Raw genomic sequence first — 229,232 nt, 5'->3', positions numbered from 1 at the left:
GGGAGCAAGGTCGCCGTGGCCGGTCTCGGTGGCCTCGGGCACCTGGCAGTGAAGCTCGCCGTCGCGCTCGGCGCCGAGGTCACCGTCCTGAGCCGGACGCCGGACAAGGCCGCCGACGCCACGGGGCTCGGCGCCCGCGCGCTGCTCGTGACGAGCGACGAGGGGGCGATGGCGGGCGCGCGCGGGCGCTTCGACCTCGTGCTCGACACGATCTCGGCCCCGCACGACCTCAACCTGATGCTCTCGACGGTCGCCGTGGACGGCACACTCAGCGTGCTCGGCTTCTTCGGCGAGGCCCCGGTCCAGCTCATGGGCCTCCTGCTCGGCGCCAAGAAGCTCAGCTCCTCGGCCACGGGCGGCCTCGCCGAGACGGCCAGGATGCTGGAGTTCTGCGGCACGCACGGCATCACGGCGGACGTCGAGGTGCTGCCCTCCGCCCGGGTGAACGAGGTCCTGGAACGCCTGGAGCGCGGCGACGTGCGCTACCGCTTCGTCCTGGACGTCTCGGACCTTGACGAGGAGCCCGCGCGGGTCGTCTGAGGCGACCCCGGGGGGTGCACGGCCGGTACGGGGCGAGGGCCGCCCCAGCGCCCCTACCGGCCGCCCGCACCGCCTCCACCCCGGCTCCCGCCCGTCACTCCTCCCGCATCCGGTGCAGCAGGAGCAGCGCCGCCGCCATCGTGGCCGCCGGGACCTGGCCCTGGCTCACGAGGTCCGGCACGAGCTTGAGCGGCACCCACTCGCGGCGCGAGGACTCGAAAGCGTCGACCGGCTCGCCCGTCCACTCGGCGCTCTCGCCCCAGTAGACGTGGTGGACCGCGTCGCTGAGCCCGTTCGACGGCTCGGTGCTCAGCAGGTGCTGGAGGGGGCCCGGCCGCCAGCCCGACTCCTCCTCCAGCTCCCGCGCGGCGGCCCGCTCCGGGTCCTCCCCCTCCTCGACGACTCCCGCGGGCAACTCCCAGCCCCACGTGTCGGTGATGAAGCGGTGGCGCCACAACAGGAGCACTTCCTCGGCCGCGTTGACGACGGTCGCCGCGGCCACCGGGCGCTGCCGGATCAGGAAGTGGTCGAGATGGCGTCCGTCCGGCAACTCCACATCGGCGAGGTGCACGCGAAACCAGCGGTTTCCGTACACGAATTGTTCGCTCTGTTTCGTCCAACGCACGTTTCTGCCACCTTTCATGAGGAGGTGGCACTATCGCAGCCCCCGCCGCGCGCGGGGCAGGCGCCTTGGCCGCTCACCGGAGCACGGCGGGCGGCGCACCCGGGGCGTCCGGCGGGCACACCCCGGCGCACCACCCGCCGCCGCGCCACCGCCCGCCGCCGGTCACCGAGGCTCACACCGGCACCCGCAGCGCCCGGTCGATGAGTTCGGCCGCCTGCCCGGTGCCGCTGCCCCCGGTGCGCACCAGGTGTTCGCGCACCGCGCGCAGGCGCTCCCGCAGCCGCCTCGACTCCATGCCCGTGGCCCGCTCGGCCATCTCGACCGCCGCCTCGACGGCCCCGTCCGTCTCGCCCTGCCGCAGCGCGATGTGGCTGAGCATCGCGAGGCGGTGCACGCGGCCCCTGTCGTGCGCCGGGCTGGCCACGGCCGCCCGCGCGTGCTCGCGCGCTCCGCGCAGGTCGCCGAGGCTCAACAGGGCCTCGGCGACCTGGACGTTGACGAGCCCCGGCTGCACGTAGCCCGTCTCGTCGGGCTCGTGGCCGCGGCGGATGCGCTCGGCGGCGGTCTCCGCGCGCCGGATGCAGTCGAGCGCGCCGCCCGCGTCGCCGAGGTGCGCGTACGCCTTCGCCTGCATCGCGTGCAGGTCCGAGGCGAGCGCGGGGGACACCGCGCGCCCGGCCGCGCGCAGCGCCGCCTCGGCGAAGGCGACGGCCTGCCGGTGGGCGGCGAGATGGAGCGACTGGTTGACGAGGAGGGCGATGACGTACGCGCCGAAGGCCCGGTCCCCGCTCGCCTTGGCGAGCCGGAGCGCCTGGTGGAAGTAGCGCTGGGCGAGGCCGTGCGCGTCGGCGTCGTACGCGCAGATCCCGGCGACGGCGACGAGCGCGCCCGTCGCGCGGTGCAGGGCGCGCCCCGTGTCGTCGCCGTAGCTGCCGCGCAGGAGCGGTGCGGCCTCGGCGTTGAGGAAGGAGACGACGCGGGGGCGGATGACGACGCCGCCCGCCTTGCGGTAGAGCTGCTCGTAGTGGGCGCGGGCCGCGCGCAGCATCTCGATGTCGGCGCCCGAGACACGGCGCGGGCCGCCGCGCGAGACGTCGGTGTCCTCCGGCGGGTTCTCCCACTCCCACACGGGGACGATCGCGGGGGTGCCCGTGACGGCGGGGGCGCCGAGGACGTGGGGCCGCTGCTGCTGGTCGGAGCGCCACAGCGCGGTGGCGCGCTCGACGAAGCCGGAGAGGGAGCCCGGTCGTGCCGCGGCGGGCTCGCCCGGGATGCCGAGGCCGATGTCGTCGAGGGTGACGGGGCGGGCGAGGCGGCGCGAGAGGACTTCGCAGATGAGGTCGGGGACCTGCCCGCGCGGGCGCTGGCCGCGCAGCCAGCGCGAGACGGCGGTGTGCTCGTAGCGCAGGGTCAGGCCGCGGGCGGCGCCCGCCCGGTTGACGTGGGCGGCGAGACCGGCGTGCGAGATCGCGGCCTCGTCGAGGATCGCGTCGAGGAGGGAGTTGGGCTCCATGCTGTCTCCGGGTGAACTGGGGCGCGGTCATCGCTGCGGGTGAGCGAACGAACACCCGTTGTGGCACAGCGTAAGGGAGCGGGATTCACACGGGGTGTGAAAGGAGCGCACGCACCGGAGCGCCGCGCGCGCTTTCGCGGGGCGCGCGGGGGCGCTTGACTGTGTCTCGCGGACGCCGGGCTCCCCCCTCGACAAGTACGGCGTCCCCACCGGCGCCGTCCCGCCTGCCGCAGCCGCTTGAGGCTCCGGCCCGGCGGGCGGCGCCCCAGCCGCCCGGCCCCTCCGGCCTCTCCCCCCCCTGGCCGGAGGGGTTTCGGGTCCGTGCGCGAGGAACGGCGCGCGTGGCTGTCTCCGCGGGCTACGGGCCTCCCCCGTCCCGCGTGCGCGTGTTCGCGGGTTCACCGGAAAGCGTGTGCGGGGTTCACCGGAACGAGTGGCACGCCCCCTCCCCCGTGCCCTTCACCCCCGTACGTCGACTCTCCACGCGGACCGGCACACGCACCGGCACACCGACCCCTCACGCGACCGTCACCCGGACCCGCACGCACATCGGCCGGGCCCCGTCGTCACGACAGGACCCGGCCGATCACGCCGGTACGGGGAGCCGGGCTCCCCGACGAGGGGTCACACCCCGCGCAGCACCGCCCCCGTGTGCTCCGCCGCGAGCGCCACCGCCGCGTCGCGCGCGGCCGTGGCCTCCTCGACGGTCAGGGTGCGGTCGGCGGCGCGGAAGCGCAGCGCGTAGGCGAGGGACTTGTGGCCCTCGGCGAGCTGGTCGCCCGTGTAGACGTCGAACAGGCGCAGCGACTCCAGGAGTTCGCCCGCGCCCTCGCGCAGCGCCGACTCGACCTCGGCGGCCGGGACATCGGCCGGGACGACGAGCGCGACGTCCTGCGTGGCCACGGGGTAGTTCGAGATGCGCGGGGCCTGCACGGCCCCGGCTCCCGCCCGCTCCAGGGCGTCCAGGTCGAGTTCGGTCGCGCAGGCACGGGCCGGGAGGCCGAGCGCCTTGATGACGCGCGGGTGCAGTTCGCCCGCGTGCCCGATGACGCGCTCGGCGCCGTCCACGAAGGCGACGAGTTCGGCGCAGCGCCCGGGATGCCAGGGCCCGTACGCGCCCTTGCGGACCACGAGGTCCGCGCCCGCCTCGGCAGCCGCCGTGCGCGCGGCCTCGACGGCGTCGGCCCAGTCCGCCGGGCGGCCCTTGCCCCACCAGCCGGACCGCTCACGGGCCCCGGCGAGCACCACGGCGAGGTGCCGGGGCTGCTCGGGCAGGGCCGTGTTCAGCTCGTCGAGCTGGGTGTCCTCGGGGCGGTGGGCCACGGGGAGCCGCTCGGGCACGACGGACTCGGCGCGCGGGTGGAAGACGAGCCCCGTCTCGAAGAGCGCGAGGTCGTGGCTGCCCCGGCCCTCGTTGCGGCGCAGGGCAGCGAGCAGACCCGGCAGCAGCGTGGTGCGCAGCGCGGGCTCCTCGTCCGAGAGCGGGTTGACGAGGCGCACGACGCGGCGGGCCGGGTCGTCGTCGGCGAGGCCGAGCGCGTCGAAGGCGTCGGTCCCGATGAACGGGTAGCTGAGCGCCTCGACGTAGCCGTGCCCGGCGAGCGCGCGGCCCACACGGCGGTGGAAGCGCTGGCGCTCGGTGAGGCCGCGCCCGGCGGGGGGCTTGGGCAGCGTGGAGGGCAGGTTCTCGTAGCCCTCCAGGCGGATGACCTCTTCGGCGAGGTCGTTGGGCGCGGTGAGGTCGGGCCGCCACGAAGGGACCGTGACGATCAGCTCGTCCTGGCCGTACACGTCGCAGCCCACCTGCTGGAGCCGCCGCACGACGATCTCGCGGCCGTACGCGACACCCGCGACGCGGTCGGGGTGACCGGCCGGCATCGTCACGGTGCGCGGCGCGGAGGGCGCGATGACCTCGGTGACGCCCGCGTCGGCCGTGCCGCCCGCGAGGAGCACGAGGAGGTCGACGGTGCGCTGCGCGGCGGCCGAGGCGGCCTCCGGGTCGACGCCGCGCTCGAAGCGCCGGGACGCCTCGGAGGCGAGCTTGTGGCGGCGCGAGGCGCGGGCGATGGTGATCTGGTCGAAGTGCGCGGCCTCGACGACGACCTCGGTGGTGCCGAGTTCGGCGCCGTGGTCCGCGATCTCGGTCTCCGCGCCGCCCATGACCCCGGCGAGCCCGATGGGCCCGCGCTCGTCGGTGATGACGAGGTCCTCTGCGTCGAGCTTCCGGTTCTGCCCGTCGAGCGTCTTGAGCGTCTCGCCTGCCCGCGCGCGGCGCACGCCGATCGGGCCGCGGACCTGCGAGCGGTCGTAGGCGTGCAGCGGCTGGCCCAGCTCCAGCATCACGTAGTTGGTGATGTCGACGGTGAGCGAGACGGGCCGCATCCCGGCCTTCTGGATGCGGCGGGCCATCCAGATCGGGGTACGGGCCTCGGGGTCGAGCCCCGCGACCGTACGAGCCGTGAAGCGGTCACAGCCGAAGGGGTCGGCGATCTCGACCGGGTAGCCGTGGGCGTTGGGCCCCGGCACGTCGATGAGCGCCGGGTCGCGCAGCGGGAGCCCGTAGGCGATGGCGGTCTCGCGGGCGATGCCGCGCATCGAGAGGCAGTAGCCGCGGTCGGGCGTGACGGCGATGTCGAGGACCTCGTCGACGAGTTCGAGCAGCTCGATCGCGTCGGTGCCGACCTCGTACTGGGGCGGCAGCACGATGATCCCGTGCGTCCCGTCATCCCCCATCCCCAGCTCGTCGGCGGAGCAGATCATGCCGTGGGAGGTCTTGCCGTACGTCTTGCGCGCGGCGATCGCGAAGTCACCGGGCAGGACGGCACCGGGCAGGACCACGACGACCTTGTCGCCGACGGCGAAGTTGCGGGCGCCGCAGACGATCTCCTGCAACTCGCCCGTCCCGTTGGCGTCGCCCACGTCCACGTGGCAGAAGCGGATGGGCTTCTTGAAGCCCTCCAGCTCCTCGATGGCGCGGACCTGGCCGACGACCAGGGGGCCCTTGAGCCCGGCGCCGAGCTGCTCGACGGTCTCGACCTCAAGCCCTGCGGAGACCAGCTTGGCCTGCACGTCACGACCGGTCTCGGTGGCGGGGAGATCGACGTACTCCCGCAGCCAGGAAAGCGGGACCCGCATCAGATCTCCATCCCGAACGGCCGGGTGAAACGGACGTCACCCTCGACCATGTCTCGCATGTCCTCGACGTTGTGGCGGAACATCAGCATCCGCTCGATACCGAAACCGAACGCGAATCCGCTGTACTTCTCCGGGTCGACACCGCAGGCCGTGAGGACCTTCGGGTTGACCATGCCGCAGCCGCCCAGCTCGATCCAGCCCTCGCTGGAGCAGGTGCGGCAGGGGCGGTCCGGGTTCCCGACCGACTCGCCCTTGCACACGTAGCAGAGCATGTCCATCTCGGCGGACGGCTCGGTGAAGGGGAAGTAGTTGGGGCGCAGCCGCGTCGTCATGTCGGGGCCGAAGAGCGAGCGGACCATGTGGTCGAGCGTGCCCTTGAGGTCGGCCATCGTCAGGCCCTCGTCCACGGCGAGCAGCTCGATCTGGTGGAAGACCGGGGTGTGCGTGGCGTCCAGTTCATCGGTGCGGTACACGCGGCCCGGACAGACGACGTAGACGGGCGCGCCGCGCTCCAGGAGCGAACGGGCCTGGACCGGCGAGGTGTGGGTGCGCAGCACGACCCCGGACTCGTCGCCCTCGGTGCCCTTCGGGCCCTGGACGAAGAAGGTGTCCTGCATCTGCCGGGCGGGGTGGTCCGGGGTGAAGTTGAGCGCGTCGAAGTTGAACCACTCGGCCTCCGCCTCGGGGCCCTCGGCGACCTCGTAGCCCATCGCGACGAAGACGTCAGCGACGCGCTCCATCATCGTGGTCAGCGGGTGGCGCGCTCCGGCGGGGACGCGGTCGTACGGGAGCGTGACGTCGACGGTCTCCTCGACGAGGACACGCGCGTCCCGCTCGGCCTCCAGCTCGGCCTGCCGCGCCGCGAGCGCCTTGTTCACGGCGCCGCGGGCCTGGCCGACCCGCTTGCCCGCCTCGGCCTTCGCCTGCGGGGGCAGGGCGCCGATCTCGCGGTTGGCGAGGGCGAGCGGCGAGGTGCCGCCGGTGTGGGCGGTCTTGGCCTGGGCGAGCTGGTCGAGGTCGGCGGCGGCGGCGAAGGCGGCGAACGCCTCGTCCCGCATCCGCGCGATCTCGTCCGGCTTCAGCGCCTCGACCTCTACTGGGTCGTACGACTTGTTGGGTGCCGACATTTCTTCCCGTGCTTCCGACGTGGGTGGCTGAGGGTCCCGTCTCGGTCTGTGGACGATTCGTCCACGAAAGGGGACGCGGACGTGCCAAAGACCGAGTCTACCGGGGGGAGGGTGGGGGGCGGCGCGGGTGGGCGGCCCCGGAGCCGTACGTCACAGGGGGGTACGGGGGCGGGGCGGCCTCGCGCGGGAGGGGCCCGTCGCGCTACTGGAGGTGAGCCGGCAGCGCCACGGGCAGCATAAATCGGAAGCGGGCGCCGCCGCGCGGGGCCCGGCCGACCGTGATCCAGCCGCCGTGCACCTCGACGATGCCCTTCACGATGTAGAGGCCGAGACCGGTGCCGCCGCGCTTGGAGCCGCGCCAGAAGCGGGTGAAGACACGGTTCATCGACTCCTCGGGGATGCCCTGCCCCTCGTCGCTCACCGTGATCACGGTCCCTTCCGGTCCCTCGCCGCCCGCCGTGGGCGCGATGTCGATGGTGACAGTACCGCCGCCGTGGCGCACCGCGTTTTCCAGGAGGTTGCTCAGGACCTGGTCGACTTTGTCGGGATCGGCCCACAGCGCGGGCAGCGGGCGGCGCACGGTGACGACGAAGCGGTCGCAGGAGCGGCCGGCCGCGATGTGCGCCTGCACGTGCCGCGCCGCCGCGCCCGCGATGTCCACGGGCTGGCGCCGCAGCTCCATGCGGCCCGCGTCGATGCGGGAGATGTCGAGGAGTTCCGTGATGAGCCGCGTGACGCGATGGGCGTCGGCGTCGACGGTCTCCAGCATGAGCCGCTTCTGGTCGTCGTTGAACCTCTCCCACTTGGCGAGGAGCGTCGCCGTGAAGCCCTTCACGGAGGTGAGCGGGGAGCGCAGTTCGTGCGCGACGGTCGCGATCAGCTCGGCGTGACCGCGCTCCGTGCGGCGCCTCGCTCCGGTGTCGCGCAGCGAGACGACGAGCCGGACCAGCGGCCCGCGCGGGCGCGGGCGCACGTACTGGGCCGAGACGAGGATCTCGCGGCCCCCGGGGAGGAGCAGGTTCTTCTCCGGCTGCCGGGTCCTGATGGCGAGGCCCCCGTACGGGTCGGTGAGCCGCCACCAGCGCCGCCCGTCGAGGTCTTCGAGCGGCAGCACGTCCTCCAGCGGGCTCCCGAGCGCGGCCTCGGCAAGCACCCCGGTGATGCGCGCCGCCGCGGCGTTGAAGCACGTCACGACGCCGCGTGCGTCCGCGACGACGAGTCCGTCCGGCAGGTCGTCGGGCCGGACGGGGTCCCCTTCGCGGGGCACGGGGACGCCGCGCGCCGCGACCTCGTCACCGGCGGCCGGGCCCCGTACCCGCCCGCGCCACTCCCCCGGCACGACCTCGCGGGCCCCGCCCTCCGTACCGCCGTCCGCCATCCCCGTACCCCACCTTCCCGACCGCTCGCGGGTCCCCGAAGGGGCTGGAAGGAGCCACCCTATCGGGGCGGGGGCGGCACGGGAGGCCGAGCCGTACGGGCGTGCGGGCCGGGCCCGTGCCCGTCCCCCCTAAGCCGTCCGCCCGCGCTGGGCGCGCGCCGAGGCGTAGAGGCAGACCGCGGCGGCCGTCGCGAGGTTGAGGGACTCGGCCTTGCCGTGCAGCGGGACGCGGACGACCGCGTCGGCGAGGGCGCGGGTCTCCTCGGGCAGGCCCCACGCCTCGTTGCCGAAGACCCACGCGGTGGGGCCGCCCATCGTGCCGCGGTCGAGTTCGTCGTCGAGGTCGTCGGCGCCCGCGCCGTCGGCGGCCAGGACCCGTACCCCGATGCCGCGCAGCCCCGCGACGGCCTCCTCGACGGGCACGCCGGTGACGACGGGCAGGTGGAAGAGCGAACCGACCGAGGCGCGCACGCACTTGGGGTTGTAGACGTCCACCGAGGCGTCGGTGAGGATCACGGCGTCGGCGCCGGCGGCGTCCGCGCAGCGCAGCACCGTACCGGCGTTGCCGGGATCGCGGACGTGCGCGAGGACGGCGACGAGGCGGGGACGCTGGGCGAGGACGTCGGCGAAGCCGGTGTCGAGGAAGCGGCACAGCCCGATGACGCCCTGCGGGGTCACGGTGTCGGCCATCGCGGCGAGCACCTCCTCACTCGCGCTGAGCACCGGGACGCCCCTGGCGCGCGCGTCGTCGAGGAGTTCGGGGTGGCGGCGCGCGGCGTCCTCGGTCGCGTACACCTCGACGAGGTGCCCCGCGGCCTCCCGTACGGCCTGCGGGCCCTCGGCCAGGAAGCGGCGCTCTTTGCCGCGGAAGCTCCGCTTCGCGAGCCGTCGCGCGGCGACGACGCGGGGGGAGCGCAGGGAGGTCAGCTCGGGGGCCGGCATGTGCTCACTCTCGGGGACGTACGGGGACGGGCGTACGGGGACGGGGCGGACGCGCGCCGCGGGGCGCCGCCGGAACACACGGAACCCGCAGGCCGTCGCGGGCCTGCGGGTCCGGTGGAGCGGCGCGCCGACACGCGGCGCGCGGAGCCTGCCTGGGCGGTGGCCCTGATCAGGCGGCGGCCTTCGGGGCGTTGACGTCCTCGGGCAGCGCCTTCTGGGCGGCCTCGACGAGGGCCGCGAAGGCACCGGCGTCGTGCACGGCCAGCTCGGCGAGGATCTTGCGGTCCACCTCGATGTTGGCGGCCTTCAGACCCTGGATGAAGCGGTTGTAGGTGATGCCGTTGGCGCGGGCAGCGGCGTTGATGCGCTGGATCCACAGCTGACGGAAGTCGCCCTTGCGCTTCTTGCGGTCGTTGTAGTTGTAGACGAGGGAGTGGGTGACCTGCTCCTTCGCCTTGCGGTACAGGCGCGAGCGCTGCCCGCGGTAGCCGCTGGCCTGCTCCAGGATCGCCCGGCGCTTCTTGTGGGCGTTGACGGACCGCTTGACGCGTGCCACTTGATTACTCCTTGTAGCGGGGCCGTGGGGTGTTCACACGGCCCGGTTCGATTGGGTCCCGGTACGGGGCTGCGGGCCCCCGGCGAGGGGGCCGCGGCCTCACTTGCCGAGAAGCTTCTTGATCTTCTTGGCGTCGCCCGGGGCCATCTCGGCGTTGCCGGTGAGGCGGCGCGTCAGGCGGGACGACTTGTGCTCCAGCAGGTGGCGCTTGCCGGCCCGCTCGCGCAGCACCTTGCCGGAGCCCGTGACCTTGAAGCGCTTGCTGGCACCGCTGTGCGACTTGTTCTTCGGCATGGCGCCGTTTATCTCCTCGTCGGTGACGCCCCCAGCCGGGCCCCGGAGGGACCGGACGCGCGGGGGCGTCAGTTGTGTATCCGTGTCACCGGGACGGCTGTCCCGGATCAGGCCTCGGCGTGCTCCTCGACGGTCTCTTCCGCGCCGGAGAGGTCCTCGTCCTGGTCGTCGGCCGAGGCGCCACGCCCCTGCCGCTCGGCCTTGCGGGCCGCCTGGGCCTCGCGGGCCTCGGCCATCGCCTCGGTCTTCTTCTTGTGCGGGCCGAGAACCATGATCATGTTGCGGCCGTCCTGCTTCGGGCTCGACTCGATGAAGCCAAGGTCCTGGACGTCGTCCGCGAGACGCTGGAGCAGCCGGCGGCCGAGCTCCGGCCTGGACTGCTCGCGACCACGGAACATGATCGTGATCTTGACCTTGTCACCCTGCTTGAGGAACCGGACGACGTGACCCTTTTTGGTGTCGTAGTCGTGCGGGTCGATCTTCGGCCGGAGCTTCATCTCCTTGATGACCGTGTGCGCCTGGTTCTTGCGCGCCTCACGGGCCTTCATGGCCGACTCGTACTTGAACTTCCCGTAGTCCATGAGCTTGCACACGGGCGGACGGGCGTTCGCCGCGACCTCGACCAGGTCCAGGTCGTACTCCTGCGCCAGCTCCAGGGCCTTCGCGAGCGGGACGATGCCCACCTGCTCACCACTGGGGCCGACGAGTCGTACCTCGGGAACACGAATCCGGTCGTTGATACGGGGCTCGGCGATGCGGGGCTCGGCGCTGATGGATCCTCCTCGGTAGCACCGCACGGCCGCCTGGCAGACAGCCGCACATCTCTTGCTTCTTCTGAGACCAACCGCGCCGGAACATGAAAAATGCCCCGGACGATCACGAGCGGGGCTCCTGTACTGACCGGAGCACCGCCGCGTGTTCGCGGGGCGCGACTTCGGACGTCCACCGCCTCGGGTGCGGTGCCGTCTGACCGGTGACCCGCCGCCCGTGCGGGCGATCAGGTGGGAGTGCGGAGCCTCCACTTGTGGCCGGAGTCTCGGGCTCCCTCGCGGGCACCACTGACACACTCCGGCCGGTCGTCCCTCCAGCATACCAGGGCGTACGGGGCCAGAGCCCCCGCGTGCGGGCGGGGCACGGGGCCCGGGGCCGCCGAGGGGGCGGCCACTAGGCTGACGGGGCTCGCGGGCGCCCGGCCCGCGGGAGGGTACGCGGGCGCTGTGCCGCCCTGCCCACTGTACGCAACCGAAGGAAGCGCCCCGCGATGAGCGAAGCGACGCCCGCAGCCGACTACGACGACGTCACCCGGGACATCGCGGAGGTGCCCGCCGTCGAGGTGATCACCACCGTCGGGGTGCACCTGATGAGCGCGGCGGCGGTGAAGCTCGGGCTCGCCGAGGACGGCGAGGCGCACAAGGACCTCGACGAGGCCCGGAAGCTGATCCACGCGCTCGCGGGGCTCCTCGACGCGGGCGGCACCGAGATCAGCTCCTTCCACGCGGCCCCGCTGCGCGACGGCCTCAAGTCCCTCCAGCTCGCCTTCCGCGAGGCCAGCATCGTCCCGGACGAGCCGGGCCAGGGGCCGGGCGAGAAGTACACGGGGGCGGTTTTCGGCTGAGGGCGTCGCGGGGCGGGGGCCCGGGCGGGTCGGCCGGGCTCTCAGCGGCGGGGAGGGGGCTCGGATTCGCCCCCGGAGGCTGGGGGCTGCCCCGGCCCGAAGACCTCGCGCCCTTCCCCGCCCGCCCCTCACCTGATGAAGAGCGGCTGTCCCGGCATCGTCGTGCCCGGCGGGAGCAGGGCCAGTTCGAGGCCGCGCTCCAGGCGCTCGCGGAGGACCGGGTGGGCGGCCAGGGTCCCGGCGACCGCGCGTGCGGCCGGTTCCGCCTCCGCCCCCTCGGCCAGGACGAGCGCGAGCGTGCCGTCCGCCGCGCGGGAGGGGAGCAGGTGGGCCCGGAGCACCGCGGGCTCGGCGGCGAGGGTGTCCCGTACCGCCTCCGTGACGGCCGGGTCCGCGAGCGGGGCCGCGCTGTCCCTGCCCTCGGCGAGCGCGCGGAGGGCGCCGCCGCTCACCTCGAAGGGGACGGGCCCGGCGAGGTCGAGGACGAGTGTGTCGGCCCCCTCGTGCGCGACGGCCTGGAGCGCCTGGTGGAGTGGTACGGCGACGGGGCGGGCCGTCGGGTCCCACAGGGCGAGGCTCGCCGTGGACGTGAACGCGGGCAGCGCGGTGCGGTCCCCGGCCTTGAGCGTGGGCACCGCCATCTCGCTGTTCTTCTCGCGCTTGAGCCCGTCCGGCGCCTCCTCGGTCTCCCCGAGCACGGCGACGACGGGCACCAGGAGCCGGGCCCCGCGCAGCGCGGCGAGCACGGGCCCGGTCGCCGTGCGGTCCTCGGCCCAGGCCGCGAGCGCCGCGCCGAGCGCGGGATCGGCCGAGCCGTCGTCGTCGCCGAAGCCGGAATCAGGGATGTTCTTGTTCGCCACGCGACGACCCTACCGAGGCGGCGCGCGCCGCTGCCGCCCGGACCGGCCGGCCCGGGTCGCCCCGCCCCCGGCCGCCGGACCAGCCGGAGCCTTCCGGCCCCGGTCCCCGCCCCACCGGACGGGCCCGGCACCCCGGCACCCCGGCCCACCGGGCGGGTCCGGCCCCCGGCACCCCTCACAGCACCGGCTGTGCCGCCTCGATCGTGGCGAGGGCGGCGCGGGTCGCGGCCGTGAAGTCCCAGAAGAGCGGCGTGGTCGACTTCTTCCGGCCCGCGCGCGTGTTGACCTCGAACATCGCGGCGCGCAGTTCGGTGGTGATCTCCAGCTGGGCGCCCTCGCCGCGCAGCGTGCGGTTGGCGATGTTGTCCGGCGAGACGCCCGCGAGGTCGGGCTTGTCGGCCGCGTCCGCCGCGGTGATCCCGGCGGCGGCGAAGTTCCGCAGGAGGGCTTTCTTGAGGCTCGCGTCGCGTCCGCCCACGAGCACGGCGGCGACACCGCTGCCGAGGCCGGTCTGCGCGGCGGTGCAGCCGTGCAGGGCGAGCGCGTTGAAGCCCGACGCCGCGAGCGAGCGGGCGACGGTGTCGTCGCAGTGGGTCGCGGTGACGTGGAGGGCGCCGTTGTCGCTGGAGCGCAGGCCCTCGAACATCCAGAAGTCGTGCCGGGGACCCTCGGGGGGCGTGGGCGCGAGCCCGTCCGGGTGGTAACCGGCGATGGCGAGGCACAGCTCGGAGGTGCCCACCTCGATACCGCCGCCGTGCGGCGCGAGGATCACGCTCCGCGTGAAGCCGCCCCCGGTGGCGAGGTCCTGGTCGTCGAGGGCGTGCCTGCGGTAGCGGCGGGCGTAGTCGACGCCCTCGGTCACCGCCGGGTCGGCGTAGAGCGCGGTGTTGGAGGGGTAGGCGTCGTCGGCTGCGACAGCCGGGGCGGCGGAGGCGAGGTTCAGCAGGCCCGCGCCCGCGAGCGGGGCGGCGACGGTGAGACCGCCGAGGACGGCGCGGCGCGAGAGGGCGGGTCTGGAGCTGACATCCCGCGCACTGCTGTTCGATTTCTTCATGGCGCCAGCCTCGGCTCCCGGGATGATCTTGGCAAGTCCCCCGGCTACCGCGCCCCTCGTCCGCGCCGCCACAGCAGGGCCGCCGCGCCCAGGAACACCGCGCCGACGGTGGCTGCCGCCGGGACCGTCCAGGGGAGCGTCCCGCCGCCGCCGTGCGGGAGCGGGGCGGGTCCCTTGCCGAAGTAGCGCGCGTGTTCCGTCGTGGTGCGCGGGTGTTCCGGGTCCTCCTTCGCCGCTGCCGCGAGCGCCGCGCGCGCGTCCACCGTGCCGAAGCCGCGCGCGTCGTCGTGGCCGCCGGACGGGCGTGCGCTCGCGGTCTGTGCGAGCAGGGCGCGCACGCGGTCGGATGCCAGGCCGGGGTGCGCGGCGCGCAGGAGGGCGGCCGTCCCGGAGACGAAGGCGGCGGCGGCGCTCGTGCCCCAGCCCTCGTAGTAGCGCAGGTCGGGGTTGAGGGTCACGATGTCGTCGCCGGGGGCGGCGACGGTCGCGTACCAGCGGCGCGTCGAGAAGCGCGCGTGCTCGCCGTAGCGGTCGACGGCCGTGACCGCGATGACGCCGGGGTAGGCCGCCGGGTAGGAGACGTGGTCGCCCTTCTCGCCGTCGTTGCCCGCCGAGGCGACCACGACGACGTTCTTGCCGAGCGCGTAGCGCACGGCCGCGTCCTGCGCGGGCTGCGGGCGGGCCTCGGTGCTGTCGTCGCCGAGCGAGAGGTTGATGACGTCGGCGCCGTGGTCGGCGGCCCAGCGGATGCCCTCGGCGAGCGCTTCGCCCCGGGTGCGCCCGGCGCGGGGGCGCTGCGGGTCCTCGTCCTCCAGGATGACCCGCACGGGCAGGATCTTCGCCTCGGGCGCGATGCCCATGACGCCGTCCGCCGCGCCGGGGCCGTGCCCGTGCGCGGCGATGATCCCGGCCATCGCGCTGCCGTGCTCGGCCCAGTGCTCCTGGCCCGCGTGCGCGCCGAAGCCGACGAGGTCCTTGCCGGGCAGCACGTTCCCCGCGAGGTCCGGGTGGTCGGCGTCGACGCCCGTGTCGAGCACGGCGACGGTGGCGCCCCTCCCCTTCGTCGTGGTCCAGGCGCTCTCCGCCCGCACCGCGCCGAGCCCCCACTGTTGCGCGCGGATGCCGTCGGCCGCCGCGCTGTGGGCGGGCAGCAGGACGAGGGCGAGGCCCGTGGCCCCGACGAGCAGAGTGCGCGGCGCTCTCACCTGGGGGGCTCCTCGGTGGGGTGGACGGCACCGGCGGCCTTCGTGAGGGCGCGGTCGGTACGGGCCGCGAGCGCGGCGGCGTCGTGGCCGAGCCCGGAGAGGGCGACGGTGCTCTCCTCGCCCTCGCGCGTCGCGCGCGCGGCGGGGACCGGGGTCGTGAAGGACCGTCCGTCGGCGAAACCGGAGACGGCCCAGACCACGACGGGCAGGTCCGCGCGCACCGCGAGGCTCCAGCTCACGCGCTGCGGCGCGCCGAAGCCCTCGGCGGGCGTGCCCTTCGGCCCGTAGGGAAGGGGCAGCAGATCGGTGCGCGCGTCCAGGTGCTCGGTGCGGAAGCGGGAGCGCAGCGCGGTCATCCCGGCGGGGTCGGTGCGGGTGAAGAGGAGCCCCACGGTGGTGAGGTGACTGCGGGTCGCGTCGGTGTACGTGGCGCGCAGCAGCCGCAGGCAGCCGACGGGGGCGAGGGCCTGGCGCAGCAGCGGGTCGAAGGCGTGCGCGCAACCGCTGTCGGGGGCGACGGCTACACGCGTCCAGGTCCGGTCCGCGCCCCCGGGTCCCGCCCCCTCGCCGTGGACGACGGGCGGGAAGAGCGTGTCGACGGGGACGCTGTGCCACAGTCCGGCGGCGGCCTCGTAGCGCGTCGGCACGGCGGGCTCCGCCCCCTCCGCGAGCACGCCCCCCGCCACGGCCCCGCCGACGAGCCCGAGCCCGAGGACGAGGCAGACGGCGGCCGAGACCCGCGAGCGGCGCGGCACCGCGAGGCGCCCGGGGACGGTCCCGGGCGACGCGAGGAGGTCGCCGGGAGCGGGGAGCGGGAGCGGGGGCGGGGGCGGGGGCGGGGGCGGGGCCAGGGGCTCGGTCGCGAGGGGCTGCGCGGGGCGCGGGGGCCGCGACGGCGGCGGGGGGCCCGGGGACGGGAGCGGTGCCGGGGGCGGCGCGGGGCTCGGGGGCGGCGGCGCGACGCCCGGCGTACCGGTCACGTGCGGGCGGTGCCTGGGATACGGGGGTATGCGGCCCGGCGCGTCGGCCCCGGCGCCCTCCCGTACCCCCGCACCGCCCCGCCCCCGCACGCCCGCGCCACCCGGCTCCCGCACCATCGCGCCGTCGCGTTCCCGCACCCCGGCGCCATCCCGCTCCCGCGCTCCGGCCCCGTCCCGCTCCCGCAGGGTGGTCCCGCCCGTTCGCGGAGCCTCCCGCTCGCGGCCCTCTGCCGCGGCGGCCTCCGGCGTCTCCCCGCTCCCCCTCTCCGCGCCCGCCGTGCCCGGCGGACGCAGGCGGGGCAGCGGGACGCGGGGGGCGGTGGCGGGCGGCGACGGGGGGCGTTCCGGTGTCGGCGGGAGTGGCCGGGCTTCCGTGCTCATGCGCTGCCCGTGTCCTTCCGCTCGCCGACGTGACCGGGCCCGCGCGGCGGGCGGGCGCGGCGGCTCGGGTGCCGGTCACTTTACGGGGTCCCGGAGCGCCCCGGGGCCGGTGCGCGCGGGCCGTCTCTTTGGCCCGGAACATCCCCTGGGGCGCGGTAGGTTCGCTTCCTCCCTCTACCCATCGGTAGGGGGGTCTGGCAGGCTGCGCCCATGACCGCCCGCGCAGCCGACCGGGCCCGCTACGACCGGGCCACCGCACACCTCGAAGCGCCGCTCGCGCTCGTCGACCTGGACGCCTTCGACGCGAACGCCGACGACCTCGTGCGCCGCGCCCAGGGCAAGCCGATCCGGGTCGCGAGCAAGTCCGTGCGCTGCCGCGCCCTGCTCGAACGGGTGCTCGCGCGGCCCGGGTTCGCGGGGATCATGTCGTTCACGCTCGCGGAGTCGCTGTGGCTGGCCCGCGAGGGCTTCGAGGACGTGCTGCTCGCCTACCCGTCCACCGACCGCCCCGCGTACGCCGAACTCGCCGCCGATCCCAAGCTCGCCGCCGCCGTGACGGTCATGGTGGACGACCCGGCGCAGCTCCGGCTCATCGACGCGGCCCGCGAGGGCGGCACCGAGGAGATCCGGGTCTGCCTCGAACTGGACACCTCGCTGCGGCTGCTGGGCGGCCGGGTACGGGTGGGCGCGCGCCGCTCGCCGCTGCACTCGCCCGCGCGGGTCGCCGACATGGCGCGCGCGGTGGCGCGCGCGCCGGGGTTCCGGCTCGTCGGGATCATGGCGTACGAGGGTCATGTGGCGGGCGTGGGCGACAAGCTGGCGGGGCGTCCGCTGCGCTCGCGGGCCGTACGGCTCATGCAGGCCGCCGCGCGCCGCGAACTGGCCGCGCGCCGGGCCGAGGTGGTGCGCGCGGTGCGCGCGGTCGCCCCCGGCCTGGAGTTCGTCAACGGCGGCGGGACGGGGAGCGTGCAGCACACGGCGGCCGAGGACGCGGTGACGGAGATCGCGGCGGGCTCGGGGCTGTACGTGCCGCGCCTCTTCGACAACTACACGTCGTTCACGGGCCGTCCGGCGGCGCTCTTCGCGATGCCCGTGGTGCGCCGTCCGGGCGTCGGCGTGGTCACGGTGCTCGGCGGCGGCTACCCGGCTTCGGGGGCGGCCGGGCCTGACCGGCTGCCCGTCCCGTACCTGCCCGAGGGGCTCTCGTACGACCCGCAGGAGGGGCCCGGCGAGGTGCAGACGCCGCTGCTCGGCGCGGTCGCCGACGACCTGCTCATCGGCGACCGGGTGTGGTTCAGGCACGCGAAGGCGGGGGAGCTGTGCGAGCGCTTCGACCGGCTGCACCTCGTGCGGGGCGACGCGGTGGCGGAGACGGTGCCGACATACCGGGGCGAGGGCCGTACGTTCCTGTGAACCGCCGCCGGGTCCGGTTCAGTTCGCCGCTCTGATGCCCTCCGCCGTCTCGTCGAGCAGCGCGGGTCCCGCCGGGTCCGCGTCGGCGTCGAGCCGGGCCCGTACGACGAGCAGCGTGCCGGGCTCGTGGGGCGCGGGGAAGACGAGGGACTGGACGTAGCCGCCCGCGCCCTCGCGGGGCTCGCACCGGCGGCGCACGAGCCAGCCCTCGCGGCCCGCAGCCTCGACGGGGCCCGCCGCGGCGAGGCGGTGGCTCGCGCCGGGGTAGGCCGCCTCGGCCGCCGCCTCGTTGTCGCGCTCGGCGCGGGCGCGCGCCGCGCCGGGCCGGCCGGGGACGGCGGTGACGGTGATACGGCCCGGGGTGCAGCCGCCGTCGTCGCGGCAGCGGTGGGGGCGGCCCGTGACGAGTGCGCGCCCTTCGGTGCGCCAGCCCTCGGGCACGGGTACGACGACGCCGTGGAGCGTCGCGCCCGCGCCGTCCCGGTCGGCGGGGGCCGTGCTCCCCCGTTCGCCGTCCGCCGAGTCGGTGACGCGGACGAGGGGGTCGTCGCGGGTGCTGAGCGCGGCGATGCCGACGACGAGCCCGGCGAGGAGGACGGCGCCGCCGAGGACGAGGGCGAGGAACATCGCGCGGCCCGGGGGCCTGCCCCGGCCCCCGGGCACGAACCAGGAGGAGCCGGGCGCACGGACCTCGGGGGTCCATGTGGCGCCGTCCCACCAGCGTTCGCCGTGGGTGCCGTGGGGGTCGGGGTACCAGCCCGGCCGGGCGGGGGGCGTCTCCATGGCGGCAACTTTAGGACGTTTCGCCCGTTCGGCCGGGTGAACTCACCCGGTCGCCGCGCCGGTTCCCGCGGACAGGAGCGCGCGGCACCGCCACGCGCCCCTCCGTCACCTCCGGAACCGGGGCTCCCGGCTCCGGGTGTCACGGGCCGTCAGGCCCCGCCGAAAGCGCTGTCGTGCTGGTCGGGGATGACCGAGCCGTCGTCGCGCCGCGCCGGTCCGAGGCTGCCGTCCTCCTCGGTGCGCGCGGTCGTCGCGCAGGGGTAGGCGTCCTTCTTGCGGGGCAGTGGCTCGATGAACATCGGGTTGACGAGCCAGCGGCCGTCCTCGTTGTCGTAGGCGCGGCACATGATCTCGTTCTTGTTGCGGTTGAGCACGAGGTGCGCGCCCGTCGCGTCGCCGACGAAGGTGACGTCGGTGTCGGCGTCGCCGCCACCGATCGCGATGCGGTGCGCGAAGTCCTGGCGCTGCCAGGCGCGGGGGCCCTTGACGCCGAAGATCTCCTGGTTGATCCAGCAGCGCTTGCCGTCGATGTAGGGGATGTCGGCGCCCTTGGAGGCGGGTTCGCCGCCGCAGCCCTCGTTGACCGTCGTGATGCGACCGCGCCGGTCGAGGAGACTGCGGATGGCGATGGTGTGCTTCTTGTCGATGCCGATGCCCGCCGACCACACCTCGGTGACGGGCTCGGAGCCCGCCGAGACGATGTAGACGTCGAAACCGGCACGCTGGAGGGTGGCGACGAGGTCGCGCTGCTGCGCGTAGTAGCGCACGTAGCCCGGGATGGTGTGGGTGCCGACCCGCTGTGTGGCGCCGACGGGGGCGGCGAGGGCCTCGGCGCGGGCGCGGCGCGTGTAGTCGGTGAGTTCGGCGGGGGTGTGCCCGGCGAAGAGCTGGGGGACCCAGGCGTACTCGGGGACGGTGCGGCGGTGGTTCCAGGTGCCCGCGAAGGCTTCGGCGCCGCCCATGGTGCGGGCCGCGCTGCGGATCTCGAAGATCTCGTCGGCGCACTCGGTCCGCTCGGAGGTGGGCAGCGGGGCGCCCGCGGGGACGTCGGTGCCGCACGCCTCGGTGAGCGCGGCGGCGGCCTCGTCCGTGAGCCAGGCGCTCGTGTCCTTCCAGTCGCGCGGGCGCAGGATCTTGTCGTGCCGCAGGGACCAGGCGATCGTCGCGTCCGTGATGTCGTTCTTGGAGATGGTGTTGTCCCAGTCGAAGGCGGCGACGGGGCGCGGTCCTCCGTAGTGCTCGCTCGCGAGGGCCGGGTGGGCGCAGGTGCCGCGCTCGTCGACGACGCGCTGGAGGGCGGCCCTGTTGTGGCCGTACCAGGGGAGCTTCTTGCTGAGCTGGGGGCAGTGCGTGCGAGGTGCCGGGGAGTGGGCCCCGGCGGGGACGGAGGTGCCGAGCAGCGCGGCGGCGGCGAGGCCGAGCGAGGCGAGCAGGGGGGTGGTGCGGCGCATGGGGGGTCCGATCTGTCCGACGGCAGGGCGGAGCGCGGGGCCGCCGCCGTCCCGCGGCCACGGGACACGGGAGGGGGCGGCCCCGGATGTCATGCACCGTACATCCCTGGTTCACAGGGGAGTTACGTACGCGCCGGAGATTCCGCCGTCCACGAGGAAGTCGGCGGCGTTGACGAAGGAGGAGTCGTCGCTGGCGAGGAAGGCGACGGCGGCGGCGATCTCGGTGGCCTCGGCGAAGCGGCCGACGGGGATGTGCACGAGGCGGCGCGCGGCGCGCTCGGGGTCCTTGGCGAAGAGTTCGCGCAGCAGCGGGGTGTTCACGGGGCCGGGGCACAGGGCGTTGACGCGGATGCCCTCGCGCGCGAACTGCACGCCGAGTTCGCGGGACAGGGCGAGGACGCCGCCCTTGGAGGCGGTGTAGGAGATCTGGCTCGTCGCCGCGCCCATGCGGGCGACGAAGGAGGCGGTGTTGATGATGGAGCCGCGCCGCTGCTGGCGCATGTAGGGCAGGACGGCCTGGCAGCACAGGTAGACGGAGGTGAGGTTGACCTCCTGGACGCGGCGCCAGGCGTCGAGGCCCGTCGTGAGGATCGAGTCGTCCTCGGGCGGCGAGATCCCCGCGTTGTGGAAGGAGACGTCGACGCTGCCGTACGTGTCGAAGGCCGTCTTGAAGAGGGCGGTGACGTCCTCGGGGACGGTGACGTCCGTACGGCGGAAGAGGCCGCCGACCTCTTCGGCGACCGCCTTGCCCGTCTCCTCGTCGAGGTCCGCGCACACGACGTGGGCGCCCTCGGAGGCGAGCCTGCGCGCGGTCGCGAGGCCGATGCCGCTGCCCGCGCCCGTGACGACGGCGGTGCGGCCGACGAGGCGGCGGCAGACCGGGGTGTCGGCGGCGGGGGGCGTGTCGTGCTGTTCGCTCATGGGTGTCCTCAGCCTTCCGTGCTGATGAAGACGTTCTTGGTCTCGGTGAAGGCGACGAGCGCGTCGGGGCCCAGTTCCCGCCCGAGCCCGGATTCGCCGTAGCCGCCGAAGGGGGTGTGGTAGCGGACGCTGCTGTGCGAGTTGACGGAGAGGTTCCCCGCCGCGATGCCGCGCGCGACGCGCAGCGCGCGGGCCCCGTCGCGGGTCCACACGGAGCCCGAGAGGCCGTACGGGGTCGCGTTCGCGAGCCGCACGCCCTCCTCCTCGCCGTCGAAGGGCAGCACGACGGCGACGGGCCCGAAGACCTCCTCGACCGCCACGGGGTCCTCGGGGCGCGCGCCGAGGACGAGTGTCGGCGGGTACCAGAAGCCCGGCCCCTCGGGCGCGCTCCCCCGGACGAGGTCGAGATCGGGTCCCACGTAGGAGTCGACGCGCTCGCGCTGCCGCGCCGAGATGAGCGGGCCCATCTGCGTGCCGGGGTCGGCCGGGTCGCCGACGACGACGGCGCGCAGGGCCGGTTCGACGAGGGCGAGGAACTCGTCGTACACCGGTCGTTCGACGAGGACGCGGGTGCGGGCGCAGCAGTCCTGGCCCGCGTTGTCGAGGAAGGACATGGGCGCGGACGCCGCTGCCGCCGCGAGGTCGGCGTCGGCGAAGACGAGGTTGGGGCTCTTGCCGCCGAGTTCGAGCGTCACCGGCTTGACCTGCTCCGCGCAGAGCGCCATGACGCGTTTGCCGGTCCGGGCCGAGCCGGTGAAGACGACCTTGCGCACGCCCGGGTGCCGCACCAGGTCCTCGCCCGCGCCGGGTCCCGTGCCCGGCAGGACCTGGAAGAGGCCGTCGGGCAGCCCGGCCTCCAGGGCGAGTTCCGCGAGGCGCAGGGCGGTGAGCGGGGTGGTCTCGGCGGGCTTGAGGATCACGGCGTTCCCGGCGGCGAGCGCGGGGGCGCTGCCCCAGCCCGCGATGGGCAGCGGGAAGTTCCAGGGGGCGATGACGGCGACGACGCCGAGGGGTTCGAGGAACGTCACGTCGATGCCGCCCGCGACGGGGATCTGCCGTCCCGTCAGGCGCTCCACTCCCCCGGCGGCGTACTCCAGGAGGTCGCGCACGTTGCCCGCCTCCCAGCGGGCGTTGCCGAGCGTGTGCCCGGCCTCGGCGACCTCCAGGCGGGCCAGTTCCTCGACGTGCGTGTCCACGGCGGCGGCGAAGCGGCGCAGGAGGCGGGCGCGGTCGGCGGGGGCGAGGGCGGCCCAGCGGTGCTGCGCGGCGCTCGCGCGGCGCACGGCGCGGTCGACCTCCTCGGGGGTGGCGGCGTGGACGGTGGCGAGGAGTTCCTCGGTGGCGGGGTTGAGGACGGGGAGGTCGGCGGGGGCTTCGGGCATGGCGGGGTCCTCGCGGGGCTCGGCGGGGTGCGGTGGTACGGGGACGGCGGGGCGGGCGGTACGAGGACGGGGCGCGGGGCGGCCCCGGCCCGTACCGGCCTACCGCTCAGAGCCGTTCGAAGGAGCGGCGGAGTTCCCAGTCGGTGACGGCCGCGTCGAAGGCGTCGAGTTCGACGCGGGCCATGTTGGCGTAGTGGGCGACGACGTCCTCGCCGAAGATCTCGCGGGCGAGGGCGCTGTCCCGCCACAGCGCGGCGGACTCGTGGAGGGTCGCGGGGACGTGCGGGTACCCGGCCTCGTAGGCGTTGCCCGTGCAGGGCTCCGGGAGTTCGAGTTCCCGCTCGACGCCGTACAGTCCCGCGCCGATCATCGCGGCGACGGCGAGGTACGGGTTGACGTCGCCGCCGGGGAGCCGGTTCTCGAAGCGCAGCCCCTGCCCGTGGCCGACGACGCGGAAGGCGCACGTGCGGTTGTCGGGGCCCCAGGCGACGGCGGTCGGCGCGAAGGAACCCGGGCGGAACCGCTTGTAGGCGTTGACGGTGGGCGCGTACAGGAGGGTGAGTTCGCGCAGCGCGGCGAGCTGTCCCGCGAGGAAGTGCCGCATGAGCGGCGACATGCCGAGCGGCCCCTCGCCCGGCATCGCGGACGTGCCGTCGGCGCCCGCGAGGGAGAGGTGGATGTGGCAGGAGTTGCCCTCGCGCTCGTTGAACTTCGCCATGAAGGTGAGCGCGCGCCCCTCCTGCGCGGCGATCTCCTTGGCGCCGGTCTTGTAGAGCACGTGCTGGTCGCACGTCGTGAGCGCGTCGTCGTAGCGGAAGACGATCTCGTGCTGGCCCGGATTGCACTCGCCCTTCGCCGACTCGACGGTCAGCCCGGCGCCCGCCATCTCGTTGCGGATGCGGCGCAGGAGCGGCTCGATGCGCCCCGTGCCGAGCACCGAGTAGTCGATGTTGTACTGGTTCGCCGGGGTCAGCCCCCGGTAGCCCCGGTCCCACGCCTCTTCGTAGGTGTCGTTGAAGACGATGAACTCCAGCTCGGTGCCCGCCCGCGCGGTGAGCCCGCGCTCGGCGAGGCGGTCGAGCTGGCGGCGCAGGATCTGGCGGGGGGCGACGGTGACGGGAGCACCGTCGGTCGTGGCGAGGTCGCCGAGGAGGAGCGCGGTACCGGGGTGCCAGGGGATGCGGCGCAGCGTCGCGAGGTCCGGGGCGAGCGCGAAGTCGCCGTACCCGCTCTCCCACGACGAACTCGCGTAGCCGTCCACGGTGTTCATCTCGACATCGACGGCGAGGAGGTAGTCGCAGCCCTCGGTGCCGTGCGGCAGCACCTCGTCGAGGAAGAAGGGGGCGGCGAAGCGCTTGCCCTGGAGGCGGCCCTGCATGTCGGGGAAGGCGAGCACGACCGTGTCCACCTCGCCCGCCCTCACCTGCGCGGTCAGCGCCTCGACGCCGAGGGGAGCGGTACGGGGGGAGGTGGTGCGGTCCGCCACGGGGGTCTCCTTGGGTGAGCCGGGAACCTTAAGGTAGGGCCGGGGACCTTTGGGACGGAAGAGGGCGGGGCCGTGTCCGGCTGGACGGAAGACGAGCGGGACGGCGGTCTCGGCCGGGTCCTGCGGCCCGTGCGCGGCGGCAACGGCTTCGAGGAGGCCCTGGAGCAGGTCCTCCAGGTACTGCGCCTCGGCCTCGTCGCGCCGGGCGAACGGCTGCCGCCGGAGCGGGAGCTGGCGGCCCGGCTGGGGGTGAGCCGGGCGACGCTGCGGGAAGTCGTCTCCGTCCTGCACACCGAGGGCCTGGTCGATTCCCGGCGGGGGCGGTACGGAGGCACGTTCGTACGGGCCGGGGCGCGCGCGCCCCGGAGCGCGGGCGTGGACCTGGAGGACGTGCTCGCGCACCGCGAGGTCCTGGAGACGGGGGCCGCCGAGCTGTGCGCGCGGCGGGCCGTCGACCCGGAGCACGGGCCCGCGCTGCGGGCGTGGCTCTCGGCGAGCCTCGCCGCGCTCGACAGCGCCCCGCTGGAGCCCGTCGCGGCCTACCGGCGCGAGGACACGCTGCTCCACCTGGGCCTCGCCGAGCGCACCGGGTCCGCCTCGCTCGCCGCCTCGTACGCCTCGGTGCGCGCGGCGGTCAACGAGCTGCTCGACCGCATCCCGCTCCTCGTGCGCGGTCTGGAGCACTCCCAGGCACAGCACACCGCGCTCGCCCGCGCGATTCTCGCGGGCGACGCGGACGGGGCGCGCGAGCGGATGCGGGAGCACTGCGCGGGCACGGCGGCGCTGCTGCGGGGCTTCCTGTCCTGAGCACGGCCCCGGGCGGGGGAAACCCGGGCGACACAAAGGTATGGGACCGTACCTTTGGAGCCAGGCACGGTGGCGCGTGGTGAGGAGAGGTGGTCCGGGGTGTCCGAGGCGGCGTGGGGCGCGGAGCCCGTCATCGGGATCAGCACGTACTGGGAGGCGGAGGCGCGCTGGGGCGAGTGGACGCTCCCGGCCGCGCTGCTGCCGGCGCAGTACCCCGCGCTCGTACGGAAGGCGGGCGGCACCGCCGTGCTGCTCCCGCCGGACGCGCCCGCGCGCGCGGCGGGGCTCGTCGCACGGCTCGACGGGCTCGTCCTCGCGGGGGGCGCGGACGTGGACCCGGCGCGGTACGGCGCCGCGCGCGAGCCGGAGTGCGGGCCGCCCGCGCCCGAGCGGGACGCATGGGAGCTGGCGCTCGTCGCGGCGGCGCTGGCGAGCGGGACCCCGCTGCTCGGCATCTGCCGGGGGATGCAGCTCCTGAACGTGGCGCTCGGCGGCACCCTGCGCCAGCACATGACGGGCCACGAGGGCGGCCGGGGCGTCTTCGGCACCCACCCCGTCCACCCCCGCCCCGGCACCCGGTACGCGGAGCTCGTCCCCGAGCCCGTCCGGGTCGCGACCCACCACCACCAGTGCGTCGACCGCCTCGGCACGGGCCTCGTGGTGGGCGCCGAGTCCGGGGACGGCACGATCGAGGCCGTCGAACTCCCGGGCCCCGCCTGGACCCTGGGCGTCCAGTGGCACCCGGAGATGGACCACGCGGACCTGCGGGTGACCGAGGCCCTGATCCGGGCGGCGGCGACCCCGGCGGGCCTCACGGTCTGAGAGGCCCCGGCGGGCCTCACCGTGCGGGCCGCCCTGCGGGCCTCACCGTCCGGGCCGCCCGAGCCGCCCGAGCGACCGGACCCTCCGCGCCTCGTCCCCTATCCGTTCCCCCGCGTCAGCGACAGCAGGTCCCGCGCCGCCCCCGAGGGCCGCTCGCCGCGCCGCCACACCGCCCGCAGCACACGTCCGAGCCCCACCCCGCGCACGGGGACCGGGACCAGCGTGCCCGCGGCCACCTCCTCCCCCACGACCAGCTCGCTCAGCACCGCCGGGCCCACACCGCTCAGCGCCGCCGACTTCAGCGCGGTCGTCGAGGACAGTTCGAGCAGGGGGCGCTCGGGCCCGTCGTACGGAGCCAGCGCGGCGTCCAGGACCTCGCGCGTGCCCGAGCCCTCCTCGCGCAGGATCAGCGGCGTCGTGGCGAGGAGCGCGGGGTCGAGGCCGCCGGTGAGCGCGGTCCACGGATGCCCGGGGCGCACGAGCACGAGCAGCCGGTCGCGGGCGATGACGGCGCCGTCCGTACCGGCCGGGACGCCGAGCCCCTCCACGAAACCGAGGTCGGCCTCGCCGTCGAGCAGCCCCTCCACGACCATGCGCGTACTGCCCGCCCGCAGCGACACCGCCGTGTCCGGGCGCACCGCGCGCAGGGCGACGAGCCAGCCGGGCAGCAGGTACTCCCCGATCGTCATGCTCGCGGCGACCCGCAGCCGCGAGTCCCGGCGCCCGCGCAGCGCCCGCGCCCCCGCGTCGAAGGCTTCCGCCGCCTCGGTGACGCGGCGCGCCCAGCCCGCCACGAGCAGACCCGTCGGCGTGAGCCGCGAGCCGCGCGGGGAGCGCGCGACGAGCCCGACGCCGAGCTGTCGTTCCAGACTCCGCACCCGCCCCGAGGCGGCGGGCTGGGTGATGCCGAGTTCCCTCGCCGCCCGCCCGAGGCTCCCGAGCCGGTCCACGGCCAGCAGCACTTCGAGCAGCCCGAGGTCCGGGACGCGCCGCGCGAGCGAGCCGCCTCCGGGGCAGCCGCCCGCGAGCGTGCCGCCCGTGATTCCGCTCACGCCCCGTCCCGGCCCTTCGCCCCACCCGTCACCCGAACCACCGTCCGCCACGCGCCCGTTCTCCCGGCTCATAAGCCCACCTTATGTCCTCATAGCCACATCGTCCCTGGTGAGGGCCCTGACGCCGCGGACAAAATGGATGTATGAGCCTCCCATCCCTCGCCGTGGCCCCGTCCCCGGCCGCTTCCGCACCCGCTCCCGTCTCGCGCCTGCGCGGTTTCGGGCCGAACCACTACGCGGCGGTGATGGGCACGGCGATGCTCGCGACGGCGGGCAGCGGCCTGCCGCAGCACGTCGGGGGGCTGCGCGGGCTGTGCACGGCGCTGTGGGCGCTCGCCGCGCTCGCGCTGCTCGCCGTGCTCGTGGCGCGCGGCGCGCATTGGGCGCACCACCGCGACCAGGCGCGGGCGCACCTGCGCTCCCCCGCCGTCGCCCCGTTCTACGGCTGTCTCGCGATGGCGTTCCTCGCGCTGTCGGCCGCGACGCAGCGGGTCGGCCCCGACGTGCTCGGGCGCGGCGCGGCGCTGCGCCTCGCCGAGGTGCTCTTCGCGATCGGGGCGGTACTCGCCGTCGTCGTCGCGGCGGGGATTCCGGTGCTGATGATCGTGCACGCGCGGGCGCGCTTCGCGGACGTCTCGCCGGTGTGGCTGCTGCCGCTCGTCGCGCCGATGGTCGCGGCCTCCGTGGGTCCCGGGCTGGTAGCCGAGCTTCCCGCCGGGCAGGCCCGCGAGACGCTCGTGTACGCGTGTCTGGCCCTCTTCGGCACCTCGCTGCTCGCGGTCCTCGTCGTGCTCCCGCTCGTCGGGGCGCGGCTGCTGACGGGCGGGGGCTGGCCGACGCGGCTCGCGCCCTCGCTCTTCCTCGTCCTCGGTCCGCTCGGCCAGTCCACGACGGCGACGGGCGCGATCGCGGAGGCGGCACGCGGGGTGCTCCCCGACGGCACCGCGGAGGGCCTGCGGGTCTTCTCGATCGTGTACGGGGTGCCCGTGATGGGCTTCGCGCTGCTGTGGCTGCTCATCGCCGCCGCGCTCGTGGCCCGCGCCCTCGCCCAGGACCTGCGCCCCTCGTCGACGTGGTGGGCGTTCACCTTCCCCGTCGGCACGTGCGTCACGGGCCCGACCCAGCTCGCCGCCCACACGGGCCTCGCGGCATACCGCTGGCTCGCCGCGGCGGTCTACGTCTTCCTGCTGTTCGCGTGGTGCGCGGCGGCCTTCGGCGCGGTACGGGAGCTGGGCGCGCGGCCCGCCGCGGCGGCCTGACGGCGCCCTTACCGGGGCGGTGCCTCGCCCGCCTCGATGTGGTCGCCGACCGCGACGACGAGGAGCCGCGTGTCGGGTTCGGTGGCCCGCCACCTGTGCCGCACCCCGCCGCTGAGGTAGAGCGTGTCCCCGGCGCAGAGCTGGTGGACGCGGCCCTCGGCCTCGGCGGTGACCGCGCCGTCGGCGACGTAGAGCAGCGAGTCGTTGCGGTACTGGAACTCGCGGCCCGAGTCGTGGTCGCCGCAGTACTCCATGGCCTGGAGCTGGTGCTGGCCCCGCACGAGCGAGCGCACGCCGGGGGCCGGGGCCATCAGTGCGGTGTCCTCGTCGTCGCTGCGGACGACGTCCACGGTGTGCGCGGGGTCGGCGGCGGCGAACAGCTCGTCGACGGTCGTCTCCAGCGCGTGCGCGACGGCGCTCAGGGAGCGGGTGGAGGGGCGGGCGCGTTCGTTCTCGATCTGGCTGAGGAAGGGCACCGAGAGACCCGAGCGGCGGGCCACGGTGGCGAGCGTGAGTTCGAGGGCGCGCCGGCGACGGCGGACGGCGTTGCCGACCCTCGGGGCTTCCTTCTCGTCCATCGCTGCCGCTCCCTCCTGCGGGCCCCGTCCACCGGGGCATGTGAGCAGCCTACGCAGTCGGGGCGCGCGAGGGGAGCCGAGTGCGGGAGTCGGCCCTCGCCGGAACGCCCGTGAGGGCGGGACCCCGGGATGGGTCCCGCCCTCACGGTGGTGGGGACGCCGGCCGTTCAGCACGGAAGCGGCGGCCGGGTGGCGGAGCGGCGGCGGGACCCCTGCCGGGTGTCCGTGCGCGCACACGGCAGGTGCCTCCCCCACCACTCCACGTGCGGTGGGGTGGCGGAGCCCGGACAGCGGGCTCCGCCACCCGAGGCCCGCAGGGCCGAGCAGCGTCGGCCGAGCACGTCGGGTGACTCGACACCGGCACCGGCGCTCCCGGAGGCGAAGCCGACGCGATTACATCGGCGCCATCTTGTCGACGATGCCCGGGTTCTTCTTCACCCAGTTGTCGACGGCCTCGTCCTCGTGGCCCGTTCCCTGCTTGTGCAGCTCGTTCTCCAGCTCGGAGAGCTGGCTGTCGCTCAGCTTGAAGTCCTTGAGCCACTTCGCGAGCTGCGGGTACTGCTTCGGGAACTGCTTGGAGGCCACGGTGGTGATGCGGTCGCCCTTGCCGAAGGAGCCCTTGGGGTCCTTGAGCTTGGTCAGGTCGTACTGGTTGTACGCCCAGTGCGGCGACCACAGCATGACCGCGATCGGCTCCTTCTTCGCGTAGGCCCGCTTCAGCTCGGAGAGCATCCCGGGGGTCGAGCCGTCGACGACCTTGTACTCCTTGTCGAGGCCGTACGAGGGCAGGACCTTGTTCTTCAGGATGTCCATCGTCGCGGTGCCCGGCTCGATGCCGATGACGCGCCCGTCGAACGTGCCGCCCTTGCCCTTGAGGTCGGCGAGGGACTTGACGTCCTTCACGTAGCTCGGCACGGCGATCTCCAGCGAGGTCGGCGCGTACCACTCGCCGATCTTCGTCAGTTTGCTCCCGTACTTGTCCCAGTAGTTCTTCTGGGTGTACGGCAACCAGCCGTCGAACTGGACGTCGAGCTGGTTGCGGGACATCGCGGCGTACATCGGGCCGACCTCGAACTGCTTGAGGTTCATCTTGTAGCCGCGGTCCTCGAGGACGTGCTTCCACAGGTACGTGGCGGCGATGTCCTCCTCCCACGGGAACCAGGCGACGTTGATCGCGCGGTCGCGCTCGTCCTTGCCCGCGCCGTTCTTGAAGTCGACGGCGGCGGCGGAGGCCGAGGAGCCGCCCTTGACCGGGGCGAGCTTGTCGACGATGCCGGGGTTGTCCTTGATCCAGCCCTGGACCGCCTGCTGCTGCTTGCCCTTGCCGGCGTCCTGGATGGCGCCCTCCAGGCTGCTGAGCTGCTTCTCGCTGAGCTTGAAGCCCTTGAGCCACTTGGCGACCTCGGGGAAGTCGTCAGAGAAGCCCTTGCGCGCGAGGGTGTGGACCTCGTCGCCCTTGCCCCAGCTGCCCTTCGGGTCGGTCAGCTTGGTCATGTCGTACTTGTCGTACGCCCAGTGCGGCGACCACAGGGTGACCGCGATCGGTTCCTTCTTCTTGTACGCCCGGTCCAGCTCCGCGAGCATCCCCGGCGTCGAACCGTCGATCACCTTGTACTTCGACAGGCCGTAGTCCTTCACGACCTTGTCCTTCAGAAGCCCCATCTCACCGGCACTCGGCTCGATACCGACGATCCGGTTCTTGAACTCCGACTCCTTGCCCTTCAGATCCGCCGTGGACTTCACGCCCTTGACGTACGAAGGAACAGCGATCTCCAGCGAGGTCGGGCCGTACCAGGCGCCCATGTCCTCCAGTCTGTCGCCGTACTTGTCCCAGTACTGCTTGTGCGTATTGGGCAGCCACGAGTCGGTCTCGAAGTCGACCTGGCCGTTGGCCATGCCGGTGTAGAGCGCTCCGGCCTCGTACTGCTTGGCCGAGACCTTGAAGCCGCGGCGCTCCAGGACCTCCTTCCAGAGGTACGAGGAGGCGATGCCCTCGTCCCACGGGATGAAGCCCATGTTCACGGTCTTGCCCTTGCCGACGTTGACGTCGGTCTTCTGCACGGGGGCGAGCTTGTCGACGATGCCCGGGTTCTTCTTGATCCAGGACTTGACGGCTTCCTGCTGCTTGCCCTTGCCCGCGTCCTGGATCTCGCTCTCCAGGCTGCTGAGCTGCTTCTCGCTGAGCTTGAAGTCCTTCAGCCACTGCGCGGCCTCGGGGAAGTCCTTCGAGAAGCCCTTGCGCGCGAGGGTGTGGACCTCGTCGCCCTTGCCCCAGCTGCCCTTCGGGTCGCTGAGCTTGGTCATGTCGTACTTGTCGTACGCCCAGTGCGGCGACCACAGGGTGACCGCGATCGGTTCCTTCTTCTTGTACGCCCGGTCCAGCTCCGCGAGCATCCCCGGCGTCGAACCGTCGATCACCTTGTACTTCGACAGGCCGTAGTCCTTCACGACCTTGTCCTTCAGAAGCCCCATCTCACCGGCACTCGGCTCGATACCGACGATCCGGTTCTTGAACTCCGACTCCTTGCCCTTCAGATCCGCCGTGGACTTCACGCCCTTGACGTACGAAGGAACAGCGATCTCCAGCGAGGTCGGGCCGTACCAGGCGCCCATGTCCTCCAGCTTGTCGCCGTACTTCTTCCAGTACTGGGCGTGGGTCGTGGGCAGCCAGGAGTCCGTCTGGAAGTCGACCTGGCCGTTGGCCATGCCGGTGTAGAGGGAGCCCGCCTCGTACTGCTTGGCGTCGACCTTGAAGCCGCGCTGTTCGAGGATCTCCTTCCACAGGAAGGTGGAGGCGACGCCCTCGTCCCAGGGGATGTAGCCGACGCTGACGGTCTTGCCCTTGCCGACGTCGGTGGCATCGACGGTCTTCGCGTCGTCCGAGCCGCCGAAGACTCCCATGCCGCCCGCGACGAGGGCGAGGATCACGACACCGACGACCGCGACGGTCGGACGGGGCCGGTAGCTCCAGATCTTGAGGCCCTGCATGGCGCGCACGCGCGCGGCGGCGCGGCGGCCGAGCGGGGAGATCTGCTGGCCGAGGGCCGCGACGACGCGGTCGAGGAAGATCGCGAGGACGACGATGGAGACACCGGCCTCGGAGCCGAGCCCGATGTCGACGTTGCCGATCGCCTGGTAGACGGAGCCGCCGAGGCCGCCCGCGCCGACCATGCCCGCGATGACGACCATCGACAGGTTGAGCATGATGACCTGGTTGACACCGGCCATGATCGTCGGCAGGGCCAGCGGGAGCTGGACGCCGAGGAGCGTCTTGCGCGGCGTGGTGCCGAAGGCGTCGGCCGCCTCGACGAGTTCCTCGTCGACCTGCCGGATGCCGAGTTCGGTCATGCGCACGGCGGGCGCGAAACCGAAGATGATCGTGGCCACGATGCCGGCCGGGACGCCGAGCCCGAAGAAGAAGATCGCCGGGATCAGGTAGACCATGGCGGGCATCGTCTGCGTGAAGTCGAGCAGGGGCCGCACGACGGCGCTCGCGCGCTGCGATCTCGCGGTCCAGATGCCGAGCGGGACGCCGATGACCAGCGCGATCACGGTCGCGACGATGACGAGCGCGAAGCTGTTCATCGCCGGTTCCCACAGTTCGAGGGAATCGATCAGCGCGAAACCGACGAAGGAGAGCACCCCCGCGGTGAGCCCGCGCAGCCAGAACGCGAGGACCGCGAGTATCCCTGCGAGCAGCAGCGGCTCGGGGGCGGTGAGCACGGCGTTGACGCCGTCGTACATGCCCTTCGAGCACGTGGCGATGAAGTCGAAGAGCCAGGAGAGGTTGGTCTGGAGCCAGTCGACGATGGAGTCGACCCAGTCCCCGAGATGAAGCCTAGGCACGTGCACTCACCTTTCCGGTGGCGCCCTCGTGGCGCTGTTCCGGAGTCGTGGCGAGCGTGGCGCCCTGCTCCTGGGGGTTCATCGGCTCGCCGAGGACCGCGAGCAGGCGGTCGCGCGGGACGACGCCGACGAGCGAGCCGTCCGCGTCCGTCACGGCGACCGGCACGGTGCTGGTCGAACTCGGGCCGAAGAGCTGGAAGATCGGCGTGGTGTCGCGCACCGTGGCGGGCGCGGCGGCGAGTACGTCGGCGGGGCCGCGCAACTCCTTGCCGTCGGGTGCGGTGCTCCCGTACACCGTGTCCGCGTCGGCCATGATGGCCCCCGCGGTGAGCACGCGCGAGCGGTCGACGTCCTGGGTGAAGGCGGCAACGTAGTCGTTGGCCGGGGTGACGAGGATGTCCTCCGCCGTCCCGGTCTGCACGATGCGGCCGTCGCGCATGACGGCGATCTTGTCGCCGAGCCGCATGGCCTCGTTGAGGTCGTGGGTGATGAAGACGATGGTCTTCTTCAGGCGCTTCTGGAGTTCGACGAGCTGGTCCTGCATGTCACGGCGGATCAGCGGGTCCAGCGCGCTGAAGGACTCGTCCATGAGCAGCAGGTCGGCGTCGGTCGCGAGCGCGCGGGCGAGGCCCACGCGCTGCTGCATACCGCCGGACAGCTCGTCGGGCCAGGACTTCTCCCAGCCCTTGAGCCCGGCGAGTTCCAGCGCCTCGGTGGCGCGGCGCTCGCGCTCCTCGCGCGGCACGCCCTGCACCTGGAGGCCGTAGGCGGCGTTCTCCAGGACGCTGCGGTGCGGGAAGAGCGCGAAGTGCTGGAAGACCATGCTGATCTTCTTCGCGCGCACCTCGCGCATCCCGGCGGCGCTCAGCTCGGTGAGGTCCTGCCCGTCGAAACGGACGTGGCCCGCGGTGGGCTCCAGGAGCCCGTTGAGCATCCGCAGCAGCGTGGACTTCCCGGACCCGGAGAGGCCCATGACCACGAAGATCTGGCCTTCGTCCACGGAGAACGAGGCATCGATCACTGCGGCCGTGGTGCCCTCGGCGCGCAGGTCCTCGCGCGCGGCACCGTCCTTCAGCCGGCTGACGGCGGCCTCGGCTTGTCTGCCGAAGACCTTGAACAAATTCTCGGCTTGTAGCTTTGCCACAAACACCTCTCGGATCGCACGGAAAGCGGCCCGCCACCCCCTGTCGCGGCGAGCCGTGAAGCTTGCGGATTCCGTCCGCTGACCCGAGTCGTTCCAATCGGCGCGTCGGGTTCGCTCCGGGGGCGCTGCTTCCCGGGGTTATACCCATCAAACGATTATGTGACCCAGATCACTTGCCGATAGCCCCAAAGTGCTTGCGTTATCTCGTCGTTATGGTGTGGGGTGTGCGCCCACACACGGGGGCGGGCGCGCGGCGAACGCGCGGCGCAAAGGTTCGGCCACGGTGCCGCGGGTGCGGCAAGATGCCAGGCGTGACGCAGACTCCCCGGCTCATGCTCCTCGACACCGCCTCGCTCTACTTCCGCGCCTACTTCGGCGTCCCCGACTCGGTGCGCGCGCCCGACGGGACCCCGGTCAACGCGGTGCGCGGCCTCCTCGACTTCATCGCGCGGCTCGTCCAGGACCACCGCCCCGACGCCCTCGTGGCCTGCATGGACGCCGACTGGCGGCCCGAGTGGCGGGTCTCCCTCATCCCGAGCTACAAGGCGCACAGGGTCGCCGAGGAGACGGAGGCGGGTCCCGACGAGGAGGAGGTGCCCGACACGCTCTCGCCGCAGGTCCCGGTGATCGAGGCGGTCCTCGACGCGCTCGGCATCGCGCGGCTCGGCGTCCCCGGCTACGAGGCGGACGACGTCATCGGCACCCTCGCCACCCGCGCGCACGGCCCGGTCGACATCGTCACGGGCGACCGCGACCTCTTCCAGCTCGTCGACGACGCGCGCGGTGTCCGCGTGCTCTACCCGCTCAAGGGCGTCGGCAGCCTCCAGGTCACCGACGAGGCGCTGCTGCGCGAGAAATACGGGGTCGACGGGCCCGGGTACGCGGACCTCGCGACCCTGCGCGGCGACCCGAGCGACGGACTGCCCGGGGTACCGGGGATCGGCGAGAAGACCGCCGCGAAGCTCCTCGCGGCCTACGGCGACCTCGACGGCATCCGCGCCGCCGCCGCCGACCCCGCCTCGAAGATCACCCCGGCCCAGCGCCGCCGCCTCATCGAGTCGGCCCCCTACCTGGACGTGGCCCCCGCGGTGGTCCGGGTCGCGCGCGACATCCCCGTACCCGAGGACCTCGACGAGCGGCTGCCGGACGAGCCGCGCGACGGGGAGGTCCTCACGGCGCTCGGGGAGCGCTGGGGGCTCGGTGGCTCGCTCGATCGCGTGCTGCACACACTCACCCGGTGAAGTGCTAGCTTAGGCTTACCTAAGCAGATCGATCGGGGGGACCCCATGGCTGACGCCGAACGGCCCGCACGCAAAGGCGGGCGCACCCACTCCGGGCAGGTGCTGCGCACCGAACAGCTCACGCCGCACATGGTCAGGGTGGTCTTCGGCGGCGACGGGCTCGCCGAGTTCGCCGCCGACGAGTACACGGACCACTACATCAAGCTGATCTTCCCGCGCGAGGGCGTCACGTACCCCGAGCCCTTCGACATGGGGCGGGTACGGGCGGACTTCCCGCGCGAGCAGTGGCCCGTGACCCGTACGTACACCGTGCGGCGCTGGGACGGCGCGGCACGCGAGCTGACCGTCGACTTCGTCGTGCACGGCGACGAGGGCCTCGCGGGCCCCTGGGCCGCGGCGGCGAAGCCGGGCGACGTCCTGTACTTCGCCGGTCCCGGTGGCGGCTATCGCCCCGAGGCGGAGGCGAGCAGCCACCTGCTCGCGGGGGACGAGAGCGCGCTGCCCGCGATCGCGGCGGCCGTCGAGAACATGCCCGCCGACGCGAAGGGCGACGTCTTCGTCGAGGTCGCGGACGCGACCGAGGAGCAGAAGCTCGACATTCCCGCCGGGGTGAACCTGACGTGGCTGCACCGGGGCGAACGCCCGGCGGGCGAGGCGCTCGTCGCCGCCGTCCGCACGGTGGAGTGCGACCCTGCGACGGTCCAGGTCTTCGTCCACGGCGAGGCCGGCTTCGTCAAGGACCTCCGCCGCCACCTCCGCCTCGACCGAGGCATCGGCCGCGACCGCCTCTCCGTCTCCGGCTACTGGCGCCTCGGCCACAACGAGGACGGCTGGCAGGCCAGCAAGAGGGACTGGAACGCGCGCATCGAGGCCGAACAAGAGGGCACGGAGGCCGCCTGAAAGACGCGGACCCACCCGCCGAGGCCCGCAGGGCCGAGCAGCGTCGGCCGAGCCGAAGGGAGCGCGACGGTGTCGGGAGGCTCGTCGCGCGCAGGTCGCGAGGAACGAGTGGCCGAGCACGTCGAGTCTCCCGACACCGGCACCGGCGCTCCCGGAGGCGAAGCCGACGCCATGAGAAGCGTCCCCGTACCCTTGGTCTCGTGCCGCGCCGTCCCCGTCCTCCTTCCCCCCTCCCCCAGCGGGACGGCATCGACGCCATCCGCCTGCGCGTCCCCGACGCCCACGAGGGCACCCTGCGTGCCTATCTCCGCGAACGGCTCCCCGTGCCGTCGGCCGTCGTCGACGCGATGCTCGGCGCGGGCGAGTTCGTCGACGCGGGCGGGCGTCCCGCGCACGGCGGGGAGCGCGGCCCCGGCGGCACGTACTGGTTCCACCGCACCCGCGCGCCCGAGCCCGCCGTCCCCTTCCCGCTCCGCGTCGTGCACCGCGACGACCACCTCCTCGTCGTCGACAAACCGCACTTCCTCGCCACCACCCCGCGCGGCAGCCACATCACCGAGACCGCGCTCGCCCGCCTGCGCCGGGACCTGGGCATCCCGGCGCTGAGCCCCGCGCACCGCCTCGACCGCCTCACCGCCGGGCTCGTCCTCTTCGTCGTCAGGCCCGGGGATCGCGGCGCGTACCAGTCGCTCTTCGCGCGCAAGGAGGTGCGCAAGGAGTACGAGGCGGTCGCCGCCCACGCGCCCGCGCTGTCCCTGCCCCGCACGGTCCGCAGCCATCTCGTCAAGGAGCGCGGCGAGATGGCGGCGCGCGAGGTCGCGGGCGCCGAGCCGAACAGCGAGACCCGCGTGGAACTCCTCGGCGTGCGCACCGCCCCCGCCCTCGCCGGCACTCCCCCGCTCCTCGCCCGCTACCGGCTGCTCCCCCGCACCGGCCGCACCCACCAGTTGCGGGCGCACATGAACGGCCTCGGCCTGCCCCTCCTCGGCGACCCCCTCTACCCGCGCGTCACGGACCCGGACCCCACCGACTACCGCCGCCCGCTCCAACTCCTCGCCAGGTCGGTCGAGTTCACGGACCCGCTGAGCGGTGAGCGGCGCCGCTTCACGAGCGGGCGCACGCTCACCGCCTGGCACGACCCGCTGCGTTGGGCCCGTACCGCGCGCGACTGAGCGGTGGTCAGCGCCGCAGCCAGTCCCGCAGCGGGCGACGCGGCCCCGGGAGCAGCGCCTCGGCCTCCGCGCCCGCACCACCGGCGGCGTCCACCGAGGCGGGACCGTCCTGTTCGGCCTGCTCGCGCCTCTTCTTGGCCGCCCGCCACTCCCCCGCCTCCCGCTCGGCTTCGAGAACCTTCTCCGGGACCTCGACGGGCATCAGGTCGTGCTCCTCGTCGGGCGGCGGGAAGATGCCCGCGCCCTTGGGGAGCGGGACCCCGAAGGTGCCGATGCTCTCCTCGTCGCGCTGGGAGCGCGGTTCGAAGCGGACTGGCAGCTCCACGAGGTGACGGCTCAGCAGCGAGCCCGACCAGCGCAGTTGCGAGGAGGGCACCGCGAGGCGCATGTCGGGGAACCAGGCGAGCAGGTCGTCCAGCGCGAGCTGGCAGAGCTGACGGCCCAGGTACTGCCCGGGGCAGGCGTGCGGGCCGCGGCCGAAGGCGAGGTGGGAGCGGTTGTCCCGTACCGGCGCGTCGAGTTCGGGACGCACGCGGGTGTCCACGTTCCCCGCGGCGTAGCCGAGCATGACGGCGTCGCCCTTCCTGATGAGCCGCCCGCCCACCTCCACGTCCTGGAGCGCGTAGCGCCCGAGCATGGCGCTGAAGGGCGGCTCGTCCCACAGGGCCTGCTCGATCGCCTCGTAGATGTTGAGCCGCCCGGCGCCGACCCGGCCGCGCACCTCCATCTGGACCAGCAGGATGCGCATCGCGTTGGCGAGGAGGTTCGCCGTGGTCTCGTACGCGGCGATGAGGACGATGCGCAGGTGCTCGGAGACCTCGCGCGCGTTCATCCCGGCCCGGTGGGCGAGGAGTTGTGAGGCGAAGTCGTCGCCCGGCTCGGCCCGCGCCCGCTCGACCTCGGCGCGGAAGAGCCTCATGAGGTGCTCGTTGCTCGCGTTGGCGGTCTCGGTGCCCTTGATGAGGTCGCGGGCCGCTTCGAGGAAACGGTCGTCGTACAGGTGCGACATGCCGAAGAGGCCGAGCAGCACGATCATCGGGAGGCGCTCGCAGTAGTCCTCGGTGAGGTCGCAGAAACCCTCCTCGCACAGGTCGTTGAGGAGCGTGTACGTGCCCGTCTGCACGAGCCTGCGCAGTTCGCGCAGGTCGGTGACGCGCAGGTTCTCCTCCAGGGGCTCGCGCAGCCGCTCGTGCTCCTCGCCCTCGACGAAGGCGCAGACGGGCTGCCACATGAAGATGGGCGCCATGGGGTGGTCGGGGCCGACGGTGCCGTCCTGGAGCAGGCGCCACTCGCGGCCGTCCGTGGTGAACAGCTCCGGGTGCGCGCACACGAAGCGGTTCTCCTCGTGGCCGAGCACGAGCCAGGCGGGCACGTCCCGGGGCAGCAGCACGGGGGCGACTTCTCCGTACTCCAGGCGCAGCGTGTCGTAGAGCCCCTGCTGGTCGCGCTCGGCGTCCGGGCCGTTGAGCCTGCGGGCCCGGCCGGGGCCGATGTTGGGGTTGTCCACCTCGGTCGCCGGGTCGCGCCCCTCGGGAGCGGGCACGCCGGAGTAGTCGGGGCTCGGGCGGGCCGGGGCGGCGGAGGCGTGGGCGGGGCAGCCGGGCGGCGGGACGGCGCCCTCGGGCGGGACGGGTGTGGTCACGGGAACTCCGGGAGAAGGGGGCCGGGGGTGGAGAGGTGCGGGGCATGGAGGATGTGCGGGTGCGGGTCGGACGGGTACCGGGGCGCGCGAGTGCCAGGCGTGCGGGGCCGTCCGCGCGGGTGCGAGGACGGGGCGGGTGCGAGGACGGGGCGGGTGCGAGGACGTGCGGGTGCGAGTGCCTGCGGGTGCGAGGGCCCGCGCGTTCCGGCTCAGGTCCGCAGGCCCCGCCTGTCCGCGATCACGCCCAGGTAGTGGACGAGCGCGAGGAGGACGTCCCTGCTGGAGGCGCGTTCGCGGGCGTCGCACTCCACGATCGGGACCTCTGCGGGCAGGTCGAGCGCGGCGCGCAGCGTCTCCGCCGGGTAACGGGGCGACTTCGGGAAGCGGTTGACGGCGACGACGTACGGCACGCCCTGCTCCTCCAGCCGCCCCATCACCTCGAAGCTCGTCTCCAGCCGGCGGGTGTCGACGAGCACCACCCCGCCGAGCGCCCCTTCGAAGAGCCCGTTCCACAGGAACCAGAAGCGTTCCTGGCCCGGGGTGCCGAAGAGGTAGAGGACGAGTTCGTCGTTGATGCGGATGCGGCCGAAGTCCATCGCCACCGTCGTCGCGGTCTTCGCCCGGGTGCGGAAGAGGCTGTCCACCCCGATGCTCGCCTTGGACATCGTCTCCTCGGTGGTGAGCGGCCTGATCTCGCTCACCGAGCCGACCATCGTCGTCTTGCCGACGCCGAAGCCGCCGACGACGACGAGCTTCACGCCCGCCGTGACGGTGTCCGGGAGCAGGTCCTCGGTCCGCGGGCCGGGGAGGAGGTCAGAGTCGTTGAAGTCCATGCATCACCGCTTCGAGGAGGGAACGGTCGGCTGTGTCGTGCGACGGCCGCACCGGGCGCAGGATTCGTACGAGCCCTTCGGTGTGCAGCCCGGCCAGGAGCGCGGCCACGACGCCGAACGGCAGCCGCAGGTAGGCCGAGAGCTCGGCGGCCGAGAGCGAGGTCCGGCACAGGCGCAGGACCGCGGCGGCTTCGGGCTGGAGCCCGGCGGCGGGGACGGCGACGGTCTGGACGAGCGAGACGAGGTCGATCTCCTCTCCGCCGCCCCGGCCGCCGGTGAGCGCGTAGAAGCGCCCCGGCTGCCCCGGCCCGCCGGCCTTCCGGGGTTCCTCCCCCGCCGTACCGTCCGGCCGCGGACCGTCGTCCGTCGTGCCGTCCCGCTCCGCCGCCGTGCCGTCCTGGTGCGGGCTCCCCCGCGTGGCACCGCCCGGTGCCGGGCTCTCCTGCGTGCTGCGGCGCCTGCGCCGGGAAGGGATGGTCATCGGACGACGGTGCCCGTCCGGCGCGGCGGGCTCGTCAGGTGCGGGCCGAGGCGCCGGGCGAGTTCCCGCATGCGGTGGCCGACGACTCCGGCCTCGGTGCGCGCGTCGGCGAGGACCGCGAGGTACGCGCCGGTCCCGGCCGCCATGAGATAGAAGTAGCCCTCGTCCACCTCGATGACGACCATCTGCATCTGGCCCTTGGAGCCGGGGAGTTCCTGGCCCACGGCCGCGGCGAGGCTCTGGAGCCCGGCGCAGGCGGCGGCGACGCGGTCGGCGGCGTCCTGCTCCCCGCCGTGCCGGGCGATCTGGAGCCCGTCGGCGGAGAGGACCACGATCTGGTGGACCCCGGCCACCGTGTCGTCCAGCTCCTTGAGCAGTTGATCGAACTGCGGCATCAGTACTCGTCCCCCTCTTCGATGTCGTCGTACTCGCTGTCGGCGGGCTTCTTCTCCGGCTCGCCGTGTCCCTCGGGGAGGCCCCCGCCCTTGGCCGCCGCGAAGAAGGCGGCCATCGCGATCCCGGGCTCGGGCTGCTCCCAGTCGTCCTCGCGCGCTGTCCCGCGGCCCGTCCCGTACGGCGCCTCGCGGTCCCCCACCGGGCCGTTCCACGACTCGGCGGCGGCGGCGCGCATGTTGATCTCCGTCTGCTCCGCGATGCTCGCCTGCTCCGCGAGGTACTCCTCCTCGGTGGCGTACTGGGCGAAGCCGACGCCCGGGTGGTACGGCATCGTGCGGCGGCGCTGGGGCAGGCCCTCGGGGGTGCGCTCGGTGTAGACCGGCGCGTCGGGCGGTGTCGTGGGCGGGATCGCCTCGCCGTCCTCGTTCCGCTCGGGCGGTCCCGCGTACTTGCTGTAGGGGATGTGCTCCCGGCGCGGGAGCGGCACGATCGGCTCGTCGTTCTCGTCGAAGCGCGGCACCGCCTCGGCGCCGATCCCGTGCGCGAGCAGGCGCTTGCGCTTGAGGGCGGGGTAGTCGATGTTGATGCCCTCGATCAGGTGCTCGGGCACGAAGAGGATGGCGCGCAGGCCGCCGTAGGCCGAGGGGCGGACCTCCAGGTTCATCTCGTAGCTGAGGCACAGACGTCCGAGGACGAAGTAGCCGATGCCCGTCTCGTAGCGGTACTGGCCGATGTCCCGGTTGGTCTTGGCGTAGCGGTAGATGTTCTTGAAGCGGGACATGATCTTGTCGATCATGTCGGTGCTGCCGCCCTGGTCCTCGACCGAGATCGAGATGCCCTTCTCCACGCGCATCGCGCTGACGAAGACCTTGGAGCTGGGCGCGGAGTACTTGCAGCCGTTGTCCATCAGCTCGGCGACGGCCTGGAGGACGCCCTCGGTCTCGTTGCCCTTGAGGTCGATGTCCGGGATGTCCATGATGTGGATGCGCGGGAATTCGAGGATGCGCCCCTGTGCCCCGCGCAGCGTGCTGAGCAGCGACACGGGTCCGGGCCAGCGGCGGCTGGGACGACCGCCGCCGAGGGTGGCGAGGTCGTCCGCCCAGCGGATCATCATCGAGCAGGCGTGGTCGACCCGGAGCAGGTCGTCGAAGAACTCGGGCGCGCGGCCGTGGCGTTCCTCCATCTCGCGCAGTTCCTCGGACATGGAGTGCGCGACGGCCTGGAGCCTGCGGGTGATGTTGATGTAGTGCCACACCGTGGAGTGACGGATGTTCTCCATCTCGTGCAGGGAGCCGATGATGGAGCTGACGAGGTGCAGTTCCGGGTCCGTGAAGTCCTCGCGCCACTTCGGGTACTCACGGATCAGCTCTTCCATGCGCCGGTCCATGATCCCGGCGCAGGCGAGTTCGTGGATGCGGGGCAGGACGACGTCGGTCAGGTAGTAGAGGCGCTCGTCGTTGGTGTCCACGAGGTTCTGGACCTCTGTGAGATGGCGGCGGTAGGCGCGGTACTCGGCCACCCGGGCCCGCTGGCCGCGAACGACCTCGGCGGTGAGGGCGAGCCCGAGCGCGAGGGCGACCACTCCCCCGGCGAGCGCCGTGATCCTGGCGGCCCCGGTCAGGAACGAGCCCGCCACCACGGTGGCCGCCAGGAGCGGGAGGCCGGTCAGCAGCATCCTCGGCAGAGGCGCCGGCCGGACGGCGGGAGGCGAAGCGGGGGGTGAAGCGACACTCACCATGTATGCCCTCAAGCGCGATCGACGGAAAGGACGGCGCGATCCGGTCCGGGGTACGGGCATGCGTAAGGGACACGACCGGGGGACCGGGGCGCTGCGTCGGCGAGCCTAGTGCGCCTCGACGCGCCGGGTGTCATATTCCGCGAGCAAGCCCATGGCGCACCGCGCGCGGCCTAGAATCGAGCCCATTTATACGCCAACAGGGGCGGGGAAAGCGGCTTGTCCCACCTCGCCCGCCGGGCATCCACGCAGGTCAGGCGGGTCGCGTTCACCCTTTCGGCTCCACCGACGCACATATGCGCTAATACTTTTTCGCACAAAAGAAGGCGGGACTCATTCCCCCGCGAGGAAATGAGACCCGCCTTCTTTCTTTCGAGATCAATTCCGATCAGTAGCGACTGAAATCGATCGCCCGCCTTCTCAGCTCACCGAGGTGTACGCGACCACTCCGCGCAGGAGCCCGTCCACCGCCCGGCGGGCGGCCTTCGGCACCGTGCTCCCCTGGCCGGGGGCCGCCGCGGCGATCTGGCCGAGGACGTCGATGATCTGCTTCGTCCACCGCACGAAGTCGCCGGCCGGCATCTCCGCCTCGCGCAGCACCTCGTCGAGCCCCTTGCCCGAGGCCCACTCGTACGCGGCCCAGGCGAAGCCGAGATCCGGCTCGCGCTGGCCGACGCCCTCGGTCCGGCTGATCCCGAAGTCCTCCTCGACCGCGTCGAGCCTGCCCCAGAGGCGCACCATCTCGGTGAGCGCCGACGTCACCTTGCCCGAGGGCACCTTGGGCGCGCCCGCGTCGTCCCCCGAGCGCGACTCGTAGACGAGCGCGGAGGCGCAGGCGGCCAGCTCGGCCGGGCCGAGGCCCTCCCAGACCCCGGCGCGCAGGCACTCGGAGGCGAGCAGGTCGAGTTCCCCGTAGAGCCGCGCGAGCCGCCGGCCGTGCTCGGTGACCTGTTCCCCACGCAGGTAGTCGAGTTCGGTCAGGAGCGCGACGATCCGGTCGAAGGTGCGCGCGATGGTGTTCGTCCGGCCCTCGATACGGCGCTCCAACTGCTTCGTGTCGCGCAGCAGCCGGTGGTACCGCTCGGCCCAGCGCGCGTGGTCCTCGCGCTCGGAGCAGCCGTGGCAGGGGTGCGCGCGCAGTTCGGTGCGCAGCCGGTTGATCTCGCGGTCGTCCGCGGCCTCGGCACGGCCCTTGCGGTGCCGCTCGGGGACGAGGTGCCCGGCCTTGGTGCGCAGCGCCGAGGCGAGGTCGCGGCGGGACTGGGGGCTGCGCGCGTTGAAGGACTTCGGCACGCGCATCCGGTCCAGGGCCTCGACGGGCACCGGGAAGTCGACGCCGTTGAGCCGCTTGACCTGCCGCTCGGCGGTCAGTACGAGCGGGCGGGGCCCGTCGAAGGCGTCGAAGTCGCGCCCGCGGCGGCCACCGACCGCGCGCCCGGCCGGAACGCCCGGGTCCAGGACCAGGGCGAGCCCGGCGAACTTGCCCGTCGGCACGTGGATGATGTCGCCGGGGCGCAGCTTCTCCAGCGCGGCGGCAGCCGCGGCGCGCCGCTGGTTGACGCCCTCGCGGGCGAGTTCGTTCTCGCGGTCCTTGAGCTGCCTGCGCAGCCGCGAGTACTCCTCGAAGTCCCCGAGGTGGCAGGTCATCGACTCCTTGTAGCCCGCGAGTCCCGCCTCGTTGCGCTGCACGTCGCGGGAGATGCCGACGACGGAGCGGTCGGCCTGGAACTGCGCGAAGGAGGTCTCCAGGAGTTCGCGCGAGCGGTGCCGCCCGAACTGCTGGACCAGGTTGACGGCCATGTTGTACGAGGGCCGGAAGCTGGAGCGCAGCGGGTACGTACGGGTGCCCGCCAGGCCCGCGAGGTGCTCGGGGCTCATGGCGCGCTGCCACAGCACGACGGCGTGCCCCTCGACGTCGATGCCGCGCCGCCCGGCCCGCCCGGTGAGCTGGGTGTACTCGCCCGGCGTGATGTCGGCGTGCTGCTCGCCGTTCCACTTGACGAGCTTTTCGAGCACGACGGAGCGCGCGGGCATGTTGATGCCGAGCGCGAGGGTCTCGGTCGCGAAGACGGCCTTGACCAGGCCCCGTACGAACAGCTCCTCGACGACCTCCTTGAAGGTCGGGAGCATCCCCGCGTGGTGCGCGGCGATGCCCCGCTCCAGGCCCTCCAGGAACTCGAAGTAGCCGAGGACGTGCAGGTCCTCGGGCGGGATCGAGGCGGTGCGCTCCTCGACGATCTCGCGCACGGCGAGGCGCTCGGACTCGTCGTTGAGGCGCAGCCCGGCGAAGAGGCACTGCTGCACGGCGGCCTCGCAGGCCGCGCGGCTGAAGATGAAGGTGATGGCGGGGAGCAGGCCCTCGGAGTCGAGCCGGTCGATCACCTCGGGGCGTCCCGGGGTCCACGTCCGGCTCCGCTGGCGGCGCTCGCGCTCCCTGTCGGCCTCGCGCCCGCGCCGCTTGCCGCCGTAGCCGGTGCGTCCGGCCTCCATGCGGGCCATGCGGAGCAGGTCGGGGTTGACCGCGCGCTTGCGGCCCCCGCCCTCCTCGAAGAGGTCGTACATCCGGCGCCCGGCCAGGACGTGCTGGAAGAGCGGCACCGGCCGGTGCTCGGAGACGACGACCTCGGTGTCGCCGCGGACGGTGTCGAGCCAGTCGCCGAACTCCTCGGCGTTCGAGACGGTCGCCGAGAGCGAGACGAGCGTGACCGACTCGGGCAGGTGGATGATCACCTCTTCCCAGACGGCGCCCCGGATGCGGTCGGAGAGGTAGTGCACCTCGTCCATGACGACGTACCCGAGCCCGGTGAGCGCGGGGCTGCCCGCGTAGAGCATGTTCCGCAGCACCTCGGTCGTCATGACGACGACGGGGGCGTCCGCGTTGACGCTGTTGTCACCGGTGAGCAGACCGACCTTGTCGGCGCCGTAGCGCTTGCTGAGGTCGCCGAACTTCTGGTTGGAGAGCGCCTTGATGGGCGTCGTGTAGAAGCACTTCTTGCCCTGGCGCAGGGCGAGGTGCACGGCGAACTCGCCGACGATCGTCTTGCCGGAGCCGGTGGGCGCCGCGACGAGTACGCCCTTGCCGGCCTCCAGGGCCTGGCAGGACTCGATCTGGAAGGGGTCGAGCCCGAACTCGTACATCTCGCGGAAGGCACCGAGCGCGGTGGCGGCTTCGGCGGTGCGACGGCGGCTGGCCGCGTACCGCTCGGCCGGGGAGAGGTCCTCTGTCATCGTGCGATCGAGCCTACCGGCCCCTGCCGACAGAACACGATCATAAAAACCGACGTACTCCGTCGTCGCAGGTCACCGGCGTGGCGGGGCCCCGCTCGGGCCCCGCCCGTGCTCAGCCCCGGGCCGTCTTGCGGGGCGGCGCGAGGAGGCGCAGCGCGGCGGGGTGGGCCGTCGCGGTGAGCGGGAGGGGGCCGAGCGGTTCGCCGTCCGCGTATCCGGTGAGGCCCGCCGCGTCGAGCTCCACGCGACCGGCGCGGTAGCTCGTGACGACGGGGTGCGTCAGGTGGGTGCCCCGGTAGACGCGCGGGAAGACCTTGAGGAGCGTGGCGCGGCTGCAGGGCCCGACGACGGTGATGTCGAGGAGGCCGTCGTCGAGCCGCGCGTCCGCGCAGATCCGCATGCCGCCGCCGTACGAGGTCGAGTTCCCCACGGCGACGAGCGTCGCCTCGATCTCGCGCACGGGCCCGTCGTCCAGGCGCAGCCGGTAGGGGGTGGGCCGGAAGGCGGCGAGTTCGGCGAGGATCGCGAGGTCGTAGCGGAAGCGGCCGAGCGGGAGCCGCATCCGGTTGCCCCGGTCGTTGACGCGCGAGTCGAAGCCGGTGGCGAGGACGGTGCCGTACCAGCGCCCCGCGACGCGGCCGAGGTCGACGGCGCGGTGCGTGTCCTCGCGCAGCGCCCGCGCGATGACCGCGGCGGCCTCGGCGGGCGCCCGTACCGGCAGGCCCAGCGAGCGCCCGAAGTCGTTGCCGCTGCCGACCGCGATGACGCCGAGCGGGGTACGGGTCCCCGCGACGGCCCCGAGCGCGAGCGAGAGCAGCCCGTCCCCGCCGACCGCGACGAGCGCGGCCGTCCCGGCGGCGACGGCCTCCTTCGCGCGCGAGGCCGCGTCCTCGGCGTCGGTGCCGACGACCGTCCGCACGCGGAAGCCCGCGTCCCTGAGGACACGGGCTGCGGGCCGCGCTGCCGCGGCGCCCCGGCCGCGACCGGCCGTGGGGTTCACGAAGAGGGTGATCTCGCTGGTCACGGCGCGACCTTACCGCTCGGTAGGGCCGTGGGACAGGGGCGGTCTCAGGTCACGTCGTCGTAGCCGTTGATGCGGTCGCGGTCGGTCTGCTCCGGGAGGGCGCGGGGGCTGCCGACGCGTTCGACCGCGCCGATGTCCGCGGGACTCAGGTCGAGGGGGGCGGCCTCGTCGTCGTCGAGACCCGCGTACGGGTCGTTGACGGCGCGGCGCCGGTCGTTGAGGAGCGCGAAGAGGGTCGCGCCGAAGTAGAGGACCCAGATGGGACCGGCCAGGGCGAGCATGCTGACGGGGTCGGTGCTGGGGGTGGCCACGGCGGCGAAGACCGTGATGCCCATGATCATCCAGCGCCACCAGCTCAGCATCCGCTTGCCGGTGATGATGTGGGTCAGGTTGAGCATGACGAGGAGCAGCGGCAGCTCGAACGAGGCGCCGAAGACCAGCACCATGCGCGTGATGAGGTTGAGCAGGTCGTCCAGGGGCAGCTGGTTCTCGGCGTTCGTCGGGGTGAAGTCCAGCAGCACCTTCGCCATCGTCGGCAGCGTGCGGTAGGCCAGGAAGGCGCCGACGAGGAAGAGGGGGACGCCCGCGCCGACGAAACCGAAGGCGTACTTCTTCTCGTTGCGGTGCAGGCCGGGCGCGATGAAGCCCCACAGCTGGTAGAGCCAGATCGGTGAGGAACCGACGACGCCGGCCATGAGCGAGACCTTGATCGCCAGGCTGAAGGGACTGAGCAGCCCGTTCATGACGATCCTCGCGCACTCGCCCTTCTCCCGCTGGGCCAGGTCCGAGAACGTCTCCGTGCAGCCCACCGAGTGCATGATGGGGCGCGTCACGAAGTCGACGATGTCCTGGTAGAAGAACGCGGCCACGATCGTCACGACGACGATCCCCAGGACCCCCTTGGCGAGACGGTTGCGCAGCTCACGGAGGTGATCCATGAGCGGCATGCGCCCCTCGGGGTCCTTCTCGGCGTGTGTGCGGGCAGACTTCAGCAACCCACGTCCTCATCTCGTGCGTACGGTGACGCCGGCCTGCTCCGGCGCCGCGTGGGCGCTCAGCGCTTGGTCGTGTCCGAGGGCTCGGCGACCGGGCGGGAGCTGGTCACGTCGCCGGGGGCGGCCTGGATGGTCCGCGGCACCGCCTGGTCGGCCGGCGGGTCGGCCGGGGCGGCCTCGTCCTGCTTGCCCTCGGACTTCATCGCCTTGGCCTCGCTCTTGAGGATGCGCGCGGACTTGCCGAGCGAACGGGCCATGTCGGGAAGCTTCTTCGCGCCGAACAGCAGCACCACGACGACGAGGATGAGGATGATCTCGGGGGCGCCGATCTTTCCGAACATAGGCGTACTACCTTCTCACCGAGGCGGCGGGGATGGGGAGCTGCGAGCGGGAGCTGGACACACGTCCGGTTTCCGTACGCTCCGCGATCGTAGCGCTCACAGGTGAACACGGGACTATCCCTGTGCGCATTCCCGGTTTCGCGACCCACGCCTCGCTCCGGGCCGCGCCAGCAGCGTACCTGGAGGGTCGCGGATTATGACAGGTCGCTGCGCCGGTAGGTCACCTTCGCTGGGCGGGCAGACTTCCCGAGGTCCGGGCGAGATCGGTCGCCGCGCGCTCCAGGTCGCCGGTCGCCTCGCTGATCCGCTGCGAGGTGCGGGCCACCTGCAGGCCCAGGCGGCGGACCTCGATCCACACCCGTACCCCGAGAACCCCGAGGACAGCGAGCCCGGCGAAACCGAGGGCGACGGCGATCATGGACCAGGAGAGAACGGAGGGCGAGGGCATGCGGGGGAGCCTAGTTCCTTGGGGGCGGGAGGCCGGGGTCAGAGGGCGGAGTGCAGGCGCAGCGTGCTGACGCCGCCTTCTGTGAGGAGTTCCACAATCCGCTCCCCCGCCGGTTTGCGGACCGACTCGCCGCACTCGGGACACGTGAAGGAGTAGAAGGTGGTCTTGCGGCTGCCGCCGATGGCGAGCCGCAGCGCGGCGGCGGAGAGGTCGAAGCGGGCCCGGCAGGCGGGGCACGCGGCGCGGTAGAGCCGCCCGTTGGTATCGCCTGTCGCTTCCAGGATTCCTTCGGCGGACGTCACGGGGCTGTCTCCCTCTCGCGGTCTCGGGCGGGCGCCCCGCCCCGGACGGGCTCACCGTCCCGGACGGGCTCACCGTCCCGGGCGGAGTCGCGGTCTCGGGCGGGCGTACGGGACGTCACAGCTCCTCGCCGTACGCGGCGAGGGCCTGCTTCGCCGCCGCGCGGGCGCTCGTGGCCAGCTCGCCGGGCGCGACGATACGGCCGTCGGCGCCGAGCCGGAGCGCGAGGCGGCGCAGGGAGGCCGGGTCGGGGGTGCGCAGCGTGATCCGCAGTCCGCCGTCGGGGAGTTCCTCGGCCTTGTCGTGCGGGTAGTACTCGGCGACCCAGCGTCCGGCGGGCGCGACCTCGACGGTGACCTCGGGGTCGTCGGCCGCGGGCTGCACGAGTCCGGCCGACAGATCGCGCAGCTCCATCTCCGGAGGCGCGGAGGGCTCGTCGAGGATGCGGATCGCGGCGACGCGGTCGAGGCGGAAGGTGCGCCGGTCCTCGGAGAGGCGGCACCACGCCTCCATGTAGGTGTGGCCCACGGCGAAGAGCCGGATGGGGTCCACCTCGCGCTCGGTCAGCTCGTCGCGCGCGGGCGAGTAGTAGCGCAGCCACAACCGGCGCCGCTCCGCGATCGCGCGGTCCACCTCGGCGAAGACGCCGCCCTCGGACTCGAAGGTCACCGAGAGCCTGCTGCTCGCCCCCGCGGTGTCCCCCGCGGCGGTCTCCAGCTTGGCGGTCGCGCGCAGCAGCGCCTGCCGGTCGCTCTCGCGCAGTCCGGGCAGGGTCGTGACGGCGCGGGCCGCGACGAGGAGCGCGGTCGCCTCGTCGGCGGCGAGCCGGAGCGGGGCCGCGACGTCGTCGGCGTTGTGCCACCAGATGCGCTCGCCGTCGGTGTCGATGTCGAGCAGGTCACCGCCGCGGAAGCTGGTCCCGCACAGCGGCAGCACGTCGAGGTCCGAGATGAGTTCGTCCTCGGTGATGCCGAAGGCCCGCGCCACGTCGGCGACATAGGCGCCCGGCCGCTCGCGCAGGTAGGTGACGAGCGAGAGCATCCGCCGGGTCTGGTCGATGGCGTTGGCCGCCATGTGCCTCCTCCTTCTCGTGGTCGGGAGCGTCGGGGTGGGGGCTTCGCGGGGGTACGGGGGCCGTCCCGTGGCGGAGGCGGCTCAGCTCGCGGCCACGGCGCGCAGCCGGTCGAGCACGTCGGCGCGCAGCTCGGCCGGTTCCAGGACGACCACGTCGGGGCCGAACTCGACGAGCCAGGCGTCGAGCCCGTGCCCGTACGGGATCTCCAGCTCGTCCCACTCGCCGTCCACGGACCGCACGTTGATGGCCTTGGCGCGCAGCGGGTAGCCGGAGCCCGCACGCAGCCGGATGAAGGCGCTGCGGTCGGCGTTCTCACCGGCCCAGGCGGCGACGGTCTCGCGGACGGTGACGACCGGGGGGACCTCGCTGGTGAAGGCGCCGCGCGTGGCGCGGACCCGGCCGGTGATGCGGGAGAGGCGGAAGACGCGCTCGGCGCCGCGCTCGCGGTCGTACCCGGCGAGGTACCAGTGGCCGCGCCAGCACTCCAGGGCCCAGGGCTCGACGTGCCGGGCCTCGGGGCGCGGCGCGGTGGACTTGCGGTAGTCGAAGACGACGGGGCGTCGGTCGCGGCAGGCGAGCATGAGCGGCTCGAAGGCGGCCTCGTGGACGGGGATGCGCGGTTCGAGCGCGGTGTGGGTGCCGTAGGGGTCGACGTCCTCGGGGAGACCCGCGGCGCGGAGCTTCTGGAGGGCGCCGCTCGCGGCTCCGGCGAGCCGGGCCTGCTGCCAGACCTTCGCGGCGAGGCCGAGGGCCGCGGCCTCCTCGGCGTCGAGCGTGATGGGCGGCAGGCGGTTGCTGTCGCGGCCCGCGCGGTAGCCGATCTCGCCGTCGAGTCCTTCCACCGTCTCGATGACGAGGCCGAGTTCGCGCAGGTCGTCCTTGTCGCGCTCGAACATGCGGTTGAACGCCTCGTCCGAGGCGGCTTCGAGGTACGCCTCGATGGACTCGCGCAGCTCACGCTTGCTCAGCGGCCTGCGGGTCCCGAGCAGGCACAGCGCGAGGTTCATGAGCCGCTCGGCCTTGGCAATCGCCATCGACGCCCTTTCTGCTGTTCGTCCGCGTCGACCGTACAGCGCCGCGGGGGCGCGGGAAAAGTTCGGGAGCGGCTCCGTACGGGCGCGGCCCCGGGCCCGTACCTGCGTGGTACGGGCCCGGGGCCGCGCGGGAGGTGCTCCGGGGCTCAGACGGAGACGAGGTCGCAGACGAAGATCAGCGTCTCGTTGGGCTTGATCAGGGGGCTCGGGGACTGGCTGCCGTAGGCGAGGTGCGGGGGGATGACGAGCTGGCGGCGACCGCCGACCTTCATGCCCTGCACGCCCTGGTCCCAGCCCGCGATGACGCGGCCGGCGCCGAGCGGGAAGGCGAGCGGCGCGCCGCGGTTCCAGCTCGCGTCGAACTCCTCGCCGGTGGAGAAGGCGACACCCACGTAGTGGACGCGGACGTTGTCCCCGGCCTTCGCCACGGGACCGTCGCCCTCCCAGATGTCCTTGATCTCCAGCTCCGCCGGGGGCTCGCCACCGGGGAAGTCGACCTCGGGCTTCTCGATGCTCACGTCTGTGCTCCAGTGTTGGCAGGAGGACCGCCCCGCCGCGGGCGGGGCGGTCCGTCGTTCGTGGCCCAGTCTGTCACCGGGGGGCGCGGCGGTGGACGTACGGGGGCCGTACGCCGCTGCCGCCGCGCGGGCTCACTTCGCGACGCCGACGACGTCGACCGCGAAGACGAGGGTGGACTTGGCCGGGAGGGTGTCGCCCTGGGCCTGGTCGCCGTAGCCGTCGGCCGGCGGGATCACGAGGAGGACGCGGTCGCCGACGTGCTTGCCGACGAGGCCCTTGTCCCAGCCGGGAATGACGGCGCCGGTGCCGATCGGGGTCACGAAGGGCTCGCCGCGGTTGGCGGAGGTGTCGAAGAGGGTCGCGGGCTTCTTGCCCTCGTTGATCTTCCAGGCGGCGCCGCTGTACTCCATGATCACGTTGTTGCCGGACTCGATCTTCTCGCCCTTGCCCTGGATGAGCACCTTGCTGGTGAGCTTCGTGGGCGGGTCGTTCTTCGGGATCGTGATGTCGGCCTTGTGGGTCTTGTCGTCGACCTTGATCTGCGGCAGGTCCGAGGGGATCGACGCCTGCGTGCCCTTGACCTCGGTGGTCGGGACGATCTTGTTGATGTCGACGACGAAGACGAGCGTGTCGTCGGCGGCGACCCCGGCCTGCTGGTTGCCCTGGGCGCCGAAGCCGGCCGACGGCGGGGCGACGACGAGGACGCGCTCACCCTCCTTGTGCCCGGCCATGGCCTGGGCGAAGGCGGGGATGATCCCCGCGGAGCCCGCCTGGATGACCTGCGGCTGGCCGCCCTTGTCGTAGGTCGAGCCGAAGTCCTTGCCGCTCTTCCAGATCTTGCCGGTGAAGTCGAAGGAGACGAAGTCGCCCTTCTTCACGGTCTTCCCGTCGCCCGCGCTCTCGGAGTGGACGACGAACTTCTTGCTCGGCTCGCCCTTGGGGATCGTGATCTTGGGCTGCTTGTCCTTGGCACCGGAGACCGTGGGCATCGGCGAGGCCGAGGAGACCGGCTTGGGCGCCGAGGACTCGGCGGGAGCGGACGCCGAGGGCGAGCTGGACGAATCGGCCTTGTCCTTGCTGTCGTCGTCACCACCGCAGGCGGTGGCGACGAGTGCCAGGGCGGGCACGATGATGAAGGCTGCGAGTCGGCGATGCACAAGATCCCCAGAGTGTTGCGGATACGGTTCCGTCACTCTAGGCCCTCTCACCTCGGCGACAGGGAACGCGGCAGCGCTTTTCAGCGAGGTGCGCGCACGCGCCCCGCGCGCCGCGGGTACCGCCTGGGCTCCGGAGGCGGAACAGGCAGCTCACGGCGGGTGAAACCGCCAGGTCGGGGCGCGGAAAAGGCCGGGCACAGCGCGTGCCCGGCCTTTTCACAGGTTTCGGTGGCTCCGCACAGGGAAAAGAAATCCGCCCTGTTCCATAAACCGGCGGTCACATTCCGGCGATGAGCTTCTCCACCCGGTCGTCGACCGACCTGAAGGGGTCCTTGCACAGCACCGTGCGCTGCGCCTGGTCATTGAGCTTGAGGTGCACCCAGTCCACCGTGAAATCGCGCCGCTGCTCCTGTGCCCGGCGGATGAAATCGCCGCGCAGCCGCGCCCGCGTGGTCTGCGGGGGAACGGATTTGCCCTCGAAGATGCGCAGGTCGTTGCAGATCCGCGCGGCCTGTCCCTTCTTCTCCAGGAGGTAGTACAGCCCCCGGCGGCGGTGGATGTCGTGATAGGCGAGGTCTATCTGCGCGACCCGCGGATTCGACATCGTCATGTTGTGCTTGGCGCGGTACCGCTCGATCAGCTTGTACTTCATGACCCAGTCGATCTCGGTACCGATCCGGTCGAGGTCCTCCGACTCGATCGCGTCGAGGGTCCGGCCCCACAGTTCGAGGACCTGGGCGACGGTGCCGGTGTTGATGCCGCGGCGCTCGCAGAAGTCGAGCGCCTTCTCGTAGTACTCGCGCTGCACCTCCAGCGCGGACGCCTCCCTGCCGCTCGCGAGGCGGACCTTGCGGCGGCCCGTGATGTCGTGGCTGACCTCGCGGATCGCCCGGATCGGGTTCTCCAGGGTGAGGTCGCGCATGACCGTGCCGGCCTCGATCATCCGCAGGACGAGGTCGGTGGCGCCGACCTTGAGCAGCATGGTGGTCTCGGACATGTTCGAGTCGCCGACGATGACGTGGAGCCTGCGGTAGCGCTCGGCGTCGGCGTGCGGCTCGTCCCGGGTGTTGATGATCGGCCGGGAACGGGTGGTCGCCGAGCTGACGCCCTCCCAGATGTGCTCCGCCCGCTGGCTGACGCAGAAGACCGCGCCCCGGGGGGTCTGGAGCACCTTTCCGGCCCCGCACAGCAACTGCCGGGTGACGAGGAAGGGAATGAGGATGTCGGCGAGCCGGGAGAACTCCCCGTGCCGGGCCACGAGGTAGTTCTCGTGACAGCCGTAGGAGTTGCCCGCTGAGTCGGTGTTGTTCTTGAAGAGATAGACGTCGCCCGCGATTCCCTCCTCGTGCAGGCGGCGTTCCGCGTCGGTGAGCAATCCTTCGAGGATGCGCTCACCGGCCTTGTCGTGGGTCACCAGTTCGGTGATGTTGTCGCATTCGGGGGTGGCGTATTCCGGATGCGAGCCCACGTCGAGGTAGAGGCGGGCGCCGTTGCGCAGGAAGACATTGCTGCTGCGGCCCCATGACACGACACGGCGGAAGAGGTACCGCGCCACTTCGTCCGGAGACAGACGGCGCTGTCCCCGGAACGTGCACGTGACGCCGTACTCGTTCTCCAGCCCGAAAATGCGGCGGTCCATGCTTGAACATTACGCCTCAGGCCACTTCCTGAAACCGGCTCGGGCGTGAGGGTTCGGATCATTTTCACCGCGCGGCCCCCCGGCCCGACCTGCCCCGTCCTTCAGGGCCCGGTCGTTTCGGGCGCGACCGCCCCGCCCGTACGGCCCTCCAGGGCCGGTGCGGTGACGACGAGGACGAGCGCCGCGAGCACCCCGCCGCACGCCGCCACGGCGAAGCCGGCGCGGATGCCGCCCGCGTCCAGCGCGGGGCCCGCGAGCGCGGTGCCGAGCGCGTTGCCGACGCCGAAGGTCGTCACGAGCCAGGAGAACGCCTCCGTCACGGTGCCGCGCGGGGCGTGCCGGTCCACGGCGACGAAGGCGCAGGCGAGCGCCGGGGCGAGGAAGACCCCGGCGAGCAGGGCGAGGCCGGTCATCGCCCACCGGCCGGGGGTCAGGAGCAGCGGCAGGTAGCCGAGCGCGAGCAGCGCGACGAGCAGCCGCAGGCGGGGCTCGGGCCGGCCGGTCCACACCCGCGCGCCGTAGGCGATCCCGCCGACGAGGGCACCGGCGCCGAGCGCGGCCATGATCCACCCGTACGCCGTCTCGCCGCCCGCCCCGTCGGAGTAGGCGAGCGCGGAGACCGTGATGGAGCCGAGCGCGACGCCGACGAAGAGGAAGGCGCCGAGCAGCGCGAGGAGTCCGGGCGAGCGCAGCGCGCCCAGCCAGTGCGCCTCGCGCGCGGCGCCGCGCCAGGCGCGCGAGGGCCGCGAGAGGACGACGGAGAGGGCGCCGAGCACCCCGAGGACGTTGACGACGAGGAGCGCCGCCGTCGTCGAGCGGAGCGCGACCAGGAGCGTGACGAGGAGCGGGCCCACGGTGAACATCACCTCCTGCGCCACCGCTTCGAGGGCGTACGCGGTGTGCACGCGGTCCGCGCGGCCGAGGACGCTCGGCCACAGCGCGCGCAGCGCTCCCTCCAACGGCGGGGTGGTGAGTCCGGCGAGGCCGACGAGGAGGTACGCGAGGGGACGGGGCGTGATCCCCGTGAAAGCGAAGGCGGCCATGGCGAGCGCGGAGAGGACGGCCGCGGGGAGCAGTACGGCGCGCTGCCCGCGCAGATCCACGGCCCGCCCGAGGAGCGGCTGCCCGGCGGCGGTGGCGAGCCCGTAGACGGCGGCGAGGGCACCGGCGAGGGCGTAGCCGCCGCCCTGCTCGCGCACGTGGACGACGATCGCGATGTGCCCGACCCCGTTGGGCAGCCGCCCGAGGAGGGTCGAGGAGAGCAGCCTGCTCGCGTACGGCGCGCGCAGCACCCCCAGGTATCCGCTCGCCATCGCCGCCCCACCCCTTCAGTTGTACGTATAACGTCGCGGCCTATACGTACCATGACCTCGCCCACCGGTCCAGCCGTCGAGGAGTTCCGTGCCCGCCTCAGGCAGCCCCCCGCCCGACTCCGTCCCGCGCCCCACGAGCCGTGACGTCGCCCGTGCCGCCGGGGTCTCGCAGGCGGCCGTGTCGCTCGTGCTGAGCGGGAAGTGGCGGGGACGGGTCGGGGCCGCCACGGCGGAGCGGGTGCGGGAGGCGGCGGACGGGCTCGGGTACCGGCCGAACCTGGCGGCGCGGAACCTGCGCCTCGGGCGCACGCGCACCGCGCTGCTCGTCGTGCCCGCCCTCACGAGCGAGTTCTTCGCCGGGGTGTACACGGGGGCCCAGCGGGTCGCCGCCGCGCACGGCACCGGGCTCGTGCTCTATCCCTCGCCCGAGGGCATCGGCCCGGCGCGCGACCCCTTCGACTCCGCGCGCGCCGCGCTCGACGGGGTCCTCGCCTCCTCGATGGCCGCCCAGGCGCTCGCCGCGATCCGCGGGGACACGCTGCCGCTGGTGATGCTGGACGCGGAGCCGCTGCCGGGAGCCCGCACCGCCACGGTCAACCTCGCCCTCGCGGACGGGATGCGCCAGATCGCCGCGCACCTGCGCGCGCTCGGCCACCGGCGCTTCGCGCACCTCGCCGCCGGCGTGGACTCGTGGACGTTCACGAGCCGCGCCACCGCCCTCGCCGGGGCCCTGCCGGGGGCGGACCTCGCCACCGTGCGGGCCCCGCTGTCCATCGCGGGCGCGCGCGAGGCGGCGCTGCGCCTGCTCGACGGCCCGGGGCGGCCCACGGCGGTCGTGTGCGACGACGACCTGATGGCGGCGGGCGTCCTGAAGGCGGCACGCGGCCTCGGCCTGCGCGTGCCCGACGACCTCTCGGTCACGGGCATGGACGACCTGACCCTCGCCCGCGCCCTCGACCCCGAACTGACCACCGTGCGGCTGCCCGCCGAGGAGTTCGGCGCCCGCGGCATGACCGCCCTGCTCGCCCTCCTGGACGGCACCGAGCCCCGCACGGACCCGCTCCCCGTGGAACTCGTCGTCCGCGGCTCGACGGGCCCGGCGCCCGCCTGACCCCCCGTCCGGTCCTCACCGTCCGTCGCCCGTCGCCGCGCGCTCGCCCCGGGACCGGTGGGCGCGCGACGGCCCCGCGCCCACCGGGGGCACGGGGCCGTGATCCCGCCGGACGGCCGGGGCCGCCCGCCGGGGCTCAGCTGTCGTCGGTGTCCTCGTCCTCGGCCGGGGCGGCCGGGGCCTCGGTGTCCTCCGCGTCGGCCTGCTCCGCCTCGCCCGCGAGGAGGCGGGCCAGGTGGGTGCCCGTGATGCGGCGGAACTTGCGCTGCTGCGCCCTCGTCCGGTCGAGGACCGCGACCTCCAGGCGCTCCGCCGGGATCGCGCGCTCGCTGCCGTTGGCGTCGCGGGCGAGGGCCTGGACGGCGAGCTTGAGGGCCTCGGCGAGGGTCATCCCGTCGCGGTGGCGCTGGTCGAGCCAGCCGCTGATCTGCTCCGCGTTGCCGCCGACGGCGACCGAGCCGTGTTCGTCGACGATCGAGCCGTCGTGCGGGAGCCGGTAGATCTGGTCGCCCTCGGGGGTGTCCCCGACCTCGGCGACGACGAGTTCCACCTCGTACGGCTTCTCGGCGGCGCTGGAGAAGATGGTGCCGAGCGTCTGCGCGTAGACGTTGGCGAGTCCGCGCGCGGTGACGTCGGTGCGGTCGTAGGTGTAACCGCGCAGGTCGGCGTAGCGGACGCCGCCGATCCGCAGGTTCTCGTACTCGTTGTACTTGCCGGCCGCGGCGAAGGCGATGCGGTCGTAGATCTCGCTGAACTTGTGGAGGGCCCTGGAGGGGTTCTCGCCGACGAAGACAATGCCGTCGGCGTACTGGAGCACGACGAGGCTGCGGCCTCGGGCGATGCCCTTGCGGGCGTACTCCGCCCGGTCGGCCATCGCCTGCTGGGGTGAGACGTAGAACGGCGTGGACACCGGCTGACCGTCGCTTTCTGTCGGGGTCGGGGGAGGTCTTCGGAGTTCCGGGGGGTCAGAGCAGTTCGGCGCGCGGCCCGTCCGGCTGCGCGAGCCTGCGGCGCTGCACGTCCTCGGCGATACGGGCGGTCTCCTCCTCGGAGACGCGGCGGTAGCCCTCGTCCGTGATGACGCTGATGATCGGGAAGATCCGGCGGCCGAGGTCCGGGCCGCCGGTCGCCGAGTCGTCGTCGGCGGCGTCGTAGAGCGCCTGGATGGCGAGGATGCTCGCCTGGTCCGCGTCGAGGCCGGGGCGGTAGAGCTTCTTGAGCGCGCCCCGGGCGAAGACCGAGCCCGAGCCCGTCGAGGCGTAGCCGTACTCCTCGGAGCGACCGCCCGCGACGTCGTACGAGAAGATGCGGCCGGTGCCGCGGTCGACGTCGTAGCCGGCGAAGAGCGGGACGACGGCGAGGCCCTGCATGGCCATGCCGAGGTTGCCGCGGATCATCGTGGCGAGGCGGTTCGCCTTGCCCTCCAGCGAGAGCGTGGTGCCCTCGACCTTCTCGAAGTGCTCCAGCTCCAGCTGGAAGAGCTTGACCATCTCGACGGCGAGCCCGGCGGTGCCCGCGATCCCGACCGCCGAGTACTCGTCGGCGGGGAAGACCTTCTCGACGTCCCGCTGGGCGATGACGTTCCCCATCGTGGCCCTGCGGTCGCCCGCGAGGATCACGCCGCCGTCGAAGGCGAGGGCCAGGATCGTGGTCCCGTGCGGCAGTTCGATGGCCCCCTTGACGGGAAGCTGCCGCTTGCCGGGCAGCAGTTCGGGCTGATGCTCGGACAGGAAGTCCAGGAACGAGGAGGAACCGGGTGTCAGGAAGGCGGCGGGCAGACGCCCGGTGTGACGCGTGTGTGCTCCCATGTTTCCCTCCGGTCGGGCGGTGGTCCGGTCGCGGCGCCACGGGGGCGCTCATCCGCGCCGACGGGCCCGGTAGCGGTTGATGACGGTACGTACGCCTCGGACCCTACCCGCCACAGCGGGCGGAACCACCCACAGTGGCAAACCCGTGCCACACGGATGCGCGGGCCGCTGACCTGCGTCTTGACGGTGCGGCACGGGAGGGGCCGAGCGGAAAGCACGGCGCGGGACGCCCCGGGGTCTCCCGGGACGTCCCGCGTCCGTACGTTCACTCGTGGGGTCGTGACCCCACGGGGGTGCGCTACTCCCCGCCCTTCTGGACGAAGCTGCGCACGAAGTCCTCCGCGTTCTCCTCCAGGACGTCGTCGATCTCGTCCAGGACGGAGTCCACGTCGTCGCTCAGCTTCTCCTGGCGCTCCTTGAGATCCGAGGAGTCCTGTGCGTCCTGGGTCTGTTCCTCGGTCTCCTCGGTGGACCGCGTCGCCTTCTGCTGTCCGCCGCCGGTGTCCTTGGTCGCCATCTACCTCACCCCGCTCGGTGTGCCCCGCTGGATGTGCTGTGGTGTGCCGGTGACCGGTTCTGTCCCGGCCCCAAGATCGGTTCTCTCCGACCCTACAAGCAGGGCCGCGATCCGGCCCTGTGATTGCTCAACGCGCTGCCTGCCCTGATGTTTCCCTCGTGGGGACCTTTTCAGGCCCCCACGAGGTCACGGATTGGCGCCGCTCAGGGTCCGGTCAGGGCCCTGACCAGCTCTTCGGCCGTGCGGCAGCGGTCGAGAAGATCCTTCACGTGGGTACGTGTACCGCGCAAGGGCTCCAGGGTCGCGACCCGCTGCAAGGAGTCGCGATCGGGCAGATCGAAGATCACCGAGTCCCAGGAGGCGGCGGCGACCTCGTCCGCGTACTGTGCCAGGCAGCGCCCGCGGAAATAGGCCCTCGTGTCCTCCGGCGGGTCGAAGACCGCCCGGGACACCTCCTCCTCGCTCAGCAGCCTTTTCATGCTGCCGCGGGCGACGAGCCGGTTGTACAGGCCCTTGTCGGGCCGTACGTCGGCGTACTGGAGGTCGACGAGGTGGAGCCTCGCGGCGTCCCAGTCGAGGCCGTCGCGGCGCCGGTAGCCCTCCATCAGCTCGCGCTTGGCGACCCAGTCCAGCTCCTTGGAGAGGCTGGAGGGGTCCCGCTCCAGGCGGTCGAGGGTGTCCTCCCAGCGGGCGAGGATGTCGGTGGTCTCCTCGTCCGCGTCGCTCCCGTACCGCTCGTCCACGTATTTGCGGGCGAGGGCGCAGTACTCCATCTGGAGTTGCACGGCGGTGAGGCTGCGGCCGTCGCGCAGCTTCACGAGCTGCTGGAGCGAGGGGTCGTGCGAGACCTGGTGCAGGGTGCGGACCGGCTGGTCCACGGCGAGGTCGACGGCGATGAAGCCGTCCTCGATCATCGCGAGGACGAGCGAGGTGGTGCCGAGCTTGAGGTAGGTGGAGATCTCCGAGAGGTTCGCGTCGCCGATGATGACGTGCAGCCTGCGGTACTTCTCGGCGTCCGAGTGCGGCTCGTCGCGGGTGTTGATGATCGGCCGCTTGAGCGTCGTCTCCAGGCCCACCTCGACCTCGAAGTAGTCGGCGCGCTGGCTGAGCTGGAAGCCGTGCTCGCGGCCGTCCTGCCCGATCCCGACCCGGCCCGCGCCCGTGACGACCTGGCGCGAGACGAAGAAGGGCGTGAGGTGCCGGACGATGTCGCCGAAGGGGGTCGCCCGGGACATCAGGTAGTTCTCGTGGGTGCCGTAGGAGGCGCCCTTGTTGTCGGTGTTGTTCTTGTAGAGGTGGATGGGGTGCGTGTTCGGCACGGCCGCCGCGCGCTCGGCGGCCTCGGCCATGATCCGCTCCCCCGCCTTGTCCCACAGCACCGCGTCCCGCGGCCCGGTGATCTCCGGGGAGCTGTACTCGGGGTGGGCGTGGTCCACGTAGAGCCGGGCGCCGTTGGTGAGGATGACGTTGGCGAGGCCGATGTCCTCGTCGGTGAGCTGGGTGGAGTCGGCCGACTCGCGGGCGAGGTCGAAGCCGCGCGCGTCGCGCAGCGGGTTCTCCTCCTCGAAGTCCCAGCGTGCCCGCCTGGCCCGGTGCATCGCCGCCGCGTAGGCGTTGACGATCTGGGACGAGGTGAGCATGGCATTGGCGTTCGGGTGACCGGGCACGGAGATCCCGTACTCCGTCTCGATGCCCATTACTCGCCGTACGGTCATGCGGCCCTCCTTGCCCGGCGCCGCTCCCCCGCGGGAGCCGCGCTCCAGTACCGTGCGCGCTCGGGCGCGCGCCCGGTCCCCGTCCCCGCGCCGCGCCGCCCGGTGATGTCGCTGAGCCTAGAACGCTTGTGCGTCGCTGGTGGGGGTATTCCTTGCTTCCTGCGGCCCGGCGCGTCTTCCTCGTACCGGCCGGCCCGGGCGGGCCGTCCGCTGCCGTCGCCAACGCGGGAGGCCGCGGGGCTCCGGGGAGCGACCGCGGCCTCCTGCGTATGAATCCCTACAGGTACTGACCGGTGTTCGCCACCGTGTCGATGGAGCGACCGGTGTCGGCGCCCTGCTTCCCGGTGACGAGGGTGCGGATGTAGACGATCCGTTCCCCCTTCTTGCCGGAGATACGGGCCCAGTCGTCCGGGTTGGTGGTGTTGGGCAGGTCCTCGTTCTCCTTGAACTCGTCCACGCATGCCTGGAGGAGGTGGGAGACGCGAAGGCCCTTCTGGTTCTGTTCGAGGAAGGCCTTGATGGCCATCTTCTTGGCGCGGCCGACGATGTTCTCGATCATGGCGCCGGAGTTGAAGTCCTTGAAGTACAGGACTTCCTTGTCACCGTTGGCGTAGGTCACTTCGAGGAAGCGGTTCTCGTCCGATTCGGCGTACATCTGCTCGACCACGGACTGGATCATGCCGTGGACGGTCTCCGCGCGGTCGCCCGTGTGCTCGGCGAGGTCGTCGGTGTGCAGCGGGAGCCGGTCGGTGAGGTACTTCGCGAAGATGTCCTTGGCCGCCTCGGCGTCCGGACGCTCGATCTTGATCTTGACGTCGAGCCGGCCGGGGCGCAGGATCGCGGGGTCGATCATGTCCTCGCGGTTCGACGCCCCGATGACGATGACGTTCTCCAGGCCCTCCACGCCGTCGATCTCGGCGAGCAGCTGGGGGACGATGGTGTTCTCCACGTCCGAGCTGACGCCGGAACCCCGGGTGCGGAAGAGGGATTCCATCTCGTCGAAGAAGACGATGACGGGGGTGCCCTCGCTCGCCTTCTCCCGGGCCCGCTGGAAGACCAGGCGGATGTGCCGCTCGGTCTCGCCGACGTACTTGTTGAGCAGCTCGGGGCCCTTGATGTTCAGGAAGTAGCTCTTGCCCGCCGCCTGTCCGGTGACCTCGGCCACCTTCTTGGCGAGCGAGTTGGCGACGGCCTTGGCGATGAGCGTCTTGCCGCAGCCGGGCGGGCCGTAGAGCAGCACACCCTTCGGCGGCCGGAGCTCGTGCTCCTTGAAGAGGTCCGGGTAGAGGTACGGGAGCTCGACGGCGTCGCGGATCAGCTCGATCTGGTTGCCCAGACCGCCGATCTGCTCGTAGCCGATGTCCGGGACCTCTTCGAGGACCAGTTCCTCGACCTCGCTCTTGGGCACGACCTCGAAGACGTACCCGGAACGGGAGTCGAGGAGCAGGGCGTCGCCGGCCCTGATGGTGACGCCCATGAGGGGCTCGGCGAGGCGCACCACGCGCTCCTCGTCGGTGTGCCCCACCACGAGCGCGCGTTCGCCGTCCTCCAGGATCTCCTTGAGGGTGACGATGTCGCCCGCGCGCTCGAACTCCATGGCCTCGACCACGTTGAGCGCTTCGTTGAGCATGACCTCCTGGCCACGCTGCAAGGTGTCGGTCTCGATCTCGGGGCTGACGTTCACCCGGAGCTTGCGCCCGCCGGTGAAGATGTCGACGGTGCCGTCCTCGTTCGCCGCGAGGAAGACTCCGAAGCCCGCTGGGGGCTGGGCAAGGCGATCCACTTCCTCCTTGAGGGCCACGATCTGGTCGCGGGCCTCGCGGAGGGTGTTCGCCAGTCGTTCGTTCTGCGCGGACACCCCGGCCAGGTTGGTCTGAAGCTCGACGATCCGGTCCTCAAGAATCCTTGTGTGACGCGGTGAGTCGGCGAGCTTGCGCCGCAGGACGGCGATCTCCTGCTCAAGCTGGGCGACCTGGGCGAGCGGGTCCTCGGACCCCCGGCCCGGGCGGATGCCGCGGTTCATGTCGTCGTCGTGGGCTGCCACGGTCCTCACCTCCTCCAAAGGGAGCTGGACGCTTCCAGACCCTACCTGGGCGGGTGCCGGTTGAAACCCCTAGATCAAAAAGACGGTGGGGCGTGTCCGATGTTCACCCTTGCGCTCTCCCTCTCCCGAGGGGAATACCCACCCATCCCCCGATGAAGCGGCCCGGTTGTATCGTCGAGGTGTTCAACGCCCCTTGACGGTGGCGGGCTTCACGCAGAGGAAACGGCAGGAAACATGACCGCACAGCAGGAGTCCGGGCTCGCGGCGCGGGAGGACGAACCGCTGGAGGTCTGGATCGACCAGGACCTGTGCACGGGCGACGGCATCTGCGCGCAGTACGCGCCCGAGGTCTTCGAGCTGGACATCGACGGGCTCGCGTACGTCAAGAGCGGCGACGACGAACTCCTCCAGGCCCCCGGCGCGACCACGCGTGTCCCGCTGCCGCTGCTCCGGGACGTCGCGGACTCGGCCAAGGAGTGCCCCGGCGAGTGCATCCACGTCCGCCGGGTGACGGACCGCGTGGAGGTCTACGGGCCGGAGGCGGACGCGGGCTGAGTTCCCCCGGGCGGCCGTGCGCGGCGCGTCCGCGGACGTACGGGGCCGGCCTCACTCCGGCTCCGGGGGCGCGGCGCCCGGCTCCGGGGGCGCGGCGTTTGCTCCCCCGCCCCCGTACAGCTCCGCGTGCTCGAACTGCGGGAGGGTCGCGGGACGGCCGCGCTGGAAGCCGGTGCTGACGAAGTCGTCCCCGGTGGCCGCCTTGAGCGTCCAGTTGACGAGGACGCGGGCGCGGGCGGTCAGGGTCGGGAGCGCCGCGAGGTGGTAGCCGCGCGCCACCGCCTGGGCGGGCAGCCCCGTGAGCCCGATGCCGAGCGGCCGGGAGACCGCGTACTTGTCGCCCAGGTCCACTACGAGGCCGAGGTCGCGGTGGTAGTAGGGGCGGGGCGCTGTGCCGCGCAGCCGGGCCGCGATGTTGTACGCGACCGCCTTGCCCTGCCGCTGCGAGTGCTGGGCCGTGGGCGGGGTGACCGCGTCGCCGCCCTTGGCGAGGTCGGGCACGGCGGCGGCGTCCCCGACGGCGAAGACCCCCTGTGCGCCGGGCACGGCCATCTCGGCCGTCGTCACGAGCCGACCGCGCGCCAGTTCCGTCTCGACGGTCGTCATGAGCGGGCTCGCCGCGACCCCGGCCGTCCACACGAGCGTGCGGGTGGGCAGGACCCGGCCGTCCGTCAGCTCGACGGAGCGCGGGGTGAGCCGGGCGACGCTCGTGCCGAGCGAGATCTCGATGCCGCGCGCACGGAGAGCGCGCAGGGCGTCGTCGCCGAGGCGCTCGCCGATCTCGGGGAGCAGGCGCGGGGCGATGTCGACGAGGTGCCAGCTCAGCTCGGCCGGGTCGAGGCGCGGGAAGCGGCGCACGGCGGCGCTGGTGAGGAGCTGGAGCGAGGCGGCGGTCTCGGTGCCCGCGTAGCCGCCGCCGACGACGAGGAAGCGCAGGCGTTCGGCGCGTTCGGCGGGATCGGTGGCGACCGCGGCGGCGTCGAGCTGGCCGATGACGTGGTCACGCAGGTAGGCGGCCTGGGCGAGGGTCTTCATGCCGAGGGCGTGTTCACGCACCCCCGGGATGCCGAGGAGGCGCGTCGTGCTGCCGGCGGCGAGGAGCAGGATGTCGTAGCGCAGCGCGCGCTCGTGTCCCTCGGGGGTGCGTACGGTGACGTGCCGCCGCTCGTGGTCGACGCCGACGGCGATGCCCGGGGCGTACCGGGTGCGGCGCAGGCGGCGGCGGAGCGACACCGCGATGGACTGGGGCGTGAGCAGGCCCGCGGCGACGTGCGGGAGCAGCGGGAGGTACAGCTGGTAGTCCTCGGGCGAGACGAGGACGAGTTCCGCTTCCTCCGGGCGGAGCGTCCGCTCCAGCCGGTGCAGACACTCGACCCCTGCGAAGCCCGCGCCGATCACCAGTACGCGCGGAGGGGACATGGCGGGGCTCCTGACCGGGACGACGACGGACGGGGCCCATCGTCACCCGCGGCGGAGCGGGCCGCATGCCGGGACGGGCTGACGCGGGTTCAGGCGAGGCCGTCGCCCGCGGCGGCGCCGGGGCTGCCGCGGGTGAAGCGGTTCCCGTGCCAGGCCCAGGCCGTGGACTGGTGGACGTCGGGGCAGCAGCGCGGGACGTCCAGGCTGGAGTAGCCGAGGAGGCTCGCGCGCACCTCGCCGCGGTGGATCGTGAGGCCCTTGACGGTGCGCTGCTCGGTGGGGTCGAGGAGGGTCGCGACGACGCGGGGCTTCTTCTTCGCCGCCGTCCGGGTGAGGACGTAGAGGCCCTCGGGCGGATTGCCGGAGCCGGCCGCGCAGTGGACGAGCGCGACGGTCTCGGGGCTGCCGTCCCCGTCGAGGTCGCCCGCGACGTGGGAGGCGAGCGTCGGCGGCTCCGCCTTCTCGCCGGGCGGGGCGGGGCAGGTGAGCGGGTACGTGGCGAGCGCGGCGTCCGGTGCGGGCACCGGGCGGGCCGGCGCGTGGGCCGAGGGCGCGGCGGCGGGCGCGTGGTGCGTGGTGGCGTCGGCCTCGCCGGGCTGGAACACCGAGGAGAGGGAGATCACCGCGCAGAGCGCCGCGGCGACGGCGAGCCAGTGCAGAGGGGTGGTGCGGGTGTGGGCGAGTTCCGGTTTGACGGAGTGCTGCACGAGGGTGTGTCTCCCGCTGTGGGCGCGTGCCGGTGGGGTGGTCGGCATCGTGCCATACCTCACAGGGGTGGGACAGGGCGGGGGTGGCCCCGCCGTGCGCCCGCCGCTCGCGCGGGGCGCCCTTCCTCGCGCGGGGGCGCCCTCGGGGGCTCCGCCCGCCTGCCCCCTGCCCCTTGCCCCCTGCCCCCGCAGGAGGAGGAAGCCCTTCCTGCGGGGGGGTGGAGCGAAAGGGGTCAGCGGCTGCCGCTGCCCGGACCCTCGTAGTCGTCTCCGTAGGCGCCCTTCGCGGGGCGGCGGCGGCGCATGGGGGGTTCGACGCCGTCGGCGAGGCGGCGGGCGGTGACGAGGAAGCCGGTGTGGCCGATCATGCGGTGGTCGGGGCGGACCGCGAGGCCCTCGACGTGCCAGTTGCGGATCATCGACTCCCACGGCTGCGGCTCGGCGAAGCAGCCGTGTTCGCGGATCGTCTCGACGGTGCGCGAGAGCTGCGTCGTCGTCGCCACGTAGCAGCACAGGATGCCGCCGGGCACGAGCGCCTTGGAGACGGCCTCCAGGCACTCCCAGGGCGCGAGCATGTCGAGGACGACGCGGTCGACCTCGGTGTCGCTCAGGTGGTCCTGGAGGTCCCCGACGGTGAGTTCCCAGGCGGGGTGCGGGCCGCCGAAGTAGCGCTCCACGTTGCCCTGCGCGATCTCCGCGAAGTCGGCACGCCGCTCGTAGCTGTGCAGCATCCCGTGGTCGCCGATGGCGCGCAGCAGGAAGGCGCTCAGCGAGCCCGAGCCCACGCCCGCCTCGACGACGCGCGCGCCGGGGAAGATGTCGGCGAAGGCGATGATCTGCCCGGCGTCCTTGGGATAGACGACGGCAGCCCCGCGGGGCATGGACAGGACGAAGTCGGGGAGCAGGGGGCGCAGCGCGAGATAGGCGACGTTCCCCGTGGTGCGGACCACGCTGCCTTCGGGGGAGCCGATCAGCTCGTCGTGCGGGAAGGAACCCTTGTGGGTGTGGAAGTTCTTCCCGGCTTCGAGCGTGAAGGTGTAGTGGCGGCCCTTGGGGTCGGTGAGCTGTACCTGATCCCCGACCTTGAAGGGCCCGCGTCGGCGGGCGGCACCGGTCGGTTCGGACATGGGCGCAAGCCTACCGGCCCCCGCGGGTCCACCCGACCGGCCCCTTCGGGGGCTCAGGGCCGCGCCATGGCCCGTACGAAGGCGCGGTCGACGTCGGCGGCGGAGAGGACCCCGTAGATCTCGCCGGTCTCCTCGACGACGAGGTACTCGCTGGCCGGGTGGGCGCGCAGCCGCTCCAGCAGTTCCTCGCCGCCGAGTTCGGCGGAGACGCGCAGGTCGTCGGTGAGGTCCTGGGCGAGGGTCGAGACGGCGACCCAGGGGCGGCGGTGCTCGGGCACGGCGACGATGCCGCTCTCGCGGACGAGGGCCTGCGGTGTGCCGTACCCGTCGACGACGACGAGCGCGCGGGCGCCCGCCTCGTTGGCGCGGCGCAGCGCCTCGGAGAGCGGGGTCGTGCCCTCGACGGGGATGGCGCGGCGGGTGAGGGTGCGCACGCGCAGCGCGGGCAGGTGCTCGCGGAGCCGGGCCATGCGCAGGCCGTTGCCCGCGCCGGTCCAGATGATGGCGGCGAGGATCGCGGCGAGCAGCGCGTCGAAGACGGTGTCGGTGGCGCTCACGGTCTCGGGGGCGTCGCCGAGGAGGTCCGACTGGGTGAGCAGCGGGAGCCCGATCAGGACGGCGACGGCGAGTCCGCGCCCGGCCCAGGCGGCGGCGACGCTGCCCTTCATCGCGCTGCCCGTGCACTTCCAGACGACCGCGCGCAGCATCCGGCCGCCGTCGAGCGGCAGCCCGGGGAGCAGGTTGAAGACGGCGACGATGAGGTTGGAGATCATCAGCCCGGCGACGAGCACGCCGGGGACGGTGCCCGGCTCGACCGCGTACAGGAGGCCGTAGAAGACGGCGGCGAGGACGAGGGAGAGGAGCGGGCCGACGAAGGCGAGGACGAATTCGCGTCCGGGGCGTTCGCTCTCCTTCTCGATCTCCGAGACGCCGCCGAAGAACTGGAGCTGGATGCGGCGCACGGGCAGGCCGAAGCGGAGGGCAGCGACGGTGTGGGCGAGTTCGTGGACGAGGACGGAGGCGTAGAACGCGAGGGCGAAGAAGAGCGAGACGAGGTAGCGGACGGCGCCGAGTTCGGGCAGGACGCGGTCGAGCTGGCCGCCGAAGACCCAGGTGATGAGCGCGGCGACGAGGAACCAGCTCGGCGCGACGTACACCGGTACGCCGAAGGGGCGCCCCACGAGGAAGCCGTTGCCCGGTTCCCCCGGCTCGCGCGCGGGACGTTTGCGGGGCGGCCCGTGCGGGGCGGGCGGGCGACCGCCGGGACCCCCGGTGGGCGCTTGCCCGTTCTCGCCGCGTTCGTCCACGGTGAAACGTTCCCCTCGTCGGTGCCTTGGCTGGGTCGATGGTATGCGGCGGGATGTCGGTACGGGGCCGTAGGGTCGGGGGTCATGGAGAGCAGCGCGGTTCAGGCGTCGGTGCCGGAGGCCCGGGGGACGGGCGACGGCGGGAGCGGGGTCACGGGGGCGGTCCCGGCGGAGGAGGGCGTGTCGCCCGGTTCGGCGGCGCCCGTTTCCGTACCGGCGGAGGCCCCTGGTTCCGTGGCGACGGGGGCCCCCGTTTCCGTACCACCGGCGGCCGTGCCCGTACCGGCGCCGAGGCCGCCCGCTCCCCCTTCCTCGCTCTCGCCCTCGCGCGCGAGCGACTTCATGCAGTGCCCGCTGCTCTACCGCTTCCGTGTCATCGACCGGCTGCCCGAGAAGCCGAGCGAGGCGGCGACGCGGGGCACGCTCGTGCACGCGGTCCTGGAGCGGCTCTTCGACGCCCCGGCCGCCGAGCGCACGGCGGAGCGGGCCACGGCCCTGCTCCCGGGGCAGTGGGAGAAGCTGCGCGCGGCGCGCCCTGAACTCGACGCGTTGTTCACCGCGGTGGCCGCGGCGGACGGGGACGGGGACGGCGCGGAGGGCACGGCCGGGGAGCGGCTCGCGCGCTGGCTCGCCTCGGCCGAGCGGCTCGTCGAGCGGTGGTTCACGCTGGAGGACCCCACCCGCCTGGAGCCCGCCGAGCGCGAGATGTTCGTGGAGACCTCGCTCGACTCCGGCCTGCGCCTGCGCGGGATCATCGACCGCGTCGACATCGCGCCGGGGACCGGGGACGTCCGCATCGTCGACTACAAGACAGGCAAGGCACCGCGCCCGCAGTACGCGGAGGGCGCGCTCTTCCAGATGAAGTTCTACGCGCTCGTGGTGTGGCGCCTGAAGGGCGTCGTGCCGCGGCGGCTCCAGCTCGTCTACCTCGGCAGCGGCGACGTGCTCACGTACGACCCGGTCCCCGGGGACCTGGAGCGCGTCGAGCGGAAGCTGCACGCGCTGTGGCAGGCGATCGAGGAGGCGACGGCGAGCGGGGACTGGCGTCCGCGCCCCTCGAAGCTGTGCGGCTGGTGCGACCACCGCGCGGTGTGCCCGGAGTTCGGCGGCACTCCCCCGCCGTACCCGCTGCCGGTCCGCGCGGCCGGGGAGGCGCCCGCGCCGGGCGCCGGGGCCTGATCCCGTACCGGCCCCGTACCGCTTCCGGCCGCAGGGCACAATGGCCCGGGGCTAACGAAGGAGACTTCCCGTGGCGATCCGTGTCCTCCTGGTGGACGACCAGCCGCTGCTGCGCACCGGCTTCCGGATGATCCTGGAGGCCGAGCCCGATGTGGCGGTGGTGGGCGAGGCCGGGGACGGGGTGCAGGCGCTCGACCAGGTGCGGGCACTCCAGCCGGACGTGGTGCTCATGGACATCCGCATGCCCCGGATGGACGGCGTCGAGGCGACGCGGCAGATCACGGGGCCGGAGCGGGACGGCCCGGTCAAGGTGCTGGTGCTGACGACCTTCGACCTCGACGAGTACGTCGTGGAGGCGCTGCGGGCGGGGGCCAGCGGCTTCCTGCTCAAGGACGCGCCCGCGCACGAGCTGGTGCAGGCGATCCGGGTGGTGGCGAGCGGCGAGGCGATGCTCGCGCCGAGCGTGACGCGGCGGCTGCTCGACAAGTACGCGGGGCACCTGCCCTCCGGCGAGGAGCAGCCGCCGAGCACCCTCCAGACGCTCACGGAGCGGGAGGTGGAGGTCCTCAAGCTCGTGGCGCGGGGCCTGTCGAACGCGGAGATCGCGGCGGACCTGTTCGTGAGCGAGACGACCGTGAAGACGCACGTGGGGCACGTGCTCACGAAGCTGGGCCTGCGGGACCGGGTGCAGGCGGCGGTGTTCGCGTACGAGAGCGGGCTGGTGCGGCCGGGCGGGCAGTGACCTCTCGGGTACGACGCGGGACCTCGCGCGTACGGCGGCCCGCCCCGGTGTCCGGGGCGGGCCGCCGTCCGTGTGCGCGGTGGCTCAGCTGCCCACGCCGCGGTCGAGTTCCCAGAGCTGGAGGATCGAGGAGGCGCTGAGGCTCCATTCGACGCCGGTGATGTCGTCGCGCGCGGCGACGTACTGCTTGCCCTGCCACAGGGGCAGGAAGGGGACGTCCTCGGCGACGAGGTCCTGGATCTTCTGGAGGCTGCCGTTGGCGGTGGAGAGGCGGTCGGCGGCGCGGCGCGAGTCGGGGATGAGTTCCTTGCGTATCCGCTTGTTGTCGTAAGGGGAGTTGAGGAAGTTCGGCTTGTCGAGGAAGGGGGCGATGAAGCTGTCGGGGTCGGGGAAGTCGGGGAACCAGCCCATCCCGTAGACCTCGTACTTGCCCTTCTGCTCCTCGGGCTTGTGGACGATCCAGGGACGGCCCTTGATGTCCACGTCGAAGAGGCCCGAGGCGTTGAGCTGCTTCTTGAGGACCTCGAACTCGCCCTTGGTGCGCGCTCCGTAGTGGTCCGTCGCGTAGTTGAGGGTGAGCTTGACCGGGGTCGTGACACCGGCGTCGCTCAGCACCTTGCGCGCCTTGGACACGCTCGGTTCGCCGTAGACGTTGAAGAAGGAGTTGCTGTGCCCGGCGACGCCCTGGGGCACGAGCGAGTAGAGCGGTTCGGCGGAGGTGCCGTAGACCTCCGAGGCGATCTGGCCGCGGTCGATGAGGTGGGCCATCGCCTGCCGGACGGGCTTGGTGACCAGCGGGTCGTCGGTGTCGAAGGCGAGGTAGCGGATCTCCAGCGCGGGCAGTTCGGTGACCCCGACGTGCTCGGGCGGGTCCGCGAGCCACTTCTCGGACTCACCGGTCGTCAGTCCCTTGACGACCATGTCGATCTGGCCGTCCGCGACGGCGGCGCCGAGGCCCTTGCCGTCCTTGTAGGGGCGCAGGTCGATGCGGTCGTTCTCGACCTTGATGCTGCCCTTGTACTTCGGATTGCGCGTGAAGGCGGCGTTGGTCATGGTGCTGCCCTCGGTCTCCAGCTTGACCGTGTACGGGCCGGAGCCGTCGAGGGTGAAGCCGGGGCGGAGCTTGTCCTTCGGGTACAGCTCCGGGTCGACAGCCCCCGCCGTCGGCGTGGAGAGCTTGTACGGGAAGGTGGCGTCCGGCGTCTTGAGCAGGAAGACGATCTCGTGGTCGCTCGGCGTCTGGATGGTGTCGATGTTGGTGAGCAGGGACTTGACGCCCGAGTCGGCGCTGATGCGGACGACGCGCTCGATCGAGTACTTGAAGGTCTTCGACGTGATGGGGCGCCCGTTGGAGAACTGCAGGCCCGAGCGCAGCTTGCAGACGTAGCGCTGCTGCCCGGCGTCGGTGAAGGAGCACTCCTGGGCGGCCTCGGGGGTCGGCGCGCCACCACCGCGCGGGATGCGCATGAGGGGCTCGACCGTCTGCCGCAGCAGGTTCCAGGAGGAGATGTCGTAGGAGTACGCCGGGTCGAGGGGGGCGGGAATGTCCTTGCTGACGGAGAAGACGTCGGAGGTGCCTACGACGATCGGCTTGTCCTTGTCGTCCGAGCCCGTCAGCCCGCCGCAGCCGGCGAGCACGGGCGCGAGCAGGCCGATGAGGGACGGCAGCACCCAAGTCTTGCGGTTCATGCTGGTCGTTCTCCAGAGCTGTCGGCCCCTGGTGACGGCGGACGTGCGCGACGTACGGGCATACGGAATCACCGGACATGCCGGGCGTGCGGACGTGCGGGGAGGTGGCGCCAGGAGCTGCGGAAGATGTAACGCCGTGGTGCTCGCGACGACACTAGTGCGCGCTCGGCGGAGGCTCCGGGAAGAGGGGGCGGCGGGCGATCACGCAGCGCAGCCGGGGTCGCCGGGAGTGACGGGCGCCGCGGGGGAAGATTTTCGCGCACCTGTCGATGAACCGGGACACATGGGCGCCCCCGGACATGCCGAACGGGCGGCGCCTGCACAGGCGCCGCCCGTTGTCGACAGCGGGGGCGGTGAAAAAGATCACAGCGGTGCGGGGTGTGAAGTCCGCAGGGTGGACACGGAGTTACCCACCGGTACAGTCATCTGGCATATGCCGAACGGGAGTTGACCCGTGCGAAGACCGTCAGCCGGGAGCCGGGCCCGCGGGGTGGCCGCTCGCGGAGGCCGGTCAGTCGCCCACGCCGCGCGCCAGCTCCCAGAGCTGGAGGTCGGTGGAGGTGCTGAGCGACCACTCGACGCCGGTGATGTCGTCGCGGGCACCGATGTACTGCTTGCCCTGCCACATCGGGACGACGGGCACGTCGTCGGCGACGATGTCCTGGATCTTCTCCAGGTCCGGGGTCGCCTCGCCGCGGTCCGAGCCGCGCCGCTCGGCGGGGATCAGGGTCTTGCGGATCTCCTTGCTGTTGTACGGCGAGTTGAGGAAGTTGTCCGCGTCGAGAAACGGGGCGATGTAGTTGTCCGCGTCGGGGAAGTCGGGCGCCCACGCCATCGTGTAGGCGGGGTACTTGCCGTCCATCCCGTCCTTGCGGTACTTCGTCCAGTCGGCGACGTCCTTGAGCGACACGTCGAAGAGCCCGCTGTCGTTGAGCTGCTTCTGGATGAGCTTGTACTCCTTCTCCTTGGCGGGCCCGTAGTGCTCCTTGGAGTAGTACATGTCGAACTTGACCGGGGTGGTGATCCCGGCCTTCTCCAGGATGGTCTTCGCCTTCGCGACGTTCGGGTTGCCGTAGCGGTTGAAGAAGGAGTTGGTGTGCCCCGAGATGGCGGCCGGGACGAGCGAGTACAGCGGCTCGGCGACCGGGGAGTACACCTTGCTGGCTATCTCGCCGCGGTCGACGAGCTGGGCGACGGCCTGCCGGACCGGCTTGGAGGTGGCCGCGTTGCTGGTGTCGAAGATGATGTAGTGCGTCTCAAGGCCCGGCATCTCCATGAACTGGATGTGCTCGGGCGGGTTGTCGAGCAGGGTCTCGACCTGGGACGGGTCGAACTTCCCGGTCATGACGTCGATCTTCCCGGCCTCCAGGGCGTCGCCGAGCGCGGGGGCTCCGGCGTAGGAGACGAGGTCGACGCGGTTGTTCTTCACCGTCAGCGAGCCCTTGTACTTCGGGTTCTTGGTGAACTGCACCTTCGTCATGGCCTTGCTGTTGGTCTCGGCCTTCAGCGTGTAGGGGCCCGAACCGTCGAGGACGTAGCCCTTGCGCAGCGACTTCGGCGGGTAGAACTTCTTCTGCACGATGCCCGCGACGGGCGTGGCGAGCTTGTACGGAAGCGTCGCGTCGGGGCTGCTGAGGTGGAAGGTGATGTGCTTCTCGTCCGGCGTGTCCATCGTCTTGATGCCGGAGAGCAGACCCACGGCCCCGTTGGGGTCCTTGATGTCGAGGACGCGCTGGATCGAGTACTTCACGTCCTTCGACGTGATCCCGGTGCCGTCGGGGAACTGGAGCCCGTCGCGCATCTCGCACGTGTAGACGGTGCCGCCGGAGCCGACCCACTTGCAGGACTTGGCCGCGTCGGGCTGCGGCTGGCCGCCGCCCTTGGGGATGCGGACGAGCGACTGGACCGTCTGGCGCAGCACGTTCCACAGGGCGCTGTCGTAGGCGTAGGCCGGGTCGAGCGGCGCGGGCGCCTCGGCGCTCTTCTCGTACGCGTCGGTGGTGCCGACCACGATGGGCTTGCCACCGCCGTCGCCACTGCCCGAGTCGCCGCAGCCGGCGAGCACGGGGGCGAGCACGCCGATGGCGACGGGCAGCACCCAAGTCTTGCGGTTCATGCGCGTATTTCTCCAGAGCTGTCGGTCCCGGGCCAGACGCGGGGATGTGCGCGGCCCCGCCGGGTTTGTGCGAGAAGTAACACCCTCGTGTCCCGCGTTGAGATTAATGCTCCCCGCAGCGGCCTTTGACGGTCGGTCGGGCCGGAGCGGCGGGCGGGAGGAACACGCAGGGAAACAGGCTGTCAACGGTCCGGAGCACCGGCCGGGTGAGGTTTCACCGAAGGCTCACCAAATGCGGACACAAGGGCGCGGCCCCGCGCACCGGATAACGGACGGATGCACAGAGCGTGGGCACTGTCGATGGCGGCCAGGAGTGAGAAAGCTCACCACATGACGCGCGAAAGGGGCAAGCGGCCCCTTCGCGGCGACAGCCGCTTTCCGGGGTCCGGCAGTCACGTCCTGTATACGGCCCGCGTGTCCGGATATCGGTCCGGCGGTCTGCGATGTGGGCCGCGGTTCACCTCAGCCCGTGCACAATCCGCGCAGGAAACCCAGATCCACGGAGTCGAGCGAGGGCACCACCGTGCGGCGCGCGGCGGCCGGGATGGGGGCCACGGAGGGCACCGCGAGGACCCGGCAGCCGGCCGCCTCGGCCGAGGCGACACCCGTCGCGGTGTCCTCGATGACGACGCACCGGGACGGGTCCACGCCGAGTCTGCGGGCCGCGTGCAGGTAGGGCTCGGGGTGGGGCTTCGTACGGGTCACCTCGTCGCCCGCCACGGTGTGCGCGAAGTGGTGGGCGCCGAGCGCGGGCAGGGCGCGGTCGATGATGCGGCGGTGCGAGGCGGAGACGAGGGCGGTGGGCACGCGGGCGCCGTGCAGCTCGGCGAGGAGCCGCGCCGCGCCCGGCATGAGCGGCAGGTCGCGGGCGATGCGCTCCTCGAAGGCGTCGTTGAGCAGGCCGCTCAGCTCCTCCAGGGCGATGGCGGCGCCCGTGGCCTCGATGAGGTATCCGGCGCTCCGGGTCATGGGGCCGCCCACCACGACGCCGCGCCAGGACTCGTCGAGCCGGTGACCGAGGCGCGCGAAGACCGCGACCTCCGCCTCCCACCACAGGCCCTCGGTGTCGAGCAGCGTGCCGTCCATGTCGAGCAGGACGGCGGCGAGGGGCTCCGCGCGGCCGGTCAGGAGGGACGTGGTGGGGATCGTGCTCGTCATCCGGCGAACCTCCGTGGGGTGCCAGCAGGGCCGGTCAGTCTACGTCCGCGGGGGGTGCGGTGCACTGTCGTGGGGCGGGACGGGGGGCTCGGGCTTGTGCCGTCGCGTTGCGCTGTGCCGGGTGGGCCCTTCCTTCCTGGGGCTCCGCCCCAGACCCCGCTCCTCAAACGCCGGAGGGGCTGGATTTTTGCGTTCCTGGCCCGGGAGGGGGTGGATTTCGCGCTCCCGGCCCGGGACCAGTCGGATTTCACGTCCCCGAACCGGGACAGGCCGGATTTCAGGTCCGCGGCCCCGGACAGGCCGGATGTGCGTCACCAAGCGGCAGACGCTGGATTTCGCGGTCTCCGGTCGTGAGAGGCCGGAGACCGCGGTGTCGGTCGGGGCGAAAGGGCGGGTTCGGTCAGCGGGCGTTGAAGTACTTGGCCTCGGGGTGGTGGATGACGAGGGCGTCGGTGGATTGTTCGGGGTGGAGCTGGAATTCCTCGCTGAGCTGGACGCCGATGCGTTCGGGTTCCAGGAGTGCCGCGATCTTCGCGCGGTCCTCCAGGTTCGGGCAGGCGCCGTAGCCGAGCGAGAAGCGGGCCCCGCGGTACTTGAGCGCGAACATGTCCTCGACGTCGGCCGGGTCCTCGCCGGCGAAGCCCAGCTCGGCGCGCACCCGGGCGTGCCAGTACTCGGCGAGCGCCTCGGCGAGCTGGACGGAGAGCCCGTGCAGTTCGAGGTAGTCGCGGTAGGCGTCGGCGGCGAAGAGCTTGCCCGTGGCCTCGCCGATGCGGGAGCCCACGGTGACGACCTGGAGGCCGATGACGTCGGTCTCGCCGGACTCCTCGGGGCGGAAGAAGTCCGCGAGGCACAGGCGCCGTCCGCGCCGCTGGCGGGGGAAGGTGAACCGGGTGCGCTCGGAGCCGTCCTCACCGAGCAGGATGACGTCGTCGCCCTTGGAGACGCAGGGGAAGTAGCCGTAGACCACGGCGGCTTCGAGGAGGTTCTCGGTCTGGAGGTGGTCGAGCCAGCCGCGCAGGCGCGGCCTGCCCTCGGTCTCGGCCAGTTCCTCGTAGCCGGGGCCCTCGCCCGTGCGGTTCTGCTTCAGGCCCCACTGGCCCTTGAAGAGCGCGCCCTCGTCGAGCCAGGAGGCGTAGTCCTTGAGCGGGATGCCCTTGACGACGCGGCTGCCCCAGAAGGGCGGCGCGGGGACCGGGTTGTCGGTCGCGACGTCGGAGCGGACCTGGCCCTCCTCCTCGGCGAGTTCCGTGACGACGGCGCTCGCGGTGGGCCGCACCCGGCGCTGCTTCAGCTCCGGCAGCGTCGCCCCCGGCACGCCGCGCTTGACGCCGATGAGGGCGTCCATGAGGCGCAGTCCCTCGAAAGCGTCGCGGGCGTAGCGCACCTCGCCCTCGTAGATCTCGTGGAGGTCCTGCTCGACGTAGGCGCGGGTGAGCGCGGCGCCGCCGAGGATGACGGGGTAGTCGGCCGCCATGCCGCGCTGGTTCAGCTCCTGCAGGTTCTCCTTCATGATCACCGTGGACTTCACGAGGAGCCCGGACATGCCGATGACGTCGGCGCGGTGCTCCTCGGCGGCCTCCAGGATCGCGGAGACGGGCTGCTTGATGCCGAGGTTGACGACGTTGTAGCCGTTGTTGGACAGGATGATGTCGACGAGGTTCTTGCCGATGTCGTGGACGTCGCCGCGCACGGTGGCGAGCACGATGGTGCCCTTGCCCTCGGCGTCGGACTTCTCCATGTGCGGTTCCAGGTGGGCGACCGCGGTCTTCATGACCTCGGCGGACTGGAGCACGAAGGGAAGCTGCATCTGCCCGGAGCCGAACAGCTCGCCGACGACCTTCATGCCGTCGAGGAGCGTCGCGTTGACGATGTCGAGCGCGGGCCGGGTCTGGAGGGCCTCGTCGAGGTCGGCTTCGAGGCCGTTGCGCTCGCCGTCGATGATGCGGCGCTTGAGGCGCTCGTCGAGCGGCAGCGCGGCGAGTTCCTCGGCCTTGCCCGCCTTGAGGGACTTGGCCGTCGCGCCCTCGAAGAGCCGCATGAGCTTCTGGAGCGGGTCGTAGCCCTCGGCGCGGCGGTCGTGCACGAGGTCGAGGGCGGTGGCGACCTCCTCCTCGCTGAACCGGGCGATCGGCAGGATCTTGCTCGCGTGCACGATCGCCGAGTCGAGTCCCGCCTTGACGCACTCGTCGAGGAAGACGGAGTTGAGGAGGATGCGCGCGGCCGGGTTGAGGCCGAAGGAGATGTTGGAGAGGCCGAGCGTGGTCTGCACGTCGGGGTGACGGCGCTTCAGCTCGCGGATCGCCTCGATCGTCGCGATGCCGTCCTTGCGGGACTCCTCCTGCCCGGTGCAGATGGTGAAGGTGAGGCAGTCGACGAGGATGTCCGACTCGTGGATGCCCCAGTTGCCCGTCAGGTCCGCGATGAGGCGCTCCGCGACGGCGACCTTGGTCTCGACGGTGCGGGCCTGGCCCTCCTCGTCGATGGTGAGCGCGATGAGCGCGGCGCCGTGCTCCCTGGCGAGCGAGGTGACCTGCGCGAAGCGGGACTCGGGGCCGTCGCCGTCCTCGTAGTTGACGGAGTTGATGACGGCCCGGCCGCCGAGCATTTCGAGCCCGGCCTCCAGGACGTCGACCTCGGTCGAGTCGAGGACGAGGGGGAGCGTGGACGCGGTCGCGAAGCGACCGGCGAGTTCGCGCATGTCGGCGACGCCGTCGCGGCCGACGTAGTCGACGCAGAGGTCGAGCATGTGCGCGCCCTCGCGGATCTGCTCGCGCGCCATCTCGACGCAGTCGTCCCAGCGGGCCTCCAGCATGGCCTCGCGGAACTTCTTGGAGCCGTTGGCGTTGGTGCGCTCGCCGATCGCGAGGTACGAGGTGTCCTGCCGGAAGGGGACCGTCTGGTAGAGCGAGGCGGCGCCCGGCTCGGGCTGCGGCTCGCGGGTGCCCGGCGCCATGCCCCGTACCCGCTCGACGACCTGCCGCAGGTGCTCGGGCGTGGAGCCGCAGCAGCCGCCGACGAGCGAGAGGCGGTAGTCGTTGACGAAGCTCTCCTGCCAGTCCGCCATCTCGGGGGCGGTGAGCGGGAAGTGCGCGCCGTCCTTCGTGAGGACGGGCAGGCCCGCGTTGGGCATGCAGGTGAGCGGGATGCGGGAGTGCTGGGCGAGGTAGCGCAGGTGCTCGCTCATCTCGGCGGGCCCGGTCGAGCAGTTCAGGCCGATGAGGTCGATGCCGAGGGGTTCCAGCGCGGTGAGCGCGGCGCCGATCTCGGAGCCGAGGAGCATCGTGCCGGTCGTCTCGAAGGCGAGCGAGACGATGAGCGGGACGTCGGCGCCGAGCGCGTCGAGCGCGCGGCGGGCGCCGAGGACCGATGCCTTGGTCTGGAGGAGGTCCTGCGTCGTCTCCACGATGAGTGCGTCGGCGCCGCCGGCGAGCAGGCCCTCGGCGTTCTGCTGGAAACCGTCGCGCAGGACGCCGTACGGGAGGTGGCCGAGCGTCGGCAGCTTGGTGCCGGGGCCGATCGAGCCGAGGACCCAGCGGGTGCGGCCGTCACGGGCCGTGTAGCTGTCGGCGGTCTCGCGGGCGAGGCGGGCACCGGCCTCGGACAGCTCGTGGATGCGGTCGGCGATCTCGTACTCGCCGAAGGCGGAGTGGTTGGCGCCGAAGGTGTTGGTCTCGACGCAGTCGACGCCGACGTCGAAGTACGCCTCGTGCACGGAGCGGACGATGTCGGGACGCGTGACGTTGAGGACCTCGTTGCAGCCCTCCAGGTCCTGGAAGTCCTCCAGCGTCGGGTTCTGCGCCTGGAGCATCGTTCCCATCGCTCCGTCGGCGACGACCACACGGGAGGCGAGGGCTTCGCGGAGCGCGGTGACGCGGGTCGCGTCGTCGGCGGCATGGGGGGACGGGTGGGCCATGGGTGTGCTCCCTGAGGTGCGACGGCTGTCGGCTTTGCGCCGCCCCGGTGACGGGCGGCGCACAGGGGCAGCCTAGCTGGCGGGCCCTTCCGCGCGTCGGGCCGTTCCACGAGGCGGACGCCCGGGGGCCCGGCCGCACGGGCCGGATCAGGTACGTCCGGCGGGCGGGTCGGCGTAGACACCGCGCAGCATCCCGGTGGCCTGGCCCAGCTCGATGAGGTAGCCGTCGGGGTCGCGCAGGTAGCAGCGGATCTCCGCCTTGCGGTCGATCGGCGGCGTGACGAACTCGGCGCCCCTGGCGCTCCACTCCTCGTACACGGCCTGGATGTCGGCCACGCGGATGTTGAGGAAGCACGTCGCCGTGGACGGGTCCTGCGGCGGGTGCAGCGTGATGCCGGGCTTGTCCGGGGTGGGGCCGCCACCGGGGTTCATGATGATCCAGCTGTTGGCGAGGCGGACCGTGCACGGGTTCTCGGCGAGCACCAGCTCGCCGCCGAGGACGTCGGTGTAGAAGGCGCGGGAACGCGGCACGTCGGCGACGGTGAGGAAGTAGCTGAGAAGCATCCCGGACTCGGGGGCGGGAAAGTGTTCCTGCGACATGGCGTGGTGGTGTCCCTGCTCTTGCCGGACGGGCACGGGATGGACGAACGCGCGGACGACGTCGGGGCTCCGGTCGACCCGCGAGTCTTTGTCACGTTATGACCGCTTCACCTCCTCCGGACAGCGGGATACGCCCGTTCGCGGTCGTCCGGCCGCGCGAGCCGCCCGGCTTCCGCGTTCCGGCCCGTGACACGACTTCGGCATAGGCGCATGATGTTCAGCATGGCCGACCATGGGGAGTAGGCAAGGTGCGCGATCATGGGTGCGCACATGGAGGGTCCGGGCGGCGCCGGCCCGCGGAGACCTGAGGAGACACCGGGCTGATGGCGAAGAACATCCAGTCGCTGGAGAGGGCGGCGGCGATGCTGCGGCTGCTCGCGGGCGGCGAGCGGCGGCTGGGCCTGTCGGACATCTCCGCGACCCTCGGCCTCGCCAAGGGCACCGCGCACGGCATCCTGCGCACCCTCCAGGCGGAGGGCTTCGTGGAGCAGGACCCGGCCTCGGGCCGGTACCAGCTCGGCGCGGAACTGCTGCGGCTCGGGAACAGCTATCTCGACGTGCACGAGCTGCGGGCCAGGGCGCTCGTGTGGACCGACGACCTGGCGCGCTCCAGCGGGGAGAGCGTGCACCTGGGCGTGCTGCACCTGGGCGGCGTGCTCGTGGTGCACCACGTCTTCCGGCCCGACGACAGCCGCCAGGTTCTGGAGGTGGGCGCGATGCAGCCGCTGCACTCCACGGGGCTCGGCAAGGTCCTGTGCGCCTTCGACCCGGTGGCCCGCAGCGAGGCCCTGGAGAACGAGCGCAAGTCGTTCACCGCGCGCACGGTGACGGGCCCGGAGGAGTTCACGGCCGCGCTCGACGAGACCCGCAAGCGCGGCTGGGCCGCCGACCTGGAGGAGACCTGGGAGGGCGTGACCTCGGTCGCCGCCCCCATCCACGACCGCCGCGCCCTCCCGGTCGGCGCGGTCGCCGTCACGGGCGCGGTCGAGCGCCTGTGCCCGGACGGCACGCTGCGCCCCGAGCTGATCGCCGCGGTCCGCGAGTGCGCGCGCTCCGTCTCCCGCGACCTGGGCGCGGCCCGCTTCTGACGGGTCCCGGGCGGTACGGGGGCCCGAGCGGTACGCGGCCGAGCTGGCACGTACCCCAGCCGTACGGGGCCGAGCGGGTACGTACCTCAGCCGTACGGGACCGGGCGAGTGCCCGGCCTGCGGGGCCGCGCGCCCGTCACCACCCCTCCCCCGCCCCCGTCGTCACCCATTCGCCGCACACCCGGTTTCAAGCCCGCGGCGCCCCTCCCCTTCGCGTACACGGGCAAAAGGCGCGTACCGCCGGACGGCGGTCCCCCGCCCACTCGCCGGACGGTGTGTCGCACACCACACTGAGGGAGCGAGTGGCCCGTGATCCAGCGCGCAGGAGGGTTGACGGGGTGCCGCCCGAGGAGAAAACTGCCGGTCATTGGTCGGCATTGTCGAACAGTTGACGGGAATCAGCGCTAGGGTGGCAAGACGCCACGGGTCGGCAGCGCCCCCTCCTCACCGGAGGTGGCCCACCCCCCGGGGACAAGGGGTTCGCCACCCCTGGACGAAGGACAAAGGAGTCGCGGGTGTCCAGCTCCGATATTTTCTTCGGCGAGTTCATCGGGACCGCCGTTCTGGTACTGCTCGGTGGCGGTGTGTGCGCCGCCATCACCTTCAAGCGGTCGAAGGCGTACGAGGCGGGCTGGGTCGCCATCGCCTTCGGCTGGGGTTTCGCCGTCCTCACCGGCGCCTACATCGCGAGCGGCCCCTCCGGGGCCCACCTCAACCCGGCGGTCACGCTGGGCCTCGCCATCGAGGGCGGCACCAAGTGGAGCGACGTACCGCTCTACATGGGTTCGCAGCTGGCCGGCGCGATGGTCGGCGCCGTCCTGGTCTGGCTCGCCTACTACGGGCAGTTCAAGGCGCACCTCGCGGACCCCGAGTTCGTGAGCCCCGGCCCCAAGGGCGAGGAGGGCCTCGTGGACATCGAGAAGCAGGCCTCGCCCAAGGCGGGCCCGCTCCTCGGCGTCTTCTCCACGGGCCCCGAGATCCGCAACACCGTGCAGAACGTGATGACCGAGGTCATCGCCACCTTCGTGCTGGTCCTCGCGATCCTCACGCAGGGCCTCAACGACAGCGGCAAGGGTCTCGGCACCCTGGGCGTGCTCATCACGGCCCTCGTCGTGGTCGGTATCGGTCTCTCGCTCGGCGGCCCGACCGGGTACGCCATCAACCCGGTACGTGACCTCGGCCCCCGCATCATCCACTCCCTCCTCCCGCTCAAGAACAAGGGCGGCTCGGACTGGGGGTACGCGTGGATTCCGGTGGTCGCGCCGCTCATCGGCGCCGCGGCGGCCGGCGGGGTCTACAAGCTCTGCTTCGCCTGAGCGAGGCCCCGCACCGCGCCCGGGTCACGCGACCCGCCCGCACCACGACGTACACCGACGTATGACGTAACAGGAGCGCCACTCATGAGCACCCCCACCACAGGACACGGCACCGGCCCCTTCATCGCCGCGATCGACCAGGGCACGACGTCGAGCCGCTGCATCGTCTTCGACCGCGACGGCCGGATCGTCTCGGTCGACCAGAAGGAGCACGAGCAGATCCTCCCGAAGCCGGGCTGGGTCGAGCACGACGCCTCCGAGATCTGGGACAACGTGCAGGAGGTCGTCGCCGGGGCGATCCGCAAGGCCGGGATCACCAAGGACGACGTCAAGGCGATCGGCATCACCAACCAGCGCGAGACCACGATGCTGTGGGACCGGCACACCGGCGAGCCGGTGCACCACGCGATCGTCTGGCAGGACACGCGTACCGACGCGCTCTGCAAGGAACTGGGCCGCAACGTCGGCGCGGACCGCTTCCGGCGCGAGACGGGCCTCCCGCTCTCCTCGTACTTCGCCGGCCCGAAGATCCGCTGGCTGCTCGACAACGTCGAGGGGCTCCAGGAGCGGGCCGACCGGGGCGACCTGCTCTTCGGCACGATGGACTCCTGGGTCATCTGGAACCTGACCGGCGGCGTCAACGGCGGCGTGCACGTCACCGACGTCACCAACGCCTCGCGCACCCTCCTGATGAACCTGCGCACGCTGGAGTGGGACGACAAGATCTGCGCCTCGATCGGCGTGCCCAAGTCGGTGCTCCCCGAGATCCGTTCCTCCGCCGAGGTCTACGGCGAGGTCAAGGGCGGGCTGCTCGGCGACGTGCTAGGCGGCATCCCGGTCGCCTCGGCGCTCGGCGACCAGCAGGCCGCGCTCTTCGGGCAGACGTGTTTCGCCGAGGGCGAGGCGAAGTCCACGTACGGCACCGGCACCTTCATGCTGATCAACACCGGTACGAAGGCGATCAACTCCTACAGCGGACTGCTCACCACGGTCGGCTACCGCATCGGCGACCAGAAGCCGGTGTACGCCCTGGAGGGCTCGATCGCGGTCACCGGTTCGCTCGTGCAGTGGATGCGGGACCAGATGGGCCTCATCAACTCGGCGGCCGAGATCGAGACGCTCGCCTCCTCCGTCGAGGACAACGGCGGCGCCTACTTCGTCCCCGCCTTCTCCGGTCTCTTCGCCCCGTACTGGCGCCCGGACGCGCGCGGCGTGATCGCCGGGCTCACCCGGTACGTGACGAAGGCGCACATCGCCCGCGCCGTCCTGGAGGCCACCGCCTGGCAGACCAGGGAGATCGCGGACGCGATGAACAAGGACTCCGGGGTCGAGCTGACCGCCCTCAAGGTGGACGGCGGCATGACCTCGAACAATCTGCTGATGCAGACGCTCTCGGACGTGCTCGACGCGCCCGTGGTGCGGCCGATGGTGGCCGAGACCACGTGTCTGGGAGCGGCGTACGCGGCCGGTCTCGCGGTCGGTTTCTGGAACGACGTCGAGGAACTGCGGGCCAACTGGCGCCGGGCGGCCGAGTGGACGCCGAAGATGCCGGAGGAGACCCGCGAGGCCGAGTACAAGAAGTGGCGCAAGGCCGTCCAGCGCACCATGGGCTGGCTGGACGACGACGAGAGCTGAACCCCCGCCGGGCCGGGGCCCGGGGCGGGCGCACGAGACGAAGAGGTCGCGCCCGCTCGGGACCCCGCCCCGGACCCCCTCCGGGAACCGACCCGGATCACCGGAGGGAGCCGCGGGTGCCCCGCCCAGAAGGCACGCGCCCCGCGACCACCTCCGGAACGCATGACGAGGAGCACGACATGACCACCGTCCAGCACCTGCCGAGCCTCGGGACCCACCCGGCCACGGGGACAGGCCCGAGCCGCGCCGAGACCCGCGAACAGCTCTCCCGCGCGAGCTACGACCTCCTGGTGATCGGCGGCGGCATCCTGGGCATCTCCACCGCCTGGCACGCCGCGCAGTCCGGGCTGCGGGTCGCCCTCGTCGACAGCGGCGACTTCGCGGGGGCCACCTCCTCCGCCTCCTCGAAGCTGCTCCACGGCGGGCTGCGCTACCTCCAGACGGGGGCCGTCAAGCTCGTCGCCGAGAACCACTTCGAGCGGCGCGCCGTCTCGCGGCAGGTCGCCCCGCACCTCGCCAACCCGCTCACCTTCTACCTGCCCGTCTACAAGGGCGGCCCGCACGGTGCCGCGAAGCTCGGCGCGGGCGTCTTCGCCTACTCGGCGCTCTCCGCCTTCGGCGACGGCGTCGGGCACCTGCTCTCGCCCGCGCGCGCCCAGCGCGACGTGCCCGAGCTGCGCACGGAGAACCTGAAGGCGGTCGCGGTCTACGGCGACGACCAGATGAACGACGCGCGCATGGCCGTCATGACCGTCCGCGCGGCCGTCGAGGCCGGGGCCGTCGTCCTCAACCACGCGGCCGTCACCGGGCTGCGCTTCACCAACGGGCGTGTCACGGGCGTGGAGCTGAAGGACGGCACGGACGGCACCGAGTTCGGCGTCAACGCGCGGCTCGTCCTCAACGCGACCGGCCCGTGGGTGGACCACCTGCGCCGGATGGAGGACCCGCACGCGGCCCCCTCGGTGCGGCTCTCCAAGGGCGCGCACCTCGTCCTCAAGCGCACCTCGCCGTGGAACGCCGCGCTCGCGACGCCGATCGACAAGTACCGCATCACCTTCGCCCTCCCCTGGGAGGACATGCTCCTGCTCGGCACGACCGACGAGGAGTACGAGGGCGACCCGGCCGATGTCGCGGTCAACGACAAGGACATCACGCAGATCCTCGACGAGGCCGCCTTCTCGGTGCGGGACCAGCAGCTCGACCGCTCGCTCATCACGTACTCCTTCGCGGGGCTGCGCGTGCTCCCCGGCGGTCCGGGCGACACCTCGAAGGCGAAGCGCGAGACGGTCGTGACCGAGGGCACGGGCGGCATGCTCTCCGTCGCGGGCGGCAAGTGGACGACGTTCCGGCACATCGGCCGCACGGTCATGAACAAGCTCGCCTCGCTCCCCGGGCACCCGCTCGGCGACGACATGGAGCCCATCTCCGAGCTGCCCTCGAAGATGCCGCTGCCCGGCGTCGCCAACCCGCTCGCCGTCAAGCACCGGCTGCTCGTCGATCACCAGGGCGCGGGCACCGAGATGGCCGCCGACACCGCGCAGCACCTCGCGACGCACTACGGCTCCCTCGCCTTCGACATCGCGCGCCTCGCCAACGAGCACCCCGAGCTGGGCGAGCGCATCCACCCGGAGGCCCCGGAGATCTGGGCGCAGGTCGTGTGGGCCCGCGACCACGAGTGGGCCGAGACCCCGGACGACGTGCTGCGGCGCCGTACGACGCTGACGATCCGCGGACTCACGGACGACGCGCTGCGCGAGCGGGTCGCGAAGGTCCTCGCCGAGCGCGAGAGCTGAGCGAGGACCCCTCGGAGGCCCGCACGGGGCCTGTGAGGGGACCGGCGGGGCGGTGCGCGAGCGAGCGTGCCGCCCCGCTTCCGTACCCGGGCGGCGGGCGGCGCGCCCGCCCTTCCGCACCCGGGCGCCGGGCGTCCCGCACACCCGCCCCCGCTCCGGCTTCGTACCGCCGCCACAGTGCCGCAACACTCGCCGCGCACAGTGGTCGTCATGAAGTTTCAGGTGCTCAGCCTCATCCAGCACGCGCCCCACCCCCTCACCGCCGCGGTGCGCCCGGCCGCCGAGAGGTTCCAGGACGTCCTCGCGCTCGCCGAGGCGGCCGAGGCGCTCGGCTTCGACGCCTTCGCGGTCGGCGAGCGGCACGCGGGGGCCTTCCTCTCCTCCTCGCCCACCGTCGTGCTCGGCGCGATAGCCGCCCGTACGCGGCGGATCAAGCTGCTCACGGGCGTGACGGTGCTCGCGATCCTCGACCCCGTGCGGGTCGCCGAGGACTACGCGACGCTCGACCAGCTCGCCGCGGGCCGCCTCGAACTCGTCATCGGCAAGGGCGCGGAGGCGGGGCACTTCTCGCTCTACGGCCTCGACGAGGAACGGCAGTGGGACCTCCAGGCGGAGAAGTACGAGCTGCTGCGCCGGCTGTGGCGCGAGGAGGGCGTCGACTGGGAGGGCGAGTTCCGTCCGCCGCTCAAGGACGTCACGACCGTGCCGCGCCCGTACGCGGGCCCGCCCACCGTCTGGCACGGCTCGGCGACGAGCCTCCACTCCACCGAGCTGGCCGCGCGCCACGGCGACCCGCTCTTCACCGCCAACGCGATCCAGCCGCGCGAGGCGTACGTACGTCTCGTCGCTCACTACCGCGAGCGGTTCGCCGCCCACGGGCACGACCCCGCGAAGGCCCGCGTCGCCGCCGGTTCCGGCGGTCTGCTCCTCGCCGACACGGCCGAGGAGGCGATCAGCCGCTACCGCGAGCTGTACGAGGCGTCTGTGCGGCAGAACTTCAAACCGCACCTCGCGGGGAAGGCCGGCTACAACACCCCCTTCGCGACGATCGAGGAGGCGATCAAGGAAGGACCGCAGCTCATCGGCTCGCCGCAGCAGGTCGTCGACAAGCTGCTCGGCTTCCACGCCTCCTACCGCCACGACCTCCAGTCGATCAGCGTCGACGGCTTCGGCCTCCCCTGCGGCGAGCAGCTGGAGCTGTTGCAGCGCTTCGCCGAGGAGGTGCTCCCCGTCGTGCGGCGCGAGGCGCCGACCACGCTGTGGGAGGACGGCGAGGAGAGCGGGGAGGAGTAAGCCGGGGCGTGCGGGGCAGTGATCGGGCGTTCTCCTCGCAGGGGACCGCGGAGGTCTCCCGCCCACGCCGTAAGGTGGGGCGTATGTCTGGGAACACGTCCGAAGGAGGCGGTGGGTGATCGAGCTCGAAGGGGTCCCCGAGCTGATCGACCCCATCATGGTGGCCGCGTTCGAGGGCTGGAACGACGCGGGTGACGCCGCCTCCAGCGCGGTCGCGCACTTGGAGCAGGAGTGGAAGGGCGAGGTCTTCGCGGCGCTCGACGCCGAGGACTACTACGACTTCCAGGTCAACCGGCCCACCGTCTTCATGGAGGACGGCACCCGGAAGATCACCTGGCCCACCACCAGGCTCTCCGTCGTCCGGATCACCGGTGAACGCCCGCGCGACCTCGTGCTGGTGCGGGGCATCGAGCCCTCCATGCGCTGGCGCTCGTTCTGCAACGAGCTGCTCGGCTTCGCGCACGAGCTGGGCGTCGAGATGGTCGTGGTGCTCGGCGCCCTCCTGGGCGACACCCCGCACACGCGCCCGGTCCCGGTGAGCGGCGTCACCTCCGATCCCGACCTCGCGCGCACGATGGACCTGGAGGAGTCGAAGTACGAGGGCCCCACGGGCATCGTCGGCATCCTCCAGGAGGCGTGCACTCACGCCGGGGTCCCGGCGGTGAGCCTGTGGGCCGCCGTGCCGCACTACGTCTCGCAGCCGCCGAACCCGAAGGCGACCCTCGCCCTGCTCAACCGCCTGGAGGACCTGCTCGACCTGCGGGTCCCGCTCGGCGAGCTGGTCGAGGACGCGCGGGCCTGGCAGCTCGGGGTCGACCAGCTCGCGGCCGAGGACAGCGAGGTCGCCGAGTACGTGCAGTCGCTGGAGGAGGCGCGGGACACCGCGGAGCTTCCGGAGGCGAGCGGCGAGGCGATCGCGCGCGAGTTCGAGCGGTACCTGCGGCGCAGGGAGCCCGGCTCGGGCCCCGGCGGCCCGGGTGCTCCCGGCTTCGGGCGCGAGGCGGCGGGCCCCGGCGGCGACCGGGCGCGGTCCACGCGACCGGCGCGGGCGGAGGAGCCGAGGGAGCCGAAGCCGGAGGAGAAGGACGCGGAGGACGAGCAGCCGGGGCCGGAGGCCGCCGGGCCGGACGCCGCCGAACCCGGTGCCGCTGAGCCCGACACCGCCGGGCCGGGGTCCGCGGAGTCCGCGGGGCCCGGGTCCGGGTCCTCGGGGCCCGGGTCCTCCGGGTCCGCTTCCGCGTCGGAGTCCTCCGGGCAGAAGCCGGAGAGGCGCGCGGACGAGGACGGGCCGGGCGAGGACTGAGTCCGCTCCCGGCGGGAGCCGTACGTACGGAGGAGGGGCGGGGTGCCGGTCGGCGCCCCGCCCCTCCTCCGTGTGTGCGCTAGACCGTACGGGTCACAGCGCGACGCCGAGGAGGGCGTCGGCCGTGCGCGAGACGAGGCCCGGAGCGCCCGTGTCCTCGCCGCCGGTCTCCTGCTGGCGGGCGGCCCAGCGGTCGAAGGCGAGCAGGGCGCGCGGCGAGTCGAGATCGTCGGCGAGCGCGTCCCGTACCTCTTCGACGAGCGCCTCCGCCGAGGGGCCGTCGGGCCGCGAGACGGCGGCGCGCCAGCGGGCGAGCCGGTCCACGGCCTCCTGGAGGCCCTCGGCGGTCCACTCCCAGTCCGCGCGGTAGTGGTGCGCGAGCAGGGCGAGGCGGATCGCCGCCGGGTCGACGCCGTCCTTGCGGAGCCGCGAGACGAAGACCAGGTTGCCCTTGGACTTCGACATCTTCTCGCCGTCGAGACCGACCATCCCCGCGTGCACGTAGGAGCGTGCGAAGGGGTGCTCGCCGGTGAGGACCTGGGCGTGCGAGGCGCCCATCTCGTGGTGCGGGAAGGCGAGGTCGGAGCCGCCGCCCTGCACGTCGAAGCCCATGCCGAGGTGGTCGAGCGCGATGGCGACGCACTCGATGTGCCAGCCGGGCCGGCCGCGGCCGAGGCTCCCGCCGTCCCAGCTCGGCTCGCCCTCGCGGGCGGCCATCCACAGCATCGGGTCGAGCGGGTTCTTCTTGCCGGGACGCTCCGGGTCGCCCCCGCGCTCGGCGGAGAGCAGCCGCATCGCCTCGGCGTCGAGGTTCGAGACCTCGCCGAAGTGCCGGTCGGAGGCGACCGAGAAGTAGATGTCGCCCTCCAGCTCGTACGCGGCACCCATGGCGCACAGGCGTTCGACGAGCGGGACGATCCCGGGGATCGCCTCGACGGCGCCGATGTAGTGGCGCGGGGGCAGCATCCGCAGCGCGGTCATGTCCTCGCGGAACAGGGCGGTCTCGCGCTCGGCGAGCCCGGTCCAGTCCTCGCCGTCGCGCACGGCCCGCTCCAGCAGCGGGTCGTCCACGTCGGTGACGTTCTGCACGTAGTGCACCTGGCGGCCGGAGTCGAGCCAGACCCGCTGGACGAGGTCGAAAGCGTTGTAGGTGGCCGCGTGTCCCATGTGCGTCGCGTCGTACGGGGTGATCCCGCAGACGTAGATACGGGCCACCTCGCCGGGGGTGAGCGTCACGGGACCGTTGGTCGCGGTGTCGTGTATTCGGAGGTCGCGGCCCTTGCCGGGAAGAGCGGGGACCTCGGAAGCGGGCCAGGAATGCATACGTCGAGGTTAACCGGCCGGGGGTGGGCCCGGTGGTCGGGTTCGCCCCATCCGGGGGGCCTTCGCCTCCGGCGGGGGTCCTCAAGCGCCGGACGGGCTGGATCGGGCGGGCCGTCCGGGCTCGGGGCGCCGTCCGGCGGGGGATCTGCCTCTGGCGGGTTCTCGAGCGCCGGACGGACTGGATTCCCTTACACCGGCGGCCACGGGATCGTCGGCCACTCGTCGCTCGGCTCCGGGTGGACGCCCGTTTCGCGCAGGCTCGCCACCCGGCTCCGCAGCGCCGTGATCTCCGCCTCCGTCAGGAGAGGAGCCAGAGTGGCCGCCAGGGGGCCGTCCAGGCCCTCCGCCAGGAGCGCCAGGGCGTCGAGGGCCTCGGCCGGCAGGGGGTCGCCCGCCCAGCCCCACAGCAGGGTCCGCAGCTTGTTGTCCGTGTGGAAGGTGACGCCGTGGTCGATGGCGTGGAGGCGGCCCTCCGGGGTGGGGAGGAGGTGCCCGCCCTTGCGGTCGGCGTTGTTGATGACGGCGTCCAGGACCGAGAGGAGGCGCAGGCGGGGATCGTCGCGGTGGACGAGCAGGGCCGTGCGCTCCTCCTCGACCTCCGCGAGGCCGATCGCCTTCCAGCCCTCCTCGGGCTCCTCGGCGTCCTGGAGGGCGAGGAGGCCGCCGCCGTCCTCGGACGTCTCGATCCACAGCTGGGTCATCGCCTCGCCCCAGGGCCCCTCGCGGAGCACGGTGGGCGGTACGAAGTCCCAGCCCATCGCCCGGCACACCTCGTGCGCGGCGACCTCGCGGCGGGCGAGGTTGCCGTCCGGGAAGTCCCACAGGGGGCGCTCCCCCGCGACGGGCTTGTGCACGCAGGCGAGGCTCCGCCCGTCGAGCGCGGCGTCGCAGAGCAGGACGGCGTTGGAGGCGCGGGTGATCTGGCCGCGCACGGTCAGCTCGCCGCGGGTGAGGATCTCGCGGACGAGGGCGGGGTCCGGGGCTTCGGCTCCGGTGGGCTCGCTCACGCCGACCTGCGGTATCCGTTCTGTCGCGGGCACACGTGTCCTTCGAGGTCGAGCGGGAGGTTGCACAGCGGGCACAGCGGCCGGCCCGCGTTGACGACGTCGAGCGCGCGCTTGGCGAAGGCCCTGGCCTGGGAGCCGCTGAGCCTGACCCGCAGCATGGGCGGGCCGTTCTCGTCGTCCTGGAGGAGTTGCTCCTCGGCGGCGGCGAGTTCGTCCTCGGACTCGGCGTCGAGTTCGACGAGGGCCTGGGCCTCGACGATCATGCGCTCGGCGTCGCCGTCCCAGGCGAGCGCCATCGTGCCGACCCGGAACTCCTCCTCGACGGGGGTGTCCAGCGGGTCGGAGTCGGCGACCTCGGTGGGCGCGACGGCCGGGACCGCGGCGTTGCCGCCGCTGCGCCGTACCACTTCGTCCAGCAACTCGTCCATGCGCTCGGCGAGCGCCGCCACCTGGGTCTTCTCCAGGGCGACACTGGTGACCCGGCCACCGGCCGAGGCCTGGAGGAAGAAGGTACGGCGCCCGGGGAGCCCGACCGTACCGGCCACGAAGCGCTCCGGCGGGTCGTAGAGGAACACCTGACGGGACACGTCCTTGACTCTCCTTGGGATCAGACGTCGGGGGTAGCGGGGCCCCTGGGGCCACGGGTACCGGACAGCCTACTGCCGGTGACGATCAGGCCGCTCCCGCGCCGCCGCCGACCGTGGCCTGCCCCTGCTCGCCGCCCTCGGTACGGGGCGCGAGTCCCGCGAGGTCGCCGGTGTCACCGAGCCGGACGAGGAACGGGCGCAACCGCGTGTAGTGGATGACGGTCACGGAGCAGGGGTCCACGTGGATGCGCTGGAACTGGTCGAGGTGGAGGCCCAGGGCGTCGGCGACGAGGGACTTGATGATGTCGCCGTGCGAGCACATGACGTACATCGCCTGCTCGCCGTGCTCCTCGGTGAGGCGCGCGTTCCACTCCCGTACCGCCTCGGCGGAGCGGGCGGCCATCGCGCGCAGGGACTCGCCACCGGGGAAGGCCGCGGCGGAGGGGTGGTTCTGGACCACGTCCATGAGCGGTTCGCCGCTCAGCTCCTTGAGCTTGCGGCCCGTCCAGTCCCCGTAGTGACACTCCCCGATCCGCTCCTCGCTGTGCAGCGGCAGCCCGGGACGGGCGGCGAGGAGCGGCGCGAGCGTCTCCTCGCAGCGCTGGAGCGGACTCGCCACGGCGGCCACGAGCGGCAGCCCCGCGAGCCGCTCCGGCAGCGCCGCGGCCTGCTCCCGCCCGCGTTCGTCGAGGGCCACCCCGGGCATCCACCCGGCGAGGACCCCCTCGGTGTTGGCGGTCGACCTTCCGTGGCGCACGAGGATGAGGGTGGTCATGCGCTCCACCTTACGTGCCCGTGTTTCCAGCCCCTCCGGCGTGTGAGGAGCGGGGTCCGGGGCGGACCCCGGAGAGGGCCGCCCGCGGGAACGGGAACCCCACGCCAGAGCGCCCTACCGGCCACGTATAACCCCCGGAGGGCAGGGCACTATGGGTTCCGTGATCGTGGACTGCGGCATCTACCGGAACGGCCACCGCACGGACGGCCCCAGCGACTTCTCGGACGCTCTCGACGCCGCTCGTGCCGCCGGCGACGCCTTCGTGTGGATCGGCCTGCACGAGCCGAGCGAGGAGGAGTTCACGCACGTCACGGACGAGTTCAAGCTCCACCCGCTCGCCGTCGAGGACGCGCTCAAGGCGCACCAGCGCCCGAAGCTGGAGGTCTACGACGACTCGCTCTTCGTCGTCCTCAAGCCGGTCCACTACGAGGCCGACAGCGACACGGTCTCCTCGGGTGAGCTGATGCTCTTCCTCGGCGACTCCTTCGTGGTGACCGTGCGGCACGGGGACGGGACGCCGGTGGCCGACCTGCGCAAGCACCTGGAGGAGAAGCCCGAGATGCTGCGGCACGGGCCGACCTCGGTGCTCTACTCGATCGCGGACCAGGTGGTGGACCACTACCTGGTGGTGGCCGACGAGTTGCAGAACGACCTGGAGGAGCTGGAGAGCGCGGTCTTCTCGCCCGAGGGCTCCACCTCCTCGGGCACGGGGGCGAGCACGGCCTCGCGGATCTACAACTTCAAGCGGCAGATCCTGGAGTTCCGGCGTGCCACCGGGCCGCTCGCGATGCCGATGCTGCGGCTCGCGGGCAACGGCCCCTTCGCCGCGGCCGTGCCCTTCGTGGACGACGCGGTCCGGCCCTTCTTCCGGGACGTGAGCGACCACCTGACCCGGGTGAACGAGTCCGTCGAGGGCCTGGACCGCCTCGTGTCCGACATCCTCTCGGCGCACCTCGCGCAGATGGGCGTGCGCCAGAACGACGACATGCGCAAGATCTCGGCGTGGGCGGCGATGGCGGCCGTGCCGACGATGATCGCGGGCATCTACGGGATGAACTTCGACCACATGCCGGAGCTGCACTGGGTGTGGTCGTACCCGGCGGTCATCGCCCTGATGATCGTCCTGGAGGTCCTGCTGTACCAGCAGTTCAAGCGGCGCGGCTGGCTCTGAGCGCCACCGCCCGCCCCGTCCGGGACGGAGGGGACGGGCGGGACGGAGGGGACGGGCGGGACGGAACGGGTGGGCGACGGCGACCGGCTCAGGCGAACTCGGGCTCCGGTGTCGCCGGGCCGCCGAGGGCGTCGCGGCGCCGGGGCATCGTGAGGGTCACCATGCGGCGCCAGCCGACCGCGCGCTCCCAGGCGTAGGCGGCGTGGATGGCGGTGGCGAGGACGGCGGCCTTCGGGCGGGACCAGCCGAGGATGCGGCCGATGTGGTCCATGACGGCGAGGCTCACGTCGCGGTAGATGAGGTTCTCGGCGCGCGCGCACTCGTGCAGGACGCGCTGGATGGCACGGCCGTGGCCCTCGCTCGCGAGGCGCAGCAACTCCTCGTGGCAGTAGGCGAGGTGGTTGTCCTCGTCGGCCGAGATGATCCGTACCGCGTTGCCCACCTCGGGGTGCGCGGCGAAGTAGCGGCGGAGCATGTCCATCTGGTCGGAGGCGCGCTGCTCGGTGACGCGGCTGTGCGCGAGGTACGTGATGACGTCCTCCTCGCTCAGCGGCTCGTCGGCGTCGAGCTTGGCGTGCGGGAGGCCGATCCCCGCCCGTTCGAGGAGCATCGTGTAATCGGTCTCGGGCGGGACCTCGACGGGCTCGACCCCGCGGCGGCGCATGAGGCCGTGGAAGATGCGCCCGTGCTTGTCCTCGTCGGCGCCGTGCCGGGCGACCTTCGGGGCCAGATGCACCATGCTCGCGGGGAGCAGCGCGGCGATCCGCCCGTTCTCCCAGCCGCCCTGGGCCTCGCCGCTGGCGGCCACCGAGCAGAAGAGCCGGTAGGTCTCGTCGTTGTCGATGATCTCCTGGAAGAGACTCCTGGCCGAAAGCATCTCCGTACCTCCACATCGGGGCGCGCACGTGCCCGCCCGACGAGTCAAGGCGCGGTCCCGGGGTCCGGCAAGCGGGCGGCGGAGGGCGTGGGCCGTTCGGGTGGCGGTGCGCGGAAGGGGCGCGCGTACGGATACGCGCGCCCCTTCGCCGTACGGGCCGCACCGGCGTCCCGGGCCCGTGCGGGGTCCGCTCAGGCCACCCCGGCCCGCTCCAGCGCCTCGGCGCCCGCGCGCAGCGCGGCGATGCGCTCGTCGAGCGTGAACCCGGCGGGGGCGAGGGTGAGGGTCGTGACCCCGGCCGCCGCGTAGGCGCGCATCCCGTCGGCGATCCGGTCGACGGAGCCGAGGAGCGTCGTGGAGTCGATGAGGCTGTGCGGGACGGCGGCGGCGGCGCCGTCCTTGTCGCCGGCGAGGTACTTGTCCTGGATCTCGGCCGCCTCCTTCTCGTACCCCATGCGCTGGGCGAGGCGGTTGTAGAAGTTCTGCTTGCGGCTGCCCATGCCGCCGACGTAGAGCGCGGTGTACGGGCGGAAGGTGTCGGCCAGCGCCTCGATGTCCTCGCCGATCGCGAGGGGCACGGTGGGCACGACATCGAAGCCCTCCATCGTCCTGCCCGCCTTCTCGCGGCCCGCGCGGATCGGCTTCAGCGCCGTCTCCTCCAGGTGCGCGGCGGCCGGGAAGATGAGGAGCGCGCCGTCGGCGATCTCGCCGGTCTGCTCCAGGTTCTTCGGGCCGATCGCGGCGATGTAGAGCGGGATGTGCGGGCGCTCGGGGTGGACGGTGAGCTTGAGCGGCTTGCCGGGGCCGCCCGGGAGCGGGAGGGTCCAGTGCTCGCCCTCGAAGCTCAGGCGCTCGCGGCTCATCGCGCGGCGCACGATCTCCACGTACTCGCGGGTGCGCGCGAGCGGCTTGTCGAACTTGACCCCGTACCAGCCCTCGGAGACCTGCGGGCCCGAGACGCCGAGGCCGAGGCGGAAACGGCCGCCGGAGAGGGAGTCGAGGGTCGCGGCGGTCATCGCGGTCATCGCGGGCTGTCGCGCCGGGATCTGGAGGATCGCCGAGCCGATGTCGATGCGCTCGGTCTTGGCCGCGACGTAGGCGAGGACCGTGGGGGCGTCCGAGCCGTACGCCTCGGCGGCCCAGCAGACCGCGTATCCCAGCCGGTCGGCCTCCTGCGCGACGGCGAGGTTGTCCGCGTCCATGCCCGCGCCCCAGTAGCCGAGATTGATCCCGAGCCGCATGCGCCACACCCCTTACTGATCAGTAACGTTTACTGCGGGGACTCTACTGCCCCCCGTCGCGGGGCGACAGGGAGGCGACACGCGCGCCCACGTGAGCTTCGTCCCCCGGCCGGGCGGGGCACGGCGAGAACCTCTCCTCGCGGCACCCCACGAACGGACGTCCGACGCGTAATCTCAGCGTCCATGGAGCAGAGGCATCTCGGCCGCACCGGCCTGCGCGTGTCCCGGATAGGGCTCGGCACCCTCGGCTGGGGCCGGGACACCGACGAGCACGAGGCGGCGGCCTCGCTCAAGGTCTTCTGGGAGGCGGGCGGCACGCTCGTCGACACCGCGGATGTCTACGCGGACGGCGAGGCCGAGTACCTCCTCGGGCAGCTCGTCGAGTCCCTCGTGCCGCGCCGCGACCTCGTGATCGCGACGAAGGCCGGCAGCGTCCCCGACCCCGACCGCCGCTTCAACGCCTCGCGCGGCCACCTGCTCGCCGCGCTCGACGCCTCGCTGCGCCGCCTCGGCACGGACTACGTGGACCTGTGGCAGGTGCACGCCTTCGACCCCGTGACGCCCCTGGAGGAGACCCTTCAGGCGCTCGACCTCGCGGTGAGCACGGGCCGCGCCCGGTACGCGGGCGTCTCCAACTTCAGCGGCTGGCAGCTCGCCAAGGCCGCGACCTGGCAGCTCGCGGGCGGCGGCACGCGGACCAGGCTCGCGAGCACGCAGATGGAGTACTCGCTGCTCCAGCGCGGCGTGGAGCGCGAGGTGCTGCCCGCCGCGCGCGACCTCGGCGTGGGGCTGCTGCCCTCCTCACCGCTCGGGCGCGGGGTGCTCACCGGCAAGTACCGCGAGGGCGCGAGCCCGGCGGGCTCGCGCGGGGCGGGCGAGGCGATGGCCGGGTTCGTCGCCCCGTACCTCGACGGGACGGCCTCGGCGGTCGTCGAGGCCGTCGTGACGGCCGCCGAGGGCCTCGCGGCGACGCCGCTGCACGTCGCGCTCGCCTGGGTGCGCGACCGCCCCGGGGTCGTCGCCCCGATCGTCGGCGCGCGCACCGCCCAGCAGCTGAGCGAGGCGCTGTCGGTGGAGGGCCTTAGTCTTCCTGACGAGATCTGCCGGGCCCTGGACGACGTGTCCGCGCCCGTGCACCGCTACCCCGATCAGGACTGGAGCACGCTGTGAGCACGGAGCCGGCAGCCGAGAACGCCGGTACGGAGGAGGACCCGCCCGACGCGGCCACCCCCCGTACCGAGGAGGAGGAGACCGGCACCGGGGAGGAGACGGGCACCGCCGAGGCCGGGACCGCCGCCGACGAGGAGGGGACCTCCGGCGAAGCCGTGACCCCCGCCGACGAGGCCGGGACCTCCGGCGAGGAGGCCGGTGCCTCCGCCGCCGAGGAGGCGGACGCGGGTGGGAAGACCGCCGCGCAGCTCTCCGAGGCCGAGGCGGAACTCGCGGCCCAGCGGGTCGAACGGGCGCGGATCGCGGCGCGCAAGGCCGCCCGCGAGGAGCCCGTCGCCGCGGGGACGAAGCTCACCGGGAAGGCCGCCGAGCTGCTCGCCGCCGTCCGTGCCGTCGAGCAGGGCGAACGGCCCGCGGCGACCTTCGACGCCCCCGCCTCCCCCGTCGCCCCGCGCCGCACCGCTCCCCCGCCGCCCCGCGGCGCCGAGCCGGTCTCCGTGCCCCCGGCCCCTTCGGCGCCCGACCCGGCGGCGCTCGAAGCCGTCGCCGCGCTGCTCACGCGCGGGGGCGCGCCCGAGGCGCTCGCCCCGGCCGCCGTGCGCGCGCTCGGCGAGGGCGCGGCGGGCGAGCTGGAGTCCGACCCGTGGCAGTTGCTGCGGCTCGCGGGCGTCACGCCCGAGCACGCCGACGCCTTCGCGCGCGCCCTGCTCGGCGCCGGCGCGGGCCCCGGGGACGTACGCCGGGGGCGGGCGCTGACCGTACGGCTGCTCGAAGAAGCGGCGCTGCGCGGGCACACCGTCCGCGAGCTGGCCGAACTCGCCGCCGCGCTCGGCAAGCACGGCGTCCCCGACGCCGAGGAGGCCGTGCAGGAGGCCGTCGCCGAGGGCGACGCGCTGCTCTTCCAGGACGGTGTCCCGCCCGCCGGGGACGAGGAGGAGGAAGCGCCGCCGGTCCCCGTGCTCGTCGGTCTGGAGCGGTACGCGCTCGCGGAGGAGAGCCTCGCGGACGCGCTCGGCCGGATCGCCGCCGCCGGGGCGGGGACCGAGGACGGCTGGGAACCCGCCGCCGAGGCCGCGGGTCGCGGCAGCGCGGCCGAGCTGATCCGCGCCGCCGCCGCGCACACCCTCGTCCTGCACACGGGCGGCGAGGCGGCCCGCGCCGAGGCGGCGGCGCTCGTCTCCGCCGCGCGCGGCCTGGGCCTGCGCGCCTTCGCGGCGGCGCACACCGCCGAGGGCCGGCGCGCGCTCGCCGCGCTGCTCGGCGCGAAGGAGCCCGCGCTCACCGTCGCGGGGCTGCTCTCCGGCACGCAGGGGCCCGCGCGCGACGGGGAGGGGCACTTCGCGCTCGACCTGCTCGTCGTGCTCGACGCCCCCCAGCTCGGCGTCGAGGAGGCCGCGCTGCTCGCCGAGTCGGTGCCGGACGGGGCCCGGCTCGTGCTGAGCGGGGACCCGGGCGTGCTCGGTTCGGCGGGTGCGGGGCGGGTCTTCGGGGACCTGCTCGCCGCGCGCTTCGCGCCGCACGTCGTCTCGCGCACACCCGATCCGGGCCCGGTCGGCGAGTTCGTCTCGGGGCTCGGCGTCGGCGAGTTCGAGGTGCCGCGCACGGGCGGGCACGAGGTCGTCGTGGTCCCGGTCCGCGAGCCGGGCGAGGCCGTGCACCGCACGGTGCAGCTCGTCACCGACTCCGTACCGCGCGCCCTCGGCGTCGCCCCCGACGAGACGCAGGTCCTCGTCCCCGGGCACGGCGGCGCGGCGGGTACGCGGGTGCTCAACGCGGCGCTGAAGGAACGGCTCAACCCGGGGCCGGGGCGCTTCGGCGGCTTCGACCCGGGCGACCGGATCGTGTGGTCGCCCGCCCCCGGGCGCACGGCGCTCGGGCGGGTGGTCGGCGCGGACCAGGAGGGGCTGCGCCTGGAGTGCGAGGGCACCCCCGTCCGCGTCGCCCCCGCCGACACGGGGCGCACGGTGCGCCACGCCTGGGCGCTCACCGCGCACCAGGCGGTCGGGCACCGCTGGGCGGCCGTCGTGGTCGTGGTGCCGGGCGACGCCGTCCCGGTCCTGAGCCGCGCGTGGTTCTACACGGCGGCGGGACGCGCCGAACGCCACCTCTCCGTCGTCCAGGGCACCGGGGAGGCCCTCGCGCAGGCGGTGGCCGCGCGCCCGTCCGGAGAGCGCCGCACCCGCCTCACGACACTCCTGAGCCGGCCGACGGAGGGCTGAGAGGCTTCCGCGGGGGCCCTGGGGCTAGGGACGGGGCCGGGGTACGGGGCCGGAAGGCCGCCCCGTCCCCGGGTCCCCCGCCCCGGGGCACGTCCTCAGAGCTCGTCGTCCTCGTCGATCTCGTCCTCCGCCTCGCCTCCGTGGCCGCGCAGTCCCGGGCGGTGGGCGGGTCGTACGTCGTCCTCGGGGTCGTCGTCGAAGACCGCGCTGACGTCGAAGCGGCAGATGACCGACTGCGGGTCGGCGCCCTCGAAGGGCGCGTCGAGCCACTCACCGGGCTCGGGCGGGTCGTCGGTGGCGGCGACCCACAGCGTCGAGTCGCCCTCCTCCAGACCGAATTCCCGGTGCCGCGAGGCGATCTCGTCCGGCTCGTACTCGCCGAAGAGCACCCCGAGTGCCGCGTGCAGCCCGGCGCCCGGGGACTCGGGGTGCAGGTCGGCGACGCGTTCGGCCTGGCCGAGCAGGAGGTCGGGGCGGGCGACGGTGTAGTCCCTGCGGATCAGCACGCTCAGGGCGCTGGGGTCCTCGGGCCCGGTGTAGGGCGGCAAGGAGTCCTCGGCGCCGGGGATCTCGAAGGGGGTGACCTCGTCGTAGCGCTCGTAGAGCAGTTCGTCGTAGTTCTCCGCGGCGGTGGCCAGCTCGTTGAAAGCCTGGTAGACGGCGGGGTCGTCCTCGCCCGAGCGGTTCTCGACCGCGGCCAGGTGACGGTCGAGCGCGGCCTTCACCGCCTCGGCGGCGGCACGTACCTCGGCAACCGGGGGCTGCTCAGCATCAGACATAGGGCAGACGCTATCCGTACCGGGCCCGTGGCCGCACAATAGATGCGATGCCGGAATACGAATTTGTCGACGTGTACGTGCCCAGGGGCGTCAGCCGCAAGGACACGACTCGCCTGCTCACGGACCACGCAGAGTACGGGCACTGGGAGTTGGACCGCCTCAGGCTGCATCCCGACGGGAGCCGCCGGGTGCGGCTGCGGCGCAGGATCATCCGCCAGCCGCGGGCCACGTGGTGAGACGGGGCAGCGGCGGCCACGGCCGCGGCTCCCGTTCCTCACCCGGACGGGCGACCGGCCCTCCTCGTGTTGTCGGGCCCCGCTCTCCCTGAGCGGGGCCCTTCGGCATGCCGTGCGCGGAGGGCGTCGGTGCGCGCTCGCGTACGGCCGCGGGCTCAGGCGTTCGCGCGGGCCTTGCGGTAGACCACGGCACCCGCGAGGAGCATCCCGGCCGCGGCGGCACCGAGGGCGCCCGCGGGGACCTCACTGCCGGTCTCGGCGAGCTGCTGCGTGTGCGCCGGGGTCTTCACCGAGATCTGCGGGGCCGGGGGCGTGGTGCGCTCGACCGGGGGCTTCGGCGTCTCCGGAGTCTTCGGGGGCTCCGGCGTCTCCGGGGTCTTCGGCGGCTTCGGCTTCTCGGGCGTGCCCGGGTTGCCGGGGTGCTCCGGGTGCTGCGGCGTCGACTCGTTGGCGCAGTCGTTGCCGAAGACCGGGTTGAGCAGTCCGATGACCGAGATGTTGTTGCCGCACGCGTTGACCGGCACGTCCACCGGGATCTGCACCTCGTTGCCGGAGCCGACGCCGGGCGAGTTGGTGGCGGGACCACCCGCGTGGGCGCCGCCGCCGCTCTGGTGGCCGCCGCCGTGGTGGCCGCCCCCGCTCTGGTGGCCGCCGTGGTGGCCGCCGCCGTCCTCGTCGCCGTAGCCGCCCGGACGGGACTGGCCCGAGCCGTTCTGGCAGTGGTTGCCGAAGGCCGGGTTGAGCAGGCCGACGACGTCGACCGTGTTGCCGCACACGTTGACCGGCACATCGACCGGTGCCTGCACGAGGTTGCCCGCGAGGACGCCGGGCGAACCCACGGCCGCGCCCTGGGCGCCGGAGTCGGCGACCGCGTAGCCACCGGTGACGGCGAGCACGCCGGAGGCGGCCGCCACAGTCATCAGGCCCTTGCGCGTGACCTGTCGCATAGCAATTCCCTGTCGTAGTCACAGCTTCGAAGCGCACGGCACCTCGCGCGTGCGCGGTGTGGTGAGAGCCGCGGCCCCGGAGCGCGTGGCGCGCTCCGGGGCCGCAGGGTCACCCCCGGCCGGGGGTGACGTCATGCCTGGATCAGGCGTTGACGCAGGTGTTGCCGAAGGCCGGGTTGAGCAGACCGATCACGGAGATCGTGTTGCCGCAGAGGTTCACCGGGACGTGCACGGGAACCTGCACGACGTTGCCCGAGAGCACGCCGGGGGAACCGACGGCCGCACCCTGGGCGCCCGCGTCGGCCGAGGCCAGGCCCGCACCGGCGAGCACGAGGCCACCGGTCGCGGCGACCGTGGCGACGATCTTCTTGATCATTTTTCCTCCTAGGTGGACAGCGCGGTCCCAGCCGCGGACCGCAACACCTGTAACGAGGAGGGAGTATTCGAGCTACGACCCGATGAGTGCATTCACCCGTACCAGTGGGACTGGTACAGACGCTCGATTACCGGCCGGTCGCGGCAGCCCGGTGACCGGACCGGGCAGGCGCCGCCCGGCGACCCCTGGCAAGCCCGCCGGACCGCCCCGACCAGCGGAAACGCGCGCCGCGCCCGTACGCGACAGGGAGCGTACGGACACGGCGCGCGCGCCGTTCGCGGGAGTGTGCGCCCCCGCTCGCCTCCGACTCAGCAGGCGTCGATGAAGCGGTCCAGGACGCGGACGCCGAACCGGAGCGCGTCGACGGGGACGCGCTCGTCGACGCCGTGGAACATCCCGGCGAAGTCGAGGTCGGCGGGCAGCCGCAGGGGCGCGAAGCCGAAGCAGCGGATGCCGAGGTCGTCGAAGGACTTCGCGTCGGTGCCCGCCGAGAGCATGTACGGGACGGCCTTGGCGATCGGGTCCTCGGCGCCGAGCGCGGTCTGCATGGCGTCGACGAGGGCCCCGTCGAAGCCGGTCTCCAGGGCCTTGTCGGCGTGCACGTCCTCACGGCGCACGCGCGGGCCGAGGACGCGGTCGAGGTCGGCGAGGAACTCCTCCTCGTACCCGGGCAGGAAGCGGCCGTCGACGTGCGCGGTGGCCTCGCCGGGGATGACGTTGACCTTGTAGCCGGCGCCGAGCTGGGTCGGGTTGGCGGTGTTCTTGAGCGAGGCTCCGATGAGCTTGGCCATGCCGCCGAGCTTGGCGAGGGTGTCGTCCATGTTCTCGGGGTCGAGTTCGGTGCCGAGCGCGTCGCCGAGTTCGTCGAGGAAGTGGCGGAGCGTCTTGGTCACGCGGATCGGGAACTCGTAGCGCCCGAGGCGCCCGACGGCCTCGGACAGCTCCGTGATCGCGTTGTCGCGGTGGATCATCGAGCCGTGCCCGGCGGTCCCGGCCACCGTGAGCTTCATCCAGTGCATGCCCTTCTGGGCCGTCTCGACGAGGTAGAGCCGCAGCTTCTCGTTGACGGTGAAGGAGAAGCCGCCGACCTCGCCGATCGCCTCGGTGACGCCCTCGAAGAGGTCCGCGTGCTGGTCCACGAGGTGGCGGGCGCCCCACGTACCACCCGCCTCCTCGTCGGCGAGGAAGGCGAGGACGATGTCGCGCGGGGGCTTGCGGCCGGTACGGAGCCGGTCGCGGACGACCGCGAGGGTCATCGCGTCCATGTCCTTCATGTCGACGGCCCCGCGTCCCCACACGCAGCCGTCGGCGACCTCGCCCGAGAAGGGGTCGTGGGTCCAGTCGGCGGCGTTGGCCGGGACGACGTCGGTGTGGCCGTGGATGAGGAGACCGGGGCGGGAGCGGTCCTCGCCCTCGACGCGGGCCACGACCGAGGCACGGCCCGGGTGGGACTCGAAGATCCGCGGTTCGAGGCCGACCTCGGCCAGCTTCTCGGCGACGTACTCGGCCGCCGCGCGCTCGCCGGGGCCCGAGTGGTCCCCGTAGTTGCTGGTGTCGATACGGATCAGGTCCCGGGTGAGGTCGACGACCTCGTCCTGGCCCGAGGCCGCCCTTCCGGTGCTCGGCTCGCTCACGCTGCTCTCCTTGGCGGTCGGTCGGCCGGCGCCCTGCTCGGCGCCGCGCTCCCCCCATCCTCGCGCGCCCCCCGCCACGCCCCCAAGACCGCCCTCCCCCGGGACACACGCCGTTCACACGGGGCCCCGGACCAGGGGTGATCGGAGGCCCCCGGATGTTTGGTATTGTTTTCCACGTCGCCAGGGCCGAACGGCCCAGAGCGAACACCCTGTCCGGGTGGCGGAATGGCAGACGCGCTAGCTTGAGGTGCTAGTGCCCTTTATCGGGCGTGGGGGTTCAAGTCCCCCCTCGGACACAGCAGAGGGCCTCGCGAAAGCGGGGCCCTCAGTCGTATGCCCGTACGCCGGCGCACTCGCCCCCTACCGCTCCCCCGAGGCGGGGAGAACGAGCCCACACGAGCACCCCGGGCCTCACCTGCGCGGCCTCCGATGGCACCCCTGGAGAAAACCGCAGGTCAGCGGGCTTTCGGCCAGATAGCGGGACCTGGACTGTCTAGATGCATCGGGCATTGATATAAAGATTGTGTGACTGAGCAACGCGTTGTTTCGCGTGGGCCGGTCATCCGGACGCTTACTCGTGCGCGGCCCCTGCCCGGCCGCGCGAACGCACCTCGGCTCCTGCCACGACTTACGGGCCCCACCCAGGCCCCGTGCCATGACAGCCGTCCGATCTGTTTCTCCAGGCGTTGCCGGATGTCGCCGTCCGCGCGTGTCCAAGAGCCCCTGCCGCCGTCGAGGAAGACGGCACCCGTCCCCCGAACGGGCCATGCGCCGCTGTCTTCGGCGACGTCGCACGCCTGTAGGGCCTCGCTTCCATAACGTAACCACTGCCGTCCCCGAGACGGCTCCATCACCGAGCCACGGATGCCCCGCGGCCCTGTTCGTGCTGCCCGGCCACCGGCCGTGTGTGCGGCCGACGGGGGCGGCGCGCGTGCGTGCGCGGTTCGGTGTGCCCGCCCATGGCCAGGGAGAAGCACGACCCCATGCACCTTCTTGTCAAAGGGATTCAGCACCAGCTCACCGGTGAAGTCCTCGTCCCCAACTCCAAGTACCACGCGCACCGCGCGCTGATCCTCGCCTCGCTGGCCGAGGGCGTCAGCCGCGTGCACGGGCTCTCCGACGCCCGGCACGTCCAGTACACCGTGCAGCTGCTGCGCGGCCTGGGGGTCAAGATCACCACCGAGGGCGACACCTTTGTGGTGCACGGTCTCGGTGGGCGCTACCGGCCGCGCCGCGCGGCCGTGTCCGCCGGCTCCTCCGGCACCACCCTCTACTTCATGATCGGCCTGGCCTCGCTCTCGGACCGCGATGTCGCGGTGACCGGGCAGAAGTACTTCCGCCGCCGTCCCGTGGGCCCCCTGCTCACCGCGCTGCGGCAGATGGGCGTCGGGGTCGAGTCGGCCGACGACTGCCCGCCCGTGCACGTCACCGCGCGGCGCCCGAGCGGTGGGCACGTGCGCATCGCCGGGACGCTCTCGCAGTGGATCTCCGGGCTCATCCTGCTCGCGCCGTTCGCGACGGGGCACACGACGATCGAGGTCGAGGGCGAGCTGAACGAGCGCTCGTACCTCGAACTGACCGTCGCGATGATGCGGCAGTTCGGCCTCGCGGTCACGGTCTCCGAGGACTGGCGGCGCTTCGACGTCGAGCCGGGGCAGTCGGCCGTCGCGACCGAGCTGACGCTGCCGCCCGACATCGGCTCGGCCGCCTTCGGGATCGCCGCCGCCGCGCTGCACCCCTCGGACGTCCTGCTCAAGGGCATGACCCGCCTGGAGGGCGGTCCCGCCGACCACCCCGAGTTCCATTTCCTCGACATCGCGCGCGCGATGGGGGTCCCGATGGAGCTGGACGAGGCGGCCGGCGGGGTGCGCATCCGGCAGGAGACGCCGATGCTCAAGGGGGTCGAGGTGGACTGCCGGGACGTGCCCGACATGCTGCCGATCCTCTCCACGCTCGGCTCCTTCGCCTACGGCGAGTCCGTCTTCCACAACATCGCGCACACGCGGCTCAAGGAGTCCGACCGCGCCGCGGCGATGCTCCAGCTCAACGCGATGGGCGGGGACCTGGAGCTGGACGGGGACGCGCTGCGGGTGCGCGGGGTCGAGGGGCTGGTGGGCGCGAAGCTCTCCTCGTTCAACGACCACCGGGTCCTGATGTCGCTCGCCGTGGCGTCCTCGCGGGCGCGCGGCCACTCGACGCTGACGTACCCGAACGCGTACCGGATCTCGTACCCGACCTTCCTCGACGCGATGAACACGCTCGGCGTGCCGATGAGCGTCGAGGACGGGCCCGCGCCCTCGGGACGGCCCCGGCAGAGGCGGCTGGAGAAGGAGGTCGCGAAGCCGGACCTCGCGGCGCGCGTGACGCTCCCCGAGTGGCTGCGGCGGCGGGCCGCGAGCCGTCCGCACGACGTCGCGGTCGTCGACGTACGGGCCGACAGGGACGAGACCGTGACGTGGCGTGAGCTGCACGAGCGGGTCGAGCGGGCGGCCTCGCTGCTGCTCGGGCTCGGGGTGCGGCCCGGGGACAACGTGGCGTACCAGCTCCCGAACCGCGTCGAGTTCGTCGTGCTCTCGCTCGCCGCGCTGCGGATCGGCGCGGTGTGCTGCCCCGTCATCCCGTTCTTCCGGGAGCGGGAACTCGGCTTCGTGCTGCGCCGGTCCGGGGCGAAGGTGCTCGTCGTCGCCGACCGGTACCGGAACCGGAGACCCGCCGAGGAGGTCATGGGGCTCGACGCGGAGGAGCGCGGGGAGCTGGCGCGGCTCGTCGTGCTCGCCGAGGAGGGCGGGAGCGCGGCGCTGCCCGAGGCGGACGGCTCGGGTGTCAGGGTGCACGACTGGGAGAAGGCGCTCGCGGGCACCGAGGTGGACCGCGCCGCGCTCGACGCGTACGTGCCCTCGCCCGACGCGACCGCGCAGCTCCTGTTCACCTCGGGGACCACCGGGGAGCCGAAGGGCGTCACGCAGCCCTCGCGGAACCTCGTGCGCGCGGTCTCGATGGAGATCCGGCACCTCGGGCTGCACGCGGGGGACGCGATCTGGGTGCCCTCGCCGCTCGCGCACCAGACGGGGTTCCTCTACGGGATGACGCTGGCGCTCGTCCTCGGAGTCCCGCAGATCACGCAGGCCGAGTGGGACGCGAAGCGCGCGCTCGCCTCGCTCAACACGCACGGGGCGAGCTTCGTGCAGGCCGCGACGCCGTTCCTGACCGACCTCGTGAAGGCGGTCGAGGAGGGCGGGGACATGCCGCGCAAGCTGCGGATCTTCGTCGCGACCGGGGCGCAGGTGCCGCGCGGGCTCGCCGAGCGGGCCGGGCGGGTGCTCGGCGCGGACGTGTGCGGGGCCTTCGGGACGACCGAGACGTGCCTCGGGGCGCTCTCGGCGCCCGGGGACGAACCGGCGCAGCGCTGGGGTTCGGACGGGCGTCCGCTCGACGGGATCGAGCTGCGCGTCACGGACGACCAGGGGCACGTGCTCCCGGCCGGGGTCGAGGGCAACTTCGAGCTGCGCTCCCCCACCGTGTTCGACGGCTACCTGGACCGGCCCGACCTGACCGCCGAGGTGTTCACGGAGGACGGCTGGTACCGCACGGGCGACCTCGCGACGCTCGACGCCTCCGGGTATCTGCGGATCACCGGGCGCGTCAAGGACGTCATCAACCGGGGCGGCGAGAAGATCCCTGTCGCCGAGATCGAGCAGCTGCTCTTCGCGCACCCGGCCGTCGAGGACGTCGCCGTCGTCGCGATGCCCGACGCGCGGCTCGGCGAACGCGCCTGCGCCTTCGTGGTGTGCAAGGAGGGCGAGCGGCTCGGCTTCGGCGAGATGCGCGCGTACCTGGACGAGCACCAGGTGGCGAAGCAGTACTGGCCCGAACGGCTCGAACCGCTCGGGGTGCTGCCGCGCAACCCGATCGGCAAGGTGCAGAAGTTCGCACTGCGCGAGAGAGCGAGGGAACTGAGGCCGCAGGAGGACTGAGTCCCCGGGGCCGGAGGGCGGCGCGCCGCCCTCCGGCCCTTCCGGGCGTGAGGGCCCGGTACGGCGGGGAGGGCCGCGCGCCGCCCCCGCCGACGCAGAGCTGGACCGTACGAGAGGAAGAAGAGGCAGCACATGAGTGACGAGCAGTCCTTCGAGGGGCTCCGCACCCGGGTCGAGGCGTGGGTGGAGGGCCCCGGCGAGCGCTGGGCGGAGCGCATCGAGGAGACCGGTGAGGTGCCCGAGGCGCTGTGGGCCGAGCTGAACGGGCTGGGCTTCCTGCGGATGGCGGCGCCCGTCGCGTACGGGGGGCACGGGCTGCCGTTCTCGCGCTGGATGGAGCTCATGGAGGTCTTCTCCCGCTCGCACGGCTCGATCCGCATGATCGTGCACGTCGTCAACGGCATCTGGCGGGCGATGGACGGGCACGCCACCGAGGAGCAGCGCAAGCGCTTCGTCATCCCCTCGATCACCGGCGAGATCAAGATCGCCTTCACGCTCACCGAGCCGGGCAACGGCACGGGCGCGGACATCACGACGTCGGTGGTGCGCGAGGGCGACACGTACTACCTGTCGGGGAGCAAGCACCTCATCACCTTCGGCGTGCGCTGCGACTACTACCTGCTCGCGGCGCGGGTCGAGGGCAGTGCGGGCCACGAGGGCACCATGGCGCTGCTCGTGCCGCGCAACGCGCCGGGCGTGACGGTGGAGGACACCTCGAACACGATGGGCGTCACGGGTACGGACCACGCCTCGCTCACCTTCGACCGCACGCCGGTGCCCGTCGACCACCGGCTCGGCGCGGAGGGCGAGGGGCTCGACGTCTTCCTCGGCGGCTTCCTGACGCCCTCGCGCGTCTCCGTCGCGATGAGCTGCGTCGGGCTCGCCGAGCGGGCCCAGCAGCTCGCGGTCGCGTACGCGCGGGACCGGGTCACGTTCGGCAAGGCGCTGACCCAGCGCCAGGCGATCCAGTTCATGCTCGCCGAGAACGCGGCCGACATCGAGGCGGCCAAACAGCTCGTGCTGCACGCCGCGCGCCGCTTCGAGGAGGGCGCCGAGGACGCGTCCATGCAGTCGTCGATGGCGAAGATGCACGCCGTGACGATGCTGACGAACGTCACCGACAAGGCACTCCAGATCCACGGCGGGCTCGGTTACTGGAAGAGCCAGAAGATCGAGCGCGTTTACCGGGACGCCCGCGCGCAGCGTTTCGAGGAGGGCACCAACGAGGTGCAGAAGGCCGTCGTCTTCCGCGAGGTGCTGCGCCGCACGCCGCCGGTGGCCGCCCCGGAGGCCGGGCGCTGAACGCCGCCCGGCCCCTACCCGTACCCGTCCGAACCACGAAGGAACACAGCTCCCATGAGCACTGAGCAGGACCGCACCGCACAGGGCCGCGTCTCGCTGATCACCGGCGCCTCGCGCGGGATCGGGCGCGCTCTCGCGCTGACGCTCGCACGCGAGGGCGGCACCGTCGTCGTCAACTACAAGAAGAACCAGGACCTCGCCGAGAAGACCGTCGCCGACATCGAGGAGGCCGGCGGTCAGGGCTTCGCCGTGCGGGCCGACGTCGAGACGACCGAGGGCGTCAAGGCGCTCTTCGACGAGGTCGCGCGGCGCTGCGGACGGCTCGACCACTTCGTGTCGAACGCGGCGGCGAGCGCGTTCAAGAACATCGTGGACCTCGGTCCGCACCACCTCGACCGCTCCTACGCGATGAACCTGCGGCCGTTCGTGCTCGGGGCGCAGGAGGCGGTGAAGCTCATGGACAAGGGCGGTCGCATCGTGGCGCTCTCGTCGTACGGGTCGATCCGCGCGTACCCGACGTACGCGACGCTCGGCGCGATGAAGGCCGCGATCGAGGCGTGGGTGCGGTTCATGGCGGTCGAGTTCGCGCCGTACGGGATCAACGTGAACGCCGTGAACGGCGGGCTCATCGACTCGGACTCGCTGGAGTACTTCTACAACGTCAAGGGGATGCCGGACATGCAGGGCGTCCTCGACCGCATCCCCGCCCACCGGCCGGGGACCGTGCGGGAGATGGCGGACACCATCCACTTCCTGCTCGGCGAGGGCTCGGGCTACATCACCGGGCAGACGCTCGTCGTGGACGGCGGGCTGAGCGTCGTGGCGCCGCCGTTCTTCGCGGACGCGGGGCCCGAGTTGCAGCTTCCGCCGCGCCCGACGCGCGAGAGCTGACGTCGCGCGCCCGGCGGGCGGGGCGTCCCTGCCCGCGGCGACCAGGTCCGCGGCGAACCGGCCCGCGAGGAACCGGCCCGCTGACCAGGTCCGTGAAGGCCCCTTCGCGACGGGCCTTTCGGGATCGGTCGCCCCGCCCGCCGGGCATTCATCACCCAGACCCCGGGGAGCTGTGCCCCGGGGCCGGAAGCGAGGAGAGGGATCTTGTTCGACCACGTCTTCCGCCCCGGCACGCTCGGCCGCCTGCGCCTGCCGCACCGGGTCGTCATGGGCGCGATGCACCTGAACCTGGAGGCGCTCGACGACGGGGGTGCCGCGCTCGCCGCGTTCTACGCGGAACGTGCGCGCGGCGGCGCGGGGCTGCTCGTCACGGGGGGCACCGCGGTGAACCCCGAGGGCGCGGGCGGCCCCGGGTACGGGATCGCCGGGGAGCCCGCGCACGAGGAGGCGCTGCGCCGTACCGCGGCGGCGGTGCACGAGGCGGGCGGGCTCCTCGCGCTCCAGCTCTTCCACGCCGGGCGGTACGCGCTGCCCGGCGCCCCCGGCACGGACGGCGGCCCCGGCTGGGCGCCCTCGCCCGTCCCGAGCCGCTTCACGCGCACGACGCCGCGCGAGCTGAGCGACGCGCGAATCCGCGCGACCGTCGAGGACTTCGCGCGGGCCGCGCGGCGCGCCGTCGCACTCGGCTTCGACGCCGTCGAGGTCATGGGCTCCGAGGGGTACCTCGTCAACCAGTTCACGGCGCCGCTCACCAACACGCGCGACGACGAGTGGGGCGGGGACGCGGAGCGCAGGCGCCGGTTCCCCGTCGCGGTCGCGGCGGCGGTGCGCGAGGCGGTCGGCGCGGACTTCCCCGTCCTGTTCCGCATGTCGGGCGCGGATCTCGTCGAGGGCGGCACGCCGCGCGAGGATGTCGGCGCGCTCGCCGTGGCGCTCGCGGCGGCGGGCGTGGACGCGCTCGCGGTCGGGATCGGGTGGCACGAGTCGCCCGTGCCGACGGTGCAGGCGCAGGTCCCGGCGGGGACGTGGGCGACGTACGCGAAGGACGTCAAGCAGGCGCTGCGCGCGGGTGGGCACGGCGCGCTGCCCGTCATCGCGTCGAACCGCTACTCGCGGCTCGCGCAGGTCGACGAGGTGCTGGCGGCGGGGGACGTGGACTTCGTCGCGCTCGCGCGGCCCTTCCTCGCCGATCCGGGGATCGTCGCGAAGTCCCGCGCGGGGCGCCCGGACACGGTCGACGTGTGCCTCGCGTGCAACGAGGCGTGCATCGACAGGTCCTTCGGCACCGAGCGCGTGTCGTGCCTGGTCAACCCGCGCTCCGGGTACGAGGCCGAGTTCCCGCTGACGGTGCGGGAGCGGCGCGGCCGGTACGCGGTGATCGGCGCCGGCCCGGCGGGGCTTGAGGCGGCGCGGACACTCGCGCGGCTCGGGCAGGAGGTCGAGCTCCTGGAGGCGGAGAGCGAGCCGGGCGGGCAGTTCCGCTGGGCGGCACGCGTCCCGGGCAAGGAGGACTTCGGCGAGACGGTCCGGCACCACGTGCGCGAACTGGCCGGGCTGGGGGTGCGGCTGCGGCTCGGGCACCGCGTGGGGCACCGCGATCTCGCGCACCTGCGCGGGTTCGACGGGGTCGTCCTCGCGACCGGGGTCCTCGCGCACCGCCCCGACCTGCCGGGGCTCGCGCTGCCGCACGTCCTCGACTACCAGCGGGCGTTCGCCGACCCGGAGGCCCTCGGGCCGCGGGTGGCGATCATCGGCGGGGGCGGGGTCGGCGTGGATCTCGCGCACCTGCTGACGGCGGACCCGCAGCTCAAGCGGACGCCGGAGGCGTTCCTGGCGCGGCACGCCCTGACGGCGGGCGGATCGGTGGCGCGGCTCGCGCCCCGTACCGCCTCCGCCGCGCCCCGGCGCGTCACCGTCGTGCGGCGCGGGCGGCGGATGGGCGCGGGCATCGGCCCCTCGACGCGGTGGGTCGTGCTCGACGAGCTGCGCGCGGCCGGGGTGCGGCTCCTGACGGGGACGGGGGTCGAGGAGATCACCCGGGACGGCGTGGTGGTGCGGGACGCGGAAGGCGGCAGGGAGCTGATCGCCGCCGACCACGTCGTGCTCGCCACGGGACAGGAGCCCGAGCGGGACGTGGCGGTGACGCTGCGGCGCGCGGGGGTGCCCTTCGAGGTGGCGGGCGGTGCCGCGGGCACGGGCGCGCTCAACGCGGTGCGCGCGACGGCCGAGGGGCTGCGCGCGGCGCACCGGCTGCTCGACGGGCGGTAGGGGGAGCCACCGGTCGCGCGTGCGGGGCCGGGGCGTTGGTTTTTCGCTGGTCTGTTTTCTAGGAGGAGTACGTGCAGAGCAATCGACAAGTCGTGGTGACGGGCTTCGGGGCCCTCACCCCGGTCGGCAACGACCGGGAGAGCACGTGGCAGGCGCTCCTCGCGGGGAAGTCGGGCATCGCGCCCATCACCGCTTTCGACGCGACCGGGCTGCCGACGACGATCGCGGGCGAGGTGAAGGGCTTCGACCCCTCCGCGCTCCTCGACCGCAAGCGCGAGCGCCGCTCGGCGCGCTTCTCGCAGCTCGCGGTCGCCGCCGCGCGCGAGGCCGTCGCGGACGCCTCGCTGACGGTGGGCGGTGAGGGCGTGGACGCGGGCCGCGTCGGCGTCGTGCTGAACAACGCGGTCGCCGGGATGGACGGCATCGAGCGCGCGGTGGACCAGATGCACGCCGATCCGCGCACCATCTCGCCGTACTTCGTCTCGTCCGTGATCCCGAACATGCCGGCCTGCGAGGTCGCGATCGACCTCGGGGTGCGCGGCCCGGTCACGGCGAGCGCGCTCGCCTGCGCGAGCGGGGTGTACGCGCTCCTGGAGGCGCGGCGGCTCATTCTGTCGGGCGAGGCCGACGTGGTGCTCGCGGGCGGGACGGACTCGGCGATCACGCGGGTCATGTTCCAGGGCCTGTCGAACATGGGCGCGCTCTCGAAGCGCAACGACGAACCCGAGCGGGCCTCGCGGCCCTTCGACGCGGACCGGGACGGTTTCGTCTTCGGCGAGGGCGCCGTCGTGTGCGTCCTGGAGTCGGCCGAGCACGCCGCCGCGCGCGGCGCGCGCGCCTACGCGGAGGTCGCGGGCGGGGCGCTCACCTCGGACGCCTTCCACGTGAGCGCGCCCGACCCGTCCGGGGCGGGGGCCGTGTCCGCGATGCGGCAGGCGCTGGAGCGCACGGGGACGGCGGCGAGCGACGTGGACTACATCTGCGCGCACGGCACGAGCACCCGCATCAACGACCTCACCGAGTCCAAGGCGATCCGCGAGGTGTACGGCAACAGCGCCTACGACCTCCTCGTCAGCTCCCCGAAGTCGATGGTGGGCCACCTCATCGGCGCGGCCGGGGCGCTCTCGGCGATGGTCGCCGCGCTCGCCCTCAGGGACGGCGTCGTGCCGCCCACGATCAATCTCGACCAGCCGGGCGAGGAGTGCGATCTGGACTACGTCCCGCACACCGCCCGCAAGGCAGACGTCCGCGCCGCGGCCGTCAACGCCTTCGGCTTCGGCGGCCAGAACTGCGTCGCCGTGCTGAGAGCAGTCTGAGCAGCGCCGTGCCCGCGGTCCGCACCCCGCACACGGCCTTTCCGGAGATACGCGAGACAAAAATATGAACACCACCCCCGCCTACGACCCGGCCGGTTTCCGGGACGTCTTCGAGCAGCGCTTCACCTACTGGGCCGGTTTCGCGCGCAACACGCACCGCTACGCCCGTTCCACCGCGATGTCCGACCCCGCCACGGGGCGCGCCTGGACGTACGCGGAACTGGGCGAGGAGGTCGAGCGGCTGGCCGCCGGTCTCGCCGCCCACGGGGTCGGGCCCGGGGACCTCGTCGCCTACCAGCTCTTCAACGGGCCCGAGTTCGCCCTGCTCTGGCTCGCCACGCAGCGCCTGGGGGCGGTGGGCTCGCCGGTCAACTTCCGGCTCGCCCCCGGGGAGACGGCGCACATCCTGGACACCGGGCGCCCGGCCGTCTTCGTCTACGACACCTCCGTCGCCGAGTCCGCCGGGCAGGCCCTGGAGCGGGCCGGGCACGCGCCGAAGCTCGTCGTGCACGTGCCCTCGGGGCAGGACGGGGACCACCCGCTGCCCGGCTCGGTGCCCTTCGTGCAGCTCGCCGAGCGGGGCGCGGGACAGGTCCTGCCGCCCGCGCCGGAGGCCGGGATCTACGCGGAGACGACGCGCCTGTACACCTCGGGCACGACGGGCCTGCCGAAGGGCGTGCCGCTCAACAACGCGGTCGAGGTGCTCTCCGCGCACGACGTGATCATGCACTTCCCGCTCTCGCCCGAGGACCGCACCCTCAACATGTCCCCGTGGTTCCACCGCGGCGGGCTCTACTCGGGCGGCCCCAACCCTGTCTTCTACGTGGGCGGCGAGGTCGTGCCGCTGCGGCACTTCGACGCGGACGTCGTCCTCGACCTCGTCGAGAAGCGGGGCATCACGTTCCTCATCGGCGCGCCGACGAACCTGGAGCGGCTCGCGGACGCGCAGGAGCGCCGCCCGCGCGACCTGTCCACGCTGCGCGGCATCGTGACGATGGGCGCGCCGCTCGACCGGGTCGCGTGCCTGCGGTACCAGGAGGTCCTGACGCCGCGGATCTTCAACGGGTACGGGACGACCGAGGCGTTCTGGAACACCTTCCTGCGCCCCGCCGACCTGCCGGACCACGCCGGGAGCGCGGGCCGCGCCTGCACGGACGACGACGTCGCCGTCGTGAAGGTCTACGAGGACCGGCGCGCCGAGCCCGACGACCTCGCGGCGAAGGACGGCAGCGAGATCGGCGAGGTCATCGTGCGCTCGCCCAAGTCCGGCTACGGCTACATCGGGCGCCCCGAGGAGCAGGCCGAGAACTTCCGGCAGGGCTGGCTGTACATCGGCGACCTCGCGACGTGGGACGAGGACGAGTACGTGACGATCGTGGGGCGCCGCGACGACATGATCCTCTCGGGCGGCGAGAACGTGCACCCGGTGCAGGTCGAGGCGGTGCTCAACGAGCACCCGGGCGTCGCGGACGCGGCGGTGGTCGGGGCGCCGGACCCGGAGTGGGGGCAGCTCGTCACCGCGTACGTCGTCCGCAAGGACCCGGAGGTGACGGTGGCGGACCTGGAGAAGCACTGTCGCGCGCACGCGATGCTGGCGGCCTACAAGCGGCCGAGGGCGTACCGCTTCGTGGACGCGCTGCCCGTCACGTCGACGGGGAAGAAGATCCACTATCAGTTGCGGGAGCGGGTTGCCGCGGATGCGGAGGCGGGGGTGCTGGAGCGGGTGGGGCGGTAGCCGAGGGGTGCCGTTCGCCGGGGGTTCTGGGGCGCTGCCCCAGGCCCCGCTCCTCAAACGCCGGAGGGGCTGGGGAGGTGGAGCGGCTCATCCGCGGGTGACTGTCCGCCGGAGGAGCTGGGAAAGTGGAGCGGCTCATCCGCGGGTGACTGTTCCTTGGGCCAGGGGCGAGCGGGCCAGTTCGGCCACTCCTGCCGCGATGACCGCCGCTCCGGCCAGTTCCGGGACGAGCCACCAGCCGGTGCGGAGGTGTTCGCCGAAGAGGACGACGCCGTAGACGATGCTGATCAGGGCGTCTCCCAGGGTCAGCATGGGCTGGGACGCGGCGAGGGAGCCCGCCTGGAGGGCGTTCTGGAGGAGGAAGAGGGCGCCGACGCCCGCGACGGCCGTCCCGTACAGCTGCCAGCTGGAGAAGAGCGCCGCGAGTCCCCCGCCGTTCTCCAGGTGGGCCAGCGCGTCCTTCATGAGGGCCGCCGTGAGCGCGTAGCCGCACGCGGCGGCGAGTCCGAGGAGGGCGGCGCGCGGGTTGCCCCGCGTGCTGAGCGCGAGGCCGAGGACGAGCGCCTCGAACAGGCCGGTCACGACGAGGACCGGCAGCCAGGTCAGGCCGTGCGCCCGCTCCGTGCCACCGCCCGGGGCCGCGCTCGCCATGCCGAGCGCCAGGCCGAGCGTCACCGCGACGACCCCGGTCCAGATGCGCGCGCCGAGCCTGACCTGGAAGAGGTGCCCGGCGAGGAGCAGCGTCGCGGGCAGCTCGATCACGAAGATCGGCTGCACGACCGCGATCGGCCCCGTCGCGAGCGCGACCGCCTGGCACGCCGCCGCCACGAGCACCATGCCGATCCCCGCGAGCCACACGCGCTGCCGCAAAAGTTTCCCGATCAGCGACACGTGCAGCACGTCGCTGTCGGGGACGGTCGCGGCGGCTCGCCGCTGGAGCACGGAGGCGGTGCCGTTGCTGATGGCCGTCAGCACGGCGAACAGGACGCTGATCACACGGACCATCATGCGCTGTGCGGGCGAGGGACGCCGGATGGAATGGGGCACGTGGTGGCAGGGTTGCAGGGTACGAGCAAGGAGTGACCCCATGGGTGAAGTGATCCTGGTCAGGCACGGCGAGACCGCGTGGAGCCTGACCGGCAAGCACACGAGTTACACGGAGCTGCCGCTCACGGCGCGCGGCGAGGAGCAGGCGAGGTCCCTCGCGCCGCTGCTCGCCCGGCGCAGGATCGCGCTCACCGTCACGAGCCCGATGCTGCGGGCCGTGCGGACGGCGCGGCTCGCAGGGCTGGGCGACACGTTCACGGACCCGGAGCTGCACGAGTGGGACTACGGGGCGTACGAGGGCGTGACGACGGCGCGCATCCACCAGGAGCGGCCCGACTGGGACCTGTGGCGCGACGGGGTCGACGAGGGGCCCGCCGAGCACCCGGGCGAGACGCCGAAGCAGGTCAGCGAGCGGGCCGACCGCGTCCTCGCGCGGGTCGACAAGGCGCTGCGCGACGCGGACCTGGACGGCGAGGGCGGCGATGTGGTGCTGGTCGCGCACGCGCATTTCCTGCGGGCGCTCACCGCCCGAAGGCTCGGCCTGGACGTGTCGGCCGGGGCGCTCTTCCGGCTGGACGTGGGCTCGCTGAGCCGGCTGGGGACGGAGCACGGGAGGCCCGTGATCTCGGCCTGGAACGTGACGTCGGCGGACCGGGGCGAGTGATCCCGCCGCGCGGCGGCGTGTCGTGACGGCTCCGCCCCGGGAGGCGGAGCCGTCACGGGGGATTTAGCGTGGAAGAGCACGTCACCCCGCGGAGGGAGCCGTTATGAAGGTCGGTGTCATCGGCGGCACGGGCCGCATCGGCTCGCGGCTCATCGCGCATCTCCAGGCGGCCGGGCACCAGGGCGTCGCCCTCGTGCGGTCCACAGGGGTCGATGTCATGACCGGCGAAGGGCTGCGCGAGGGGCTTGAGGGCTGCGAGGCGTGCGTCGACGTGTCGACACCGCCCGCGTACGACGAGAGCGCCCGCGACTTCCAGGAGCAGGCCATGCGCCACATGGTCGAGGCCGGTCGCGCCGCGGGCGTCGGGCACTTCGTCGTGCTCTCCATCGTGGGCTGCGACGAGGTGCCCCAGGTCCCCTACTACGCCGCGAAGGCGTACCAGGAGCAGGCGCTCGCCGACTCCGGCGTCCCGTGGTCGGTGCTGCGGGCCACGCAGTTCCACGAGTTCATCCCCGAGGTCATGGACTGGACGACGGAACGCGGCGTCGTACGGCTGCCGCCCACTCCGCTCCAGCCCGTCGCCGTGACGGACGTCGTGAACCTGCTCGTGGAGGTCGTGCTCGGGCCGCCGACACGGGCCCGCGCCGCTCTCGCGGGGCCCGAGTCCTTCGCCCTCGACGACCTCGCCCGGCACGTACTCGCCCTGCACCCCGACGGGCGGGCCGTCGTGACCGACGAGGACGCCGGGCTCTTCGCGGCCGTCCCCGGCCGGGAGCTGACCGCGCCGCGCGGCGCGACGATCGGGCCGACCACGTTCGACCAGTGGCTGCGCGACTCCTGGCCCGCCTAGCCACGCGGCGGGCGTCCGGCGCGCACCCGGCACAATGGGCGGCATGGCCCGTCGTCGAGCACCCCGCAGCGCCCCCGCGGCGTCCCGTACCGCCCCCGCCGCCTGTCCCTGCGGCAGCCCCGCCCCGTACCCGGAGCACTGCGGGAAGCTGCACGCGGGCGGGGTCGCCGCGCGGGCCGAGGACCTCATGCGGGCCAGGTACAGCGCCTTCGTCGTGGGCGACGAGGCGTATCTGCGGCGCAGTTGGCACCCGGACACGTGCCCGCCCGTGATCGGGCTCGGCGGCGGGACGCGCTGGGAGGGCCTGGAGATCGAGGCGAGCGAACGGGGCTCCGCCTTCCACCAGGACGGCACCGTCACCTTCCGCGCCCGCTACCGCGAGGGCGGCACCCCCGGCGCGCTCCACGAGCGGAGCCGCTTCACGCGCGTGGGCGGGGAGTGGGTGTACGTGGACGGGGACTTCCTGGACTGAGCGCGCGCCCGGGGCGGGGTGACGCTCAGGGGGCCAGCACGTCCAGTTCGTGGAGCGCGCCCACCGTGATCTCGCGCGTCAGCGCCTCCGCGCGGGCCGCGTCCCTCGCCCGTACCGCCTCGGCGACCTGCACGTGCAGGGTCACGGCGGCCGGGTCGGGGTCCTCGAACATGACCTGGTGGCGGGTGCGGCCGGTGAGGATCGCGGCGACGACGTCGCCGAGGCGCGCGAACATCTCGTTGCGCGAGGCGGTCAGCACGATGCGGTGGAACTCGACGTCGTGCACGAGGTACGCCTCCAGGCGCCGTCCGTGCGAGGTGGCGACCATGCCGAGGGCCGCCTCGGTGAGCGCGGCGCACTCCTCGGGGGTGCAGTTGCGGGCCGCCAGCCCGGCCGCGATCGGTTCGACGGCGGAGCGCAGGACCGTCAGGGAGCGGAGCTGGCGGGGCCGGTCGGCGCCCGCGAGGCGCCAGGCGATGACGCTCGGGTCGTAGACGTTCCACTCCTCGATGGGGCGGACCGTGACGCCGACGCGGCGGCGTGAGCTGACGAGACGCATCGCCTCCAGGACCCGGATCGCCTCGCGGATCACCGAGCGCGAGACCTCGAAGCGCTCGGCGAGGGCGTCGCCGCGCAGCACGCTGCCCGGCGGGTACTCGCCCCCCGTGATGGCTTTGCCCAGGTGGTCGAGTACGCGGCCGTGGAGGCCCCCGTCCTGCGATGTCATGCGCTCAGGGTACGGTGCGTTGCGCACTCCGCAATACGTAAGACTTTTACGTCACACCCTCTTGAATAAGTATGACGTATGGGTTTCAGTTGCGTGCACAGACGAGGTCGAAGAAGACAGCGAAGGACAACGAGGCAGCGATGAGCACCCCCCCTGTCGTCGTGGTGATGGGCGTCGCCGGAACCGGCAAGACGACCATCGGGCCACTCGTGGCCGCACAGCTCGGCGTCACGTACGCCGAGGGCGACGACTTCCACCCCCCGGCCAATATCGCCAAGATGAGCGCCGGGACCCCGCTCGACGACGCGGACCGCGCCCCGTGGCTGGACGCCATCGGACGCTGGGCGCACGGACGGGCGGACCGGGGCGGAGTGGTCAGCTGCTCCGCGCTCAAGCGCTCCTACCGGGACCGGCTGCGCGCCGAGGCCCCCGGGCTCGTCTTCCTCCACCTCACCGGGGACCGGGCGCTCATCGAGGACCGCATGGGGCACCGTCAGGGCCACTTCATGCCGACCAAGCTCCTGGACTCGCAGTTCGCGACGCTCCAGCCGCTCGGCCCCGACGAGAGCGGGGTCGAGGTCGACGTGCGCGGCACCCCCGAGGAGATCGCGGCGCGCGCCGTCGCGGCCCTTCGGCCCCCGGCCTCCGCGCCCGCCCCCGAACCCGCGCCCTGACCGAGCGCACCGTGCCCCGGGACGACTTCCCCCCACGGGTTGACCCGCCCCTCCCCCACACCTCCCCATCCCCACTCCCCCCAAGGAAATGACCGTGACCAGTCTCAGCGTCGAGATGCTGGCAGCGGACGCCGAGCCGATCACCTCGGCGGGCAACGCCCAGCTCGGGATAGCCGTCGTTCTCGGCATCGCCGTCATCGTCGTCCTCATCGCGAAGTTCAAGCTTCACGCCTTCCTGGCGCTGACGATCGGCGCGCTCGTGCTCGGCGCCGTGGCCGGTGCCCCGCTCGACAAGGCGATCACCAGCTTCACCACGGGCCTCGGCTCGACCGTGGCCAGCACCGGCGTGCTCATCGCGCTCGGCTCGATCCTCGGCAAGCTCCTCGCCGACTCCGGCGGCGCCGACCGCATCGTGGACACGATCATCGACAAGGCGAGCCCGAAGAAGATGCCGTGGGCCATGGTGCTCATCGCGGCCGTGATCGGTCTGCCGATCTTCTTCGAGGTCGGCATCGTGCTGCTGATCCCGGTCGTCCTCATGGTCGCCAAGCGCGGCAACTACTCGCTCATGCGAATAGGCATCCCGGCGCTCGCCGGCCTCTCCGTCATGCACGGTCTCGTTCCGCCGCACCCCGGCCCGCTCGTCGCCGTCGACGCCCTCCACGCCAACCTCGGCATCACGCTCGCGCTCGGCATCGTCGTCGCGATCCCCTCGGTGATCGTCGCGGGCCCGCTCTTCGCGCGGTACGCGGCCCGCTGGGTCGACGTGAAGGCCCCCGAGGCGATGACGCCGAAGCGCGCGAGCGACGACCTGGAGAAGACCCCCGGCTTCTTCGCCACCGTCGCGACGCTGCTCCTGCCGGTCGTCCTCATGCTGCTCAAGGCGATCGTCGACATCATCATCGACGACCCGGCCGACCTGACGCAGCGCGTCTTCGACGTCATCGGCAACCCGATGTTCGCCCTCCTCGTGGCCTGCCTCCTCGGCCTCTTCACGCTCGGCCGCGCGGCCGGGTTCACGCGGGACCGGCTCTCCGAGACCGTCGAGAAGTCGCTCATGCCGATCGCGGGCGTGCTCCTCATCGTCGCCGCGGGCGGCGGCTTCAAGCAGGTGCTCGTGGACGCGGGCGTGGGCCAGATGATCCTGGACATCTCCAAGGACTGGTCCGTCCCGGCGCTCCTGCTCGCCTGGCTCATCGCGGTCATCATCCGCCTCGCGACCGGCTCCGCGACCGTCGCGACGGTCTCCGCCGCCGGTCTCGCCTCGGGCCTCGCCGACGGCATGTCCACGACGCACGTGGCACTCATGGTCCTCGCGATCGGCGCGGGCTCGCTCTTCTTCAGCCACGTCAACGACGCGGGCTTCTGGCTCGTGAAGGGCTACTTCGGCCTCGACGTGGGCCAGACCGTCAAGACGTGGTCGTTCATGGAGACGATCCTGTCGGTGATGGGCCTGGTGATGGTCCTGCTGCTGTCGCTGGTGTTGTAGCGGCGCCGGAGGTACGCGCGTGAGGGGCGGGCCCGGAGGTACGGGCCCGCCCCTCACGCGTACGGCGCGCGCGGCCCGTACCGCCGTCCGCTCAGGACACGGCCTTCGCCGCCGCCCGGCCCGCCGTGCGGCCCGAGAAGAGGCAGCCGCCGAGGAAGGTGCCCTCCAGGGAGCGGTAGCCGTGGACGCCGCCGCCCCCGAAGCCCGCCGCCTCGCCCGCCGCGTAGACGCCGGGGAGCGGGTCGCCCGCCTCGGTGAGGACACGGGAGGAGAGATCGGTCTCCAGGCCGCCGAGGGACTTGCGGGTCAGGATGTGCAGCTTCACCGCGACGAGCGGGCCCGCCGCCGGGTCGAGAAGGCGGTGCGGGGCCGCGGCGCGGATGAGGCGGTCGCCGAGGAACTTGCGGGCGCCGCGGATCGCCGTGACCTGGAGGTCCTTCGTGAAGGGGTTGGCGATCTCGCGGTCGCGCTCGACGAGGACCCGGCGCAGGGCCTCCTCCTCGATGAGGGGCTTGTCGGTGAGCGCGTTCATGCCCCGTACGAGCGCCCCGAGGTCCTTTTCCACGACGAAGTCCGCGCCGTGGTCCATGAACGCCTTGACCGGGCCGGGGACCGCGGCGCGGGCCCGCTCGACGACGCCGCGCACGGACTTGCCCGTGAGGTCCGGGTTCTGCTCGGAGCCCGAGAGCGTGAACTCCTTGCCGATGATGCGCTGGTTGAGGACGAACCACGTGTAGCCGTGGCCCGTGCTCATGATGTGGTCGAGGGTGCCGAGCGTGTCGAAGCCGGGGAAGAGCGGGACGGGCAGGCGGCTGCCCTCGGCGTCGAGCCACAGCGAGGAGGGCCCCGGCAGGATGCGGATGCCGTGCCTGGCCCAGATCGGGTTCCAGTTCTGGATGCCCTCGGTGTAGTGCCACATTCGGTCGCCGTTGATGAGGTGCCCGCCCGCGTCGCCCGCGACCTTGAGCATGAGCCCGTCGACGTGCGCGGGCACCCCCGAGAGCAGCTTCTCGGGCGGGGTGCCGAGCCGGGCCGGCCACGCCGCGCGGACGAGGTCGTGGTTGCCGCCGATGCCGCCCGTCGTGACGATCACCGCCTGCGCGCGCAGTTCGAAGGAGCCCGTCACGGTGCGGCTGCTCGCGGTGCCGCGCGCGACCCCCGACGGCTCCAGGATCTCGCCGCTCACCGTGTCCACGCTGCCCGCGCTCCGCCCGAGCCCCGTGACGCGGTGCCGGAAGCGGAACTCGACGAGCCCCCGCGCCGCGGCCTCGCGCACGCGCCGCACGAAGGGCGCGAGCAGCCCGGGGCCCGTGCCCCACGTGATGTGGAAGCGCGGTACGGAGTTGCCGTGGCCGCCCGCGTCGTAGCCGCCGCGCTCCGCCCAGCCGACGACGGGGAAGAGCCGCACCCCCATCCTGTGCAGCCACGCGCGCTTCTCCCCGGCCGCGAAGTCGACGTACGCCTCGGCCCAGCGGCGCGGCCACAGGTCCTCCTCGCGGTCGAAGCCCGCCGTGCCCATCCAGTCCTGGAGCGCGAGCGCGCGGCTGTCGCGGATGCGCAGCCTGCGCTGCTCGGGCGAGTCGACGAGGAAGAGCCCGCCGAAGGACCAGTGCGCCTGGCCGCCGAGCGACTGCTCGGGCTCCTGGTCGAGGAGGATCACCTTGCGCCCCGCGTCGGCGAGTTCGGCGGTCGCCGCGAGGCCTGCGAGTCCCCCGCCGATCACGATGACGTCCGCGTCGTAGGCCATGCGGCTCTTCCTGTCCTGTGAGGCCCGCGCGCGGGCATCCGCACGGGGCGGCGCGTCCCGCCTGCTCCGCGCGGGTTACCGGTGAGTCAGTTCCCGTCAGATCCTGGCCGCGCCACCGGGTCGCGTCAACCGTCCGGAAGACCCCGCGTCAACCGTCCGGAAGCGGGTACCCGTCGGGCGAAACGGGCGACGGGGCGATATCGTCGGCCGGGGCCTGCCGTCGCACTCCCGTCGTCGCCCGGCCCCGGGCAGCCACCCCCCACCCGGTGTTGAGGTGCGCGACGTGTCGGTACTGGTCCTGGTCCTGGCGGTGGCCGCCGCCTTCTGCCTGGGCACGGGCTTCGTCTTCCAGCAGAACGCCGCGCAGCACGCGCCGCCCGGCGACTTCCTCTCGCCGCGCATCCTCCTCGTCCTGGTCCGCAAGCCGCGCTGGCTCGCGGGCATCGGGCTCATGGTCGCGGGCATGGTCCTCAGCGCGCTCGCGCTCGGGGACGGCGAGATCTCCCTCGTCGAGCCCTTCCTCGCCACCAACCTCCTCTTCGCGATGGGCCTTTCGCGCTGGCAGACGGGACAGCCGCTCGGCCGCCAGGGCTGGAGCGGGCTCATCCTGCTCACCGGCGGCGTCGCCGCGTTCATCCTCGCGGGGCGCCCGCGCGGCGGCGACGCGATCACCGATCCGCTGCGGCGCTGGCTCATCATCGGGCTCATGCTCGGGATCGCGCTGCTCCTCGCCGCGTACGCGCGCCGCTCCCGCCTCAACGCCGCGCCCGCGCTCCTCGCCACGGGGGCGGGGCTGCTGTACGGGGTGCAGGACGCCCTCACCCGGGTGAGCGGCGAGGTCTTCGGCGAGGGCGGCTTCGGGGCGCTCCTCCTGACGTGGGAGCCGTACGTCGTCGTGGCGCTCGGCGTGAGCGGCCTCGTCCTCGTGCAGAGCGCCTTCGAGGCGGGTCCGCTGCGCACCTCGCTGCCCGCGCTGTCGGCGACCCAGCCGCTCGCCGGGATCGTGTGCGGGGTGGGCTTCCTCGGCGACCGGCTCCGCATGGACGCGGGGGCGCTCGCGGGCGAGGCGGCGGGGCTCGCGGCGATCGTGGTGGGGATCGTGCTCCTGGGGCGGCACCCCGCGATGCCCTCGGGGAAGCCGGAGCCGCCGCAGCCGGAGAAGGACCTGCAACCGGGCTGAGCGGGAGTCCTCCCGGGAACCGGGACCCCGCACACGTTCGCTTTTAATAATGGCCAGTATTAACATGGCGGGCATGCCACGGAGAACAGCGAGCGAGCAGGGTCCGTCCACGCGGGAGAAGCTGATCCGCGCGGCCGAGGAGGTCTTCGCCGAGCAGGGCGTGCACGGCGCGCAGCTCCGCGACGTCGTCCGCCTCGCGGGGCAGGGGAACCCCTCGGCCGTGCAGTACCACTTCGGCTCGCGCGCGGGCCTGCTCGACGCGGTCATGGCCGCGCGTCAGGACCGTACCGAGCGCGTGCTCGCCGGGCTCCTCGCGGCGGACGGCTCGCCCGGGACGACCGCCCCCGACACTCCCGCGACGGCCCGGCGGCTCCTCACCGCGCTCGTCCGGGCCGAGGCGAGCGAGCTGGGGAGCACCCGGGGGCTGCGCGGACTGCGGATCTCGGCGCAGCTCAGCCACGAGAGCGGCGTCAGGACGGGGGTGCCGCACCCGACGCTCGCCGGGACCGCGTACTGGCGGCTCATCGTGCGGCTCGGCGACTGCCTGCCCGCGCTGCCCCGGCCGCTGCGCCTGGAGCGCACCGACCTCGTCCTCACCCTCGTCGGCGCCGCCCTCGCGGACCGGGCGGGGCAGTACCTGGCCGGGACGGCGCCGCTCACGGACGAGGAGCTGTTCCTCGCCGACCTGGCGGGCACGAGCCTCGCCGTCCTGACGGCACCCGCGCCCGGCCCCGGGCCGGACCCCACCACCTGATCGGCGACCGCCCGATCACGCACCACCCGAAGGAAAGCACCATGAACGAGAAGCACGACCTCAGCGGCAGGACCGTCATCGTCACCGGCGGCGCCCGGGGACTCGGCGCGCAGGCGGCGCGGCGCGCCGTCGAGGCAGGGGCGCGCGTCGTCCTCGCCGACGTACTCGACGCGGAGGGCGAGGAGACGGCCGCCGCGCTCGGCGAAGCCGCCCGCTACCAGCACCTCGACGTGACGTCCGAGGCCGACTGGCAGCGCGTCGTCGCGTACGCGAAGGAGGAGTTCGGCGGGGTGCACGGGCTCGTCAACAACGCGGGCGTCTCGACCGGGCAGCCGCTGGAGACCGAGAGCGTCGAGCACTTCCGCAAGGTGATCGACATCAACCTGACGGGCGTCTTCATCGGGATGCGCACCGTCATACCGGCCATGAAGGAGGCGGGCGGCGGTTCGATCGTCAACATCTCCTCGGCCGCCGGGCTCATGGGCCTCGCGCTGACCTCCAGCTACGGCGCGTCGAAGTGGGGCGTACGGGGCCTGAGCAAGGTCGCGGCCGTCGAGCTGGGCACCGACCGCGTGCGCGTGAACTCGGTGCACCCCGGCATGACGTACACCCCGATGACGGCCGCGACCGGCATCCGGGAGGGCGAGGGCAACTACCCGAACACCCCGATGGGCCGCGTCGGCGGGCCCGACGAGATCGCGCAGGCCGTGCTCTTCCTCCTCTCCGACGCCGCCTCGTACGTGACGGGGGCCGAGCTGGCCGTGGACGGCGGCTGGACGACCGGGCCGACGGTGAAGTACGTCATGGGGCAGTAGGCAGGTCGTCGCGTGCGCGGGGCCCCCGACGCGGCGGGCGGTCCCGGGCGCAAGGGCGGCCGAGCCCCGGCACGGGGCCCGTACCGGCCGCCCTCTCCGCACCCGCCCCCGCGCGCGGTGGTTGGATGGCTCCATGGCTCACGCGCACCGGACCCCCGCCGATCCCGCCGACGAGATCCTCGACGTCGTCGACCTCGACGACCGGGTGACCGGGCGGGCGCGGCGCGGGGACGTGTACGCGCGGGGCCTGCGGCACCGGTGCGTGTTCATCCGGGTCAGGGACGAGCGGGGGCGGGTCTTCGTGCACCGCAGGACGCCCGGCAAGCTCGTCTTCCCCTCGCACTACGACATGTTCGTCGGCGGTGTCGTGGGGGCCGGCGAGTCCTACGACGAGGCCGCGCTGCGCGAGGCGGAGGAGGAGCTGGGGGTGAGCGGGCTCGACCGGCCCGTACCGCTCTTCCGCTTCCTGTACGAGGACGCCTCGGCCGGATCGTGGTGGTCGGCCGTCTACGACGTGCGGTGCGCGCTGCCCGTCGCGCCGCAGGCCGAGGAGGTCGCCTGGCACGACTTCGTCACGGACGAGGAGCTGGCCGCCAGGATCGGGGAGTGGCCCTGGGTGCCCGACGGCCTCGCCGCGTACCACCGGCTGCGCGCGCACGATGGCCGCTGAGCGACGGGAGGGCCCGCTGCGGCGCCTCCTCTCCCCCGCCCGTGTCACCCATGAGGGCAAGACGCCGGACTACCGCTTCTCGCTCGCCAACGAGCGCACGTTCCTCGCCTGGCTGCGCACCTCGCTCGCCCTCGTGGGCGGCGGTTTCGCCGTCGACCAGTTCCTCCCCGACCTGCGCTGGGGGTGGCGCGTCGGGCTCGCGCTCGCGCTGCTCGGCTGCGGCGTGCTGTGCGCGCTGCGCGCGGTCGTGCACTGGCTGCGCTGCGAGCGCGCGATGCGGCGCGGCGAGGACCTGCCCGTGACGCGCTTCCCCGTGCTGCTCGGCCTCGTCATCGCGGCGGTCGCCGTCGTGATGGTCGTCGTCGTGGTCTTCGGGCTCGCGGGGTGAGCGGGACGGGCGCGGGGAACGGCACGGGTCCCCCGCGCGATCCCGGGCTCCAGCCCGAGCGGACCCGCCTCGCCTGGCGCCGTACCGTGCTCTCCGCGACCGTCGCCGGGGTCCTCGCGCTCAAGGCCGCGCTCGCGCACGGGGTGCCGCTCGTGTGGGCGGCCGGCGTCGTCCCCGTCCTGCTGTTCTTCGTCCTCGCGACGCGGCGCGCGCGGGCCCTCGCCGTGCCGCGTCCGGCCGCCCTCTCGCCCCGGTACGCACTTCTCGCCGCCTGCTGCGCCGGAACCCTGGCGCTCGCGGCCGTTCCTGTGATCCTCTGACAGTGTGACGGTACGGGTACGGCGCACGACGCCCCGGTGGCACACACATGAACTCCGCCTCGGCACCGACGAGGTGACCAAGCGGTACCACGACACGCAGGCGGAACCCGCCGAGCGGGAGTGGCGCGCACTCGTCCTGCTCCAGCGGCACGCGCCCGGCCTCGCCCCGCGCCCGCTGCGCCGGACGCCGGGCAGGCACCCGGACCTCGTGATGTCCCGGCTGCCCGGCGAGCCCCTGCGCGGCACCCCCGTCGCGGGCCCCGCGCTCGTGGCGCTCGCGGACTCCGTGGCCCGGCTGCTCGACGCCGTACCCCCCGCTGCCGCCGCCGCGCTGCCCGAGCGCCGCGCGGGACGGGCGGAGGCCACGGCGCAGATCCGGCAGTGGTACGCGCGCCGCACCCCCGCCGCGCGCGAGCCCGGCGTGGCCGCCGTGCTCGCCGAGGGGATGCGGTGGCTGGAGCGGCCGTGGCCGGCGGTCGCCGAGGAGGCGGGGCTCGAACCGGTGCTCGGGCAGGGCGACGGGAACCTCGCCAACTTCCTGTGGGACGGGGAGCGGGTGCGCGTCGTCGACTTCGAGGAGTCGGGCCGCAGCGACCGGGCCTTCGAACTCGCCGAGATCACCGAGCACGTCGGCTCGTGGGTCGATCCGGGCACGGCCTTCGACGCCGAGGAGTTCCTCGGTCTCGTGCCGCTGGACGCGGGCGAGCGGGTCAGGCTCCTGGAGTGCAGGCGGCTCATCGCCCTCGTCTGGCTGCTCATGCTCACGCGCGACGACCCGGCGCGCCCGCGCAACCCGCGCGGCACGGTGCGAGCGCAGGCGGCACGGCTCGACGCGCTGCTCGGGCAGGTGTGCTGACGCCCGTCCCGTACGGGCCCGTGGGACGGATCACGCGGCTGCCCGCCCCCACCCCTGGACGACATACCGACTAGTCGGCATGATGATCCCGGACCCCGAGGCCCCGGCCTCGAAGCAAGTGAAGGAGTCGAGCATGAGTGAGGACCCCCCGCCGGGCCTGGACCCCGGGCGGCTGCGCGCGTACCTGGACCGGGAGCGGCCCGGTCTCGTGGCGGGCCCGCTGCGGGCACGGCTCATCGAGGGCGGCCGGTCCAATCTGACGTACGCGGTGACGGACGGGGAGCGCCGCTGGGTCGTGCGCCGCCCGCCGCTCGGCCACGTGCTCGCGACGGCGCACGACATGCGCCGCGAGTACCGCGTCATGACGGCGCTCGCGGGGACGCCTGTGCCGGTGCCGCCGACGGTGCTGCTGTGCGAGGGCGAGGCCGCCGAAGCGGTGCTCGGGGCTCCCTTCTACGTCATGGACTTCGTCGAGGGCACCCCGTACCGCACCTCCGGCCAGCTCGCCGGGCTCGGCCCGGAGCGCACGCGCGCCACGGTGCTCTCGCTCGTGGACACGCTCGTGGACCTGCACGCCGTGGAGCCCGGGGCGGTGGGGCTCGGAGACTTCGGGCGCCCGGACGGCTTCCTGGAGCGGCAGTTGCGCCGCTGGGCGAAGCAGCTCGACGCCTCGCGCAGCCGCGAGCTGCCGGGGATCGACCAGCTCCAGGAGGCGCTGGCGGCCCGGCTGCCCCGCTCCCCCGCGCCGACCGTCGTGCACGGCGACTACCGGCTCGACAACGTCCTCGTGGACGCGGACGACCGCATCACGGCCGTGCTGGACTGGGAGATGTCCACGCTCGGCGACCCGCTGACCGACCTCGGCCTCCTCGCGATGTACAGCACGCCGCTGGAGCTGCCGGGCTCGCCGGTCTCGACGAGCGCGTCCGCCCCGGGGCACCCGCTGCCCGGCGAGCTGATCGAGCGGTACGCGGCCCGCTCGGGCCGCGATGTGACGGCGCTGTCCTGGTACACGGCCTTCGCCTGGTTCAAGCTCGCCGTGATCCTGGAGGGCATCCACTACCGCTTCACACGCGGGCAGACAGTCGGCGCGGGCTTCGACCGCATCGGCGAACTCGTCCCCGTCTTCCTGCACCACGGCCTCACCACCCTCAAGGAGGGCTGATCCATGGACTTCGCTTTCGACGCGCGTACCGAGGAACTGCGGGCGAGGCTGCTCGCCTTCATGGACGCGCACGTCTACCCGGCCGAGAGGACCGACGCCGCGCGCCGCGCCGCGCTCGACTCGCCCTGGCGCACGACGGACGTCGTCGAGGAGCTGAAGGCCGAGGCACGGCGGCAGGGCCTGTGGAACCTGTTCCTCCCGGACAGCGCGTACGGGGCCGGGCTGACGAACCTCCAGTACGCGCCGCTCGCCGAGATCACCGGGCGCAGCCCGCACCTCGCGCCCCTCGCGACGAACTGCGCCGCGCCCGACACGGGCAACATGGAGGTGCTCCACCAGTTCGGCACCGAGGAGCAGCGGAAGCGGTGGCTGGAGCCGCTGCTCGCGGGCGAGATCCGCTCCGCCTTCGCGATGACCGAGCCGGACGTGGCCTCCTCGGACGCGACGAACATCGAGACGCGCGTCGAGCGCGACGGCGACGCGTACGTCGTCACGGGCCGCAAGTGGTTCATCTCCGGGGCGATGAACCCGGACTGCGCGATCTTCATCGTGATGGGCAAGACGGACCCGGACGGGCCCGACCCCCGCCGCCAGCAGTCGATGATCCTCGTCCCGCGCGACACGCCGGGCGTCGAGGTGCGACGCGCGATGTCGGTGTACGGCTTCCAGGACCACGCCCACGGCGGCCACGCGGAGGTCGTCTTCGACCACGCGCGGGTCCCCGCCGAGAACCTGGTCGGCGAGGAGGGCGGCGGCTTCGCGATCGCGCAGGCGCGGCTCGGGCCGGGGCGCATCCACCACTGCATGCGGCTCATCGGGATGGCCGAGCGGGCGATCGACCTCATGTGCGAGCGCGCGGTCTCCCGTACGGCCTTCGGGAAGCCGCTCGCCGCCCAGGGCGTCGTGGGCGAGTGGATCGCGGACGCGCGCGTCGCCGTGGAGCAGTTGCGGCTGCTCGTGCTGAAGACGGCGTGGCTCATGGACACGGTGGGGAACAAGGGGGCGCACACCGAGATCCAGGCGATCAAGATCGCGACGCCCCGGACGGTGGTGGGGATCCTCGACAAGGCGGTGCAGTTGTACGGGGCGGGCGGGGTGAGCCAGGACTATCCGCTCGCCGAGCTGTGGGCCGCCGCCCGGACCCTGCGGCTCGCGGACGGGCCGGACGAGGTGCATCAGCGGTCGCTCGCGCGGAGGGAGCTGAAACGGTTCGGGTGAACCCGGGCCGTGGGGTCCGCCCCTTACGGGGCGGGCCCCTTTCGCGCTGCGCACGGTGTCCTCAAGCGCCGGACGGGCTTACAGGCGGTGCCGGCCGGGATGTGGTGCGGCCCTCTCGCGCTACGCGCGGTGTTCTCAAACACCGGACGGGCTTGGAGGCGGTGAACTTGCTGGATTTTCGCTACGGCCGCAGTGCTCTCAGGAGCAGGTCCGCCAAGTGGTCCGCGACCTCCTGGGGGCCCATCGGGCCGCCCGGCTTGTACCAGGTGGCGAGGTGGTGGACCGAGCCGAAGTGGTAGTCGACCACCAGGTCGGCGGGGGTCGCCGTGGAGAAGACGCCCTCGCGCTGGCCCAGCTCGACGAGGGCGCGGAAGCGTTCGTGGTAGCGGCGGCGCTCGGCGCGTACTTCCTTGTTCTTCTCCGGGCTCAGGTGGTGCATCGAGCGGAAGAAGATCGCGGCGTCGTCCAGGTTGTCGATCGTGGTGACGACCACGTCGGCGGCGGCGGCGCGCAGGCGGTCGGCGACCGGCCCGTCCGCGTTCACGTACGTGTCGAGGCGCTGCTGCTGGAGGCGCAGGACCCGGGCGTAGACCTCCTGGAGGAGGTCCTCCTTCGACCCGAAGTAGTGGTAGAGGGCGCCCTTGGTGACCCCCGCCGCCTCCACGATCTCCTGCACCGAGGTGCGGTCGTAGCCCTGCTCGGCGAAGAGCCGCGTCGCGGCGGCGAGCAGCCGCTGGGGCACGGGGGTGCCGTCCCCCTCCGTCGTCCTGGCCACCGCTGCCGCCGCCTTTCGCGTTCCGTTCCCGCTCGTTCTAGCGGGAACGCAGTTCCCGCCGCAGAATCTTCCCACTCGTCGTCTTCGGCAGCTCCGGCAGGATCTCGACCTCGCGCGGGTACTTGTACGCGGCGAGGCGCTCGCGGCAGTACGCGACGAGCGCGGCGGCGTCCGCCGGGCTGCCGGGGCGCAGGCTCACGTACGCCTTGACGGACTCGCCCCGGTAGGAGTCGGGGACGCCGACGACGGCCGCCTCGCGCACGCCGGGGTGGGTGTAGAGGACGTCCTCGACCTCGCGCGGCCAGACCTTGAAGCCCGAGGCGTTGATCATGTCCTTCTTGCGGTCGACGACATAGAGCCAGCCGTCCGCGTCCATGATGCCGATGTCCCCGGTGCGCAGTTCGCCGTCCGGGAAGGTCTCGGTGGTCGCCTCGGGGCGCTGCCAGTAGCCGGGGACGACCTGGGGACCGCTCACGACGATCTCGCCGCTCGTGCCGAACGGGACCTCGCGGCCCTCGTCGTCGAGGATGCGCACGACGGTCTCGGGCCCCGGCACGCCGACCGCGAGGGTGCCGGACTCCTCGTCGACGGGGGCGCGGCGGCCCGGGGGCACGGAGGCGCAGGGGGCGGTGCACTCGGTGAGGCCGTAGCCGTTGTGGAGGTAGGGGCCGAAGCGGTCCGCGAAGCCGTCGACGAGGGCGGGCGGGAGCGGGGCGCCGCCGGAGGCGAGGTAGGTGAAGGAGGCGAAGTGGTCCCGGCTCGCCTCGGGGCGGGCCGCGAGGGCCATGAAGGCGGTCGCGGGGCCGACGGTGTAGACGGGGCGGTGCTCGGTGAAGGCGTCGAGCACGGTGCCGGGCTCGAAGCGGTAGGTGAGGATCAGCGTGCCGGCGTTGAAGAGGCACGCGGCGAGTTCGCACACCATGCCGGTGATGTGGAAGAGCGGTGCGAGCGCGAAGTAGCCCGCGCCTTCGGGGATGCCGGAGCCGGTGCGCTGCCGCTCGGCGTTGTAGGCGATGTTCGCGTGCGTGTTGGTGGCGCCCTTGGGCGTGCCGCTCGTGCCCGAGGTGTAGCTGATGAGGGCGGTGTCGGCGCCGCCGGGGAGGACGAGGTCGGGGGCGGCGTGCCCGGCGCGGGCGACGGCCTCCAGGTCCTCGGTGTCCGCGGGGCACGGCAGCGGCTCCCAGGTGAGGACGCGGGAATCCTCGCGGGTCTGGAAGCCGTGCTCGTCGGCGGTGAGCGCGAAGCGCACGGGGCCGCCCTCGACGGCTTCGCGCAGGTACTTCTCCCAGGCCCGGTCGGAGCAGATGAGGGCGCTCACGCCCGCGTCGCCGAAGACGTGCCGCACCTCGCCCGTCGTGTACATCGGGTTGACGGGCACGACCACGGCGCCCGCGCGCCAGGCGCCGAGGAGCGCGAGGACGAAGTGCGGGGTGTTCTGGAGCATGAGCGCGACGCGGTCGCCGGGGCGGATGCCGCGCGCGGCGAGGTGCCCCGCGACGGAGGCGGACAGGGCCTCGGTCTCGGCGTAGCCGAGGCGGCCGTCGAAGTAGGCGAGCGCGGTGCGCTCCGGGTGCGCGGCGGCGACGGCGAGGAAGGCGTGGACGGTCGAGTGCGGCGGGCTCACGGGCTGCCGCTGGGCCTCGTCGAGGACGCCGAGCCAGGGCTTCGCCGCGTAGGGGGAGGTGGTCACCGCTGGGCCTCCCACTTCTGCTGGAGGTGGTTCATGGAGGTGAGCCAGGCGTCCGGGTCGGTGGCGCGGGCGCGGTAGTAGGCGGCGGTGCCCGGGTGCGGGAGGACGAGGAAGCGGTCCTCGGCCATCGCGGCGAGGAGCGCGTCGGCGACGGCCGCGGGCTCGACGGCGGTGGGGCGCAGGACGAGGTCGCCCGCGCTCCCGGCCGCGTCGAGCATCTCCGTACGGACGCCCTCGGGACACACGGCGTGGACGCGCAGGCCGCGGTGGCGGTACGTGACGGAGAGCCATTCGGCGAAGGCGAGGGCGCCGTGCTTCGTGACGCTGTAGGGGGCCGAGCCGATCATGGTGAGGAGCCCGGCGGCGGAGACGGTCGAGACGAAGCGCCCGCTGCCGCGCTCCAGCCACTCGGGGAGCAGGGTGTCGGCGGCGCGGACGTGGGCCATGACGTTGAGGTCCCAGGCGCGGGCCCACGCCTGGGCCGGGGCGGCCTCGGTGCCGGGGTCGCCGACGCCCGCGTTGGCGCAGTAGACGTCGACGCGCCCGCCGAGGGCCTCGCGGGCCGCGCCCGCGACGGTCGAGGCGTCGCCGGGGACGGCGAGCCCCCCGATCTCCTCGGCGACGGCCGCCGCGCGTTCGGGGTCGCGGTCGTTGACGGCGACCCGCGCGCCCTCGGCGGCGAACCGGCGGGCGAGCGCCGCGCCGATCCCGGCTCCCGCGCCGGTCACGACGACGGCGGCGTCCTTCAGGGATTCCACGAGCGGGTCTCCTTCGACTCGGCTTCGACGGCGTTCCTTTCCGGGCAGACTAACCAGTCGGTATGTCGTGGGGAAGGGGTGCGACAGGAGCGCGGCAGGCATGGTCACGCGCGGTGCCAGGGGTTAGCGTGCGGGGCACACGCGTACCCGGCGATCTTGGAAGGCATGGCATGAACCTGTCCAGAAGAGGGCTGTTGGCGGCGGGCGGGCTCGCGGGAGCGGGTGCGGTCGTCCCGGCGCTCGGCTCCCCCGCCGTCGCCGCGCCGCGCGGCACCCGTACCGGTTTCGAGGTCCTCGCGGAGGACGGCTACCGACTGCTCGCGGACAGAACGGTCGGTCTCGTCACCAATCCGACGGGGGTGACGCGGGACCTGCGCCACCTCGTGGACGTCCTGCACGCCGAGCCGCGCGTGCGGCTCACGGCGGTCTTCGGACCCGAGCACGGTTTCCGGGGCACGGCGCAGGCGGGCGGTTCGGAGGGGAAGAGCACGGACCCGGCGACCGGGCTGCCCGTCTACGACACGTACCTGAAGAGCGGTCAGGCGCTCGCGGACATCTTCACGGCCTCGGGCGTGGACACGGTCGTGTTCGACATCCAGGACGCGGGGGCGCGCTTCTACACGTACATCTGGACCCTGTACGACTGCATGGAGGCGGCGGCGCTCGCGGGGAAGCGGTTCGTGGTGCTCGACCGGCCGAACCCGCTGGGCGGCAGGGACGCGTACGGGCCCGTGCTGCACAAGGAGTTCGCGAGCTTCGTGGGGCGCGAGCCGATCGCGCAGCAGCACGGGATGACGGTCGCGGAGCTGGCCGGGCTCTTCAACGGGGAGTTCCTGGCGAAGCCCGTGCGCCTGGAGACGGTGCGGATGCGGGGCTGGCGGCGTACGGACTTCTACGACGCGAGCGGGCTGCCGTGGGTGCCGCCGAGCCCGAACATGCCGACCCCGGACACGGCGCTCGTCTACCCGGGCACGTGCCTGTTCGAGGGCACGACGCTCTCCGAGGGGCGCGGCACGACGCGGCCCTTCGAACTCCTCGGCGCGAAGGGCCTCGACGCCCGCTGGGCCGCGGAGGCGAACGCGCTCGGGCTGCCCGGTGTGCGCTTCCGGGAGGCGTACTTCGCGCCGTCGTTCTCGAAATTCACGGGCGAGACGATCGGCGGGGTGCAGGTGCACGTCACGGACCGCGAGGTCTTCGAGCCGGTACGGACCGGGATCGGGTTGCTCGTGACGGCGAAGAAGGTGTGGCCGGACTTCGCCTGGCGCGAGGACCTGGCGATCGACCGCCTGAGCGGCTCCGCCACCGTGCGGAAGATGGTCGACGCGGGGGCGGACCCGGACACGATCACGGCGGCGTGGGCGGCGGAGCTGGCGCGCTTCCGGCGGACGCGGCGGAAGTACCTCCTGTACAGGTGACACGGCGGGTACGGGTCGGGGCGGCGCCCTGGTGGCCCGCCCGGTCGGGGCGGCGCCCGCGTAGGGCGCCGCCCCTCCCCCGTACCGGCCGTGTCTCAGCCGTACCGGCCTGCCTCAGGCATGCCTCAGCGGTGTCGCGGGAACTCCACGACCTGCTGGTAGGTGGGCCTGTTCTGCCACTGGAAGGGAGCGTGCGTGATGCCGCCCAGCGCGCGGTGGATGATCGCGTCCGAGCACCACTGGTCGCCCGCCTTGCAGGAGTCGTCCCCGGGATAGACCTGGTCGGCGGGGACGGCGGCGGCCTGCGCGAGCGTCGTGAGGAGCGTCGTCCGGCAGGCGCTCAGGTCGCCCGCGCCGCAGTACTTCGCGCCGAGCGGGCCCTCGACCTTGTCGCCGAGCACGGCGCGCAGGTCCTTGGAGACGTAGCCCCACCAGCCGTACTGGAAGGAGGAGCCGGCGTGCGCCCCGGTCGGGCCGTGCGCGGCCGAGGGGGACTCGTCGACGGTGAGGAGCGCGGTGAGCGAGGAGTAGAGGCCGTCGCCGAGGCCCGGCTTGAACTCGGCCTCGACGAGCCGCGGCCACCACGCGTCCATGATCCGCACGGCGTCACTGTGCCCGTACGCCTTGGAGCCCTTGGAGGTCTCCTTGCGCCGTGCCCCGTCGTCGAGCCAGGACTCCAGCTGCTGGACCGCCGCCGCCTGTTGGGGGTCGGTGACGGGCCGGCTGCGGATCACCTTCAGGAGCGTCGGCAGGACGTCCTCGCCGCGCAGGTCGGCGACGGCCGCGTCGGCCATGGCGCGGGTGAGCGAGGCGCGCGTGACGCCGCCCTTGTCCGTGAGCGCCTTGACGCGGTCGTCGAGCAGGTCGGCGCGGTGCACGGAGCCGAGGCTCGGGTTGGCGGCCGTGTAGCCCTTGGCCTGTTTGTTGTTCCAGGAGACGTAGTAGTCCTGGTTGACGGATTGGGGGTGCTGTTCCGGCGGGGTGAGGGCCGAGGTGTTGTCGGTGGGGTCGAAGTCCTTCCACTCGTAAACGGGTTCGGCCTTGACCGGGAAGGTGCCGTCCACGTGGGCGGCGCGCACGGGGTTGGAGCCCGAGTTGTAGTAGGCGATGTCGCGCGAGTCGGCGTAGAACCAGTTGAAGGCGTACGCGATGTGGCTCGCGGCGTCCTGGAAGCTCTTGGCGTCCTTGACGTAGCCGGGGTCGTTGAGCATCTGGAAGCCGACGATGGAGTCGGCCTCGTGGCGGTACGTGGAGCGCAGCGAGGTGTAGGCGACGGGCTTGCCGCCGACCGTGGCGCGGTGGGTGACGATGCCGTACTTGGTGCGGTAGACCCGCATCCGGTAGGAGCCCTTCGCGGTGGAGTCCGCGAGCGTCGGGTTCCAGGAATTGACGCGCTCCAGCTTCTCCATCGGCGTGCAGGTGCCGTGGTAGCGGTAGCCGGTGGAGTCCTTGGTGGCCGCGGAGCCGTCCGCGTTGCACAGCTCGACCGCGTACGTGTCGGTGATGTCCTGCCCCGCGCTCGTCGCGGACCACGAGTAGTCCTGGCCCCGCCCGAGCTGGATGTACATGCCGACGCCCGCGAAGGAGACGCCGCGCGCGCTGATGCCGGGGCCCTGGAGTTCCTGCTGCATGAGCAACTGCGGGGCGAAGTAGCCGGTCTGCGGGCCGAAGACGGCGACGGGGTGGCCGCTCGCGGTCTTCCTGCCGGAGACGAGGAGGGCGTTGGACATGCCCTTCTTGCTCGCGTCCCCGGAGAACAGGTCGGCCGGCAGGACGCCGTCGTCGAAGACGCCCTGCAGCGGCTTGAGGCTCTTCGGCGCCTCGACCGGGTCCTTCGCGGGTTTCGCCTGCGCGGCGCTGCCGGTGCGGTCGAAGAGGAGGGGCTCCTTCGTGACCGAGCCGGAGTCGGGCATCGCGAGCCCGGCGGCGTTCTCCGGCTTCTCCGCGTACGGGAAGGCCGTGCCGTCGTGGATCGTGGAGACGGTCTCGGGGTCGTCGCGCTGGCGGAAGGACTCCCAGACCTGGGTGCCCTTCTCGACGCCGTACTTCTGCTGCGCCGAGAGCAGCGAGAGCGCCTGGTCGACCTCCCCGCCGCCGCCGTTGCCGAAGAGGCCGCCGACGACGGAGGCGAGCGCGATCATGTCGGTGACCTTGAAGGGCTCGATGTCACCGGCGTTGGTGATGGGATCGATCTTGCCCGTGAGGTCGTACTCGCCGGGGAAGTAGCGGCCCTTCTTGGACTTCTCGCGGTAGGAGTTGAGGCCGTCGATGTACGCCTGCGCGTCGTCCATGGCCTGCTCGCCGCGCGCTCCGTTGTGGGAACGGATGTAGTCGACCTGCTTCTGGAGGTCGTCCTCGGTGTACGGGGCCTGCGGCCAGAACTCCTGCTCCAGGCCCTGGTTGGCGAGCGCCCCGCCCGCGAAGGAGGTCAGCTCGCCGCGGCCGATGTGCCGGAAGAGGTCGATGAGCCACATGCGGTCCTGGCCGGCCGCGTACCCGGCGCCGAACTCGGTGCCGTACCGCGTCGTGCCCTTGATGTGCGGGATGCCGTACTTCTTGTCGCGGGTGATCGTGACGTCGGCGCGCGGCGAGGTCACGGACTCGGTGTCCGCCTTGCTCACCCCGAAGGAGGCGTCGTCGAAGAAATTTCCGAGCTGTGCGTCCGTGAGGGAGGGGTACCCGGACGACAGGGAGTCATAGGTGGCGAGCTGGTCCTCGGCGTGCTGGGGCTGGGTGCCGAAGACCTTGTGGGCGAGGATCTCCGCGAGCGTCGCGTTGCCGTTGGTTCCCGGCGGCAGGATGTCCGCGCACTGCTGGTCGCAGTAGTCGTCCGGGTCACCGGCGGCGACGGCGGTCCCGGCCGCGAGCGGGCTCAACAGGCCCGCGGTGAGCGCGAACACGGCGGCGGCGACGAAGGTGGTGGTTCTTCTCGTGGTACGGGTGACGCGGGACGAGACGGTGGTATCGGCTGAGGCGGTACGGGCGTTGTGCGTCGAGCTGCGGCCGACGAGACGGCCGTGGTGGGGGGTGCGGCTCCGCATCCTGGCTCCAATCGCTCCCGACAAGGGTGAAGCTCCCGATAAGGGTGAGCGGGAGGTTACCGCCGGTACGCCCAGTTGGGGGATGGGTCGGTGGACCTGTTCGCAGGATCGTCGCAAAGCCGCCGCTTCCCCGAGGGAGCCGAACGAGGGGCTGCCTCGTCGGAACGACGGCACCCCGGGAGCGGTGCCGGTACGGATGACGGAGGTGCAGGGCTGATGGCCGGATTCCGGAGTCTCGCGAGACAGGCCCGCGACCCGCGGGCGGATTTGGCACTGCGGCGCTGGAGCCTGCGCAAGTGCCTGGAGATCTTCGCCCCCTACGGGCACCGGGCCACATGGGACCACTTGTGCGCGCACTGGGGCTTCGGCCCCGAGGACCGCGCGCCCGATCCCGCGCGGCTGCGGGGCGCGGTGGACGAGCTGGAGCGGGCGCGCGAGGTGTGGCTCGCCTACGAGCGGGCCTTCGCGGCCCGGCGGCGGGCCGAGAAGCGGGCGGGGCTGCGCCGGCCGGGCGCGGTGGACGACTGGCACCGGCGCACGTGGGGCGGTTTCGGGATCGCGTGGTGCGCGGACCCGGGCACGCACCCGGACGCGCCGCTGCCCGAGGTGCTCGGGCGGCTCATCGCGGCCCTGGAGCGGGAGCCGGGCGAGCGGTGCCCGGTGTGCGGGAGCGGGGCGCTGCGGTGGCGCGAGGACGTGGCGCCGCTCTGCGCGAGCTGCGGCATCACGGTCCCGCTCCCGGCGCTGAGCCCGGCGGCGGTACGGCGGGCGCGCGGGGAGGGGCGGGCGCTGGTGGGGGTGTGAGGTACGGCTACAGGAACACGCAGAACGGATGGCCGACCGGGTCGATGAGGACGCGGACGTCGTCCTGCGGCTGGTGCGCGGCGAGGCGGGCGCCGCAGGAGATCGCGTGCGCCTCGGCGGCGGCCAGGTCCTCGACCTGGAAGTCGAGATGGACCTGCATCTGCTGGGCCCCGGGCTCGGCGGGCCACACGGGCGGGGTGTACGCGGGCTCGGCCTGGAAGGAGATCCCCGTACCGCCCCCGTCCGGCACGAGCTTGGCCCAGCCCTCCTCCTGCTGCGTCAACGGCCAGCCCAGCAGGCGCTGGTAGAACCCGGCGAGCGCCTGCGGATCGGGCGCGTCGAGGACGACACCGCTGAGGAACAGCGGGGGGCGCTCGGGGCGGGCGGGGGGAATGCCTGGGGTCATCGGGGCTCCTGTGGCGGGAGGGCGCGCGGGGGTGAATCGCGCGGGGCGGGCCGTGCGGGGACGCGCGTCGGGGCGCCGTGCGGGGACGCGCGTCGGGGCGCCGTGCGGGGACGCGCGTCGGGGCGCCGTGCGGGGACGCGCGTCGGGGCGCCTTGCGGGGACGCGCCCACTCTGCCCCCGCCGCCCCGACTCCGCCAGGCCACACGCCGCGGGCGCCAACGCTCCGGCCCGCGGGTCAGCCCCGGTCGTGGAGGGTGATCCGGTAGCCGTCGGGGTCGGCGAAGGTGAAGGTGCGGCCGAAGGGGCCGTCGACCGGCTCGGAGACGATGGTGTGGCCGTCCGCCGCGAGGGCGTCGTGGATGGCCTGGACGCCGGTGGCGTGGAGCCAGATCGCGGCGCCGACGCCGGGCTGGGGGACGGAGTCGAGATCCGTGCCGGGAACGAGGTCGCGGAGCGCGAACGCGATCGGCTTCGTCTCGAAGACGACGGCGTGCGGGGGCCCGGACCGCGCGCGGACGAGGCCGAGGTACCGCTCGTAGAACGCCTGCGCGACGTCGAGGTCGCGTACCTGGAGCGAGAGGAAGTCGGGACCGGTGGCGGGCATGGCGGGGCTCCTTCGATTCGTGTCAGATGCCTGACACACGCCACGGTATGTCAGACTACTGACATGAGTCAAAAGGGTCCCGGCATCGACCTGGACAAGTCACTGGGCTACTTGCTGAAAGAGGCGTCGAGCGCGCTGCGCACGGCCATGGAGGCGGTGCTGCGACCGCTCGGGATGACGGTGACGCACTACTCGTGCCTCGAACTGCTCGCGCAGCGGCCGGGCCTGTCGAACTCGGAGCTGGCGCGCGGCGCGTTCGTGACGCGGCAGTCGATGAACGTCCTGCTCCAGAACCTGGAGCGGGAGGGGTACGTGACGCGGCCCGCGCAGGCCCCGCACGGGAAGGCGCTTCCCGCGCGGCTCACGCCCCGCGGGCGGCAGAGCCTGGAGGAGGCGACGGCGGCGGTCCGGTCCGTCGAGGTCCGCATGCTCGGCGGCATGACCGAGGCCGAGCAGGCGGACGCGTTCCGGGCCCTCACGAGCATGGTCCACTCGCTCCGGGCGGGAGACGCGGGCGCATAGGCCGTCCGCCTCGCTCCCGGCTCCGGCCCTTCCCCCGCCTCGCCCTACTTGCCCTCGCGCCGCGACTGGAGGAGCCGCGACCCCGTGATGCGCTCGCCGGAGACGTCGTCCGGGTTGGAGAGGACGCAGGTCTCCAGGGACAGGCAGCCGCAGCCGATGCAGCCGCTGAGGTGGTCGCGCAGGAGCTGGAGGCGGCGGATGCGGTCGTCCAGCTCGGTGCGCCAGTGCTCCGAGAGACGGGCCCAGTCCTCCGCGGTCGGGGTGCGCTCCTCGGGCAGGTCGGCGAGCGCCTCGCGGATCGTGGCGAGGGGGATGCCGACGCGCTGCGCGGCACGGACGAAGGCGACCCGGCGGAGGATGTCGCGCGAGTAGCGGCGCTGGTTGCCGGAGGTGCGACGGCTCGTGATGAGCCCCTTGGTCTCGTAGAAGTGGAGCGCGGAGACGGCGGCCCCGCTGCGCGCGGAGAGCTGTCCGACGGTGAGTTCCTGCACGGTTTCCGGGATCTGCGGCACCCGGCCCAGCGTACGGGAGCGGGTACGGCCGCCGCCGTTGACAGCGGCCCCCCGCACCCATGATGCTGAGCAAGCGCTTAGACATATTCGCGGAAGGCCGGAAGGTGGCAGTCATGGCGGAGCCGAGGGTTTTCTCCTCGCTTGAGGAGCTGAAGGGCGCGGTCGGGGAGCGACTCGGGTACACCGACTGGGTCGAGATCGACCAGCGGCGCGTCGACCTGTTCGCCGAGGCGACCGGGGACCACCAGTGGATCCACGTGGACCCGGAGCGCGCGGCCAAGGAGTCCCCCTTCGGCACGACGATCGCGCACGGCTATCTCACGCTCTCGCTGCTCCCGCTCTTCGCGCCGCAGCTCATGGACCTCGCCGGGGTCAGGATGGGCGTGAACTACGGCACCAACAAGGTGCGTTTCCCCGCCCCGGTCCCGGTCGGCTCGCGCCTGCGGGCGACGGGCACGGTGACGGACGTGAGCGAGGTGACGGGCGGCGCGCAGGTCACGATCGCCTTCACCGTGGAGCGCGAGGGCGGCGAGAAGCCCGTGTGCGTCGCGGAGTCGGTGAGCCGCTTCTACCTGTGAGGCGGTGAGGGCGTCCGGGCGCCGGGCGTCCGGGGCTCACGGAGAACCCGGCGCCGGGGCGTCGCGAGGCGCGCTGAGGAACCGGTACCGGCCGCACGGGGGCCCGCCGGGAAACCCGGGACGGCCGGGGCCGGGCGTGCACCCGGCACCGGGCGGCCGGAGTCCGTCGAGAACCCGGCACCGGGCCGTCCGGGGCCGGTCGAGGGCCCGGCGCCCCGCCCCGCCTCACCCCTCGTCGCCCTCCCCCGGCGCCGCCCCCACCATGCGCAGCACGAGGTCCGCGTACAGGTCGCCGATCTGCTCCGGGGTGCGGCGCCCGGCCGCGTTGAACCAGCGGGCGACGTCGATGCAGAGCGAGAGCACCGCGAGTGTCGTCCCCGGGACGTCGGGCACGTCGAAGGCGCCGGTGCGCACGCCGTCCTCGATGACGCCCCGTACGACCGCCTCGGTGCGGCGGCGCAGGGCGACGATCTCGGTGCGGTGCGCGGGGTCGAGCGCGTCGAGTTCGTACTGGACGATGCGGGCCGTCGTGTGGTGCGCCGCGTGCCAGCGGACGAAGGCGCGGACGGCATCGGCGAGGCGACGTGCCGCGCCGCCCGGCCCCTCGGCCGCCTCGCTGAGGACGGCGAGGGACTTGTCGTGCCCCACCCGGCTGATCCGGTGGAGCAGCTCTTCCTTGGTGCGGTAGTGGATGTAGAGCGCGGCGGGGCTCATGCCCGCGCGCCCGGCGATGTCGCGGGTCGTGGTGGCGTGGAAGCCGCGCTCGGCGAACGCCTCCACGGCGGCGACGAGCAGGCGCCGCGCCGCGTCGGGCGTCACGTCGGACCAGGGCGCGTCCTCCGCCTCGCCGGCGGGGGCCTCCCCGGCCGACAGTCCGTCCTCGGGCCGCCGCGCCGCGCTCATCGCCCACCTCTTCCCGTACGGAACCGCTTCACGGAGACACACCCTAACCCCAAAACTGAGCGGGCGCTTAGCGGGTGGCGCTCCGGTCGGGCCCTCAGTGGAAGGGGTCGTTCGCCGCGAGGAGCTTGTCGACGCGGGCCTGGTCGACGCGGTTGATGAGCTGGTCCGCCTCCTGCCGGTCGCGGATGACCTTGGCGAGGGTGAAGGCGGAGGTGACGAGGAAGAGGACGGCGACGGCGAGGAAACCCCGTACCCACGCGTCCGCTTCGAGGCGAAGGATACCGAGCGCCGTGGCGACGAGCGCGACGGCGAAGGAGGCGATGGCCTGGCCGAAATAGGCCCCGGTGGGCCCGGCCTTGGCGGGTGTGTCGGTCATGGCACGAGCGTCCCGCGCGGAGCCCGGGGCGACATCCGCGCGGCTACTCATACGGGGGTGAGCACGACGCCCCGGTCAGGTGCGCCACGTACCCGTGCCGACCGCCCGTCAGAACGCCGAGACGCCCGTCAGCTCCCTCCCGATGAGGAGCTTCTGGATCTGGCTCGTGCCCTCGTAGAGGGTCATGACGCGGGCGTCGCGCAGGAGCTTGCCCACCGGGTACTCGTCGATGTAGCCGTACCCGCCGTGCACCTGGAGCGCGTTGTTCGCGGCGCGCACGGCAGCCTCGGAGGCGAAGAGCTTGGCGCGGGACGCGGCGCCCGTGAAGGGCTCGCCCCGGTCGACGAGGTCGGCGACGCGCCAGGTCAGCAGGCGTGCCGCGTCGACGTCCAGGGCGATGTCGGCGAGGAGTTCCTGCACGAGCTGGTGGCCCGCGATGGGCTTGCCGAACTGCTCGCGCTCCTTGGCGTGGCCGAGGGCGGCGTCGAGCGCGGCCTGCGCGATGCCCACGCAGCCGGCGGCGACCGACATGCGGCCCTTGGCGAGCGCGGACATCGCGACCGAGAACCCCTTGCCCTCCGGGCCGAGCAGCGCGGAGCCCGGCACGCGCACTCCGTCGAGGACGAGTTCGGCGGTCGCCTGGCCGCGCAGGCCGAGCTTTCCGTGCAGGGTGCGGCGCGCGAACCCGGGCGTGCCGGTGGGGACGAGGAAGGCGGAGACGCCCTTGTGCCCGGGGGCGTCGTTGGAGCGCGCGAAGACGAGGGCGAGGTCGGCCCACGTGCCGTTGGTGATGAACATCTTGCCGCCGGTGAGCAGCCAGTCGTCCCCGTCGCGCACGGCGCGCGTCGTGAGCGCGCCCGCGTCGGAGCCGGTGCCGGGCTCGGTGAGCGCGAAGCAGCCCACGTACCGCCCGGACGTCAGCCCCGGGAGCCAGCGCCGCTTCTGCTCCGCGTCGCCCCACGCGGCGAGCGTCTTCGCGACGAGCCCGAGCGAGACGGAGACGATGCCGCGCACCGAGGAGTCGGCGCGGCCCAGTTCCTCCGTCACGAGGCAGTACGTGAGGTGGTCGCCGCCGCTGCCGCCGTACTCCTCGTCGATCGTCAGGCCCAGGAAGCCGACCTCGCCGAGCTTCGCGACGACTCCCCGGTCGACGTTCTCCGCGCGGTCCCACTCGCGCGCGTACGGGACCACCTCGCGCTCCACGAAGTCCCGCGCGAGGCGGCGGGCCGCCTCCTGTTCCTCGCTCAGCCGCAGGTCCACGCCGTGCCTCCACCGTTCCACGAGCACTTTAATTAGCACCGCTAGTTTTAGCGTCCCGGCCCTACTATGTGCCGCATGGCCCGACCGCGCAAGCCCCTCCTGAGCACGGGACGCATCATCGAAGCCGCTCGCGCGCTCGTCGACGCGGAGGGGCTCGCGGCGCTGTCCACGCGCAGGCTCGCGGCCGAACTCGGCGTGAGCGGGCCGTCCCTCTACAACCACTTCGGCACGAAGGACGAGCTGCTCGACGCCGTCGCCGACTCGGTGAGCGCGCGGGTCGACCTGTCGATGTTCGAGGACGGCCGCCCCTGGCGCACCGCGCTCGACGACTGGGCCCGCTCCTACCGCGCGGCGCTCGCCCGCCACCCCCACCTCGCCCCCGTCCTCGCGCGCGGCCCGGGGCGCCGCCCGGCGGCCCTGCGCCTCGCGGACGCGGTCTTCGGCGCGCTCACCGAGGCGGGCTGGCCGCCCGCGCAGGCGACGTCGATCGGCGCGGCGCTGCGCTGGTACGTGGTGGGCTCGGCCCTCGGCTCCTTCGCGGGCGGCTTCGTCCCCGACGAGAACGCCTACGACCCGGCCGAATACCCCCACCTCGGCCAGGCCCACCTCCTCGCCGAACGCGGCGGCACGGTCGACGAGCGCGCCTTCGCGACGGGCCTGCGCGCATTGCTCGACGGCTTCGAGCGGCAGTACGCGGAACTGCCCCCGCGCACCGCGTGAACGCCGCGCGTGCCCGGCGTGTGCACCTCGCCGAAGCCCGAACCCCGCGTGTGCTGCCGCCCGGGGCCCCGCCCGCGCGCCAGACTTCCCCGCATGACCGCACCCCGGCCCTCCCCCGCGGCGCCGCCCCGCCGCCTCCGCTTCGACGGCTGGATCGCCGGGCTCGGCACCGCCTCGGGGACCCGGCTCGTGCTCGGGCACTGGCCGCGCTCCCCCTTCGGGCCCTTCAGCGACGTGATGGTGGCGCGTCCCTGCGGGCGGCGCGTTCTGCTCGCGCCGCGCGCGGACGTCGCGGAGTTCGTCGCGGCGACGTACCGCTTCGAGGAGGTGCGCGTCGTGCCGGTCGACGTCGTACGGGACGGGCGGGCGTGGAGCGTGACGGCGGGTCCGCTGCGGCTGCGCCTGCGCGCCGGGCACCGCACCCCGCTCGGCGCGGTCCTGCGCGCCGTACCGCCGCGGCTCGCCACGCACCCCGCCTGGGCCCGCCTGACCGACCTGCCCGCGCGGCTGCTGCCCGGCGTGCGCACGTACGGCACGGCGGGGAACGGGCGGCGCGAGTGGTACGCGGCGCACGACATGTGGGGGCTCGCCGCCGCGGGCGCGCGCTGGGACGGCGCGGACCTCGGCCGCCCCGGCCCGCTCGCGCCGCCCCCGCACTTCGGCTTCGCGCAGACACCCCGCAGGCCGTGCCTCGTGCGGGTCGTGTCGACGGTGGAACTGCCGGGGTGAGGGCGGTCGGCCCCGCCGTCCCTCAGAACACCACCAGCGCCCGCGCGCCCTTCCCCGCGCGCATCGCCGCGAAGGCGTCGGGGATCGCGTCGAGCGGCACGCGCTCCGTGACGAGGGCGCTCAGGTCGAGGCGGCCCGCGCGGACGTGCTCGCCGAGGACGGGCACGTCCGCGGCCGGGTCGCTGTTGCCGTAGACGCAGCCGGAGAGCGTGCGGCCCCAGTGGAAGAGTTCCCGCGCGTTGAAACGGACCTCCTCGGTGACCGGGCCGATGCCGACGACCGTCGTGCGCCCGCCGCGCCGGGTCGACTCCCAGGCGGTACGGATCGTCACGGCCCGGCCCACGCACTCGATCGCGACGTCCGCGCCCCCTCCCGTCAGCCGCCGCACCTCCTTGGCCGTCGTCCCCGAGGCGAGGACGAAGTCCGTCGCCCCCGCCCGGCGGGCCAGTTCCTCCTTCGCGGGCGAGGTGTCGACCGCGAGGATGCTCCCCGCGCCCGCGATGCGCGCCGCCTGGAGCGCCGCGAGCCCCACACCGCCCGCGCCGAACACGACGACGGACTCCCCCTCGCGCACCCGCGCCGCGTGGTGCACGGCCCCGTAGCCGGTGAGGACCGCGCAGCCGAGGAGCGCGGCCTCGTCGAGCGCGACGCCCTCGGGCGCGGGCAGCAGGCACGCCTCGGAGACGACGGTCTCCTCGGCGAACGCGGCGACGTTGAGTCCCGGGTGCAGCGTCCTGCCGTCCTCGGTACGCGCGTACTCGGCGCCCGCGCCCGTGAGGGCGTTCTCGCACAGCCACACCTCGCCGCGCCCACAGGCCGCGCACGTCCCGCAGGAGGGCGCCCAGTTGAGGACGACAGGGTCGCCGGGGCGGACGGAGCGGACGCCCTCGCCGATCGACACGACGGTCCCCGAGCCCTCGTGGCCGAGCACGGCGGGCAGGGGAACGCGCAGGGTGCCGTCGGAGAGCGAGAGGTCCGAGTGGCAGACCCCGGCCGCCGCGAGCCTGACCCTCACCTGCCCGGGACCCGGCTCCGGCAGGTCGATCCGGGCGATCTCAAGGGGCGCTCCCACGGCGGACTGGACGGCTGCACGCACCACGGTCTGTCTCCGTTCCTCTGCGTCGCTGGCTCTTGCCGGCTGTTGCCCGGGTCCCCGGGCGTTCCTCGTCTTCCTCGGTGTCGCCCGCTGCTCCCGGGTGTCGCCCGGTCTCCCGGTGCGGGACCGGCCGGGACGGCGGGCGGCCTCCAGCCAAACTAGCGGCGTTAGTTTTCAGGTGCCAGGGGCCGGACGGCTCCGGTGCCGGAGGCCGGACACCCCCGCGCCGGGGGCCGGACGGTCGCCCGGCTCCGCTCACCCGCCTGCCCGCGCGCGGGCGGCTGCCTACGATGGGCCGTGTGAGGGACCGTACGAGGCATTGTGTGAGCGACGACGACCTGCTGCCCCTGCACGCCGTCCTCCCGTGGTCGGTCCCCGCGCCCCGGGCCGGGCGCGACTGGCCGCTCGCCACGGACCCCGGCACCGCCCGCGCCCGCTGGACCGCGCTTCTCGCCGCGCGCGAGGAGGACGCACGCGCGGCCCTGTTCGTGCCGAGCCGGGCCAGGACGCTGCACACGGCGGTCGCGCAACTGCCCGGCCAGCCCACGGGAACGGGGCGGCTCGCGCGCGAGTCGGGCCCGGCCCCCGAGCCCGTACGGGTCGCCTTCGGCCCGTACGAGGAGCGCTTCCTGCTCCCCGACCACCGCCTCCTCGACGCCCCGCGTCCCGAGTTGTGGCGCGTCGCCGACGCCTCCCAGCTCTTCCTCGTGCACGACCCGCGCGCCGCGGCGCTCACCGTCACCGCGCTCCTCCCCTTCGGGGCGGGCGCGGGCAGCCGCGTCCATCCGCTCTTCCGCCGCCCCGGTGGCCGCGAGCCCAACCTCGCCCCCGGTCTCCTCGCCCACCTCGCGGACCGCTACGGGCGGCCCGTGGCACCGCTCGACGTGCTCGACTGGCTGCTCGCCACGGCGCGACCGGCGCAGCGGGGCCGCGAGGTGCGGCTGCCGGGGACGTACGAGGAGTGGGCGGCCGGGGCCGCCCTCGGGCGCGGGCTGCGCGAGGTCGCGCTGCGGGGCCACGGGGCGCACGCGGGCCCGCGGCCCCGGCTGCCGGGGGGCCGCCGCCCGTGGGTGCGCGAGGCGCTGGACCTCGCCCCGCGCGGCGCGCTCCCGGCCCTCTCGTACGAGGCGGGGGACCAGGCGTTGCGCGTCGGCGCGGCGGGCGTGCTCGCCCCGGTCGCGCCCGCCGCGTGGGACGCGCACAGCGAGGGCGAACGCGTCCTCACCCGGTGGTTCCGCGCCCGCGTGGCCGATCCGGCGGCGGAGGGCCTCGCGGCGATCGGGCCGCGCGCGTGGCCCCGCGAGTGGACCTCGGACCTCCTCGCGCTGCTCACGGACCTCGCACTGCACACCGAACGGGCCGCGCACTGCGCGGAGTTCGCGGCGGAGGGCGAGAAGAAGGGCGACGCGATCGGGGGCGCGGACCTGCGGGCGGCCGGAGTGCTCCCCGTACCGGCCGCCGCGCGGCGCCCCGCGACCGTCCTGGAGACGCGCGAGGAGGGCCCGGAGGGGCAGTTCGCGCTGCTGTGAACGGTCTCCCGGTGTGGCTCAGCGCACCGGGGCGATCCGGATCTCGGCCACCGTGCCCTCGCCGCGGAGCACGAGGCGCGGTGTCGCGCGGACGCAGTCGAGACGGCCGAGCGGGATCGCGGTGCCTTCCTCGTCGAGGGTGACGCCCTCGGTGACGGCCACGGCGAGCACGATCTCGTCGGCGGCGCCCGTCAGCTCCGTACCGCCGTCGCCGATGCGCATCACCCGTACGTGTCCCGTCGCGCGGCCCCGGCGGGTCATGACGTTCATGTCGCGCACGGCGCCCGCCTCCAGGCGGCAGTCCGTGGGCGCGTCGCCGGGAAAGGCGAAGGGGGTCAGGGGCTCGACGAGGCACGGAGCACCGGAGCCCACGGTCAGCACCATGCCGGAGCCCTCGACGAGCGTGATGACGCGATCGATCCCGGCAAACACCGAGAAGGGCCCACCCGCACCGACATCGGCGATGCTGACCCGCCAGTCAAAGGCATCGGCACCGGCCGCGTCCGCACCGGCCGCATCCGCACCGTGGGCCGCCGCACCGGCCCGCGCACCGGGGACCGACTCACCAGGCCCCCTGACACCGGACCCCGCGCGCGGCATCACCCCCGAGGCGACCTCCCGGGTCGTACCGCCCCCGTTGCGCCACGGCATGGCCCGGTAGTCGCTCCAGCGCAGAACCCCGCCGTCACTCATCCGCCGCCGCCCTTCGTCGCACCCGTCAGAACGGCCCCTCCTGTCCGACGGAACCGCCCTCGCACCCTATCGGGGCAGGTCACAGGGAGAGAGAGGCCGGGGTCGGCACGGTGTCGCCACCTCCCCCACGCCCCGTCACAGGAAGTGAATCCGCATCCGGCGCGCGGCGGGCCCGGGGCAACCGCCCGGCCGTGTGCGGCGGAGGGGCAACCGCCCGGCCGTGTGCAACGGAAAGCCAGGCACGCCTGCGTCCAGCGGAAGATCCCCCGAAGGCGCGCCCGCCCGTCCAGCGAAGGACCGCACGAACTCACGCCCGCGTGCGGCGGGAAGCCGCGCGAAGTCACGCCCCGCGCCGCGGAGAGCCGCGGCGGTGGCCCTGGGCCGGGGTGGGTGCGGGGGCTCGGCGCTCGGTTCCGGGGCGGGGCGTGGGTGTGCGCGTGGGTGGGGGCCGACCGGCGCCCGTGGGGCGGCGGCCGGTCCCGGTGGTGGGCGGCTCGGGTGGTGGGCCGGGGCGGGAGCCCCGGTCAGCGCCCGCCGAAGAGGGTGCGGCGCAGCTTCTTGAGCGGGGCGAGGAGTGAGACCTTGCTCATCCGCGTCCTGCTGTCGGGCTGTGCCGCGAGTCCGGTCGCCGCCTTGCGCGAGGTGAGCTCGCGCATCAGGGAAGTGGCCTCCGCCGCCTCGCGCTGCGGGACGGCGGGACCGCCGAGCACCGCGAGGTGCCGGTCGAGCCGCGAGCTGCTCGCCCCGCTCCCGTACGTGATGGCAGGCACGCGCGGCCTGCTGCGGACCGTTATCTGTTCCATGTCACTCCCCACCCGTCGTCAGGCACCCGGCCCCGGGCAGGGTAACCCTATCGTCCCCGGCTGACACCTTGTATCCCGGTCAAGTGATTCACCTACCCCGTAAGGAGGTTGACGCATCCTCACGCGCCCGGGAGCATTTCGGGGCGAGCCGCGCCAGAGGGCGAAAATAGGGACGCTTCGCCCGAATCCCGCGTATCGCCGAGTAGTTCGGGTCCGGTGCGGGAACGGTGGTCACAGGTCGTCACAGTGGACGGCGCGACGAGAGGCGGGGCGATGGACGGACGCGACGTGAGAGGACCCGGGGCCGAGGGGACCGCCGGGGGGCTGCTCGCGGGCCGGTACCGGCTCGGCGCCGTGCTGGGCGCGGGCGGTACGGGGACGGTGTGGCAGGCGCGGGACGAGGACCTGGCGCGGGATGTCGCGGTCAAGGAGGTACGGGTCCCGGTGGGCGTGGACGCGGAGGAGCGCGAGCGCCAGTACGCGCGGGTGGAGCGCGAGGCGCTCGCGGCGGCGCGCTCGGGGCACCAAGGGGTCGTCACGGTGTACGACGTCGTCGTGGCGGACGGGCGGCCGTGGATCGTGATGGAGCTGGTACGCGGATTGAGCCTCGCCGACGTCCTCACGGCGGACGGGCCGCTGCCGCCCGCGCGGGCGGCCCGCATCGGGCTCGCCGTGCTCGACGCGCTCGGCGCCGCGCACGCGGTCGGTGTCGTGCACCGCGACGTGACCCCGGCGAACATCCTGCTCGGCAACGACGGCCGCGTGGTCCTCACCGACTTCGGCACGGCGGCGCTGCACGGCGCGCGCGGGCTCACCCTCGCGGGCGAGGTCGTGGGCTCCCCCGCGAGCCTCCCCCCGGAGCGCGCGGAGGGCGCCGAGCCGGGGCCCGAGGGGGACCTGTGGTCGCTCGGCGTCGTGCTGTGGACGGCGGTCGAGGGCGGTCCGCCGTTCCGGGGGGCGACTCCGCTCGCGACCGTACGGGCCGCCGTCGAGGACCCCTTGCCGCACCCGGCGCAGGCGGGCCCGCTCCGGCCCGTGCTCGAAGGGCTGCTGCGCAAGGACCCGGCGCTGCGGATGTCGCCGGAGCGGGCGGCGCGGCAGTTGCGCGAGGTGGCGGAGGGCAGGGAACCGGCGGAGGAGCGGGAGGCGGCTGCCGGACGGGGGCGCGGCACGGAGGGCGCGGCGACGGGTCAGGGAGCGGTGACGCCCTCGGGGGCGACACCGGCCCCGATCACACCGGAGGAGCCCCCGCACGGCGCCCGCCGCGCCGCCTCGTACACCGCGCTGCTCGGCGCCGGGATCGCGGTGCTCGTGATCGCGGTGGTGCTGGTGTGGGTGCTGGTACGGGGCTGACACGGACCGGGCGGCGACAGGGACCGGAGGGCCCGCGACGTGCGGGTCGTCCACGCGCGTAGCGTTCGCGCGGGGACGACCCGGTCCGTACGGGTGCGTACGGAACCCGCCTCCGTCAGGGGGCGTACTTCGTCAGGGCCGGGAGGTAACCGCCGGACTGACCCGCCGGCTTGGGGTGGTAGGACTCGCCGATGTTGAGCCAGTCGACGCTGTGCAGCCACGCGTCGCCGGAGCAGATCTCGTGGCCCGCGAAGGTGGTCCGGACATCGCCGAAGGAGAAGCCGTGGCTCGCGGCGCGGGCCGAGATGGTGGTGTCGAGGAGGTCGGCCGCGCCGTTGATGGCGGAGCGCTCGGCCTCGGCGAGGCCCGCGATGCACGTGCCGTTGAGCTGGTAGAAGCGCGGGTAGCCGAGGACGACGACCTTCGCCGCCGGAGCCTTGGCGCGGATCTGGTTGTAGACGTTGTCGAGCGCGGCGGGGAGCGTGTTCTGCACGTACGCGCGGGCGGTGTTGACCTTGGCGACGCACGTGTCGGTGGACTGGAGGACACACGTCGTCATGACGTCGGCGAAACCGGCGTCGTTGCCGCCGATGGAGATCGTCACGAGTCCGGTGGAGGCGCTGAGGTGGCCGAGCTGGTTGGCGAGAACATCACCCGTACGAGCGCCCGAGCACGCGTCGAAGTTGAAGCTGGAGGGTGAGTGCGCGTTCTTCCACAGGACGGGGTACGCCTTGGAACTGCGCTTGCAGTCGCCGCTGGCGCTGTCGTAGGAACCGGAGCCAACCCCGGAGGAGTAGGAGTCGCCGAGGGCCACGTAACCCGTGGGGGCGGCGGCGTGGGAGGTCGCCGCCGAGGCGAGGGTGGCACCGGCGGCGAGGAGGAGCGAGGACACGATCGCGGTGACGCGGGGGAATCTCATGGGACCTCCGTGTAGCAGGATTTCTGCCCTCCTGTTCGTACCACCCGCGGACGTGTCGCGGGAGTGTGCATGCCAAGAAGTTACCGGGCGGAAAGTTTCACGCGGGATGGGTTTCAACTCACCTTCTCCTTGGGCCACATGACCGTCAGAAGTCCGCTTCTCCGTTCGATTCCCCGGCTCCGCACCTCGCTTGACGGGCCGCCCGGACTGCGCGACATTGAAGCCCGGCATCCGGCGCTTCGGGGGGCAAAGCGGCCCATGCACACCATCGGGACCCAGGGCATCGGGAGCGGCACGGGGAACGCGAGCGGTACGGGGGACGGCCTCGGCCCGCGCGGGGCGGTGGGCGGGTCCTTCGCGGCGCTCCCGCGCGTGGCGCAGGGGGTGCTCGTGCCGCACGTGAGGTCGGTGCGGGGCGAGTTGTTCGCGGCCGGGGCCCCGGGTCTCGCGGGCCTCGGACTCGTCCGGTGGCCCCGGCGGTCGGCGAGCGGCGGGGGTGCGTGACGTGGACATCACCGTGCACAGACCCGGCACGCTCACCGAGGCGGACCGCGCGGTCTGGTCGGCGCTCCAGGCGAAGGCCCCGCAGAACGGGGCCCCGGAACTCGCCAACCCCTTCCTCTCCCCCGAGTTCGCGCTCGCCGTCGCGCACCACAGGCGCGGCGTGCGGATCGGGGTCGTCCGGGAGAACGGCGATCCCGTCGCCTTCCTGCCCTTCCAGCACGGCGCGGGCGGGGTCGGCCGGGCGATCGGACTCGGCCTCTCGGACTGCCAGGGCCTCGTGCACGGGCCGGATTTCCTGGTGGAGCCGCGCGCGCTGCTGCGCGGACTGGGCCTGAACGTGTACGAGTTCGACCACCTCGCCGGCGAGTCGCAGCCCTTCGCCGCGCACGCCTCGGGCCGTTTCGCCTCGCCCGTGCTCGATGTCGGCGAGGGCTGGGGGCCCGCGCTCGAAGCGCTGCGCCGCCGCTCGCCGAAGTTCACCCGTACGACGCTCGCCAAGGAGCGCAAACTCGAACGTGAGCACGGGGAGTTGCGGTACGCGCACGACGAGCGGGACCCGGCGGCGCTCGCGACGCTCATGCGCTGGAAGTCGGCGCAGTACCGCAGGACGGGGCGCGGGGACCGCTTCGCGCACGCGTGGGTCAGCGGGCTCGCGGGCCGGCTCCTCCAGACCACGGCGCCGGGCGGCGCGGGGCTGCTCTCGGTCCTGTACGCGGGCGAGCGCCCGGTCGCCGCGCACTTCGGGCTGCGCTCCGCGCACGTGCTCGCCTGCTGGTTCCCCGCGTACGACCCCGCGTACGCGAAGTACTCGCCCGGACTCGTGCTCCACCTGCGGATGGCGCGCGCGGCGGCGGCCGAGGGCATCGCGTACCTCGACCTGGGGCGCGGTCCCGAGGGATACAAGGAGTCGCTTCGCACGCGGGAGTTGACCGTGCTGGAGGGCTGGGCGACCCGACGCCACCCGGTCGCCTACGCCTACCGGGCGCGCCGCACCCCGGCGCGGGCGGCGCGCAACACCGTGCGGACCCACTCCGCGCTCTTCACGCCCGCCGACCGGCTGCTCAAAGGCGTGGGGAGGCTGCGTTCAGGGGGCCGCTGAGCCACCCCGCCCCGACTGGAGAACCGGCCGGGGGGATATCGACACGCGCTGATCCTGGCCGGGCGCCCTCCTGCTGAGGGGCTCTGCCTGGCAGGACTGCTCCTCGCCGCGGGGCTTCACGTGCCCGGCCCCCGCTGCTCGACGACTTCCTCTTCGCGCGCCGGGGCAACGGAACCTTCGAACGCGCCCGGCTCGGCGAAGCCGCCGCGATGGACCGAGGGGGGACGCGCACGACTCCCCCACCGCCCGGCCGCCGTGGCTCGGCGCCGACCCCGCCGCGCACGTGCTGACCGCGCTGCCACGGGGCGCGCGCCATGGAGAAGGTGTCGCACGTGCCCGCCGACCAGGCCCCCGTGGACGGGCTCGCGCGCACCAGGGAACGCACTCGCGCCCGACCGTGGGCCGCTCCCCCGTGCCTCGCGCTGCGGTACGAAGCGGGCTGCCCGGCGAAGCGGGAACGACGCTCGCGACGCGCGCCGCGAGGTCGGCGCGGCCTCCCGCGACGCGGACGCGACGTCGTGCGCGCCCACCGACCCGCCCGCCGGAACCACCCCGGGCGCCGACCCCATGCCGCGCTCTCCGCAGGTGGCATGGACACCGTCAGCGTCCGGTGGGGCAGAATCGGTGCGTGAGTCTGAAGATCGCGGTCGACGCCGCCTCCGCCCTCGCCCCGTACGAGCAACTGCGGGCGCAGATCGCCGAACAGGCCCGCTCGGGCGCGCTCCCGGCGGGCTACCGGTTGCCGACCGTGCGCGGTCTCGCGCAGGAGCTGGGCCTCGCCGCCAACACGGTCGCGAAGGCGTACCGGGCCCTTGAGGCGGACGGGGTCGTGGAGACGCGCGGCAGGCACGGCACGGTCGTGGCCGCCGCCGGGGACTCCGCGCACCGCGAGGCGGCGGCGACGGCGCTCGCGTACGCGGAGCGGGCCCGGCGTCTCGGGCTCGACGCGGGCGAGGCGCGGGCGCTGGTCGAGGACGCGTTGCGGACGGCGTACGGGGACTGAAGCGGCGCGAGCGCCCGCCGGGCGGAACCGGCCCCGTGGGCGCGCGTTCCTCGCCGCGCTCGTCCGCCACGCGCGGAAGGCGGTCCGCGTCCTCTCCGGCGCGGACCGCCTCCTCGTGGTCGACACACGCGCCACCGCCGGTACGGGCTCGGAAGCGCGGCAGCTCGCCCTCGGCCCGTACGAGGGAGTCGATCCCTGGCGGGCCATCAGGCGGTCGGTCCCCCGGCAGGCCGCCCGGCGACCCGGCCCCCGGGAGCTACCAGGCGACGGGCCCCTCCGCCGACACGAACGTGCCGCTCTCGCCCTCGTTCCCCGCGAGTGCCTCGCGCACCGAGGCCGCCGCGCCCTCCTCGACGGTCTGCGTCCCCGCGTGGTGGTTGAGGTCCGTCTTCGTGAAGCCGGGGTCGACGGCCGTGACGCGGATGCCCGGGAGGGCCTGGGCGAGCTTGACGGTGAGCATGTTCAGGGCCGTCTTCGAGACCGGGTACTCGACGCTCGGGTAGTACGGGGCCCCGCCGCCGCCCGCGAGCGAGCCGAGGCCGCTGCTCAGGTTGACGACGGCGGCCGAGTCCGAGCGGCGCAGCAGCGGCAGGAACGCCCGCGTGACGCGCAGCGGGCCGAGGACGTTCGTCTCGAAGACGGTACGCAGCCGGTCGGCGCTCGCGTCGAGCGCGGCGAGCGGCCCGCCGTCCTCGGCGCGCGGCTCGATGCCCGCGTTGTTGACGAGCACGTCGAGCCCCGTCCCCGCCTCCTCGACGGTGCGGAAGGCGGCGGCGACCGAGGCGTCGTCGCTCACGTCGATGACGAGCGCCCTGGCACCCAGCTCCTCGGCGGCCACGCGGCCCCGCTCCGGGTCGCGGCTGCCGAGCCACACGGTGTGCCCGGCGGCGATCAGCTGGCGGGCCGTCTCGAAGCCGATGCCCTTGTTCGCTCCGGTGATCAGTGAAGTGGTCATGCCTCCACGGTGCGGCCGGGGAGGCGTCCCGGCCAGTGGTCCCGTTTTCCTGGGAACAGCGGTACCAGGCACGATGCCCCCGCGCGCGTGCACACTGCCCCTATGGCGACGGGTGAATTCGGACAGGCGGTACGGCGCTGGCGCGACCGCGTGACCCCGCGGGCCGCCGGGCTCCCCTCGGGCGGCAGGCGGCGCGCTCCCGGGCTGCGCCGCGAGGAACTGGCGCAGCTCGCCGGGATCTCCGCCGACTACATCACCCGCCTGGAGCAGGGCCGCGCCACGCACCCCTCCGCGCAGGTCGTCGAGGCGCTCGCCCGCTCGCTGCGGCTCGCCCCCGAGGAGCGCGCGCACCTCTACCGCGCCGCGGGGCTCGTCCCGCCGGGTCCCGGGACCGTGCCCGGCTGGATTCCGCCCAGCGTGCAGCGCCTCCTCGACCGCCTCGCCGGGGTCCCGGTCGCGGTCTTCGACGCGCTGTGGACACTGCTGCTCGCCAACAGCCCGTACGAGGCGCTCATGGGCGACTCCTCGGCGCTCGGCAGCCGGGAGCGCAACGCGGTGTGGCGCAACTTCCTCGGCTCGGGCTCGCGGGCGGTCATGACACCGGCGGAACGGGCCGCCTTCGAGACGGGCATGGCCGCCGACCTGCGCGCGGTCGCCCAGCGCTACCCGGACGACCCCCGCCCCGCGGCACTCGTCGCCGAACTGCGCGCCGGCAGCCCGCGCTTCGCAGAGCTGTGGGACGCGGGAACGGTGGGTGCCCACGTCAGCGCGCGCAAGATCATCGCGCACCCGCACGTCGGCGAGATCCGCCTGGACTGCGACGTCCTGACGGTCCACGACAGCGACCTGCGGATCATGGTCTACACGGCGGAACCGGGCACGACGGACGCGGAGCGGCTGGCGCTCGCGGGAGTACTGGGGAACCAGGACCTGGGAGTGGGGTGAGGACCGGGGCCCGGGGCGAAGGGAGGCCCGGGGCCCGCTCGGGTGGGCCGGGCGGCACCGCCCGGTGCCGCGCTAAATGGGGTGCGACGTCCCGCACCCCGCGCCTACCGTTCGGGCCGATGACCCTTCGTGTGCGTGACCTCGATCCCGAAAACCCCGCCGACCTCGACGGCATCACCGCCGTCCTGCGGGCCGCCGTGCCGCCGATGCTGGTGACCCCGGAGCTGCTGTGGTGGCAGTCGGCCCGAGCCCCCGCCGCGCAGTGCCACCGGCTGCTGCTCGCCGAGGACGAGGAGGGGCGGGTGATCGGCCGGGGCAGTACGGGCCTCGCGCACGAGAGCCCCGAACCGGGCCTCGCTTTCTGCAATGTGTACGTCCATCCGGAGCACGAGGGCCGGGGTGCCGGGACGGCGCTCGTCTCCGCCGCCGAGGAGTATCTCGCCTCGATCGGCGCGCGTACGGCCTTCAGCTGGGTGCTCGACGGGGAGCGCAACCTCGGCTTCGCGCGCCGCTCCGGCTGGTCCCCCTCCCGTTCCGCGCGGTTCCAGCGCCTGGACCTGACGGCCCCGCTGCCGCCGCTCGCGCCGCCCCCGCCGGGCGTCGAGCTGCGGCCCGCCGCCGCCTTCGCCGACGACCCGCGTCCGCTCTTCCTCCTCGACGCGGAGGCCACGGCCGACGAGCCGAGCGACGTCGGTACGGAGCTGGACGACTACGAGGAATGGCTCGCCACGAGCTGGGGGCACCCGCTGCTCGACCGGGACCTGACGACGGTCGCTCTCGTGGACGGCGTCCCGGCGGCGTTCAGCATCGCGCACACGGACGGCGCCGGCCGGTACTCCAGCGGGATGACGGGGACCGCGCGCGCCCACCGGGGCCGGGGCCTCGCGAAGCTCGCCAAGCACGACTCGCTGAGCCGGGCCCGCGCGGCCGGGCTGACGGAGGCGTACACGAGCAACGACACGGAGAACGCGCCGATGCTCGCGATCAACGAGTGGTTCGGCTACGTACCGGCCGTGACGGAGGTACGGCATGCCAAGCCCCTCGGCTGAGGCCGGCCCCCCGGCTGACGCCCTGACCGTCGTCCTCACCAAGGCGGGCCGCGTCAAGAAGCGCTACCCGGCCCGGCGGCTCGCCGACGACGGCACACACCTCGTCGCGGAGGCCCCGTGGGCCTCGCCCGAGGCGCGCGACTTCGGTTTCGTGCGCTTCGCGCCCGGCGACGTCTTCACCGAGCACTACTGGACGACGACGTGGTACGCGATCAAGGAGGTGCGGGCGGCGGACGGCGGGCTCAAGGGCTGGTACTGCGACATGACCCGCCCCGCGGTGCGCGAGGAGGGGGCGGTACGGGTCGACGACCTCGAACTCGACCTGTGGGTCCCCGCACCGGGCCGGGGCCCGGCGCTCCGCCTCGACGAGGACGAGTTCCTGGCGAGCGGCCTGCCCACGACGGACCCGCACGCGGCGGAACGGGCCCGGGCGGCCCCGGCCGCTCTCGAAGCCCTGGCGCGACGGGACGGGGACCGCACGGCCTTCCGCGCCCTCCTCACGTACTGACCCCGAGCCGCGCCCGGGGCATGCGGCTCCCGGGCGGACCGCCCCTCGCCCGGTCACCGGTCCCCGCTCTCGCGCAGCACCACCGCCCGCCCCGGCACGCCCGCGACCCGTGCCACCGGGTCGTCCGGGGCGTGGCGGTGGAGGACGAAGCGGTCGCCCGCGCGGTAGGCGTCGAGCCCGGCCGCGCAGTAGGCGACGAGTCCGTCCGGGAGGGCGTCGAGCGGGAACCACTCCAGGGCGTCGCACTTGTGCGGCTCCGCGTTGCGCGGCTCGCCGCCCGCCGGGTGCACGGCCTCGAAGAACCAGCCGATGCGGCTCCCGCCCGAGGGGGCCGCGTGCTGCATGACGAGGGCGACGCGCACGTCCTCGGGGGTCAGCCGCAGGCCCGTCTCCTCGTACGCCTCGCGCAGCACCGCCGTCCGCACGTCCTCGCCCTCCTCGACGTGCCCGGACGGCGCGTGCCACAGGCCGTCCGCGTAGCCGGTGTTCGCGCGGCGGGCGAGGAGGACCTCGTCGCCGCGCCGCAGGAAGAGGTGGACGTCGACGATCTCGCTGTGCCTGCGGGGTGGCGCGGGGCTCGCGACGACCGCGTACCGCTCGTCGCCGACCGGGCCGCCCCACAGGTCCGCGTCCCCGCTCAGCGGCTCGGTGTGGAGGCGTTCGGTGAGCGGGGCGAGGAGCGCGGTGACCTCGGCGAGCGGCAGGCCCGCTTCCTTCCAGCGGCCCTCGACCAGCACGAGCCGCCCGCCGGGGCGCAGGAGCGCGCACCAGCGGCGCAGCACGGCCGCCGGGTCCGCGAAGAGCCACAACAGGTGGCGGACGAGGACGACGTCGAAGGAGCGGGGTGCGAAGGGCGGGTGCGCGGCGTCGGCGCGGACGAGGCGGGTGCCGGTCCCGGCGAGCTTGGCGCGGGCCTCGGCGAGCATCGCGGCGGAGCGGTCGGAGGCGGTGACGCGGTGTCCGGCGCGGGCGGCGAGCAGGGCGAGGCTGCCGGTGCCGCAGCCGAGGTCGAGCACGTCGGCGGGGGCGGCGGGCAGCCAGGCCGTGAGGCGGCCCGCCCAGGCGTCCCGTACGGCGGGATCGCGCAGCCCGTGGTCCGCCTCGGTGTCGAACCCGGGCGCGACCGCGTCCCAGTCCGTCCCCGCGCCCCACCCGGTCCCAGCGCCGCCGCCCTCGCCCGGCGCAGCGCCGGAGCCCGGCACACCGCCGGAGCCCGGCGTCCCGCCGCCGCCCGGCGCCGTACCGCCACCGCCAGGCGCGGCGGCGCCAGCAGGCGCTTGGTCCCCGCTCCGATCCGCTCCGCCCCGGCCCGTCCGCGTCATGCGCGCCCCGCCTCTCGCCCGTACGTCCCGTGGCCCCGCGCCTCGCGCGACCGTGTGCCGCCGATCCTGGCAGCCGCCACTGACAACGTCCCCGCCCTCGCCCGCGACCAACGCCGATCCGCCGGGCGGGGCACGGTGCTCACCCGAGCGGCCCCGGCGGCGAGGTGACGAGCCGACAGGCGCACAAGGCTGGGAAGCGGGTACCCGACCCCGGTCAGCCCCGGCCCCCCGGGCCCGGCCCGTTCTCGTACGAGAGGCGCTTCCCGCATGGCTTCCGACACCCCGGCCGACGGCCGTCCGCTGCTCCTGGTCCTCTTCGGCTCCACCGGCGACCTGGCCAAGCGCAAGCTGTACCCGGCGCTCTTCCAGCTCCACGCGCGCGGCCTCACGTCGAAGGAGTACGCCGTGATCGGCTCCGGCCGGCACTCCCCCGGCACGGACGAGGACTTCCGGGAGATCGTCTCGGAGGCGGTGAAGGGGGCGCACGGCGGCGAGGCCCCGGCGGGTCTCGACGAGTTCACCGCGCGCTTCCGTTTCCAGTCCTCGTCGGCGGAGGACGGCGAGGACCTGGCCCGGGTCGTGCGCGAGACCCGCGAAGGGCTCGGCGCGGACACCCGTACCCTCCTGTACCTCTCGGTGCCGCCCGCGAGCATGTCGGGGATGCTCGGCATGATCGGCTCGACCGGGCTCAGCGACGACGCGGTGCTCGTGATGGAGAAGCCGTTCGGCGAGGACGTCGCGAGCGCGTGCGCGCTCAACAAGCGGCTCCACGAGATCGTCCCCGAGGAACGCGTCTTCCGCGTCGACCACTTCCTCGGCAAGGAGGCGGTGCGCAACCTCCTCGCGCTGCGGCTCGCGAACGGCTGGCTGGAGTCGGTGTGGAACCGCGAGCACCTCGCGTACGTGCAGATCGACGTGCCCGAGGAGATCGACATCGAGGGCCGGGCCTCCTTCATGGAGTCCACGGGGACCTTCCGCGACATGATCCCCACGCACCTCGGGCAGGTCCTCGGCATCGTCGCGCTCGACCTGCCCGAGCGGTACGGGGCGGACGAGCTGCGCGAGGCGCGGACCGCGCTCTTCCGGAAGCTGCGGCCCTTCTCGCCCGACGAGACGGTGTTCGGGCAGTACGAGGGCTACCGCGAGGAGGACGGCGTCGCGGCCGACTCGACCGCCGAGACCTTCGTGGCGCTGCGCGCCTGGATCGACGACCCGCGCTGGGAGGGCGTGCCGTTCCTGCTGCGCACGGGCAAGGCGATGGGCGTCTCGCGGCAGCAGGTGACGATCGGGCTGCGCGAGGCGTCCCGGGTCCCGGGGGCCGACTACGCGGCCTGCGACCGGCCCTCGGAGTGGGTCTTCGACCTCACCGACCCGCCGCGCTTCGGCGTCGAGGCGTACGGGAAGCGGCCCGGGACCGGCTTCCGGCTCGTCCGGGCGCCGCTCATGCTCGACGAGGGCACGGCCTTCCCCGACGACCCGCCGCTGACCGCGTACGCGCGGGTCTTCCTCGACGCGCTCGCGGGCGACCCGACGTGGTTCACGGGCGCGGAGGAGATCGAGCGGTTGTGGGAGGTGTGCGCGGACGTGCAGGGCGAGGGGGGCGTACCGCTGCCGTACGCGCGGGGCTCCTTCGGGCCCACGGCGGCGCTGGAGCTGGCGGGGAAGCGGGGGTGGCGGGTGCCGGAGAAGTGAGGCACGGGGGACGTAAGTGGCGTCCCGGCGGTTCGCCCCTGACGGGGGTTTGCTAGCCTGCACGGGCCTCTCGTGGGGGAAGCCGGTGGGAATCCGGCGCTGACCCGCAACGGTGTGCGTGGCCCACAGGGTGTCCTGGGGGCCGCGCGAGCCCGATCGCCCGCGGCAGGAGTACCGACCCCGTCGACCGCTCGCCGTGGACTGCGAGCAGGGACCGCCACGAAGCCCCTCCGGGCCCCACCGGCGCCCTGCGCGTTCCGCCGGTGGCCGCCCTCCCGGAGGATGCGCGCCCGTCATGTCCCTCACCACCGCGCCCCGAGCCGAGGGCACCCGCCGCATACCCGTGCCCCCGCTGCTCCTCGGGCTCGCGCTCGTGCTGCTCGCCTCGCTCGTGTGCGGGGTCGCGCTCGGTGCGACGGGGATCGGCTGGGGGCGGGTGCTGCGGCTGCTGTGGGCCGGGCTGAGCGGCGGGAGCGTCGGCGCGGACGACGCGGGGGCCTACACGATCGTGTGGGAGATCCGCTTCCCGCGCGTCGTGCTCGCGGCCGTGGTCGGCGCGGGGCTCGCCGCCGTCGGGGTCGCGGTGCAGGCGCTCGTACGGAACGCGCTCGCCGACCCCTTCGTGCTCGGCATCTCCTCGGGCGCCGCCGTGGGCGCCAACGCCGTCATCCTCTTCGGCGCGCTCGCGGGCCTCGGCGTGTGGGCGCTGTCCTTCTCGGCCTTCGTCTCCGCGCTCGCGGCGACCGCCCTCGTCTACGCGGTGGCCCGCTCCGCGCTCGGGCTCAGCCCGCTGCGGCTCGTCCTGACGGGGACCGCGCTCGCGTACGGCTTCCAGGCGGTCACGACGGTCATGGTCTTCGGCGCGGAGCGGGGCGAGGCGGCGCGCTCGGCGATGATGTGGCTGCTCGGGAGCCTCGGCGGGGCGACGTGGCCGAAGGTGCCGCTCGTCGCCGCGACGGTGCTCGCGGGTCTCGTGTGGCTCGGGGTGCGGGCGGGGGCGCTCGACGCGCTCGCGATGGGCGACGAGACGGCGGCGGCGCTCGGCGTGCCGCCCGACCGGCTGCGGCGCGAACTCTTCGTCGTGACGGCGGCGGTGACGGGGACCGTCGTCGCGGTGAGCGGGGCGATCGGTTTCGTCGGGCTCATGGTGCCGCACCTCGTACGGATGCTCGTCGGGGCCTCCCACGCGCGGGTCCTCGCGGTCGCGCCGCTCGCCGGGGCCGTGCTCCTCGTGTGGGCCGACCTGCTCTCGCGCCTGCTGCTCGCGCCCACCGAACTGCCCGTCGGGGTCGTCACGGCGGCGCTCGGGGTGCCCGCCTTCCTGCTGCTCATGCGGCGCGGCGGGCACGCGCTCGCGGGACGCTGAGCGCGGAGAGCCCGAGGCCGGCCCCGTACCCCGTATTCAAGACCGTCCGGAGGAAGTGACATGCGGCTCGACATCGAAGGCGTCTCGGTCGAAGCGGCGGGCGCGCGGCTCGTCGACGCGGTCGTGCTCGACGCGCCCGCCGGGGCCTTCGTGGGGCTCGTCGGGCCGAACGGGAGCGGCAAGTCGACGCTGCTGCGGTGCGTGTACCGGGCGCGGCGCCCCGACGCGGGGGTCGTACGGGTCGGGGGCGAGGACGTGCACCGCCTCGCGCCCCGGGCCGCCGCGCGGCTGCTCGCCGCACTGCCGCAGGAGACGGCCGCCGACTTCGACTTCACCGCCGCCGAGGTCGTCGCGATGGGGCGGCTCCCGCACCGCGAGCGCTCCGCCGCGCGCGACCGGGAGATCTGCGCGCGGGCGCTCGCGGACGCGGGCGTCGCGCACCTCGCCGCGCGCGGCTTCCAGTCGCTGTCGGGCGGTGAGAAGCAGCGCGTGCTCATCGCCCGCGCGCTCGCCCAGGAGCCGCGCGTCCTCGTCCTCGACGAGCCCACGAACCACCTCGACATCGCCCACCAGCTCGATGTCCTGCGCCGGGTCCGCGCGAGCGGCCCGACCGTGCTCGCCGCGCTGCACGACCTCAATCTCGCCGCCGCGCACTGCGACCTCCTGCACGTCCTGCACCGGGGGCGCGTCGTCGCCTCGGGCCCGCCCGACGAGGTGCTCTCCGCCGCGCTGCTCGCGGAGGTCTTCGGCGTACGGGCGCATCGCGTGCGCCACCCGGAGACGGGTGCGACCCAGTTCCTGTTCGACCCCCTGACTCCCTGAAGACCCCGGAGGGTTCTCCCGTGCGCAAGCTCCTCACCACCGCCTCGCTCGGCCTCGCCGCCGCCGTCACGCTGACCGGCTGCGGCGCGAAGGTCGAGCACGACGACGGGAAGGCCGCGAAGGCGGAGGCGGTGACCGTCACCAACTGCGGCGAGAAGGTCACGTACGACAAGCGGCCCGAGCGCGTCGTGACCAACGACATCGGCATCACCGAGCTGATGTTCGCGCTCGGTCTGGAGGACCGCATGGCCGGGTACGCCATGCCGGACGACAAGGGCTCGTTGACGGGCGTGCCGTACAAGGACGCGTACAACAAGGTGAAGTGGATATCGAAGGACCGCGTCACCAAGGAGAACGCGCTCGCCGCGCACGCCGACCTCGTCTTCGCGGGCTGGAACTACGGCTTCAACGAGAACGCGCTGACCCCCGACGAGCTGCACAAGGCCGGCATCGGCACGTACCTGCTCACCGAGTCCTGCCGCAACGCCCGCACCGGCACCTCGCGCGGCATCATGCCGCCGCTCGACGCGCTCTACACCGATCTGGACAACCTCGGGAAGATCTTCGGCGTCGAGGCGCGGGCCACGAAGCTGATCAGGGAGTACAAGGCGAAGGTCGCGGCCGTGCGCGCGAAGGCCCCCGCGAAGCGGCCCTCGGTCTTCCTCTACGACAGCGGCCAGGACCAGCCCTTCACCTCGGGCAGGTACGCGGCGCCCGAGCAGATCATCAGCGAGGCCGGGGGCGTCAACATCCTGCACGACCTCAAGGACTCGTGGACGACGGTCGGCTGGGAGACGGTCGTGAAGCGGAACCCGGACGTCATCGTCGTCAACGACTACGGGGCGACGAGCGCGAGGAAGAAGCGGGACTTCCTGCTGTCGTACCCGCCGCTGCGGAACGTGTCCGCGATCAAGAACAAGCGCGTGTACGTGCTGGACTACGCGGACCTGGTGGAGAGCCCGCGCAACCCCTCGGCGATCGAGCGGCTCGGCGGGTACCTGCGGGAGGTCGCCGACGCGGGGTGAGGGGTGCGGGGGACGTCCGCCCCGGGGCAGGCGTGCCGGGGCGTGCCGGGGGTGGCTCTCCGGTGCGCCTGCCCTCCCCGGCCTCACGGTGTCAGGACGATCTTGCCGCTCACCGTGCCCGACTCCGCGAGGCGCATCGCCTCGGCGGTCCTCGCGAGCGGGAAGGTCCCGGCGACGCGGGCGGTGATCTCGCCGCGTGCGAGCGCGGTGAGGACCGCCGTGAGGTCGGCGCGCAGGTGGGCGCGGAAGCGTGCCTTGTTCCGCGAGCCGGCCCAGATGTTGTAGAAACCGGCGCCGCGGCCGTTGGGCAGCACCTGCCACAGACCGAGGCGCGCGAAGAGCTTGATCACCGGCCAGTGCCGCGAGCCCGTGTCGTCCCGCGTCGACGCGGTCCCGTACGCGACGAGCGTGCCGCCGCGCGCGAGCAGCCGCCAGGAGTCGACGATCCCGGGCCCTCCGACGTGGTCGAAGACGGCCGCGACACCCTCGGGCGCCAGCTCCCGCACCCGCGCGGCCACTTCGCCGTCGTGGTAGTCGACCGGCGTGACGCCGAGCGCGCGCAGCGCCTCGTGGTGGCGGGCCGACGCGGTGCCGATGACCTCGACGCCCGCGGCGCGTGCGAGCTGGACGAGGACGGAGCCGACGCCGCCGCTCGCGCCGTGCACGAGGACGGTCTGCCCGGCGCGCACCTTGGCCTTGCGGTGGAGCATCTGCCAGGCGGTGATGCCGTTGACGACGACGGTCTCGGCCTCCTCGGCGCTCACGCCCTCGGGCACCGGTACGAGGTCGGCGGCGGCGACCCGTACGCGGCTCGCCCAGCCGCCCACCTTGAGCAGCGCGGCCACCCGCCGCCCCACGAGCCCCGGGTCGACGCCCGGCCCCGCCTCGTGGACGCGGCCCACGACGTCGTACCCCGGCACGAAGGGGAACGGCGGCTGGTCGAAGTACCGGCCGCGCCGCATCTGCTGCTCGGCGAAGGAGACCCCGCTCGCCTCCATCGCGAGCACCACCTCGCCCTCGCCGGGCACGGGCGCCTCCGCCTCCCGTACCTGGAGGCCCTCCGGCTCCACGACGCCCGGCAGGACGACCTCGACAAGACGTGCGCGCTCACTCATGACGCTCCCCGATCCATAGATGCTCTCGCTTTCGTGAGAAGTTGTAACTCATCCTTGGCGTGAGAGTCAATAACGGCAGTGATAGTCTCTAACGAAACGAGCCGAGGAGAGGAAGCGCGTGTGAGCGAGCCGAGGACGTCCCGCGAGCGGTACCGCGCCCAGGTGCGCGAGGACATCAAGCGCCACGCCTGGGAGCAGATAGCGACGGCGGGGGCGAGCGCGCTGTCGCTCAACGCGATCGCGAAGCGGATCGGCATGAGCGGCCCCGCCCTCTACCGGTACTTCGCCAGCCGCGACGACCTGATCACCGACCTCGTGAGGGACGCCTACCGCAGCCTCGCCGACGCCTTCCTGGCCCGCGCGGCCGAGGGCACCGACCTCCCCGGCCTCGCGGGGACCCTGCGCGCCTGGGCACTCGCCGACCCGCAGCGGTACTTCCTCGTCTACGGCACCCCGCTGCCCGGCTACCACGCGCCCGAGGACACGGCGCTCACGGCCTCGGAGATCATGACGGTGCTCCTCGACGTGTGCGCGGCACAGGACGGGCCGGACACCCAGCCCCCGGGCGTCGTGCCCCCGGCGGAGGGGTACTTCGCCGAGCACGGCGAGTGGACCAGGGGCCACCCCGCGAGCCCGGCCGCCCGCCTGCGCGCCCTCACCGTCTGGACCCGCCTGCACGGAGTCCTCTCGCTCGAACTCGCGGGCGGCTTCCACGGCATGGGCTTCGACCCGGCGGTGCTGTACGCGGCGGAGGTGGAGTCGCTGATGAAGTGACGGGGCGGGGAACGGGGGCGGCGGGATCACGGGGCGAGAAGGCGGCGGGCCACGGCCCCCGCCCGCTGTCGGCTCGTGGGAAGGCGGGCGGACCCTTACCGGCGTGGGCCTCTCAGGCCGCCAGCGTCCCCGGCACCACCGCTCCGGCGCCGAAGCGGCGCCGCGCGCGGTCGGCCGCCGCCTCCAGGCGGTGCGCCTTGTCGTCCTCGGGGTCCAGGCTGAGCTGGTGGGCCGCCCCGGCGGCGGGCCGCAGGCCCTCGGCGCGCAGCACGAGCCCCCGTACCCGGGCGCGTTGCAGGCCGAGCGCCTCGTGCAGGCCGTACGCGGCGGCGGTGAGCGCCCGGGTGTGGGCGGTGGGCTCGGGCAGGGCGCGGGAACGCACGGTGGTGGAGCGGTCGGCGTAGCGGACGGTGAGCTGGAGGCTCGCGCACACCTGTTCCTCGGCCCGCAGCCGGGCGCCGAGTTCCTCGGTGAGCGAGAGCAGGGCGCGGCGCCGGCGGTCGCGGTCGAGTTCGTCGCGGTCGAAGGCGCGGTGCGCGGAGAGGGCGCGGGAGAGCGCGTCGGGGGTGACGGGCGTGGGGTCGATACCGTGCGCGCGGGCGCGCAGTTCGCGTCCGGCGCGGGCGCCGAGGATGCGCTGGAGGGTGCCGAGCGGGGCGGCGGCGACGCGTCCGGCGGAGTCGAGTCCGTAGGAGCAGAGCGTACGGGCGGTGGCGGGGCCCACGCCCGGCAGCGCGATGACGGGCTTGCGGTCGAGGTACTCGGCGAGCCCGTCCTCGGTGACGGTGACGGTCGTGCCGAAGCGGGCCTCGCGCGCGGCCATGCGGGCGATGAGCGGGGTCGGGCCCACGCCGATCGCGCACACGACACCGTGCAGGGCGAGGGTCCGCACCCGTACGAGCGCGGCGAGTTCGGCGACGTCGCGCCCGAAGTAGCGGCGCGCGCCGCGCACGTCGGCGAGCGCGGTGTCGGGCGGGAGCGCCTGGACGAGCGGGGTGAGCCCTTCGGCGGTGGCGAGCAGCGCGGGCAGCAGGTCGGGCGCGTCGGGCTCGCGCGAGAGCCGGAAGCGCACGCAGAGGACACCGGCACCGGGACCGTCCCCCGACCCCCCGGCCACGCCTTCCGCGCCACCGGCCGCGTCCTCCCCGTGCAGGCCCGCGCCTCCGGTCGCGCCCTCCTGGTACGAACCCGCGCCACCGGTCGCGCCCTCTTCGTACGGGCCCGCGCCCTCCCCGTACCGCACCGGGCCGCTCATCCCGCGCTCCCCTGGCTCTGGTGCCACAGCTTCGCCCGCGCGATTCCGCGGCCCGTCGCCGCCGTGTCCGCGCCCGCCGGTTTGAGGTCGGCCCAGGGGTTGAGCTCGAAGCCGGTGGGGAGGGTGATGCGGCGGGCGGCCGAGGCGGGCTCGTGCGGCTGTTCCTCCAGCGGTTCGGCGAGCTTCGCCGAGACCGCTTCGAGGCCGCCCTCGGCGCGCAGGTCGAGGAGTTCGGCGAGGTTCCAGGCGACGGTGCCGACGACGCTGAGGCTGCGCGGCCCGCGCCGCTGCACGGTGCCGCGCACGAGGAGCAGCCAGGAGTGGAAGACGGTGTGGGCGCAGCGCTCGTGCGAGTCGTCGAAGAAGGCGAGGTCGACGAGTCCGGTGCCGTCGTCGAGGGTCGTGAAGACGACGCGTTTGCCGGAGCGGATGGGCGGGGTCTGGGTCGCGGCCTTGGCGCCGGCGACGAGGACGGTCGCGCCGTGCGGGGCCTCGCGCAGGCGGCGCGCGGAGACGACGCCGAGTTCGCACAGGAACTCCTGGTGGTCGCCCATGAGATGGCGGGACGCGTCCATGCCGAGGACACCGAGTTCGGCGCTGAGCCGTTCGGTCTCGTCGAGGTCGGGGAGCCCGGCGGGCGCGGTGCGACGGCCGCCGGAGAGCGGGAGCTGGGTGCCGTGCGAGGCGGCGCCGCGGCCCATGCGGTGGAGTTCGGCGAGGTGCAGGAGGAGGTCGCGGCGGTTGGCGCCGAAGGCGTCGAGCGCGCCGACCTGCGCGAGGCGTTCGGCGACGGGCCGCGAGGGCCGGGCGCGCTGCCAGAAGTCGAGGAGCGAGGTGTACGGCTGCGCGGCGGCGATCCGCTCGCCCTCGGCCTCGCTCATGCCGTGCACGTCGGAGAGCCCGAGGCGGACGCCCCAGCGGGCCGCCGGAGGCCCGTCCTCGGACACCAGTTCGATCCGATGGGCGGGGGCGGAGTGGTTGACGTCCACGGGCAGGATCGGCACGCCCCTGCGTCGCGCGTCCGCGAGGAGCAGCCGCTTGGGGTACATGCCGGGGTCGTGGGTGAGCAGCCCGGCGTAGAAGGCGGCCGGGTGGTGGGCCTTGAGCCAGGCGGACTGGTAGGTGGGCACGGCGAAGGCGACGGCGTGCGCCTTGCAGAAGCCGTACGAGCCGAATGCCTCGACGATCTCCCACGTGCGCGTGACGGTCTCGGCGTCGTAGCCGCGCTCGGCGGCGCGCTGCGCGAACCAGAAGCGGATGCGGCCCTGCGACTCGGGGTCGGAGAGCCCGCGCCGCACCCGGTCGGCCTCGTCGCGCCCGCAGCCGGTCATGGTGTGCACGAGGTCGATGACCTGCTCGTGGAAGACGACGACGCCGTAGGTGTCCTCCAGGGCGGGGGCGAGGTCGGGGTGCGGGTAGCGCACGGGCGCGCGGCCGTGCCGGGCCTCGATGAAGGGCCGCACCATGTCGGCGGCGACGGGGCCGGGGCGGAAGAGCGAGATGTCCACGACGAGGTCGTGGAAGGTGGACGGCTGGAGCCGCCCGACGAGGTCGCGCTGCCCCGGCGACTCGATCTGGAAGCAGCCGAGGGTCTCGGTGGAGCGGATGAGCTGGTACGTCCTCTCGTCGCCGGGCGGGATCGCGTCGATGTCGGGGGCCTCGCCCGTGGCCCGGTCCAGCTCGGAGAGCGCGTGCGCCATCGCGGACTGCATCCGCACCCCGAGCACGTCGAGCTTGAGCAGTCCGAGGTCCTCGACGTCCTCCTTGTCGAACTGCGCCATCGGCAGCGACTCGCCGCTCGTGGGCACGACGGGGGTGCGCGAGAGCAGCGAGGCGTCCGAGAGGAGCACTCCGCACGGGTGCATCGCGACGCCGCGCGGGAGCGCGTCGAGCCCTTCGACCAGCTCCCAGAAGGTGCCGTACTTCTCGCGTTCGGCGGCGACGGAGGCGAGTTCGGGCAGCTCGTCCATCGCGGTGCGGGCGTCGCGGGCGCGGATGTGCGGGAAGGCGGTGGCGATGCGGTCGATGTCGGCGGGGTCGAGCGAGAGCGCGGCGCCGACGTCGCGGATCGCGTGCCGCACGCGGTACGTCTCGGGCATCGCGACGGTCGCGACGCGCTCGGGCCCGAAGCGGCCGAGGATCGCGCGGTAGACCTCGATGCGGCGCGCGGACTCGACGTCGATGTCGATGTCGGGCAGCACGGAGCGCCGCTTGGACAGGAAGCGCTCCATGAGCAGCCCGTGCTCCAGCGGGTCGGCGTGCGCGATGCCGATGAGGTGGTTGACGAGGGAGCCCGCGCCCGAGCCGCGCGCGGCGACGCGGATGCCGAGGTCGCGCACGTCGTCGACGACGCGGGCGACGGTGAGGAAGTACGAGGCGAAGTCGTGGTGCCCGATGATGTCCAGCTCGTGGTGCATCCGCTCCCAGTACGCGCGCGCCCTCGGGCCCCGGTCGTAGCCGCGCCGGACCATCCCCGCGGCGGCGCGCGAGGCGAGGGCGCGCTGCGCGGTGCGCCAGCCCGCGCCGACGAGGCGGGGCTCGGGGAAGCGCACGGAGCCGAGGCCGAGGTCGTCCTCGGGGTCGACGAGGCACTCGGCGGCGGTACGGGCCGTGTGGGCGAGGAGCGCGGCGGCGGCATCCGGGCCGAAACCGGCGGCGGTCGTGATCCGCTCGGCCTCCCGGGCCATCAGCCCGGCGTCCTTGAGCCAGCGCTCGCCGCTGTCGAGGCCCTTGGCGGGGTCGATGGGGACGAGGCGGCGGGCCGCGTCGAGCACGTCGGCGATACGGCCCTGGCCGGGGTCGGCGTAGCGCACGGCGTTGGTGAGCACGGGGCGTACGCCCTGCTCGGCGGCGAAGCCGACGGTGCGGGCGGCGAGGCGCAGGGAGCCCGGACCCGTACCGCCGCGTCCGTGGTGGACGGCTTCGAGGCGGAGCGCGTCGCCGTAGCGCTCGCGCCAGGGGGCGAGGAGGCGGGCCGCGCGGTCGGGGCGTCCGGCGGCGAGGGCGCGGCCGATGTCGGACTCGGGGCCGAGCAGGACGGTGAGCCCTTCGCCGTGGTTGGCATCCCAGGGCAGCAGCGGCGGGCGCTCGCCGCGGGCGTGGGCGGCGGTCACGAGCGCGCACAGGGAGGCCCAGCCGCGCGCCCCGTCGCGGGCGAGAAAGGTCACACGCGGCGCGGACTCGTCGATGAAGGCCCCGCCCCGCACAGGGGCGCGCCGCCGCCCGCCGCCGCGCGCGTCCCGCGTGGCGGGCACGTCCACGGCGAGATCGACCCCGAAGAGGGGCCGCACGCCCTCCTCGGCGCACGCCTTGGCGAAGCGCACGGCTCCGGCGACGGTGTCGCGGTCGGTGAGCGCGACGGCGTCCATGCCCCGCTCGGCGGCCCGCGCGGCGAGCGCCTCGGGGTGCGAGGCCCCGTACCGCGCGGAGTTGCCCGAGACGGTGCGCAGGTGCGCGAAGCCGAGGCCCGAAAGGCCCGGAGACCTGGTCATCCGCACCTCCTCGGACGGTCGTGCTCACCCCCTGGTTCATCTCTCGGGCACCACGATAAACCACTGCTCGAACGTTCGTACGATTAGCGCGGCGCACGTACGAACAGACGGGTGAACGGCCACGGGGAGTGACGGGTCAGGCCGGGGCGGCGTGGTCCCGCGGCCCGTGCCAGTCGAGGCACAGGGCGGTGGCGTCGTCCTCGGGGTGGCCGCCGGACGCCTCGGCGACCGCGTCGGCCAGGACCCGTACGACCTCGCGGGGGTGCTCGGCGGCGGTCTCCCGCAGGAGGGCGGGCAGATCGACGCTGCGCGCCCGGCGCTCCTGCATCCCGTCGGTGTACAGCAGGAGCCGGTCGCCGGGGCGCAGGGCGAGTTCCTGCACCTGGTAGACGCCCTTCGCGGAGACCCCGAAGGGCAGATCCACGTGGAGGGGGATCTCCTCGACCGTGCCCCCGCGCAGTCGCAGCGGCCAGGGGTGGCCCGCGTTGACGAGCCGGGCGCCGCTCCCGTCCAGGGCGATGCGCAGCAACTGCCCGGTGGCGAGCTTCCGTCCGCCGTGGTCGACGAGGGCCTGGTGCATCTGGCGGCCCTGCTCGGTGAGTCCCTCATCGGCGCGGCGGGCCCCGCGCGAGGCGTTGACCAGCAACGTGGCCAGGAGCGAGGCCGCGACGTCGTGCCCCATCGCGTCCGTGACGGACAGGTGCAGGGTGTCGCGGTCGAGTGTGTAGTCGTAGGTGTCCCCGGCGATGTTGTCGGCCGGGGCCAGGGCGCAGGCGAGGGTGAACTCGGGGGCCTCGCAGGAGGGAGCCGAGGGCAGGAGCTGCCGCTGGATCTCGGCGGCGAGACTCATCCTGGTGGTGCGCTGCCCCAGGTGGTAGAGGTCGGTGAAGCGGCGGTCGGTGACGACGATGTACGCCAGCGCGTGCGCGGCCTCCTTGACCTGTTCGAGCCGTTCGGGCGCGTCGTCCGGGACGCCCCCGGGGAGGACCAGCTCCAGGACCCCGATGGCGTCGCCTCGGTTGGTGACCGGGGCGAGCACCCGCTGCCCCTCCCCCTCGTCCGGCACCCGTACCAGCTCCTGGGTGCGCAGCACCTCGTCGTAGACGCTGCCGGCGAGCGGAATCCGCTCGGTGTCGTACCTCTCCCGCGCGGCCCGCCCGTCGCTGACCCGCACCATGCTCCGGCCGAGGACATCGGCGAACAGGAACGAGACGTAGCGCGCGTCGAAGCGCTCGCGCAGATTGCGTGCCACGACGTCGAGGGAATCCACCGGCGCGGCCCTCTCCGCCGCCGCCAGCACCTCCGCCAGCCCGATCCGGTCATATGTCACCACGGCCTCCCTGGGTCGCGGATGCGCCTTCCCCCGCATCGGGCGGCACATTCGGCCGCGCGAGCGCCGCGACGTCCAGAGCGCTTCGCGAAAGACCCCGCATCCCGGGCGGCACACGCCCGGGGTTCACCACCCCGGGCCAGCGTTCCGCGAGGGGCCGGGAGCGGGCGGGGCCCTCGCGTACGCCGGGCGTCCGGCTCGTACGGAAGCGCGGCCCGTACGGCGCCGGAGCCGGCGCGGGGCACGGGCCGCCCGTACGAAAGCCGGGGTCCCGGCCCGCCTCGTGGCGGAACCGGGACCCCGGGGGTACGGCGGAGGGTGTCAGCCGATCTCGGCGCCGAAGGCGCTCAGCGCCTCGGTGACCGGCTGGAAGAAGGTCTCGCCGCCGGAGGTGCAGTCGCCGCTGCCGCCGGAGGTGAGGCCGACCGCGCTGCTGCCCGCGAAGAGCGAGCCGCCCGAGTCGCCCGGCTCGGCGCAGACCGTGGTCTGGATGAGCCCGTCGACGATGCCGTCCGCGCCGTAGTTGACGCTCACGTCGAGCCCGGTCACCTCACCGCTGTGGACCCCGGTGGTGGAGCCGGAGCGCGTGACGGTCTGGCCGACCGTCGCGTCGGCGGCGCCGGTGATGGACTGGCTGCTGCCGTTGTAGAGGTCGACCTCGCTCGGGTGGGCGACATCGGAGCTGTACTTGACGAGCCCGTAGTCGTTGCCGGGGAACTCCGAGCCCGCGTTGCTGCCGAGCGCGTTGCCGTCCGCGTCGGTCCAGTTGTCGATCGCCTCGGTGCAGTGCCCGGCGGTGAGGAAGGCGGGCTCGCCGCCGACCGTCACGTTGAAGCCGAGCGAGCAGCGCCCGCCCGAGCCGGTGATCGCGTCGCCGCCCGCGATGAAGGGCTTGAAGGTGCCCTTCGACTGCTTGAGCGTCGCCGCGGTGCCGAGCTTCTCGACGGCGGTGGTCAGCTTCTTGAGCTGGGCGCCCTTGACGGTGCGGTCGGCGGTCACGACGACCTTGTTGGAGACCGGGTCCACGCCCCAGGAGGTGCCGGGTATCGCGGTGGTCTCCTTGGCGACGGCGGAGCGCGCCGACTTCAGCTCGGCGAGCGTGTGCGCGACGACTCTCGCCTTCGCGCCCGCCGCCTCGGCCGTCTTCGCCGCCGACTGGTTCGTCACGTTGACGACGAGGTGCTTGGCCTGCGCGTCGTAGTAGGTGCCCGCCGCGTGCGTGCCCAGGTCCTGGGCGAGTCGCGAGGCGAGCTTTTCGGCCTTCGGGGCCGAGAGGGTGTGCGGGGCGGTGGGGGTCGCCTCCGCGGCGTTCGCGGTCTGGAAGGTGAATCCGGCCGCGAGCAGCGCGGCCACTCCGGTGCCCGCGATCGCGGCGCGCCGCACGGTGGTCCGTCGTTCGGTCACTTCACGTCCTCCTGTGGGGGGTTGGTCCCGGCGGTGTGGGGGAGCCGGGACCGGAAGGCGTTCGCACACGGTGCCGCGGGACGGGAAAAACCCGCGTCCGTCTCACCGTGCGCCGCCCACTATTCCGAGGGCCCGCAGTCGCACACAAGGTCGATATCCGGCCGTGCGTCCGAAGGGAACGGACGCCTCCGGACCGGCCCCGCATGGCTGTCAAGTACGCCCCCACGGCCCTGAGTTCGCGGGGCGAAAGCCCCGGTGGGGGCGGTACGGCGCCGAAGGCGCCACCCGGCGCGGACCCCGTGGCCGGTTCTCGCCCCTGCCCCCTCAGGGGCCCTCGCGACCGCGCGAAGGCCCCGTGAAGGAGTCGCGGACAGGACCGGGACCTCGCGTGTGGGGGCGGTCACACCCGCACCGGAAAAGCGGTGGCCCCCTCCCCCGCGCCCCGCTACCTTGCGGGACATGCAGCCCGCCGCGCACCACCAGTGGACGACGACGCCGGAGTACGTCCCGGCGCGCTGAGAGCTGTACCGAAGCGAAGCCCCGGGGCGGGTGCCCTGGGGCTTTTCCGCGCCGCCACCCGCTCCCCCACCCGCAGGAGCGACCATGAACGACCCCGTCCCCGCCCGGGACCACGACCACCACCGCCTCGGCCGCGCGCTCGGCCTCTACGGCACCGACCCGCTGCTCGGCGCGGGCCTCCCCTACCTCCTCCCGGACGGCGCGAGCGTGCGGCACGCGCTGGAGGAGTACGTACGCGGCCTGGAGGTCGCCGACGGCTACCAGCACGTGCACTCGCCCGTGCTCGGGAAACAGGAGCTGTACGTCCGCTCGGGGCACTGGGCGCACTACCGCGCGGACATGTTCCCGCCGATGGAGGTCGGCGGCGAACACTTCGTGCTGCGTCCGAGCCTGTGCCCGCACCACGCGCTGATCTACCGCGCCCAGGCCCGCAGCTACCGCGAACTACCCCTTCGTATCGCGGAGTTGGGTGGCATGTTCCGTGCGGAGCCCTCCGGGACCCTCGGCGGCCTGACCCGGGTGCGGGCGATCCATCTCAACGACGCGCACCTGTTCTGCGCCCCGGAGTCGCTCGCCGGGGAGGTCGCGGGCGCGCTCGCCCTGATCCGTACCGCCTACCGGGCCCTCGGCCTCGCCCCGAGCCGCTACCGGCTCTCGCTGCCGGGCGAGGGCGCCAAGTACGCGCTCGCCGAGGGGGTGTGGGAGCGCTCGGCGGCGGCCCTCGCCGAGGCGCTCGCGGGCGCGGGGCTCGACTGGGAGGAGGAGCGCGGCGAGGCGGCCTTCTACGGGCCGAAGATCGACGTGCAGGCGCGGGACGCGGCGGGCCGCGAGTTCACCCTCTCGACCGTGCAGGCCGATTTCCACCAGCCGGCCGCCTTCGGTCTCGACTACCGCGCCGCCAACGGCTCCCGGCCGCGCCCCGTGATGGTGCACCGCAGCGTGCTCGGCAGCCTGGAGCGCGTCCTCGCGCGGCTGATCGAGGTGCACGGCGGCGCCTTCCCCGCGTGGCTCGCGCCCGTGCAGGTGGGCGTGGTGCCGGTGGGCGAGGAGCAGGAGGAGGCCGCGGAGTCCTTCGTACGGCGCTGTCGCGCGGCGGGGCTGCGGGCGCGGAGGTACCCGGCGCACGCGGGGACCCTCGCGGCGCGCGTCCGGCAGGCGCGCCTCGTGCCGCACCTCGCGGTGCTCGGCGCGCGGGAGGCGGCGGCGGGCGAGGTGGCGCTGCGCCGCAGGGACGGCGAACGGCTCCCGGCACGCTCCGAGGCGGAGGCGGTGGCGCTGCTCGTGACGGGGAGCGGGGTGCCGCGGTAGCGGCCGGGGCGGTACGGGGGCCGTACGGGGGTGGGTGCGCCCGCGCCCCGGGCCCGCCCACCCCCGTACCGCCTTGCCCTGCCCTTACTGCCGTACCGCTGTGCCGCAGCGGGTCAGTAGATGCTGACCCCGTAGGCGCTGAGCGCCTCGGTCACCGGCTGGAAGAAGGTCGTACCGCCCGAGGAGCAGTCGCCGCTGCCGCCGGAGGTGAGACCGATCGCCTTGTTGCCGGAGTAGAGCGGGCCGCCGGAGTCGCCGGGCTCGGCGCACACGTTGGTGCGGATGAGTCCGCTGACGATGCCGTCCGCGCCGTAGTTGACGGTGGCGTTGAGGGCGGAGACCGTGCCGCTGTGGATGCCGGTGGTCGAGCCGCGCCGGGTCACGTTCATGCCGACCGTGGCGTTGGCGGCGCTCGTGATGTCCACGCTGCCCACGGTGCCGTCCTTGGCGACCGAGGAGTTGGTGTACTTCACGAGGCCGTAGTCGTTGCCGGGGAAGCTGGACCCGGCGGTGGTGCCGAGGGTGGTGGAGTGCGAGGAGTTCGACCACCACGTGCCCGCGCCGTCGGTGCAGTGCCCGGCGGTGAGGAAGTAGTAGGTGCTGCCGCTCCTGACGTTGAAGCCGAGGGAGCAGCGCCAGGACGAGGCGTAGATGGCGTCGCCGCCGGAGATGAGCTTGCTGAAGGTGCCCGGGGTGCGCTCGATCTCCAGGGCTCCCGCGTTGCTCCCGGCCGCGGCCTTGAGCTTCTGGATCTCGGCCTGCGAGACGGTGCTGTCCACGGTGACCTGGACCTTGCCGTTGCTCGGATCGATGTTCCAGGCCGTACCGGCGATGTCGGCGCCGAGCACGGCGTCGCTCGCCGCGGTGAGCTGGTTGGTCGAGTACGCCTTCGCCTCGCCCGCCTGCGCGGCCGGGACGGCGAAGGCCGCGGTGGCGAGGAGGCCGGAGGCCACGGCGATCAGCCGGGTCCGTCTCGTGGTGCCGGTGCGGGGGGTGGTGCGCTTGGTCCTCACGTGGTTCCTCCAGTGGGGAATCGGGGGGCCCGCCGTGGGGGTCGGGCCCGTGAGGCGCGGCGCGGTGCCCGTGCCCCGGGTCACGGGGCACGGGCACCGAACCGGCGCTGCTGGGGAGTTTCTGTGACCGTGCCGTGACCGCACAAGGGCGACTTCCGGCCTCGCTCACCGCCCCCAGGACTCCCCCAACTCCCTTTCCTCACCGTCCACTTGAGAATTCCTTCACGACCTTCCCGGCTACTCCTCGCCCTCCCCCACGAGCCGCCGCTCGCCTGCGGCGACGGCAAGGCCGAGGGTGTTCCCGGGCGGCGGGAAGGGGCACAGGAAGTGCGGGCTCAATGCGCAGGGCGGCAGCACGGCCCGGTTGAAGTCCACCGGGACCGTGCCGTCGGAGGCGGGCGCGGGGGTGGACAGGAAGCGGAAGCGGTGGCTGCCCGCACCGCTCGTGGCATCGGCGAAAACCGCCGTCAGCCCGCCGTCCGGCCCCACGCCGACATGCAGCGCGTACGCCAACCCGTCGACGGAGAAGCGCAGTTCACCCCCGAGAGCGAGCCCGCGCTCGCGCCCGTCCGCGTTCGGCACCCGCACGGTCCGCTCCGCCTCGTACGGCACGAAGCGGCCCTCGACCGCCCAGCGCGCCTCCCAGGGGCTCACTTCGAGCCCGGGGAAGCCGCGGCGGGCGGGCGCGTCGGGGTCGTGCACGCGTACCGCCCACGTCCCCTCGCGCTCCAGGACGGCGAGCCTGCGGCGGCGGTGGGCGACCTGGGCGCGCTCGGCGGGACCCGTGTCGGCGGCGAGCAGCGCCTCACCCGCGTAGGGCCGTCCGCGCACGAGCAGCCCCGCGCCGCGCGTGAGCGAGACGTGGTCCCCGGCCGCGCGCCAGCGCCCGGGAATGTCCGGAAGCAGTCCGTCCGGGTAGTCGTCGAGCCAGTGCGTACCGGTGACGGAGAGCGGACCCCAGGGCGCGGTGAGCGCCTGGGCGCGGGCGGCGCGCCACTGCCGCCAGTCGGCGAGGGCGACGTCGGCCGGGGCGGAGCCGGTCGGCGCGGGGCGGGTCGGCACGGGGCGGGTCGGCACGGGGCGGGTCGGCACGGGGCGGGTCGGCACGGGGCGGGTCGGCACGGTGCCGGTCGCGGTGTCGGTTGTCGCGGTGTCGGTCGGCGCGGTGTCGGTCGGCGCGGGGTCGTTCTGTACGAGGCTCATGCGGCGGCGTCCTTCGGGGTCTGCCGGGTGGCGGGGTGGCTCAGGCCGAGATGGTCGCGCAGGGTCGGGCCCGTGTACGCCGTGCGGAAGGCGCCGCGCTCCTGGAGGAGGGGCACGACCTGGTCGACGAACTCGTCGAGGCCGCCGGGGGTGAGGTGCGGGACGAGGATGAAGCCGTCCGCGGCGCGGGAGTCGACGAAGTGACTCATCGCCTCGGCGACCGTCGCCGCCGAGCCGATGAAGGACTGGCGCCCGGTCGCCTCTATCGCCGTCTCGCGCAGCGAGAGGTTCTTGGCACGGGCGAGCCCGCGCCACTTCTCGGCGAGCGCGCGCGGATCGCCCTGCCGCACCCGGCCCTGGACGACGTCCGAGTCGACGACGGGGTCGAAGGCGGGCAGCGGCCCGTCCGGGTCGAAGCCGGAGAGGTCGGTGCCCCAGACCTGTTCGGCGGCGAGCAGGGCGTTCTGCGGGGAGACCTGGAGGCGGCGGATCTCCGTGGCCTTCTCCTGCGCCTCGGCGTCGGTGTCGCCGACGACGACCGTGACGCCCGGCATGATCTTCAGGTCGTCGGCCGTGCGCCCGTACCCCGGCAGGCGGCCCTTCACGTCGGCGTAGAACTCCTGCCCGGCCGCGAGCGTGCCGTGGCGCGTGAAGATGACGTCGGCGGTGCTCGCGGCGAAGTCGCGGCCCTCGGCGGAGTCCCCGGCCTGGATGACGACGGGGTGCCCCTGCGGGGAACGCGGGAGGGTGAACTCGCCCTCGATCGAGAAGTGCCGGCCGTGGTGGGCGAAGGGCCGCGGGGTGCCGTCGGGGCTCCAGCTGTCCCACAGCTCCCGGGCGGTCGCGACGAATTCGGCGGCGCGCGTGTAGCGCTCGGCGCGGTCGAGGTAGCCGCCGCGGCGGAAGTTCTCGCCGGTGAAGGCGTCGGAGGAGGTGACGACGTTCCAGGCGGCGCGGCCGTCGCTGAGGTGGTCGAGACTCGCGAGGCGGCGGGCGAGTTCGTAGGGCTCGTTGAAGGTGCTGTTGACCGTGGCGGCGAGACCGAGTCGCTCGGTCACGGCGGCGACGGCGTTGAGGACGGCGAGCGACTCGGGGCGCCCCACGACGTCGAGGTCGTGGATGCGGCCCTTGTGCTCGCGCAGCCGCAGCCCCTCGGCGAGGAAGAAGAAGTCGAAGAGGCCGCGCTCGGCGGTGCGGGCGAGATGGACGAAGGAGTCGAAGGCGATCTGCGAGCCGGAGCGCGGATCGGACCACACGGTGGTGCTGTTCACGCCGGGGAAGTGGGCGGCGAGGTGGAGTGGGCGGTGCGTGCCGGGCGGCTGGGAGCGGCGGGGCGGGGCGGGACGGGGCTGCTGGGGCGGGGCGGGACGGGGCTGCTGGGGTAGGCGCTGGTGGCTCATGCGGGGGCTCCGGTGGCTCGGAAGGCTCAGGTCGCTCAGTCGCTCAGGTGGCTCAGGTGGCTCAGGTGGCTGAAGCGGTGAGGTGGAGGTTGGCGGGGCGGGCGAGGCCGAGGTGTTCGCGCAGGGTGCTGCCGGGGTGAAAGGCGCGGAAGACGCCGCGATGCTGGAGGAGCGCGGCGGTGCCGTTGACGAGGCGTTCGAGGTCGCGGCCCGGTTCGGCGGGGCGCAGGTGGAAGCCGTCGACGGCCCCGGCGGCGTACCAGTCGCCGATCAGCTCCGCGAGGTCGACGGGGCCGCCCCGGTAGTGCGGTCCGTGCGCGGTGGGCCGGGGTCCGCCGCCGCCGTGCCCGGGTTCGGCGGCCTGCTCGCCCCCGCTCAGTTCGACGGTGAGCGAGGCGAGGACGCGCAGGTCCGCGGGCTCGCGCCCGGCGCGGGCCGCCTCGGCACGTACCTCGGCGGAGAAGGCGGCGGCCTGCTCGCGGCTGCTCGTTTCGACGAGGAGTACGTCGGCGTGGCGGACCGCGAAGTCGCGCCGTACCGGGTCGTCCGCGTCGGCCACGATCACGGGGTGGCCCTGCGGCGGCCTCGGCACGATGGAGGGGCCGCGCACGGAGAAGGTGGTGCCCGCGTAGTCGGCGTAGTGGAGCTTGTCGCGGTCGACGAAGCGACCGCTGGGGATGTCCCTGATCTCCGCGTCGTCCTCCCAGCTGTCCCACAACAGCCGTGCCGCTTCGACGACTTCGCCCGCCTCCCGCCACGCCTCGCGCGCGGTCACGGCGGCCCGCCGCCCGAAGAGCCGCGCCTCGTTCTCGCTCGTGGAAACGCCGGGCCGCCACCCGGCCCGCCCTCGGCTGACCCAGTCGAGCGTGGCGAGCTGGGCCTGGACGTGGAAGGGCTCGGTGTGGGTCGTGGTCACGGTCGGCACGAGGCCCACGCGCCGGGTCTCGGGCGCGAGCCGCGCGAGGACGGAGAGCGCGTCGAGTCCGGGCGCGGCGAAGGAGTCCCCGAGCGTGAGGAAGTCGAGCAGTCCCTCGTCGGCGAAGCGGGCGAGAGGGAGGAAGTCAGCGACCCGGGTGGCCCCGGGGACGTCGATGGCGGCGGCGAGGTGGAGACGGCGGGGGGTGGGGGGTACGGGTGAGGTGGGGGCGGGTGGGGTGGAGGAGGCGATGGGTGGGGTGGGCGCGGGTGCGGTGGAGGAGACGACAGGTGAGGTGGAGGGCGCGGGTGGGGTGGAGGAGACGGCGGGTGGGGTCTGGGGCGCGGGTGGGGTGGGGGTGGAATCGGGCATGGCTTCTTTCTCTTTCGGGTGGTTTCCGGTGAAGCGGGTGGACGCGGGAGGCGCGTTCCGGGCCGGAGCCTGTGGACAACTCCGGGTGTCGCGCGATCTCCACCACTCGTACGGGTGAGTGGCGTGGTGACTTACGCGGAGTTGTCCACAGATTCGGCGGGCGGAGGCGGAATCGGGTGGGGGCGGGGGGAGGGGGTGGAAGGATTGGTCTTGGGGTCGCCCCCCTGGGAGGGCGGGGGTGTGCCCCGGTCCCGGGAGAGCGGGGTCTGCCCGGGCCCTGGGAGAGCGACGATCTGCGCCCGAGCCCTGGGAGGACGAGGGCCTGCCCCAAACTCCGGGAGGGCGGGGGCCTGCCCCAAACTCCGGGAGGGCGGGGGTCTGCCCCGGACTCCGGGAGGACGAGGGCCTGCCCCGGACTCCGGGACCGAGCCCCGGAAAGACGGGGGTCTGCCCGAGCCCTGCCAGGACGGGGCACGCCCGAGCCCCAGCAGGACGGGTGCGCCCGCGCCCCGGAAGGGACAGGGCGCCCCCCTCACAGCACCTTCGACAAGAACCCCTTCGTCCGCTCCTCCCGCGGCCTCCCCAGCACGTCCCCCGGCGTTCCCTGTTCCACGATCCACCCCTCGTCCATGAAGACCACCGTGTCGGCGACCTCCCGTGCGAAGCCGATCTCGTGCGTGACGACGATCATCGTGGCGCCCTGGCTCGCGACGTCCCGGATGACGTCGAGCACTTCACCCACCAGCTCGGGGTCGAGCGCCGAGGTCGGCTCGTCGAAGAGGAGCAGGCGTGGCTCGATGGCGAGCGCGCGGGCGATGGCGACGCGTTGCTGCTGCCCGCCGGAGAGCGTGCGCGGGTACGCGCCGGCCTTCTCGCCGAGCCCGACCCGCTCCAGGAGCCGCTTCGCCCGCTCACGTGCCTCGCGCACCGGCACACCGAGCGCCGCGACCGGCGCCTCGACGATGTTCTCCTCGACGGTCAGGTGCGGGAAGAGGTGGAAGTTCTGGAACACGAAGCCGATCGCGGTCCGTTGCCGCAGCACCTCGCGCTCGCGCAACTCGTGCAACGTGTCCCCGCGCCGCCGGTACCCGATCAGCTCGCCGTCCACGTGCACGGTCCCCCGGTCGACCTTCTCCAGGTGGTTGATCGTGCGCAGCAACGTCGACTTCCCCGAGCCCGAGGGCCCGAGCACGACCGTCACCTCGCCCGCGCGCACGGTGAGATCGATCCCCCGCAGCACCTCCTGCTTCCCGAAACTCTTGTGCACCCCGCTGATCTCCACCATGGGACGCGCGGGCGCGAGCGTGGCACCCGACGGATCCGCGGCACTCGACGAACCTGCGGTACTCAACGGACGGACTCCTTCACAGCGGAGGTAGTGGTCGGTACGGAGACGGACCCTGCGTCCGGGTCCCGGCCGGGCTCCGGCCCGGCGGACGAGTCGGCGGACGTCTCTGGGGACGGCCCCGCGGACAGCACGCCAGACGGCCCCGCGGACAGCACGCCAGACGGGCCGGCGGACTGCACGCCAGACGGCCCGGCGGACAGCCCGACAGACACCCCGCCGGCCCCCTCCCCCGACGCAGCCCCCACCACAGGCACAGGCACAAACGCGGGAGCCACACCCGCAGCGACAGCCACAGCCGCAGGCCCAGCCCCGGACACACCGACCGCCCCGGCGCCACCCCCCTCCGACGCCACCGCCGCCCCCGACACCCCCGTCCCGGGTACCCCCGTTCCTGACACCCCCGCCAGCAGCGCCCGCGCCGTCGCGTCGTTCTGGCGGAACGCCGGGCTGTTGGTACGGGGCCGCGTGAAGGCCCCCGCCCCGCGCGCGTCCGTGTGCGGGCCGAGCGCGAACAGGCGCGGGTGGGTGCTGCCGTCGTTCCACCGCACGCGCCCGTCCCCCGGCGTCACCGCGAGCAGGCCGTCCTCGGTCGCGAGCGCCCCGGCGGCGAAGAGTCCCCGCAGCAGCGGGTCGCGCACGCGGCCCGCCTCGGGCTGCGGCAGCCGGGCCTCGACGAGTGCCCTGGCCCGTACCGCGTGCTCCGGCAGGCTCGCCGAGCGGGCCTCGAAGGCGCCGTCCACGGCCCGTACGGTCATGTCCGCCCCCAGGAAGCGCACGAGCCCCGCCTCCGCGAGCCCGCGCAGCGCGCGCAGGCGCGGTCCGGGCGGCCCGGAGGCGAGGAAGCTGAAGAAGCCGTGCCACCAGGTCCCGAGGTCGCCGAGCCGCATGAGCTGCCCGTAGACGGAGAGCAGCGCCATGAAGACGGCCAGGTCCTCGCTGTGCGCGGGGTCGTGGCGGCGGTCGAGGTCCGCGTCGATGTGCGCGAGGAGCCGTGCCTGCGCCTCCTCCTGGGTGCGCGCGGTCCACCCGGCGAGCGGCCGGTCGAGCGCGTCGAGGTCCAGCCGGTCCGTCGCCGCGGGCACCGCCGTACGGACGAAGGCGTCGAGGCTTCCGTCGTACGGGTCGGCCGCCGCGTACCCGGACTCGAAGGCGTCGCGGTCGACGGCGAAGGCGTGCGGGCGGGTGGTGAGCAGGCGGTGGTAGTGCGCCCAGCCGAGTTCCTTGGCGACGAGCGGCCACACGTCGGCGCGGAAGTCCAGGGGCCCTTCTCGCGCGAGCAGGCCGGTGGTCTGCTCGGGGCCGAAGAAGCGCGGCAGCTTGGGGAGTTCACCCTCCAGGCGGTAGCCGAGCTTGACGTGGTACGGGACGCCGCGCCGCGAACCCACGTACAGGATCGGCTCCTTGCCCGAGGGCACGTAGCGGCCCTCCGGTGTCCAGCGCCCGCCGCGGCCCTCGGTGAGCAGCACCATGAGGTCGACGAAGGCGAGGCCGAGGCCGCGCACGAGGACGGGTTCCCCGGCGCGCAGCCCGCGCAGATCGGTGTCCGCGGTGTAGTCGGGCGGCAGGTACGTGAGGCCCTCGCGCGCCGCGTGTGCGGCGAACTGCCGTTCCTCCGGGGCGAGTTCGGCCTCCTGGTGGCCGAGCGTGAGGACGACGAGGTCGGCGGTGAGCGGGGACTCGCGGTCCGCGAGCCACACCGACTGCCGTCCCTCGCGGGGCCCTTCGAGGCGCACGGCGCGGGTGCGGTGCTCGTGGACGACGATGCCGGGCGGGAGCGCGGCGCGGGCCTGCTCGTAGGCCCAGCGCAGGTAGGCGCCCTGGGTGCGGCGGTCGGGGAAGGTGCGGCCCCCGATCCCGGCCCAGTCGTGCAGCGCGGGTCCCGGCACGACGGGTCCCTCGATCTCGACGGTCTCGTCGGTGAAGAGCGTCGTGTCCTCGGCCATGGAGTTCATCCACAGCAGCGGCGACTGCTCGCGCCGCCATATCCGCCCGGGGCCCGGCGGGTACGGGTCGACGAGGTGCAGGACGAAGGCGGGGTCCGGGCCGCCGTACCCGGCCGCGGTGTTGGCGGCGATGCGTTCCAGAAGCCCGGTCGCCCGGGGCCCGGCCCCGACCACCACGACGACCGGCGGCTCAGCGGGTGCGGAGGTCATGAGCGCTCCGCCCCCCGCGCGTAGTGCTTCTCCACGTAGTGCTGGCCGACGCTGAGCACGCTCGTCACGAGCGCGTACCAGATCGTGGCGACGAGCAGCAGCGGGATGACCTGGTAGGTGCGGTGGTAGACGAGCTGCACGGAGTAGAGCAGGTCCTGCACGGCGATGACGCTGACGATCGAGGTGCCCTTGAGCGCGCCGATGAGCATGTTCCCGGCCGGGGGCACGATGGCGCGCATCGCCTGCGGCAGCACGATGCGGCGCAGCCGGCGCCAGGGGCTCAGACCGAGCGACTGCGCGGCCTCGATCTGCCCCCTGTCGACGGAGAGCAGCCCGCCGCGCACCACTTCGGCGGCATAGGCGGCCTCGTGGAGGGTCAGGCCGAGTACCGCGACGGTGACGGGGCCGAGGAGGTTGACGGTCTTGACCGTGACGAACTCGGGGCCGAAGGGGATGCCGAGCCCGAGCTGCGGGTACAGGGCGCCGATGTTGAACCAGAAGAGGAGCTGGACGAGGATCGGCGTCGAGCGGAAGAACCAGATGTACCCCGAGGAGACCCAGTTCAGCACCGGGTTCGACGACATCCGGCCGAGCGCGAGCAGCGTGCCGAGCACGAAGCCGAGCACCATGACGAGCGCGGTGAGCCACAGGGTCAGTCCGAGACCGCGCAGCACGGCGGAGGTCGTGAAGTAGTCGGCGACGACGTCCCACTGGAACGCCTTGTTGCGCGCGAGCGAGTTGACCGCCATCGCGAGCAGAAGCAGCACGAAGAGAGCGGCGATCCACTGACCCGTACGGCGCACGGGAACAATGCGAAGCGCGGGGACGGCCTGCTTCCCCGGTTCAGGTTGCTTCCCCGGCTCGGGCGGCGCGCCCGGTTCGGGTGGCGGGCCCTGCGGGCGGTCCGCGGAGTCGCGTGCGCCGGGGGCGGAGTCGCGTGCGCCGCGGGTGGCGCGCGTATCGGAAATGGGAGCGTCGGAGGCTGGTGCGTCGAAAGGCATGCGGGACTCCGGGGCGAAGTCGCCGCCCGTGTCCCGTCTTCACGCGGCCCGCACCCCTCAGCACGGACCTTCACCGAGAGTACGGGAGCGTCTCGCGCCTTTGTCAAGCCCCCGCCGCCGCCCGCCGTCCCACATCCTGAGCAGCCCGTCTCCATTCGTTGACGGCGGCCCGGACGCCTGTTCCACTGGTCGGCATGAATCTGTCGCAGCGGCGTCTGGTGACGCGGTCTCACATCGACTTCGGTCGGGTGTGGTCGGCGTCCTGTCGTACGTGCTGCGGTGGCGCGCCTCGTAGCTGACGGCCCTCCGGCCGGGCTCGCGCCCCTTTCTTCCCCCTTGTTCCTCGCCGTCCCCGGCGTCATGCCGCCGTGCCGTTTCGCGTTCCCGTGAGGCGGTGCGTGCCGCGATGCCGTGACGCGTCCTCGCGGCCACCCCGTCGTGCCCGCTTCTCGTTCCCGCCCCGCGGCCCCGCCTTCACGCGCACACCCCTCCCCTCGCGCCTCCCTCCCTCGCCCCGCGTTGTTCACGCCTGCCGTTCTGGAGTCCCGCCATGAGTGCCCCGCCCCCTCGTTCCGCGCGCCGTTACGCCCTGCTCGCCCTGCTCACCGCCTCGGCACTCGCCTCGCTCACCGCCTGCGGTTCCGGTGACCCCGCGGGCCCGGCCTCGGGCGGGGGCGGCGCGGCGGCAGCCGCCGGGTCCGCCGACAAGAAGGCCGGCAAGCTCCCCACCGGGAACGTCGTCGCCGGGGTGAAGAAGGACGCCACTGCCGCCCGACTCCTGCCGGAGCGCGTGCGCGAGGCGGGCAGGCTCACGCTCGGCGGCGCGATCGGCGCCCCGCCCACCGCGACGTACCTGGAGGACGGCAAGACCGCCGCGGGCGTGGACGTGGAGATCACGGAGGCCGTCGCGAAGGTCCTCGGCATCAGGATCGACCGGCAGGAGGCGAGTTTCGAGGCGATCCTGCCCGCGCTCGGCAGCGGCAAGTACGACGTCGGCACCGGCAACTTCGGCGTCACCGACGAGCGGCGCAAGACGATCGACTTCGTCACGTACATCAACGACGGCCAGGGCTTCGCGACCCGCGCCGACGAGAAGCTCCCGAAGATCACCGACCTCACCCAGCTGTGCGGCAAGAACATCGGCACCGGCGCGGGCACGACCTTCGAGGTGACGCTGGAACAGAACAAGTCGCTGTGCGAGAAGGCCGGGAAGAAGCCGTACAGCGTCAAGACCTACTCCGAGCAGGGCGCCATCTGGGGCTCGCTCCAGCAGGGCCGCACCGATGTCGTCATGTCGACGATCAACGGGCTGCGGTACGCGGTCGACCAGCAGCAGGGCCTGAAGTTCCTCAACGAGTACCACCGCCTCGATGTCGGCTTCGCCTTCAAGAAGGGCAGCGACCTCACCCACGCCTTCCAGAAGGCCGTCAACGTCCTCATCGCCGACGGCACCTACGCCAGGATCCTCAAGAAGTGGGGCGTCTCGGACTCCGCCCTGCCCACCTCACGCATCTCCCCGCCCGAGATCCGCTGAGCGGTGCGGGGGATGGGCGCGGGGAGGATAGGGCTGGTACGCGCACGGGCGCCCCGCCCCCGTACGGCCCCGCTCCCCCTGGTACGCCGTACTCCCCCTGGTGCGCCCCGCTCCCCCGGTACGTCCCGCTCCCTCCTGACCGCCCCCGCCCCCGCCCCGTGCCGACGTCTCGCGTTCAGCAGTCGCAGCAACAGCCGTCGCAGCCGCACCCGTCGCAGCCGCATCCGTCGCACCCGCAGCAGTCGCAGTCGCACAGGTCGCAGCAGTCCGCGTAGTGGCAGCAGCCGTGCCGGACCTTGCCCGACCACGGCCCCTCGTACTCCTCCGCGCAGCACAACCGGCACGTGCACCCCAGCGCGAGGAACACGCCGCACCCCGCCCAGAAGCCGCGCCCCGAAGGCGTGCGCGGCGGCTCGGGGGCGTCCCCGCCGGGCGGGTCCTGCGTGTAGGGCTTGCCCGGGACGGGGGTGTCCGGCCGCTGGTGGGCGCAGGCCGGTCCCGCGTCGAAGGCGCGGTCGACCGAGCGCGGGAGTTCGTGGACGAGGAGGCGGTGGGCGAGCGCCGGGTCCGTGAAGTCGGTGTCCGCGAGGGCGAGGCGGATGCCGCGCAGGGCGTCGTCGGCGAGGCGGCGGGCCTCGGCGCGCGGGGTCGCGGTGGCGGTGAGCGGGTTCCAGGCGCCGCGTGCGGCGTCCTCGGCCTGGTCCTCGACCGCGTCGAGGAGGTGCGCGAGGCGGCCGAAGAGGCGACCGGCCTCGGCGAGCGGCGCCGCGTTGTGCGGGCGGCCCGCGAGGAGCGCGGTGTGCGCGAAGGCGGCGGCGGTCGCGGTCTCGGTCGGCTCCGTGACGGTCAGGAGCGGGGTGCCCGGCCCCGCGAGCGCCTCGATGCCGGGCTGGCGTGCGGCGGCGACGAGCAGGACCCCCGTGTCGAAGCCGAGCCCGGCGGCCGAGCGGTGCGCCGCCTCGGCCCAGCCGCTCGCCACGCGACCGGCGGCGACGGCGACGGGGCGGCGGGCCAGCATCCCGTCCCCGTCCGCGACATGGTCCCGTACCTTCACGGCGGCGAGCGCGAGCGAGACCGCGCCCGCGAGGCGCGCCCCCTCACCGTTGCTGACCCGCGCCGTGCGCATCCCGCGCAGCGCGCACGGTCCGGCGAGGCGGCGGCCCTGCCGCTCGCGCGGCGTCTGAGCCTCCGTCAACACGGATATGACGATGCCGTCGTAATTCGTGGCTATGCGGGCGAACTGCCCGTGATCCCCCCTCAGCGCGAGGCAGAGCCCGCACAGGTGGGACATCCAGCGGCTCTTGAGCTTCTCGCCGAGGCTGTGGGCGCACGGCCGCACCATCCCGAACATCGTGAAATGACCCCCCATGATCCAGCGCCTACCGCTACGATCGCCGCATCGTACCGGCGGTTACCACCGCTTTCGTCGTCACCCGTACGCCCCCGGCATCACCCAGAGGTACCCAAAGGGCCTGAAGAATCGTTTTTCACCCCTCGTCAGGTCTCTCGCCCCGCAGTTCTCCGCCCAGGACACGGGGCACTGTGCACCAGTACCGTCACGAAAACACCGAGAAGCCCCCCTCCCCTTGGCGCACCCTTCGCCTGATGGACGACGATGGGGGCAGGAAACACAGGGAACCAGGGAACAAGGACCGCTGTGATGTGAGAGGAGGCGTCCATGGGATCGGTGCGCAAGGCAAGTGCCTGGCTCGGACTCGTCGACGACGACACCGGGGCCGAGCGCTACTACGACGGCTACGCGGACGAGCCCGAGGCGGGCCCCGAGCCTGGCGAGAGCTGGGTCACCGACCCCCGCGTGCGGGTCGCGGCGCAGGCCGCCGAGGAACGGGACCGCAGAATCGGCACCGTGACCCCGGGCAGCTTCCGGGACGCCCGGCACATCGGTGAGCTGTTCCGCGACGGCGTCCCCGTCATCATGAACCTGACCGCGATGGAGCCCGCCGACGCCAAGCGCGTCGTCGACTTCGCCGCCGGGCTCATCTTCGGGCTGCGCGGTTCGATCGAGAAGGTGGCGACCCGCGTCTTCCTCCTCACCCCCTCCGGCACGGAGATCGTCGCGGGTGAGGCGGCGGGCGCCCGCCCCCGCGACGGCTTCTTCAACCAGAGCTAGCCGCCCGGGGCGACCGAGGGCGGTACGGCATCCCCCGTACGCCGTACCCCGCCCTCCGTCCCCGGACGGCCCGCGTCGGCCCCCGCACGGCCCGCTCTCGCACGGCCCGCTCTCGCGCCGCCCGCCTTCGCGCGGCCCCGGCTTTTCGCGCCCCTCTCCGTACGGGCGCTCACGGGCGCGCCCGCGCCGGTACGACGGTGACGGTCCGGCCGTCCCCACGCGCCTCGAACACCTCCCCCGCATCTTCCCCCCACGGCCCGCGGCGGCGCCTCGCGGCAGCCGCCGGGCGGGAGCGACGGCGCGGGTCCCGGGCGATCCCGGTGGCGCGCGGGGTGAACGGAAAACGGACGGCGGGGAAAAGCGGGGAATCCCCCGGGGAATGCGCGGACGGGAACCGCTGCGGGCTCTCTCACTCCTTGGGACGACTTTAGGGAAAGCCGTCCGATAAACCCCGGCGGACGGGCCGTCGCACATCACATGCCCATCACGAAACGGTTGTTTCGTTCGGCTTTGACACTCACCCGCTGTAACGTCGATCGGGTGCGTACCCAACCGACCCCCGGCCGCCTCGCGCGGCTCTTCGCCCGGCTCGACCGCGAGCCGGAGCGGCCGGCCAACCCGCACGTCCCCGTGATGAGCCGGCACCGGCTCGTCCTGCTGCTCGCGACGCTCGCCTTCTACCTCGCGATCGTCGTCGCCGTCGCCGCCACGACCTGGCTCGTGCGCCTCGACTGGCAGCTCATGTTCTTCCGGCCCTACCAGCAGTGGCCCGAGGTGCACGCCTTCCTCGACTACCTGGTGGTACTCGGGCAGCGCGGCCCCACGGCGGTGATGGTGCTCGCCTGGCTGGGCTGGCGCTCCTGGCGGCAGCACACGCTGCGCCCGCTGCTCGTGCTCGGGGCCTCGCTGCTCCTGCTCAACATCACGGTCGGCGCGGCGAAGATCGGCATGGGACGGCTCGGCCCGCACTACGCGACCGTCATCGGCTCGAACGAGATGGGGCTCGGCGGGGACATATTTCCCTCGGGGCACACCGCGAACGCGGTCGTGACCTGGGGGATTCTCGCGTACCTGGCCTCGACCCCCCGGGCCAGAAGGTATCTGTCGGCGGGTTCGGCGATCGTCTCGCTGAGCGTCGGCCTCACCACCGTCTACCTGGGCACGCACTGGCTCAGTGACGTCGTGCTCGGCTGGGCGGCCGGGCTGCTGGTGCTCCTCGCGCTGCCGTGGTGCGAACCGCTGGTGGCGCGCGCCGAGGTGCTCGTCCTGCGGGCGCGGGACAGCTTCCTCCGCCGCCGCGCGGCGCGCCGCAAGCCCGTGCCGGGGACGAGCCCGCGCCCGCTCACGCCGGTGAGCCCGCGCGCCGTGCCCGCGACCGCGACCGTCCGCAAGGACCCCGTCCACGGCCCGCGCGCGACGGTGCGCCCCGAGCACAGCCGCCCCGCGCCCCCCACGGGCGGCACGCGCCGCCCCCAGTCCCACGACCGCAATCAGCCGCGCGGGGGCTCGGCCCGCCCACTGGCGGGCGGCTGAGGGCACGTGCGGACCGGCCCGCCCCCGTCGTACGGGGCGGGCTTTCGCATGTACGGGGGCGGGCGTGCCCGTACAGGAGGATTCCGGGCGGGCCCGTACGGGAGGGCTCAGCCCTTCCAGCAGCGGCGGACCCGGCCTTCGTCGACTTCGAAGTTGAGCCTGCCCGCCTGGTACTCCATCGTGATCACCGTGCCCGGGGCGAGCGCGCGCACCGTGCGCCAGCCGCGGGCGCGGGCGCGTCGCTCGGCCTCCTCGGCCTCGACGCCGACGTACGCGGCGGGCTCGTCGTGGGGTTCCTGGGGCGGGGGGAAGGCTGCCATGGAGCCCACGCTAGGGGCTCGGGGCGTGCGGGGGAAGCGGCAGGACCAGGGGACGCGCCCGAGCGCGGGGGGTCACACTTCGATCACGGCGCGCCGGGGCGTGTTTCGCGCGGTGTTTGTCACACGTTCGGCCTCCCTTTTCTTATACCGCCGTTATATCGGACTGAATGCCCGGCCCCTCTTCCCGCGCTTTTCCCGCCCTCTCTTATCCCGCTTCCCGGCCCTTCGCCGCGCCCCTGATAAACCGTCCCTCGGGCGAAAGCGCCCCCTGCCCGAAGCGCGCGGGCAGGGGGCACGAAATCCTCACGTAATGCGCGGCGCGCGGCGGTCCCCGGCGAATGCGGGACCGCTTGCCGCCCTCAGGCGGCCGGGGCGGAGGCGGGGTCGACGGCGGTGACGCGGAAGGCGAGGTTGTTGCCACCGGAGTAGTAGGGGCGGGCGCGCAGGCCCTCGTGGACGGTGGCCGGGTAGGTGAAGACGGCGTGCCGGTCGACGAGGTCGTCGAGCAGCCGCGCGAGCCGGATGTCGGGCCCCCGCTCGCCCTCGGGGCGGAGCCGCACCTCCCAGTGGCGCGGCCCCTGGGCGAGGAGCGGCGCGTGCGCGAGGCGCAGCCGGAAGTCGGGGCCCTCGCCGGTGGCCTCCGCGCGCAGTGGCTCGCCCTCCTCGTCCTTCGCGGGCCGCAGTTCCGCGTACGCGGCGGGGGTGAGGGCGGTCCCGTAGCAGCGCCCGCGCACCGTCGTCTCGCCGGGCGCGACGTGGACGGAGCCCGCCTCGGCGTGCGGGGCGCGCAGCCAGGTGCGGAGCGCGAGGTTGCCGAACTTGCTGGTGTACGGGAGGTGGACGGCGACGGCGTCGGCGCCCTCGGGGACGCGGTCGACGAGCGCGCGCAGGTCGTCGAGGCCGGGGCGCAGGCGGACGGGCTCGGCGCCGGGGGCTTCCGCGTGCACCTCCCAGTAGCCCTCGGCGAGGGGCGCGTCGCCCGGCAGGACGGCGCGCAGCGGGCCGCGGCCCGTGGCCGTGAACGGCAGGCGCACCTCCTCGCCGCCGCCGCGCTGCCGCAGCAGCAGTCGCCCGCCCGCGAGACCCTCGGGCTCGGCGACGACGAAGGCGAGGGCCCCCATGGGGTCGGCGACGCAGCCCGCGCTCCACGGCACCCGCGCCTCGGGACGGGCGGCGGGGGCCGCGTCGGCGGGGCGGCGCGGGGCGGGGGTCGTGGCGGTGCTCGTGGTCTTCATTCGGGGCGGCCCTTCTTCGCGGCGGCGCGGGGGGCCAGGACCGAGCCGAGGAGCCGGGCGCGCCCGCGGTGGACGGCTCCGCGCAGCAGTCCCGCCGGGCGCGGGCCCCGAGCGGCGCGGAGCGAGGTGAACAGCGACTCGTACCGTTCGGCGATCACCGCCGGGTCGTACCGCGCCGAGGAGCGCAGCGCGGCGGCGGACATCCTGGCCCGCAGTCCGTCGTCGTTGATGAGCTGGAGCAGCCCGGCGGCGAAGGTCTCGGGGCCGGCGTCGACCGGGACGAGGCGTCCGTTGACGCCGTCGTCGATGATCTCTGCGGGACCGTGCGGGGCGTCGCTGGAGACGACGGGCAGCCCGCAGCGCATCGCCTCGACGATCGTCATGCCGAAGGATTCGAGCGAGGAGGTGACGGCGGCGATCGAGCCCTTGACCCACTCGGCCTCGATGGGGTGCGCGGGGCCCATGAGGAAGACGTGGTTGTACAGGCCGAGTTCGTGGATGAGCCGGCGCAGCTTGTTCTCCTGCTTGCCGGAGCCGTAGATGCGCAGCCGCCAGTCGGGGCGTTCGGCGCGGACGCGGGCGAAGGCGCGGACGAGGAGGTCGTAGCGCTTGACCCCGGCGAGCCGCCCCGCGGCGACGACCCATTTGCTGTCGCCCGCGACGGGGGGCAGGGCGGGCGCGGGCACCGGGTTGGCCATGCTCCACACGGGCACGCCCGGCAGGTCCATCCCGGCGCGGTAGGCGCGGGCGTCGGCCTCGGTCGTCGTCGTGAAGCCGTCGAGCAGGGGGTAGGCCGCCTCCAGTTCCCCGCGCAGCTCCTGGTCGTGCGCGCTGAGGGTGAGGTGCTCCTGCCCGATGCGGACCGGGCCGGGGCGGGTGCGGCGGGCGAGGTGCACGTTGAGTCCGGGGCGGGTGCCGATGACGACGTCGGAGGTGACACCGGCGAGGTAGGCGTTGATCCGCTCGTCCGTGAGGGCGCTGTATCTGGCGTAGCGGACCTCCGCGCGCGGGAAGTCTGCGGCGGGGCGCTTGAGGAGGGGGTGGGCGCGGTCGGAGCCGAGGCTGTCGGTGCGCAGGTCCACGAGGTGGCGGACGCGGATGCGCGGGTCCGGGGTGAGGGCGGGGGTGTCCCGGTGGCGGAAGACCGAGACGACCTCCACGTCGTGGTGCTCGGCGAGCTGGGCCGCCAGGTTGTACGTCGTACGGACGGTGCCGCCGATGGCATAGCCGTTGTGGATGAGGAAGGAGAGCTGCATACGTGTGTGTCCCGCCGTCGCGCACGGCCCTTCCGGGGCCGCCTGTCACCACCTGAGACCCCTGACGGGGTCCCGTGGTTGGGTCGTCTTCACGTCCTTGTTGCCTGTGCACGGCAGGTGAACCCTGCCGCAGTCGGCAACCCGGCGGTCCCCGCGCAGGTCACGGGGTGGACGCGGGCGCTGGGCCAGGAGGGGGAGAAGTCCAGCCGGATGGCTGCGTTTCCGAGGCTCGTTCGACTGTTTTCAGCCACACATGCGGGGTCATTTGCTCCATCTTTACCCCTTTTGCCCTATCGGGGCCGAAGGGTGCGGACGCCGCCTTCGGGGCGTGCGTCCGTACGAAGCCCAGTTGGCGCGGGGCGTGGCGGTGACGCGGGCCCGGGAGGCGGGCGCGGAGCGGACGCGGCCATTCCGCGCCGGGTGCGGCGTGACCCGGGCTGCGGTCGCCCGTTGACCGGGCGTGTGCCGGGAACCGCCCGGTACGTGCGTGCGCCGGACACCCCGGGCACGCGGGTATACGAGACCGAGGAGCCCCCGTGCCGCGCATTCTCGACGTCGCCGACGACGTACGCGCCGAGATCGGTGACGAAGAAGCCGATCGGTTGCTCGCCGGGGAGAGTGCTCCCGGCGCCTACGACTGCACCTCCTGCCGCACTCCGGGGGACTCGGAGCACGAGCACACCAGCACCGTGCTCTTCGTCGGCGAGGAGACCGCCGTGCTCGCCTTCGCGCACGCCGGTTGCCTGCCCTCGCAAGTCGTACGGGTCACCGAGGAGCAGTTGCAGGGCGCCGTCGCCTCGATCACCGCGAGCGAGGCGAGCGAGGCGGGGGTGCCGCAGCAGGCGGTGCTCGGTGTCACGAGCGGCCTCGTGCTGCTCGACGGCGAACTCCACCCGGCACTCGTCGTGGAGCCGACCGGGCCGATCGCCCGCCCCGGCACCACGGGCCCGGACGACGCCTTCCTGCCGCTGCTCCAGGAGCAGGGCTTCGCCCCGGTCCACGAGGTGGGCACGGTGCCGCAGGTGCTGCACGGCTGGTCGGTGCTGCTCGCGGTGGGCCAGTTGCACGCCGTGCTCCAACCCGGTCCGGACGGCGGCTCCCCCGTCGCCTGGTGGCAGGCCCACCAGCCGCTCCAGGTCACCGAGGGCTGGCGGACCGCGGCGAACAAGCGGCAGTCCGTTCTCGTGTACGCGGCCCCCGCCGGGGGCATCGGCCGCCAGCCCCGCGAGGACCTGCTCCGCGAGGCGCTCGACAAGGCGGCGGCGCGGGGCCAGCTCGTCGCCGCCACGATGCCCCTCGCCGGCACCTGAGCCCCGCCGGGCCACCTGGCCGCCCGCGTCCCCCGAGCCCGCGGGCGGCTCCCCGACCGGGGGCGGGCGCCCGAGCGACGCGCCCGCCCCCTCCTCCCGCGCCTCCTCCCCGGGGGCGGACGGGAGCGCGGGCGGGCGCGGAGAGCGGCTCCGCGCCCGCCCGGCTGAGCCGGTGGGGTATTCGCCCGCATCCCCGCGCGGGCCTCGTCGTTGGCAGGACGTGCACCCCTACGAGTCCCCCCGCCACCGCGCCATCCCCGCGATGCGCCCCGCGCAGGAGCCGCGTCCCGGCTTCTCCGCGACCCCCATCTACGACGCGCTCTTCGCCGAGTACCGCCGCCTGTTCCGCACCGTGCCCGGCGAGTGGGGCGGCGAGGACGAACTAGGCCTGCCCCTGTTCCACCAGCAGCCCCCGCGCACGCCCCCCGCGGCTTCGGTCCACACCGGCTACGGCTGGGCCGCCCCGGCCCCCCAGCCCCCCGCCGACTGGCAGCGCCCCGCCCTCCACCCCCGGGCGGCCCTGCCCCCGGCCCCGAGGCGCACGGAAACCTGACTCCCCGTCCCGCGACGCACGGAGACCTCACTCCCCGTCCCGCGACGCACGGGAACCCGACCCCCGTCCCGCGACGCACGGAGACCTCGCTCCGCCGTCCCGGGCCCGCGCCGCGCGCACCCGCCGCCCGCGCCCCCGTACGCACGCAGAACGGGGCGGACCCGTGTTCCCGGACCCGCCCCGCGCCGCGAGGGTTCACCTCACTTCTTGCGTCCCCGCTTCTCCCGCACCCGCACCGAGATCTGCACCGGGGTCCCCTCGAAGCCGAACTCCTCGCGCAGGCGGCGCTCGATGAAGCGCCGGTAGCCCGCCTCGATGAAGCCCGAGGCGAAGAGCACGAACCGCGGCGGCTTCGTCCCCGCCTGGGTGCCGAAGAGGATGCGCGGCTGCTTGCCGCCCCGCACCGGGTGCGGGTGCGCGGCGACCAGCTCGCCGAGGAAGGCGTTGAGGCGCCCGGTCGGCACCCGCGTCTCCCAGCCCGCGAGCGCCGTCTCCAGCGCCGGCACGAGCTTCTCCATGTGCCGCCCGGTGCGCGCCGAGATGTTGACCCGCGGCGCCCACGCGACCTGGCCCAGCTCGCGCTCGATCTCGCGCTCCAGGTAGTAGCGGCGCTCCTCGTCGAGCGTGTCCCACTTGTTGTACGCGAGGACGAGCGCGCGGCCCGCGTCGACGGCCATCGTGAGGATGCGCTGGTCCTGCGCGGAGATGGAGTCGGCCCCGTCGATGAGGACGACGGCGACCTCGGCCTTCTCGACGGCGGCGGCCGTGCGCAGTGAGGCGTAGTAGTCGGCGCCCTGCTGGAGGTGGACCCGCTTGCGGATGCCCGCCGTGTCCACGAACTTCCAGGTCACGCCGCCCAGCTCGATCAGCTCGTCCACGGGGTCGCGCGTCGTGCCCGCCTGCTCGTTGACGACGACGCGGTCCTCGCCCGCGAGCTTGTTGAGCAGCGAGGACTTGCCGACGTTGGGGCGCCCGATGAGGGCGACACGGCGCGGGCCGCCGATCCCGGTGCCGCCGAAGGTGTCCTTCGGCGCGTCGGGCAGCGCTTCGAGGACGGCGTCGAGCATGTCGCCCGTACCGCGCCCGTGCAGGGCGGAGACGGGGTGCGGCTCGCCGAGGCCGAGGGACCACAGCATCGCCGCGTCGGCCTCGCCCGAGGGGCCGTCGACCTTGTTGGCGCACAGCACGACGGGCTTGCCCGCCTTGCGCAGCAGGCGCACGACGGCCTCGTCCGTGTCGGTCGCGCCGACGGTCGCGTCCACGACGAAGACGACCGCGTCGGACGCCTCGATCGCGTACTCGGCCTGGGCGGCGACGGAGGCGTCGATGCCGAGGACGTCCTGCTCCCAGCCGCCGGTGTCGACGAGCTTGAAGCGGCGCCCGGCCCACTCCGCCTCGTAGGTCACGCGGTCGCGCGTGACGCCCGGACGGTCTTCGACGACGGCCTCGCGGCGGCCGATGATGCGGTTCACGAGAGTCGACTTGCCGACATTGGGGCGGCCGACGACGGCGAGCCGGGGCAGCGGTCCGTGCCCGGCCTCGCCGATGGCGTCCTCGACGTCCTCGACGTCGAAGCCCTCCTCGGCCGCAAGCTCCATGAACCGCTCGTACTCGGCGTCCCCGAGCGCGCCGTGCTCTTCGCCCTCGAAGGGGTGGTGGTCGTTCATGAAGTGCGTACCTCTGTCGTCTGTCGTCGGGGACCGTTCTCGGTCCCCGGTCAAGTGTCGCTCAGCGCGGGAGCGGATGCGGACCGCCCGCTCGGGCCCCGCTCCCCCCGCGCCCGCCGCTCCGGGCCCCGTACCGGCCGCTCCGGGCCCCGTACCGGCCGTTCCGGAGCCCGCTCCGGCCGTTCCGGGCGCCCCGCTCCCCCGGTTTCAGCGCCCCGTGAGCCGCCTGGCCTCGGTCAGGTGCGCGCTCAGGCGCTCCTGGATGCCGACCGTCGCCGCGTCGAGCGCGGCCCGGGTCCGGCGTCCGCTGCCGTCCCCGGCCGTGAACGGCTCGCCGAAGACGAGATCCACACGGCTGCGCAGCGCGGGCAGCTTCCGTACGAGCCTGCCCGCCCGGTCCGTCGAGCCGAGCACCGCGACGGGCACGACCGGGGCGCCGCTGCGCACCGCGAAGTACGCGAGCCCCGCGCGCAGCGCCGCGAAGTCGCCCTCGCCGCGCGTGCCCTCGGGGAAGATCCCGAGGACGTGCCCCGCCGCGAGGACGTCGAGCGCGCCGGTGACCGCCGTGCGGTCGGTGCCGGAGCGGTCCACGGCGAGCTGCCCGATACCCCGCAGGAAGGGGTCGAGCGGCCCGACGAACGCTTCCTTCTTGATGAGGAAGTGCACGGGCCGGGGCGCGGTGCCCATGAGCATCGGGCCGTCGATCATGTGCGTGTGGTTGACGGCGAGTATCACCGGGCCGCTCGCGGGCACGCGCCAGGCGCCGAGCACCCGGGGCCGCCAGAGCGTGTGCATGAGCCCGATGCCGATGCCCCGGCCGACCGCGGCGCCGCGGTCCGGGGACCCGGCCGTCGGCCGGGCCGTCCCCCGTGCGGAGGTCACCGTCCGGCTCGCTTCTCCTCGACGAGGGTGACGACGCACTCGACGACCTGCTGGAGGCTGAGGTCGGTGGTGTCCACCTCGACGGCGTCGCCCGCCTTCGCGAGCGGCGAGGTCTTGCGGCCCGAGTCGGCGGCGTCGCGCGCGACGAGCGCCTGCCGGGTCGCGGCGAGGTCGCTCGCCTCCTTGCCCTTCAGCTCGCCGCTGCGGCGCGCGGCGCGGGCCTCGGGCGAGGCGGTCAGGAAGACCTTGAGGTCGGCGTCGGGGAGCACCGTCGTACCGATGTCGCGGCCCTCGACGACGATGCCCTCGCGCGCGGCGCGGGCGATCGAGCGCTGGAGCTCGGTGATCACGTGGCGCACCTCGGGGACCGCGCTGACCGCGCTGACCTTCGAGGTGACCTCCTGGGTGCGGATCGGGGCGGCGACGTCCGTGCCGTCCACGGTGATCGTGGGCGCGGCGGGGTCGGTGCCCGAGACGATCCCGGGCTTGCCGGCCGCGGCGGCGATCGCGGCCGGGTCCGCGACGTCCACGCCGTTGCGCAGCATCCACCACGTGATCGCCCGGTACTGGGCGCCCGTGTCCAGGTAGCTCAGCCCCAGCTTGGCGGCGACCGCCTTCGACGTGCTGGACTTCCCCGTCCCGGAGGGGCCGTCAATGGCAACGATCACGGATTCCACGGTGGACCTTTCGCGGGGACGGCGGTTGGGCTGAATGGCGGACACCTAGGTTACCGGGGCGCCGGAGGGTGCCGGGTACGCGGTCCGCGCGGACCCGGGCCCCCGCCTCAGGCCCGCAGCGACCAGCCCCGCTCCCGCAGCGCCGCCGCGAGCCCCGAGGCGGCCTCGGGGGCCACGGAGAGCTGCACGAGGCCCGCCTGCTGCCCGGTGGCGTGCTCGATGCGCACGTCCTCGACGTTGACCCCCGCGCGCCCCGCGTCCGCGAAGATGCGGGCCAGCTCCCCGGGCCGGTCGCTGATGAGGACGGCGATGGTCTCGTAGGCGGCCGGGGTGCTGCCGTGCTTGCCGGGGACGCGGGCGCGGCCCGCGTTGCCGCGCCGCAGGAGCCGCTCGACGCCCTGGGCGCCCTCGGTGCGCCGGGCGGGCTCGGCGGACTCCAGGAGGCGCAGGACGCGTACCGCCTCGCCGAGGTCCTCGCCGAGCGCGTCGAGCAGGTCGGCGACGGGGCCCGGGTTGGCCGAGAGGATGTCGATCCACATCGCGGGATCGGAGCCCGCGATGCGGGTCACGTCCCTGATGCCCTGCCCGCAGAGCCGGACCGCGGTGTCGTCGGCGTGCTCCAGGCGCGCGGCGACGAGCGTGGACACGAGCTGCGGCATGTGCGAGACGAGCGCCACGGCGCTGTCGTGCGCGCCGCCGTCCATGACGACGGGCACGGCGCGGCAGTGCGCGACGAGTTCGAGTGCCTGGTTGAGGACCTCGGTGTCGGTGTCGCGGGCCGGGGTGAGGACCCAGGGGCTGCCCTCGAAGAGCTCGGCGGTCGCGGCGAGCGGCCCGGAGCGCTCGCGGCCGGCCATGGGGTGGGTGCCGAGGTAGCGGCGCAGCCGCTCCGGGTCGGTGCCGAGCGCCTCCAGCTCGCGGCGCGGGCCGCCCTTGACGCTCGCGACGTCGAGGTACCCGTGCGCGGCGTCCGCGCGCAGGAGCGCCGCGAGGGTCCCGGCGACGTACGCGGGAGGCACGGCGACGATCGCGAGGTCGACGGTCCCGCCGGGCGGCTCGGTCGTCCCCGCGCCGAGCGAGGCGGCGGTACGGGCCGCGTCGGTGTCCTGGTCGACGAGGTGCACGGTCACGCCGCGCCGGGTGAGGGCGAGGGCGAGCGAGGTACCGATGAGTCCGGTGCCGACGACGAGTGCGGTTCTCACAGGGCGGGTCCTTGCGCGGTCACGGAGCGGGGGCGGGGTGGCGTACGGGGGCCGGGACGCGGCCCCTGACCAGGGTAGTCACCTGGTGGGGCGCCCCGCGCCGGAAATTGGCGGGCCCGGCACCGCCCCCGCGTCCTACGCTCCCGGGATGAGTCCCGCCGAACCGGTCCGCGATCCCGCCGTCCCCGTCCCCTCCGTGCCCCTCCCCGACGGCGCCCGCTACGTCCGCGACCACACCGTCTACGCCTGCGTCACGGGCTCGCGCGCCCAGGGCCTCGCGACCCCGGCGAGCGACACCGACCTGCGCGGGATCTTCCTCGCGCCCACGCCCGCGTTCTGGGGCTTCGGGAAGCCGCCCACGCACGTCCCGGGTCCCGCGCGGGAGCAACTGAGCTGGGAGCTGGAGCGCGCCTGCGCGCTCGCGCTGCGCGGCGACCCGAACGTCATGGAGGCGCTGAACTCCCCGCTCGTCCTCGGCGTGGAGCCGGTCGGCGCCGAGCTGCTCGCGCTGCGGGACGCCTTCCTCTCGCGCGCGGTCCTCGACGCGCTGACGCGCTACGCGCACAGCCAGGGCCGTAAACTCGCCGCCGACCTGCGCGGCCCCGGCGCCCCGCGCTGGAAGCACGCGATGCACCTGCTGCGCCTGCTGCTCACGGCGCGCGAGCTGCTGCGCACCGGCAGGTACGTGGTCGACATGAGCCCGTACCGCGAGGAGCTGCTCGCCGTCCGGCGCGGCGAGACGACGTGGGAGTCCTGGTCGGGCCGTACCGAGCGGCTGCTCGCGGGGACGGAGGCGAAGGCGGCCCACTCCGGGCTCCCGGCCGAGCCGGACCACGCCCGTGTGGAGGACTTCCTGGTACGGGTCAGGCGCGCCTCGGCCCTGGGGTGAGCCGTACGGGGTCTGCCCCGTCGTGTCCCGTCCGGGGGCCGGAGGCGCCTCAGCCTCGCGGTGTCCCGTCCCAGCGCCGCCCGGTCCCCCGCAGTTCCTCGCGGTGCTCGACCCGCTCGACCCACTCCCCCGGCCACGCCGCCTCGCCCGCGTACGCGCCCGCGAAGGCCCCCGCGACACAGGCGAGCGAGTCCGAGTCGCCGCGCGTGCACGCGGCCCGCCGGAGGACGAGCGGCGGCTCGTCGGGGAAGAGCAGGAAGCACAGCAGGGCGGTGGCGAATGCTTCCTCGGCGATCCAGCCGTCCCCGGTCAGCTCGCAGGGGTCGCGCTCGGGGTCGCGGGGGGCGGCGGCGACGCGGTCGAGTATCCGCAGGCACTCGTCCCAGCCGCGTGCGGCGTAGGCACCCGGCGAGGGGTCGCCCGCCCGCCGCCACAGATCGCCGAGCCACGCCTCGTGGTACGTCGTCCCGCGCTCCTCGGCGTAGGCGCGCAGCGCGGGGAGCAGGGCCCCGGGCTCCGTGCCGTCCGCGAGCAGCCGGATGGTGTGCGCGGTCAGGTCGCTCGCGGCGAGCGCGGTGGGGTGGCCGTGGGTGAGCGCGGCCTGCCACTGCGCGAGCGCGGAGCGGGTCTCGCGGCCGAGCCCGGGGAGAAGCGCGGCGGGCGCGACGCGCATATTGGCGCCGCAGCCCTTGGAGTGGGTCTGGCTCGCGTCCTGCCAGGGCCTGGAGGGGTCCTTGAGGACGAGGCAGGCGCGCAGGCAGGTGTTGCCGGGGGCGCGGTTGTTGTCGGGCGACTGGTACCAGTCCACGAACTCCTCGCGCACGGGGCGCTCGCAGCGCCGCGGGGTGAGCGTGCCGCGCGAGGCGGCGGTCTCCAGGCCGCGTGCGAAGGCCAAGGTCATCTGGGTGTCGTCGGAGATCCAGGCGGTCGGTCGCGGGAGGTCCATCGCGCGCCAGGGCCCGCACTTCGCGAGGATGCCCGGCACGTCGTCGAACTCGGTCGGGAAGCCGAGCGCGTCGCCCAGCGCGAGGCCGAGGAGGGCGCCGGTGGCGGGGCGGTCGTCGCGGGCGGGGGCCGTCGTCGTCTCGTACGTCGTCTCATCACTCATCGTCAGACTGACGATAAGGGGGGTGGGGGCTCCCGCACAAGCCCTTCGCGCGCGCCCGTCACGCGGCAGGCGCGCGTTCACGGCGCGGAGACGCCGGAGGGGCGGTGGGCCGCACCGGCCCACCGCCCCTCCGCACGGGTCTCCCCCGGAGCCCCTGTCTACAGATCGACCTCGCGCATGAGCATCCCGACCTCGGTGTTGCTCAGCCGTCGCAGCCAGCCCGACTTCTGGTCCCCGAGCGTGATCGGCCCGAAGGCGGTGCGCACGAGCTTGTCGACGGGGAAGCCCGCCTCGGCGAGCATGCGCCGCACGATGTGCTTGCGGCCCTCGTGGAGCGTCACCTCGACGAGGTAGTTCTTGCCGGTCTGCTCGACGACCCGGAAGTGGTCCGCGCGGGCCCAGCCGTCCTCCAGCTCGATCCCGTCCTTGAGCCGCTTGCCCAGATCGCGCGGGATCGGCCCGACGATGTGCGCGAGGTACGTCTTGCGCACGCCGTAGCGGGGGTGGGTCAGGCGGTGGGCCAGCTCCCCGTGGTTGGTGAGGAGGATGACGCCCTCGGTCTCGGTGTCGAGACGGCCGACGTGGAAGAGCCGGGTCTCGCGGTTGTTGACGTAGTCGCCCAGGTTCTGGCGGCCCTCGGGGTCCTCCATCGTCGCGACGACGCCGGCGGGCTTGTTGAGCGAGAAGAACTGGTACGACTGCGTGGCGACCGTGAGCCCGTCGACCTTGATCTCGTCGCTCGGCTTCACGCGCAGGCCCTGCTCCAGGACGATCTCGCCGTTGACCTCGACGCGCGCCTGCTCGATCAGCTCCTCGCAGGCCCGCCGCGAGCCGTAACCGGCACGCGCCAGGACCTTCTGGAGCCGCTCGCCCTCCTGCTCCGCCCCGGGGAAGGTCTTCGGGGGCTTCGGCCGGGAGTCCCTCTCGGCGTACCGCTCGCGGTTGCGCTCCTCCAGCTTCGCGTCCAGCTCACGGGGCCGCGCGGCGGCGCTACGGGGGCCGCGCGGGCCCGCGCCGTCCTTCGTGCCGCGCCTCGGGCCGCCCTTCGCCCCGCCGCGCGCGGAGTCCCCGCGCGCGCCGGAGCGGCTACCGGAGCCGGAACCGTACGAGTCCGAGCCGGAACCGTAGGAGCCGGAGCCCGAGCCGTACGAGCCGGAGCCATTGCCGCGCGAGCCGGAGCCCGAGCCGTACGAGCCGGAGCCGTTGCCGCGCGAGCCCGAGCCGTACGAGCCGGAACCACGCGAACCGGAGCCATTGCCGCGCGAGCCCGAGCCGCGCGAGGCGGAGTCCGGGCCGCCGCCGCTCTTGCCGGAGCCGCCGGGCCGGCCCGAGCCGCCGCCCGGCCTGCCCGAGCCGCCCCCGGGCCTGCCGCCCGAGCGCTTGTCCTCGCTGCCGCCGTGCGCTCCCGGCACGTCGTAGCGGCGTTCCTCGGGACGGGGGCGTCCCGCCCTCTTCTGCTTGTCGTCGCGCTGGTTACCGGCTCCCCGGTGATTCCCGCGCCCGCTGTCCCTGCCGCTGCTTCGCATCAGTGTTCCGTCGGATCGAGGTGGTCGAGATGGTCGTCTTCGACGGCCCCGGTGTATCCGTGACCGTGCGCGGCGCCGTCGTCTTCGGCGTCCGGATCGAACGACGGCACACCTTCCAGTGTCTCAGCCTCGATGGCCTCCGCTTCCGGCAGGAAGGGGGCCAGCTCCGGAAGCTCGTCCAGGCCGCGCAGGCCCATCCGCTCCAGGAAGTAGTGCGTCGTCCGGTACAGGATCGCACCACTCTCGCGTTCCGTGCCCGCCTCCTCCACCAGACCGCGCTGGAGGAGGGTGCGCATGACGCCGTCGCAGTTGACCCCGCGGACCGCCGAGACCCGCGCGCGGCTGACCGGCTGCCGGTACGCGACGACCGCCAGCGTCTCCAGCGCGGCCTGCGTGAGCCGGGCCTGCTGCCCGTCGAGGACGAAGCTCTCGACAGCCGCCGCGTACGTCGCCCGCGAGTAGAACCGCCAGCCGCCCGCGACGAGCCGCAGCTCGAAACCGCGCCCCTGCACCGTGTACTCGTCGGCGAGCGCCCGCAGCGCCCCCGCGACCTGCCGTACGGGCCGCTGGAGGACCTTCGCGAGGTGCTCCTCGGTCGCGGGCTCGTCGACGACCATGAGCACGGCTTCGAGCGCGGGCCGCAGGTCGAGGTCGGCGAGGTCGGGGACGAGGTCCTCGTCGTCGGTGGCGAACCGCGTGTCGATCGCCCGGCCGATGGCGTCCTGGCTCATGGGGTGTGCTCCTGGTCGAACTCGTCGGTGACGGCGGAGGCCGCGGCGTCCTCCTCGCCGCCGGTCCAGCGGACGGTGAGCGTACCGAGCGCCTCCTCCTGCTCCAGCGCCACCGCCTTCTCGCGGTACAGCTCCAGGAGCGCGAGGAAACGGGCGACGACGGTGAGGGTGTCGTCGGTGTCGGCGACGAGCGCCCCGAAATCCGCCTCGCCCACCTCGCGCAGGCGTGCCACGAGCAGCCCCGCCTGTTCCCGCACGGAGACGAGCGGGGCGTGGATGTGGTCCACGTACACGGAGGGTTCCGGCTTCGGCTGCATCGCCTTGACGGCGAGCCGCGCGAAGCCCTCGGGCCCGATCCGGATCACGACGTCGGGCAGCAGCTCGGCGAAGCGGGGCTCCAGCGCGACGGTACGGGGAAAGCGCCGCGCCTCGCGCGCGAGACGCCCCGCGAAGATGTCCGCGACCTGCTTGTACGCCCGGTACTGCAACAGCCGCGCGAACAACAGGTCCCGCGCCTCCAGGAGCGCGAGATCCGCCTCGTCCTCGACCTCGGCGACGGGCAGCAGCCGCGCGGCCTTGAGATCGAGCAGGGTCGCGGCCACGACGAGGAACTCGGTCGTCTGGTCGAGGTCCCACTCGCTGCCCATCCCCCGGATGTGCGCCATGAACTCGTCGGTCACCCGCGAGAGCGCGACCTCGGTGACGTCGAGCTTGTGCCGCGAGATGAGCTGGAGCAGCAGATCGAAGGGCCCCTCGAAGTTGTCGAGCCGCAACGTGAACCCGCCCTTGGCGGGAGTGGCGGCCCCGGCGGGGGCGGTGTCGGCGGGGGCCGGGAGGACCTGGGTGGCGGGGAGCGCGGAATCGGCCTCGGCGGCGGGGGTCTCGAAGGACGCGGAGGCATCGAAGGACGCCGGAGAACCGGCCGCCGCCACGTCGGCCGCCCCGGAGCCGGGCGCCGTCTCGTGGCCGGCCGGGGAGTCCGCAGGTGACGTGGGTACGTCGTCCGCGGCCGCCGCGTGGGAGGGCTCCGGGTCCCGTACGTCCTCCGGCGAGGCGTGTGCGTCCCGTACGTCCTCCGGCCTGGCGTGTACGTCCTCCCGCGAGGCGCGCGGGTCCCGTACGTCCTCCGCCGTCGCCTCGTCCCCCGCGGGTTCCGCCTGCGGTCGGCGGGCGCCCTCGCCCAGCCGCGGACGCCGCGTGGCGCCGCCGCGGCCCAGGGGGCGGCGGCCTCGGCGGGGCGGGTCGGGTTCGGGAGTGGACGGCATGGCGGGTGGGTCCTGGAGGGTTCGGGGGCCGGGAGACGCACGCTACCCGTGGGCGCCGTGCGGACGGGCCGGGGCACACCGGCCTCACCGGCCGCGCGGAGACCGTACCCACGCGGAGCGTCCTCGCCCGCCCGAGGCCCGCACACCGCAACTCACATCCCGCGCAGCCCTACGGCCTCGCGCGGGGCCACCGCGCCCCGTACCGCGCGCGCGTCAGCGCCCGCGCAGCCGCCGGACGAGGATGCTCGCGTCGCCGCGCGACTCCAGGTCGGCGAGGACGACGGCGACCGCCTCGCGCACGATGCGGCCCCGGTCCACGGCGAGTCCGTGCTCGCCGCGCAGGACGAGGCGGGCGTGTTCGAGGTCCATGAGTTCCTCGGCGGAGACGTACACCGTGATCTTCTCGTCGTGCCGCTCGCGACCGCTCGGCCTGCGGCCGGTGCCCCGGCCGCGACGGCGGGGCTGGCCCTGGGGCTGCTGGGGGGCCGGTGCCCCTCCGCCGCCCGTGGTGCCCGGCTGCCGTGCCTGCGGCACGGAAGCGGTGGCGGGCCCTGCCTCCGGGCCCGGCCGGCGCGCGGGGCGCAGTCCGGGCATCGGCGGCGGAACCGCGGGGCCGCCGTCCACGGGCGCGGGGGCGGAGTCCCGCCCCTGGTGCTCGCCCGCGTCCTCCTCGGTCGCGGCGGCCCCCTCGGTCGCGCCCCGCGCGCCCGAGGGCTGCGGGCGCGGACCCGAGGAGGGCTGGAGGGCCATGCCCCCGGTCGTACGGAAGAGTTCTTCGGCTCCGGGCAGACTCACTCGGCGTGACACCGGGCGAGCACCTCCCTGGCGAGCTGACGGTAGGCGGCGGCGCCGACGGAGTTGGAGGCGTAGGTGGTGATGGGCTCCCCGGCGACGGTGGTCTCGGGGAAGCGCACCGTGCGGCCGATGACGGTGTGGTACACGTGGTCGTCGAAGGCTTCGACGACGCGCGCGAGCACCTCGCGGCTGTGCACCGTGCGGGAGTCGTACATCGTGGCGAGGATGCCGTCGAGTTCCAGCTCGGGGTTGAGCCGCTCCTGCACCTTCTCGATCGTCTCGGTGAGCAGCGCGACGCCGCGCAGCGCGAAGAACTCGCACTCCAGCGGCACGATCACCTTGTGCGCCGCGGTGAGCGCGTTGACGGTGAGCAGGCCGAGCGAGGGCTGACAGTCGATCACGATGTAGTCGTAGTCGGCCATGAGCGGCTTGAGCGCCCGCTGGAGCGTGGACTCGCGGGCCACCTCGGAGACGAGCTGGACCTCGGCGGCCGAGAGGTCGATGTTGCTCGGCAGCAGGTCCATGTTGGGCACGGCCGTCTTGAGCAGCACCTCGTCGGGCGACATCCCGCGTTCGAGGAGGAGGTTGTAGACCGTCAGGTCCAGCTCCATCGGGTTGACCCCGAGGCCGACCGAGAGCGCGCCCTGCGGGTCGAAGTCGACGAGGAGGACGCGGCGGCCGTACTCGGCGAGCGCGGCGCCGAGGTTGATGGTCGAGGTCGTCTTGCCGACCCCGCCCTTCTGGTTGCACATCGCGATGATCTTCGCCGGGCCGTGGTCGGTGAGGGGCCCGGGGATCGGGAAGTAGGGAAGCGGTCGCCCGGTGGGGCCGATCCGCTCGCGGCGCTGTCGCGCGGCGTCGGGGGCCAGCGTGGCCGCGTACTCGGGGTCCGGCTCGTACTCGGCGTCCGGGTCGTAGAAGTGCCCCTCGGGCAGCTCCTCGTAGTCGGCGAAGGTGTCGCCGCCCGGGTCGCCGGCCATGGCGTTCACGATATGGCCATCCATGCTCTGGTGTGCGGTCTGCGTCGGCGGGAGATCCTGGCGGGCCGCGAAGGTGCGGACGGCGACGGAACCAGCGGGACCGATCGTCGTTGGGCTCGCGAAACCACCGCTCCGCGCGGCCAGCTCCGGTCGGCCACCCCCGGGAGAAAATGTCGACTCATTCACAAGTCGTCTTACCTCCTTGGCGACCAGGAAACTTCTGGATAGGTCAGCGTGGCACCATGCCGACGGTTGGCGACTCTATGGCGTGTCACCACTCCGCAGCAACACAATCCGCCGGACCCGGCCCGATGTGTCGGTGTGCGCGAGGACGGGTGTCAAGGGTGCACGGTCGCGCATCACCCCCTCGGCACACGCGAGTTCGGCACGTCAAAGGCCCTTCAAGCGTGACGTGGCGGACCAGTTGGGGAACTCTCCCGCAAAGACTGTCAAATCACTTCACGCCAACGGCCGGACCTGCTCGCGAAGGTCCGGCCGTTGGCGTGAGAAACGCGACACGTGTTGACGCGCCCCCTGCCTCCCGGACGCCCGGGAAGGGGGCGTGCGCGTCAGTCCAGGAGCGCGTGGGTCTCGGCGTGCGCCAGCCCGTGCGCCTCGGCGACCTCGCGGTAATACACCTTGCCGTCATGGATGTTGAGGCCCTTGGCGAGCGAGGCGTCGCGGCGCAGCGCGTCGATCCAGCCGCGCCCGGCGAGTTCGAGCACGTACGGGAGCGTGGCGTTGGTGAGGGCGTGCGTGGAGGTGTGGGGGACGGCGCCGGGCATGTTGGCGACGCAGTAGAAGACCGAGTCGTGCACGCGGAACGTCGGCTCGGCGTGCGTCGTGGGGCGCGAGTCCTCGAAGCAACCGCCCTGGTCGATCGCGATGTCGACAAGGACACTTCCCGGCTTCATGCGCGAGACGAGGTCGTTGGAGACGAGCTTGGGCGCCTTCGCGCCCGGCACGAGGACGGCGCCGACGACGAGGTCAGACTCCAGGCAGGCGATCTCCAGTTCGTACGCGGTCGAGACGACGGTCTGGATGCGGGTGCCGAAGACCTTGTCGGCCTCCTTGAGCTTGGTGACGTCCTTGTCGAGGAGCTTGACGTGGAAGCCCATGCCGATCGCGATCTGCGCCGCGTTCCACCCCGAGACGCCGCCGCCGATGACGACGGCCTTGCCCGCGACGACCCCGGGGACGCCGCCGGGCAGCACGCCGCGCCCGCCGGCGGGCCGCATGAGGTGGTACGCGCCGACCTGCGGGGCGAGCCGCCCGGCGACCTCCGACATGGGGGCGAGCAGCGGGAGCCTGCGGTCGGCGGTCTCGACGGTCTCCAGGGCGATGGCGGTGGTCCCGGAGGCGAGGAGCGCGTCGGTGCACTCGCGCGAGGCGGCGAGGTGCAGGTACGTGAAGAGCACCTGGTCCTTGCGCAGCCGGTGGTACTCCTCGGCGATCGGCTCCTTGACCTTGAGGAGGAGGTCCGCGCGGGCCCACACCTCGTCGGCCGTGGGAAGGATGACGGCCCCCGCCGCCGCGAACTCCTCGTCGGTGATCGAGGAGCCCTCGCCCGCCGTCGCCTCGACGAACACCTCGTGCCCCTGGCGGCGCAGTTCGTGGACCCCGGCCGGGGTGATGGCGACCCGGAACTCGTTGTTCTTGACCTCGCGGGGGATGCCGACCTTCATCGTCGATCACGATCCTTGACTAGAGAGGGCCCGGGACAAAAGGGGCACGGAAGTACATACCCGTATCCACGACGGCGCAACAGGGGAGAGCCGCTGATCCGCGGCTTCGCCAGTCTAATGAAGGGATTCCCGCTGTCCAGCCTTTCAAAGCATCATTCTTTGCCGGAAGCGCTACGGATTTCGTAGGTGAACCCGGGATGCGACCCGCTCCGTACCCTCTGAGGACGGCTACGCCCCCGTCCGCAGCGCCGCCGCCTCGCCCGGCCCGAGCAGGCGCGCGGCGAGTCCCCTGTGGTGGCGGGCGGACGCCGGGTCGCCGAGCCGGTCGAGGGTGTCGGCGAGCCGGACGTGCAGCGCGGCGCGCAGCCGTTCGTCCTCCGCGCGCTCGGCGAGGGTCACGGCCTCGCGGCACGTGCGCAGCGCCTCCTCGGGCCGCCCCGCGTACTCCTGGACCCTCGCGAGCTCGGCGAGCGCCCGCGCCTGCCCCGCCACGTCCCCGCGCCGCTTGTGCGCGGCGATCGCCGAGCCCCAGTTGCGCCGCGCGTCCCCGTAGTGGCCCGCGTAGGCGTGCACGGCGGCCAACTTGCCGTACAGGCGGGCCGCCTCGGCGTCCTCGGCGCGCACGAGGCGGTGGGCGAGGGCCCTGCCGTACCAGTCGGCGGCCCGCGCCCAGTCGCCGAGTTCCTGGTGGGCACCCGCGAGGGACTCCATCGCGCGGCCCGCCGCGTACGGGTCGCGCCCGGTGCGGGCCGCGTCGAGCGCGGCGCGGTAGCGGGCGAGCGCCTCTCCGGTGCGGCCCGTGCGGGCGTCGAGGTCGGCGAGGTTGAGGAGCGCCGCCGCCTGCTCGCGGTGCAGTCCCCCGCGCCGCGCGACGTCGAGGACGAGGCGGTGCAGCCCGTACAGCTCGGGCGCCGCGGCCTCGGTGCCCCGGTGCGCGACGAGCGCGCGGACGAGGGCCGCGACGTAGCGGCGCGCGAGGGTGTCGAACGCGCCCTCGGCGACGGCGAGCCGGGCCGCGGCGAGGAGCGCGGGCAGCCGCTCGGCAAGCCACTCGGCGGCGGCTTTGGGGCCGGGGAAGCGCAGAGTGGAGGGAAGCCCGGCGAGGCGCTGGCGGGCCGGGGAGCCGGGCGGTTCGTTCGCGGCGCGGCAGGAGTGCAGGAGGCGCACGGTGCGCTCCAGCATGCGGGCGCGGGCGAGCTGGAGTTCGGCGGGGCGGTCGCTCTCGGCGGCGAGGGCGCGCAGCCCGGGGACGAGGCAGCCCGGCACCTCGTACGCCGGGCGGAGGCCGGGGAGCGGGCGCAGGAGCCCGTGCCGGACGAAGCGTTCCAGGCGCTCGGCGGCGTGCCGCACGGAGCAGCCCGCGAGCGCGGAGGCGGTGTGCGCGTCGGCGAGCCCTTCGGGGGCGAGGTGGAGCAGGCGCAGCAGGCGCTGGTCGGCGGCGGGGAGCTGGTCGTGGCTGAAGCGCAGGAGCCGGTCCACGGGGAGGTCGGTGGCGGTCTTCGCGGGCGGCGGTGCCGCGTCCTCCTCGCTCGCGGCCGGCTCCGGCAGGGCGCGGGGCACGGCGGCGCGGTGCGCCTCCAGACGGGCGAGGAGGTCGGCGAAGGAGGACTCGGGGCGCGTCGCGAGCCAGCCCGCGGCGAGGACGAGAGCGGCGGGCTGCCCCCGGCACTCCTCGGCGAGCCGCTCCGCCGCGCGCGGGTCGGCCGCGGCGCGTCCGGGCCCCGCGTAGCGCTCGACGAGGCGGACGGCCGCCTGCCGCTCCAGGCCGCCGAGGGTGCAGGGGCGGACGTCGCTGAGCCCGGTGAGCGGGCCCGTGGCGACGGCGAGGAGGAGGCAGGCGGGGTTGTCGGGGAGGAGTTCGTCGACCCGCTCCGCGTCGTGCGCGTCGTCGAGGAGCAGCAGGACGCGGCGGGCGGCGAGCGCGGTGCGCAGCTGCTCGGTGAGGACGTCGTCGGCGGCCCCGGCCGGGGTCTGTTCGCCGAGGTCGGCGAGGAGGGACCGCGCGGCGTCCCCGGCGGGGACCGGGGCACCCGCGGGGTCGGTGAGCCGCACGCGCAGCAGCCCGTCGGGATAACGCTCGGTGAGCGCCGCCGCGAAGGTCTCCGCGAGCGCGGTACGGCCCGAACCGGGGCGTCCCGCGACAAGCAGGACACGGGCGCGGGGCGGGGTCTGCCCGGCGAGGGTGTCGAGCCCAGTACGGCCGATGTCCTCGTGGAGCGCGGCGAGTTCGCGTTCCCTGCCGAGGAGCGTGTCCTCGCCGGTCACGCGCCCGCGACCCGTCCGCGCCGGGGCGACGCCGGTCACCCCGGCGCCGCTCGCCCCGCCGGTGTCCACCACCTGGTCCGTCACGGGCCACGCTCCCGTTCAGCCGCACGCTCACCGAGCCGCGCGCCCCGCCCAGGGCAGGACGGACGCGCGACTCAGAGCGTACGTCACCGTGCGTGGCGAACCGGCGACGACCTGACGCGACCATCCCCCTATCGGATGAGTATTTCTTCAGATGACCGCTGTTGACCACGGTCCGGAGTCGACAGACGCGGGAGCCGGTCTCCGGGCCCGGCTACGGAGGTGCGCCGTCGCGCGAGCGGGCCCGGCGGGACGGGCTCGGAAGGCCGGGGCGGGACGGGCTCAGAAGGGCAGGGCTGGACGGGCTCAGAAGGGCCGGGCGGGCCAGGGCGCGTCGGCGGGGCGCAGTCCGCTGAGCGCGGCCTCGGTGTCCTCGGAGCTGTCGAGGAGCGCGCCGAGTGCGAGGGCGCCGATGACGAGGGAGCTGTTGTGCAGTTCCCCGCCGAGGCAGCCGCGTACGAGGTCCTGGTACGGCACGCGCGCCGTGCGCATGTCGGCCTCCTCGCCGTCCGGGGTGTACCGCTCCTGGCCCGCGTCGCGCAGCCCGGTCGCGAGGAAGACCCGTACCGCCTCGTCGGAGCCGCCCGGCGAGGAGTAGTGGTCGACGAGCACGTGCCACTCGGCGGCCTCCAGGTGAGCCTCCTCGAAGAGTTCGCGCGCGGCGGCGTGCTGGGGGTTCTCGCCGGGGACGTCGAGGAGCCCGGCGGGAAGCTCCCACAGCCGTTCGCGGACGGGGTGCCGGTACTGGTTGACGACGACGACGCGCCGCTCCTCGTCGAGCGCGAGGATCACGACGGACCCGGGGTGCACCTGGTAGTCGCGGGTCGCGACCTCGCCGTCCGGCATCACGACCTTCTCGCTGCGCACGCTCGTCTTGGCGCCGCGCCACGGCGTCTCGCTCGCCGTGGTCCGCCACTGCTCGGGGTTGTCCTTGATCGTCATGCGCTCATCCTCCCGCAGCCCGCCTGCCCCCGCGAAGAAACCACCACACCCGAAGGGTCACCCGCGGACAGGCGTACGCATGAGGACGGGAACGCGTGGCACCGCGCGGGGCCCGGCGTGCGGGAGCCCTGCCGGACGGTGTACGAGGGCCGGGCCGCGCCCGTACGGGAAGGCGGCCACCCGCGCGGGCCGCACCGCCCATGCCGGATGACCGGGAGCCCGATGGCCGACCGGACCCCGCAGCCCCACGGCTCCGCCCAGCAAGCCCACCCCGGAGTCCTGCCCTTCGCGCCGGGAAACCGGTCGCCCCGCCCGCGTGGGCCGCCGCCCGCGTGGGCCACCCCGCGTGGGCCGCCGCTCACCTACTCCCCCGCAACGAACGTTCCGTCGGTCGCCGTCCCCTCCCGCGCGCGGCCCTCTCCCCGGCTGCCCCGTTCCGCGCTCCCCCAGCGCGAAGAAGCTCGCCCCCGTACCCCCACGCAAAAGGCGCCCCCGGACGCGTACACACGTCCAGGGGCGCCTTCCGGCGCAAGGGCTCAGCTCTTCCGCTGGCGCTCCACGGCCGCCTTCACCAGGCCCGCGAAGAGCGGGTGGGGGCGGGTCGGGCGGGAGCGCAGCTCCGGGTGGGCCTGCGTCGCGATGAGGTAGGGGTGCGTCTCGCGCGGGTACTCGACGTACTCGACGAGCTTGCCGTCCGGCGAGGTGCCCGAGAAGACGATGCCGGCCTTCTTCTCCAGCTCCGTGCGGTAGGCGTTGTTGACCTCGTAGCGGTGGCGGTGACGCTCCTCGACGTACTCGCGGCCGTCGTAGACCTCGCGCGCGAGAGAGCCCTCGGCGAGCTTCGCCGGGTACATCCCGAGACGCATCGTGCCGCCCATGTCGCCCTCACCGGCCACGATGTCGAGCTGCTCGGCCATCGTGGAGATGACCGGGTGCCCGGTCGCCGGGTCGAACTCGGTGGAGTTGGCGTCCTCGATGCCCGCGAGGTTGCGCGCGGCCTCGATGACGATGCACTGGAGGCCGAGGCAGAGCCCGAGGAGCGGGACCTTGTTCTCGCGGGCGTACGTGATCGCGCCGACCTTGCCGACGACGCCCCGGTCGCCGAAGCCGCCGGGGACGCAGATCGCGTCGCAGTCGCCGAGCTGGGCGGCGGCGCCCGCGGGGGTCTTGCAGTCGTCGGAGGTGACCCACTTGACCTTGACGCGGGCACGGTTGGCGAAGCCGCCCGCGCGCAGCGCCTCGGTGACCGAGAGGTAGGCGTCGGGCAGGTCGATGTACTTGCCGACGAGCGCGACCGTGACCTCGTGGTCCGGGTTGTGGACGCGGTCGAGGAGGTCCTCCCACGTCGTCCAGTCGACATCGCGGAAGGGCAGGTCGAGCTTGCGGACGACGTAGGCGTCGAGGCCCTCGCCGTGCAGGACCTTCGGGATGTCGTAGATCGACTTGGCGTCGGGACAGGCGACGACGGCGGTCTCGTCGACGTCGCACATGAGCGAGACCTTGCGCTTGATCGACAGCGGCACCTCGCGGTCGGCGCGCAGCACGATCGCGTCGGGCTGGACGCCGATGTTGCGCAGCGCGGCGACGGAGTGCTGGGTCGGCTTGGTCTTCAGCTCGCCGGAGGGGCCGATGTAGGGCAGCAGCGAGATGTGCACGACGAAGACGTTGTCGCGGCCGACCTCGTGCCGCACCTGGCGGACGGTCTCCAGGAAGGGCAGCGACTCGATGTCGCCGACGGTGCCGCCGACCTCGGTGATGACGACGTCCACGTCGTCGCTCGCCAGGCGCCGGATGCGGCCCTTGATCTCGTTGGTGATGTGCGGGATGACCTGCACGGTGTCGCCGAGGTACTCGCCGCGCCGCTCCTTGGCGATGACCTGCGAGTAGACCTGGCCGGTGGTGACGTTCGCGGAGCCGTCGAGGTCGACGTCGAGGAATCGCTCGTAGTGGCCGATGTCGAGGTCCGTCTCGGCGCCGTCGTTGGTGACGAAGACCTCACCGTGCTGGAAGGGGTTCATCGTCCCCGGGTCCACGTTGAGGTAGGGGTCGAGCTTCTGCATCGTCACCCGCAGACCGCGCGCCTTCAGGAGCGCCCCCAGGCTGGAGGCGGTGAGGCCCTTGCCGAGTGAGGAGGCGACACCCCCGGTGACGAAGATGTGCTTGGTCGTCGTGGACGAGGTGCGGTTCGGCATGGCCAAGAGGGGGCTCCCGTGGTCGCGGTCTGGAGTGCGGACCGGAATTCCGCGCCGACTCGATGAGCCGGTGGGAAGGTCCGTCGCTGCGGGCGGGGGTCTCACGGTCTGTAAAGGGCCCACCGGTCCACGGGCTACCAGGGTATCAGCGTCGGCGGAGCTTTCCGGCGGCGCGGGTTTCGCCGGGCCCGTACGGGGGCATGGCCCGCACGCTGCGTGTATGCGCGGGCACCGCGCACATCCAACGCGCCCGGCTTTTACCGCGCCACAACACAAGCCTCACCCATTCGGCCCTACCGCCGTGTCCCGACGGTCGCACGGATCACCACGGGGCGTCGTATCCTGCTCGGACATCCGCCGCCGGGCTCGAAGAAACTGGACCGCGCAAGCGCTTCCCACAAGGGGTGGTGGTGGGCGACGGGGGGAGGCCAGAAGAATCCCCCCGCCCACCCTTGGAACAGCAGCCCGGCGGCTCACCCTTGACCGCAGCGCGAGGCGTCCCGCACAGGGGCGTGCCGTGGCCGTTCGACTGGAGATGCACGTGGCCGGGCGCATCGAGGATTACGCACTCATCGGAGACCTGCAGACCGCCGCACTGGTCTGCCGGGACGGCACGGTCGACTGGCTGTGCCTCCCCCGCTTCGATTCGCAGGCGATCTTCGCGGGTCTCCTCGGGACCGAGGAGCACGGATTCTGGCGGCTGGGACCGGCGTTCGCCCCCGGCACTCAGCCGCCGGACGCCGACCGCAGAACGTACCGGGGGGATTCCCTGATCCTGGAGTCCGAGTGGGACACCCCGCGCGGCAGTGTGCGCGTGACCGATTTCATGGGCCCGCGCGAGGAGGCGCCCCAGCTCATCCGCATCGTGGAGGGGCTCAGCGGGCGGGTGCCGATGCGCTCCAGCCTGCGGATGCGGTTCAGCTACGGGCGGATCACGCCGTGGGTGCACCGGGTCGACGAGCGCACGGTCGCCGTCTCCGGCCCGGACTCGGTGTGGCTCGACACCGACGCGGAGACGTACGGCAAGGACCTCACGACGTACTCCGATTTCACGGTGGGCCCCGGCGACAAGGTCTACTTCGTCATCTCCTGGCAGGCGAGCCACCTCGGCCCGCCCGCCCTGCCGACCCCGTACGAGTCGCTCGCGGCGACCGAGGAGTTCTGGCAGGAGTGGGTCGAGCAGTGCACGTACCACGGCCCCTACCGCGAGGCCGTGATCCGCTCGCTCATCACGCTCAAGGCGCTCACGTACGCGCCGACCGGCGGGATCGTCGCCGCGCCCACGACCTCGCTGCCCGAGGAGATCGGCGGGGTCCGCAACTGGGACTACCGCTTCACGTGGCTGCGTGACGCGGCGATCACGCTCTCCTCGCTGCTGCGCACCGGTTACCGCGACGAGGCCCGCGCCTGGCGCGAGTGGCTGCTGCGCGCGGTCGGCGGCGACCCGGAGAACCTGCAGATCATGTACGGGATCGCGGGCGAGCGGGAGCTGGGCGAGAGCGAGCTGGACTGGCTGCCGGGGTACGAGGGCTCGACGCCCGTCCGGGTCGGCAACGGCGCGGCCGGACAGCTCCAGCTCGACGTCTACGGCGAGGTCACCGAGGCCCTGCACCTCGCGCACATGACGGGCCTCGCCCGCAACGACTACGCCTCGCTGCTCCAGCTCAAGCTGATCCAGTACCTGGAGCACCACTGGTCGGAGCCGGACGAGGGCATCTGGGAGGTGCGCGGGCCGCGCCGCCACTTCGTGCACTCGAAGGTCATGGCGTGGGTCGCGGTGGACCGCACCATCAAGCTCATCGAGTCCGGGGACGCGGACGGGCCGCTGGAGCGGTGGAAGGAGCTGCGGGACGACATCCACCGGGACGTTTGCGAGAAGGGCTACGACCCCGAGCGGAACACGTTCACGCAGTCGTACGGCTCCCGGGAGCTGGACGCCTCGCTGCTGCTCATCCCGCAGATGGGCTTCCTGCCGCCCGACGACAAGCGCGTCATCGGCACGATCGAGGCCATCCAGCGCGAGCTGTCCACGAAGGACGGCTTCATCCTGCGCTACCCGACCTCGGGCGACGACGCGGGCGTGGACGGACTCGCGGGCGACGAGGGCGCGTTCCTCGCGTGTTCGTTCTGGATGGCGGACGACCTCGCGATGATCGGCCGCGTCGACGAGGCCCGCAAGCTCTTCGAGCGCCTGCTCTCGCTGCGCAACGACCTCGGCCTCCTCGCCGAGGAGTGGGACCCGGTGCGCGGCCGGCAGGTCGGCAACTTCCCGCAGGCGTTCAGCCACGTCCCCCTCATCGACACGGCCCTGCGCCTGACGGCGAGCGGGGCGTACGGGGGCTGAGCCCCGCACCACGCCGCACGCGGGACGCCACGAGGGGCCCCGGGCCGCACGGTCCGGGGCCCCTCGCGCGCGGTCCCGGGCTGTCGCACGCGCGGTCCCGGGCTGTCGCACGGGCGGTCACGTGCCGCTCGTGCGCGCGGTCGCGGGCCCGTTGTGCGCGCGGTCCCGGGCCGGTCGTGCGCGGTGACCTCGGTCAACAGCCGGGTGACGGGCCCGCATCGCGCGCGGTAGCGTCCGCGCGTGGAGAGTCAGGGCGGGATCACGGTACGGCGGGCGCTGGAGCTGCCGGGGCTGCGCGGCGGGCTGCCGGAGGTGCTGGCCTGCGCGGAACGGCTCGACCGCACGGTGCGGTGGGTGCACGCGGGCGAGGTCCCGAACATCGCCTCGCTGCTCAAGGGCGGCGAACTGCTGCTCACCACCGGCCTCGGACTCGGCGACCGCCCCGCCGAGCAGCGCGCCTTCGTCCGGCGGCTCGCCGAGCGCGGTATCGCGGCGCTCGTCGTCGAGCTCGGCCCGCGCTTCGCGCGCCTGCCCGCCGCGCTCGTCGAGACGGCCCGCGCGGCCGGCCTCCCCCTCGTCCAGTTGCACCGCGAGGTCCCGTTCGTCGCGGTGACCGAGGAGATCCACACCGAGATCGTCAACGGGCACTACGCGGTCCTGCGCCAGGCCGAGGAGGTGCACAGGCACTGCACCGAGGCCGTGCTCGGCGGCGGGGGCGTGCCCCAGGTCCTCACCACACTCGCCGAGTTCGGCGGCAACCCGGTCTTCCTGGAAACGGCCGGCGGCGCCCTGCTGTACGGGGTGTGGGGCGGGCCGGGCGAGAGCGAGGCGCTCCCGGTGTGGGAGCGGCTGCGGGGCAGCAGGGCGGCGCGCGCGGAGGGCCCGCCCGCCGGTTCGGTGCTCGTGGACGTGGCGGGCGCGGCGCCCGGCACGCCGGAGGCGGTACGGGCCCGCCTGGTCCTGCTCCCGGTGGCGGGTCCCGTGCGGCCCGCGCACCGGCTCGCGATGGAACGCGTCGCCGGAATCCTCGCCGTGGTCCTCATGCAGGCGCGGCAGGAGGACGAGCTGGCGGCACTCGGCAGGGGCGACTTCCTCACCGATCTCGCCCAGGCACGTACCGCCCCCGAGGACGCGCCCGCGCGTGCCGCCGTGCTCGGCTTCAAACCGGCGACGGGGCTGCTCCTGCCGCTCGTGATGAGACTCCCCGAGACGACGGGCGCGCTCGCGCCCGGGGGCGGCTGGGGGCAGCTCGTACGGGCCGTGCACGAGGAGCTGAGCGGGCTCGGCGTGCCCGTACTGCTGGGCGTGCGGCCCGTGGAGGGGCGGGTGCCGCTGCTGCTCGGGCTGCGCGAGGAGGCGGAGCGCGCGGGGCTCGCGGACCGGGCCGCCGCGGCCCTGCGGGCGGGTACGGAGCGGGCCGGGGTGGTGCGCCCCGGCGCCCCGGACCCCGTGGTCGTCGTGGGTCCGGCGGGAGGCTGGGCGGCGGCTGCCGCGGGTTTGCGGCACGCGGCGCGCGCGGCGGACGCGGCCCCGGACCTGGACCCGCGCCCGTGGTGGGACGCGCGGCGCCTGGACATCGATCTGCTGCTGTGGCGGCTGCGCGGCCAGCCCGACCTCGCGGCCTTCGTCGACCGGGCGCTCGGCCCGCTCCTGCGCCACGACCGCACGGCGCGCCCCCCGCTCCTGCCGACCCTGGAGACGTTCCTCGACCACGCGGGCCGCAAGGCGGAGACGGCGCGCGCCCTGCACCTCAACCGCCAGACCCTCTACAACCGCCTCGCACGGATCGGTGAACTCCTCGGCACGGACCTCGACGACCCGCACACGGTGCTCTCGCTGAGCCTGGCACTGCGGGCGAGGCGGCACGCGTGACGGAGGGCGGGGGGCCGGTCGGCCCGCGCGACCCGCAGCCGAGCCGCGCGGATGACCGGCGGCCGGGGACCGGCTGCGCGCGGGCGGGGGCCGGCCGCACACGCGACCGCTCGCCCGGACGCTCAGAACAGCGGCTCGGGGTACGTCAGTTCGTCGTAGACGCTGAGCACCTGCGCGACGGTCGCGTCCTCGGTCGGCCAGCCGGCCGCCTGGCGTCGGCCCGCGCGGCTCAGCTCGGCGCGCCGGGCGGGGTCGGCGAGGAGGGCCGCGACGCGCGCGGCGAGGGCGGGGGCGTCGCCGTACGGGACGAGTTCGGCGGCGTCGCCGACGAGTTCGGGGATGCCGCCGACCGCCGAGGCGACGAGCGGCACGCCGAGGCTCAGCGCCTCCTGCGCGAACAGGGCGCGCGCCTCCCAGCGGCTCGGCAGCACGGCGACATCGGTCGCGGCGAGCAGCGCGGGCAGGTCGTCGCGGCTGCCGAGCAGGCGTACGGGAAGGTCCTCCGCCTCGATCCTGGCCTGGAGTGCGCCGCGCAGCGGTCCCTCGCCCGCGACGGCGAGCAGCGGTACGGGGTCGAGCGCCCGCCAGGCGCGCGCCGCGTCCAGCAGCGCCTCGTATCCGCGGTGCCGTACGAGCGAGCCGGCCGCGAGGACGAGGGGCCGCTCGACCGCGCCGACATCGGCGCGCGCCTTCTGCTCGGCGGGGGCGCGCGCGGGCGGCGGGGGCGGCGCGGGCAGGGCGACGGGGGCGAGGCGCGCGTCGCGTGCGCCCCGGGCGCGGGCGCGGTCGACGAGGTCGGAGGAGGTGGCGAGGAGGACGGTCGCGGCGCGGGCGACGCGGCGTTCGAGGAGGCGCAGCGCGTGGGCGCGGGCGCCTTCGGCGTGGCCGCGCGTGTGCCAGGTGACGACGAGCGGGACGCGGCGTCCGGCGAGGGCGAGCGCGGTGCGCAGCCCGGCGTGCAGGCCGTGCGCGTGGACGAGGTCGGCGTCGGCGCAGACGGTGCGGAGCGCGGCGAGCGAGACGGGGTCGCTGCCGCGCGGGATGTGGATGTGGCGCGCGCCGACGGAGGTGAAGTCGTAGGCGGTCTCCAGCGGGTGGGGCGCGCACACGGTGACCCGTACCCCGCGCGCGGCGAGCCCGGCGGCGAGCGAGCGCACGTGCACGCTGCTGCCCGCGCTGCCCCCGCCGAGTACCTGCACCGTGCGCAGCGGAGTGTGCCCTGCTCGGCTCGACGGGCTCGACGGACTGCTCACGGTGGCTGGCGCTCCTGGGGTCGGCTGCTCGGCTGGGGGGTCCCGGACTCTGCTGCCTGACAGGATGCCAGGTGCGCGGGGGCCGGTGTGTCCTCCACGGACCGGTATCGGCCACGAGCCCCCGCTCCCGCTCCGCGCTCACCCCTTCGTGTCGGCGTCCCGGTCCCCGCGCGCCGCGGCGAGCAGTTCCTCCGCGTGCGCCCTGGCCGTTTCGGAGTCCTCCTGCCCGGCGAGCATCCGGGACAGCTCCCGTACGCGCGCCTCGCCCTCCAGGACCTTGACGCCGGAGCTGGTGACGCTCCCGTCGTGCGTCTTCTCGACGAGAAGCTGCCGGTCGGCGAAGGCGGCGACCTGCGGCAGGTGGGTGACGACGACGACCTGCGCCCCGCGCGCGAGCCGCGCGAGCCGCCGCCCGATCTCGACGGCCGCCTTGCCGCCGACCCCGGCGTCGACCTCGTCGAAGAGGTAGGTGGGCACGGGGTCGGTCCCGGCGAAGACGACCTCGACGGCGAGCATGACGCGGGACAGCTCACCGCCCGAGGCGCCCTTGGCGATGGGCCGGGGCGGCGCGCCGGGGTGCGGGGCGAGGAGCAGTTCGACCTCGTCGACCCCGTACGGGCCGTAGGCGAGGCGCCGCCCGTCGAGGACGACGCCCTCGCTCTCCTCGTCGACCTCGGTCGCGGAGACGGCGAAGCTGACGCGGGCGTGCGGCATGGCGAGCGACGCGAGTTCCGCGGTGACGGCCCCGGCGAAGCGCTCGGCCGCCTCGGTACGGGCCCGGGTCAGCTCGGCGGCGAGCTGGGCGAGTTCGGCGGCGAGCCGTTCGCGTTCGGCGGCGAGCGCGGTGATGCGCTCGTCGTCGCCGTCGAGTTCGCCGAGCCGTTCGGCGGAGGCGCGGGCCCACTCCAGGACGGCGTCGCTGTCGGGCCCGTACTTACGGGTGAGCTGCGCGAGCGCGGCGCGGCGGTCCTCGACGGCGGCGAGCCTGAGCGGGTCGGCGTCGAGGTCGTCGGCGTACCCGGCGAGTTCGCCCGCGACGTCGGTGAGGAGGATGCCGATCTCGCCGAGGCGCCCGGCGAGCTTGGCGAGCGCCGGGTCGTGGGCGCCCGCGCTGTCGAGGGCGCGCTGCGCCCCGGCGACGAGCGAGGTGGCCTCGATGGACTCGGGGTCCTCGGGGTTGCCGACGAGCGAGGTGTGGGCTCCGGCCGCCGCGGCGCGCAGGGTCTCGGCGTTGCCGAGCCGCTCGGCCTCGGCGGCGAGTTCGGCGTCCTCGCCGGGGAGCGGCTCGACGGCGGCGATCTCGTCGAGGCCGAAGCGAAGCAGGTCGGCCTCCTGGGCCCGTTCCCTGGCGCGCGTGGTCAGTTCGGCGAGTTCGTTCGCGACGGCGCGCAGGCCGCGGTAGGCGGTGCGGTAAGCGGCGAGCGGGACGGCGACGGCCTCGCCCGCGTACCGGTCGAGCGCGGCGCGCTGCCGGGCGGGCTTGAGCAGCCCCTGCTGGTCGGTCTGGCCGTGCACGGCGACGAGTTCGTCGGCGAGTTCGGCGAGCATCCCGTTGGGCACGGACCGGCCGCCGAGGTGGGCGCGCGAGCGGCCTTCGGCGGAAACGGTACGGCTGATGAGCAGCGCGTCCTCGTCGAGTTCGGCCCCGGCCTCCTCGATCCGCCGCGCCACGGCGGACCCAGGGGGCAGCGTGAGTCTGCCCTCGACGACGGCCGACTTCGCCCCGATCCGTACGAGCGCCGCGTCGGCACGTCCCCCGAGCAGCAGCCCGAGGCTCGTGACCACCATCGTCTTGCCCGCGCCGGTCTCACCCGTCACGGCCGTGAAGCCGGGTGACAGCTCCACCACCGCGTCGTCGATGACGCCGAGCGACCGTATCCGCATCTCCTCCAACACGCACATGACCATACGAGGTTTTCTTCCTCCCGGGCGACGTCACCCCGCCCGCGTGACACGAGCGAGGCGTGCTCACGGCCGTCGCGGGGCGGCGAAGGGGGCCCGCGTGTCCCCCGTACGAGCGTACGAGCGACACGCGGCCGTGCGACGAAACGGCGGCTGCGCGGGGGCTTCGCGGTCTCCGCGGGTCGCCGCTCCCGGCCTCCGCGGGTCGCCGCGCTCGGGCGGGCGTGCCGGGCGCATCCGCCCTCCCGGCCCAGGCGGGCGCGCCGCGCGGATGCGCCTTCCCGGCTCAGGCCGGGGCGCCGCGCCAGCCGGCGACGGGGAGGGCGAACTTGGCGACGAGCCGGTCGGTGAAGGAGGCGTGGTGCAGCCGGGCGAGGCGGACGGGGACGGCGCCGCGCCGCACCTCGACGCGCGCGCCCGAGGGCAGCGGGACGGTGCGCCGCCCGTCGCACCACAGGACCCCGCTCGGCGAGCCGCCCTCCTGGACCTCGACGGCCAGTATCGAGGTGGGCGAGGTGACGAGGGGCTTGGCGAAGAGGGCGTGGGCGCTGATGGGCACCATGAGCAGCGCCTCGACCTCGGGCCAGACGACGGGGCCTCCGGCGGAGAAGGCGTAGGCGGTGGACCCGGTGGGGGTCGCGCAGACGATGCCGTCGCAGCCGAAGCCCGTGACGGGGCGGCCGTCGATCTCCAGGACGACTTCGAGCATGCGCTCGGGGGAGATCTTCTGCACGGCGGCCTCGTTGAGCGCCCAGTCGGTGTGCACGAGCTTGCCGCCGCTGTGCACGAGGACGTCGAGGGTCATGCGTTCCTCGACGTCGTAGGCGCGGGTGACGACGCGGTCGACGACGCGGTCGAGGTCGTCGCGCTCGGCCTCGGCGAGGAAGCCGACGCGTCCGAGGTTGACGCCGAGCATGGGGACGCCGGAGGCGCGGGCGAGTTCGGCGCCGCGCAGGAGGGTGCCGTCGCCGCCGAGAACGACGAGGAGTTCACAGCCGTCGAGCGCCTCGGGCGTGGCCTCCTGGATCAGCTCGACCTTGGGCGTGTCGGGCAGCGGCAGGTCGGACGCCTCCTCCTCCAGGACCCGGACGCCGAGGCCGCAGCGCAGGAGGCCCTGGACGACGAGTTCCGCGCTGCGGATCGCGGCGGGCCGCCCGGTGTGGGCGAGGAGGAAGACGCTGCGGGGGCCCTCGCCGGGCTGGACGGTGTGGGCGGGCTCGCTGTGGGCGGGCTTGGCGGTCTCGGTCATCGGGGTCCTTCCGCAACCGCTCGGTCGACGTCGGCCGGGTCGAGCGGGGGAGCCCCGGCACGCAGCCAAAGAAAGTACTCGACGTTCCCGGAGGGTCCGGGCAGGGGGCTCGCGGTGACGCCGAGGACACCGAGCCCCAGTTCGGCCGCCTGCGCGGCGACGCGCCGGACGGCCTCGGCGCGCAGTTCGGGGCTGCGCACGACGCCGCCGCTGCCGAGCCGTTCCCTGCCCACCTCGAACTGCGGCTTGACCATGAGGACCAGGTCGGCGTCGGGGGCGCAGCAGCGGACGAGGGCGGGCAGGACGAGGCCGAGCGGGATGAAGGAGAGGTCCCCGACGACGAGGCCCACGGGCTCGTCGTCGATGAGGTCGAGACTCAGCTCGCGCACGTTGGTGCGGTCCTTGACGACGACGCGGGGGTCGCTCTGGAGCGACCAGGCGAGCTGCCCGTACCCGACGTCGACGGCGACGACCTGGGCGACGCCCGCGCGCAGCAGCACATCGGTGAAGCCCCCGGTGGACGCGCCCGCGTCGAGCGCGCGCCGTCCCTCGACGCGCAGCCCGCGCGGCACGAACGCCTCCAGGGCCCCGGCGAGCTTGTGCCCGCCGCGCGAGACGTAGTCGGGGTCGTCCTCGTCGGGGGTGACGACGACGGGGGCGCTCGTCTCGACCTGCGTCGCCGGTTTCAGCGCGAGCGCGCCGCCGACGCTGACCCGCCCGGCGGCGATGAGCTGGCTGGCGTGCTCCCGCGAGCGGGCGAGTTTGCGACGGACGAGTTCGGCGTCGAGGCGGCGGCGGGCCACTCCTGCCACGTTCGGTTCAGCTCCTTGCTGGTCATGATCGGCACGGGATGCCGGGGCACGTAGGACGACGCAGGTCACGCGCCTTGAGGGCATGCTACGGCGCGGGTCCGACAAGAGCCCCCGGCGCGGTCACCGCGCCGACGGAGGCGGCGGCCCCTGCGCCACGTCGAGCGCGGCGAGAACCGCCCGCAGCCCCTCGTGGGTCTCCTCGTACACGCCCTGGTGCTCCGCGACGGGCAACTCGTCCAGATCCCCGAGCCGCCCGAGCAGGCCGTCCACCCGGGCATCCCCGCTCCCGACCCGCGCGACCCCGAGCGGCCGGGGCGCGTCGTCCACGTGGTTCTCGGGGAGGGGGGCGGTGGGGGGCAGGAGACCTGCGTCGTCCGTGTCCGGGGCGGGGTCGTCCGTGCTCGACGCGGGGTCGTCCGCTCCCGGCGCGGGGTCGTTCATGCTCGACGCGGGGTCTGGAATCCCATTGGCGGGGCTGGGAGCGGAGGTTGCAGGGCCTGGTGGGCGCTGTACGGGCTCGTCAGGTGTTCTCGGCGGTGCGGGCCGATCGGCCGGTGTCGCGGGGGCCGTTCCGGGCCGGCCCGGTGGGTCAGCCGGTACGGAATCGCCCGAGACCACGGCGCGCGCGAAAGCCTCCACGGCGGCGGCGAAGCTCGCGCCACCGGAAGCCTCGGCCTCTGCCGGGGCGCCGCTCTCGGGCGCGGCTCCCTCCACCGCAGGTGTCTCGTCGCTCATGCCGCCGACGCTACCCCGCCGAGAGGGCCGGAGCCGTCGCCGGGGGCGGGGGCGTTGGGGGGCGTGCGGACACACCCCCACCCACCCGGGGGGCGACCCCAACACCATTCTTTCGCACCCCCCACCCCATCCCCGCCCCCCGCTCACCGATCTGTGGATAACTTCCCCGAACCCAAAAATCCGCTCACTCTCCAGAGTGAAAGGAATTCACGCACCCCCGGACGCACCTCACACCGCACCCCCGCACCCCACCCTCAAGCCCTTCCCACCCCCAGGAAGGAAGCGGCCCGCGCCCCGGTCGGCACTCATGAAGCGCCCTCACGCCCCCTCCTCCGCCCACACGCTCCTCCCTCGCCCCAAGCGCCCCCCCAACTCCCCCAGCGCCTTCACCGCCCCCGCGATTTCCCCGTCGAACGCCCGCTCTCCCCCCGCACTCCACGCCGCCGCGCACAACACCCTCAGCCCGTCGAGCAGCGCGCCATCCTCCGCACCGGCCCCCTTCCCCTCCAGCACAAGCCCCCCGTCCGCGACACGCGCCCGCGCCCCGTCGCATGCCCACGCGCCGTCACCCTCGACACGCGGTGCCTCGTGTCCCACCAGCAACTCCCGCAGGTCCCGCCCCACATACGTCGGCCGGTGCTCCGGCACCGCCCGCAGCAACGCCGCCACGTCCGTCACGCCCGTCAGCACGAGCAGCGAGTCGACGCCACCCGCGTGCGCGCCCTCGATGTCGGTGTCCAGCCGGTCCCCCACGACGAGGGGCCGCTTCGCCCCCGTGCGCAGAATCGTTTCCCGGTGCATCGGCGGGAGCGGCTTCCCGGCCACCTTCGGCTCCCCGCCCGAGGCGATCCGCACCACCTCGACGGCCGCCCCGTTGCCCGGCGCGATCCCGCGTCCGCTCGGAATCGTGAGGTCGGTGTTCGAGGCGTACCACGGCACCCCGGCCCGTACGGCGTAGCCCGCCTCCGCGAACCGTGACCACGGGAAGTCGGGGCCTCCGTAGCCCTGCGCGACCGCCGCGGGCTCGTCGTCGGCCGAGTCGACGGGCACGAGGCCGCGTTCGACGAGCGCCTGCCGCAACCCCTCGCCGCCGATGAGCAGCACCCGCGCGCCCTCGGGCTGCTCGTCCGCGATGAGCCGCGCGACAGCTTGCGCCGAGGTGATGACATCCGAGGTGTCCGCCGGCACGCCCAGTTCACTGAGGTGCGCCGCGACCGCGGACGGCGGGCGCAGGGCGTTGTTGGTGACGTACGCGAGGTGCATCCCGCCCTCGCGCGCGGTCGCGAGCGAGTCGACGGCGTGGGCCACGGCCTCACCGCCCGCGTAGACGACCCCGTCCAGGTCGAGCAGCGCCGTGTCGTACACCGCGTCGAGCCGTTCCTCGCTCGCTCCTGTCGCGGTCCGGACATCCTCGGTCATGGTGCGGCACTCCTCGCTCGGCGTTCATCCACAGGGTCGCGCGATCGCACGATCATCCGTCTTCCCGATCATCCCCGATGTCCTCTGCACGCACCGCCCGGCGTCCGCCCCCGCTTCGCGCATACGATGCACGGATGACTTCTCCGGGGACCGAGCAGAACGGACTGCGCCTGTCGCCCTTCCGCGGCGTGCGCTACGTCGCGGAGCGGGTGCGCTCGCTCGCCGCCGTGACCTCTCCGCCGTACGACGTCGTCGTACGCCCGGACGGCCTGCTGCACCTGGAGAACGCCGACCCGCACAACATCGTCCGGCTCATCCTCCCGCAGGGGGACTCCCCGGCTGTGCGCGACGAGCAGGCCGCCCGCACGCTGCGCGCCTGGCTCGCCGACGGCATCCTCGCCGTCGACGAACGACCGGCGCTCTACGTGTACGAGCAACGCGGCGACGGCATCCTCCAGCGCGGCGTCATCGGCGCCCTCCGCCTCTCGGAGCCGTCCGAGGGCGTCGTCCTCCCGCACGAGGACGTCATTCCCGAGGTGGTGGCCGAACGCGCCGACCTCCTCCGCGCGACGGCCGCGAACCTGGAGCCGCTCCTTCTCACGTACCACGGTCCCGAGGAGGAGGGGCCCGGCGCGGCACGGGTCATCGAGGAGACCGTCCGGACCGCTCCGCTCCTCGCCACGACCACCGAGGACGGCTTCGCGCACCGCCTGTGGGCGGTGACGGACCCGGCCCGGATCGCCGAGGTGCGGGCCGATCTCGCGGCGCGTCAAGCGCTCATCGCGGACGGCCACCATCGCTGGGCCACATACCTGCGGCTGAGACAGCAGCACCCCTCCCCCGGCCCCTGGGACGAGGGCCTCGTCCTGCTGGTGGACACGGCACGCTTTCCGCTCCGGGTACGCGCGATCCACCGCCTGCTGCCCGCGCTCCCCCTGAAGGAGGCCCTCGCGGCCCTGGACGGTACTTTCCGCGTACGCCAGGTGGACGGTCCGTTGCGGCACGCCCGCCAAGCCCTCGCGGACGCCGCAGAGGAGGGCAACGCCTTCCTCCTCACCGACGGCGCCACCTTCCATCTCGCCGACCGCCCCGATCCCGCGCTCCTCGCACGCACCGTCCCGTCCGGCCCGCCGCCCGCCTGGCGCTCCCTGGACGCGACCGTCCTGCACACGACGCTCCTCGACCACCTCTGGCACGTACCCGACGCCCCGGGCTCGATCAGCTACCTGCACGACGCCGCGGCCGTCGCCGAACAGGCCGCGCGCACAGGCGGCACAGCGGTCCTCCTCCACCCCGTCCCCGAGTCGGTCGTACGGGAACTCGCCGGCCAGGGCGTCCGGATGCCCCGCAAGTCGACCTCCTTCGGCCCGAAACCGGCGACGGGCCTCGTCCTCCGCGATCTGACGGTATGAGCGGCCTGACGATCTGACCGGCTCCGGACACACGAAAGCGGGCGGCATTCCCTCCGTGAGGGAACACCGCCCGCTTTCGTGTCGGCGGCTCAAAGGCCGCGTCGGTCAGTCGTCCTGCCGCGCCTCGTGCGCGTCGTCGGCGCCGAGGGCGTCCTCGGACCGTACGTCCTTGGGCTCGGCGTCCTCGACCGCCACGTGCTCGACGGCGCCGGACTCCTCGTCCGCCTCGCCGTCGTCCTCGTAGGCGTCCGTGAACTCGACTCCGTCCAGCTCCGCGAGCCGGTCGGAGGCGTCGGTCGTGCCGTCCTTGTCGGACTCGACGGCCTTCGCGAACCACTCGCGGGCCTCTTCGGTACGGTCCGCGGCGAGCAGCGCGTCGGCGTAGGCGTAGCGCAGTCGCGCGGTCCACGGGTGGACACCGTTCGAGGCCAGCTCGGGGCTCTGGAGGGTCACGATCGCGGCGTCGAGCTGTCCGAGGTCGCGACGGGCCCCGGCGGCGACGAGCCGCATCTCGACCTGCCCGGCCTTGTCCAGCTTCTGCACCTCGGGCGCCCCGGCCATCTCAAGTGCCTTCTCGGGCCGACCGAGCCCGCGCTCGCAGTCCGCGATGACAGGCCACAGCTCCACGCTGCCCGACATGCGCCGCGCGGTACGGAACTCCTTCAGCGCCTCGTCGTAGCGCTGCGTCGCGTACGAGGCGAAGCCGGCGGCCTCGCGTACGGCGCCGACGCGCGAGGCGAGCCGCAGCGCGACCTTCGCGTACCCGTACGCCTTCTCGGGGTCCTCGTCGATGAGCTGCGCGACCATCACGAGGTTGCGCGCCACGTCGTCGGCCAGCGTCTTGGGCAGGCTCATCAGCTCCTGGCGCACCGCGCCGTCGATCTCGAAGCCGGTGACCTCCTCGGGGATCGGCAGCCGCTTGACGGGCTCCCGGTCCCGGTCCCCCCGGTACCCACCGCGGTCGTCCCGGCGGTCCCGGTCCCGGCCTCCGCGGTCGTCGCGTCCCCGGAACCCGCCACCGCGCCGGTCATCACGCCGGTCGTCCCGCCGCGGTCCCCCAGAGGGCCGCCCGTCACGCCCGCCACGGAACCCACCCCGGTCATCACGCCGAGGCCGCTCGTCGCGACGGAAGCCACCGCGGTCGTCACGGCGGTCGTCGCGACGCGGGGCGTCGCGGTCATCGCGCCGGAACGAGGGCCGCTCGCCACGGTCGTCGCGGCGCGGGGCGTCGCGGTCGTCACGCCGGAACGAGGGCCGCTCGCCACGGTCGTCACGACGCGGAGCATCACGGTCGTCACGACGGAACGAAGGGCGGTCCCCACGGTCGTCACGACGGAACCCGCCCCGATCGTCACGGCGGTCGTCGCGACGCGGGGCATCGCGGTCATCGCGACGGAACGAAGGCCGCTCGCCACGGTCGTCACGACGGAAGCCACCACGGTCGTCACGGCGCTCGCCACGGTCGTCGCGACGGGGGGCGTCACGCTCGTCACGACGGAAGGCGGGCCGGTCGTCGCGACGGAACCCGCCCCGGTCGTCTCGACGGTCGTCGCGGCGCGGGGCGTCGCGCTCGTCGCGGCGGAAGGAGGGGCGGTCGTCACGGCGGTCGTCACGGCGGAACGGGGGGCGTCCGCCCTGGTCGTCACGGCGGAAGGCCGGCCGCTCACCACGGTCGTCACGGCGGAACGGAGGCCGGTCGTCACGACGGTCACCACGATCGTCACGACGGAAACCACCACGGTCGTCACGGCGCTCACCACGGTCATCGCGACGGAAACCGCCGCCACGCTGACCGTCGCGCTGGCCGTCACGGCGGAAGCCACCGCGCTGTCCGCCCCGCTCACCGCCGTCCCGGTCGCGGCCTCGGCGCTCGGGACGCTCGTCGGAAGGGTTGGGGGACATGCGGAACTCCTCGGGACTGGCTGCCACCGCATACCTGACGAGCGGTGGTCCTACAGAAAAAGTGTACGAAAAACAGAAAGGACCCCTGGTCCCAGCGTGTACGCCGGGACCAGGGGTCCTCCAAAGATTGTTCGGCGGCGTCCTACTCTCCCACAAGGTCCCCCTTGCAGTACCATCGGCGCTTTGAGGCTTAGCTTCCGGGTTCGGAATGGGACCGGGCGTTTCCCTCACGCTATGACCACCGAAACCCTTTCAGACTCTCCGCACGAGGTGCGGAGCTGAACAGGGTCAGCGAACAAGCACACTTTTCAATTAAGTGGTGTTCAAACCGACAACGCTGTTCGTTGTCTGGGAACAACACAGTGGACGCGAGCAACTGAGGACAAGCCCTCGGCCTATTAGTACCGGTCAACTCCACCCCTTACAGGGCTTCCATATCCGGCCTATCAACCCAGTCGTCTACTGGGAGCCTTACCCTCTCAAGGAGGTGGGAATACTCATCTCGAAGCAGGCTTCCCGCTTAGATGCTTTCAGCGGTTATCCCTCCCGAACGTAGCCAACCAGCCATGCCCTTGGCAGAACAACTGGCACACCAGAGGTTCGTCCGTCCCGGTCCTCTCGTACTAGGGACAGCCCTTCTCAATATTCCTACGCGCACAGCGGATAGGGACCGAACTGTCTCACGACGTTCTAAACCCAGCTCGCGTACCGCTTTAATGGGCGAACAGCCCAACCCTTGGGACCGACTCCAGCCCCAGGATGCGACGAGCCGACATCGAGGTGCCAAACCATCCCGTCGATATGGACTCTTGGGGAAGATCAGCCTGTTATCCCCGGGGTACCTTTTATCCGTTGAGCGACGGCGCTTCCACAAGCCACCGCCGGATCACTAGTCCCGACTTTCGTCCCTGCTCGACCCGTCGGTCTCACAGTCAAGCTCCCTTGTGCACTTACACTCACCACCTGATTACCAACCAGGCTGAGGGAACCTTTGGGCGCCTCCGTTACTCTTTAGGAGGCAACCGCCCCAGTTAAACTACCCATCAGACACTGTCCCCGATCCGGATCACGGACCCGGGTTAGACATCCAGCACGACCAGAGTGGTATTTCAACAACGACTCCACAACCACTGGCGTGGCCGCTTCACAGTCTCCCACCTATCCTACACAAGCCGAACCGAACACCAATATCAAACTGTAGTAAAGGTCCCGGGGTCTTTCCGTCCTGCTGCGCGAAACGAGCATCTTTACTCGTAATGCAATTTCACCGGGCCTATGGTTGAGACAGTCGAGAAGTCGTTACGCCATTCGTGCAGGTCGGAACTTACCCGACAAGGAATTTCGCTACCTTAGGATGGTTATAGTTACCACCGCCGTTTACTGGCGCTTAAGTTCTCAGCTTCGCCAACCCGAAAGTCAGCTAACCGGTCCCCTTAACGTTCCAGCACCGGGCAGGCGTCAGTCCGTATACATCGCCTTACGGCTTCGCACGGACCTGTGTTTTTAGTAAACAGTCGCTTCTCGCTGGTCTCTGCGGCCACCCCCAGCTCACACTGCAAAAGTGATCACCAAGCGTGGCCCCCCTTCTCCCGAAGTTACGGGGGCATTTTGCCGAGTTCCTTAACCATAGTTCACCCGAACGCCTCGGTATTCTCTACCAGACCACCTGAGTCGGTTTAGGGTACGGGCCGCCATGAAACTCGCTAGAGGCTTTTCTCGACAGCATAGGATCATCCACTTCACCACAATCGGCTCGGCATCAGGTCTCAGACTATGTGCCAGGCGGATTTACCTACCCAACGTCCTACACCCTTACCCCGGGACAACCACCGCCCGGGATGGACTACCTTCCTGCGTCACCCCATCACTCACCTACTACCAGCCTGGGTCACCGGCTCCACCACTCCCCTCAACTCCGAAGAGATCAGGGCGGCTTCACGGGCTTAGCATCACTGGATTCAATGTTTGACGCTTCACAGCGGGTACCGGAATATCAACCGGTTATCCATCGACTACGCCTGTCGGCCTCGCCTTAGGTCCCGACTTACCCTGGGCAGATCAGCTTGACCCAGGAACCCTTAGTCAATCGGCGCACACGTTTCTCACGTGTGAATCGCTACTCATGCCTGCATTCTCACTCGTGAACCGTCCACCACTCGCTTACGCGGCAGCTTCACCCGGCACACGACGCTCCCCTACCCATCACAGCCTCCGTTGGGGACGTTCACGCTGCAATGACACGACTTCGGCGGTACGCTTGAGCCCCGCTACATTGTCGGCGCGGAATCACTAGACCAGTGAGCTATTACGCACTCTTTCAAGGGTGGCTGCTTCTAAGCCAACCTCCTGGTTGTCTCTGCGACTCCACATCCTTTCCCACTTAGCGTACGCTTAGGGGCCTTAGTCGATGCTCTGGGCTGTTTCCCTCTCGACCATGGAGCTTATCCCCCACAGTCTCACTGCCGTGCTCTCACTTACCGGCATTCGGAGTTTGGCTAAGGTCAGTAACCCGGTAAGGCCCATCGCCTATCCAGTGCTCTACCTCCGGCAAGAAACACACGACGCTGCACCTAAATGCATTTCGGGGAGAACCAGCTATCACGGAGTTTGATTGGCCTTTCACCCCTAACCACAGGTCATCCCCCAGGTTTTCAACCCTGGTGGGTTCGGTCCTCCACGACCTCTTACAGCCGCTTCAACCTGCCCATGGCTAGATCACTCCGCTTCGGGTCTTGAGCGTGCTACTACAGCGCCCTGTTCGGACTCGCTTTCGCTACGGCTTCCCCACACGGGTTAACCTCGCAACACACCGCAAACTCGCAGGCTCATTCTTCAAAAGGCACGCAGTCACGAGACACCAGCAAGCTGATGTCCGACGCTCCCACGGCTTGTAGGCACACGGTTTCAGGTACTATTTCACTCCGCTCCCGCGGTACTTTTCACCATTCCCTCACGGTACTATCCGCTATCGGTCACCAGGGAATATTTAGGCTTAGCGGGTGGTCCCGCCAGATTCACACAGGATTTCTCGGGCCCCGTGCTACTTGGGAATAACGCAAGTGAGCCACCACGATTTCAGCTACGGGGGTCTTACCCTCTACGCCGGACCTTTCGCATGTCCTTCGCCTATCATGATGGTTTCTGACTCACCCAGCCGCCGGCAGACGACTGAAGCGCAATCCCACAACCCCGTACATGCAACCCCTGCCGGGTATCACACACATACGGTTTGGCCTCATCCGGTTTCGCTCGCCACTACTCCCGGAATCACGGTTGTTTTCTCTTCCTGCGGGTACTGAGATGTTTCACTTCCCCGCGTTCCCTCCACACTGCCTATACATTCAGCAGCGGGTGACAGCCCATGACGACTGCCGGGTTTCCCCATTCGGACACCCCCGGATCAAAGCTCGGTTGACAGCTCCCCGGGGCCTATCGCGGCCTCCCACGTCCTTCATCGGTTCCTGGTACCAAGGCATCCACCGTGCGCCCTTAAAAACTTGGCCACAGATGCTCGCGTCCACTGTGCAGTTCTCAAACAACGACCAACCACCCATCACCCCAAGACCAACGG

193 protein-coding genes, 1 tRNA gene, 2 rRNA genes and 1 riboswitch (1 of these 197 cut by a window edge) are annotated in these 229,232 nt (G+C 73.4%); of the genes, 73 read left to right on the top strand and 123 right to left on the bottom strand.

Annotated elements, in window-relative coordinates; all coding sequences use genetic code 11:
• Positions 1–540 carry the 3' portion of an NAD(P)-dependent alcohol dehydrogenase gene (locus tag STTU_RS27985; RefSeq protein WP_007829106.1) on the top strand. It extends 525 nt beyond the left edge of the window, so only the last 540 of its 1,065 coding nucleotides appear in the window; its start codon lies off the left edge, out of view; its stop codon occupies positions 538–540.
• A gap of 94 nt (positions 541–634) precedes the next feature.
• Here STTU_RS27985 and STTU_RS27980 read toward each other — a convergent pair whose 3' ends face one another.
• The 9 genes from STTU_RS27980 to infC form a co-directional block, all read right to left on the bottom strand.
• A complete protein-coding gene (locus STTU_RS27980) occupies positions 635–1,165 on the bottom strand; it encodes an NUDIX hydrolase (protein ID WP_043256554.1) in 531 nt (176 codons plus the stop codon).
• A gap of 172 nt (positions 1,166–1,337) precedes the next feature.
• Complete coding sequence (locus tag STTU_RS27975; RefSeq protein WP_007829102.1) at positions 1,338–2,678, bottom strand: hypothetical protein; 1,341 nt, start codon at positions 2,676–2,678, stop codon at positions 1,338–1,340.
• Positions 2,679–3,302: 624 nt separating this feature from the next.
• On the bottom strand, positions 3,303–5,813 hold the full coding sequence (gene pheT / locus STTU_RS27970; protein WP_007829100.1) for a phenylalanine--tRNA ligase subunit beta: 2,511 nt from the start codon (positions 5,811–5,813) through the stop codon (positions 3,303–3,305).
• Complete coding sequence (gene pheS, locus STTU_RS27965; protein WP_007829098.1) at positions 5,813–6,940, bottom strand: phenylalanine--tRNA ligase subunit alpha; 1,128 nt, start codon at positions 6,938–6,940, stop codon at positions 5,813–5,815. Before pheS ends, pheT begins: the two co-directional genes overlap by 1 nt.
• Before the next feature lie 202 nt (positions 6,941–7,142).
• Positions 7,143–8,318, bottom strand: a complete 1,176-nt coding sequence (locus STTU_RS27960) for a sensor histidine kinase (RefSeq protein ID WP_043256553.1) — start codon at positions 8,316–8,318, stop codon at positions 7,143–7,145.
• Positions 8,319–8,447: 129 nt separating this feature from the next.
• On the bottom strand, positions 8,448–9,260 hold the full coding sequence (locus tag STTU_RS27955; protein ID WP_043257803.1) for a TrmH family RNA methyltransferase: 813 nt from the start codon (positions 9,258–9,260) through the stop codon (positions 8,448–8,450).
• A 169-nt stretch (positions 9,261–9,429) separates the two neighbouring features.
• Positions 9,430–9,816: a 50S ribosomal protein L20 gene (rplT, locus tag STTU_RS27950; protein WP_008748864.1), complete on the bottom strand. Its 387-nt coding sequence runs from the start codon at positions 9,814–9,816 to the stop codon at positions 9,430–9,432.
• Positions 9,817–9,915: 99 nt separating this feature from the next.
• Positions 9,916–10,110, bottom strand: coding sequence for a 50S ribosomal protein L35 (gene rpmI / locus STTU_RS27945; protein ID WP_007829094.1), 195 nt, complete (start codon positions 10,108–10,110; stop codon positions 9,916–9,918).
• A 107-nt stretch (positions 10,111–10,217) separates the two neighbouring features.
• The gene (gene infC, locus STTU_RS27940) at positions 10,218–10,907 is read right to left on the bottom strand and encodes a translation initiation factor IF-3 (RefSeq protein ID WP_007829085.1); all 690 of its coding nucleotides are present in this window, start codon (positions 10,905–10,907) and stop codon (positions 10,218–10,220) included.
• A gap of 464 nt (positions 10,908–11,371) precedes the next feature.
• Here infC and STTU_RS27935 point away from each other — a divergent pair, with 464 nt between their 5' ends.
• On the top strand, positions 11,372–11,725 hold the full coding sequence (locus STTU_RS27935) for a DUF1844 domain-containing protein (protein ID WP_007829083.1): 354 nt from the start codon (positions 11,372–11,374) through the stop codon (positions 11,723–11,725).
• A 128-nt stretch (positions 11,726–11,853) separates the two neighbouring features.
• Here the strand turns inward: STTU_RS27935 and STTU_RS27930 are convergent, their stop codons facing one another.
• The 4 genes from STTU_RS27930 to STTU_RS35710 form a co-directional block, all read right to left on the bottom strand.
• Positions 11,854–12,585 carry an SseB family protein gene (locus tag STTU_RS27930; protein ID WP_007829081.1) on the bottom strand — a complete coding sequence of 244 codons (732 nt, stop codon included), beginning with the start codon at positions 12,583–12,585 and terminating at the stop codon, positions 11,854–11,856.
• A 175-nt stretch (positions 12,586–12,760) separates the two neighbouring features.
• Positions 12,761–13,639 carry a poly-gamma-glutamate hydrolase family protein gene (locus STTU_RS27925; RefSeq protein ID WP_007829079.1) on the bottom strand — a complete coding sequence of 293 codons (879 nt, stop codon included), beginning with the start codon at positions 13,637–13,639 and terminating at the stop codon, positions 12,761–12,763.
• 44 nt (positions 13,640–13,683) lie between these two features.
• A complete protein-coding gene (gene mycP, locus STTU_RS27920) occupies positions 13,684–14,844 on the bottom strand; it encodes a type VII secretion-associated serine protease mycosin (RefSeq protein WP_043256552.1) in 1,161 nt (386 codons plus the stop codon).
• Positions 14,841–16,205, bottom strand: coding sequence for a hypothetical protein (locus STTU_RS35710; RefSeq protein WP_007829075.1), 1,365 nt, complete (start codon positions 16,203–16,205; stop codon positions 14,841–14,843). The genes mycP and STTU_RS35710 overlap by 4 nt, the downstream gene beginning before the upstream one ends.
• Positions 16,206–16,415: 210 nt before the next feature.
• On the opposite strand from STTU_RS35710, the gene STTU_RS27910 reads away from it, so the two are divergent.
• Positions 16,416–17,618, top strand: coding sequence for an amino acid deaminase/aldolase (locus tag STTU_RS27910; RefSeq protein ID WP_007829073.1), 1,203 nt, complete (start codon positions 16,416–16,418; stop codon positions 17,616–17,618).
• A gap of 18 nt (positions 17,619–17,636) precedes the next feature.
• Here STTU_RS27910 and STTU_RS27905 read toward each other — a convergent pair whose 3' ends face one another.
• The 5 genes from STTU_RS27905 to STTU_RS27885 all read right to left on the bottom strand — a co-directional run bounded on the left by STTU_RS27905 (position 17,637) and on the right by STTU_RS27885 (position 23,641).
• Positions 17,637–18,401 carry a DUF2510 domain-containing protein gene (locus tag STTU_RS27905; RefSeq protein WP_007829070.1) on the bottom strand — a complete coding sequence of 255 codons (765 nt, stop codon included), beginning with the start codon at positions 18,399–18,401 and terminating at the stop codon, positions 17,637–17,639.
• Between the two features lie 149 nt (positions 18,402–18,550).
• The gene (locus STTU_RS27900; protein WP_007829068.1) at positions 18,551–19,852 is read right to left on the bottom strand and encodes a hypothetical protein; all 1,302 of its coding nucleotides are present in this window, start codon (positions 19,850–19,852) and stop codon (positions 18,551–18,553) included.
• Positions 19,853–19,963: 111 nt separating this feature from the next.
• The gene (locus STTU_RS27895) at positions 19,964–20,773 is read right to left on the bottom strand and encodes a 3-oxoacyl-ACP reductase (protein ID WP_007829065.1); all 810 of its coding nucleotides are present in this window, start codon (positions 20,771–20,773) and stop codon (positions 19,964–19,966) included.
• Between the two features lie 8 nt (positions 20,774–20,781).
• Complete coding sequence (locus STTU_RS27890) at positions 20,782–22,155, bottom strand: aldehyde dehydrogenase family protein (RefSeq protein WP_007829063.1); 1,374 nt, start codon at positions 22,153–22,155, stop codon at positions 20,782–20,784.
• A gap of 106 nt (positions 22,156–22,261) precedes the next feature.
• Entirely contained in the window at positions 22,262–23,641 is a 1,380-nt protein-coding gene (locus STTU_RS27885) for a glutamine synthetase family protein (RefSeq protein ID WP_007829061.1), read from the bottom strand.
• A gap of 72 nt (positions 23,642–23,713) precedes the next feature.
• On the opposite strand from STTU_RS27885, the gene STTU_RS27880 reads away from it, so the two are divergent.
• Together STTU_RS27880 and STTU_RS27875 are read left to right on the top strand one after the other, a co-directional pair.
• Entirely contained in the window at positions 23,714–24,448 is a 735-nt protein-coding gene (locus STTU_RS27880; RefSeq protein WP_007829059.1) for a FadR/GntR family transcriptional regulator, read from the top strand.
• 99 nt (positions 24,449–24,547) lie between these two features.
• On the top strand, positions 24,548–25,270 hold the full coding sequence (locus STTU_RS27875) for a gamma-glutamyl-gamma-aminobutyrate hydrolase family protein (RefSeq protein ID WP_010278020.1): 723 nt from the start codon (positions 24,548–24,550) through the stop codon (positions 25,268–25,270).
• Positions 25,271–25,368: 98 nt separating this feature from the next.
• Here STTU_RS27875 and STTU_RS27870 read toward each other — a convergent pair whose 3' ends face one another.
• On the bottom strand, positions 25,369–26,394 hold the full coding sequence (locus STTU_RS27870; RefSeq protein WP_007829055.1) for a LysR family transcriptional regulator: 1,026 nt from the start codon (positions 26,392–26,394) through the stop codon (positions 25,369–25,371).
• A 71-nt stretch (positions 26,395–26,465) separates the two neighbouring features.
• Here STTU_RS27870 and STTU_RS27865 point away from each other — a divergent pair, with 71 nt between their 5' ends.
• Complete coding sequence (locus STTU_RS27865; protein WP_043256549.1) at positions 26,466–27,581, top strand: TDT family transporter; 1,116 nt, start codon at positions 26,466–26,468, stop codon at positions 27,579–27,581.
• Between the two features lie 8 nt (positions 27,582–27,589).
• Here the strand turns inward: STTU_RS27865 and STTU_RS27860 are convergent, their stop codons facing one another.
• The 3 genes from STTU_RS27860 to STTU_RS27850 all read right to left on the bottom strand — a co-directional run bounded on the left by STTU_RS27860 (position 27,590) and on the right by STTU_RS27850 (position 33,149).
• On the bottom strand, positions 27,590–28,159 hold the full coding sequence (locus STTU_RS27860) for a helix-turn-helix domain-containing protein (protein ID WP_009063628.1): 570 nt from the start codon (positions 28,157–28,159) through the stop codon (positions 27,590–27,592).
• 393 nt (positions 28,160–28,552) lie between these two features.
• Complete coding sequence (locus STTU_RS27855; protein WP_043257800.1) at positions 28,553–32,005, bottom strand: ABC transporter permease/substrate binding protein; 3,453 nt, start codon at positions 32,003–32,005, stop codon at positions 28,553–28,555.
• The gene (locus STTU_RS27850; RefSeq protein WP_029396821.1) at positions 31,998–33,149 is read right to left on the bottom strand and encodes a quaternary amine ABC transporter ATP-binding protein; all 1,152 of its coding nucleotides are present in this window, start codon (positions 33,147–33,149) and stop codon (positions 31,998–32,000) included. Before STTU_RS27850 ends, STTU_RS27855 begins: the two co-directional genes overlap by 8 nt.
• Before the next feature lie 332 nt (positions 33,150–33,481).
• Here STTU_RS27850 and STTU_RS27845 point away from each other — a divergent pair, with 332 nt between their 5' ends.
• The 3 genes from STTU_RS27845 (at position 33,482) to STTU_RS27835 (ending at position 36,462) form a co-directional block, all read left to right on the top strand.
• Positions 33,482–34,390, top strand: a complete 909-nt coding sequence (locus tag STTU_RS27845; RefSeq protein ID WP_007829045.1) for a 5'-3' exonuclease — start codon at positions 33,482–33,484, stop codon at positions 34,388–34,390.
• A 45-nt stretch (positions 34,391–34,435) separates the two neighbouring features.
• Positions 34,436–35,290 (top strand): siderophore-interacting protein, encoded by an 855-nt coding sequence (locus STTU_RS27840; RefSeq protein WP_043256547.1) that lies wholly within the window; start codon positions 34,436–34,438, stop codon positions 35,288–35,290.
• Positions 35,291–35,490: 200 nt separating this feature from the next.
• Entirely contained in the window at positions 35,491–36,462 is a 972-nt protein-coding gene (locus tag STTU_RS27835; protein ID WP_007829041.1) for a pseudouridine synthase, read from the top strand.
• Positions 36,463–36,469: 7 nt separating this feature from the next.
• On the opposite strand, the gene STTU_RS27830 is transcribed toward STTU_RS27835, so the two are convergent.
• The 17 genes from STTU_RS27830 to STTU_RS27750 form a co-directional block, all read right to left on the bottom strand.
• Positions 36,470–38,104, bottom strand: coding sequence for a cytochrome P450 (locus STTU_RS27830; RefSeq protein ID WP_007829040.1), 1,635 nt, complete (start codon positions 38,102–38,104; stop codon positions 36,470–36,472).
• Between the two features lie 209 nt (positions 38,105–38,313).
• Positions 38,314–38,937 (bottom strand): GTP-binding protein, encoded by a 624-nt coding sequence (locus STTU_RS27825; RefSeq protein WP_009063638.1) that lies wholly within the window; start codon positions 38,935–38,937, stop codon positions 38,314–38,316.
• Positions 38,918–39,418: a DUF742 domain-containing protein gene (locus STTU_RS27820; protein WP_043256545.1), complete on the bottom strand. Its 501-nt coding sequence runs from the start codon at positions 39,416–39,418 to the stop codon at positions 38,918–38,920. The genes STTU_RS27825 and STTU_RS27820 overlap by 20 nt, the downstream gene beginning before the upstream one ends.
• The gene (locus STTU_RS27815; RefSeq protein WP_007829037.1) at positions 39,415–39,813 is read right to left on the bottom strand and encodes a roadblock/LC7 domain-containing protein; all 399 of its coding nucleotides are present in this window, start codon (positions 39,811–39,813) and stop codon (positions 39,415–39,417) included. Before STTU_RS27815 ends, STTU_RS27820 begins: the two co-directional genes overlap by 4 nt.
• Complete coding sequence (locus STTU_RS27810; RefSeq protein WP_007829036.1) at positions 39,813–41,489, bottom strand: sensor histidine kinase; 1,677 nt, start codon at positions 41,487–41,489, stop codon at positions 39,813–39,815. The genes STTU_RS27815 and STTU_RS27810 overlap by 1 nt, the downstream gene beginning before the upstream one ends.
• A 480-nt stretch (positions 41,490–41,969) precedes the next feature.
• Complete coding sequence (locus STTU_RS27805; RefSeq protein WP_007829035.1) at positions 41,970–44,777, bottom strand: DEAD/DEAH box helicase; 2,808 nt, start codon at positions 44,775–44,777, stop codon at positions 41,970–41,972.
• A gap of 112 nt (positions 44,778–44,889) precedes the next feature.
• The gene (locus tag STTU_RS27800) at positions 44,890–45,801 is read right to left on the bottom strand and encodes a diacylglycerol kinase (RefSeq protein ID WP_007829034.1); all 912 of its coding nucleotides are present in this window, start codon (positions 45,799–45,801) and stop codon (positions 44,890–44,892) included.
• Between the two features lie 44 nt (positions 45,802–45,845).
• On the bottom strand, positions 45,846–46,796 hold the full coding sequence (gene tatC / locus STTU_RS27795; RefSeq protein ID WP_007829033.1) for a twin-arginine translocase subunit TatC: 951 nt from the start codon (positions 46,794–46,796) through the stop codon (positions 45,846–45,848).
• Positions 46,797–46,855: 59 nt separating this feature from the next.
• Complete coding sequence (gene tatA / locus STTU_RS27790) at positions 46,856–47,137, bottom strand: Sec-independent protein translocase subunit TatA (RefSeq protein WP_007829032.1); 282 nt, start codon at positions 47,135–47,137, stop codon at positions 46,856–46,858.
• A 220-nt stretch (positions 47,138–47,357) separates the two neighbouring features.
• On the bottom strand, positions 47,358–47,585 hold the full coding sequence (locus tag STTU_RS27785) for a hypothetical protein (RefSeq protein WP_007829031.1): 228 nt from the start codon (positions 47,583–47,585) through the stop codon (positions 47,358–47,360).
• Between the two features lie 38 nt (positions 47,586–47,623).
• On the bottom strand, positions 47,624–47,887 hold the full coding sequence (locus tag STTU_RS27780) for a hypothetical protein (protein WP_007829029.1): 264 nt from the start codon (positions 47,885–47,887) through the stop codon (positions 47,624–47,626).
• Between the two features lie 115 nt (positions 47,888–48,002).
• Complete coding sequence (locus STTU_RS27775) at positions 48,003–48,959, bottom strand: helix-turn-helix transcriptional regulator (protein WP_007829028.1); 957 nt, start codon at positions 48,957–48,959, stop codon at positions 48,003–48,005.
• An 81-nt stretch (positions 48,960–49,040) separates the two neighbouring features.
• Positions 49,041–49,994 (bottom strand): helix-turn-helix transcriptional regulator, encoded by a 954-nt coding sequence (locus STTU_RS27770; RefSeq protein WP_007829026.1) that lies wholly within the window; start codon positions 49,992–49,994, stop codon positions 49,041–49,043.
• Between the two features lie 146 nt (positions 49,995–50,140).
• Positions 50,141–50,512 (bottom strand): FKBP-type peptidyl-prolyl cis-trans isomerase, encoded by a 372-nt coding sequence (locus STTU_RS27765; RefSeq protein WP_007829025.1) that lies wholly within the window; start codon positions 50,510–50,512, stop codon positions 50,141–50,143.
• 132 nt (positions 50,513–50,644) lie between these two features.
• Positions 50,645–51,670, bottom strand: coding sequence for an FKBP-type peptidyl-prolyl cis-trans isomerase (locus STTU_RS27760; protein ID WP_007829023.1), 1,026 nt, complete (start codon positions 51,668–51,670; stop codon positions 50,645–50,647).
• Positions 51,671–51,947: 277 nt separating this feature from the next.
• Positions 51,948–53,309, bottom strand: coding sequence for a Pup--protein ligase (pafA, locus tag STTU_RS27755; protein ID WP_007829021.1), 1,362 nt, complete (start codon positions 53,307–53,309; stop codon positions 51,948–51,950).
• Positions 53,310–53,410: 101 nt separating this feature from the next.
• Positions 53,411–54,622 carry an MFS transporter gene (locus STTU_RS27750; RefSeq protein ID WP_007829019.1) on the bottom strand — a complete coding sequence of 404 codons (1,212 nt, stop codon included), beginning with the start codon at positions 54,620–54,622 and terminating at the stop codon, positions 53,411–53,413.
• A gap of 88 nt (positions 54,623–54,710) precedes the next feature.
• Here STTU_RS27750 and STTU_RS27745 point away from each other — a divergent pair, with 88 nt between their 5' ends.
• Positions 54,711–55,733 (top strand): LacI family DNA-binding transcriptional regulator, encoded by a 1,023-nt coding sequence (locus STTU_RS27745; RefSeq protein ID WP_007829017.1) that lies wholly within the window; start codon positions 54,711–54,713, stop codon positions 55,731–55,733.
• 136 nt (positions 55,734–55,869) lie between these two features.
• On the opposite strand, the gene prcA is transcribed toward STTU_RS27745, so the two are convergent.
• The 5 genes from prcA to arc form a co-directional block, all read right to left on the bottom strand.
• Positions 55,870–56,643, bottom strand: a complete 774-nt coding sequence (prcA, locus tag STTU_RS27740; protein ID WP_007829009.1) for a proteasome subunit alpha — start codon at positions 56,641–56,643, stop codon at positions 55,870–55,872.
• A 55-nt stretch (positions 56,644–56,698) separates the two neighbouring features.
• A complete protein-coding gene (gene prcB, locus STTU_RS27735; protein WP_007828999.1) occupies positions 56,699–57,541 on the bottom strand; it encodes a proteasome subunit beta in 843 nt (280 codons plus the stop codon).
• A 298-nt stretch (positions 57,542–57,839) separates the two neighbouring features.
• The gene (locus STTU_RS27730; protein WP_007828998.1) at positions 57,840–58,058 is read right to left on the bottom strand and encodes a ubiquitin-like protein Pup; all 219 of its coding nucleotides are present in this window, start codon (positions 58,056–58,058) and stop codon (positions 57,840–57,842) included.
• Between the two features lie 203 nt (positions 58,059–58,261).
• Positions 58,262–59,773 (bottom strand): depupylase/deamidase Dop, encoded by a 1,512-nt coding sequence (dop, locus tag STTU_RS27725; RefSeq protein WP_043256538.1) that lies wholly within the window; start codon positions 59,771–59,773, stop codon positions 58,262–58,264.
• Between the two features lie 277 nt (positions 59,774–60,050).
• Positions 60,051–61,817: a proteasome ATPase gene (arc, locus tag STTU_RS27720; RefSeq protein ID WP_009063673.1), complete on the bottom strand. Its 1,767-nt coding sequence runs from the start codon at positions 61,815–61,817 to the stop codon at positions 60,051–60,053.
• Between the two features lie 234 nt (positions 61,818–62,051).
• Here arc and STTU_RS27715 point away from each other — a divergent pair, with 234 nt between their 5' ends.
• Positions 62,052–62,372 carry a ferredoxin gene (locus tag STTU_RS27715; protein WP_007828991.1) on the top strand — a complete coding sequence of 107 codons (321 nt, stop codon included), beginning with the start codon at positions 62,052–62,054 and terminating at the stop codon, positions 62,370–62,372.
• Between the two features lie 51 nt (positions 62,373–62,423).
• Here STTU_RS27715 and STTU_RS27710 read toward each other — a convergent pair whose 3' ends face one another.
• From STTU_RS27710 to STTU_RS35705, 5 genes are all read right to left on the bottom strand, one after another.
• Positions 62,424–63,791, bottom strand: a complete 1,368-nt coding sequence (locus STTU_RS27710) for an NAD(P)/FAD-dependent oxidoreductase (RefSeq protein ID WP_007828989.1) — start codon at positions 63,789–63,791, stop codon at positions 62,424–62,426.
• Positions 63,792–63,880: 89 nt separating this feature from the next.
• Entirely contained in the window at positions 63,881–64,498 is a 618-nt protein-coding gene (locus STTU_RS27705) for a hypothetical protein (protein WP_007828988.1), read from the bottom strand.
• Positions 64,499–64,731: 233 nt separating this feature from the next.
• Positions 64,732–65,625 (bottom strand): tRNA (adenine-N1)-methyltransferase, encoded by an 894-nt coding sequence (locus tag STTU_RS27700; RefSeq protein WP_007828985.1) that lies wholly within the window; start codon positions 65,623–65,625, stop codon positions 64,732–64,734.
• Between the two features lie 53 nt (positions 65,626–65,678).
• Entirely contained in the window at positions 65,679–66,932 is a 1,254-nt protein-coding gene (locus STTU_RS27695) for a site-2 protease family protein (RefSeq protein WP_007828983.1), read from the bottom strand.
• A 101-nt stretch (positions 66,933–67,033) separates the two neighbouring features.
• Positions 67,034–67,276 (bottom strand): hypothetical protein, encoded by a 243-nt coding sequence (locus STTU_RS35705; protein WP_043256536.1) that lies wholly within the window; start codon positions 67,274–67,276, stop codon positions 67,034–67,036.
• Here STTU_RS35705 and STTU_RS27685 point away from each other — a divergent pair.
• Both STTU_RS27685 and STTU_RS27680 read left to right on the top strand, forming a co-directional pair.
• Complete coding sequence (locus STTU_RS27685) at positions 67,167–68,111, top strand: RecB family exonuclease (RefSeq protein WP_420713567.1); 945 nt, start codon at positions 67,167–67,169, stop codon at positions 68,109–68,111. The genes STTU_RS35705 and STTU_RS27685 overlap by 110 nt on opposite strands.
• 70 nt (positions 68,112–68,181) lie before the next feature.
• A complete protein-coding gene (locus STTU_RS27680) occupies positions 68,182–68,853 on the top strand; it encodes a response regulator (protein ID WP_007828977.1) in 672 nt (223 codons plus the stop codon).
• Between the two features lie 84 nt (positions 68,854–68,937).
• Here STTU_RS27680 and STTU_RS27675 read toward each other — a convergent pair whose 3' ends face one another.
• From STTU_RS27675 to STTU_RS27655, 5 genes are all read right to left on the bottom strand, one after another.
• Complete coding sequence (locus tag STTU_RS27675) at positions 68,938–70,542, bottom strand: ABC transporter substrate-binding protein (protein ID WP_043256533.1); 1,605 nt, start codon at positions 70,540–70,542, stop codon at positions 68,938–68,940.
• A 511-nt stretch (positions 70,543–71,053) separates the two neighbouring features.
• A complete protein-coding gene (locus tag STTU_RS27670; RefSeq protein WP_043256531.1) occupies positions 71,054–72,658 on the bottom strand; it encodes an ABC transporter substrate-binding protein in 1,605 nt (534 codons plus the stop codon).
• 462 nt (positions 72,659–73,120) lie between these two features.
• Positions 73,121–73,816: an HAD family hydrolase gene (locus STTU_RS27665; protein ID WP_007828971.1), complete on the bottom strand. Its 696-nt coding sequence runs from the start codon at positions 73,814–73,816 to the stop codon at positions 73,121–73,123.
• A 400-nt stretch (positions 73,817–74,216) separates the two neighbouring features.
• A complete protein-coding gene (gene metH, locus STTU_RS27660) occupies positions 74,217–77,732 on the bottom strand; it encodes a methionine synthase (RefSeq protein ID WP_007828970.1) in 3,516 nt (1,171 codons plus the stop codon).
• A gap of 147 nt (positions 77,733–77,879) precedes the next feature.
• Positions 77,880–78,332 carry a VOC family protein gene (locus STTU_RS27655; protein ID WP_043256529.1) on the bottom strand — a complete coding sequence of 151 codons (453 nt, stop codon included), beginning with the start codon at positions 78,330–78,332 and terminating at the stop codon, positions 77,880–77,882.
• A 323-nt stretch (positions 78,333–78,655) separates the two neighbouring features.
• On the opposite strand from STTU_RS27655, the gene STTU_RS27650 reads away from it, so the two are divergent.
• The 6 genes from STTU_RS27650 (at position 78,656) to STTU_RS27625 (ending at position 86,760) form a co-directional block, all read left to right on the top strand.
• Positions 78,656–79,420 (top strand): IclR family transcriptional regulator, encoded by a 765-nt coding sequence (locus tag STTU_RS27650; RefSeq protein WP_007828966.1) that lies wholly within the window; start codon positions 78,656–78,658, stop codon positions 79,418–79,420.
• A gap of 515 nt (positions 79,421–79,935) precedes the next feature.
• Positions 79,936–80,736, top strand: coding sequence for an MIP/aquaporin family protein (locus STTU_RS27645; RefSeq protein WP_007828964.1), 801 nt, complete (start codon positions 79,936–79,938; stop codon positions 80,734–80,736).
• Positions 80,737–80,820: 84 nt separating this feature from the next.
• Entirely contained in the window at positions 80,821–82,371 is a 1,551-nt protein-coding gene (glpK, locus tag STTU_RS27640) for a glycerol kinase GlpK (RefSeq protein WP_007828963.1), read from the top strand.
• 179 nt (positions 82,372–82,550) lie between these two features.
• Positions 82,551–84,164, top strand: coding sequence for a glycerol-3-phosphate dehydrogenase/oxidase (locus STTU_RS27635; protein WP_043256527.1), 1,614 nt, complete (start codon positions 82,551–82,553; stop codon positions 84,162–84,164).
• Between the two features lie 210 nt (positions 84,165–84,374).
• A complete protein-coding gene (locus tag STTU_RS27630; protein WP_043256525.1) occupies positions 84,375–85,457 on the top strand; it encodes an LLM class flavin-dependent oxidoreductase in 1,083 nt (360 codons plus the stop codon).
• A gap of 115 nt (positions 85,458–85,572) precedes the next feature.
• Positions 85,573–86,760: a PAC2 family protein gene (locus STTU_RS27625; RefSeq protein ID WP_007828960.1), complete on the top strand. Its 1,188-nt coding sequence runs from the start codon at positions 85,573–85,575 to the stop codon at positions 86,758–86,760.
• Between the two features lie 93 nt (positions 86,761–86,853).
• Here STTU_RS27625 and mshC read toward each other — a convergent pair whose 3' ends face one another.
• The 4 genes from mshC to STTU_RS27605 form a co-directional block, all read right to left on the bottom strand.
• Positions 86,854–88,083 carry a cysteine--1-D-myo-inosityl 2-amino-2-deoxy-alpha-D-glucopyranoside ligase gene (gene mshC / locus STTU_RS27620; protein WP_007828959.1) on the bottom strand — a complete coding sequence of 410 codons (1,230 nt, stop codon included), beginning with the start codon at positions 88,081–88,083 and terminating at the stop codon, positions 86,854–86,856.
• 188 nt (positions 88,084–88,271) lie between these two features.
• The gene (locus STTU_RS27615; protein WP_063894623.1) at positions 88,272–89,123 is read right to left on the bottom strand and encodes an SCO1664 family protein; all 852 of its coding nucleotides are present in this window, start codon (positions 89,121–89,123) and stop codon (positions 88,272–88,274) included.
• Positions 89,087–89,677: a DUF3090 domain-containing protein gene (locus STTU_RS27610; RefSeq protein WP_009063709.1), complete on the bottom strand. Its 591-nt coding sequence runs from the start codon at positions 89,675–89,677 to the stop codon at positions 89,087–89,089. Before STTU_RS27610 ends, STTU_RS27615 begins: the two co-directional genes overlap by 37 nt.
• A gap of 85 nt (positions 89,678–89,762) precedes the next feature.
• Entirely contained in the window at positions 89,763–90,452 is a 690-nt protein-coding gene (locus tag STTU_RS27605; RefSeq protein ID WP_043256523.1) for a histidine phosphatase family protein, read from the bottom strand.
• 160 nt (positions 90,453–90,612) lie between these two features.
• Here STTU_RS27605 and corA point away from each other — a divergent pair, with 160 nt between their 5' ends.
• On the top strand, positions 90,613–91,623 hold the full coding sequence (gene corA / locus STTU_RS27600; protein WP_311676958.1) for a magnesium/cobalt transporter CorA: 1,011 nt from the start codon (positions 90,613–90,615) through the stop codon (positions 91,621–91,623).
• 88 nt (positions 91,624–91,711) lie between these two features.
• Here the strand turns inward: corA and STTU_RS27595 are convergent, their stop codons facing one another.
• A complete protein-coding gene (locus STTU_RS27595) occupies positions 91,712–92,500 on the bottom strand; it encodes a hypothetical protein (protein ID WP_007828950.1) in 789 nt (262 codons plus the stop codon).
• 191 nt (positions 92,501–92,691) lie between these two features.
• On the bottom strand, positions 92,692–93,741 hold the full coding sequence (locus STTU_RS27590; RefSeq protein WP_007828948.1) for an LLM class F420-dependent oxidoreductase: 1,050 nt from the start codon (positions 93,739–93,741) through the stop codon (positions 92,692–92,694).
• A 183-nt stretch (positions 93,742–93,924) separates the two neighbouring features.
• Here STTU_RS27590 and STTU_RS27585 point away from each other — a divergent pair, with 183 nt between their 5' ends.
• Both STTU_RS27585 and STTU_RS27580 read left to right on the top strand, forming a co-directional pair.
• A complete protein-coding gene (locus STTU_RS27585; RefSeq protein WP_007828946.1) occupies positions 93,925–94,911 on the top strand; it encodes an aldo/keto reductase in 987 nt (328 codons plus the stop codon).
• Positions 94,908–97,130: a helix-hairpin-helix domain-containing protein gene (locus tag STTU_RS27580; protein WP_043256521.1), complete on the top strand. Its 2,223-nt coding sequence runs from the start codon at positions 94,908–94,910 to the stop codon at positions 97,128–97,130. Before STTU_RS27585 ends, STTU_RS27580 begins: the two co-directional genes overlap by 4 nt.
• Positions 97,131–97,225: 95 nt before the next feature.
• Here STTU_RS27580 and STTU_RS27575 read toward each other — a convergent pair whose 3' ends face one another.
• On the bottom strand, positions 97,226–97,909 hold the full coding sequence (locus STTU_RS27575) for a hypothetical protein (RefSeq protein WP_007828942.1): 684 nt from the start codon (positions 97,907–97,909) through the stop codon (positions 97,226–97,228).
• A 47-nt stretch (positions 97,910–97,956) separates the two neighbouring features.
• Between STTU_RS27575 and STTU_RS27570 the strand changes: the two genes are divergently transcribed.
• Positions 97,957–98,145 (top strand): DUF5703 family protein, encoded by a 189-nt coding sequence (locus STTU_RS27570; RefSeq protein WP_009063724.1) that lies wholly within the window; start codon positions 97,957–97,959, stop codon positions 98,143–98,145.
• Between the two features lie 155 nt (positions 98,146–98,300).
• On the opposite strand, the gene STTU_RS36125 is transcribed toward STTU_RS27570, so the two are convergent.
• From STTU_RS36125 to STTU_RS27555, 3 genes are all read right to left on the bottom strand, one after another.
• Positions 98,301–99,092, bottom strand: coding sequence for a chaplin (locus STTU_RS36125; protein WP_007828940.1), 792 nt, complete (start codon positions 99,090–99,092; stop codon positions 98,301–98,303).
• 142 nt (positions 99,093–99,234) lie between these two features.
• Complete coding sequence (chpH, locus tag STTU_RS27560) at positions 99,235–99,468, bottom strand: chaplin ChpH (RefSeq protein ID WP_007828939.1); 234 nt, start codon at positions 99,466–99,468, stop codon at positions 99,235–99,237.
• Between the two features lie 308 nt (positions 99,469–99,776).
• A complete protein-coding gene (locus tag STTU_RS27555; protein ID WP_043256520.1) occupies positions 99,777–101,102 on the bottom strand; it encodes a M20/M25/M40 family metallo-hydrolase in 1,326 nt (441 codons plus the stop codon).
• A 211-nt stretch (positions 101,103–101,313) separates the two neighbouring features.
• On the opposite strand from STTU_RS27555, the gene STTU_RS27550 reads away from it, so the two are divergent.
• From STTU_RS27550 to STTU_RS27520, 7 genes are all read left to right on the top strand, one after another.
• Positions 101,314–101,398, top strand: a tRNA-Leu gene (locus STTU_RS27550).
• 687 nt (positions 101,399–102,085) lie between these two features.
• Entirely contained in the window at positions 102,086–105,076 is a 2,991-nt protein-coding gene (gene aroA, locus STTU_RS27545) for a 3-phosphoshikimate 1-carboxyvinyltransferase (RefSeq protein WP_007828936.1), read from the top strand.
• A 132-nt stretch (positions 105,077–105,208) separates the two neighbouring features.
• Positions 105,209–106,378: an acyl-CoA dehydrogenase family protein gene (locus STTU_RS27540; protein WP_007828935.1), complete on the top strand. Its 1,170-nt coding sequence runs from the start codon at positions 105,209–105,211 to the stop codon at positions 106,376–106,378.
• A gap of 54 nt (positions 106,379–106,432) precedes the next feature.
• Positions 106,433–107,269, top strand: coding sequence for an SDR family oxidoreductase (locus tag STTU_RS27535; RefSeq protein ID WP_007828934.1), 837 nt, complete (start codon positions 106,433–106,435; stop codon positions 107,267–107,269).
• A gap of 204 nt (positions 107,270–107,473) precedes the next feature.
• Entirely contained in the window at positions 107,474–109,537 is a 2,064-nt protein-coding gene (locus STTU_RS27530) for an FAD-dependent oxidoreductase (protein WP_007828933.1), read from the top strand.
• 71 nt (positions 109,538–109,608) lie between these two features.
• Complete coding sequence (fabF, locus tag STTU_RS27525) at positions 109,609–110,853, top strand: beta-ketoacyl-ACP synthase II (RefSeq protein WP_257790874.1); 1,245 nt, start codon at positions 109,609–109,611, stop codon at positions 110,851–110,853.
• A 64-nt stretch (positions 110,854–110,917) separates the two neighbouring features.
• Positions 110,918–112,588: a class I adenylate-forming enzyme family protein gene (locus tag STTU_RS27520; protein WP_007828931.1), complete on the top strand. Its 1,671-nt coding sequence runs from the start codon at positions 110,918–110,920 to the stop codon at positions 112,586–112,588.
• A gap of 135 nt (positions 112,589–112,723) precedes the next feature.
• Here the strand turns inward: STTU_RS27520 and STTU_RS27515 are convergent, their stop codons facing one another.
• On the bottom strand, positions 112,724–113,596 hold the full coding sequence (locus STTU_RS27515) for a DMT family transporter (protein ID WP_009063745.1): 873 nt from the start codon (positions 113,594–113,596) through the stop codon (positions 112,724–112,726).
• A gap of 79 nt (positions 113,597–113,675) precedes the next feature.
• Here STTU_RS27515 and STTU_RS27510 point away from each other — a divergent pair, with 79 nt between their 5' ends.
• The 3 genes from STTU_RS27510 (at position 113,676) to STTU_RS27500 (ending at position 115,621) form a co-directional block, all read left to right on the top strand.
• Entirely contained in the window at positions 113,676–114,299 is a 624-nt protein-coding gene (locus STTU_RS27510; RefSeq protein WP_007828929.1) for a histidine phosphatase family protein, read from the top strand.
• Positions 114,300–114,402: 103 nt separating this feature from the next.
• Complete coding sequence (locus STTU_RS27505) at positions 114,403–115,149, top strand: SDR family oxidoreductase (RefSeq protein ID WP_007828928.1); 747 nt, start codon at positions 114,403–114,405, stop codon at positions 115,147–115,149.
• 34 nt (positions 115,150–115,183) lie between these two features.
• Positions 115,184–115,621: a YchJ family protein gene (locus STTU_RS27500; RefSeq protein WP_078519055.1), complete on the top strand. Its 438-nt coding sequence runs from the start codon at positions 115,184–115,186 to the stop codon at positions 115,619–115,621.
• Between the two features lie 25 nt (positions 115,622–115,646).
• On the opposite strand, the gene STTU_RS27495 is transcribed toward STTU_RS27500, so the two are convergent.
• Positions 115,647–116,348, bottom strand: a complete 702-nt coding sequence (locus STTU_RS27495) for a FadR/GntR family transcriptional regulator (protein WP_007828926.1) — start codon at positions 116,346–116,348, stop codon at positions 115,647–115,649.
• Between the two features lie 140 nt (positions 116,349–116,488).
• Between STTU_RS27495 and STTU_RS27490 the strand changes: the two genes are divergently transcribed.
• Together STTU_RS27490 and STTU_RS27485 are read left to right on the top strand one after the other, a co-directional pair.
• On the top strand, positions 116,489–117,022 hold the full coding sequence (locus STTU_RS27490) for a gluconokinase (protein WP_043256517.1): 534 nt from the start codon (positions 116,489–116,491) through the stop codon (positions 117,020–117,022).
• Positions 117,023–117,116: 94 nt separating this feature from the next.
• Positions 117,117–118,511 (top strand): GntP family permease, encoded by a 1,395-nt coding sequence (locus STTU_RS27485; RefSeq protein WP_037931667.1) that lies wholly within the window; start codon positions 117,117–117,119, stop codon positions 118,509–118,511.
• Between the two features lie 91 nt (positions 118,512–118,602).
• Here the strand turns inward: STTU_RS27485 and STTU_RS27480 are convergent, their stop codons facing one another.
• Positions 118,603–120,258 (bottom strand): FAD-binding dehydrogenase, encoded by a 1,656-nt coding sequence (locus STTU_RS27480; RefSeq protein ID WP_007828923.1) that lies wholly within the window; start codon positions 120,256–120,258, stop codon positions 118,603–118,605.
• Between the two features lie 274 nt (positions 120,259–120,532).
• Between STTU_RS27480 and STTU_RS27475 the strand changes: the two genes are divergently transcribed.
• The 9 genes from STTU_RS27475 (at position 120,533) to STTU_RS27435 (ending at position 127,624) form a co-directional block, all read left to right on the top strand.
• Entirely contained in the window at positions 120,533–121,438 is a 906-nt protein-coding gene (locus STTU_RS27475; RefSeq protein WP_007828922.1) for a DMT family transporter, read from the top strand.
• A 73-nt stretch (positions 121,439–121,511) separates the two neighbouring features.
• The gene (locus tag STTU_RS27470) at positions 121,512–122,192 is read left to right on the top strand and encodes a TetR/AcrR family transcriptional regulator (RefSeq protein ID WP_007828920.1); all 681 of its coding nucleotides are present in this window, start codon (positions 121,512–121,514) and stop codon (positions 122,190–122,192) included.
• Between the two features lie 41 nt (positions 122,193–122,233).
• Positions 122,234–123,007, top strand: a complete 774-nt coding sequence (locus STTU_RS27465; protein ID WP_007828918.1) for an SDR family oxidoreductase — start codon at positions 122,234–122,236, stop codon at positions 123,005–123,007.
• Positions 123,008–123,140: 133 nt separating this feature from the next.
• Positions 123,141–123,677, top strand: coding sequence for an NUDIX domain-containing protein (locus tag STTU_RS27460; protein ID WP_007828913.1), 537 nt, complete (start codon positions 123,141–123,143; stop codon positions 123,675–123,677).
• A complete protein-coding gene (locus tag STTU_RS27455) occupies positions 123,667–124,065 on the top strand; it encodes a YidH family protein (protein WP_043256513.1) in 399 nt (132 codons plus the stop codon). The genes STTU_RS27460 and STTU_RS27455 overlap by 11 nt, the downstream gene beginning before the upstream one ends.
• Positions 124,062–124,385 carry a DUF202 domain-containing protein gene (locus tag STTU_RS27450; protein ID WP_043256511.1) on the top strand — a complete coding sequence of 108 codons (324 nt, stop codon included), beginning with the start codon at positions 124,062–124,064 and terminating at the stop codon, positions 124,383–124,385. The genes STTU_RS27455 and STTU_RS27450 overlap by 4 nt, the downstream gene beginning before the upstream one ends.
• 4 nt (positions 124,386–124,389) lie before the next feature.
• The gene (locus tag STTU_RS27445; RefSeq protein ID WP_007828906.1) at positions 124,390–125,241 is read left to right on the top strand and encodes an aminoglycoside phosphotransferase family protein; all 852 of its coding nucleotides are present in this window, start codon (positions 124,390–124,392) and stop codon (positions 125,239–125,241) included.
• Positions 125,242–125,320: 79 nt separating this feature from the next.
• A complete protein-coding gene (locus STTU_RS27440; protein ID WP_007828905.1) occupies positions 125,321–126,406 on the top strand; it encodes a phosphotransferase family protein in 1,086 nt (361 codons plus the stop codon).
• Positions 126,407–126,409: 3 nt separating this feature from the next.
• A complete protein-coding gene (locus STTU_RS27435) occupies positions 126,410–127,624 on the top strand; it encodes an acyl-CoA dehydrogenase family protein (protein WP_007828903.1) in 1,215 nt (404 codons plus the stop codon).
• A gap of 181 nt (positions 127,625–127,805) precedes the next feature.
• Here the strand turns inward: STTU_RS27435 and STTU_RS27430 are convergent, their stop codons facing one another.
• Genes STTU_RS27430 through STTU_RS27420 form a run of 3 tightly spaced genes read right to left on the bottom strand, consistent with a single transcriptional unit; the run spans position 127,806 to position 130,847 of the window.
• A complete protein-coding gene (locus STTU_RS27430) occupies positions 127,806–128,399 on the bottom strand; it encodes a TetR/AcrR family transcriptional regulator (RefSeq protein WP_007828900.1) in 594 nt (197 codons plus the stop codon).
• A 37-nt stretch (positions 128,400–128,436) separates the two neighbouring features.
• On the bottom strand, positions 128,437–130,089 hold the full coding sequence (locus STTU_RS27425; RefSeq protein ID WP_043256509.1) for a class I adenylate-forming enzyme family protein: 1,653 nt from the start codon (positions 130,087–130,089) through the stop codon (positions 128,437–128,439).
• Complete coding sequence (locus tag STTU_RS27420; protein WP_043256508.1) at positions 130,086–130,847, bottom strand: SDR family oxidoreductase; 762 nt, start codon at positions 130,845–130,847, stop codon at positions 130,086–130,088. Before STTU_RS27420 ends, STTU_RS27425 begins: the two co-directional genes overlap by 4 nt.
• 170 nt (positions 130,848–131,017) lie before the next feature.
• Between STTU_RS27420 and STTU_RS27415 the strand changes: the two genes are divergently transcribed.
• On the top strand, positions 131,018–132,262 hold the full coding sequence (locus tag STTU_RS27415; protein WP_043256506.1) for an exo-beta-N-acetylmuramidase NamZ domain-containing protein: 1,245 nt from the start codon (positions 131,018–131,020) through the stop codon (positions 132,260–132,262).
• Between the two features lie 125 nt (positions 132,263–132,387).
• Here STTU_RS27415 and STTU_RS27410 read toward each other — a convergent pair whose 3' ends face one another.
• Positions 132,388–135,303 (bottom strand): penicillin acylase family protein, encoded by a 2,916-nt coding sequence (locus tag STTU_RS27410; protein WP_007828887.1) that lies wholly within the window; start codon positions 135,301–135,303, stop codon positions 132,388–132,390.
• Positions 135,304–135,519: 216 nt separating this feature from the next.
• On the opposite strand from STTU_RS27410, the gene STTU_RS27405 reads away from it, so the two are divergent.
• A complete protein-coding gene (locus STTU_RS27405; RefSeq protein WP_010271402.1) occupies positions 135,520–136,107 on the top strand; it encodes a hypothetical protein in 588 nt (195 codons plus the stop codon).
• 7 nt (positions 136,108–136,114) lie between these two features.
• Here the strand turns inward: STTU_RS27405 and STTU_RS27400 are convergent, their stop codons facing one another.
• A complete protein-coding gene (locus STTU_RS27400; protein WP_007828881.1) occupies positions 136,115–136,513 on the bottom strand; it encodes a VOC family protein in 399 nt (132 codons plus the stop codon).
• 235 nt (positions 136,514–136,748) lie between these two features.
• On the bottom strand, positions 136,749–137,117 hold the full coding sequence (locus STTU_RS27395; protein WP_043256504.1) for a VOC family protein: 369 nt from the start codon (positions 137,115–137,117) through the stop codon (positions 136,749–136,751).
• A gap of 63 nt (positions 137,118–137,180) precedes the next feature.
• Between STTU_RS27395 and STTU_RS27390 the strand changes: the two genes are divergently transcribed.
• Entirely contained in the window at positions 137,181–137,639 is a 459-nt protein-coding gene (locus STTU_RS27390; RefSeq protein WP_007828876.1) for a MarR family winged helix-turn-helix transcriptional regulator, read from the top strand.
• A gap of 44 nt (positions 137,640–137,683) precedes the next feature.
• Here the strand turns inward: STTU_RS27390 and soxR are convergent, their stop codons facing one another.
• Positions 137,684–138,151 (bottom strand): redox-sensitive transcriptional activator SoxR, encoded by a 468-nt coding sequence (gene soxR, locus STTU_RS27385; RefSeq protein ID WP_029396988.1) that lies wholly within the window; start codon positions 138,149–138,151, stop codon positions 137,684–137,686.
• Positions 138,152–138,264: 113 nt separating this feature from the next.
• Here soxR and STTU_RS27380 point away from each other — a divergent pair, with 113 nt between their 5' ends.
• Entirely contained in the window at positions 138,265–138,729 is a 465-nt protein-coding gene (locus STTU_RS27380) for a MaoC family dehydratase (protein WP_007828874.1), read from the top strand.
• Positions 138,730–138,954: 225 nt separating this feature from the next.
• On the opposite strand, the gene STTU_RS27375 is transcribed toward STTU_RS27380, so the two are convergent.
• From STTU_RS27375 to STTU_RS27365, 3 genes are all read right to left on the bottom strand, one after another.
• The gene (locus tag STTU_RS27375) at positions 138,955–139,632 is read right to left on the bottom strand and encodes a TetR/AcrR family transcriptional regulator (RefSeq protein WP_043256499.1); all 678 of its coding nucleotides are present in this window, start codon (positions 139,630–139,632) and stop codon (positions 138,955–138,957) included.
• Between the two features lie 94 nt (positions 139,633–139,726).
• A complete protein-coding gene (locus STTU_RS27370) occupies positions 139,727–140,008 on the bottom strand; it encodes a YiaA/YiaB family inner membrane protein (RefSeq protein WP_007828872.1) in 282 nt (93 codons plus the stop codon).
• Between the two features lie 108 nt (positions 140,009–140,116).
• Entirely contained in the window at positions 140,117–141,268 is a 1,152-nt protein-coding gene (locus tag STTU_RS27365) for an acyl-CoA dehydrogenase family protein (RefSeq protein WP_007828870.1), read from the bottom strand.
• Positions 141,269–141,343: 75 nt separating this feature from the next.
• Between STTU_RS27365 and STTU_RS27360 the strand changes: the two genes are divergently transcribed.
• Both STTU_RS27360 and STTU_RS27355 read left to right on the top strand, forming a co-directional pair.
• On the top strand, positions 141,344–141,988 hold the full coding sequence (locus tag STTU_RS27360; protein WP_007828869.1) for a TetR/AcrR family transcriptional regulator: 645 nt from the start codon (positions 141,344–141,346) through the stop codon (positions 141,986–141,988).
• Between the two features lie 93 nt (positions 141,989–142,081).
• Positions 142,082–142,717, top strand: coding sequence for a hypothetical protein (locus STTU_RS27355; protein ID WP_007828867.1), 636 nt, complete (start codon positions 142,082–142,084; stop codon positions 142,715–142,717).
• A gap of 22 nt (positions 142,718–142,739) precedes the next feature.
• Here the strand turns inward: STTU_RS27355 and STTU_RS27350 are convergent, their stop codons facing one another.
• Positions 142,740–143,816, bottom strand: coding sequence for a Zn-dependent alcohol dehydrogenase (locus STTU_RS27350; RefSeq protein WP_007828865.1), 1,077 nt, complete (start codon positions 143,814–143,816; stop codon positions 142,740–142,742).
• Positions 143,817–144,103: 287 nt separating this feature from the next.
• Between STTU_RS27350 and STTU_RS27345 the strand changes: the two genes are divergently transcribed.
• Positions 144,104–145,342 carry a type ISP restriction/modification enzyme gene (locus STTU_RS27345; RefSeq protein WP_078519054.1) on the top strand — a complete coding sequence of 413 codons (1,239 nt, stop codon included), beginning with the start codon at positions 144,104–144,106 and terminating at the stop codon, positions 145,340–145,342.
• Between the two features lie 18 nt (positions 145,343–145,360).
• Here STTU_RS27345 and STTU_RS33570 read toward each other — a convergent pair whose 3' ends face one another.
• Positions 145,361–146,035 carry a HutD family protein gene (locus STTU_RS33570; RefSeq protein ID WP_007828863.1) on the bottom strand — a complete coding sequence of 225 codons (675 nt, stop codon included), beginning with the start codon at positions 146,033–146,035 and terminating at the stop codon, positions 145,361–145,363.
• Between the two features lie 524 nt (positions 146,036–146,559).
• On the bottom strand, positions 146,560–146,838 hold the full coding sequence (locus tag STTU_RS27335; RefSeq protein WP_009063807.1) for a hypothetical protein: 279 nt from the start codon (positions 146,836–146,838) through the stop codon (positions 146,560–146,562).
• Positions 146,839–147,126: 288 nt separating this feature from the next.
• Here STTU_RS27335 and STTU_RS27330 point away from each other — a divergent pair, with 288 nt between their 5' ends.
• Positions 147,127–148,191, top strand: coding sequence for a serine/threonine-protein kinase (locus STTU_RS27330; protein WP_234019328.1), 1,065 nt, complete (start codon positions 147,127–147,129; stop codon positions 148,189–148,191).
• 115 nt (positions 148,192–148,306) lie between these two features.
• Here the strand turns inward: STTU_RS27330 and STTU_RS27325 are convergent, their stop codons facing one another.
• Complete coding sequence (locus STTU_RS27325) at positions 148,307–149,110, bottom strand: SGNH/GDSL hydrolase family protein (protein ID WP_009063811.1); 804 nt, start codon at positions 149,108–149,110, stop codon at positions 148,307–148,309.
• A gap of 258 nt (positions 149,111–149,368) precedes the next feature.
• On the opposite strand from STTU_RS27325, the gene STTU_RS27320 reads away from it, so the two are divergent.
• The 3 genes from STTU_RS27320 to STTU_RS27310 all read left to right on the top strand — a co-directional run bounded on the left by STTU_RS27320 (position 149,369) and on the right by STTU_RS27310 (position 151,716).
• Positions 149,369–149,614, top strand: coding sequence for a hypothetical protein (locus tag STTU_RS27320; protein WP_043256495.1), 246 nt, complete (start codon positions 149,369–149,371; stop codon positions 149,612–149,614).
• A 1-nt stretch (position 149,615) separates the two neighbouring features.
• Positions 149,616–150,713, top strand: a complete 1,098-nt coding sequence (locus tag STTU_RS27315) for a GNAT family N-acetyltransferase (RefSeq protein ID WP_043256494.1) — start codon at positions 149,616–149,618, stop codon at positions 150,711–150,713.
• A 628-nt stretch (positions 150,714–151,341) separates the two neighbouring features.
• Positions 151,342–151,716: a GntR family transcriptional regulator gene (locus tag STTU_RS27310; RefSeq protein ID WP_007828856.1), complete on the top strand. Its 375-nt coding sequence runs from the start codon at positions 151,342–151,344 to the stop codon at positions 151,714–151,716.
• Between the two features lie 256 nt (positions 151,717–151,972).
• Here STTU_RS27310 and STTU_RS27305 read toward each other — a convergent pair whose 3' ends face one another.
• On the bottom strand, positions 151,973–152,671 hold the full coding sequence (locus STTU_RS27305; protein WP_007828849.1) for an SDR family NAD(P)-dependent oxidoreductase: 699 nt from the start codon (positions 152,669–152,671) through the stop codon (positions 151,973–151,975).
• A 102-nt stretch (positions 152,672–152,773) separates the two neighbouring features.
• On the opposite strand from STTU_RS27305, the gene STTU_RS27300 reads away from it, so the two are divergent.
• The 3 genes from STTU_RS27300 to STTU_RS27290 all read left to right on the top strand — a co-directional run bounded on the left by STTU_RS27300 (position 152,774) and on the right by STTU_RS27290 (position 155,173).
• Positions 152,774–153,616 (top strand): helix-turn-helix transcriptional regulator, encoded by an 843-nt coding sequence (locus STTU_RS27300; RefSeq protein WP_007828843.1) that lies wholly within the window; start codon positions 152,774–152,776, stop codon positions 153,614–153,616.
• A 119-nt stretch (positions 153,617–153,735) separates the two neighbouring features.
• Positions 153,736–154,665 carry a GNAT family N-acetyltransferase gene (locus STTU_RS27295; protein WP_007828842.1) on the top strand — a complete coding sequence of 310 codons (930 nt, stop codon included), beginning with the start codon at positions 153,736–153,738 and terminating at the stop codon, positions 154,663–154,665.
• On the top strand, positions 154,646–155,173 hold the full coding sequence (locus tag STTU_RS27290) for a DUF402 domain-containing protein (RefSeq protein ID WP_043256491.1): 528 nt from the start codon (positions 154,646–154,648) through the stop codon (positions 155,171–155,173). Before STTU_RS27295 ends, STTU_RS27290 begins: the two co-directional genes overlap by 20 nt.
• Positions 155,174–155,226: 53 nt before the next feature.
• On the opposite strand, the gene STTU_RS27285 is transcribed toward STTU_RS27290, so the two are convergent.
• Complete coding sequence (locus tag STTU_RS27285) at positions 155,227–156,606, bottom strand: methyltransferase domain-containing protein (RefSeq protein WP_007828840.1); 1,380 nt, start codon at positions 156,604–156,606, stop codon at positions 155,227–155,229.
• Between the two features lie 156 nt (positions 156,607–156,762).
• On the opposite strand from STTU_RS27285, the gene STTU_RS27280 reads away from it, so the two are divergent.
• The 4 genes from STTU_RS27280 (at position 156,763) to STTU_RS27265 (ending at position 161,400) form a co-directional block, all read left to right on the top strand.
• A complete protein-coding gene (locus tag STTU_RS27280; RefSeq protein ID WP_007828835.1) occupies positions 156,763–158,187 on the top strand; it encodes a glucose-6-phosphate dehydrogenase in 1,425 nt (474 codons plus the stop codon).
• Positions 158,188–158,233: 46 nt separating this feature from the next.
• Positions 158,234–158,366, top strand: a riboswitch (cobalamin riboswitch).
• Between the two features lie 116 nt (positions 158,367–158,482).
• Positions 158,483–159,553, top strand: coding sequence for a FecCD family ABC transporter permease (locus tag STTU_RS27275; RefSeq protein WP_007828831.1), 1,071 nt, complete (start codon positions 158,483–158,485; stop codon positions 159,551–159,553).
• Positions 159,554–159,613: 60 nt separating this feature from the next.
• Entirely contained in the window at positions 159,614–160,375 is a 762-nt protein-coding gene (locus STTU_RS27270; protein WP_007828827.1) for an ABC transporter ATP-binding protein, read from the top strand.
• Between the two features lie 20 nt (positions 160,376–160,395).
• The gene (locus tag STTU_RS27265; RefSeq protein WP_043256490.1) at positions 160,396–161,400 is read left to right on the top strand and encodes an ABC transporter substrate-binding protein; all 1,005 of its coding nucleotides are present in this window, start codon (positions 160,396–160,398) and stop codon (positions 161,398–161,400) included.
• 83 nt (positions 161,401–161,483) lie between these two features.
• On the opposite strand, the gene STTU_RS27260 is transcribed toward STTU_RS27265, so the two are convergent.
• Positions 161,484–162,515 carry a medium chain dehydrogenase/reductase family protein gene (locus STTU_RS27260; protein WP_043256489.1) on the bottom strand — a complete coding sequence of 344 codons (1,032 nt, stop codon included), beginning with the start codon at positions 162,513–162,515 and terminating at the stop codon, positions 161,484–161,486.
• 120 nt (positions 162,516–162,635) lie between these two features.
• On the opposite strand from STTU_RS27260, the gene STTU_RS27255 reads away from it, so the two are divergent.
• Positions 162,636–163,289 carry a TetR/AcrR family transcriptional regulator gene (locus tag STTU_RS27255; protein ID WP_007828824.1) on the top strand — a complete coding sequence of 218 codons (654 nt, stop codon included), beginning with the start codon at positions 162,636–162,638 and terminating at the stop codon, positions 163,287–163,289.
• Between the two features lie 112 nt (positions 163,290–163,401).
• Here the strand turns inward: STTU_RS27255 and STTU_RS27250 are convergent, their stop codons facing one another.
• From STTU_RS27250 to STTU_RS27235, 4 genes are all read right to left on the bottom strand, one after another.
• Positions 163,402–164,532, bottom strand: coding sequence for a DNA polymerase Y family protein (locus tag STTU_RS27250; RefSeq protein WP_007828823.1), 1,131 nt, complete (start codon positions 164,530–164,532; stop codon positions 163,402–163,404).
• An 8-nt stretch (positions 164,533–164,540) separates the two neighbouring features.
• Positions 164,541–168,035 carry a DNA polymerase III subunit alpha gene (locus STTU_RS27245; protein WP_043256488.1) on the bottom strand — a complete coding sequence of 1,165 codons (3,495 nt, stop codon included), beginning with the start codon at positions 168,033–168,035 and terminating at the stop codon, positions 164,541–164,543.
• Between the two features lie 136 nt (positions 168,036–168,171).
• Positions 168,172–169,365 carry a PP2C family protein-serine/threonine phosphatase gene (locus STTU_RS27240; protein WP_043256487.1) on the bottom strand — a complete coding sequence of 398 codons (1,194 nt, stop codon included), beginning with the start codon at positions 169,363–169,365 and terminating at the stop codon, positions 168,172–168,174.
• A 321-nt stretch (positions 169,366–169,686) separates the two neighbouring features.
• Positions 169,687–170,769 carry a S1 family peptidase gene (locus tag STTU_RS27235; RefSeq protein WP_043256485.1) on the bottom strand — a complete coding sequence of 361 codons (1,083 nt, stop codon included), beginning with the start codon at positions 170,767–170,769 and terminating at the stop codon, positions 169,687–169,689.
• Positions 170,770–171,372: 603 nt separating this feature from the next.
• On the opposite strand from STTU_RS27235, the gene thrS reads away from it, so the two are divergent.
• Complete coding sequence (gene thrS, locus STTU_RS27230; RefSeq protein WP_043256483.1) at positions 171,373–172,596, top strand: threonine--tRNA ligase; 1,224 nt, start codon at positions 171,373–171,375, stop codon at positions 172,594–172,596.
• Positions 172,597–172,709: 113 nt separating this feature from the next.
• Here the strand turns inward: thrS and STTU_RS27225 are convergent, their stop codons facing one another.
• From STTU_RS27225 to STTU_RS27195, 7 genes are all read right to left on the bottom strand, one after another.
• On the bottom strand, positions 172,710–173,609 hold the full coding sequence (locus tag STTU_RS27225; protein WP_043256482.1) for a S1 family peptidase: 900 nt from the start codon (positions 173,607–173,609) through the stop codon (positions 172,710–172,712).
• 237 nt (positions 173,610–173,846) lie between these two features.
• Positions 173,847–174,812, bottom strand: coding sequence for a DUF1684 domain-containing protein (locus tag STTU_RS27220; protein WP_043256480.1), 966 nt, complete (start codon positions 174,810–174,812; stop codon positions 173,847–173,849).
• A complete protein-coding gene (locus STTU_RS27215) occupies positions 174,809–176,212 on the bottom strand; it encodes an NtaA/DmoA family FMN-dependent monooxygenase (RefSeq protein WP_007828817.1) in 1,404 nt (467 codons plus the stop codon). The genes STTU_RS27220 and STTU_RS27215 overlap by 4 nt, the downstream gene beginning before the upstream one ends.
• A gap of 61 nt (positions 176,213–176,273) precedes the next feature.
• Positions 176,274–177,500, bottom strand: coding sequence for an LLM class flavin-dependent oxidoreductase (locus STTU_RS27210; RefSeq protein ID WP_007828816.1), 1,227 nt, complete (start codon positions 177,498–177,500; stop codon positions 176,274–176,276).
• Positions 177,501–178,032: 532 nt separating this feature from the next.
• Positions 178,033–178,785 carry an amino acid ABC transporter ATP-binding protein gene (locus STTU_RS27205; protein WP_007828815.1) on the bottom strand — a complete coding sequence of 251 codons (753 nt, stop codon included), beginning with the start codon at positions 178,783–178,785 and terminating at the stop codon, positions 178,033–178,035.
• A gap of 62 nt (positions 178,786–178,847) precedes the next feature.
• Positions 178,848–181,001: an FAD/NAD(P)-binding protein gene (locus STTU_RS27200; protein ID WP_043256478.1), complete on the bottom strand. Its 2,154-nt coding sequence runs from the start codon at positions 180,999–181,001 to the stop codon at positions 178,848–178,850.
• Positions 180,998–182,002: an amino acid ABC transporter permease gene (locus tag STTU_RS27195; RefSeq protein WP_043256476.1), complete on the bottom strand. Its 1,005-nt coding sequence runs from the start codon at positions 182,000–182,002 to the stop codon at positions 180,998–181,000. Before STTU_RS27195 ends, STTU_RS27200 begins: the two co-directional genes overlap by 4 nt.
• Positions 182,003–182,552: 550 nt before the next feature.
• Here STTU_RS27195 and STTU_RS27190 point away from each other — a divergent pair.
• Positions 182,553–183,536, top strand: a complete 984-nt coding sequence (locus STTU_RS27190; RefSeq protein WP_007828811.1) for an ABC transporter substrate-binding protein — start codon at positions 182,553–182,555, stop codon at positions 183,534–183,536.
• Between the two features lie 175 nt (positions 183,537–183,711).
• On the opposite strand, the gene STTU_RS27185 is transcribed toward STTU_RS27190, so the two are convergent.
• Positions 183,712–184,905 (bottom strand): DUF5685 family protein, encoded by a 1,194-nt coding sequence (locus STTU_RS27185; RefSeq protein ID WP_007828810.1) that lies wholly within the window; start codon positions 184,903–184,905, stop codon positions 183,712–183,714.
• A 309-nt stretch (positions 184,906–185,214) separates the two neighbouring features.
• On the opposite strand from STTU_RS27185, the gene STTU_RS27180 reads away from it, so the two are divergent.
• Both STTU_RS27180 and STTU_RS27175 read left to right on the top strand, forming a co-directional pair.
• The gene (locus STTU_RS27180; protein WP_007828809.1) at positions 185,215–185,667 is read left to right on the top strand and encodes a cell division protein SepF; all 453 of its coding nucleotides are present in this window, start codon (positions 185,215–185,217) and stop codon (positions 185,665–185,667) included.
• 540 nt (positions 185,668–186,207) lie between these two features.
• Entirely contained in the window at positions 186,208–187,200 is a 993-nt protein-coding gene (locus STTU_RS27175; protein WP_007828808.1) for a phosphatase PAP2 family protein, read from the top strand.
• A 107-nt stretch (positions 187,201–187,307) separates the two neighbouring features.
• Here STTU_RS27175 and STTU_RS27170 read toward each other — a convergent pair whose 3' ends face one another.
• The 3 genes from STTU_RS27170 to STTU_RS27160 all read right to left on the bottom strand — a co-directional run bounded on the left by STTU_RS27170 (position 187,308) and on the right by STTU_RS27160 (position 190,011).
• The gene (locus STTU_RS27170; protein WP_007828803.1) at positions 187,308–187,520 is read right to left on the bottom strand and encodes an I78 family peptidase inhibitor; all 213 of its coding nucleotides are present in this window, start codon (positions 187,518–187,520) and stop codon (positions 187,308–187,310) included.
• A 359-nt stretch (positions 187,521–187,879) separates the two neighbouring features.
• A complete protein-coding gene (locus STTU_RS27165; RefSeq protein WP_043256474.1) occupies positions 187,880–188,755 on the bottom strand; it encodes a hypothetical protein in 876 nt (291 codons plus the stop codon).
• A complete protein-coding gene (locus STTU_RS27160; RefSeq protein ID WP_007828800.1) occupies positions 188,752–190,011 on the bottom strand; it encodes a glycosyltransferase in 1,260 nt (419 codons plus the stop codon). The genes STTU_RS27165 and STTU_RS27160 overlap by 4 nt, the downstream gene beginning before the upstream one ends.
• A gap of 536 nt (positions 190,012–190,547) precedes the next feature.
• Here STTU_RS27160 and STTU_RS27155 point away from each other — a divergent pair.
• Together STTU_RS27155 and STTU_RS27150 are read left to right on the top strand one after the other, a co-directional pair.
• On the top strand, positions 190,548–191,321 hold the full coding sequence (locus STTU_RS27155; RefSeq protein ID WP_007828796.1) for a hypothetical protein: 774 nt from the start codon (positions 190,548–190,550) through the stop codon (positions 191,319–191,321).
• A gap of 220 nt (positions 191,322–191,541) precedes the next feature.
• Positions 191,542–191,874, top strand: coding sequence for a hypothetical protein (locus STTU_RS27150; RefSeq protein ID WP_010274991.1), 333 nt, complete (start codon positions 191,542–191,544; stop codon positions 191,872–191,874).
• Between the two features lie 200 nt (positions 191,875–192,074).
• Here STTU_RS27150 and der read toward each other — a convergent pair whose 3' ends face one another.
• The 4 genes from der to STTU_RS27130 all read right to left on the bottom strand — a co-directional run bounded on the left by der (position 192,075) and on the right by STTU_RS27130 (position 196,302).
• Positions 192,075–193,541: a ribosome biogenesis GTPase Der gene (gene der / locus STTU_RS27145; RefSeq protein ID WP_007828792.1), complete on the bottom strand. Its 1,467-nt coding sequence runs from the start codon at positions 193,539–193,541 to the stop codon at positions 192,075–192,077.
• A gap of 207 nt (positions 193,542–193,748) precedes the next feature.
• Positions 193,749–194,462 (bottom strand): lysophospholipid acyltransferase family protein, encoded by a 714-nt coding sequence (locus STTU_RS27140; protein WP_370672409.1) that lies wholly within the window; start codon positions 194,460–194,462, stop codon positions 193,749–193,751.
• Positions 194,420–195,100, bottom strand: a complete 681-nt coding sequence (cmk, locus tag STTU_RS27135; protein WP_007828785.1) for a (d)CMP kinase — start codon at positions 195,098–195,100, stop codon at positions 194,420–194,422. The genes STTU_RS27140 and cmk overlap by 43 nt, the downstream gene beginning before the upstream one ends.
• 107 nt (positions 195,101–195,207) lie before the next feature.
• Complete coding sequence (locus STTU_RS27130) at positions 195,208–196,302, bottom strand: prephenate dehydrogenase (protein ID WP_007828782.1); 1,095 nt, start codon at positions 196,300–196,302, stop codon at positions 195,208–195,210.
• A 148-nt stretch (positions 196,303–196,450) separates the two neighbouring features.
• Between STTU_RS27130 and STTU_RS27125 the strand changes: the two genes are divergently transcribed.
• Positions 196,451–197,191: a nucleotidyltransferase domain-containing protein gene (locus STTU_RS27125; RefSeq protein WP_007828780.1), complete on the top strand. Its 741-nt coding sequence runs from the start codon at positions 196,451–196,453 to the stop codon at positions 197,189–197,191.
• Between the two features lie 49 nt (positions 197,192–197,240).
• On the opposite strand, the gene STTU_RS27120 is transcribed toward STTU_RS27125, so the two are convergent.
• The 10 genes from STTU_RS27120 to STTU_RS27075 form a co-directional block, all read right to left on the bottom strand.
• Positions 197,241–198,299 (bottom strand): ADP-ribosylglycohydrolase family protein, encoded by a 1,059-nt coding sequence (locus STTU_RS27120; RefSeq protein ID WP_007828779.1) that lies wholly within the window; start codon positions 198,297–198,299, stop codon positions 197,241–197,243.
• A gap of 158 nt (positions 198,300–198,457) precedes the next feature.
• A complete protein-coding gene (locus STTU_RS27115; RefSeq protein ID WP_007828777.1) occupies positions 198,458–199,825 on the bottom strand; it encodes a pseudouridine synthase in 1,368 nt (455 codons plus the stop codon).
• Positions 199,825–200,556: an SMC-Scp complex subunit ScpB gene (gene scpB / locus STTU_RS27110; RefSeq protein WP_052862428.1), complete on the bottom strand. Its 732-nt coding sequence runs from the start codon at positions 200,554–200,556 to the stop codon at positions 199,825–199,827. The genes STTU_RS27115 and scpB overlap by 1 nt, the downstream gene beginning before the upstream one ends.
• Entirely contained in the window at positions 200,553–201,821 is a 1,269-nt protein-coding gene (locus STTU_RS27105; protein ID WP_007828774.1) for a segregation and condensation protein A, read from the bottom strand. Before STTU_RS27105 ends, scpB begins: the two co-directional genes overlap by 4 nt.
• Before the next feature lie 213 nt (positions 201,822–202,034).
• Positions 202,035–202,571 carry a hypothetical protein gene (locus STTU_RS27100; protein ID WP_007828773.1) on the bottom strand — a complete coding sequence of 179 codons (537 nt, stop codon included), beginning with the start codon at positions 202,569–202,571 and terminating at the stop codon, positions 202,035–202,037.
• Positions 202,572–202,612: 41 nt separating this feature from the next.
• A complete protein-coding gene (locus STTU_RS27095) occupies positions 202,613–203,620 on the bottom strand; it encodes a ParA family protein (RefSeq protein WP_009063893.1) in 1,008 nt (335 codons plus the stop codon).
• A 545-nt stretch (positions 203,621–204,165) separates the two neighbouring features.
• Entirely contained in the window at positions 204,166–205,281 is a 1,116-nt protein-coding gene (gene ald / locus STTU_RS27090; RefSeq protein WP_007828771.1) for an alanine dehydrogenase, read from the bottom strand.
• A 228-nt stretch (positions 205,282–205,509) separates the two neighbouring features.
• The gene (locus STTU_RS27085) at positions 205,510–207,630 is read right to left on the bottom strand and encodes a tetratricopeptide repeat protein (RefSeq protein ID WP_007828769.1); all 2,121 of its coding nucleotides are present in this window, start codon (positions 207,628–207,630) and stop codon (positions 205,510–205,512) included.
• 303 nt (positions 207,631–207,933) lie between these two features.
• Complete coding sequence (locus STTU_RS27080; RefSeq protein WP_007828767.1) at positions 207,934–208,569, bottom strand: NUDIX domain-containing protein; 636 nt, start codon at positions 208,567–208,569, stop codon at positions 207,934–207,936.
• A 536-nt stretch (positions 208,570–209,105) separates the two neighbouring features.
• The gene (locus STTU_RS27075) at positions 209,106–210,761 is read right to left on the bottom strand and encodes a CTP synthase (protein WP_007828762.1); all 1,656 of its coding nucleotides are present in this window, start codon (positions 210,759–210,761) and stop codon (positions 209,106–209,108) included.
• 517 nt (positions 210,762–211,278) lie between these two features.
• Between STTU_RS27075 and STTU_RS27070 the strand changes: the two genes are divergently transcribed.
• Together STTU_RS27070 and STTU_RS27065 are read left to right on the top strand one after the other, a co-directional pair.
• Positions 211,279–213,105: a glycoside hydrolase family 15 protein gene (locus tag STTU_RS27070; protein ID WP_009063904.1), complete on the top strand. Its 1,827-nt coding sequence runs from the start codon at positions 211,279–211,281 to the stop codon at positions 213,103–213,105.
• A gap of 240 nt (positions 213,106–213,345) precedes the next feature.
• Complete coding sequence (locus STTU_RS27065) at positions 213,346–214,977, top strand: PucR family transcriptional regulator (RefSeq protein WP_007828754.1); 1,632 nt, start codon at positions 213,346–213,348, stop codon at positions 214,975–214,977.
• A gap of 122 nt (positions 214,978–215,099) precedes the next feature.
• On the opposite strand, the gene STTU_RS27060 is transcribed toward STTU_RS27065, so the two are convergent.
• The 6 genes from STTU_RS27060 to STTU_RS27035 all read right to left on the bottom strand — a co-directional run bounded on the left by STTU_RS27060 (position 215,100) and on the right by STTU_RS27035 (position 222,347).
• Positions 215,100–216,230 carry a glycosyltransferase family 4 protein gene (locus tag STTU_RS27060; protein ID WP_007828753.1) on the bottom strand — a complete coding sequence of 377 codons (1,131 nt, stop codon included), beginning with the start codon at positions 216,228–216,230 and terminating at the stop codon, positions 215,100–215,102.
• Positions 216,231–216,368: 138 nt separating this feature from the next.
• Positions 216,369–218,138 (bottom strand): DNA repair protein RecN, encoded by a 1,770-nt coding sequence (recN, locus tag STTU_RS27055; RefSeq protein ID WP_007828752.1) that lies wholly within the window; start codon positions 218,136–218,138, stop codon positions 216,369–216,371.
• Positions 218,139–218,418: 280 nt separating this feature from the next.
• Positions 218,419–219,381 carry an NAD kinase gene (locus STTU_RS27050; RefSeq protein WP_010279332.1) on the bottom strand — a complete coding sequence of 321 codons (963 nt, stop codon included), beginning with the start codon at positions 219,379–219,381 and terminating at the stop codon, positions 218,419–218,421.
• A complete protein-coding gene (locus tag STTU_RS27045; protein WP_029397476.1) occupies positions 219,378–220,193 on the bottom strand; it encodes a TlyA family RNA methyltransferase in 816 nt (271 codons plus the stop codon). The genes STTU_RS27050 and STTU_RS27045 overlap by 4 nt, the downstream gene beginning before the upstream one ends.
• A 120-nt stretch (positions 220,194–220,313) precedes the next feature.
• Positions 220,314–220,634: a hypothetical protein gene (locus STTU_RS27040; protein WP_043256467.1), complete on the bottom strand. Its 321-nt coding sequence runs from the start codon at positions 220,632–220,634 to the stop codon at positions 220,314–220,316.
• Positions 220,635–221,246: 612 nt separating this feature from the next.
• Positions 221,247–222,347 (bottom strand): HAD-IIA family hydrolase, encoded by a 1,101-nt coding sequence (locus tag STTU_RS27035; RefSeq protein WP_007828746.1) that lies wholly within the window; start codon positions 222,345–222,347, stop codon positions 221,247–221,249.
• Between the two features lie 134 nt (positions 222,348–222,481).
• Here STTU_RS27035 and STTU_RS27030 point away from each other — a divergent pair, with 134 nt between their 5' ends.
• Complete coding sequence (locus tag STTU_RS27030) at positions 222,482–223,759, top strand: DUF1015 family protein (RefSeq protein WP_007828744.1); 1,278 nt, start codon at positions 222,482–222,484, stop codon at positions 223,757–223,759.
• Between the two features lie 105 nt (positions 223,760–223,864).
• On the opposite strand, the gene STTU_RS34380 is transcribed toward STTU_RS27030, so the two are convergent.
• From STTU_RS34380 to STTU_RS27010, 4 genes are all read right to left on the bottom strand, one after another.
• On the bottom strand, positions 223,865–224,629 hold the full coding sequence (locus STTU_RS34380) for a tetratricopeptide repeat protein (RefSeq protein WP_043256465.1): 765 nt from the start codon (positions 224,627–224,629) through the stop codon (positions 223,865–223,867).
• Entirely contained in the window at positions 224,614–225,582 is a 969-nt protein-coding gene (locus STTU_RS34375) for a hypothetical protein (protein ID WP_106432177.1), read from the bottom strand. The genes STTU_RS34380 and STTU_RS34375 overlap by 16 nt, the downstream gene beginning before the upstream one ends.
• Positions 225,583–225,790: 208 nt before the next feature.
• Positions 225,791–225,907 (bottom strand): 5S ribosomal RNA (gene rrf, locus STTU_RS27015).
• Between the two features lie 132 nt (positions 225,908–226,039).
• Positions 226,040–229,164, bottom strand: a 23S ribosomal RNA gene (locus tag STTU_RS27010).
• Positions 229,165–229,232 lie beyond the last annotated feature (68 nt).

Source organism: Streptomyces sp. Tu6071 (assembly GCF_000213055.1).
In the GTDB taxonomy this organism is placed as follows: Bacteria; Actinomycetota; Actinomycetes; order Streptomycetales; family Streptomycetaceae; genus Streptomyces; species Streptomyces evansiae.
This window is presented reverse-complemented; position numbering and strand designations above follow the sequence as displayed.

Bases quoted from the DNA above. Each gene is read 5' to 3' on its own strand.
- STTU_RS27975 (WP_007829102.1), bottom strand. From the start codon at position 2,678: ATGGAGCCCAACTCCCTCCTCGACGCGATCCTCGACGAGGCCGCGATC.
- pheT (WP_007829100.1), bottom strand. From the start codon at position 5,813: ATGCGGGTCCCGCTTTCCTGGCTGCGGGAGTACGTCGATCTCCCCGCC.
- pheS (WP_007829098.1), bottom strand. From the start codon at position 6,940: ATGTCGGCACCCAACAAGTCGTACGACCCAGTAGAGGTCGAGGCGCTG.
- STTU_RS27960 (WP_043256553.1), bottom strand. From the start codon at position 8,318: ATGGCGGACGGCGGTACGGAGGGCGGGGCCCGCGAGGTCGTGCCGGGG.
- STTU_RS27955 (WP_043257803.1), bottom strand. From the start codon at position 9,260: ATGCCGGCCCCCGAGCTGACCTCCCTGCGCTCCCCCCGCGTCGTCGCC.
- rpmI (WP_007829094.1), bottom strand. From the start codon at position 10,110: ATGCCGAAGAACAAGTCGCACAGCGGTGCCAGCAAGCGCTTCAAGGTC.
- STTU_RS27935 (WP_007829083.1), top strand. From the start codon at position 11,372: ATGAGCGAAGCGACGCCCGCAGCCGACTACGACGACGTCACCCGGGAC.
- STTU_RS27925 (WP_007829079.1), bottom strand. From the start codon at position 13,639: ATGAAGAAATCGAACAGCAGTGCGCGGGATGTCAGCTCCAGACCCGCC.
- STTU_RS35710 (WP_007829075.1), bottom strand. From the start codon at position 16,205: ATGAGCACGGAAGCCCGGCCACTCCCGCCGACACCGGAACGCCCCCCG.
- STTU_RS27910 (WP_007829073.1), top strand. From the start codon at position 16,416: ATGACCGCCCGCGCAGCCGACCGGGCCCGCTACGACCGGGCCACCGCA.
- STTU_RS27905 (WP_007829070.1), bottom strand. From the start codon at position 18,401: ATGGAGACGCCCCCCGCCCGGCCGGGCTGGTACCCCGACCCCCACGGC.
- STTU_RS27900 (WP_007829068.1), bottom strand. From the start codon at position 19,852: ATGCGCCGCACCACCCCCCTGCTCGCCTCGCTCGGCCTCGCCGCCGCC.
- STTU_RS27895 (WP_007829065.1), bottom strand. From the start codon at position 20,773: ATGAGCGAACAGCACGACACGCCCCCCGCCGCCGACACCCCGGTCTGC.
- STTU_RS27890 (WP_007829063.1), bottom strand. From the start codon at position 22,155: ATGCCCGAAGCCCCCGCCGACCTCCCCGTCCTCAACCCCGCCACCGAG.
- STTU_RS27870 (WP_007829055.1), bottom strand. From the start codon at position 26,394: ATGAGCCGGGAGAACGGGCGCGTGGCGGACGGTGGTTCGGGTGACGGG.
- STTU_RS27865 (WP_043256549.1), top strand. From the start codon at position 26,466: ATGAGCCTCCCATCCCTCGCCGTGGCCCCGTCCCCGGCCGCTTCCGCA.
- STTU_RS27860 (WP_009063628.1), bottom strand. From the start codon at position 28,159: ATGGACGAGAAGGAAGCCCCGAGGGTCGGCAACGCCGTCCGCCGTCGC.
- STTU_RS27845 (WP_007829045.1), top strand. From the start codon at position 33,482: ATGCTCCTCGACACCGCCTCGCTCTACTTCCGCGCCTACTTCGGCGTC.
- STTU_RS27840 (WP_043256547.1), top strand. From the start codon at position 34,436: ATGGCTGACGCCGAACGGCCCGCACGCAAAGGCGGGCGCACCCACTCC.
- STTU_RS27825 (WP_009063638.1), bottom strand. From the start codon at position 38,937: ATGGACTTCAACGACTCTGACCTCCTCCCCGGCCCGCGGACCGAGGAC.
- STTU_RS27820 (WP_043256545.1), bottom strand. From the start codon at position 39,418: ATGACCATCCCTTCCCGGCGCAGGCGCCGCAGCACGCAGGAGAGCCCG.
- STTU_RS27815 (WP_007829037.1), bottom strand. From the start codon at position 39,813: ATGCCGCAGTTCGATCAACTGCTCAAGGAGCTGGACGACACGGTGGCC.
- STTU_RS27810 (WP_007829036.1), bottom strand. From the start codon at position 41,489: ATGCTGCTGACCGGCCTCCCGCTCCTGGCGGCCACCGTGGTGGCGGGC.
- STTU_RS27805 (WP_007829035.1), bottom strand. From the start codon at position 44,777: ATGACAGAGGACCTCTCCCCGGCCGAGCGGTACGCGGCCAGCCGCCGT.
- tatA (WP_007829032.1), bottom strand. From the start codon at position 47,137: ATGTTCGGAAAGATCGGCGCCCCCGAGATCATCCTCATCCTCGTCGTC.
- STTU_RS27785 (WP_007829031.1), bottom strand. From the start codon at position 47,585: ATGCCCTCGCCCTCCGTTCTCTCCTGGTCCATGATCGCCGTCGCCCTC.
- STTU_RS27775 (WP_007829028.1), bottom strand. From the start codon at position 48,959: ATGGCGGCCAACGCCATCGACCAGACCCGGCGGATGCTCTCGCTCGTC.
- STTU_RS27770 (WP_007829026.1), bottom strand. From the start codon at position 49,994: ATGGCGATTGCCAAGGCCGAGCGGCTCATGAACCTCGCGCTGTGCCTG.
- pafA (WP_007829021.1), bottom strand. From the start codon at position 53,309: ATGGACCGCCGCATTTTCGGGCTGGAGAACGAGTACGGCGTCACGTGC.
- STTU_RS27750 (WP_007829019.1), bottom strand. From the start codon at position 54,622: ATGGCGAGCGGATACCTGGGGGTGCTGCGCGCGCCGTACGCGAGCAGG.
- prcB (WP_007828999.1), bottom strand. From the start codon at position 57,541: ATGGGAGCACACACGCGTCACACCGGGCGTCTGCCCGCCGCCTTCCTG.
- STTU_RS27730 (WP_007828998.1), bottom strand. From the start codon at position 58,058: ATGGCGACCAAGGACACCGGCGGCGGACAGCAGAAGGCGACGCGGTCC.
- dop (WP_043256538.1), bottom strand. From the start codon at position 59,773: ATGACCGTACGGCGAGTAATGGGCATCGAGACGGAGTACGGGATCTCC.
- STTU_RS27715 (WP_007828991.1), top strand. From the start codon at position 62,052: ATGACCGCACAGCAGGAGTCCGGGCTCGCGGCGCGGGAGGACGAACCG.
- STTU_RS27710 (WP_007828989.1), bottom strand. From the start codon at position 63,791: ATGTCCCCTCCGCGCGTACTGGTGATCGGCGCGGGCTTCGCAGGGGTC.
- STTU_RS27700 (WP_007828985.1), bottom strand. From the start codon at position 65,625: ATGTCCGAACCGACCGGTGCCGCCCGCCGACGCGGGCCCTTCAAGGTC.
- STTU_RS35705 (WP_043256536.1), bottom strand. From the start codon at position 67,276: ATGAAGTCGCTCGCGCGCGAGGGCGAGAGCGAGGAAGGGGGAGCGGGC.
- STTU_RS27675 (WP_043256533.1), bottom strand. From the start codon at position 70,542: ATGAACCGCAAGACTTGGGTGCTGCCGTCCCTCATCGGCCTGCTCGCG.
- STTU_RS27670 (WP_043256531.1), bottom strand. From the start codon at position 72,658: ATGAACCGCAAGACTTGGGTGCTGCCCGTCGCCATCGGCGTGCTCGCC.
- STTU_RS27665 (WP_007828971.1), bottom strand. From the start codon at position 73,816: ATGACGAGCACGATCCCCACCACGTCCCTCCTGACCGGCCGCGCGGAG.
- metH (WP_007828970.1), bottom strand. From the start codon at position 77,732: ATGGCCCACCCGTCCCCCCATGCCGCCGACGACGCGACCCGCGTCACC.
- STTU_RS27655 (WP_043256529.1), bottom strand. From the start codon at position 78,332: ATGTCGCAGGAACACTTTCCCGCCCCCGAGTCCGGGATGCTTCTCAGC.
- STTU_RS27650 (WP_007828966.1), top strand. From the start codon at position 78,656: ATGGCGAAGAACATCCAGTCGCTGGAGAGGGCGGCGGCGATGCTGCGG.
- glpK (WP_007828963.1), top strand. From the start codon at position 80,821: ATGAGCACCCCCACCACAGGACACGGCACCGGCCCCTTCATCGCCGCG.
- STTU_RS27635 (WP_043256527.1), top strand. From the start codon at position 82,551: ATGACCACCGTCCAGCACCTGCCGAGCCTCGGGACCCACCCGGCCACG.
- STTU_RS27630 (WP_043256525.1), top strand. From the start codon at position 84,375: ATGAAGTTTCAGGTGCTCAGCCTCATCCAGCACGCGCCCCACCCCCTC.
- mshC (WP_007828959.1), bottom strand. From the start codon at position 88,083: ATGCATTCCTGGCCCGCTTCCGAGGTCCCCGCTCTTCCCGGCAAGGGC.
- STTU_RS27605 (WP_043256523.1), bottom strand. From the start codon at position 90,452: ATGACCACCCTCATCCTCGTGCGCCACGGAAGGTCGACCGCCAACACC.
- STTU_RS27595 (WP_007828950.1), bottom strand. From the start codon at position 92,500: ATGCTTTCGGCCAGGAGTCTCTTCCAGGAGATCATCGACAACGACGAG.
- STTU_RS27590 (WP_007828948.1), bottom strand. From the start codon at position 93,741: ATGCGGCTCGGGATCAATCTCGGCTACTGGGGCGCGGGCATGGACGCG.
- STTU_RS27585 (WP_007828946.1), top strand. From the start codon at position 93,925: ATGGAGCAGAGGCATCTCGGCCGCACCGGCCTGCGCGTGTCCCGGATA.
- STTU_RS27575 (WP_007828942.1), bottom strand. From the start codon at position 97,909: ATGTCTGATGCTGAGCAGCCCCCGGTTGCCGAGGTACGTGCCGCCGCC.
- STTU_RS27570 (WP_009063724.1), top strand. From the start codon at position 97,957: ATGCCGGAATACGAATTTGTCGACGTGTACGTGCCCAGGGGCGTCAGC.
- STTU_RS36125 (WP_007828940.1), bottom strand. From the start codon at position 99,092: ATGCGACAGGTCACGCGCAAGGGCCTGATGACTGTGGCGGCCGCCTCC.
- chpH (WP_007828939.1), bottom strand. From the start codon at position 99,468: ATGATCAAGAAGATCGTCGCCACGGTCGCCGCGACCGGTGGCCTCGTG.
- aroA (WP_007828936.1), top strand. From the start codon at position 102,086: ATGCACCTTCTTGTCAAAGGGATTCAGCACCAGCTCACCGGTGAAGTC.
- STTU_RS27540 (WP_007828935.1), top strand. From the start codon at position 105,209: ATGAGTGACGAGCAGTCCTTCGAGGGGCTCCGCACCCGGGTCGAGGCG.
- STTU_RS27535 (WP_007828934.1), top strand. From the start codon at position 106,433: ATGAGCACTGAGCAGGACCGCACCGCACAGGGCCGCGTCTCGCTGATC.
- STTU_RS27520 (WP_007828931.1), top strand. From the start codon at position 110,918: ATGAACACCACCCCCGCCTACGACCCGGCCGGTTTCCGGGACGTCTTC.
- STTU_RS27515 (WP_009063745.1), bottom strand. From the start codon at position 113,596: ATGATGGTCCGTGTGATCAGCGTCCTGTTCGCCGTGCTGACGGCCATC.
- STTU_RS27510 (WP_007828929.1), top strand. From the start codon at position 113,676: ATGGGTGAAGTGATCCTGGTCAGGCACGGCGAGACCGCGTGGAGCCTG.
- STTU_RS27505 (WP_007828928.1), top strand. From the start codon at position 114,403: ATGAAGGTCGGTGTCATCGGCGGCACGGGCCGCATCGGCTCGCGGCTC.
- STTU_RS27500 (WP_078519055.1), top strand. From the start codon at position 115,184: ATGGGCGGCATGGCCCGTCGTCGAGCACCCCGCAGCGCCCCCGCGGCG.
- STTU_RS27495 (WP_007828926.1), bottom strand. From the start codon at position 116,348: ATGACATCGCAGGACGGGGGCCTCCACGGCCGCGTACTCGACCACCTG.
- STTU_RS27490 (WP_043256517.1), top strand. From the start codon at position 116,489: ATGAGCACCCCCCCTGTCGTCGTGGTGATGGGCGTCGCCGGAACCGGC.
- STTU_RS27480 (WP_007828923.1), bottom strand. From the start codon at position 120,258: ATGGCCTACGACGCGGACGTCATCGTGATCGGCGGGGGACTCGCAGGC.
- STTU_RS27470 (WP_007828920.1), top strand. From the start codon at position 121,512: ATGCCACGGAGAACAGCGAGCGAGCAGGGTCCGTCCACGCGGGAGAAG.
- STTU_RS27465 (WP_007828918.1), top strand. From the start codon at position 122,234: ATGAACGAGAAGCACGACCTCAGCGGCAGGACCGTCATCGTCACCGGC.
- STTU_RS27460 (WP_007828913.1), top strand. From the start codon at position 123,141: ATGGCTCACGCGCACCGGACCCCCGCCGATCCCGCCGACGAGATCCTC.
- STTU_RS27455 (WP_043256513.1), top strand. From the start codon at position 123,667: ATGGCCGCTGAGCGACGGGAGGGCCCGCTGCGGCGCCTCCTCTCCCCC.
- STTU_RS27440 (WP_007828905.1), top strand. From the start codon at position 125,321: ATGATGATCCCGGACCCCGAGGCCCCGGCCTCGAAGCAAGTGAAGGAG.
- STTU_RS27435 (WP_007828903.1), top strand. From the start codon at position 126,410: ATGGACTTCGCTTTCGACGCGCGTACCGAGGAACTGCGGGCGAGGCTG.
- STTU_RS27415 (WP_043256506.1), top strand. From the start codon at position 131,018: ATGAACCTGTCCAGAAGAGGGCTGTTGGCGGCGGGCGGGCTCGCGGGA.
- STTU_RS27410 (WP_007828887.1), bottom strand. From the start codon at position 135,303: ATGCGGAGCCGCACCCCCCACCACGGCCGTCTCGTCGGCCGCAGCTCG.
- STTU_RS27405 (WP_010271402.1), top strand. From the start codon at position 135,520: ATGGCCGGATTCCGGAGTCTCGCGAGACAGGCCCGCGACCCGCGGGCG.
- STTU_RS27400 (WP_007828881.1), bottom strand. From the start codon at position 136,513: ATGACCCCAGGCATTCCCCCCGCCCGCCCCGAGCGCCCCCCGCTGTTC.
- STTU_RS27395 (WP_043256504.1), bottom strand. From the start codon at position 137,117: ATGCCCGCCACCGGTCCCGACTTCCTCTCGCTCCAGGTACGCGACCTC.
- STTU_RS27390 (WP_007828876.1), top strand. From the start codon at position 137,181: ATGAGTCAAAAGGGTCCCGGCATCGACCTGGACAAGTCACTGGGCTAC.
- STTU_RS27380 (WP_007828874.1), top strand. From the start codon at position 138,265: ATGGCGGAGCCGAGGGTTTTCTCCTCGCTTGAGGAGCTGAAGGGCGCG.
- STTU_RS27375 (WP_043256499.1), bottom strand. From the start codon at position 139,632: ATGAGCGCGGCGCGGCGGCCCGAGGACGGACTGTCGGCCGGGGAGGCC.
- STTU_RS27370 (WP_007828872.1), bottom strand. From the start codon at position 140,008: ATGACCGACACACCCGCCAAGGCCGGGCCCACCGGGGCCTATTTCGGC.
- STTU_RS27360 (WP_007828869.1), top strand. From the start codon at position 141,344: ATGGCCCGACCGCGCAAGCCCCTCCTGAGCACGGGACGCATCATCGAA.
- STTU_RS27355 (WP_007828867.1), top strand. From the start codon at position 142,082: ATGACCGCACCCCGGCCCTCCCCCGCGGCGCCGCCCCGCCGCCTCCGC.
- STTU_RS27345 (WP_078519054.1), top strand. From the start codon at position 144,104: ATGGGCCGTGTGAGGGACCGTACGAGGCATTGTGTGAGCGACGACGAC.
- STTU_RS33570 (WP_007828863.1), bottom strand. From the start codon at position 146,035: ATGAGTGACGGCGGGGTTCTGCGCTGGAGCGACTACCGGGCCATGCCG.
- STTU_RS27335 (WP_009063807.1), bottom strand. From the start codon at position 146,838: ATGGAACAGATAACGGTCCGCAGCAGGCCGCGCGTGCCTGCCATCACG.
- STTU_RS27325 (WP_009063811.1), bottom strand. From the start codon at position 149,110: ATGAGATTCCCCCGCGTCACCGCGATCGTGTCCTCGCTCCTCCTCGCC.
- STTU_RS27320 (WP_043256495.1), top strand. From the start codon at position 149,369: ATGCACACCATCGGGACCCAGGGCATCGGGAGCGGCACGGGGAACGCG.
- STTU_RS27305 (WP_007828849.1), bottom strand. From the start codon at position 152,671: ATGACCACTTCACTGATCACCGGAGCGAACAAGGGCATCGGCTTCGAG.
- STTU_RS27300 (WP_007828843.1), top strand. From the start codon at position 152,774: ATGGCGACGGGTGAATTCGGACAGGCGGTACGGCGCTGGCGCGACCGC.
- STTU_RS27295 (WP_007828842.1), top strand. From the start codon at position 153,736: ATGACCCTTCGTGTGCGTGACCTCGATCCCGAAAACCCCGCCGACCTC.
- STTU_RS27290 (WP_043256491.1), top strand. From the start codon at position 154,646: ATGCCAAGCCCCTCGGCTGAGGCCGGCCCCCCGGCTGACGCCCTGACC.
- STTU_RS27280 (WP_007828835.1), top strand. From the start codon at position 156,763: ATGGCTTCCGACACCCCGGCCGACGGCCGTCCGCTGCTCCTGGTCCTC.
- STTU_RS27275 (WP_007828831.1), top strand. From the start codon at position 158,483: ATGTCCCTCACCACCGCGCCCCGAGCCGAGGGCACCCGCCGCATACCC.
- STTU_RS27270 (WP_007828827.1), top strand. From the start codon at position 159,614: ATGCGGCTCGACATCGAAGGCGTCTCGGTCGAAGCGGCGGGCGCGCGG.
- STTU_RS27260 (WP_043256489.1), bottom strand. From the start codon at position 162,515: ATGAGTGAGCGCGCACGTCTTGTCGAGGTCGTCCTGCCGGGCGTCGTG.
- STTU_RS27245 (WP_043256488.1), bottom strand. From the start codon at position 168,035: ATGACCAGGTCTCCGGGCCTTTCGGGCCTCGGCTTCGCGCACCTGCGC.
- thrS (WP_043256483.1), top strand. From the start codon at position 171,373: ATGAACGACCCCGTCCCCGCCCGGGACCACGACCACCACCGCCTCGGC.
- STTU_RS27220 (WP_043256480.1), bottom strand. From the start codon at position 174,812: ATGAGCCTCGTACAGAACGACCCCGCGCCGACCGACACCGCGCCGACC.
- STTU_RS27215 (WP_007828817.1), bottom strand. From the start codon at position 176,212: ATGAGCCACCAGCGCCTACCCCAGCAGCCCCGTCCCGCCCCGCCCCAG.
- STTU_RS27210 (WP_007828816.1), bottom strand. From the start codon at position 177,500: ATGCCCGATTCCACCCCCACCCCACCCGCGCCCCAGACCCCACCCGCC.
- STTU_RS27205 (WP_007828815.1), bottom strand. From the start codon at position 178,785: ATGGTGGAGATCAGCGGGGTGCACAAGAGTTTCGGGAAGCAGGAGGTG.
- STTU_RS27200 (WP_043256478.1), bottom strand. From the start codon at position 181,001: ATGACCTCCGCACCCGCTGAGCCGCCGGTCGTCGTGGTGGTCGGGGCC.
- STTU_RS27195 (WP_043256476.1), bottom strand. From the start codon at position 182,002: ATGCCTTTCGACGCACCAGCCTCCGACGCTCCCATTTCCGATACGCGC.
- STTU_RS27190 (WP_007828811.1), top strand. From the start codon at position 182,553: ATGAGTGCCCCGCCCCCTCGTTCCGCGCGCCGTTACGCCCTGCTCGCC.
- STTU_RS27185 (WP_007828810.1), bottom strand. From the start codon at position 184,905: ATGGGGGGTCATTTCACGATGTTCGGGATGGTGCGGCCGTGCGCCCAC.
- STTU_RS27180 (WP_007828809.1), top strand. From the start codon at position 185,215: ATGGGATCGGTGCGCAAGGCAAGTGCCTGGCTCGGACTCGTCGACGAC.
- STTU_RS27170 (WP_007828803.1), bottom strand. From the start codon at position 187,520: ATGGCAGCCTTCCCCCCGCCCCAGGAACCCCACGACGAGCCCGCCGCG.
- STTU_RS27165 (WP_043256474.1), bottom strand. From the start codon at position 188,755: ATGAAGACCACGAGCACCGCCACGACCCCCGCCCCGCGCCGCCCCGCC.
- STTU_RS27160 (WP_007828800.1), bottom strand. From the start codon at position 190,011: ATGCAGCTCTCCTTCCTCATCCACAACGGCTATGCCATCGGCGGCACC.
- der (WP_007828792.1), bottom strand. From the start codon at position 193,541: ATGAACGACCACCACCCCTTCGAGGGCGAAGAGCACGGCGCGCTCGGG.
- STTU_RS27125 (WP_007828780.1), top strand. From the start codon at position 196,451: ATGAGTCCCGCCGAACCGGTCCGCGATCCCGCCGTCCCCGTCCCCTCC.
- STTU_RS27120 (WP_007828779.1), bottom strand. From the start codon at position 198,299: ATGAGTGATGAGACGACGTACGAGACGACGACGGCCCCCGCCCGCGAC.
- STTU_RS27115 (WP_007828777.1), bottom strand. From the start codon at position 199,825: ATGCGAAGCAGCGGCAGGGACAGCGGGCGCGGGAATCACCGGGGAGCC.
- scpB (WP_052862428.1), bottom strand. From the start codon at position 200,556: ATGAGCCAGGACGCCATCGGCCGGGCGATCGACACGCGGTTCGCCACC.
- STTU_RS27105 (WP_007828774.1), bottom strand. From the start codon at position 201,821: ATGCCGTCCACTCCCGAACCCGACCCGCCCCGCCGAGGCCGCCGCCCC.
- STTU_RS27100 (WP_007828773.1), bottom strand. From the start codon at position 202,571: ATGGCCCTCCAGCCCTCCTCGGGTCCGCGCCCGCAGCCCTCGGGCGCG.
- STTU_RS27095 (WP_009063893.1), bottom strand. From the start codon at position 203,620: ATGGATGGCCATATCGTGAACGCCATGGCCGGCGACCCGGGCGGCGAC.
- ald (WP_007828771.1), bottom strand. From the start codon at position 205,281: ATGAAGGTCGGCATCCCCCGCGAGGTCAAGAACAACGAGTTCCGGGTC.
- STTU_RS27080 (WP_007828767.1), bottom strand. From the start codon at position 208,569: ATGACGATCAAGGACAACCCCGAGCAGTGGCGGACCACGGCGAGCGAG.
- STTU_RS27075 (WP_007828762.1), bottom strand. From the start codon at position 210,761: ATGCCGAACCGCACCTCGTCCACGACGACCAAGCACATCTTCGTCACC.
- recN (WP_007828752.1), bottom strand. From the start codon at position 218,138: ATGGTCATGTGCGTGTTGGAGGAGATGCGGATACGGTCGCTCGGCGTC.
- STTU_RS27050 (WP_010279332.1), bottom strand. From the start codon at position 219,381: ATGACCGAGACCGCCAAGCCCGCCCACAGCGAGCCCGCCCACACCGTC.
- STTU_RS27040 (WP_043256467.1), bottom strand. From the start codon at position 220,634: ATGAACGACCCCGCGCCGGGAGCGGACGACCCCGCGTCGAGCACGGAC.
- STTU_RS27035 (WP_007828746.1), bottom strand. From the start codon at position 222,347: ATGACCGAGGATGTCCGGACCGCGACAGGAGCGAGCGAGGAACGGCTC.
- STTU_RS27030 (WP_007828744.1), top strand. From the start codon at position 222,482: ATGACTTCTCCGGGGACCGAGCAGAACGGACTGCGCCTGTCGCCCTTC.